This window comes from Flagellimonas aequoris (assembly GCF_003584165.1).
Taxonomy (GTDB): Bacteria; Bacteroidota; Bacteroidia; order Flavobacteriales; family Flavobacteriaceae; genus Flagellimonas; species Flagellimonas aequoris.
In genome coordinates, this window is record NZ_QXFJ01000008.1 from 173,014 (window position 1) to 403,699 (window position 230,686).

The following is a 230,686-nucleotide window of genomic DNA, read 5'->3' on the forward strand; positions in this document are numbered from 1 at the left end:
GTGGTAAAGCTAAATTTTTTGATCAGGGCAACTCCGAAGAAAATCATGAAGGCCCTAAAGATGATGGCACCCAAAATACCCCAAAACAAGACCCTGTGCTGGTATTTCTGTGGAATCCGGAACGAACCGAAAATTACGGCAATTACAAAAATGTTGTCAATGCTGAGAGATAGTTCAATGAGGTAACCCGTGAGGTATTTCATGCTGGCCCCCATAGGTTTTAACTGATCCGGGTTGTCAATTTTGCCCGTACTGTAAAGCCAATAGATCACAAAGGAAAACAGGAGGGACAGGGTGACCCAAATACTGGTCCACATGGATGCTTCCTTAACGCTGATAATGTGGGCATTTTTGTTGAAAACGCCCAAATCGAGGGCCAAAAAGGCAAGTATTCCCAACAGGAAAATGATCCAAACCATCATACTTGAACTGTATCGCGACTGCGAAAATACCAAACCACCCTGGCATTGGTGAAATTCACCTTCAAATTTGCAATTTTATTAACAATGATGAAGACGGCAAGCCGGAAACGGGAACTCATTTTAGTGTTTTAGAGGTGAACTGGATAAAACAGTGCCGCTGGTTCCTTTCTGCCTTCCAGTTCCATTGTGCCCATGGGTTCAAAATTGATGGGCCCATTTTCATCCAGTACATCTTTCAGCTGACCCGAAAGAAGTAATTCTTTACCGTAAGTTTTGCAAAGCTTCTGTATACGGGCCGTTACATTTAATACATCACCCGTAAAGAAGATTTCCTTTTTAAGTGCCCCGATTTCTCCCGTGGTCACCTGCCCCATATGCATACCTGCCCGAAAGGAAGGGATCACACCGTATTTTTTTTCGAATTGACCATACTTTTTCTTTAGACGCTCTTTCATGGCGTAAAAACATTGGATGCAATTTTGATGCGAAACACCCTCCTCTTTTTTCCAAGAAATCACGATTTCATCCCCAACGTATTGGTAGACTTCACCCTTAAATTGAATAATGGCATCCGAAAGTTGGTTATAATAATCCCGTAAAAACTCAAAATAGGTTTGATGACCTAATTGCTCGGCTAACGAAGTGGAAGACTTCATGTCGAGAAACATGAAGATTCGGGTTTCGGCTTTTGGTAGGTAGTATTTTCCGGAAAAGAAATTGAGTAAAACATCATGTCCCAAATGCTCACTGATCCCAGAATACAACAAGGAAACAAAAATGCTGAAGGAAAGGGATACCATGGTGCTCAAAAAGGTGGAACTCACGATGTAATGGGAAAATTTGTCCCAAACCCCACTGTCCAAAATAGAGGTGCCCATCTCTATACTGGCCGCTAGTGGAAAAGTAATGCAATTGATGACCAGCATGAACAATAGGTAAAACCCCATTTTATAAAGGATCTTACGGCCAAAACTTTTCGATTTAAACTGCTTTCCCAACCAAAGTACTTCTACGGTTCCCATAGCAATTCCTACCATGAAAACGGCAAAGGAGGCAAATAGAAAAATGGCCCAGTCCACTGTAATATCCGTTTCGGGACGTTTGTTTTCGTAGTCGGTGGCCATGGACTCGATAAGGAGCACAAACCAACTCAAAGCCAGCCAGATAATTCCGAAGGGCAGTATTCGTTTTAAGTAGTATTTGGTTTTGGGTTTCCCAAGGTTGATCATGGTATAAAGGTAACAGGATTTTGTAATGGATGAAGGCCAATCCGAACCAATGGAAAGTTAATCCATTCAAATGAAGATTGAATTCAAGCGACTTCACGAAGTCGATATTGCTGATCTGCTCCTATTGATGAACCATGAATTGGTGCGAAGACAAATGCCGTTGTTCCAAGGGGATTTCACAAAAGAGGATTTGGAAAAATTTGTTGAAATAAAGGAACAATTATGGGCAGAATTCGGTTATGGTCCCTGGGCTTTTTATGTGGATGATGCTTTTGTGGGTTGGGGCGGACTGCAACCTGAAAACGGGGAGGCTGATTTGGCCATGGTGCTACATCCTGACCATTGGGGCTTGGGTAAGTCCATTTATACCAAGATCATCAAGAAAGCTTTTAATGAAATGGGACTCGATTCCATCACCATTTTGCTGCCCCAAACCAGAACTAAGGTCAAAGGGCTTTTAAGATTGGGGTTCCAAGAAGAAGGAGAAGTGCAAATCCAAAGTGTTCCATTTGTTAAGTATCGGTTGTTGAAGAAGAGTTGTTGACCTATATCAATTTAGCAAAATAAAAATCGTTCCACAGGGGATTAATCTGTACATTAGGCAGGTATTTACCTTTAGAACTACTTTGAAATCAGGTAGTTCTGTTATGGTGATTACATGCACAAACAGATTAAACAAACTACATGAACAATGGCGCAGATTACTTATGAACAGGAGTTCAAAAGATCCACAAAAGATCCGGAAAATTTCTGGATGGATCAAGCTTCGCAGATCAGTTGGTTTCAAAAACCAACTCGGGCAATCAGTAAGGATGCTAATGGATTTTACCGATGGTTCAAAGGAGGAAAGTTGAACACCTCTTATTTGGCCCTTGATGCCCATATTGAAAACGGTCGGGGAGACGACATTGCACTGATTTACGATTCCCCGGTCACGCAATCGATTGCGAAATATACCTATCTGGAATTGAGGGACATGGTAAGCCGATTGGCTGGAGGGATGCAGCGCTTGGGAGTGGAAAAAGGGGACACGGTAATCATTTACATGCCCATGATCCCGCAGGCGGTGGTATCCATGTTGGCCTGCGCAAGGCTTGGTGCGGTACACTCCGTGGTATTCGGTGGTTTTGCCCCGCATGAGTTGGCCATCAGGATTGACGATGCCAAACCAAAACTCATCATCACGGCGACTTCAGGCATCGAGGTAGACCGTATCATTCCCTATAAACCCATGGTTGATGAAGCCATTAAAATGGCGACCCATTCCCCGGAACATGTAATCGTATTCAACCGAAAATTGGGAGCGGTTCGCCCTGATGGAGAAAACGATATTGATTATGCCACCTTGATGAAGATTGCCGATCCTGTTCGCTGGACTGAAGTGGACGCTACCGATCCGTTGTACATTTTGTATACCTCGGGGACAACGGGCAAGCCTAAGGGAATCGTTCGTGACAATGGAGGGCACGCCGTGGCCATGCATTATAGTATGAAACATATTTACGGGGTCAACCCCCGTGAGGTCTTTTGGGCGGCCAGCGATGTGGGATGGGTCGTGGGGCACAGTTATATTGTGTACGCCCCCTTGATCTATGGCTGTACCACGGTCCTTTTTGAGGGGAAACCCGTTCGAACACCCGATGCCTCCACTTTTTGGAGGGTGATCAGTGATCACGAGGTCAATGTCATGTTCACGGCCCCCACGGCTATTCGTGCCATTAAGAAAGAAGATCCCCATGGGGAATTTATCAAGCAGTTTGATATGACGGGATTACGGTATCTCTTCTTGGCCGGGGAACGATGCGATGTGAGTACCCTCGAATGGGCAGGAGAAAAATTGAACGTACCCGTGATCGATCACTGGTGGCAAACCGAAACAGGATGGCCCATTGTGGCTAACATGATGGGGGTTGAAAGTCATTTTGAGGTAAAACCGGGATCGGCCACCAAACCGGTTTGTGGGTATGATGTCCAAATTCTTCGGGAAGATGGCACTCAAGCTGATCAAGGCGAAGAAGGCTACGTGGCCATAAAATTACCCTTGCCCCCGGGAACCTTGCCCAACCTTTGGGGGGATACGGAACGATTCGTGAAAGGCTACTTGGAACGATTTGAAGGCTATTATTTCTCTGGTGATGGGGGATATATTGATGAGGCGGGATATGTGTTCATCACAGGACGGGTAGATGATATCATCAATGTGGCCGGACACCGTTTGTCCACTGCGGAAATGGAAGAAGTGGTGGCCAAGCACCCCGATGTGGCCGAATGTTGTGTGGTGGGAATAGAGGATGACCTTAAAGGTCAGATACCTCTGGCGCTTGCAGTACTCAAAGCGGGTTCGGAAATTGAACATTTTCAACTACAGTCCGAAGTCGTAAACGATGTACGGAAAGAAATAGGTCCTGTGGCATCACTTAAAAAAGTGTTGGTGGCCGAACGCTTACCCAAGACACGTTCAGGAAAAATACTTAGAAAGATTATTAGGGCCATTGCCGATGGAAAGGAATACAATGTACCCTCAACCATTGATGATCCCGAAATACTTTCAGAAATCCAAACACTGTTTGAAGGTCAGATGGTGGGCGTTTTTGAGAAAAAGTGAAGAACAAAAAAGGGAGCTAAAGCAGCTCCCTTTTTTGTTAGTTCTTGTTTACCCGATAGGTGACTTTTCTATTGGTGATGACTGTTCCAACCTTTAAGTTCAAAGTGGCTTGGGTTGAGGTCAATGCGGTACAGCTTGCCGTGGAATTGGAAACCAAAACACGGAAGATATATCCGTTTTTATCCAAATCCGGACTGTTAATAGTGAGGTTTGCAGTTGAGGTCCCACTATAATCGGTACCATCCGCCAACGGAACAAAATTACTGCCCCCGTCGGTGCTCACTTCCCATTGGTAGGTGTCAATTCCAGTGGTGGAAACGGAAAAACTTCCATTGTTGCCCACAATTATATTTTGATCTGCAGGTTGTGTATCGATGGTGAAAGGATCTACTGTGATGGTCTGTTCCACATCAAAAGTATTACCAGAGGCATCGGTAATCCTATAAGTTCTGGTGATAATTTCTGGATTGGACCCTCCATCGCTCACATCACTGATGAAAGTAACGGTCGGGCTTGGATCGCAATTATCGGCTTCATCGGTGATTACGGTCACATCCGCTACTGGAATATCCCCGGTGCAATACACGGTCAATGGAGCTGGAGCACTTGCTGTTGGTGCTGTTGGATCCACGGTTATGGTCGTTGTTGCCGCAAGGTTTGGGTATGGTGGATCTCCTGGCATGCCACCATATTCCACCAAATACCCCTTTGGTTGATAATCACCACTGGCAGCACCTGTATTGGAAAGGTCGTTCCAAGACCCTGGTAAGCCTACCCCTGGTGCGGTAATGTGCGCATAGTCCTCATCACCACTGTTATTGGGTTCGCCTGCGTTCCAGAACTCATAGGCAAAAGCAGTTCCGCCGGCATTACCTCTCCAGAACAATGTTCCGGCCTCGGGGCCCGTTACCCAATACCAATCCCCTTCCAAAGCGGCATCACTGGCTCCGATCCAACCGGCACCGGGAGCCTGTGAACCCAGAAGATCGGATTCGTCTTGAATGGAAATAGTGGCCAAATATCCTTGAAGGCCATAAAAGGTGCGTAAAGCAGCGGCATCCCTTGCCGATGTCCAGGTAATTCCCAATGAGGGTACATACTCATAATAGTGTCCTGTCGACGCCAAATAGTTGGCTTCATCCATCACAATGGAAAAACTACGAGTTTCCCCAGAAGTTACTGTTGCAGTGGTTTGAAAAACAACCGCACTGATGGCTGCCTCAAATTCAGCCAAGGTTGTTGGTCCGGTCAAGGTCAATCTACCTTCTGAAACATCCCAACTTGCGGTGATGTTGGGGTGAGTGCCTGTTAAGCTTAAAAGGTCTCCTGTATTGTTGTAATTAGAGGTAATCTGAATGAATACTGCATCTAAGGTACTGCTATCCGGATCTGTAATACTGACGCTTTCCACAACCGGGATGGTACTGCCAGGACAGAAAACCTGATCTCCTGTAGCGGCAATGGAAGGTGGTTGGTCGGAATTGACGGTATCGTCCCTGAAATCCAAATCCCCTCCGGAACCTAAATCCGCGTCCGAATCAGGAAGCATCAAAGTTGCACCACTTGTGGTGGTGGGATCGTCAATGGTACCGCCAGGGTCACCATAACCAGAGGTAGTATCGATATTGTTGTCTAATCCATCATTGTCCGAGTCACTTCCTGAGAGGGTCAATGCAGCTTCGGTGGTATCGTTGGTGCCATCGTTGTCACTATCCGTGTCGAGGAAGTCTGGCGTGCCGTCCCCATCGGTATCCACGTAGGCTATGCCACCAGTTTCGTAAGCGTTGTCCAATCCGTCATTGTCGGAATCAGTTCCCGAAGGTGACGTATAACCTGTTGAAGTCTGCGCCTCTACATTATCGGGGATACCGTCGCCATCACTATCCAAATCTTGGTAATTAGGAATTCCATCGCCGTCCGTATCCACAGTGGAGCAATCAAAAGAACCACTGTAGCTGGCCCCATAGACTCTTGCCCCAGTTTGGTATGCCATCACCCTAAAGGATTGAAAATTGCTGGTTGAAACCGTAAAAGTAATTTCAGTTATAGATCCCGAAGGAATACCTCCAGCGCTTGCCAACCAATTCCCGTTGGTATATTGAATCTGCATGTCCGTGCTGCCACTGCCATTATTTGCATTGGGGTCCGCAGCCAAGAAAACACTGACGTTAGTGCCTATGGGTATCACCTGGGCAAACTGTAATAATAAAATGGATTGACCTTGGTAGGTTGAAACCGAGTTGGCAGCATATGTGGTGCCCGGGTTTCCCTGGGCGTTGGAAACATTGTTGAAATATTGAACGTTCGTGGCGGTCTGCACATACGCACTGCCCGTTGCTCCCCCGCATTCATCCGTATCCAAAATACCATCATTGTCATCGTCAACATCTGTGCTGTCCGGAACCCCATCATTATCCAAGTCGGGTTGAGAACAATTGGAGTATAATATGGAGAATGGAATATTTTGCTTGGAAATGGAAGGCCCTTGGTATTGCACGGTTAAGGTTTCACCGCCACCATTTTCAAAGAAAAGCACCCTTATAGTGTGAAGACCGGCGGTCAAGGAAATGGATCCCGACCTTTCCTGTGTGCCGTGGGCCCCATCGTTATCTACAACTTGGGTACCATCGATATAAAGCTTGGAACCGTCATCAGAAGAAGTGTAGAAAGTGTATGATCCTGCGGCATCAATTTGGATATAACCATCGTATCGAATACTGAAGTAATCGGTATCGCCTGGATCTTCTTGGTTTTGGAGGGCGTCAACATCAAAACTGGTATAGGTGCCGGTACCCAATGCACCAGAGGTAGGAATGTTGTCCACAGTACTTCCTGAAGGGCCACTGTCGTAAAACTCAAAGTCGATTTCCCCGTTACAGATGCCAGAAACTCCTTCCACGGTAACATTGTCAATAAAATATTGTTCCGCCCCATCATTATTGTACATCCGAACCCTGATTTCAAGTGAAGTGTTTCCTGCTGTGGATAGGTTAACGGTGTAGGAGGAATTTAAGGGGTCCGAGTTGGATCCCGATGCATTGACAAATTGTTGCCAAGACCCTCCATCAATGCGGTACTCTCCTCTAAAATAATCCTGACCATTATCCATTTCGCTGGGTGTATTTGCCCAAGTATCCATGTGAAAACTGATAAAGGAATATCCTGAGATATCAATAGAATTGACCTGCCAAGTTCCCATACTGCCTAAATTTCTTCCACGGAGGGAATTGTTTCGAACGGACAAACTATTTCCCCGGTCGGTTGTCCAATTGGAGGCAGATGGTCCCGTGGCCGTACCACTTTGGGTATTGTTGGCATAGGTAAAGTTTTCACTCCAAAGGATGGTCTGTGAAAAAGAGAGGAAGGTTCCCCATAAAAAGAACACCAAAAGTGCCCTATGGCCATTGGAAATTTTGGGTGATTTTCCCTTGCCGAACAAAATTGAGGTCATGCTCCTTGTTGATTTGCGTACAAAGCTAACCCCAGTATCCTTTACTGAAAATATTTGTTGTGAAATGGGTAAATAGCCGTGTTAATGGGTAAATTTGTCAAGTCTGAAACTTGCTTGTCCTTCTAAAATTTTGCTTGGAGTGTCATTGGAAAGGCAAGTAATTTTGAGGCAGTCTAGACCAAATGCATCATGAATAAAGTCGTATCAAATGTTTTGTGTACCACATACTTGCAGTTACAGGAATATTTGTCGTATATTTGCACCACTGAACGGATATAGAAGTATTCATGAGGGGACTTTGAGTCCCCTCTTTTATTGCTGATTTCTTATGTTGAAGGAAAAAGTGGAATCGTTGTTGAACAAGGCCTTGGAGGAACGTCCTTCTTTGTTTTTGATTGATTTTACCGTAGGTGGGGACAATACCATAAAGGTAGTTTTGGACGGTGATAAAGGAGTGAGTCTTCAGGATTGTATGGATGTTAGCAGGGCCATTGAGCACAACCTCGACCGAGAGGAAGAGGATTTTTCACTCGAAGTGGCCTCCGCGGGAGCGGCTTCCCCTATGCGGTTTCCCCGTCAGTATACAAAGAATATTGGACGACAGATAAAGGTGCGCACCACGGGTCAAGAATTGGAAGGGACTTTGGTGGATGCCTCTGAAAATAGTATTACCTTGGAGTGGAAGGCACGTGAGCCCAAACCCACCGGTAAGGGAAAGGTAACAGTACAGAAAAAGCAGGAAATTGCTTTTTCTGATATCCAAGAAGCAAAAGTTATATTAAAATTTTAATCGTAGTAGAAAAATGGAAAACCTAGCGCTCATCGAATCCTTTTCGGAGTTCAAGGACGATAAGTTTATAGACAGGGTGACCCTTATGGCCATTTTGGAAGAAGTGTTCCGAAGTGCCCTCAAGAAGAAGTTTGGTTCTGACGACAATTTTGATATCATCATCAACCCGGATAAAGGGGATTTGGAGATATGGAGAAACCGAGTGGTTGTAGAAGATGGGGAAGTGGAAGATCCCAATGAAGAAATATCCCTTACCGAGGCCAGAAGGATCGAGCCGGATTTTGAGGTGGGAGAGGACGTTTCCGAAGAAGTGAAACTTATCGATTTGGGTAGAAGGGCCATTTTGGCCTTGCGCCAAAACCTGATCTCCAAAATCCATGAGCACGATAATACCACCATCTACAAGCAATTCAAAGACCTTGAAGGTGAGATCTATACCGCTGAGGTACACCACATCCGTCACAAGGCCGTGATCTTGTTGGACGATGAGGGTAATGAAATTATCCTTCCAAAGGAAAAACAGATTCCATCCGACTTTTTCCGTAAAGGCGACAATGTTCGTGGAATCATTGAAAGTGTTGAATTGAAAGGGAACAAGCCGACCATTATCATGTCGAGGACTTCACCTATTTTCTTGGAGCAATTGTTCTTCCAGGAAATCCCGGAAGTGTTCGATGGATTGATCACCATTAAAAAAGCGGTTCGTATACCAGGTGAAAAAGCCAAGGTGGCCGTGGATTCCTATGATGATAGGATCGATCCGGTAGGTGCCTGTGTGGGGATGAAGGGGTCGCGTATCCATGGAATTGTCCGCGAGTTGGGTAATGAAAACATCGATGTGATCAACTGGACCAATAATCCACAATTGATGATCACCAGGGCATTGAGCCCTGCGAAGGTTTCATCGGTAAAATTGAACGAAGAGAAAAAAACCGCCCAGGTATATCTTAAGCCAGAGGAAGTTTCCAAGGCTATCGGTAGGGGTGGGCATAACATTCGATTGGCAGGCCAATTGACTGGTTACGAAATAGATGTGTTCCGTGAAGGTGTTGAGGAAGATGTGGAATTGACCGAGTTTTCAGATGAAATTGAAAGCTGGGTGATCGAGGAACTCAAGAAGATCGGTTTGGATACCGCACGTAGTGTTTTGGAACAAGATGTGACCGACTTGGCCAAGCGAACCGATTTGGAAGAAGAAACAATCCTGGATGTGATTCGCATCCTGAAGGAAGAATTTGAAGATTAGACTTATATTAGCAGCGAATTTTAGGGCAAGGAAATTAATTTATGGCAGAAAATCCAACGATACGACTTAATAAAGTTCTTAGGGAATTGAACATTTCACTGGAAAGGGCGGTGGACTACCTGGCCTCTGAGGGCCATGAGGTAGAGGCACGTCCTACCACAAAAATTTCAGATGAGGTGTATCAGGTCCTGTTGGATGAGTTCCAAACGGATAAGAGTAAAAAAGTAGCTTCCAAAGAAGTTGGTGAGGAGAAAAGGAAGGAAAAAGAAGCTATCCGTGTCCAAATGGAACAGGAACAGGAAGAGCGAAGGATTGCAAGGGAAAAACGCAATGCGGAGCAGCAAGTGATCAAGGCCAAGGCCGAGCTTGCCGGTCCCAAGACCGTTGGTAAAATAGATTTGGACGAGAAGCCAAGTCAACCCAAAGAGGAAGAACCAAAACAAGCGGTCGAAGAACCCAAGCCCGCTCCTACCCCTGTTGAGGAACCCCCCAAAGAAGTAGAGGCCAAGAAGGTAGAGGAGAAGAAGGTTGAGCTGAAACAAGACGTGAAGGAAGAGAAGGCGGAGGAACAACCCAAAGAGTCAGGTACCATAAAGACCCAATACCAAAAACTTTCCGGGCCTAAGATCACTGGTGATAAAATAGACCTTTCCCAATTCGAAAAACCAAAGAAGAAGAAAGAGGAGAACCAAAAGTCCAATGGAGGTTCTTCGGATGCAGGTGCGGATAGGAGAAAGCGTAGAAAACGTATTGTTAAAAATGGAGGACCACAATCCGGAAACGGACGTCCTAACAGACCGGGCGGTGGAAATGGTATAGGTAGAAAAGGCGGTCAGCGTACTGCAGCCCCTAAAGTGGAGCCTACCGAGGAAGAAGTACAAAAGCAGGTAAGGGAAACCTTGGAAAAACTCCAAGGCAAGGCCAGCAAGGGCAAAGGGGCCAAATATCGTAGGGAGAAAAGGGACCAGCACCGTCAACAAACGGAAAAAGACCTGGAACAGCAGGAATTGGAAAGCAAAATCCTCAAGGTTACCGAGTTCGTGACTGTGAACGAGGTAGCTGCCATGATGGATGTGCCCACCACAAAGATCATATCTGCCTGTATGTCCCTGGGAATCATGGTGACCATGAACCAACGTTTGGATGCAGAAACGCTTTCCATAGTGGCCGATGAATTTGGTTATGAGGTAGAATTTGTTACTGCTGAGATTGAAGAATCCATCGAAGAAGAAGTGGATGCCGCTGAAGATTTGAAACCAAGGGCTCCCATCGTTACCGTAATGGGTCACGTTGACCACGGTAAGACCTCTTTGTTGGACTATATTAGGGAAGAGAATGTAATTGCCGGCGAAAGCGGGGGGATCACACAGCACATTGGTGCATATGGGGTTACCTTGGAAGGCGGCCAGAAAATAACGTTCCTCGATACACCGGGTCACGAAGCGTTTACCGCAATGCGTGCCCGTGGAGCACAGGTAACGGATATCGCGATCATTGTAATCGCTGCGGATGATGACATCATGCCGCAGACCAAGGAAGCTATCAGCCACGCGCAAGCTGCTGGGGTTCCTATAGTGTTCGCAATCAACAAAGTGGATAAGCCAACGGCAAATCCGGATAAAATTAAGGAAGGACTTGCCCAAATGAACCTTTTGGTCGAAGATTGGGGAGGCAAGATCCAGTCCCATGATATTTCTGCCAAAACGGGTCAGGGCGTGAAGGAATTGTTGGAAAAAGTATTGCTTGAAGCTGAATTGTTGGAGCTCCAGGCAAATCCCGACAAACTTGCTTCCGGTACCGTTGTGGAAGCCTTTTTGGACAAAGGTCGAGGATATGTTTCCACGGTCTTGGTACAATCGGGTACATTGAACATCGGGGATTATGTGTTGGCCGGAACCTGCAGTGGTAAGGTAAAAGCCATGCAGGATGAAAGAGGAAAAAGCATTAAGAAAGCCGGACCTTCAACCCCCATATCTATTTTGGGATTGGACGGTGCACCACAAGCTGGTGATAGGTTCAACGTGTTGGAAGATGAGCGTGAAGCCAAGCAAATTGCCGCCAAGCGTTCCCAATTGCAACGTGAGCAGTCGGTAAGGACGCAACGTCACATTACCCTAGATGAGATTGGAAGACGAATTGCTTTGGGAGACTTCAAGGAGTTGAACATTATCCTGAAAGGTGATGTGGACGGTTCCGTGGAGGCCTTGACCGATTCGTTCCAAAAACTTTCAACCGCGGAGATTCAGGTGAACATCATCCACAAAGGGGTGGGTGCCATTACCGAATCGGACGTATTGTTGGCCAGTGCCTCTGATGCCATCATCATAGGATTTAACGTAAGACCTATGGGCAACGCCCGTCAGGTTGCGGATAAGGAAGAAATCGATATCAGAACGTATTCCATCATCTACGATGCCATCAATGACCTTAAGGACGCCATGGAAGGTATGTTGTCCCCAGAGATCAAAGAGGAAATCACGGGTAATGCCGAGATCAGGGAAACCTTCAAGATTTCCAAGGTCGGTACCATTGCAGGTTGTATGGTGACAAGCGGCAAGATTTTCCGAAATTCGCAAATAAGGTTGATCCGCGACGGAGTGGTGGTCTACACAGGCGAGTTGGCTTCCTTGAAACGATTTAAGGACGATGTGAAGGAAGTGGCCAAAGGATATGACTGTGGATTGCAGATCAAAAATTATAATGACATAAGGGAAGGTGATATTGTTGAGGCCTTCCAAGAGGTTGCAGTGAAGAAAAAGCTGTAATCAGGAAATCATCAAAAAAAGAAAATCCCGCTTTTGGCGGGATTTTTTTATGACTTGGATTCGCTCTCCGGTTTTAGGAGCATGGCATCCGGATATTTCTTTCGTACTTCCAGATATTTTCGTTCCGCTTCCAATTTGGTCTTGAACTTGCCCAATCGAACACGATAGGTGGGCGATTCAAATTCTATTTTGGAATACCAATCCGGAAAATCGATCTCAACCTGTGATTTCAGATTTTGGGCCTTTTGATAGTCCCCAAAACCAACTTGGATCTGGTAAAATCCCGATTTGGAATTTACATCGGTATATAATTTTAACAGTTCATCAATTTTTGGGTCCTGCTGGATGATCACCTTGCCCTCCTGCGCGGAAAGATGAAGGGACAAACCTAGCAAAATAGCAGTAAATACGGGAGTTTTCATGTTGTTCCGGTACTTTTGGATTATCTGTTCGTGCAAATGTAATTTATTCTGTTTTAAACCTGATCGGGCCAGTTTATTTAGAATCTTTATAAATTAGATGTTATAAATACCTTAACATTTTAAAAAATGCCTGTATGTCTTACTTTTGTTGCCACTCTTGGTAGTGTAAAAAGCTATTGTTCTCAATTTCAATAGAAAGAATCGTGCCAAGGATTTCGATAGAAATTTCGTAAATATGAAAAAGGTTTTATACCGCCATCTATTTTCTAAAGTTTTAGGTTTATCTCTCCTACTTTTCTCCACATCTTTTTATGCACAGGAAGAAACAGCCGCCGCTGAAACGGGTGGGGGTGATCCTGTAAAAGGAAAACAGCTCTTCAACCAAAACTGTGCCGCTTGTCACGCGCTTGACCGTAAGATGACCGGTCCTGCGTTGGCCAATGTGGAACAACGTTTGGCGGACGATGCCGGATTGGATCGTGAATGGATCTATGCTTGGGTAAAGAACAGTCCCGGGGTGATTGCCTCTGGCGATGCTTATGCCACTGCGCTCTATGCGGAGTTTAATCAAGCGGCCATGACGCCTTTCCCTACACTGTCCAATGAAGATATCGACAATATTTTGGCCTATACCGCCGCGCCTCCGGCAACTCCGGCTGCCGCTACGGCAACCGCTGCTGATACTGGTGCTGGTTCTGGTGATGCTTCAGGAGGGATTTCCAATGAGATGATCTTAGGGGCTTTGGCCCTTGTCTTTGGATTGTTGGTGGTGATGTTGATATTGGTGAACAAGACCTTGCGTCGCATCGCCGAAGCCAATGGGGTTGTTCTGGATAAAGAAAAAGAAAAAAGATTGCCCATTTGGAAGGCGTTTGCCCAAAACCAGTTCTTGGTGTTGGTGACCACGATTTTCCTTTTATTGGCAAGTGCCTATTTTGCTTACGGCTATATGATGCAGGTGGGTGTAGACCAGGGTTACGCCCCTGTTCAGCCGATTCACTTCTCTCACAAGGTGCACGCCGGGGACAACAAGATTGAATGTAAATATTGCCACTCATCCGCAAGGGTATCCAAAACTTCAGGTATCCCTTCGTTGAACGTATGTATGAACTGCCACAAATCGATTTACCAATATGCAGGAAACCCTGAAGGGCCTTCTGCTGAGGATTTGGCTGCCGGGCATACCAATGATTTCTATACAGGCGAGATCAAGAAATTGTATAAGGCCGTTGGATGGGATGAGGAAAATCAAAAATATACAGGTGAGACACAGCCTGTGGAATGGGTAAGGATCCACAATCTACCCGATTTTGCCTACTTCAACCACTCACAGCACGTTTCTGTGGCGGGTGTGGCCTGTCAAACTTGCCACGGTCCGGTAGAGGAAATGGAAATCGTTGAGCAATTTGCTCCGCTTACCATGGGATGGTGTATCAATTGTCACCGTACCACCAACGTGAAGATCGAGGGCAATGAATACTACGAAGCCATTCACGAAGAACTGTCCAAAAAATATGGCGTGGAGCAATTGACCGCGGCCATGATGGGTGGTATCGAATGTGGTAAGTGTCACTATTAAGAATTAAAAAGCAGATAATCTCAGATATATCGTATGGCATCAAACAAGAAATATTGGAAAAGTGAAGCGGAGTTGAATCCGAACGATTCCATTGTTGAGGCGCTAAGACACAACGAGTTTACAGAACAGATTCCCGTTGATGAGTTTTTGGGCGACAAGGAAAACCTGTCCTCATCTAATACATCCAGAAGGGACTTTTTGAAATATGTGGGCTTCAGTACAGCGGCTGCTACCGTAGCGGCATGTGAGGGGCCTGTACACAAATCCATTCCTTATGTGGTGCAACCGGACCGAATTGTTCCCGGTGTGGCCAACTACTACGCCACCACCATTGCCGATGGATTTGACTTTGCCAGCATTTTGGTGAAGACCAGGGAAGGAAGGCCGATTAAGATCGAGAACAATACCGATGCCAAGGTCAATGGAAGTGCCAATGCCAGGGTGCAGGCTTCCGTACTTTCCCTATATGACAGTAAAAGAGTTCAAGGGCCATTGGCAAAAGGGGAACCTATCGAATGGAAGGTCCTTGATGGCACGGTGAGGGCCAAATTGAACAGTTTGAAAGGTTCCAATAAGCAAGTGGTCTTGTTGACCCAGACCTATGCGAGCCCCTCTACGGATAAATTGATTGCTGAGTTTAAGGCGGCTTATGGTGAAAATGTGAACCATGTGGTTTATGATGCCATTTCTGAGGATGCTGCCCTTAACGCATACCAAACGGCTTATGGCGAACGCGCCTTGGCCGATTACGACTTTGAAAAGGCCGAATTGATCGTTTCCTTCGGAGCTGATTTTCTTGGAGATTGGCAAGGTGGAGGTTATGAAGGAGGCTATGCCAAAGGCAGGGTGCCCAAGCATGGTAAAATGTCAAGACACATCCAGTTGGAGTCCAACATGTCCTTGTCAGGTGCCAATGCGGACAAGCGTTATCCAATGACGCCTACCCAACAAAAAATAGCCTTGGCCAAATTGTACGGCAAATTGAATGGCAGTAATGTGGGAGGTGGTACTTCCGATGTTGATGAAGCCGTTGAAAAAGTAGCCGCAGAAATTAAAAAAGCAGGAAGCAAAGCTGTTGTGGTCACTGGTCTGAACGATGTAAATGCGCAGACCGTGGTGTTGGCCATCAACAAATTGTTGGCCAGCGAGGCTTTCGATCCCGAAAGCCCAAAATATATCCGTCAAGGGGACACTGCCAAGGTAACCAAGTTGGTTGCCGATATGAATGCAGGTCGCGTTGGGGCATTGCTTATGGATGGTGTGAACCCAGTGTACACCCTTCCCAATTCAGAAGAGTTTGTCTCTGGACTTGAAAAAGTGGATTTGTCCGTTGCCTTTTCATTCAATAATGATGAAACGGCACAAGCTGCCAACTATGTTGGGGCTGCTTCCCACTATTTGGAGTCTTGGGGTGACGCACAGTTCAAGAAAGGACAATATAGTTTGATGCAACCCGCAATCCGCGAGTTGTTCGACACCAAACAGTTCCAAACAGCCTTGTTGGGCTGGATGGGCAGTGAGAAAACCTATTACGATTACATCAAGGAAACATGGAGTACCGATATCCTTCAGGGCGGTTCTTGGAACAAAGCTTTACAAGATGGTGTTTTCATGGCTCCAGCTGTTGAAGGTGAAGAAACTGCCGAAGTGGTTTCCGCCGATACAACGGAAGGGGAAGAGACTACTGTGGTGCCGATTGCTTCTGCCATTCGCTCTTTGGTAAATGCCACAAGTGCCGGAACCGAGTTGGTTTTGTATTCCAAAACCGGTATGGGGGATGGTCGTCAGGCCAACAACCCATGGTTGCAAGAGTTTCCCGATCCTATTTCCAGGGTGTCTTGGGACAATTATGTGACCGTATCCAAAGCCGATGCTGAAAAGTGGGGCTTTGAAAATGAAATTGTAGCGGACGGAGGCCTCAATGGTGACTATGCCAAATTGACCGTGGACGGTAAGGTGCTGGAAAATGTTCCAGTAATCGTGCAGCCAGGTCAGGCGGTGGGTACCGTTGGTCTTTCTTTCGGATATGGCAAGAAAGCCGGTATGCAGGATGAAATGGCCACTGGTGTAAATGCCTATACACTGTATGGAAATTTTGCCAATGTGCAATCCGTCACGGTTGAAAAAGCTGCAGGTGTTCATGAGTTTGCCTGTATCCAATCACACAAAACGTTGATGGGTAGGGGGGATATCATCAAGGAAACCACCTTGGAAATCTTCAATACCAAAGACCATCACGAGTGGAACCACATGGCGGAGGTTTCTTTGAACCATCAAGAAATTCCTGTTACGTCACCTGACGCCGATCTTTGGGAATCTTTTGATCGTTCCATTGGACACCACTTCAACCTTTCCATCGATTTGAATGCTTGTACAGGATGTGGGGCTTGTGTGATCGCTTGTCATGCAGAGAACAACGTTCCTGTGGTAGGTAAAAGAGAAATGCGTCGTTCCCGTGATATGCACTGGTTGCGCATCGATAGATATTACTCTTCCGAAGAGACTTTTGAGGAAGACAACGAGAAAAAGGAAAGCATGGACGGCCTTTGGGGAGAAAAAGGCTCCTTGGGCGGATTCAGGGAGATGGAAGATGCATCTGCCAATCCACAGGTGGCCTTCCAGCCGGTAATGTGCCAGCACTGTAACCACGCTCCTTGTGAAACGGTTTGTCCGGTTGCGGCAACATCACACAGTAGGCAAGGTCAGAACCATATGGCCTACAACCGTTGCGTGGGTACTAGATACTGTGCCAACAACTGCCCTTATAAAGTACGTAGGTTCAACTGGTTCTTGTACAACAACAATGACGAGTTCAACTTCAATATGAACAACGATTTGGGTAAAATGGTTATCAACCCAGATGTGAATGTTCGCTCCCGAGGTGTTATGGAAAAATGCTCTATGTGTATCCAAATGACCCAAAAGACCATCTTGGATGCCAAGAGGGATGGAAGGGTCATCAAGGACGGAGAGTTCCAAACAGCATGTTCCGCCGCTTGTAGCACAGGTGCCATGGTCTTTGGGGATGTCAACGATAAAGAAAGCAAAGTGGCCAAGTTGAAGGAAGATGATAGAATGTACCACCTATTGGAGCATGTGGGAACAAAACCCAATGTGTTCTATCATGTTAAGGTAAGAAACACCCACGAGGCTTAATCAAATAAAAAAGAAGTAACTAGAAGATAAATTATGGCGTCGCATTACGAAGCACCTATTCGAAAGCCCTTAGTTGTCGGAGACAAAGGATACCACGATGTATCAGTGGACATTGCCCGTCCGGTTGAGGGAAGGGCCAACAAACAGTGGTGGATTGTTTTCACCATTGCGCTTGTGGCATTCCTTTGGGGTCTAGGATGTATCATTTATACCGTTTCCACGGGTATTGGGGTTTGGGGTCTTAACCGAACCGTTAACTGGGCCTGGGACATCACCAACTTTGTGTGGTGGGTGGGTATCGGTCACGCAGGAACCCTGATTTCCGCGGTACTTTTGCTGTTCAGACAGAAATGGAGAATGGCGATCAACCGTTCTGCGGAAGCGATGACCATTTTCTCCGTTGTTCAGGCCGGTTTGTTCCCGATCATCCACATGGGTCGTCCATGGTTGGGCTATTGGGTACTTCCTATCCCGAACCAGTTCGGGTCCCTTTGGGTGAACTTTAACTCGCCATTGCTTTGGGACGTATTTGCGATCTCAACCTATTTATCCGTATCCTTGGTGTTCTGGTGGACAGGGCTTTTGCCTGACTTTGCCATGATCCGTGACAGGGCGGTAAAACCTTTCCAGAAAAAGATATATGGCATATTGAGCTTTGGTTGGACAGGACGTGCCAAGGATTGGCAGCGTTTTGAGGAAGTTTCCTTGGTATTGGCAGGTTTGGCAACACCTTTGGTACTTTCCGTACACACCATCGTATCCTTTGACTTTGCCACTTCTGTAATTCCAGGATGGCACACCACGATTTTCCCACCGTACTTTGTTGCCGGTGCGATTTTCTCTGGATTTGCCATGGTAAACACCCTTTTGATCATTATGCGTAAGGTGTGTAACTTGGAAGCATATATCACTGTACAGCATATTGAGTTGATGAACATCGTGATCATGATCACAGGTTCCATCGTGGGATGTGCCTATATCACGGAGCTCTTCATGGCTTGGTATTCCGGAGTGGAGTACGAACAATACGCCTTCTTGAACAGGGCTACAGGTCCTTACTGGTGGGCATACTGGTCCATGATGACCTGTAACGTGTTCTCCCCACAGTTCATGTGGTTCAAGAAATTGCGTACCAGCATCATGTTCTCTTTCTTCATCTCCATTGTGGTGAACATCGGGATGTGGTTCGAACGTTTCGTGATCATCGTGACCTCTTTGCACAGGGATTACCTGCCATCTTCTTGGACCATGTTCTCCCCAACTTTTGTGGATATCGGAATCTTCGTGGGAACCATCGGATTCTTCTTTGTATTGTTCCTATTGTATTCCAGAACGTTCCCTGTAATTGCTCAGGCGGAAGTAAAATCCATCTTGAAGGCTTCTGGTGAGAAGTACAAAAAATTACGCGAGGCAGGCAAGCCTTTATATGAAATGCCTGCAGTGAAAGGAAAAACTGCCGTGGTAGAAGTTCCTAAAGTTGAGGCCAATGAAGAGCATGTATCTACTTTATTGGAGGCCATTGGTAAATTCGACCCAGAGACTGAAACTGCGGACGATCTGAAGAAGGTAAAAGGCATCGGTCCTCAAATGGAGCAGGCGTTGAACCAAATCGGAATCTACACCTTTGCCCAAGTAAGCAGAATGACCGAGAAAGAATATGACCTGTTGGATTCCATCACCGGTTCGTTCCCAGGAAGGGCGCAACGTGACGATTGGGCCGGACAGGCAAAAAAATTAAATGACGATAAACAGTAATTATGGCATCAAAAGTTATTCAGGCACTTTACAACGATGACGATGTGTTGATGCATGCCGTAAAAAAAGTTAGGGCAGAGCACCATCATATAGAGGAAGTGTACACCCCGTTTCCAGTGCACGGTCTGGACAAGGCCATGGGATTGGCGGGCACCCGTATCGCGATTACCTCTTTTATGTATGGCTGTTTGGGACTTACGGTTGCCGTGGTCATGATGAACTATATCATGATCGAGGATTGGCCACAGGATATCGGTGGTAAACCAAGTTTCAGCTATTTGCAGAATATGCCGGCCTTTGTACCGATCATGTTCGAGTTAACGGTATTCTTTGCGGCCCACTTGATGGTGATCACTTTCTATTTGAGAAGTAGGATGTGGCCCTTCAAAAAAGCGGAGAACCCAGATAAACGTACTACCGATGATCATTTTTTAATGGAAATAGGAGTGCACGACAATGAAAAGGAACTTGCCGATCTTTTGTGGGAAACAGGAGCGGTAGAAGTAAAAGTTACAGAAAAGGAGTCTTAATAATATGAAGCAATTAGGTAAAATAAGTGTTGCTTTGGTCTTGGTACTGCTCGTGGCATCCTGTGCCGATAAGAACAGACCAAACTACCAATACATGCCGAACATGTACGAACCCGTGGGATATGAAACCTATGAAGGTGTGGACAATGGCTTGTTCCCCGATGGAACAGAGGCCATGCTGCCCGTGGAAGGAACCATTTCCAGAGGATACATGCCCTATGAGTTCGAAAACACTCCGGAAGGAAAAGAATTGGCAAGATTGAACCCAAGTCCATTGGATTCCCTTCAAATGGAAACCGACCTGGCCAAAGGAAAGGAACTGTACGATATCTACTGCGCCATTTGCCATGGTGCAAAGGGAGACGGACAGGGCAATCTTGTAAAACGTGAAAAAATATTGGGTGTTCCCAGTTATGATGATGTGGCCCGTAACATTACCGTGGGTACGGCTTACCACACCATCTACTACGGATTGAATTCCATGGGCTCCTACGCCTCTCAGTTCGCCAACGAAAAAGAGATGTGGCAGGTGTCCGAATATGTGATGAAATTAAAGGAAGACCTAACAAAATAATTGGATAAGAGCAAACTATGTACACCTTTTCAAACAGACTTAGAATAGGATCTTTCATTGCCATGGCCCTTGGGGCAATTTTCTTGGTAATAGGTTTTGTATCCGCCCCATCAACAGTGGAAGAGGCCAAGGCCATGGTAGCGGTACATGACGAAGGACATGGAGGAGGCCACGCGGAAGCAGCCGCGGAGAGCCACGGAGAGGAGCAGGGCCATGGTGCGCAGGCTTCCCAAGAAGAAGGACACGACGCTTCACATGACACGCATTTGTTGCACCAATTGCAGAACAGACCTTGGTCTGCCCTGTATGTTGCGGCTTTCTTCTTCTTTATGATAGCATTGGGAGTGTTGGCATTCTATGCCATCCAAAGGGCAGCCCAAGCGGGTTGGTCCCCTTTATTGTTCCGTGTGATGGAAGGAATCACCGGGTACTTGGTTCCTGGTGGAATCATAGTTTTTGTGATTTTGTTGCTTTCTGCATTACATTTTAATCATTTGTTTGTGTGGATGGACCCTGAAACCGTGGCACATGATGAATTGTTGCAGGGCAAGGCAGGGTATTTGAACCCTACCTTCTTTTTGATCAGGGCGGCCATCTTCTTGGGTGGATGGATTTTCTACAGGGAGTATTCCAGGAAATTGTCCTTGGCCCAGGATGAGTCGGATGACAATAGCAACTTTGTAAAGAATTTTAGATGGTCTGCAGCTTTCTTGGTATTCTACTTGGTAACCGAGTCCATGATGTCTTGGGATTGGATCATGAGTGTGGACCCACACTGGTTCAGTACCCTTTTTGGATGGTATGTGTTTGCCAGTATGTTCGTGTCGGGCATTACTGTGATTGCCATGGTTACCATCTATTTGAAGTCTAAAGGATATTTGGAAAATGTAAACGATAGCCATGTCCACGATTTGGCCAAGTTCATGTTCGGGATCAGCATCTTCTGGACCTACCTATGGTTCTCACAGTTCATGTTGATCTGGTATGCGGACATCCCTGAAGAGGTGACCTACTATATCGCAAGGTTCCAAGATTACAAATTGCCATTTTTCGGAATGTTGGTCATGAACTTCGTGTTCCCATTGTTGGTGCTCATGAACAGTGATTACAAAAGGGTGAACTGGTTTGTGGTAATGGCCGGTATCGTGGTATTGTTGGGCCATTATTTGGATATTTTCAACATGATAATGCCTGCTACTGTTGGTGATCAATGGTATATTGGATTGCCTGAGATTGGAGGTATCCTGTTCTTTGGTGGTTTGTTCGTGTTCTGGGTGTTCACCACCTTGACCAAGGCTCCATTGCAGCCCAAACGAAACCCATTCATTGAAGAAAGTAGACATTTTCATTATTAATACGATTTAAGTCTTAGATAGATAAACGATGACTGCATTATTAACATTGACTGTTCTGGTATTGGTGGCGATTGCGATTTGGCAAATGACCAAGATTTTCGAATTGTCACAAGCCAAAACAGAGTACGCCGAGATTGCGAACGATTCCGATAATAAAAACAACGGCTATCTTTTGTTCGGGTTCCTGATTTTCATCTACGGAATCACCATTTTTAGTTTTGTGAGCTATGGTAAAATGTTGTTGCCGGAAGCTGCCTCGGAACACGGTGGTGAGTATGACCAATTGATGTGGATTTCCTTTGCGATCATTTTCTTTGTGCAGACCATCACGCAAGCTTTGTTGCATTACTTCGGATTCAAGTACAGGGGAGAAAAAGGCAGAAAGGCACTTTTCTTTGCGGACAACGACCGTTTGGAGTTCATCTGGACCATTATCCCGGTTATTGTCTTGGCAGGTTTAATCCTTTGGGGATTGTACACTTGGAGCAACATCATGGATTTTAATGAGGATGATGACCCCATGGTAGTGGAACTATATGCACAGCAGTTTAACTGGACGGCTCGTTATTCAGGTGCCGACAATGTACTTGGGGATGCCAACGTTCGTTTGATTGATATCGATAGGGCCAACGTTTTGGGTATAGATGAATCCGATCCCAATGGTGATGATGATGTCATTGTAAAGGAATTGCATTTGCCCGTCGGCAGAAAAATCAATTTCAAAATGAGGTCGCAAGACGTATTGCACTCAGCCTATATGCCACACTTTAGGGCACAGATGAACTGTGTTCCCGGTATGATCACCCAATTCTCGTTTACCCCTACCGTTACTACAGAGGAAATGCGTTTGAACCCAGATGTGGTGGAAAAAGTAAAAAGAACCAACGAGATCAGGGCCAAAAAGGCTGCACAGGGATTACCCAACTCGGACCCATGGGAATTCGATTACCTTTTGCTTTGTAATAAGATTTGTGGAAAGTCGCACTACAACATGCAAATGAAGATCATAGTGGAGACCGAGGAGGAATTCAATAAATGGATGGCGGAGCAGAAGACCTTTAAGGCAAGCATGGCACCCGCAGAATAATACAGGCTAGGAAAAGAACCAAAACAAAATTTAAAAGAGATTATGTCAGCTACTGAACACGAACACGGACACGAAGATCACGGGCATCATCATAAGGAGACCTTTGTAACCAAATATATCTTCAGTCAGGACCACAAGATGATATCCAAGCAATATCTGATTACAGGTCTTATCATGGGATTCGTTGGTATTGCAATGTCATTGTTGTTTAGAATGCAATTGGCATGGCCGGGAGAATCTTTCGGTATCTTCAAGGCCGTTTTGGGCAAATGGGCCCCAGATGGTGTTATGGATGCCGATATTTATTTGGCATTGGTGACCATTCACGGTACCTTGATGGTATTCTTCGTATTGACACAGGGATTGAGCGGTACCTTTAGTAACCTGCTTATTCCATTGCAGATCGGTGCCAGGGATATGGCATCGGGCTTTATGAACATGGTGTCTTACTGGATGTTCTTTGTTTCCAGTGTGATCATGATCTGTTCTTTGTTTGTGGAAGCAGGACCTGCCGCTGCTGGTTGGACCATCTATCCACCATTGAGTGCATTACCTATGGCACAGCCCGGTTCAGGATTGGGTATGACCCTTTGGTTGGTATCCATGGCCATCTTTATCGCATCGTCCCTTTTGGGTTCGTTGAACTATATCGTTACGGTAATCAACCTAAGGACCAAGGGAATGTCCATGACCCGTTTGCCATTGACGATTTGGGCCTTTTTCGTTACCGCTATCATCGGTGTGGTTTCTTTCCCAGTACTTTTGTCAGCAGCTTTGTTGTTGCTTATGGATAGAAGCTTCGGTACCTCTTTCTTCCTTTCGGATATCTTTATTCAAGGAGAAGTGTTGCACTATCAGGGAGGTTCACCGGTACTATATGAGCACTTGTTCTGGTTCTTGGGACACCCCGAGGTATACATCGTATTGTTGCCAGCTTTGGGTATTACTTCCGAAGTAATGTCCACCAACGCAAGAAAACCGATTTTTGGTTATAGGGCGATGGTTGCCTCTATCTTGGCCATTGCGTTCTTGTCCACCATCGTATGGGGTCACCACATGTTCGTATCCGGTATGAACCCGTTCTTGGGATCGGTATTTACCTTTACGACCTTGTTGATCGCGATTCCATCAGCAGTAAAAGCATTTAACTACATCACCACACTTTGGAAAGGAAACCTACAATTGAACCCAGCTATGCTGTTCTCGATTGGATTGGTTTCTACCTTCATCACGGGTGGTCTAACAGGTATTATTTTGGGTGACAGTACATTGGACATCAACGTGCATGATACCTATTTCGTAGTGGCCCACTTCCACTTGGTAATGGGTATTTCTGCCCTTTACGGAATGTTTGCGGGTATCTATCACTGGTTCCCAAAAATGTTCTATGGCAGAATGATGAACAAGAACTTGGGATATGTCCATTTCTGGATTACCGCCATCTGTGCTTATGGGGTTTTCTTCCCGATGCACTTTGTAGGTATGGCAGGTGTGCCAAGACGTTACTATGAGAACACCGCTTTCCCAATGTTCGATGAATTGACGAACGTACAGGTATTGATGACCGTTTTTGCCATCATCGCAGGATTGGCCCAGTTGATATTCGTGTACAACTTTATCAGTAGCATATTCTACGGTAAGAAAGGACCGGTAAACCCTTGGGGCTCCAATACTTTGGAATGGACCGCTCCACAAGAGCATATCCACGGAAACTGGCCTGGGGAAATTCCTCACGTGTACCGTTGGGCTTACGATTACAGTAAGACCTATGAAAATGGGGAGTACATCATTGCAGGACAGGATTTCGTTCCACAGAACGTCCCCTTGCAAGAAAATGAAGAAGAACTCAACCATTAATGTGTTGAACCTTATACAAGGCCCATCCTTTAGGATGGGCTTTTTTGTTTGTAGCAAGCTGATATGTACAGAATTGTACTAATTATAATATCTTTAGGAAACCGTACCCCAAAATAGAGAACCGTGAAAAAGATACTGCTCCTACTTTTTGTGATTTCACCCCTGCTGTCCATCGCCCAGCGTAAACCTAGGATCAAGGGAAGTCGAATTGTGACCGAGGTGAGCGAGGAACTGCCCCCGTTCAACGCCATTGTGCTCAACGATAACCTGGATATCGTTTTGGAAAAATCCTTTGGCCCCGGATACCGTATTGTGGCCGACGACAACCTCATTGACATCTTAAAGTTCAATGTGCAGGATAGTACGTTGATCATCAGTTCATACTATGATGTTACGGCAAAGAAGCAGTTCGACATCACCATCAACTATACCGATTTGAAGGCCATCACCGTAAAGGATGGTAGTATGGTGTCCAAGGATATTATTGAAAGTGATGAGTTGTTCGTGGATGGATTCAACCACACCAAATTGGATATCAAGGCCAATGCAGCCGTAATGGACATCAACTTGGAGGATACAAGCAATGGCAATTTTAATGTGGATGTGGATTCGTTGAACATCAGCATGGGTCATAGGGCAGAGGCTTATGTATATGCCGTGAATGAAACCGGTCTGGTGGATATGGAAGATAATGCCACCTTGGCCATTGAAGGCACATCGGACAGGATTCAGGTGAAACTGATGGGAGATGCTAAATTTAAAGGAGAGAAAATGGAGGTAGGCAATCTGATACTCACCATGGAGAATGATCCCAGTGCTTGGGTGTATGCCTTTCGAGACCTTGAACTCAGTGTTAAAGGAAATTCCAAAGTATACCTCTATGGAACACCGCAAATCACGGTTCTTGAGTTTTTGGATACCTCGCAACTCATCAAGAAGATGGAATGAACTTGGTTAATTGATTTGCCAATTTTCTATATGGGAAGATTATTTCCTGCCATGTCGTTTTCGACTATATTTGTTAAGCGATGAACGAACATTTAGACCCGACAGCCGAAAATTTCAGTCAAGAGGAACTCGATATTGAAAGGGCGTTACGCCCCATTTCGTTCGACGACTTCACTGGACAGGCACAGGTATTGGAAAATTTAAAGGTATTTGTGCAGGCGGCCAATCTTCGCGGAGAGGCCTTGGACCATACCCTTTTTCATGGTCCTCCCGGATTGGGAAAGACCACCTTGGCCCATATTTTGGCCAATGAGCTTGGTGTGAACATCAAAGTGACCTCTGGCCCAGTATTGGATAAACCAGGAGATTTGGCAGGTTTGTTGACCAATCTCGATGAACGGGATGTGTTGTTCATTGACGAAATTCATCGCTTGAGCCCCATTGTGGAAGAATACCTGTATTCCGCCATGGAGGACTACAAGATTGATATCATGATCGAAACGGGACCCAATGCCCGTACTGTACAGATTAACCTGAATCCGTTCACCTTGATAGGTGCCACCACACGTTCAGGTTTGTTAACGGCTCCGATGCGGGCAAGATTTGGTATCCAAAGTCGATTGGAATATTACAACACCGAATTGTTGTCCACCATTGTGGAACGGAGTGCCGAAATTTTGAAAGTCCCCATTTCACAGGAAGCCGCTATCGAAATTGCGGGAAGAAGTCGAGGAACCCCGAGGATTTGCAATGCCTTGTTGCGACGGGTGAGGGATTTTGCCCAGATCAAGGGGAATGGCAGTATCGACTTGGACATTTCCCAATTTGGCCTCAAGGCCTTGAACGTGGATGCCCATGGTTTGGATGAAATGGACAATAAGATTTTGACCACCATCATCGATAAGTTTAAAGGTGGTCCTGTGGGTATTACCACTTTGGCTACGGCAGTATCGGAAAGTGCCGAGACCATTGAAGAAGTCTATGAACCTTTTTTGATCCAACAAGGATTCATCATGCGAACCCCGCGCGGGAGAGAGGTTACCGAATTGGCGTACAAGCACTTGGGAAGGATCAAAGGAGGTGTGCAAGGAGGGCTTTTTTAAAAGCTTCCTTTATTTTGGGTAGGCTTCCAAAATGTTAAAAAATCCAAATCTTTTTTGTATCTTACATAGTACTTTGTTAATCAGCGGGTTAGGTGTTTTTGAAATTAATTTCTGACTATTCCACGATAAAAGAACAAGGTACTAGCCCCCAATTTTAAGTTTAGAACTGAATTTCTTTTGAATGATGGTCGTTACCTTGTTGCCTTATGGGTGAACCAATAAAAAATACCAACGCACCGCATTGCGGGGATTTCCAAATCCTATCGGTACAGATCAAAAGGCTGTGCCTTAAGGTCGGTATTGGAATGGGGATGATTATTTTGCTGTCCTTTGCCATATTGATGTTGCGTTTTGGTGCCTTGGATGGATTACTTCCCGAGAAAACGGTACCGGAAAGTATTGTTTATGGTGAATATGATGTGAGCCAACTAACCGCTTCTGCCGAAAATGATCTGATCAAACAAGGGTATGAAATTTTCAGGAACACTCCACTTCACATAGGTCCCAAACAAACCGACAGCAATCAAATATTTGCAGGCAATAACCTAGCCTGTGCCAGTTGCCATTTGAATGGGGGAACCCAGCTTTTTGCTGCCCCTGTAATTGGTGTGGTAAAACGCTTTCCACAGTATCGAGGTCGTGAGGACAAGATTGGAACGATTCAGGAAAGAATCAATGGCTGCATGGAACGTAGCATGAACGGCAGAAAGATGCCAGAGGACAACGAGGCTATGGTAGCCTTGGTTGCCTATATGGATTGGTTGGGAAAAACAGCACCATCCGACGGAAAAATTGAAGGTCAAGGTTTTGTGAAACTTGAACTTCCCAATCGTGCCGTGGACTTGGACCATGGTAAAAAAGTATTCGAGCAGCAATGCACCGTTTGCCATGGAGCGGATGGCCAAGGCCAAAAATTGGCCGATAGCGACTTATATCTGTACCCGCCCCTGTGGGGACCGGATTCCTATAATAACGGAGCCGGTATGACACGTGTGATTACCGCTGCAGAATTCATAAAGGGCAATATGCCCTTTGGCACTACATACGAAAATCCAATTTTGACGGATGAAGAGGCCTATGACGTGGCCGGATTCATCAACCAACAGCTTCGGCCTACTAAGGCCAATAGGGAAGCCGACTTTCCAGATCTTGTCAAAAAGCCTGTCTCCACTCCCTACGGTCCCTACGTGGATCCTTTCTCAGAGGAACAGCATCAGCTGGGACCATTCCAACCCATTATGGAATTCTACCAAAAGGAGTATCAGCTCAAGAAAACCAAATAAACACAATTAATAATGGAAACAACAAATGCAACATCGCGAAGAAAGTTTATGGGAGCGATGATGCTGGGTGCCACTGCATCCACATTATCGGCTTTTTCCAATCCTGCGCTGGCAGGAATGGCAGATTTTTCACATTCAATAATGAATGATGCAGAGGCTTGGATGAAAACCATTAAAGGGAACCACCGTGTAGTGTACGATGGATCCTACCCCCACAAGGGATTTCCGATTATTTGGAACTGGGCCTATTATTTATCAAACAACGAAATGGGATCCCCGGACAATGATGTTACCGCTATGACGGTACTAAGACACGATGCCATACCAATTGCTTTGCAGGATGATTTATGGAAAAAGTATCCCTTAGGGGAAATGTTCCATGTTAAAAAATCGGACGGTACCGTTTACGACAGAAATCCTTATTATGAACCTCAAGAGGGGGATTTTCCGCTACCCATGATTCAGGGCATCAAGGATATGATCGGTAGGGGAGCCATGTTCTGTGTTTGCAATTTGGCGTTGAATGTCTATAGCAATTTTGCGGCGCAGGCCGCAGATAAGGATCCTGGTGAAGTATACGAGGAGTGGAAGGCTGCCGTGTTGCCCGGAATCCAGATCGTACCCTCTGGGGTATGGGCTTTGGGAAGGGCCCAGGAGGAAGGTTGTGGATACATTTTCGCTGGAAATATTGTCTAGGATATGAGAAAGTTGATCGTATTCCTATTCATGTTGGTGTCAGGAATTATCCTGGCACAGCAAGAACCCATCAAAGTAGTGTTTGATGTAACCAGCGCTAACCCAGATGTACACCGAACAGCGGCAAAGCATTTGCGATTGATGGCCGAAGCCTATCCCGACTCCCAATTTGAAATGGTCATTTACAGTGGTGCCATTAAAATGGTGGATAGAAAGGCTTCCGTAGCTGGGGAAACCTTGGCCGAAATGGTAAAAAGGAGCAATGTATCGGTAGTGGTCTGTGAGCAGACCATGAAACGCCATAAGATGGTCAACGATGATTTGATTCCCGGAGTGGGCTCTGTTCCCGACGGGATTTTTGAAATCGTGATGAAACAGAAGGAAGGTTGGGGGTATATAAAAGAAGTGAACTGAATGTATTTTTAGTTCATCCGAATATCCGCTAACTTTAGGGCATGAACACCGCCCAATGGACACAGCAGATCAAGACCGAGGCCAAACGCCTCGGTTTTTTGTCGTGTGGTATTTCCAAGGCAGGTTTTTTAGAAACGGAAGCGCCTCGATTGGAAAAATGGCTCAACCAAAACATGCATGGCGAAATGGGGTATATGGAAAACCATTTCGACAAAAGACTGGATCCCACCAAATTGGTGGAAGACTCCAAATCGGTCATTTCCCTACTGTTGAATTATTACCCGTCTGAAAAGCAAAATCCAAAATCGTATAAAATTTCCAAATACGCTTACGGAACCGATTATCACTTTGTGATAAAGGACAAGCTCAAACAACTGCTCCAGTTTATCCAAGAGGAAATCGGGGAAGTGCACGGACGTGCTTTTGTGGATTCGGCGCCTATTTTGGACAAAGCATGGGCCGCCAAAAGTGGTTTGGGTTGGATAGGGAAAAACAGCAATCTATTGACCCAACAGGTAGGGTCTTTTTACTTTATAGCCGAACTCATTGTGGATCTTGAATTGGAATATGATACGCGGGTTACCGACCATTGTGGAACTTGTACTGCCTGTATCGATGCATGCCCTACCCAGGCCATTGTGGAGCCTTATGTAGTGGATGGTAGTAAATGTATTTCCTATTTTACCATCGAATTGAAAAATGAAATACCCTCCGAGTTTCAAGGAAAAATGGACGATTGGATGTTCGGTTGTGATGTGTGCCAGGATGTGTGCCCCTGGAACCGATTTTCCAAACCGCATCAAGAACCTTTATTCAACCCAAATCGGGACTTACTCAATTATTCAAAAAAGGATTGGGAAGAAATTACCGAAGAAGTTTTTCGAGAGATTTTCAAGAAGTCGGCGGTAAAAAGAACCAAATGGGAGGGGTTAAAAAGAAATATTGAATTTTTGAAGGAATAATGGGGATTTTCTGTTGGTTTGTTTTCAAATTTAAGTAGTTGAAATAATGAAAAATACTATATTGACATCAATATTTTGATGAATTCCTATTTTGGAATGCTTTAAAGCGAAAATTAACCAAACTCAGACTATGCTCAACAGAATTAAGCCTAAACTTAGTTTTTGGCAAATCTTCAACATGAACGTTGGGTTTCTTGGAATCCAATATAGCTTTGGATTACAGCAAAGTGCCATAAATCCCATATTTCTATTCCTTGGTGCCAAAGAGGAAATTCTCCCTATTTTGAATATTGCCGGACCCGTGACCGGATTGGTCATACAACCATTGATAGGAGCCATTTCGGACAAGACCTGGTCCCCGAGGTGGGGTAGAAGAAAACCCTTCTTTTTAATCGGGGCCCTTATGGGGAGTTTATGCCTTTTTGCTTTCCCGTTGAGTCCCGCCCTTTGGTTTGCCGTTGGTCTCCTTTGGATTCTGGATGTGGGCAACAACATGGCCATGGAGCCTTACCGTGCGTTTGTGGGGGATAAGTTGCCCGATGAACAGTTGAGCATGGGGTATCAAATGCAGAGTTTATTTGTTGGTGCGGGCATCCTGTTGGCCAATGCCTCGCTCTTTTTGTTCCAAGATTGGTTTGGTGGGGGTCAGGATATTGAAGGGACCATTCCAAAATGGTTGTACTATTCGTTTTTTATAGGCTCGTTCCTATCCATTGCAACTATTTCATGGTCCGTATTAAAAACCCCGGAAATTCCACCCACGGATGCGGAGTTGGAAGAGATCAACAAACATAGGTCCCTGCCTTTTGCCGAACGGTTTAAAATGCCTTTTGTGGAGATTAGCCACGCAGTAAAAGAAATGCCACGATTTATGTGGAGGCTTTCTGCCGTGTACCTGTTCCAATGGTATGCCCTTTTTGTGTATTGGCAGTTTATAACGCCCTTGTTCAGGGTTACCATGGGGTATGATACCTCCGAAGCGGCGGCGCAGGCAGCCAAAATGAGTACCACTTATAATGTGGTGACTGCTGTAGTGGCATTGATACTGGTGCCACTGACCCTTCGATTTGGAGGAAAGAAAATCTATGCCCTGAGTCTTTTTGGTACCGCTATTGCCTTGATTGCCATTCCACATATTTCGGATCCGGTCTATGTACTCTTCCCGATGGTGTTGTTCGGAATTGGATGGGCGGCCATGATGGGAATTCCCTATAGCATGGTTTCCAAAATTGTTCCCCAGGAACGCAGGGGAGTTTACATGGGAATTTTGAACATGATGATTGTGATTCCCATGGGTATCCAAACCTTGACTTTCGGACCTATTTTCAAAAACCTGTTGGGTGGCAATTCAGTAAATGCCATGCTCTTTGCAGGTGCATTTTTTGTGATCGCGGGACTGTTGGCCACGCGGTTGAATATGCCCAAAGACACAAACAATCCTGAAATAGACTTATAACTTTCAAGATATCAGATGAATATCTATAGGTAATGGCTTTATTCCCATTTGGGTAACATTCTATAAATAATTGATGGAAGGAATGTTCCCTAAAAAACTCGGAATGCCCTAACTTTACCAATTCATTGGCTAACTTATGAGCAAGGAAAAACAAAGACGAGAGGCATTACTTTATCATGCAAAGCCCCAACCGGGAAAAATCAAGATTGTACCTACCAAACCCTATTCTACCCAACGTGATCTGGCTTTGGCCTATTCACCGGGAGTTGCGGAGCCCTGTTTGGAAATTGAAAAAAACAAGGACGACGTGTACAAGTACACCGCCAAAGGGAATATTGTGGCCGTTATATCCAATGGTACCGCGGTATTGGGATTGGGGAATATAGGTCCCGAAGCGTCCAAACCAGTAATGGAAGGAAAAAGCCTGCTCTTTAAGATCTTTGCCGATATCGATGGAATCGATATTGAATTGGATACGGAAGATGTTGAAAAGTTCATCGAGACCGTCAAGACTATTGCGCCGACTTTTGGGGGCATCAACTTGGAGGACATCAAAGCCCCGGAAGCCTTCGAAATAGAAAGACGCCTGAAGGAAGAACTCGATATTCCCGTGATGCACGATGATCAGCATGGTACAGCCATTATTTCTGCGGCTGCCCTGTTGAATGCATTGGAAATAGCCAATAAAAAAATTGAAGAAGTAAAAATAGTGGTGAGTGGGGCAGGTGCTGCAGCGGTTTCCTGTACCCGACTTTATAAGGCTTTTGGTGCGAGTGCCGAAAACATCGTGATGTTGGACAGTAAAGGTGTCATCCGAAGTGATAGGCCCAATCTCAGCGTTGAGAAATTGGAATTCGCCACCGACCGAAAAATTGATACCCTGGAAGAAGCCATGAAAGATGCCGATGTGTTCATCGGACTTTCCATCGCCAATGTGGTTACTCCGAAAATGTTGAATGTGATGGCCAAGGATCCTATTGTTTTTGCCATGGCCAATCCTGATCCGGAAATTGAATACGAATTGGCTTGTAAGACCAGAAAGGACATCATTATGGCAACGGGCCGTTCCGACCATCCGAACCAAGTGAACAACGTGCTCGGCTTCCCATTCATTTTTAGAGGGGCACTCGATGTTCGTGCTACCAAGATCAATGAAGAAATGAAAATGGCAGCCGTGAGGGCCTTGGCCGATTTGACCCGGGAATCCGTACCGGAACAGGTAAATATTGCCTACGATACCACACGATTGACGTTTGGTAAGGATTATATCATTCCAAAACCTTTTGATCCCCGTTTGATTACCAAAATTCCGCCCGCTGTGGCAAGAGCCGCTATGGAAAGTGGTGTGGCCAAAGCACCGATTCAGGATTGGGAAAAATATGAGGAAGAGCTTCACCAACGCTCCGGAAATGATAACAAAGTGGTAAGGTTGATGCACAACAGGGCCAAACTCAATCCAAAGCGGATTGTTTTTGCGGAAGCTGAGCTATTGGATGTGTTGAAAGCAGCCCAAATCGTGCACGACGAAGGCATTGCCCAGCCCATACTTTTGGGTCATAAGGAGACGATTGAAGGCTTGAAAAAAGAACTGGATTTTGATGCGGAAGTGCCGATTATCGACCCGAGGTCTGAAGAGTCCAAAGAAATGCGTGTCCGATATGCCATGAAACTTTGGGAATCAAGAAAGCGCAAAGGCGAGACCCAATACAGTGCAAGGGTGAATATGGGCAAACGCAATTATTTTGGTGCCATGATGTTGCAGGAAGGTGACGCAGATGGATTGATTTCAGGATATTCCCGATCATATCCACGTGTGCTTCGTCCCGTTTTTGAGGTATTGGGAAGGGCCAAGGATGTGAAGAATGCCTCTACCGTCAATATTATGATTACAGCTAGGGGACCTTTGTTTTTGGCGGATACGTCCATCAACATAGATCCTGATGCCGAACAATTGGCAGAAATTGCCCAAATGACGGCCAATGTAGCCAAAACCTTTGGTTTTGATCCTGTGGTGGCCATGTTGTCCTATGCCAATTTTGGGTCATCAGCACACCCACATGCCCAAAAAGTTAGGGAAGCGGTGCGTATTTTGCACGAACGTAACCCAGAGTTGGTGGTCGATGGGGAAATCCAGACCGATTTCGCCTTGAGCTCCGACCTTGCGAATAACAATTTCCCGTTTTCCAAAATTTCAGGGAAAAAGGTAAACACCCTGATTTTCCCGAATTTGGAATCTGCCAATATCACTTATAAATTGCTCAAAGGGTTGAACAATGCCGATTCCATTGGCCCGATCATGGTAGGTCTGCCTCGTGCGGCGCATATCTTGCAATTGGGTGCCAGTGTGGATGAAATGGTGAACATGGCCGCTGTGGCGGTTATTGATGCCCAAGAAAGGGAAAAAAGGAGAAAGGCTCGAATGGGTGAGGAGTAAATCCCAATCCCATAAATAATCAATCCAAAAACCTGATGATAGAACATCTAAGAGGAAAACTGGTCGAGAAAAACCCAACCTACGTCATTGTGGAATGCAATGGAGTAGGGTATTTTCTGAACATTTCCCTACACACCTTTTCCTTGCTCAAGGATCAGGAAAACATTCATATGTATACCCATTTATTGGTCAAGGAAGATTCCCATACCTTATTTGGATTTGCGGAGCGTTCGGAGCGGGAAGTGTTCCGTTTGCTGATCTCTGTTTCCGGGGTGGGTTCCAGTACCGCGCGTACCATGTTATCATCCCTTTCTCCAACCGATGTCAGGGATGCCATCGCCAGTGGTGATGTGGCCACAATACAAGCGGTAAAGGGCATCGGGGCCAAGACGGCCCAACGTGTGATCTTGGACTTAAAGGACAAGATTTTGAAAGTCTATGACATAGGAGAAGTTTCAATACAATCAAACAATACAAATAAAGAAGAAGCGTTATCTGCATTAGAGGTTCTTGGTTTCACCAGAAAGCAATCTGAAAAGGTGGTGGACAAGGTTGTTGCCCAAGACACTTCACTTAGCGTAGAGAACATTATAAAACTGGCGCTGAAAAATTTGTAACTAGTTTGAAAAGAGGGGCAAAACCAATACTTAAACCAACACGTTTTAAGTACATTTTCTTTATGGTCTGTTTTTTGACCGTGGCCATTGTCACGGGTCAGGAAACTACCGATCAGGCTCAGGATTCCGTACAGACCGGAGTTGAGCTTGGCCGCCTTATTTTAGATAACCCCGACAGCATTATTGCCAAGTACACCTACGATCCCAAGACCGACCGTTACATCTACACGGAAAGTGTTGGGGATTATAATATCAATTACCCCATCATCCTTACCCCAGAGCAGTATTATGATTTGGTGCGCAAGGAGCAGATGAAATCTTATTTCAAGCAAAAGTCGGATGCTTATGCCGGCAAGAAGGAAGGCAGTGAGGAAGCTAGAAAGAACCTGTTGCCCAATTTCTACGTCAATAGCAATTTCTTCGAATCCATTTTTGGTGGAAATACGATTGAAGTGATTCCCCAAGGTTCCGTGGCCATGGATCTCGGTGTTTTGTGGCAAAAGAATGACAACCCGGCCCTTTCACCCCGCAACAGGACCAATCTTTCCTTCGATTTTGATCAGCGCATCAGCTTAAGTCTGTTAGGGAAAGTGGGGGAGCGTCTACAGGTGACCGCCAATTATGATACAGAGGCCACTTTCGATTTTCAGAATTTGGTAAAGCTGGACTATACCCCAACGGAAGATGATATTCTCCAAAAAATTGAGATTGGTAACGTGAACATGCCCCTCAACAGTTCCTTGATTACCGGAGCTCAAAGTCTTTTTGGGGTGAAGACCCAATTGCAATTTGGAAAAACGACTGTTACAGCCGTCTTTTCGGAACAGCGCTCCCAGAACAATACGGTTGTGGCACAAGGTGGTGGACAGGTAAAGGATTTTTCCATGACCGCGTTGGATTATGACGAGGATAGGCACTTTTTCCTGGCCCATTATTTTAGGGACAATTACGATCGTGCCCTCGAAAATTATCCTTTTATCCAAAGTCAGGTACAGATTACCCGTTTGGAGGTCTGGGTGACCAACCGGAATCAACAGACGCAGAACGTTAGGAATGTGGTCGCCATTCAGGATTTGGGTGAGGCCAATGAAGACAATACCCGTATCGGGAGAAATAATGGAGATCCAGCGGGATTTTTCAACCCCTCTGCCATTGCATCCGGTCTGCCTCAAAACCCTGCCAATGCCTATGATCCGAACCAAATTGGTGCTGGTGGCGCGTTGACGCAATCTATCAGGGATATTGCCACTGTGGAATCCGGTTTCAATGTTCCAGGGTATCCCGTAAATCAAGGGTTTGACTACGCCATTCTTGAAAATGCCCGGAAATTGGAAGCGGGTAGGGACTATGACTTTGATCCCCAGTTGGGATATATTTCCTTGAGCCAGAGTTTGAGCAACGATGAGGTGTTGGGCGTTGCCTTTCAGTACACTTTTAACGGACAGGTATACCAAGTGGGAGAGTTTGCCAACGGTGGCATCGATGCGACCACGGTTTCTAGTGGAGTAAATCCCATTATTGAGAACAATACATTGGTATTGAAGCTGTTGAAGAGCAACATTACCAATGTTGACGATCCTATTTGGGATTTGATGATGAAGAACATTTATTCCACGGGAGCCTATCAATTGAGCCAAGAGGATTTTAGGTTGAACATTTTGTATTCCGATCCTACGCCAAGGAACTACATTACGCCAGTGGACCAAAACATTGGCTGGCCATCCGGATTGGAGGACCAGATTTTGCTTCGGGTCTTCAATTTGGACCGTCTGAATTCCTATAATGACATCCAACCAGGAGGTGATGGATTCTTCGATTATTATGAAGGCATAACGGTAGATTCCCAGTCGGGACGCATCATCTTTACCAAAGTGGAACCTTTTGGGGAATTCCTTTTCGATTTACTTGGAGGTGGTACCTACGATGTGGAAAACGACCAAGGGTATAATGCCAACCAGAGACGCTACGTGTTTAGAAATATGTATGCCAAAACAAAGGCGGCTTCCCTTCAAAATGCAGAAAAGAACCGTTTTCAGATTAAAGGGCGATACAAGTCTTCGGGCAATAACGGCATTCCGATCGGGGCCTTCAATGTGCCCCAAGGTTCTGTTCGCGTAACCGCAGGAGGAAGGCAATTACAGGAAGGCATCGACTATACCGTGAACTATCAGGCAGGAACGGTCCAGATTTTGGACCCCAGTTTGGCCGCTTCGGATACCCCAATCAACATTTCTGTGGAAAACAATGCGGTTTTCGGACAACAGACAAGACGATTCGCCGGGGTGAACGTGGAACACCAGTTCAATGAAAACTTTGTGTTGGGAGGTACCTTGCTCAACCTGAACGAACGACCCCTTACCCAAAAATCCAATTATGGGGTGGAGCCCGTGAACAATACCATTTTTGGTCTGAACGGAAACTTCAGTACTGAAATCCCGTTCTTGACCCGTTTGGCAAATAAGTTACCCAATATCGATACCGATGTGCCTTCTAATCTTTCGTTGCGGGGAGAGGTGGCATTTTTACAGCCGAACTCACCGAAGAATGCTGATTTTCGAGGCGAGACCACAACCTATCTGGATGATTTTGAAGGAGCACAGGCCTTGATCGATATCCGTTCCTCCTTGGGATGGACCTTGGCGAGCCCGCCAGTGGAATTTTTACAGGACAGAACAGGAATCGATGTGGGGTACGAAAGGGCCAAAATGTCGTGGTATACCATCGACCCTATTTTTTATACCAACCAGAGACCTACCGGATTGTCGGACAACGATATTTCCTTGAACGCTACCCGAAGGGTATTTATAGATGAGGTTTTTACCGAGACCGACATTGCCCAAGGCCAGACCCAGGTTCAGAGTACCTTGGACATTGCCTATTATCCCAATCAAAAAGGACCTTACAATGCCAATCCAAGTTTTGAAACGGAAACGGCCGATAACAAATGGGCAGGGATCATGCGACCTTTGAGCAGTACCAACTTTGAGCAATCGAATGTGGAGTTTGTCCAGTTTTGGGTTTTGGATCCCTATGTGGATGGGCAAGCTGTGGGTGCCAATGCCGGGGAACTGGTATTGAACTTGGGTAATATTTCAGAGGATATTTTGAAGGATGGCCGTAAGCAATACGAGAATGGACTTCCGGCAACCACCAATAACGAGGTGCCAAGGGAAACCATCTGGGGCCAGGTGCCTTCCACACAATCATTGGTATATGCGTTTGATGCAGATGAGGCCAACAGAACAGCACAGGATGCAGGTTTGGATGGGCTTAACGATGCAGAGGAACAGGCCATTTATAACGGTCCTGCTAACGACCCGGCACTGGACAACTATCAATATTATTTGAACCGGGAAGGAACCATTTTGGAACGTTATCTCGATTTCAACAATACGCAGGGTAACTCGCCGGTTGCCGTGACCAACACCAATAGGGGTTCTACCACGCTTCCTGATGTGGAAGATATCGATAGGGACCTAACCATGAACACGGTGAACAGCTACTACGAATACCGGATCCAGATCAAACCGAACACGACCATCAACGATAAGTATGTGACCGATATTCGTGAAGGGCTCACCCCAACCTTGCCCAACGGTACCCAGTTGAACAGAAGATGGATACAGTACAAGATTCCTTTGAGCGATTTTACCGATGCGGTAGGAGGTATTGCCGATTTTAGGTCCATTAGTTTTATGAGGATGTACCTGACAGGCTTCACCAATGATGTGGTACTCCGTTTTGCTACCTTGGATTTGGTCCGAGGCGATTGGAGGACCTATACCAGTTCTCTTCAACCCGATGTGGACAATGATCCTACCGATGATGGTACCGTAACGGACGTGAACACGGTGAACATTGAGGAGAACTATGGTAGACAACCCATTCCGTATGTATTGCCTCCGGGAGTGGTCAGGGAACAGTTGAACAATAACAATACCATTATCCGCCAGAATGAACAATCCTTGTCTTTTGTGGTGGAAAATTTGGAATCGCAGGATGCCAGGGGGGTGTTCAAAAGTGTGAACATTGATGTGAGGCAGTACGAACGCCTCAAAATGTTCATGCACGCCGAAAAAATATTGAACGGGGATTATTCCGACAGTGATACCCCATTGGTCGGGTTCCTTCGGGTAGGAACGGATTTTTCCGAGAACTTTTATCAGATTGAATTACCGTTACAGTTTACGTCATACGGAGCTTCTTCCGCGGACGAAATCTGGCCTGCCGTCAACGAGATCGATATTGCCTTGAGTGACTTGAACAAAGTGAAGTCCAGAGGTATTTCTGACCAAACGTTGACCGATATCAACTATTATGAAATTGTGGACGGCGAAGCGGTACTTGTGGATGAATTTGCACCGAGGACCTTGGGGACCATCCGAATAGGAATAAGGGGTAACCCATCTTTGGGAAGCATTCGCGCCATGATGGTCGGTGTAAAGAACATTGACGATGTGCCTGCACGAGGGGAGGTTTGGTTCAACGAATTGCGTTTGGCGGGCTTGGACAATAAGGGGGGATGGGCAGCCATCGCGGCCTTGGACGCCAATATGGCCGATTTCGCCAATGTTACGGCCACTGGTAGCAAAAGTACCTCCGGTTTTGGTTCCATCGATCAAACCCCGAACGAACGATCTAGGGAAGATGCCATTTCCTATGATGTGGTGACCAATGTGAACGTGGGCCAATTGTTCCCCAAAAAGTGGAACCTGCAATTGCCCTTCAATTATGGAATTTCCGAAACCTTGATCACGCCAGAGTTCGATCCCGTCTATGACGATTTGAAACTGGATGACCGCATTGCCGCTGCGTCCACTGCAGAGGAAGCGGAAACCATAAAAAAACAGGCTGAGGATTACACCAAAAGAACCAGCATCAACTTGATCGGAGTCAGGAAAAATAGGGGAGAAGATGCAAAAGAAGAATTCTTTGACATTGAGAACTTCACCTTCAACTATTCGTACAACGAGACCAATCACCGTGATTTTGAAGTAGCCGACCTACGGGATCAGAATGTGACCACCGGAGCGGTGTACAACTATAACTTTAAACCGTCCAATGTAGCACCGTTTGCCAAAAAGGATTCCCTTTTCATGAGCAGGTACTGGCAATGGTTGAAGGATTTGAACTTCAATGTGCTTCCGACCAGTATTTCCGTCAATGCCAATTACAACCGTTCCTTTAATCAACAACGTTTTAGGGATGTATTGGAGCCTGGTGTCGAATCTTTGGAGTTGCCGTTGTTGCAACAGCGCAACTACCTTTTCAATTGGCAATATGCCTTGAATTATAGTATTACCAAATCGTTGAGGGTGAACCTTACGGCTTCGAACAACAACATTGTGCGAAACTATTTCAATGTGGATGATGATCCCGATTCGGGCATCAACCAAGCCTTGGACCTTTGGGACGGTTTCTTTGATATCGGGGAACCCAATCGCCATGCCCAACAGATGCAGTTGAACTACGAGTTGCCATTCAGCAAGATTCCGTTCCTGAATTTCATCAATGCCCAATATACCTACACCAGTAATTTTGATTGGCAGCGTGGGGGGGATGCCTTGATCGAGGTGGCAGGAGAGAACATCAATATTGTACAAAACGCCAACACCCATAACCTGACGGCCAACCTGAGTATGCAACGCCTGTACGATTTTCTGGGGTTGAAGAAAAAGGACGGTAAGGTAACGGCCAACCAGCCACCCATCAGAAGGGACAAAGCAGGTAATCCGGCCAATGGGACAGAGGAAAATGGCCCAAGAAAGACCAGCAAAGGATTCAATACTTTGGTGGATGTACTGACGATGGTAAAAAGGGTGAATGTTAATTATAGCGAGAACAATGGTACGGTGTTGCCCGGTTATACCCAATCGGTAGGATTCATCGGAACGGCAAGGCCCACTTTGGGATTTGTTTTTGGTAGTCAGTCCGACGTGCGCTACGAGGCGGCACGTAATGGTTGGTTGACAAGTTATCCTGAGTACAATTCCCAATTCATTCAAAACACACGTAGACAACTCAACGTTACCGCTACGGCCCAGCCCACTCAGGACATCACCATTGATTTGAGCGCGGACAGGCAGTACACCAACACTTCGCAGGAAAATTATAGTCCAGAAAAGTGGATCAATTTTGAGGATGGGTTGGTCAACGAGATGGGGAATTTCAGTATTTCCACGGTCATGATCGGTACCATTTTCAATAAGAGCGACCAATTTGATTCCAAGACGTTTGAACAGTTCAAAGAGAACAGGATTACCATTGCCAATAGATTGGTTTCCGATCGGGGCCAAAATCCCGGCGAATTGGATGAGGATGGTTTTCCTGAGCGATATGGAAAAACCCAACAAGAGGTATTGTTGCCTGCTTTCTTTGCCGCCTATACCGGTCAGGATGTGAACCGGGTGAACCTGGATGCCTTTAGGGAAATCCCGATTCCGAACTGGAACATCAAGTACACGGGGTTAATGAAGAACCGATGGTTCAAAAAGAAATTCAAGCGATTCTCGTTGAGCCATGGGTATCGTGCCGCATACAGTATCAACCAGTTCCAAACCAATTTGGAGCGCCAGAACACCCAGTTCGATGCCGAGACCGGGGATGTGCTACCTGAAACCTTGATCAACAACGTAGTGCTTACGGACCAGTTTAACCCGTTGGTGCGGGTAGATTTTGAGATGGTGAACTCTTTTAGCTTTTTGGCAGAGGTGAGGACCGATCGGACTCTATCCTTGAGTTTTGACAATAACTTGTTGACCGAGATCAATGGAAAGGAATACACCCTTGGATTGGGGTATCGTTTTAAAGATGTGAAGTTCGTGACCAATATCGGTGGTGAAAAAACACGATTGAAGGGAGATTTGAACCTGAAGGCCGACCTATCCTTACGTGATAACATTACCATCATCCGAAACTTGGATATCGACAACAACCAGATTACTTCCGGGCAAAAATTGATATCCATGAAGTTCACGGCTGATTACGCCCTGAGCAAAAGTTTGAACGCCTTGTTCTTCTACGATCATTCCTTTTCCAAGTTTGCCGTTTCCACGGCGTTTCCGCAAACGACCATCAATGCAGGGTTCACGTTGCGGTACAACTTTGGTAATTAGGAGGCCCCCAAATCATTTTTCCTTCAATTTAATTGAAGGTATTGTTTGAAAAGCAATCCGCAATCTGTTACATTTGTCCAGCGACTAATTCAAACATATAATAATGAACATACCATCAGAATTAAAGTACACCAAGGACCACGAATGGGTCAAGATCGATGGGGATATTGCCACTGTTGGCATTACGGATTTTGCCCAAGGAGAATTGGGGGATATCGTTTATGTTGAGGTGGAGACCTTGGATGAGACCTTGGACAAGGAAGAGGTTTTTGGAACCGTGGAGGCCGTGAAAACAGTTTCCGATCTTTTTTTACCGTTGACCGGGGAAATCATCGAGTTCAATGAGGCATTGGAAGATGAACCGGAGAAAGTAAACTCCGACCCGTATGGTGATGGTTGGATGATCAAGATCAAAATAAGCGATGAATCCGAGGTAGCCGATCTTTTGAGCGCCGAAGATTATAAGGCATTGATCGGTGCTTAAAGCATACCGATATACATTATTGTTCATAGGCTGGGCGGTGTTTATTACAATGCTCAGCTTATTTTCTTTCTCTACCCTTCACTTGGATACTGGTGGTATAGATATTCCCTATGCGGATAAAATAACGCATTTTGTGTTCTATACTGGGTTCGCATTTTTGGGTAGCCTGTGTTTTAGGGAACGGACAAAGGGTAATATCCCGTTGGGGAAGGCCACCATAATGGTGCTGGTAACAGCTATATCCTATGGCATACTTATTGAGGTTTTACAGTATATGTTCACCACGGACCGAATGGCCGAAATCGGCGACGTTTTGGCAAATTCTTTGGGAGCATTAACAGGAATTGGATTAATTCGATGGCTTTTTTCTAAGGAAAAGCCGTTAAAATGGAAATTTTAATTGTTTATTTAACCAATAAATAATTAAATTAGCGAACACTAAATTTTTGAAAGGATGGAACTAAAAAAGAATCCAAAAGCGAATGTAGGACGGAACAGCTCCCTTTACTTTGTAGTAGGGATGGCAGCTGTTTTGGCTTTGGTCTACTACGCTATGGAGTGGAAGAAATACGATAAGGCAAATGACTATGACATTGCCTTGAATGTGGAAGATCAGTTGGATGAGGAAGTGCCTATGACGGAGCAGATCAAAACGCCACCACCGCCACCGCCACCAGCTGCACCAGAGGTAATCGAGGTAGTAGAAGATGAAGAGGAAGTGGAAGAAACCGTAATCGAGTCTACCGAAACCAGCCAGGAAGAAGAAGTGGTTGAGATCGAAGAGGTAGAGGTAGAAGAGGTAGAAGAAGATATTTCGGTTCCATTTGCCGTAATCGAGGATGTACCCGTTTTTCCAGGTTGCGAAGGAGCAAAAGATAAAAAGGCCTGTTTCCAGGAAATGATGCAGGAGCATATCCGTAAAAATTTCCGTTATCCAGAGATTGCCCAAGAAATGGGTGTTCAAGGTAGGGTAAGCGTAATCTTCGTCATCCAGAAAGATGGAAGTATCGGGGATATCAGAATGCGTGGACCGGATAAGAACTTGGAAGCCGAAGCAAGAAGGATTATTGAAAAATTACCTAAAATGACCCCAGGTAAGCAAAGGGGAAGACCGGTAAAAGTACCTTTCAGTATTCCGATTACCTTCAAGCTTCAGTAAAAGAAGCACATGATTCCTGTTGAGGCGGGAATGGAAAAAGCCCTGATGTGAACGTCAGGGCTTTTTTTATGGTTTTTATTTGTTCAATATGCTGTTCAAGAGTCATAAAACCTTTTCTTGGGTTGCAAAAGATGGACACTGGCGTTATCTTTGCCAGCCAATTAACATAGTGGATGAAATCTGCAGTAGGTTCCGTTAAAAACAATACCCTTTCCTTGATTTTTACTGATTTCAAGGAAATCACTAAGGCTAAGTTGGCCATCAGTGTGGTGTTCTCATCCATAGCGGGATATTTTTTGGGAGCCTACCAAATCAATTTGGTTTCCGTATTGCTGCTCACCTTTGGTGGTTATTGCATGGTAGGGGCATCCAATGCCTATAACCAAGTCATAGAAAAAGACTTGGATGCCTTGATGAAACGGACCAGGAACCGTCCTATCCCATCGGGGAGAATGTCGGTAAAAGCCGCCTTGACCATTGCGGTAACGTTAACGGTTCTAGGAGTTCTTTCCCTTTTGGCACTAAGTCCAAAGACCGCCATGTTAGGGGCCATTTCCATTTTTTTGTATACCAGTGTATACACTCCGTTGAAGACCAAGACACCGCTTTCGGTTTTTGTAGGGGCTTTTCCAGGGGCCATACCTTTTATGTTGGGTTGGGTAGCCGCCACGGACGATTTTGGAATAGAGCCGGGAACCCTTTTCATGATTCAATTCTTTTGGCAATTTCCCCACTTTTGGGCATTGGGATGGATGTTAGACGAAGACTACAAAAGGGCCGGATTTAAAATGCTCCCAACAGGAAATAAGGATAAGGGAACGGCCATTCAGATCATATTTTATACGTTTTGGATGATCGTGATTTCCATCATTCCCATTTTCGGGATCACAGGTCGTTTGCAATTGTCCGTTGTGGCAGCGGCCATTGTACTTTTGGCCGGATTGGTCATGTTGTTCTTTGCCTTTAGGCTATATGAAAAAAGGGACAACATATCGGCAAGAAAGCTCATGCTGGCCAGTGTGACCTACATTTCATTGATTCAAGTAATATACGTTATAGATAAGTTTGTCAGTTGATATGGATTTGACCCAAGGAACAGAAGAAGAGAAAGTAATCAGGGCAAAAAAGATGATGCTCTGGTTCGGAATTGTGAGTTTGACCATGGGCTTTGCCGGTTGGACCAGTGCCTATATCGTGAGTAGTAAGCGAGATGATTGGATCAGTGACCTGCAACTCCCACAGGCTTTTTTCGTGAGCACGGCAATCATCATTGTGAGCAGTATTGCCTATATATTGGCCAGGAGGGCCGTTAAAAAAAGCAATCAGAAACAAGCGACTGTTTTTCTGGTGACCACTTTGGTATTGGGTATCACCTTCATTGTGTTACAGTTTATGGGTTTTTCCCAAATGTTGGAGAACGGATATTACTTTACAGGACCGACCAGTAATATCAAAATGTCCTATGTGTTTTTGCTTGCAGCCGTTCATATTGCCCACGTTGTAGCGGGTTTGATCACCCTTTTGGTGGTGATGGTGCAACAGTTGAGGGGAAAATATACGGCCCAGAAAATGTTGGGGATGGAATTGGGTGCCACGTTTTGGCATTTTTTGGATTTTATTTGGGTGTATTTGATCGTGTTCATGTATTTCATGAAATAAATTTAGGTTGAAGTAGTTTTACTTCAACTTTATCTTTTCGAATACGTCAAAAGGTGTAAATTTGTGAAAGTTTTAATAAAACGACCTTTTATATGGATGCAACGGTAACAACCGGTACTGAAGACAGCGTTTGGGGAGGTGGTAATCAACCTCTGGGCGCTAGCTATGGAAAAATGATGATGTGGTTCTTTATCATGTCTGATGCACTTACCTTTTCTGGATTTTTGGTGGCATATGGCTTTTCAAGGTTCAAGTTCATTGAACTTTGGCCTATTGCCGATGAGGTGTTCACACACGTACCCTTTTTCCACGGTAACTTTCCGATGTACTATGTGGCCTTTATGACCTTTATTCTGATCATGTCTTCCGTAACCATGGTATTGGCTGTGGACGCTGGGCACAAAATGAAACAGAACAGGGTCATCCTCTATATGTTCCTTACCATTATTGGTGGTCTTATCTTCGTTGGGTCCCAAGCATGGGAATGGTCAACTTTTATCAGGGGAGACCATGGTGCCGTAGAGACCAAGGCTGGAAAGATCCTACAGTTTGTGGATGCCGAAAGTGGGGCAAGGTTATCTTTGGCCGATTTCGCCAAGACGTTGCCGGAAGAAAGGGTAAAACATGAAAAGAACGACGGGATTTGGTTTGTTAGTGAAGGGTACAAAACTTCCTTTTCATTGAATGAGGTAGTAGAAGGTTTCAAGGCCAATCCGAACATTGTTATCCGAACTGAACAATTGAATGAGGAAGGTCACAAGACCGTTCTGGATAGGGCACAATCTTTGACGCAGCTTTCCCATGCCGTTCAGGTGGTGGAAGGTGCCAACCTTATCCACAACGAATACGGTCACCGATTGTTTGCCGATTTCTTCTTCTTTATAACAGGATTCCACGGATTCCACGTATTCTCAGGGGTTATCATCAACATCATCATCTTCTTTAATGTGATTTTGGGTACCTATGAGCGCAGGGGCCATTATGAAATGGTAGAGAAAGTTGGTCTTTACTGGCACTTTGTGGATTTGGTTTGGGTATTCGTATTTACATTCTTTTACTTGGTTTAAAACATTGATTTTTCATGGCACACGATCATAAACTCGAAATTTTTAGAGGACTTTTAAAATTTAAGTCGAACACCCAAAAAATATGGGGTGTATTGATATTCCTTTCCATTGTGACCACTGTTGAGGTAGCCTTGGGTATCACCAAGCCAAGGGCATTGACCCATAGCCATATTTTGGGAATGAAAGTACTGAACTGGATCTTCATCATCCTTACCTTGGTAAAGGCCTATTATATTGCTTGGGACTTTATGCACTTGCGTGATGAAAAGAATTCCTTGAGAAGGGTTATCGTTTGGACACCTGTTTTCTTGATATGCTATTTGATCTTTATCTTGCTTTTCGAAGCGGATTATATCTACAATGTATACAAGGACGGATTCCTCACTTGGAACTTCTAAGAAAGTATTAACAGCAATAAAAGACGGTTTTCCAACCGTCTTTTTTTATTTTTGTACGGTTTAGGATTTCATGAAAAAAAAGGTTGTTTTATTTATTCTGTTCGTGTTCCCGGTAGTGGCCTATCTATTCTTTGCATCGGGGATCAATCACTTTGGAAAACTGCCCATCCTGAAAGAAAAGATTCCTGATATTTCCGAAATGGATAGTCAGGTGCAGCTGAAGGACAAGATTACTATATTGGGTTTTTTGGGAAGCAACTTGGATGATAAAAAGGGGAATGCCTTCAACCTGAACCAAAAAATATACAAGCGCTTTGGGGAGTTCAACGATTTTCAGGTGGTGATGGTCGTTCCCAAGGGAAGTGAAACCGAGGCGCAGGAATTGAAAAAGGAACTCGGTGAAATTTCCGATGTGGACAAATGGCATTTTGCCTATGGTTCCGAAGGGGAGATACGATCCTATTTCAAAGGGCTTGGAACCGACCTGGAACTGGCCGGGGACCTTTCCTCTCCTTATGTGTTCATCATCGATAAGGATTTGAGCTTAAGGGGAAGGAATGATGATGAGGACGAAGGAGTCAAATTTGGTTTCGATACTTCTTCCGTAGCAGAGCTTAACAATAAAATGGTGGATGACGTCAAGATCATCTTGGCAGAATACCGCCTCGCTTTAAAAAAGAACAATGCCGACAGGAGCAAATAAGAAAAAAAAGTACACCTACGTTTGGGTATCCGCCATCATCCTGATTTTCGGGAGTTTTGCGGTCCATGAAATCACCAAACGGATAAAGGGCGGTACCATAGTGGAGAATGACCGAATGAGTGTGGGAATGCAGCACAGGCCATTGGCCTTTATTGTGAATGAGGGGAAAAGGCGAAAGGTACCTGAATTTTCCTTTTTGGACCAAGACAGTGTCATGATCACCAACAAGGATTATCTCGGCAAAGTCTATGTGGTGGAATTTTTCTTTACCACTTGCCCGACCATTTGCCCCATTATGACCAAAAACTTGGTAGAAGTTGAGAAAACCTTCAAAGACCATGATGATTTTGGGGTAGCCTCCTTTACTATAAACCCAAGGTATGACACTCCCTCGGTCCTTAAAAAGTATACGGAGAAATATGGCATCACCGATAAGGATTGGCATTTGATGACAGGTGATCAAGATGCCATTTACAATCTGGCCCAAGAAGGGTTTTACATTTTCGCCAGTGAAAATGGGGATGCCCCCGGAGGATTTGAACATTCTGGGATGTTCGCATTGGTGGATAAAAATGGGTATATTCGTTCCCGTGAGGATGAGTTCGGCAACCCACTAATTTATTACAGGGGAACCATTACGGAGAAACAAGGGGTAAACGATGAGGGCGAGACCCAGCAGATTACCATATTAAAAGAGGACATTAAAAAATTATTGGCAGAATGACCGAGGAAATTTCTTTAAAGGAAAAACGGTTCAACAAGTGGATAACGGTGATATCCATTGCGATACCTTTGGTTGTGGCATTGCTGTTCGGTTATAAGATACCCAATGCAAAACCCTTATCTTTTCTACCGCCCATATATGCGGCCATCAATGGGATTACGGCCATATTGTTGGTTGCTGCGGTAGTGGCCATTAAAAATGGAAGACAATCCCTGCATCAAAAGTTGATGACCACAAACATCGTCTTGTCGGCTTTGTTCCTGATTATGTATGTGGCGTACCACATGACATCTGAAACGACTATTTATGGAGGGGAGGGTTTCTTGAAATATATTTATTATTTCATTCTTTTGACGCACATTGTATTGTCCATTTCCGTTATTCCCTTAGTGCTTATCACATACTCGAAGGTATATTTGGATGATTTTGAAAGCCACAGGCTTTGGGCCAAGTATACATTCCCGATTTGGCTGTATGTTGCCGTTACGGGGGTGATTGTCTATATCATGATTTCTCCCTACTATCAATATTGATGCGTTATGAAAGTTAAACTGTTGTTGGTTCTTGTTGTATTGTTGGTGTTTCCATCGGTGATGGATGCTCAATGTGCCATGTGCCGTGCAGTGGTGGAGAGCGAAGCGGATGGAGGCACTGCTGAAGGCATAAATAACGGGATAGTTTACTTAATGGCCGTGCCCTATGTTTTGATTGCCGCCCTGTTCTATTTCATCTACAGAAAAATGAGGGGATAGGCCCCAAATCCATTTTTTTTCTCATTAGGTGTAACATTTTGCGGTTTATTTCATCTAATAGTTGTACGCTTGCGTATTTCATCAATCAAAATCGCTAACCTATGTTCGACCTTGAGCGGTGGCAAGAAATATTTGACACCATCCGAAAGAACAAACTCCGTACTTTTTTGACCGGGCTTTCCGTAGCCTCTGGTATCTTCATACTCGTTATTCTTTTGGGTTTTGGGCAAGGTATGCGCAACGGCATTGAACAGGAGTTCAAGGAAGATGCCTCTACCAGTGTTTGGGTATGGCCAGGCGTAACCTCAAAAGAGTACAAAGGGCTCAATCCCGGAAGACCCATTCAACTGGTCAATGAAAACTTCGATAACGCCTCTGCCATCTTCAAAAGTGATATTGAATATGGTTCGTCTCGCGCCTTTGTGCGCGGGGTAACGGTCAATTATGGAAAAGAGGCCCTTATTTATAGCGTTCAGGGAGTGGCGGCCGATTTTCAGTTTATAGAGAATGCCTCAATGATAGAAGGGCGGTTCATCAACTACCAAGATGAAGCAAGTGCAGGCAAGGTGGCCATCATTGGCAATAAGATCAAAAAGGATGTTTTCAACGAAGTGGAGACGCCCATTGGGGAGTTCATCGATGTGTCGGGAATACCCTTCAAGGTCATCGGCGTTTACAAAGAAATGGAAGATCGTGAGGAAGAGCGCATTTATATCCCTATTACCACAGCACAAAAGGCCTTTAATGGAGGCAACCGGGTGAACAACATGTCCTTTACCCTTCCCCCTGTAGAAAACTTTGACCAAGCTGTTGCCCAAGCCATCAATTTCAAAAATGGGCTCAGGGAATATCTGCAACAAGTGCATACTGTGGCTCCAGACGATACCAGTGCCATGGAGGTATGGAGTGCCATGGAAGAAGCCAAAAGGTATTATGGTCTCACCAACAACATCAAGCTCTTTTTCTGGTTTGTGGGGATTTGTACCATTATTGCCGGGGTGGTAGGTGTCAGTAACATCATGATGATCGTAGTGAAGGAACGCACCCGTGAAATCGGTATTAGAAAGGCGCTGGGGGCCAAGCCTTGGTCCATTATCGGGATGATCCTGCACGAAGCTATTTTCGTGACGGCCATTTCGGGTTTTGCTGGGCTGATTTTTAGTATGGCCTTATTGGAACTCGTAGGACCCAATATTGAGGTAGATTATGTATTGAATCCTTCTGTGAATTTCAACGTGGCCTTCTCCACGGTACTCGTGCTGATCGCTGCGGGAACCCTGGCAGGATTTGTCCCTGCCTACCGGGCAGCAAAAGTAAAAGTGATAGAATCCCTTCGGGACGAATAAATATATCTAAGCAAGTCAAGATGTTCAATAGAGATAGATGGCGGGAAATACTGGAAGTCCTCACAAGCAATGTGTGGCGCACCATTTTTACGGCCTTTGGGGTCTGTTGGGGCATCTTTATCCTGATCGTACTCTTGGCTGCTGGAAAGGGACTTGAAAACGGAATCAAAAAAGACTTTGGCGATATTGCAACCAATACCATGTTCATGTGGACGCGTGCCACTACCCGAGCCTATGAGGGGTTGCCCCAAGGGAGACGATTTGAGTTTAAGATCAATGATGTACAGGCCATTCGAGACAATGTGCCGAACCTTCGGTTTATTTCCCCGAGGAACCAATTGGGCGGTTTTGGGGGCAACAACAATGTGGTGCGAGGCATTCGGACCGGGGCATACAATGTGTATGGCGATTATCCGGAAATCATCAACCAAGATCCCATGGCGGTTACTTCGGGAAGGTTTTTGAACTACAACGACATCAACGAAAAAAGAAAAGTGGCCATCATTGGGCTAGGGGTCAAAAACGATCTGTATGATAAGGATGAAGATCCGTTGGGCACCTACATCAAAATACAAGGAGTGAATTTTATGGTCATCGGAACCTACAAAAAGAACAATAGCGGTGGAGGGGAAGAAGGTCAAAAAGAGATTTTTGTGCCCTTTACTTCCTTTTCGCAAGCCTTTAACAGAGGAGAGGATGTGGGATGGATGGCCATCACTGCCAATGACGGTAGTTCCATTTCCGTGTTGAAGGACAAGATTGTGAGCGTAATGAAGGAAAGGCACAAAGTGCATCCAGAGGATACTCGGGCTGTCGGTTATTTTGATCTGTACGAACAATACAATAGGGTGGAAAGTCTTTTTGGTGCCTTGAAGGCCGTGGCCTACATTGTTGGGATTATGGTGTTGCTATCCGGAATTATCGGGGTGAGTAATATCATGTTAATAGTTGTGAAGGAACGTACCAAGGAAATTGGGATTAGAAGGGCTTTGGGGGAACAACCTTGGTCCATAAAGAAACAGATTTTGATGGAATCCATCTTTTTGACCCTGATATCGGGCATGGTGGGCATCATCTTCGGATCCTTGGTCATTTTCGGCATCAATTCCCTTTTGGATAGCGTAGGATCTGTGGATATGTTCATGAGCCCCAGTGTAAGTGTCGGGGTAGTGACCGGGGCATTGACCATTTTAATGGTTTCTGGGTTGTTGGCCGGATTCATTCCGGCTCAGAGTGCCATTAGGGTCAGGCCCATTGAAGCATTAAGAACAGAATAAATAGAAATCAATCAAAATAATAACATACCAAAATGAAAAAGTCGGTAACCATAGCCATCCTGTTGCTCATCGTAATCGTGTTCGGTGGCTCCATGTATTATCTCTATCAGAAGAACGCTGAAGACCCGGTAATATATCAGACCGAAACACCATCTACACAGACCATTGTTAAAAAAGCAGTGGCCACTGGCAGTATTCTTCCTTTGGAAGAAGTATTGATCAAACCCAATATATCAGGGGTGATAGAGGAAATATTCGTGGAAGGAGGGGATTTTGTGAAATCTGGAGACCTGTTGGCCAAGATTAAAGTGGTCCCTAACCTTTCGGCCCTTAACGATGCCAAAAATGCCATTGATGAAGCCAAGATCAGCCTGGACGATCAAATGCGAAATCTGGAACGACAAACCACTCTATTTGGAAAAGGGGTAATCTCCAAAACCGATATGGAGAGGGCCCAAGTAACCTATGATCAGGCCAAGCAGGCCTATGCTGCCGCCAATAAACGATATGATATCGTGAAAACGGGAACAACCAGTGGATTTAGCAACGCAGCCAATACCATGATCAGGGCAACCGTGAGTGGAATGGTACTGGAGGTACCCGTGGAAGTGGGTAACCAGGTCATAGAGAGCAACAACTTTAATGAAGGAACCACCATTGCCGCCATTGCCGATGTAAACAAAATGATTTTTGAAGGTAAGGTGGATGAATCTGAGGTAGGGCGAATCAAGGAAGACCTTCCCTTGGAGATTACCGTAGGGGCCATAGAGGATAAGGTCTTTGATGCCATCTTGGATTATATCGCTCCAAAAGGCAAAGAGGAAAATGGAGCTATCCAGTTTGAGATCAAAGGGTCGTTGAAAAAAAGCGATACCACCTTTATCCGTGCTGGACTTAGTGCCAATGCCTCCATTATTTTGGCCCGTGCCGATAGTGTTTTGGCTGTTAAGGAAGCCTTGGTACAGTTTGATGGGGATACCAAAAAACCTTTTGTGGAGGTCGAAACGTCCGACCAACAATTTGAACGTCGCGATGTGGAATTGGGGGTAAGCGATGGCATCTTTGTGGAGATAAAATCAGGCCTAGCAGCCACCGATAAGATAAAAGTTTGGAACGCAGTCGCGGAAGAATAGGCCTTTAATCAATCATTTAACAAAAAATTTAAACAATTGCTGTAACAATTTAACAACTTGTAGGTCTAACAGGCAAGAGGTTAAAAAAGATAGCTAACATAACCAATCATGATAGAAATCAAAGATCTTCACAAATCCTATAAAATGGGAAGCAATTCCCTTCATGTTTTAAAGGGGATAAATTTTAAAGTGGAAGAAGGGGAGCTAGTGGCCATTATGGGGTCTTCAGGATCTGGAAAATCCACCTTGTTGAACATTTTGGGAATGTTGGACGGGGCCGATTCCGGAGAATATACCTTGGATGGAGTACCTATCAAAAACCTCAGTGAAACCAAAGCTGCGCAGTACAGGAACAAGTTCCTGGGTTTCATTTTCCAATCCTTCAACCTGATCAATTACAAAAGCGCCTTGGAGAACGTGGCCCTTCCGCTGTACTATCAAAAAGTACCTAGAAAGGAGCGTCAGGAAAAGGCCATGCAATATTTGGACAGGGTAGGTCTTAAGCCATGGGCTACCCACCATCCGAGTGAGTTGTCCGGGGGACAAAAGCAAAGGGTGGCCATAGCCAGGGCCATGGCGGCTGAACCCAAAGTACTTCTCGCGGATGAGCCAACGGGAGCCTTGGACAGTAAAACGTCCTATGAGGTGATGGACCTTATCCAAAAAATCAACGACGAAGGCAATACCATTTTGGTGGTGACCCACGAAGAGGATATTGCACACATGTGCAAACGCATCGTACACCTAAAGGATGGTGTGATCGTGGAGGACAAGAAAATAGAACAAGTAAGGGCAGGGCAATATGTTTGATCGGGACGTTTGGCAGGAAATTTTCAACACGATTAAGACGAACAAGCTACGGACCTTCCTGACTGGGTTCTCCGTAGGATGGGCCATCTTTATCTTGGTGATGCTATTGGCTTCAGTCAACGGAATGCAGAATGGTTTTACCAACCAGTTCAACGATGATGCAACCAATTCCATCTTTGTGCGTCCTGGAACCACGTCCAAGGCCTATGGAGGATTTGAAGCAGGCCGACGTATCCAATTGAAAAATGACGATCTCGAGTATATCAAGAAGAGTTTTCCTGATGATGTCGAATATATAAGTGCTCGGTACTATGCCAATGCTACTGCAAGGTACAAAAGTGAAACAGGATCCTATTCCGTTCAGGCGACACATCCCGACCATCAGGCCATTGAAAAGACATTGGTTGTTGCCGGTAGATATGTAAATGAGGCAGACGTCATCAATAAGGCAAAAGTGGCCGTAATCGGAAGAAAGGTTGCGGAAGACCTTTTTAAGAACGAGGATCCCCTAGGTCAATTTGTGGAGCTGAACAATTTACCCTTTAGGGTAATCGGAATATTTACCGATGACGGGGATGATAATGCCGAAAGAAGAATCTATGCACCAATAAGCACCTATCAGCGTATTTATGGCAACACGAATGACATTAACATGATTGCCCTCACCTATAATCCTACCTATGACCTTGCCAAGGCATTGGAGTTTTCAGGTAGATTGGAGGATTTGATGAAGAGAAGGCACAAGATAGATCCTGATGATCAAGCAGGTCTGTATGTGTTCAACTATGCAGAGGCTTTTGAGAACATTAGCAGTTTTACTGCAGTATTAAAAGGAATAGGCATTGGGGTTGGGTTTTTGATCCTTGTTGCAGGTATTGTAGGCATCGGGAACATTATGGTCTTCACCATTAAGGAGCGAACCAAGGAAATAGGGGTGCGAAAGGCTTTGGGGGCAAGGCCCAGACAAATTGTGAACCTGGTTTTGCTGGAGTCCGTTTTCATTACTGCCATTTCAGGTTTTGTAGGACTATTATTTGCATGGATCATACTTGCGGCATTGGGTCCAATGTTCCAGACACCGGCCTTTAGCAATCCATCGGTAAATCTTTCTACAGTGGTAACGGCTACCATTATATTGATTGTTGCAGGCGTACTGGCGGGATTGATCCCGGCCATGAAAGCCGCGAATGTTAAACCCATTGTTGCACTAAGTGATAAATAGTTATGTGGTTATTTGATAGGGATTTATGGATTGAAATTTTTCATACACTGGGCAAGAACATGTTCAGGACCTTCTTGACCATGCTGGGTGTGATATTCGCCATGATCATTTTGGTACTGCTCTTGGGATCTGCCAATGGGATGAGCAATGGTTTTAATAAAATATTTGCAGGAACGGCTTCCAACAGCCTGTTTGTATGGGGGCAGCAAACCTCGGAACCCTATAAGGGGTTTGAAAGAGGTAGGAGGATACGGTACAAGATCGAGGATGCTGAAATCTTGAAAAAACAGATTCCCGAAATTGAAGTACTGGCACCTAGGATTGAATTGGCAAGCCATAGGGGAACGGTTACCGTTTATCGTAATGGACAAACAAGTGGTTCCGCTGTTTATGGGGATTATCCGGAAATAGACAATATCACCAAAAAGAAATTGGTAGAAGGCAGGTTCCTGAACCAGACCGATATGGACCACTCCAAAAAAGTATGCGTCATCGGAGAGGAAACCTACAAGCTTTTGTTTGAAAAAGGCGAAAAGGCCATTGGGGAAAATATCAGGATCAATGGAGTGTATTTTACCGTGGTGGGCATCTACAAACCCAATAACAACATCAATATTGATGGGGAAAATGCAGTGTTCATTCCCTTCACCACTTTTCAAAAGGCATTCAATTCAGGCGACCAAATGGGATGGATGGCCATTGCGGTACAGGAGAATACACCCGTTCCTGTGGTCGAAAAACAGATCAAGGACATCTTGAAGGCCAAGTACGATATCCATCCAGACGATGAAAGGGCTATCGGTAGTTTTGATATGTCCGAGATTTTCAACAACATTACAGCCTTTACTACTGTGCTTCAAGGTTTCTCCTTCTTCGTTGGAATCTTTACACTGTTGGCAGGGGTAATCGCGATCAGCAACATTTTATTGATTACCGTTAAGGAAAGGACCAAAGAGATTGGGGTGCGAAGAGCCTTGGGAGCGACTCCCAAGATTGTGAAACGCCAGATTGTGGTAGAGGCCATTGTGCTTACCGCATTTGCTGGATTGGTAGGCTTTGCAATTTCAGTTGGTATATTGTCCATAATGGATTCCATGTGGGGCAGTGGGGATAATTTCCCCTTTGTGAAACCCATGATCAGTGTACCGCAGTTTCTCGTCTCTTTTGTGCTGATGGTGGGACTGAGCGTACTGATAGGACTATTGCCGGCCAACCGCGCCGTTAGGGTACGGCCCATTGAAGCATTGAGAGAAGAATAATCAACACAAATAAATAACGAATCAAATAAACGATAATGAACAAGTATGTAAAGTACGGATTGATTGGAGTAGCGGTCATTGGAATTTTGGCCGCCATGGTATACTTTCTAAAGCAGAACAGTACACCCGTTGAACTCTACAAGACCGAAACCGCGGTCCGCAAGGATATTGTGAACAAGGTAATTGTTACGGGAAAGGTCATTCCAGAAGACGAGATCAATATCAAACCCCAAATATCCGGTATTATAGACAAGATCATTTTGGAGGAAGGGGTAAAGGTTAAGGCCGGAGACCTTATCGCCGTGATCAAAGTGGTTCCCAACGAACAATCCTTGAACCAGGCTGCAGGTAGGGTCCGTAATGCCGAATTGGCCCTGAGCAATGCCAAGATCGAATATGATAGGAATAAAGTGTTGTTCGATAAGGGCGTGATTTCCAGTCAGGATTTCAATAATCTGAAGTTGACCTTTGATCAAGCCACCCAAGAATTGAAGAATGCCCAGGCCGATTACCAGATTATTCAAAAGGGATCTGCCGGTGGCTCGGCCAGTGCCAATACCAATATTAGGGCTACTGTTTCCGGAACCATTTTGGAAATTCCGGTAAAGGAAGGGGATCAGGTAATCCAGAGTAACAACTTTAACGATGGTACTACCATTGCCACTATTGCCGATATGGGTAAAATGATCTTTGAAGGGGAAGTGGACGAAGCCGAGGTTGGAAAACTCCATGTTGGAATGCCTTTACAGATTAGCTTGGGAGCACTGGAAGAACAAAAGTTCGAGGCCAATTTAAAGTTCATCGCGCCAAAAGGTGTAGAGGAAGAAGGTGCTGTTCAGTTCAAGATTGAAGGAGATTTGGCCTTGACCGATACCACTTCCTATGTGAGGGCCGGCTACAGTGCCAACGCCTCCATCGTTTTGGAAGAGAGGAAGGATGTACTGGCCATTAAGGAAGCTTTGCTACAGTTCGACAAGGAAACAGAAAAACCATATGTAGAAGTTGAGGTTGGGGAGAACAAGTTCGAAAGGAAAGACCTTGAATTGGGGGTTAGTGATGGTATCGATGTGGAAGTGGTCTCAGGAATCGATGAAAACTCCAAGATCAAAGTTTGGAACAAGCTCGAGAAAAAGTCAGAGGATAATTAATAATGGCTGACCAACATTTAAGAACCAAAATCAAAAAACGAATGAAAAATAGCATAACGATACTCCTACTGTTGTTCACGGTCTGCGTGTCCACGGCGCAAATGCGCAAATGGACGCTTCAGGAATGCGTGGAATATGCAGTGGAACACAATTTGACCATAGAGCAGTTTGAACTGGATCTGGAGAATGCCAAAATCGATAAATCCGATGCAATCGGGGATCTGCTTCCCAATTTAAATGGTTCTACTTCGGTATCAAGTAATACCGGTTTCTCCATTAACCCAACGAACAACTTGCCCACGAACAGTACGGCTTTCAACGTGAATGCAAGCATAAGTTCCAACGTAACCTTGTTCAATGGTTTAAGGAATATTCACCAGTTGAATCGGGCGAAAATGAACGCTATCTCCAACCAATATCGTTTGGACAATCTCAAGGACGATATTCGGTTGAATGTGGCCAATGCCTATTTACTGGTCCTTTCTGGAAAGGAACAGCTCAAGACCTTTAAGGCACAGTATGCCGTTACCGAACAAGATTTGAAAAAGACCAGGGAACTGGTGGCATCAGGAGTGCTGCCTCAAGGGGATTTGTTGGAGATTGAGGCCACTGCCGCCAACCAACAACAGCAAATTGTGAATGGTGAGGGCAATGTGTTGATCGCACGTGTGAATCTGGCCCAATTGCTGCAAATCACGGATTATGAAAACTTTGATATTGCCGAGGAAGAGTTTGCCATTCCACCATCGGATATCTTGAAAAATTCCGCAAAAGTGATTTTTGACAAGGCCTTGACCTTCAGGAACGATATCAAGCTTTCTGAATCCAACGTGGACCTAGCCGAACAAGACTTAAAAATTGCCAAGGGAGCATATTTGCCTACATTGGGAGCCTTCTTCCAATACGGAAGTAGATACTCGGATGTCACTCAAATTCCTGATGGAAACGGTGGCGTGTATACACCAAACTTTACGGATCAGTTATGGATTTTTGATGGTATCAGCTACGGGGCACAGTTGAATGTTCCCATATTTAACGGATGGAGCACACGCAACAATGTGAAACGTTCCCAGATTAGCTTGGAAAAAGCAAAAGTACAGTTTGAACAGGATAAGCTGGCTTTGGAAAATACCATTCAACAGGCCTATGTAGATGTAAGTACTTTTGAAAAAGCCTATGAGGCCGCTTTGAAATCTTTGGAAGCTCGCACACTGGCTTATGATTATGCCAAGGAACGTTACGACAATGGTTTGATGAACGCTTTCGACTTTAGTCAAGCACAGGCTAGGGTAGACAATGCCAAGGCAGATGTGATCCGTACCAAGTACGATTATATTTTCCGACTCAAAATATTGGAGTTCTACTTTGGTTTGCCCATTTCATTAAACTAGTATCTTTGTGGCCGCTATGGCCATTATACTAAACTTAGAAACAGCAACGACCAATTGCTCCGTAAGTGTCTCAAAGAACAACGAGATTCTCTGTCTTAAGGAGAACAATGCAGCAGATTATTCGCATTCGGAACAATTGCACCTATTTATCAAAGAAGCCTTGCAAGAGGCTTCTTTGTCATTTTCGGACCTCGATGCCATTGCTATAAGCAAGGGTCCCGGTTCCTACACCGGGCTGCGTATTGGGGTTTCCTCCGCAAAAGGACTTTGTTTTTCCTTGGATCTACCTTTGATTTCCATTCCCACCCTGGAAAGTATGGCCCATCAGACCAGTTTGAAGGAAGGAGAGGTTGTCATTCCTGTTTTGGATGCCAGAAGAATGGAGGTGTATTCCTGTGTGTTTGATCATCGATACCAAGAAATTAGGGAAACCCGTGCCGAAATCATTGATGAGAATTCCTTTGAGGATTATTCCTCGTTTTCCAAAGTGCATGTTGTGGGCAGCGGAGCGGAAAAGTGCCAACAGGTCCTGCATGCCCCGAACTTTAATTTTGACACCTCTGTGGTCCCTTCAGCAAAGGAAATGGCATCCCTGGCCTACCATAAATTCCTGCATAAGGATTTTGAGGACGTAGCCTATTTTGAACCCTATTACTTAAAGGATTTTGTCCTTCAGACCAAAAAGAAATCCTAGCCCTTTGCCGCTTGGTGCATGACCCTCTGTGGAAATGGGATTTCGATTCCAGCTGCATCAAAGCGCAGCTTGGTTTGTTCGATCACATAAAAATGTGCAGGCCAGAATACATCATTGTTCGCCCAAAAACGCAAGGTTAGATCCACGGAACTATCCCCCAGTGCCCCTACGTAAACTTCGGGAGCCGGTTCGGTGTTGATATTTGGATTTTCCGCACAGATTTCCAAAAGGATTTCTTTGGCTTGCTTAATATTGGAGCCATACCCGATCCCGACATCAATTTTATCACGACGGGTACTTTCCATATTATAATTAATGATGTTCCCGTTGGACAATTGCCCATTGGGAAGAATGGCTATCTGATTACCAAAAGTGCTCAACTTGGTATTGAAAATGGAAATCTCCTTTACGGTACCATCAATACCTTGGGCCGAAATAAAATCTCCTACCTTAAAGGGCTTAAAAATCAGGATGAGGACACCACCCGCAAAGTTGGCCAATGAGCCTTGAAGGGCCAGGCCAATGGCCAGACCGGCGGCACCTATAATGGCAACTAGGGAAGAGGTCTTTACGCCCAATTGGGTGACTACCAATACAAACAGCAAAGCCTTAAGTGTAATACTGATAAAGCTCTGCAGAAAGGATTCCAAGGTTTCGTCGTAGTCCTTCTTTGCAAAAAAGCGCCTCACCATCTTATTGATAAATTTGATGACCCAAAACCCAACAAAAAAGATGATAATGGCCATGACAAGGTTTGGCAATACACCAATTCCCCACATCACCGCTTTGTCAATATATTCTTGGTAGTTTTCCAGTTGTTTCATAAGGATTTCTGTTTTGTGGACAACCTAGTCAATAATCTTTTAAATAAAAAATTTGGAACGCAAACAAATGTTAATGTTGTCAGGGAAGCTTGATCCGTTCCAATACGTCTTTTGTGGTTGAAACGGGAAGCTTGCAGGCTCCTTCAATACAAACATAGGCTAACGTTTTACCTGGAACCTCCCGATTTTGAAGCAGTTCGAGGCTGCTTTCGCTTACAGAGCCGGCCAAAATACTGTTGGGGATATAGATGGCTCCTATTGTTTGTCCCATAGTTTTAAAATCTGGTCCCACTAGGGCTATCTCATAAAAATCTTGGTTGAGGTACAACACTAGGTTCAACCAATTGGCAAAGCCTTGTGCCCTTTTGTCAAAATCCTGCTGCACGTTTTTAAGCATTTGAGTGGCAATAGCACCATAGCCCCCCCCATGATAAAGTTTGTCCATCTTAAAAAGATTGTTGGCCATGATGGAATTGGAAGAAGAGATGACATTGTCGTTGGTCTCAATGCTTCTTCGGATTAAAGAGTGGTCCTCATCCGAAGTAAAGAAATACATGCCCGAATCTGCGTCAAAAAAATGTTGATGGGCATAATTGGTCAACCTTTTGGCATTTGAGAGCCATTGCTCATCAAAAGTGACCTCGTAAAGGGAAATATATGCGTCAATCAAGGTGGCATAATCTTCCAAAAAGGCATTGATGGTACTTTTTCCCTCTTTATGGTTTCGATAGAGCGAATGATCTTTTTTTACCATTTCCCTTTGAATAAAGCTGGCATTTTTCAAAGCCAAGCTTAAATATTCATCGTTTCCCAAATAGCGATAGGCATCTACAAGTCCTTTCAGCATCAAGGCATTCCAAGAAGTAAGGATTTTATCGTCCAATCTAGGTTTGGGACGTTTGCTTCTTTCCTTTTTTAAGATGGCCAAGTCAGCCTTCATTTTTTTCTGTAATTCCGAAATGGAAATGCCATGTTTTTGGGCTAATTCTCCATCGGTTTTATCCCGGATGAGTACATAATTTCCATCTTCCCAAAGCCCATAGGAATTGATATTGAAATAATCCTGAAAAATATCAAGATCGTCACCCAGTAATCGTTCCAATTCTTCCTTCGTCCATACGTAATAGGCGCCTTCCTTGAGTTCTCCGGTTTTATCAAGACTATCGGCGTCCAAAGAGGAATAAAACCCTCCGTTTTCATCCAACAGTTCCTCCTGTGTAAAAGCTATGGTCTGCTCCACTACCTTTTTGTACAGTTCATTTTTGGTGACGGCGTAGGCCTTGGCATACAGACTGATCAATTGCCCGTTGTCGTAGAGCATTTTTTCAAAATGGGGAACGTGCCATTTGGTATCCACCGCATAACGCGAGAATCCTCCGCCCACGTGGTCAAAAATGCCTCCATAGGCCATTCGGGTGAGGGTAGTGTCCACAAATTCCATAATGTCCTTGCGATTTCTGGTCGTGGCATAGTGCAACAGAAACTCCCAATTGTTGGGCATCATGAACTTAGGTGCCCGTTTATGTCCGCCCAAAAAGGTATCAAAATATAGGGACCAGTTGTGGACAGATGCATCCAATTGTTCCAAGTTGAAAAGGTCACTTTCTTTATTATGCTCCACCAAATTGATGGCGTGTAACCCATTACCAAGGTCTGTGGCATATTGGGTGATACGAGGTTTGTCCTTCTTGTAAAGTTGTGCCAACTGTTCAAGCGATCTCATCCAATTTTCTTTGGGTACGTAGGTGGCGCCCCAAAACGGACGGCCATCGGGCAGGGCCACAATATTCAAGGGCCAACCGCCATTGCCGGAGATCATCTGGATGGCATCCATATAGATTTGGTCCACATCTGGCCTTTCCTCACGATCGATTTTGATATTGATGAAATGTTCGTTCATCACTTTGGCCACTTCGGGATTTTCAAAACATTCTTTTTCCATCACGTGGCACCAATGGCAGGCGGCATATCCTATACTGATGAGCAGCAGTTTGTCCTGCTTCTTGGCCCGTTCCAGAACCTCAGGGTGCCATGCTTCCCAATCCACTGGATTATGGGCATGTTGCAATAAATAAGGACTGGTTTCGTGGATTAGGGAGTTGGTGTATTCGTGGGTCACTTTGTTGGATTTTGGGTTACAGCCTAGGGCGACCATCAAAATTAGGAGGAAGAATGGAAATTTAAGGGACATTTCTTCACTTTTGGGTATAAAAAAAGCGTCCCGAGGGACGCACTTTTTGTATTGCGATGTTACTGCACTTCAAAGGTGATCTTAACGTTCACCCTGTAGTCGTCGATCTTCCCATCCTTGACGGTAGCACTCTGCTCGTTGATATAGATGGAACGAATGTTCTTTACTGATTTTGTGGCTTGTTCCAATGCATTTTTTGCTGCGTCTTCCCAGCTTTTATCGGAATTAGCCAATACTTCGATTACTTTTAAAACTGCCATGGTCAATGATTTTTAAATTTCTTCAATTTAACAAAATTTGACCGGAAAATGGCAACGGAACATCTTAAAATTAGCCGTTCAGGGCCACTACTTCACGGATTTTATCGCCCATCATGTTCTTCAGCATCGTCTCGATTCCGTTTTTAAGGGTAAAGGTGGAGGAAGGACAACCGCTACAGGCTCCCTGTAGGATCACACTAACCGTTCCGCTTTCCTCTTCATAGGATTGAAACTGAATATTTCCACCATCACTGGCAACGGCGGGTTTCACATATTCCTCCAAAATATCGATGATTTGTTGGGAGATGTCATCATAGCTGAGGTTGGCTTTTTCCTGTTGTTTGGTTTCCTCCTTTTTTTGAAGGGCCTCGGCAGTGACCACATCCTTTCCATCGGCTAAAAAGTCGCGAATAAATTCGCGCAGTTGCATATTGATTTCATCCCAATCGGCCACATCGTACTTGGTTACCGAAACATAGTTTTCATCCATGAACACCTCTTTCACAAAAGGAAGATGGAAAAGTTCCTTGGCCAATGGAGCATCCTTGGCCTCATCGATGTTCTTGAACTCGTAAGTGGAAGGCACAATGCGCTTGTTGCAGACGAACTTCATCACCGAAGGGTTAGGGGTAACTTCGGCATAAACGGTAACGGGTTGCTTTTTTTGCACATCCTCTTCGTTCACCACTGGTTCCCCGGCATTCAGGTATTCTACCAATTGTTGGGCCACATCGGCCTTTACATCTTCCCAGGTCACGATATCGTACCTTTCCAAAGCCACAAAATTGCTGGCGATGTACACTGTTTTAATGAACGGAAGGTAAAAAAGTTGCTGTGCCAAGGGAGAATTTTTGGCCTCGTCTATATTCTTGTATTCGTAATTGCCCTTCACCAAAAAATGGTTGGCCTCCAATTTGATGATCTTAGGATTATTGGTGGCTATTACGGTGATATTATATTCTTTCATCGGTCTAATTTGATACAAAAATACCAATAGTTGAGATGTGCAGCAAAATATTATAATAATGTCCTTTGCAAACCGTTATCTAAATGTTTGATTATTTTTAAATCACAACCATTAGCCCAGATCGTCACATGAGACGCAGTACAACCTCAATCATTATTGCCCTGTTCTTTGGTTTTATGGCCAAGGCGCAGGAGGGAATCCCCGTATATTTTGACTACCTGGCGGATAACTATTATTTGGTCTATCCATCCATGGCGGGTATTGCTGAGGGGACCAAGATTCGTCTTACGGCCAGAAAGCAATGGTTCAATGTGGACGAGGCTCCCAGTCTCCAAACGTTCAACATCAACTCAAGGGTAGGGGAGCGCAGCGGTATTGGCGCCATTCTTTTCAATGATTCCAATGGGTACCATTCCCAAACCGGGTTTAAAGGAACCTATGCGCATCATTTGCAATTAGGGGGCGATTTCAGGACGTTGAACCAACTCTCGTTCGGACTTAGTGCCGGAGTGATTTTGAGCAGTTTGGACGAAACGGAATTCAGGTCTGTGATTCCTGATCCCGTAGTGACAGGGGTAAAAAATACCGCTAGCTATTTCAATGTGGATTTGGGAGCATCCTACAATCTGTTCGAGTTTTATGCCCATGCAGCAATCCTCAATGTCTTGGGAAGCGGACGCGACCTATATAGTGCAGTTGAAATCGACAACATTAGAAGGTATTTGCTTTCCGCAGGTTATGTATTTGGAAAAAAAACTAGGGTGGAGCCTTCCATCTTGTTTCAGATGACTGATTATACCAAGGAAAAGACGGTTGACCTGAACGCCAAGGTATACAAGGATGTAAGTTTCGGGACCATTTGGGCCGGACTTTCCTACCGAAGAAGTTTTGATGGGGCACAGTACCAATCCAACGGAACTTTTGGCGAGCAGCGTTTGCAGTTGTTCACGCCAATCATCGGTGTCAATGTGAATCGTTTCTTGTTTTCCTACAATTATTCCTACCAATCCGGGGATATCCGTTTTGATAATGGCGGGTTCCACCAGATTACCTTGGGCTACGATTTTGGTCAGAGCGATGATGGCAAACGATATGATTGTTATTGTCCTGCCGCCAACAATTAAAAATGGCCCACCACTAAGGATGAGCCATTTCCAACCAACCAACTAAAACTGCATTAATCCCACTTCATATTTTTCTTGGATGCTTGGCTCTTGATGGCCGATAACATGGCATTTTCCAATGCTCCCTTTTCTTCTTTTTGGCTTTGGGCGATATAAGCCTCACGTTTCGCATTCAATTCTTGGATTTCCTTTTGAATTTTTTCACGCTCCGCTTTTTTATCGTCAACATAGGCTTTGATCTCACTTTTGGATTTGCCCTGCAACTCTTTGGGTAGGTCTTTGTCATCCAATTTGGATAGTACGGCTTCGTCATCTTCCACGGCATCCACTAAATCCCATTGGGAGTTTTTGTAAAGCCTGGAACTTTTACTCACCGCACGTTTTACTACCACTACTTCTTCCAACTCAGCGGCATTGAGGTCTTGAGCACTTTGTTGTGCTTTCTTTTCATACCCCATGGCACCATAGGAGATATAGGTGTTGTTCAATTTGGAATTCAATTTGATGATGACATCGTCATAAGGGGTGTTGATGTGCACAATCTGTTGGTTATGGTCAATGGCCATATATTCTCCTCCGGTCAATGAGGCACCATTTTTCCATTCGGTGCTGATGCCTTGCTGAAAATTGCCACAGAAAATAGTGTTTACGATCACGTCCTTTTCCTTGGCATTGGCCGCAGCATCCCTGTAATTCAATTTGCCTTGTGTGAAGGGTTCATTCCCTGCAATAAAGATCATTTTAAGATCATCGGCATTCTTGCCCCAATCCAATTGTTTCAGAGAAGTTTGGATGACCTCTCCGCAGTATTCCTCTCCGCCATTAGTGGTCAGGGAGAATAGTTTTTCTGAGATTTCATCCAAGTCGTCCGAAAATCCCAATACCTGTCTAATGTACCCTTCACGGGAAGAAAGATTATCATTTCCATATTCATAAAGGGCAATTTGAAGCATGGGTCGGGTATCGTTGCCACATTTGGCGTGGGTAAACTCGTTCACAATATCCCACAATTGCGCTTTTGCTTGGTTGATGAGTCCATCCATACTGTTACTGGTATCGAGCAACAAAGCGATTTTTACAAAATGCTTGCTTGGTTTTTCCACAATGGATTGGGTCACCAATACCGTATTTTCTTTTTCCTGTGCTTTGAGGTTGCAACCGTAGCTGGCACCTGTGGCCATAAGGGCGAATGCTGTTCCCAATACTTTATTCAAATGTTTCATGATGCAATGTTTTTAAATGATGGCTTAAAAGTATGGGCATCTTTTTGCAATAAAAACCGAGAATGAGCTAAGTGGCATTTGGAATGAGCCAACGAACCGGATGACTTTGTAAAGTGGTAAAATTGAGGTGTTATTGACCCAAATTCACCAAAAATGCATTTTTTAATACGCTTGGGATGAACTAAGTTTACTTCAATTATGATGAAAAGGGCTTACATATTTATCTGTTTGTTGATGACCACCCTGACCGCCGTGTCCCAAGTAGGGCAAACCAGTGGTGAGGTTGAAATCAAGGGTTCCGTAAAGGGCAAGGAGAACTATGTGCCCATTTCTGGTGTTGAAGTGTCTACGGATAGGGGAAAATATACCAAGACCAATAGTTTGGGGGAGTTCAAGATCAAGGCATCCATTGGGGATATGCTCATTTTTGAAAGTCCAGAGATCGAAACCGTGCGTCATAGGATCACTTCGAATGAAAATGTGGATGTTCTGGTGGAAGGATATGCGAGTGGAATTTCCAAAAAGAGGGAAAGCTCGGCATCCAAAACAAGGAGTGTGGCGATGGACCACCAACGACTTTTGGATTCTGCCAACTTTTATAAAAAAACCAGTCTGGAAAAGAGCATCGATTTTGTGGCCCAGTCCATGGAGCCTTTGGGTACTTCGGGCAATAAAAGGGAACTCGCCCAATCGCTGAGGATTTTGGGAGAAATCTACCTTTATCACAAACAATACGATCTGTCCATCGATAATTTTAAAGATGCTCTTTCGGCCACGGAATCCAACCGGACCAAATTATTGTTGGGGCAGGCATACACCTTGAACGGGCAAAACGAAATGGCCATCAGGACCCTTACCCCCTTGATTGAAGAAAAAAGCATGGTGCCCTACCAACGGGTGGAACTTTTTGAGGCTTTGGGGGATGCCAACAAAGCATCGGGAAAAATAAAGGAGGCCCAAGGGTATTACAAACAAGGTTTAGTGATTGCCGAAAAGAACCAGATTTCGCCCAAGATCATCGACCTGAACTCTAAAATGGCAGATGCCTTTGCCAGTGAGGATAGGGAGGTAGAGGCAGAAGGGTATTATCGAAATTCGTTGGATCTGTCCAAAAAAGTGGCTCCGGAACGTATGATCCAAGAGAGTGAACGCGTGGCCGATTTCTACAATCAGAAGAGTCGGTACAATGACGAGATCCAACAACGGAAGAAAAGTTTGAGCGAACTCAAGCAACTTTCCCCTCCAAGCGTACCTCGGGAAAGTAAGGACGTATCTGGAGCGGATACCATTACTTCGCAAAGGATCAACTATAAAATAGCCAGTGCATATATTGCCCAAGACAAGTTGGATGAGGCCATTCCCTATCTCGAAAAAAGTATTGTGGAAGCCGATAAGGATGATGATTTGGTCATCCAAAAAGATGCGACCCGTAAACTTTCCGAAGTATACCGAAACAAGGGTGATTTCACCAAGGCCTTGGAGTCCTATCAGGATTATGTAGCCGTTGTGGATAGTTTGTACGTAAGAAAGGAGCAGGAAATTTCAAGGGCATCCCGTTTCAATAGGGAAATTGCCAATACCCAAAACCGAATTTCAAGTTTGGAGCAGGAACGCGAACTGGCACAGAGCAAGTACAGTCTGGCCGTTACCGAACAACAATTGTACGAGGAGACCAGCAAGCGCCAAAAATGGATCATTTATTCGCTCATCTTTGGGATTGCAATGATGTCGCTGACCGCATTTTTGTACTACCGTAGTGATAAGCAGCAAAAATTGGCCAATAACCTGTTGGCATTAAAATCGCTGCGAACCCAGATGAATCCACACTTCATCTTTAATGCGCTCAACTCCGTGAACAATTATATCGCCAAAAGTGACGAACGCAGTGCCAACCGTTTTTTAAGTGAGTTTTCGGTGCTCATGCGCAGCGTACTCGAAAATTCCGAGGAAGATTTTATTCCCTTGTCGAAGGAACTTGAGTTGTTAGAGCTTTATGTGAAGTTGGAACATTCCCGCTTTGCGGATAAATTCGATTATGAGGTGGTGGTGGACCCCGCAGTGGATGTGGAGGCATTTCAGATTCCGCCCATGCTGCTCCAGCCTTATATTGAAAATGCCATCTGGCACGGCTTGCGCTACAAGGAAGAAAAAGGATTTTTAAAAATCAAGGTGCTTCCGGTGACGAACGACATGTTAGAAATTACTATTGAGGACAACGGCATCGGCAGAAAAAAGTCCGCAGAACTGAAGACCAGTAATCAAAAGAAACAAAAGTCCAAAGGGATGGGGAATATCAAAAAGCGCATCGAGATTTTGAACGATATGTACAAAAACCGGGTGGATGTTTCCATTTCCGACCTAAATGAAGACCATACCGGGACCAAAGTGTCCCTTAAACTGAAGAAGCAATGATGGAACTCAAGGCAATCATCGTGGAAGACGAGGCCAATAGTCGTGAAATCCTTCGGAACTATTTGGCCAAGTATTGCGAAGGCGTAATACTCCTCGGGGAAGCAGCCAATATTGAACAAGGATTGTCATTGATCCAAAACCAGGAACCCGATTTGGTGTTCTTGGATGTGGAAATGCCCTTTGGGAATGCTTTTGACCTATTGGAAAAAATTCCGGACCGTTCGTTCGAGACCATTTTTGTCACGGCCTATAACCAATATGCCATGGATGCCCTAAACCATCATGCCGCTTATTATCTGATGAAACCCATCAATATTGATGAATTGGTCAAAGCTGTGGAGTATGTACGGGCCATTAAAGAAAAGGAAAATGCCTTGGAAGGCCAGGTACTCAAAGCAAGGCCCATTAAGGCCGAAGGAAAGATTACCTTACCACAGCAAGATGGCTTTCAGGTGTTGGAGGTAGGCGAAATCTATTTTTGCAAGGCCGATGATAACTACACGGAAATCTATCTGGAAAAGAAAAAAATTGTGGTGAGCAAGACCCTGAAATATTTTGAGGATGCCCTGCAACCCTATCCCTTTGCCAGGATCCATAAATCGTATCTGGTCAATGTATCCGAAGTGGTCAAGTACAAAAAGGGCAAAGGAGGCAGTGTCATCTTGTCCAACGGGAAGGAACTCTCTGTATCCGCCTCCAAAAAAGCCGAACTATTGTCGTATTTTCAATAGATGAATATGACCGTTCAGCATTTTGACCGTAATTTGTCAGTTCGAGTAATTTTTCAAGAGAAAAATTGTATCGAGAACCAGCATTTCAAGCCCAAAACCGATTCTCGATACAAAATTCCCCCGGAATTTCACTCGAATTGACGGCTTTAGCATGAGAAGCGAGATATAAAAAGACAAAATCCACTAGCGGCCATATCGAGCAGGTCCCTGAGCGGAGTCGAAGGAACAATTTAGATGTCCGTAAAGTAGTATAATTGAATTGATTCAAATTAAAAAGATATGATCATTAAATCCGTGAGGGACATATCCCCGGTAATGGGAAAAGATTGTTTTATAGCCGAGAATGCCACTATTGTGGGTGAAGTTACCATGGGCGACCAATGCAGTGTGTGGTTCAATGCCGTGGTGCGTGGCGATGTCCATTTTATAAAAATGGGCAATAAGGTAAACGTTCAGGATGGTGCCGTGATCCATTGCACCTATCTAAAATCACCGACCACGATTGGAAACAACGTATCCATTGGGCACAATGCCATTGTGCATGGATGTACTATTAAGGACAATGTGTTGGTGGGCATGGGAAGTATCATTATGGACGATTGTGTAGTGGAGAGCAATTCCATCATCGCCGCGGGGGCCGTGGTGACGAAGGGAACCCATGTAGAGGCCAACAGCATTTATGCTGGAATGCCCGCCAAGAAGATCAAGGATATCAGTCCCGAGCTTAGTGCCGGGGAAATAGACCGGATTGCCAACAACTATGTAAAATATTCCAGCTGGTTCAAAGAAGAATGAATCGTCCAACCTCCAACTGTCCAAAAATCTAATAATCCAATAGTCCAACGGTCCAAAAATCTAACCATCCAAGTATCCAAAACACATCGGATAATATTCCCTATTTTTGTCCCACTCAAAAAACTCGACTAAGATGAATGCATATATTTTTCCAGGGCAAGGAGCACAATTTGTAGGTATGGGATTGGACCTGTACGAGAACCATTCGGTGGCGCAGGAACTTTTTGAACAGGCCAATGAAATCTTGGGCTTTTCCATCACCGATATCATGTTCGAAGGTACTGCCGAGGATTTGAAACAGACCAAGGTTACCCAACCTGCCATCTTTTTACATTCCGTGATCATGAGCAAGGTACTTGGCGACTCGTTCAAGCCTGATATGGTGGCCGGACATTCCTTGGGTGAATTTTCTGCCTTGGTGGCCAACGGTACCCTTAATTTTGAGGATGGACTTCAATTGGTTTCCCAACGTGCTTTGGCCATGCAAAAGGCCTGTGAGATCAAACCCAGCACCATGGCGGCCGTTTTGGGATTGGATGATGAAATTGTGGAGAAAATATGTGCTGAAGTTGAAGGTATTGTGGTGCCTGCAAACTACAACTGTCCAGGTCAATTGGTGATTTCCGGTGAAGTGGATGCCGTGAACATTGCCTGTGAAAAATTAAAGGAAGCTGGGGCCAAACGCGCCCTGTTATTGCCTGTTGGGGGTGCCTTTCATTCCCCGTTGATGGAACCCGCAAGGGAAGAGTTGGCGGCAGCTATCGAAACCACCCAGTTCAGTACGCCAAACTGCCCCATTTACCAAAACGTGACCACTACGGCCGTATCTACTGCGGACGAAATCAAAAAGAACCTGATCCTACAATTGACCGCCCCCGTAAAATGGACCCAAAGCGTGCAGCAAATGGTAAAGGATGGGGCTTCTTCCTTTGTTGAGGTAGGTCCAGGTAAAGTACTTCAAGGATTGGTAAAAAAGATCAGTCCAGAGGCCGAAACCAGCTCTGCCGTAATTTCGTAAATACGGACAAACAGTTTATCCGATTAAACAAAGATTTGAACCGATGGTTGTGGCTGTTCCTAGTCTTTTTTGTAATATTGACTGTCCCCAACAAACCAACCGCAACTAGGCAAACGAACGCAACTGAAACGGACTGAATAGACAATGCTATCCAAATTTGTAAAAACCTCAATAGTACCATTGACCACACTTGGTCGTGGTAGAGTACTGTTTTTCTTTTTTACGTTTTTTGGGCTTGGACTCGGTTTTGGGCAAACAGCAGCCATTACTGCAAGTGATGCAAGTGCCAGTGAGGCTGGCCCGGACCCCGGGGGGTTTACTATATCGATTAGCGGAGGGGTTCCCCTTTCCGCTGTTCAGGTTTTTTTAAGTATTGATCCGTTAAGTACTGCTACAAGTGGTTCAGATTTTCAATCCATACCAAATATGGTCGATGTCAATCTCAGTGTCTTTGGCATTGGATCTTCAACGATTGATGTTATACCGATTGATGACGCATTCTCTGAAGGAACTGAGACGGTCATCCTTAATATTGTGGCCAATGGTACTTCTTATACGATAGACACCAACAATGCTTCGGCAACGGTGACCATTTTGGATGATGAACCTTGTAATGCGGGAAATACGGCACCGATACTGGATGGTTCGGAACCAACGGTGTTCTGCGATGTTGTGGATGTAGATTTGAATGATTATGTAACCAGTACTGTAGCTCCTGCGGGCACCTCCTTGGTGTGGAGTGTGGATGCCGATCCTTTGGAAACAACTGCACATTTGACCAGTAGCCAAGTGGTTGAACCAGGAACATATTATGGTTTCTTTTATGATGATGTCAATGGATGTTCAAGTCCAATTTTACCCATCACGATTGTACGTAATTTTACTCCTGTCATTGATAGTACTGCACCTGCCTCCAATTGTGGGCCGGGAATATTGACTCTATCTGCAGTGGCTTCAGTAGAGGATGATAGCAATATTACATATACTTGGTTTGATGCTGCAACTGATGGAAACCAAGTGGGTACGGGGGATTCTTTTGAAACGCCTGATTTGGATGAGACAACTTCTTACTATGTAACGGCCACCGCAAATGGATGTGCTTCTGAAAGAGTGGAGGTGGTAGCTACAATCAACAATACACCTATAGCAGGGGTTCCAATAGATGGGATAATAGTTTGTAACGTATCGAGCAACGAAGGGCCCAATACATTGGATCTGGATGATGCTTTGATTGGACAAGATCCGGGTGATTGGACAATACAGACAGATCCTTCCAACGGAGCATTGACCATAGGAGCCGAAAACGTAGTGGATTTTAATGGATTGCCAAGTGGGGATTATGTGTTCACTTATACGACCAACGGAGCCGAGGCACCTTGTACGAATACGACTTCGCAGGTAACGGTGACTGTGGAGGATTGTGTCTCCAATGAAGCTATAGATTTAGCCTTAACAAAGGTCTTGATGCAAGAGAGGCCTTATTTGGTTGGGGAGGAAATAACTTTTATCATCACTTTACAGAATGTAGATCTAAAGTCGGCAACGGATATTGTAGTTTCGGATTTATTGGATGTCACTTTTGAATATGTAAGCCACCAGGCCACTTTGGGAGAGTACGATCCTATTACTGGGGAGTGGGCCATAAATGAAATGGCTGCAACTGTTGAAACGGCAACCTTGGAAATTGTGGTGACGGCCCTTGTGGATGGTCAATTGCAGAATATCGCAACTCTTGACTCCAGTTTTCCTTTGGATAGGGACGAAACCAATAATGTGGCAACAGTAACTGTCCAAACGGAAAGAAGTCAATGTAGATATCCAGGAACCATTTGCAATATCTTTTCACCCAACGGAGATGGAATCAATGACCGTTTGATATTGGTGAGGCACGATTTGTTTCCACAGAACACCTTTGAAGTTTTCGATAGGTATGGGAATAGCGTTTTCCAAATGGATGGTTACGATAGTTCATGGGATGGGACAGGTAAGAATGGCGACTTGCCGAAAGGAACCTATTTCTATATTTTAGATGTGAACGGGGATGGTGCCAATGTGCAAAAAGGTTGGATTCAAATTGTTAGATAGGAGTATGCCGAACAAGTTTAGTTTGCCAACATATCGAATCTTATTATTGTTGCTTTTGATGGGCAACGGATATATGCTTGCTCAAAAAGAACCCCAGTACACCCAGTATATGTACAATATAGGAAGTTTCAATCCAGCCTATGTAGGTACTGTGGAAAGTTTTGAATTGATAGGCTTGTATAGGGCGCAATGGATTGACGTTCCTGGTGCCCCCACCACTATTCGAGGGGGAGTTAATATTCCGTTCGATAATGAAAAAATGGGTTTGGGATTAAATGTGGTGAGCGACCAACTTGGACCATCCGAACAAACGTATTTTGATGTCGCTTATTCCTATCAGGTTCAACTTTCTGGAAAAACCAAGTTGTCTTTTGGGATTAATGCAGGAGGAGCTGCCTTGAAGATAGACTATTCCAAAGGAACGTTTGAACTGGGTTCCGATCCGGCTCTTTTGGAAGGAGGATACGGAAAATTCTATCCCACTGTAGGAGCTGGATTGTTTATGTATCATGAGGAGGATTGGTATTTGGGACTGTCGGTGCCCAATTTCTTGACCAATGCCTTATATAATGATGAAGTAGCTACCATTGTGGAGGACAATATGCAGTTTAATGCCATAGGAGGATATGTTTTTCAGCTGGGCGACCGGACCAAGTTTAAACCTGCTTTTCTATTGAACTACCTGCAAGGTGCTCCTGTTACCGTGAACCTATCGGCGAATTTTCAATTTTTGGACGCCCTGACCATAGGTGGTTCGTATCGTTTTGATAACGCGGTGAGTGGCTTGGCAGGACTACAGATTTCCAATGCTATATTCGTAGGTTACTCTTATGATTATAATACCAATGGGTTAGGGGAGTACAGTGGTGGATCACATGAGGCAATTTTAAAATTCTATATTGGTAGGGGAGGTTTTGGTTCAGGTAACAGATCCAAAAACAAAACGAAGGATACAAATATCAAAGGAAAGCAGATAGATTCTCCTAGATTTTTCTAATATGAACAAAGCAAACAACATACGATTGGCGTTTTTGGCATTCCTAATAGGAATGGTTCTTTGTTCCGCTCAGGCAAGGAAGTCAAAAGGTGATGCGTTCTTCTTTCAATATGAATATCAAAAAGCTATCGTTGCTTATGAGCAAGAACTGGTCAATGGAACCCTATCCGAAAAGCAGTTTTTGAACCTAGCGGATTCATATTTCAAGGTAAAAAATTTTAAAAAGGCTTCTGAGGCCTATCTCGAACTGTTCAAAAAGGATACGTTGATGGATGGTCATCATTATAATAAAATGTTGCAGAGTCTATCCAAAACATCCGATAAAGAACGTAAAGAGGCTTTTCTGTCCACTGTTGCGGCCAGTTTTCCGAAAGAACTCATGGAAAATATGGATTTTAACGAACAAATGCTTCAAAATGAGTCTAAGGATAGTGTGACCTATAAATTCTTTAATCTCGCTTCAAATAGCCCACAAACCGACTTTGCACCTTCATTTTATAATACCAAGTTGCTGTTTTCAAGTGGTCGCGACCAAGATAAGCGATACATGTATGCGCCTGGAAATGAAGGCTATTTCAAAATATATGAATCTAAGATCCAACCCAATGGACAGGTGACCAGTATTCAACCCTTTCATAAAATCGCCAAATCAAAATTCCACCAGGCAACACCCTATTATTCGAATAAACTGAATAAAGTATTCTATGTGTCGTCAAATACGGAAGATGCCGAATTGGTTTTTGATTCCAAAGGAAAGAATGCTTTGGCTATAGGCATGCAGGCCATTGATGGAGGGTTTCAGCTGCTCCTAAAGGATTTGAGCACCTCGTTTTACTATCCGTTTTATGATGACACCAACGGTAAGCTTTATTTTTCGGCTGATTTTGAAGGTGGCTATGGAGGTACCGATATTTATTATGTATATACTTCGAATGGGCAAATTATGTCGGCTCCCATCAATTTGGGGCCTAGGATCAATTCCCCTGGAAACGAGGTTGCCCCCTATATTTTTGAGGATAGCTTCTATTTTGCCTCGGATGTGTTTTATGGTCTTGGGGGAATGGATATTTATAAGGCGAACATAGAGAGTGAGGGTTTTGGTATTCCCATCAACCTTGGTAAGGGAATCAATACTGAATTTGATGATTTCGGTTTTGTGATTCGTAACGAGGGGGAAGGGTTGTTGGGATATTTTGCTTCCAATCGTCCAGGAGGAAAAGGCAAGGATGATCTTTATGGATTTAAAGTGGATGAAAAACCTGGACTGAAGACCATTACCTTCAAAGGCAAGGTGGTAAAACCCTATGGTCGCAATGAGGCTGTTGCCAAAGCAGTTGTAAGACTAAAAGGCACCAATGGTGAGCTATTGTCCGAGACCTATTCCGATGAAGAGGGAAATTACCGTTTGGAAATTCCATGGACCAGTGCAGTAACCCTTGAGAGTACTTCGGAACGCTATTCGACCTATAAGAAACAATTTACGGAAGAAGATTTACAAGAATTGGCCAATACGGATGCATACAATGTTGAATTATCGCTGTATGATGATTTGGTAGAAGAAAAGGAAGGGCAAAAAGTGGTAAAGATGGATAAGTTTTATTTTGGCAACAGTTCCACCCAACTCACGCCTGAAATCGATTCGCAATTGGACAAGGTGGTGTCCTTCATGAATGCCTTTCCAGATGCCCAACTCAGGATTGAAACCTATACGGACAGTAGGGGAGGTAGTAGTACTAACTTTAAACTTACCCAAGGACGTTCTGATGCCATAAAGAGATATTTGGTAGGACAAGGCGTGTCTGCTACCAGTATTTTGTATTCCATTGGGTATGGAGAGGAGAAAATCTTGAACAACTGTACCAACGGGGTGTTCTGTATTGAGACTCTGCATAAACAGAACCAACGTTCCTTGATTGTGGTGCTCAACGACAATGTACTTTTTGACTAAATTATACCAAAAGCATCCAGCAATAGTACAGCGCAAATAAAGAAAGGAACACCATGCCGCTATAGGTAAGGATTCTTAGTCCCAGTTTAGGTTTGTGTTTCAAGGGGATATCGTTGCCCATCACCGTTTTTAAGTTCATCCAACCCAACAATGGAGCCAATACAAACGAAACAAAAGTGGCCAATGCCACAAGATCTCCCATGTTGGCACTGAACAGGGTAATGACCATCCAGTTGATCAAAGTCATGACAATCACCATGATGGCAAAGGCATTTTTGTTTTGGAACAGGGACTTTTTCGGGTAGAGTTTTTGAAGAATGTCCACACTTACCCTGGAGATGGCATCATGGGCCGTCATACAGGTACTGAACATGGTGGCAAACGCTGCCACGGCAATAAAAAAGTAGGCCCAATTGCCAATATGGGTGGTAAATAGATTTACCAATTGATCCGCGAACACAACCGCATTGCCGCTCAATTCCGTTCCGGTACCATAAAGGGTCATCCAACCGATGATCATGAAGAATACAGCTAATAACGCTGTTAAAATGTAGCCTACGTTGAATTCCTGGATGGCAATCTTCAGCGTTGGTTTGTTTTTCATGGTCTTTAAATTCTCTATGCCCCACATGCTTACCCAGCCCGAAGCTTCCACCGCGGTGGGCATCCATCCCACCAAACCTATGAGGAACAAAATGCCGGCCTCGTTGAAAATTTCAGGGCGTTGGTAGGTTTCCGATCCGGGAACGGCGCCTTTTTGCAAAACCATGATGGTGGTAATCAACAGGGCAACAAAAAGAATGGTGATGACGGCTTTCAACGATTCTTCCAAAAAGCGATACTTTCCCACGATCAACAACAAACTGATAAAAACAAACAGTCCTAGTGAAATGGTACCGGCACCGAAGCTGGTGATATGGAACAGATTCATGAACAATCCTGCGGTGACCACGTAGAGCGCTGCCAAAATGGTAAAGGTGGAGATTAGGGTAACAAAGGCATAGATCCACAAATAGGTTTTGCCCAAATTCAAATACCCTTGGATCAGGCTTTTTTCGGTGACCGTGGTATATCGGATGCCAAACTCAAAAAAGGGATACTTGAACAGATTGGCCAAAAGTATGGGGATGACCATAATCCAACCATATTGGGCACCTGCCTTGGTAGACAACACCAAATGCGATGTGCCAATGGCCATACTGGCGAACAATAGGCCAGGGCCGAGTGCCTTGAACAATGCTTTCATCCCGTTTGTTAGTTAATTTTCAAACGGGAAGATATGTTTTTTTGTTCAAATTCCAGATGAAGCCTTTTCTACCTTCATACATTATTTTTTATCTAGAAGTGCCTCTTGGAACAGGTTGAAAATACGGGTGTATTCATCCGTCCAACTACTGGGTTCCACAAAACCATGTCGCTCCACGGGGTAAACGGCCATTTCCCAATTTTCCTTACCCAGTTCGATCAATCGTTGCGAAAGCCTGACCATATCCTGAAAATGGACATTATCGTCCACCATGCCGTGAAGAATTAAAAGTTTTCCTTTTAGGCCATCTGCAAAATAGATGGGAGAGCTTCTTCTGTAGGCCAAACTATCCGTTGCGGGAGTATTCAGGATGCGGGCCGTATAGCCATGGTTGTATGCGGCCCAATCCCCAACGGACCTAATGGCCCCACCAGCGCTGAAAGTATCAGGAGCATTGAACATGCCCATCAACGTGATGAACCCGCCGTAGGAACCTCCATAGATACCAATTTTATCCGTGTCGATGCCGTATTTGTCCACTAGCATTTTGGCACCGTCCACTTGGTCGGAAAGATCTTTCCCGCCCATATGGCGGTAGATTCCGGTACGCCAATCCCGCCCATAACCGGCACTTCCGCGGTAATCGATGTCCAAAACGGTATATCCATTGTCCACCAAGAGATTGTGGAACATATATTCCCTAAAATAGGAACTCCACCACTTGTGGGCATTCTGTAAATAACCGGCCCCGTGAACAAAAATTACGGCTGCCTTGTTTTTTACTGATGTTTCGGGTTGATAGAGTCTTGCATGCACCTCGGCGCCATCTTCGGCCTGAAAAGTGATGATTTCGGGGTCTTTCCATTCATATCCCTCGAAATCCTTGGTGGTTGAATGGGTCAGTTGTACCGCTTGGGTCTGTCTTTTGGCATACACAGGGTTTTCCTGAAGGTACAATTCCGTAGGCTTATTGGAGTAGGAATACAGTATGGCCAACTGGGTTTCGTCAGGAGAAAGTACCACATCATTGTTTCCGACCCTGTTGGTCAACTGCTCCCATTTCCCTCCTTTTAAGGGCATGGTGTAAAATTGTCGATCACCGGGATGGGTCTTGTTCGAACTAAAATACCATCTGGACTCATCCTTGGATATGAACGGATCGTAGATTTCAAATTCGCCAGAGGTCAATGCCTTGCCTTTTTTGGAATTGATGTCCATGGTGTACACATGTGCATATCCCGTTTTTTCGGACATGAACCAAAACTCTTTGCCATTGGGCATCCAACCAAGGGATCCACCTCCCCATCCACTTATACCGGGCCCGGCGATCCATGCCTCGTCATGTTGACGATCCAATTGCTCCACTTTGCCTGTTTCTGGGTCGAGCAATACAATCCAGCGATCTTTATAATCATTGGCTTGAATGTCCAAGATGGCCTTGGAACCTTCAGGGTTCCATATGGGTCCGTTGATAAAACCTATCCTATCTTCATTTTTATAGGGCTTGTCTGGATAATCCTTAGTGTATTCAGGTACATAATCCAAGCCTTCCAAATTATCAAGGACTACGGGATAACTTTCGCGTTTGTCCAAATTGTACACAAACATTTCATACTTGGTGGGCTCATCGCCAACCTTGGAACGGGTATTTTGGTCTTCGGTATACCCTGATTCAGTTACATAATGAGGTACAATGGTTCCCTTGCTTTTGGGCCTTTCCATCAAGATATAGGTAATGTATTTTCCCGAAGGGGCCATTTCCAACCCAATCACGGATTTTCCACCGGTTTCCAGGACCAATGGCCCCAACGCTTCCAATTTTTTGTTGATCTCCTCGCCAGCGTCTTTTTTTGCTTTACGTTCGCGCAGCACATCAAAAAGCCCCAATTGGTCCTGATACAGAAATTCATCCTTGGAATCCCGCTTAGGTTCCTTGTCATTTGCCTTTACAAAGTGGGTCATTTGCTCCGTGGTTCCGGTGGCCGTGTCCCAAACAAAAAGCTCATTGTCCTTGGTATAGGCTATCCCTTTTCCATTATCGGTAAAATGCGGGTTGTTTTCCCTTTCCTGTGTCTTGGTAATGGGAGTGGACTTGTAAGTAGCCACATCCAACAGGAAAATATCCCCATTTTTGGAGTAAACAGCTTTTGTTTTTTGTTGGTTATAAGTAATCCTGGAGGAGGGTAGGGCATTCGCCGATAAGAAATCCACTTTTTTAATATCCTTTTTCCCTATCGAATAAGCATAGAGCGAATCACTCATGGCGCCATCGGGGTTCCAGTCAAAATATAGTGTCATGCCATCGGAAGACCAATAGTGGCCGGAAGGTAGATGCCCTACAAAGTTGTCCCCCTGCATGATGTCCTTAATCTTTAAGGTGGAAGTATTGCCTTTTTGGGCCAATAATCCATTGTATGTCAGTAATAAAAGAGCTAGTAGCGTAAGATGTTTTCCCATTTTGGAATGATCGTTTTAAGTTGGTTTGATTCCTGTATTTTCAAATATCGGGTATTTTACCGAGTTGCAGTTGATATGGGCTTGTTCAAATTATGTTAAATGAAAAATTACAGGAAGGTTTCTTTTTTTGTCCATTTTAAAAGTATCTTTAAAACCTATAAGGTTCTGTTGGGCCTTGTTTTTTGAAGGTTTGGTTTTTCAAGGCATCAAACCATATGTTTTAAGTCACTGTCAAATAACTACTTACTAATAAAACCAGTTTAACCAATGCAGATTATTGAAAATTCCACTGTTTACGATGCCATTATTGTGGGATCGGGAGCAGGGGGCGGGATGGCCACCAAGGTGCTGTCCGAAGCAGGTTTGAAGGTCGCCGTTGTGGAGGCAGGGCCCTTTTTTGACCCGGCCCTTCCTGAGCACCAGACCCAGTTGAAATGGCCATACGAAAGTCCAAGAAGGGGTGCCAGTACCCGTTTTAGACCTTTTGGCGACTTTGATGCCGCCTATGGGGGATGGGATATTGAGGGTGAGCCTTATACCCAAAAGGATGGGAGCCAGTTTGAATGGTTCCGTTCCCGTATGCTTGGGGGTAGGACCAACCACTGGGGAAGGATTTCCCTACGTTTCGGCCCTAAGGATTTCAAGCACAAGGACATTGATGGGCACGGAGACAACTGGCCTATCAGTTATGACGATATTAAACCGTATTACGATAAGGTGGACAAACTGATCGGGGTTTTCGGTACCAATGAAGGCCTCCCCAACGATCCTGATGGTTTCTTCTTACCACCTCCAAAACCAAGGTTGCACGAGTTGTTCTACATCAAAGGAGCAAGGAAAAGCAATGTTCCCGTTTACCCTGCAAGGCTTTCCATGTTGACCAAAAAGCTCAACGATTACCGTGGGGTATGTTTTTACTGTGGACAGTGTAACCGAGCCTGTCAGGTGTATGCCGATTTCTCAGCTGGAACCTGTTTGATATTCCCAGCCCAAAAGAACGGGGGGCAGGTAGATCTTTTTGTGAACTGTATGGTACGAGAGGTCACCACTGATGCCGAAGGAAAGGCAACAGGGGTATCCTATATCAACAAAGAGGATAGGAAGGAATACAAACTGAAGGGTAAAGTGGTGGTGCTTGGTGCATCCGCCTGTAGTTCTGCTAGGATTCTATTGAACTCCAAGAGCAAACAACACCCCAACGGATTGGGGAACAGTAGTGACGTGGTAGGGAAGTACCTCCACGATTCCACTGGGGCCGACCGCGCTGGATTTATTCCCGATTTGATGAACCGAAAAGTCTCCTATAATGAGGACGGTGTTGGGGGTATGCACGTATACTCCCCATGGTGGGGCGACAATTCCAAGCTGGATTTCCCACGAGGCTACCACATTGAGGTGTGGGGCGGCATGGGTATGCCTAGTTATGGTTTTGGGTTCAACGTGAACGAATTCAATAAGTTCTTTGGGACCAAGGTGGGAGGTTATGGTGATGTGCTGAGAAGCGATGCCAAGAAATATTATGGAGCCGTGGTGGGTATGGCCGGAAGGGGTGAATCTATTGCAAGAAAGGAAAACTACTGCGAGATCGATCCTACCACCGTGGATGAATTTGGTATCCCAGTATTGCGCTTCAATTATAAATGGTCACAGTATGAGATCAATCAGGCCAAGCACATGCAGGACACTTTTGAGGAAATCCTGATCAATATGGGCGGGGAGCCGTTGGGCAAGAAGCCGAGCAAGGAAACGAATTATGGCCTTCACAATCCGGGTAACATCATCCATGAAGTGGGTACGACCCGTATGGGTGACGACCCCAAGACTTCGGTAACCAACAAATACCAACAGTTGCACGATGTGGATAACGTATTCATCGTGGACGCAGGGCCTTTTGTATCCCAAGCGGACAAGAATTGTACTTGGACGATTTTGGCCCTTTCCATGCGGGCTTCTGAATATATCGTTGACCAGTTGAAACAACAAAACATATAAGTGATGGATAGGAGAAAGAGTTTAAAATCGATCGTATTAGGTTCTGTTGCCGGGGGATTGGCCTTACATGGGTGTAAGCCCAGTGCTGAGACCGAGGAATTGGTGGAGTCCCCAAAAATGACCTATCCGGGCAGGGTTCCTTTGGAAGAGGAGCTGATCGCTGAACTACAGGAAGAAGAATTCCTGAACCCTCATGAAATGGCCACACTTACTATTTTGTGTGATCTTATTTTACCGGGGAGTGAAGAGTTCAAGGCGGCCAGCGATGCCGATGTAGTAGGATTCATTGAGTTCATGGCCAAGGACAATCCACGTTACCAACCCGATCTGCGCGGTGGGTTGATGTGGTTGGATCACAAGTGCAATACAGAGTTCGCTAAAGAGTTCAAGGATTGTACCGAGGAACAACAAAAAAGTATTTTGGATCCCATTGCCTATTATGACCCAGAGATTCCAGGAAATGAGAGACCTTTTGAAGTGAACTTCTTTTCCTTGGTGAGGAACTTGACCATGACCGGCTTTTACACCACCAAGATTGGTATCGAGGAGATTGGTTACAAGGGCAACATGCCCAATGTATGGGACGGGGTCCCCGATGATGTTTTGGCCCAACATGGTGTTGCCTATGAGGAAGAATGGCTGGCCAAGTGTGTGGACCAAAGTAAACGTGGTGTCACCGCCGAATGGGATGATAACGGGAATTTGATTACGTAAGTGGAATTTGACCATAAACAAAAGGCCGCCACTTAAGTAGCGGCCTTTTTTTATTGCCCATTACTTTATTGTACTTCCTCCAAAAGATATACATCGGCACTGCCTTTTACATGAAGTGGATGTGTGGAGTCGTTTGCTGAGGCATCAACAAAAAAGGAATAATTGAAGGTAAGGTGGTTGTCCTCCGGGTTAAAATTGAAATCGGTATATTCAATTTCTGAAGTTCCATTGGTGTTGGACTCATAGAGGTCGTCCAAAATGAAGTATTTATTATCTGTGCCGATTACCGGATGGCCTTGGACTTGTACTTCGGAATAATTGATGGCCTGGGTGGTTTCCCCAAAATTTGAGATTTGGATATAAAAATGGATGAAATTGCCATTGAAATAGTCATCTGGGGAGCTATAAAAGCGGGTAAACTGTAATACGACATCTTTTTCCATATATAAAATATTGCTGGAATAGGTCTCTCCATTGGTTTGTGTGAACTTAAAAATGGTGGAATAATCAATGGTGACCCCATCAGGTCGGTTTCCGTTCAATTGGAGGGTGGCGTGCCCATATTTTGTCAGTTCTTCAAAACCGATTCCATTTGTTCCATTGGCACCATCTTGCCCATTGGTCCCATTGGTCCCATTGACGCCATCTATACCATCCATACCATCTTTCCCGTCATCACCGGAGCAGGATAGCATGACCAAGCTCATGGTAAGCACGGTAATTCTTAATAGTTTTCTTGTTTTCATAGTGGTTATTTTAGAGTGATCGTTAATTATTGTATTTCTTCAAGAAGGTTTACATCCACTGTTCCGGAAACATTTAAAAAGTTCCCAGAATCATTATTGGCACCTTCAACTGTAAAGGAATAAGAGAAAGTGAGATGGTTGCCACTATTCGGGTCAAAGGTCATATCTGGAATCACGATTTCCGAAACCCCGTCACCGCCGGTTTCATACTTATCCTGTATCACAAAGTACTTATTGTCAGGACCGACAATACCATATCTATTCAAGACAAGCACAACTGATATTATGTTCTCAGTTGCTTGGTCTGGGTTGTCTACGGTAACTTCCCAGTCCATAAAAGTGGTATTGTACGTATCGTCAGGAGAGCTGTAAAACCGGCGGAAGTTAAAGAAGTACTGTACATCATCTCCATTTTGGGTAGCTTCCACAATATTGTAGTTTGGGTAGCTTGAGGCATTTATTGGGGTAAAGCGAAAAATGGTAGAGTCCTCAAAGGCAATCCCATCTGGCCTTTTACCACTCAAATCAAGAGTGACAAAACCATACTTTGTCAATTCATCCAGTCCAACCCCATCTTCACCATTGGAGCCGTCCTGTCCGGGTGCTCCATCTTGTCCAGGGACGCCATCCTGTCCGTTGGCACCATCTTTGCCATCCAATCCATCAATGCCGTTGACGCCATCCTTGCCATCCTCAATGGAGCAAGACGTAAGGGTCAATCCTAAAAAAAGAAAAGTCAGGCCGAGTAGTCTGTTCAGTCTCATGATTTTAAAGTTTGGAAGTCTAAGGTAGTGGGGGCTGTGAACGGATAAGATTATAATTGATGGATGTAGCCAACCATTTGATGAAAGCTTCTTGACAATTGACAGGCTTCCCCTTTTTTCATTTACCATTTGGTAATGTGCAAACTTAGGAGAGTATAGGAAAATTCCTTATTTTTAAAAGAAATGGTTCCCCGCCAATTAAAACTGCATCCTATGGCTTTACAATTCTTGGGGAACAAGACCCAACGCTTTTATTTTCAAGATCAGGGGGAACGCAAAAGCTATGTGCTCATCTATGGGGACGAGGTGGAACCACTCCAAGGCAATGCCCCGACCGCAGGCTATACCCGAATCAATTACAGGGGAAGGGATGGGGAAATCAAAAATCCATCTTTGGTAAACAAAAGAAGCCTCGAAATGTATTTTTTGGACGTGGGCCAAGGCGATGCTGCCTTTGTGGTGACGCCCAACGATACCAAAATCTTGGTAGACGGTGGCCTTCGCGATCGTGCCTTGGGGTTCATCATTTGGAAGTACCGTTTGGACATCCCCGGCAATACCGTGACCATAGACCATATGTTCCTGAGCCATGCCGATGCCGATCATGTGGAAGGGCTCATTCCCCTTATCGAACATCCGCAAATAACGGTGAACAACATCTATCATAATGGTATCGGGCTGTTCGATTCCGGTTTCAATACCGACTTGGGCAACGAAGTGAACGGCGAACTGGTAACCAAACATAGTACCTTGGCCGACCTGAATGGATTTAATTTGAAGGGAACCTTTAAAAAATGGGTCGATGCCATCAAGGTCAGAGGTATCAACTACCATCGGCTGGACAAATCCACAGGTATCCTGAACATTGGCGACCCGAACATCCGTGTGGAGATTTTGGGGCCTATCCTTAAACCTAATGGAGCTTTTGAATGGTTCGGGGGCAAGTCGCATACCATCAACGGGCATTCCTTGGTGTTCCGGATGTCCTATAACCATGTCCGTACTTTTTTCTCTGGCGACCTGAACATAGAGGGGAGCGGACTCTTATTGTCCCAACCCGATGGTGCCCTGAACGTGAATGCGCATGTGTTCAAGGCGCCCCATCACGGCAGCCATGAGTTTGACCCCAACCTGTTCAAGGCGGTAAACCCGATGGTTACCGTGGTGTCTTCAGGAGAGGTGCCCGACCATGGTCACCCCAGGGCCAAATTTTTAGGGGCGATCGGTAGGGCGGTCCGCGGGGAGGAACCCTTGTTGTTTTCCACGGCCTTATCGGCATTGTTCGTGGATGATGAGGATGCGGAGCATGTGGCGGCCTCCAACATTATTGAACCCACTACTTTAGGCGACTTGGATTTTTCCTTATCGGCCTCCAATACGGTGGCGAGGCGTAGGTTTAAGAAAATCCTACCAGGCATTATCAACGTGCGTACCGATGGCGAGTACATTTATGCCTACCGAAGGGTGCAGATGGGTTACCAGTGGGAGTCGTATAAGATGCGGTATGAGAATTAAATGAATAGGGATAATCTAATGCTTTTACCTATATTGAAGGGTTGAACGGCAAAAGTATAGAGATGGATATTGAAACCCTTATCGAGCAACTGGCAGGAGAGAATAGTGATGGTGACCAAGATTTGGGATTGCCCTTTCCCATACACCGCGCAAGTTTTCCCCGTAACCATGTGTTGACGCGCTATGGCCAAATTGAAACCAAGGGATATTTTTTGAGAAAGGGGATTGTTCAATGCAGCGTTCAAAAAGATGGGGAGGAACGGATAATAGATTTTGTTTTTCCCGGCAACTTTGTAACCGCGTATAATTCTTTCGTTTTGGATACGCCTTCGGATATTGAGGTGTCTACTCTCAGCGAATGTGAGGTGGCTTATTTTTTTAAGGCCGATGTAAAAAAGAGGTATGAAGATTCCTTGATCGCGAATAAGCTGGGAAGGTACATCAAAGAAAAGGTCCTTATGGAAAAGTTGCGAAAGGAAAAAGAGCTTTTGACCAATTCAGCAGAGGAAAACTATAGGGAACTTTTAAAAAACAGACCAGAGGTAATCGAAAATATTCCCATCCATAAGATTGCCAAATATTTGGGGATCCACCCCGAAAGTCTGAGCCGGATCAGGGCCAGGGTCATTTCCTAACCCAAGTCAATTTCTTCGAGGGGCATCGTTACTATTTTCGACCTAAAAATACTAAAGATGAATCTTGACAGAAAACAGACGTTATTCGTAAAAACTCCTTTGCTGATAGGGGGAGCCATTACCTTGTTCATTGGTATAGGGCATATTTTTATCCCTGCCATGGGTTATGAAGAGTCCGTGCCACAATCCATGCAACCCGCCATTCGGGACCATTTTTATTATTTGGCCACCTATGCGATTTGCAGTTTTTTATTGGCATTCGGGTTGCTCTCCATCTACTTTTCAAGAACCGGACCTTCCCGGCATACCACTGTGTTTGCGGCCATAATGGCCTTGGTATGGATTACAAGGATGGTTTTGGAGTTCATATATCCCGTTGAGGTAAGGATATTTATGTTGGAACATCCACACGAAGTACTCCGGGGAGTGATATTTTTAGTTGCTCTCTTGTATGTAATTCCTTCGGTGTATGGTTGTGTGGATAGCTTTGAAGCCAAGGATGTTAATCCATCATTATGATAACATCTGGTGGGTTGAAATAAAAAAGCCGAGAATTACTCTCGGCTTAACCGTACTCGAGGCGGGACTTGAACCCGCACGGCCAAAAAGGCCACAGGATTTTAAGTCCGGCGTGTCTACCAATTCCACCACTCGAGCCTGGACTTGAAACAAAAAAACGCTGCAAGCAGCGTTTTGAGCGAAAAACGGGATTCGAACCCGCGACCTCCACCTTGGCAAGGTGATGCTCTACCAACTGAGCTATTTTCGCATTTTAAAGAACCCTGCACTTTTTCCAAGCGCGGATGCAAATTTAATACAATTCTTTAAAATGTAAAGTGTTTTCAAAAAAAATATAAAGAGGAAAAACGACCAAATTTTACTTCATACCCTTTCTTGAAAAGCCAAATAGGGAGCCCTTTAGGGCTCTTTCCGCTTGATGACCTTGTCCTTCAGCACCTTGTCCTGTACCTGCTTGGCATAATTTCGGCTTACGGGAATTTTATGGCCCTCTTCCAAGATCAATTCGTGGTTTTCCAATGACCGTATTTTGGATATGGGCACGATGTACGACTTGTGTACCCGTATAAAGGCTTCCGTATCTAGGTTTTCCTCAATGGTCTTTAACGGCATGAGGCTCATGTACTTGTCCGAAGAGGTGTGGATCAATACATAATTCTCCAAGGCCTTTACAAAAAGGATTTCCGAAGTATATATTTTTTGATACCGTCCGTCGCACTTTACAAAAAAATAAGGTTGTTCGGTTATTGCCTCGGTAGGTTCCTGGGTGCCCGATTTAAAGGAATGGTACCGCACTGCCTTGGTCACCGCCTTAAAAAAACGGTTGAAGGTGATAGGTTTCAACAGGTAATCGATCACATCGAACCGAAACCCATCCAACGCATAATTGGGGAAAGCCGTGGTGATGATGACCATGGGCAGGTCGTGGCGGACTTTTAGAAAATCCAAACCCGTCAGATACGGCATCTGGATGTCCAAAAAGATGAGGTCTATGGCCTGTTTCTCCAACATTTGGTCCAATTCCAGAGCATTTTCCACCGTGCATACCAGTTCCAAATGGTCGATGACCTGCACGTATTCCTGCAGCACCTCCCGGGCGAGCGGTTCATCATCCACGATTATGCACTTCAGTTTTTTTGCCATTCCAGCTTCAATAGTACGGAAAATCTATCTTTTTGATCATCAATATGTAACGAATACGATTCGGGATACAATAAATGCAACCTGCGTTCCACGTTGGTCAGCCCGATGCCTTTGGGCCGTTCATCCTCATGACCAAGTCCATTAGGACCTTTACTGTTTTCAATATGCAATTTGAGGTAAGCGTCGGTCACTTTGAGCATCATCCGTATAAAATTGGGTTGCCCCTTTCCTTTGGAAACATGTTTGAACGCATTTTCCACAAAGGGGATCAGGATAAAGGGAGCAATCGATTTTTGATGCAGCGTCTGGTCCAGAATATCGAACTGCAGCTCGGTATGTTCGGGATCTAACCGCAGTTTTTCCAGGTCGATGAAATTTTCAATAAAGCGAAGTTCCTTTTCCAATGGAATCTGCTCGTCATTACATTCATACAATTGAAAGCGCAGCATGTCCGAAAAATTGGCTAGCGATTCCGAGGCCAGATCCGGGTTTTTGTGGATCAACGCAAAAATAGAATTGATGGTGTTGAACAAAAAATGCGGATTGATCTGCGATTTGAGGTACTTGAGCTCCGTTTCCAGGTGTTCTTTTTCCAATCGCAACCGTCTTTTCTCCGCTTGGAGCCAATTCTTGCCCAATTTGATGCTCATGCCCAAGGTCATACTGGCCACAGTGGATGGCAGGGCCCACACAAAATAGATGGTGGTGAATTGGTACGGATACACCCCGAACAGCTCGAACAACGTCTTTCCGGAAAGAAAGGTGGCCAAAAAATATCCGCTCACGATAAAGGCGTTGCAGACCAAAATGGTGGCCAATACCGAAAAAATATAACTGGTATAACGACCGACATACAACAACTTCGGAATCAGATAGTACAGGTTGAAGTATACCCCGATGATCTGAAAGATCACATAAAAATAGAATTTGACGGAAGAGTCGCTGTGGAGCAGATACTCCCAAACTTCGGAAAGACTGCCCACATTGATGGTCAACCATACCAAATGATACCCCAACCAAAAGGGGATATGGTACAGTTTGAGTCGCAAGGCAATCTTTTTCAGTCGGTTGAAATCCATCAACTAATTCATAAATCGGTACAAGTTACTTTTTTTGATTATGTGCCCGAGCCAAATTGACGACCTGCCGCAAATAATTGACGAAAGGCATTTTACATCATTATCTGGGAAAAGACGCGGGAAGTCAACTAAGTACCACCTTCGGTCAATCCAATTATGTTGGTATGGCAAAGCAGCCTTCATTTGGCAGAAATCAATTCAAAGCAAATGAAAGTCAAGGTTTTAACTGGTAAAAATTTTTGGGTGAGTCTTATGTTGATTGCTGGAATCTCCCAAGTTTTGGCGCAAGTTCGCGGTAAGGTGAGTGATGAACGGGATAATCCGATTCCTTTTGCCAATGTGGTGTTGTATCAGGCAGTGGATACCACTTTGGTTACCGGTGCCATAACTGACGATGCAGGTTATTTTTCTTTGGAGCCAACTGGAGTAGGTCCATTTCGGGTGCGGGTCACTTATCTTGGTTTTGCGGATTATTATTCAGAACCTTTTCATTTGAATTCTGGTTCACCGTCATTGCAACTGGGGACATTGGTATTGACGGAAAATGTGAATGAATTGGATGAGGTGGTGTTGGCAGCACGAAGGGATTGGGTACAACGCACCCCGGAAGGCCAGGTGATCAATGTACAGAGCAGTGTGATGACCAAGGGAAGCAATGCCTTGCAACTGTTGGAACGGTTGCCTGGGGTGATTTTGGACCGACGGGACGACCAGTTTTCCCTGAATGGCCAAAGTGGCGTTACCGTATTGTTCAACGGTCGAAGGGTATCCATGTCCATGGAAGATGTGATGGCCCTTTTGGAGAGCACCTTGGCGGACAACATTGAAAAGGTGGAGCTTGTCACCTCTCCTTCGGCCAAATACGATGCGGATGGGGGAGCGGGCATCATCAATATTATCTTTAAAAAAGGAATGAACGAGGGCAGCCAGTGGAACTACAGCGCCAGTTTGGGGTATGGCTATTGGGAAAAGGCAAGTACCTCGTTGGGCTATTCCTTCGGAACGGAAAAAATGCATCTGAATGCCAACTATTCCCTGTTCCACGATCATGGCAAAAACGGATTTGAGGGATCGGGAACGAGTTTTCAACCTATACTCGGCGCTCCCAGTCAAGCCATTTTTTCCACTTATTTCAACAATAATAACAATGCCCATAATGTGAATTTGGGAATGGGTTATCAAATGTCACCCAAGGTGGAGCTCGGTGGGGAACTCACCTTGAATTTTTCCAGGAACCGATCCATGTCCGATGTGAACAATCAACGAATCATTGAAGGTCAGGATTATTTTAGGTCGCACTTGGTTTCCGAAGGTACCTCTACGAAGACGAATCTGATTTCCTCGGTATATCTGATTGACAAACTAACCGACGATTCCAGTTTAGCTGTGGATTTGAGTTACCTCAATTATACCAATGATAATCCGGCCAGCACAACTAGCAAGTATTTTGATGAAAACGATGAGCCCTACAATCCGGAAAACGAAATTTTCACGGATGGGAATCGAGGTTTTAGTGAATCGACCATCCAGTTAGGGGTGCTCAAGTTGGATTACAGCCATACCTTCAATGATAAATTGGAAGGTGAGTTTGGGTTCAAGGGCAGTTATTCCGATAACACCAACGATAGTAAGATCGAGACCCAAGTGGAAGGCGAATGGATCGTGGACCCCCGGTCCCAAAGTCTCATCGAGAGTGATGAAACCCTGTGGGCAGTGTACTCGCAGTTTCATGTGCAACTTCATGAAAAATCGAAGGTCGACTTAGGTTTGCGCTACGAGGATTGGAGACGGTCGTTGTCCACTTCTGAGGAAGATTTCACCATTCGTCAATTCTTTCCGTCGGTTTCTTACCAATACCAACTTTCTGAAAATCGCCAACTCAACCTGAATTACCATCGTCGTATCAGTAGGCCCGCTTATTCCGATTTGGTCACGAGTCTGTACTACAATGATCCCACGGCCATTTTTACGGGCAATCCCATGTTACGGCCCGGTATCACCAATACGTTGCAATTGGAATATGTAAAAAATGGGTTTTCCATGGGGCTGTCACTTCAAAAGGAAATTGACCCCATCATTCGGTACCAGTTGACGTCCACACCCCAGAATGATATCTTGGTAGTTTCACCACAAAATGCGGATTATCAGAAAAGTATAGGTCTCTTTTTGAACATTCCCGTACAGTGGGCATCTTGGGCCAGGCTCAATGTGTCCTCCACTTCGGCCATTCGGGATTATAAAATTTCGTACAGCCCCAATCCAGCTTCAAAGACCTATTTCTACCAGAGTCTCAACTTTAACCAAAGCATCAAATTGCCTTGGCAAATGGATGTGGAATTGTCGGGTTGGTACAATTTTGATCACTACAACGGCACCAATTCCACGAAAGGGTTCGGGGTGATGAACTTTGGAATTTCGAAGCAGTTCAAAAACGATTGGGGGACCCTGCAGTTCAGCGTTTCCGATGTGTTCCGAAGTTTGGATATCCATACCCATCTCAGTGGGATGACCCCCATTGTTTTTGATATTGACACACGGTCGAGGTATCGTGATGAATCAGCCTTTACCCGTATTTTTCGTTTGACCTATTCCAGAAGTTTTGGAGGAAATGCGAACAAAAAATCACGCAATCTGGAAAAAGAGGAATTCAATCGGGTAAATTAAGAGGTCGCCTTCTTCTTTTTACTCAACAATCGTTTGATTTCGTTGAGTTTCATCAAGGCTTCCACAGGGGTAAGGGTGTCGATGTCCAAATGCAGGATTTCTTCCTTGATTTCTTCCAACAGCGGGTCGTCCAGGTTGAAAAAACTCAACTGCATCTCGTTTTGGGAAGCTTGGAGCTTATCTGAAATCTCTTCACTGGAATGTGATTTTTCCAGTTTTTTCAGGATTTTGTTTGCCTTTTGGATGACCTGTTGGGGCATGCCGGCCATTTTGGCCACATGGATCCCAAAACTGTGCTCGCTGCCCCCCGGTACCAATTTCCGAAGGAAAAGCACATTGTCTTCCAATTCCTTGACCGAAACATTGTAGTTCTTGATTCGCGTAAAGGTGGTGGTCATTTCATTCAGTTCGTGGTAATGCGTCGCAAAAAGCGTTTTGGCCCTGGCCGGGTGTTCGTGCAAGTACTCGGAAATGGCCCAAGCAATGGAAATGCCATCATAGGTGCTGGTACCGCGACCGATTTCATCCAACAACACCAAACTGCGTTCAGAAAGGTTGTTGAGAATGGAAGCCGTCTCGTTCATTTCCACCATAAAAGTCGATTCTCCCATCGAAATGTTGTCGCTGGCGCCCACACGGGTAAAAATCTTGTCGATAACACCAATTTTGGCCTCTGAAGCGGGGACAAAACTTCCCATTTGGGCCAAAAGTACGATCAATGCCGTTTGCCGCAATAAGGCCGATTTACCACTCATGTTCGGTCCCGTGATCATGATGATCTGTTGGTCGTCACGATTCAATAATACATCATTGGTCACGTACTCCTCGCCCAAGGGCAACTGTTTTTCAATAACAGGGTGCCTGCCTTCCGTAATGTCCAGTTCCGTGGACTCATCCATAACGGGCTGTACATAATTATTTTCACTGGCGAGTTGCGCAAATCCACAAAGGCAATCCAATTGCGCGATCAAATGGGCATTTTGTTGTACTGGGGTGATGAATTCCTGCATCCACACCAATAGACGTTCAAACAATTGTTGTTCCAAGTGCAGGATGCGCTCTTCGGCCCCCAAAATCTTGGCTTCATATTCCTTGAGTTCCTCGGTGATATAGCGTTCCGCGTTCACCAAGGTCTGTTTGCGGATCCAACTTTCAGGAACCTTGTCCTTGTGGGTGTTTCGCACCTCAATATAATAACCGAACACATTATTGGAATCAATTTTGAGCGAGGTAATTCCCGTAAGTTCGGTTTCACGCTCCAACATTTTGTCCAGATAATCCTTCCCTGAAAAGGCAAGGTTGCGCAATTCGTCCAATTCCTCGGAATAGCCTTGGGCAACGGTGTTGCCCTTGGCAATATTCACAGGAGCTTCCTCGTTCAAAACTTCTTTGATCTTGGAGCGAAGGGCTTCACAGGCATCCAAGCGATCCCCAATATTTTGCAGCGAGGGGTTGGTGCTGTCCTGTGCCGCTGATTTTATAGGCACGATGGCTTCCAGGGAATTTTTGAGTTGGATGACTTCCTTCGGGTTGATTTTTCCGGTCGCCAATTTGGAAATGAGACGTTCCAGATCGCCCATTTGCTTGATCCAATGTTGCATCTTATCCAATTGATCACCATGTTCCTTCAAATGGGCCACCACTTGATGGCGCTGCTGAATTTTCTCCAGATTTTTCAAAGGAAGGGCCAACCAGCGTTTCAACAAACGTCCACCCATAGGCGATAGCGTGTTGTCGATAATGTCCAACAAGGTCACCGCATTTTGATGGGGGGAATGGTACAGTTCCAAGTTTCGGATAGTGAACCGGTCCATCCACACATATTCCTCCTCGGCAATACGTTGGATCTGGTTGATGTGTTGCAGGCGGCTATGTTGGGTTTCCGACAGGTAATGCAATACGGCCCCGGAGGCGATGATGCCATGGTTGAGATGGTCTATGCCAAAACCCTTAAGGGTTTTGGTGCCGAAATGGTTGTTCAGGCTTTCCAATGCATAATCTTCCTGAAAGATCCAATCTTCTGTAAAGAAGCTGTGGTATTGGTTGCCGAAATATTCTGAAAATTCCTTTTTATGGTTTTTAGAGACCAGCACTTCATTGGGTGCAAAATTTTGAAGGAGTTTGTCCACTTGTTCCACAGATCCTTCCGAAGTCAAAAATTCCCCCGTGGAAATGTCCAAAAGGGAGATGCCCAACTTGTTCCTTCCAAAATGAACGGCACTTAAAAAATTATTGCTCTTGGCGGTCAGGATGTCGTCGTTGAGGGCCACCCCGGGGGTCACCAATTCAGTTACCCCACGTTTTACGATGCTCTTGGTCATCTTGGGGTCTTCCAACTGGTCGCAGATGGCCACCCGTTGCCCGGCCTTTACGAGCTTCGGCAAATAGGTGTTGAGGGAATGGTGCGGAAATCCGGCCAATTCCGTTTTGTCGCCACCATTGTTCCGATGGGTCAGGATAATCCCCAATATTTTGGCGGCCTTAATGGCATCGTCCCCGAAGGTTTCATAAAAATCTCCCACACGAAAGAGTAACAACGCATCAGGATGTTTGGTCTTGATGGTATTGTACTGTTGCATCAACGGGGTTACCTTCTTTGTCTTTTTATTGGCTGCCAAAGCGATTTATTTGAAAATTATAGGCTCCATAATCAACTACATAGTTGCGTTCAAACAGAATTTTAGAACAGTTTGTCATTCCCGCACTTGATGCGGAATCTATTCAATCTTGCCTGAGTGGATTCCTGTTTTCACAGGAATGACAATTTGTAGGCGATTTTATTCTTTTATTTTTGTCCCAAAATAGGGTGGAAGACGAATATATCGCTTTCATCAGGTTCCCAAAATTTTTGTTGATATTTTGGCCCCAATGGTTAAAAAAATGAATCGAAAACTTGAAAATAGTGAGTTGGAGCGGTTGGACGTGGCCGGTTTCAAAGAAGCGGAAAAGACCCCCATCATTGTAATCTTGGACAACATCCGCAGCCTGAACAATATTGGTTCGGTGTTTCGAACCGCAGATGCCTTTTTGGTGCAAAAGATTTATCTCTGTGGCATCACGGCCACCCCTCCCCATAAAGATATCCGGAAAACGGCCCTTGGCGCCACGGAGAGTGTGGATTGGGAATACCGAAAGGATACCTTGGAACTGTTACAGGAATTGAAACAAGCGGGGATAAAGACTATTTCGGTGGAGCAGGCGGAGAATGCCATCATGCTCAACGATTTTCATGTGGACGCCAACACAACGGTGGCCTTGATCTTTGGAAATGAGGTCAAGGGAGTGTCCCAAGAGGTAGTATCGGCCAGTGATGCTGTTTTGGAAATTCCGCAGTTGGGGACCAAGCATTCCCTCAATATTTCGGTAAGTGCAGGGATAGTAGTGTGGGATGTATGGTGCAAACTCCATGCCCAAAAATAAAAAAAGCCCTGATGTACAGGGCTCTATATAAAGTTTGAGTTAGTTAGTCTCGTATTTTGAGGGCTCTAAGAAAATAAAACCAATCGTTATATCCAAATATTTTGTGAAAATTCTCTTAAAAGTTTGAGGAAAGAATGTTGTCCTCCAACTTTTCCAAAATGGATTCGTAGTCGGCGGGATGGTGTACAAAATCCATTTCGCTAATGTCAATGATCAGGCTATTCTGGTCTTGGTGGCTTTTGATAAAATCCAAATAACCCCTATTGATTTTTTCCAGGTACTCAGGGTCAATGTTTTGCTCGTAGTCCCGACCTCTTTTCTTGATATTGGCCAACAAGCGTTCCGTGTTCTGGTAGAGGTAAAGATAGATTTCCGGTTTTTTCACCTCCTTGTACATAAAGTTGAAAACTTTTCGGTACAGGTTGTATTCTTCACGCTGCAAGGTCACCTTGGCAAAGATCAGCGATTTGAAGATGTCATAATCGCTCACCATAAAATTCTTGAACAAGTCAAATTGGGAGGTATCGTCCATAAACTGTTGGTAACGATCGGCCAGAAAGGACATTTCCAAAGGAAAGGCGTAGCGCGACTGATCCTCATAGAATTTGGATAAAAAAGGGTTGTCCGCAAATCGCTCCAAAATCAATTTGGCATTGAAATCGTTGGCGATCATGGTAGAAAGAGTGGTCTTTCCGGCACCGATGTTCCCTTCAATGGAAATCAGTTGCAGCTGCGAAAAAAGCCCGACACGATCTTTAAAAAGCTTGTGCTTCGTTTTGGTCAATTTACTTTTGTCCCTGCATTCCTGGAGCAGATTTCGAGTATCTTTCTCAAAAATGGGATGATAAAACTGAGGGGCAATATCCGATAGCGGTTTCAAGACAAAATTGCGGTTTTGCATCTGCGGATGCGGAATTACCAAGTCTCCCGTGTTGATGATTTCTTGACCGTAATAAATGATATCAATGTCCAAGGTCCGGGAACTGTAACCGTCACCTTGGGAACGAACACGTCCAAAATCTTGTTCTATGCCCAACAGGTTGTCGAGCAGTGCTTTTGGATCTAGCGGCGTTAGGACAGAAACACAAATATTCAGGAATTCGTCACCCTCAAAACCAACGGCGGGGTTTTCATACACCGAGGAAATATCCAACACTTTTCCAACCTGCCGTTGTATCTGGAATATTGCTTTTTGCAGGTTGGCAAGCCGATTGCCCAAATTGCTTCCGAGTGATAAATATACCTTGTGCTTTTTGCCCATAATCGAAGGAACAAAGTAAACAAAACAATACTACAATGGTTATATTTGGAACGTAATAAATTTTGTTGGATGAACTTTTTGAGAAACCTGTTGGCTTCCATTTTGGGAAGTTTGGTGGCATTTGCGATTATCATGGGAATGTTCTTTATCTTTTTGATTTTGATGGGCAATTCCGATGACGGGGTGGTGGTGAAAAAGAATTCCATTTTGGAAATCGGATTGATGATGCCCATTTTGGATTATACGGGAAAGGACGAGGCCGATCCTTTTGCCGCGCTTTGGGCAGCGGATATCGGTTTGGACGAGATCATACACGCCATAAAGGTGGCCAAGGAAGATGATGATATCGAGGGAATCAGCATTACCACCAGTTTTTTACAGGCCGGGATGGCCCAGACCAGGGAAATCAGGGAAGCTTTGCTCGACTTTAAGGCATCCGGGAAGTTTATCATGGCACATTCCGATTTTTATTCCCAAAAGGATTACTACTTGGCCAGTGTGGCAGATGAGGTCTATATGAATCCCGTCGGGGCATTGGATTTTAAAGGTTTGGCCACTGAAGTGTTATATTATAAAGACCTTCAGGAAAAAACGGGTATAAAGATGGAAGTCATCCGCCATGGGAAGTACAAAAGTGCCGTGGAGCCCTTTTTGTCCAATACCATGAGCGAGGAGAACCGTACCCAACTCAAGGAACTGCTCACCTCCATTTGGGACGTGATGCTGGACGACTTATCGGCATCAAGGAACATTTCCAAAGCAGATTTGAATATCATAGCCGATACATTGGGCGGAAGGACCCCAAAGCTGGCCGTGGCATCGGGATTACTGGATGGCACCTTGCACTTTGACCAGTACGAAGGATTGCTCAAGGAAAAAGTAGGGGTTGGGGAAGACGAAGAGTTGAACTATGTGTCGCTAACGGATTATGTTCAAAAGTCCAATAGGCAAAAAATACAGACCGGTACCGATAAAGTGGCCGTAATCTATGCACAGGGAGAAATATTTTTCGGGGAAGGCGGAAAAGATCAAATAGGCCAAGGGCTTATTGTGGATGCCCTAAAAAAAGCAGCCAAGAACGAAAATGTTAAAGCCATTGTGTTCCGAGTGGATTCCCCTGGGGGCAGTGCGTTGGTCTCCGATATCATTTGGAGGGAAATGCAACTGGCCAAGGCGGTAAAGCCTGTGGTCGTTTCCTTTGGAAACGTGGCCGCATCGGGAGGCTATTATATTGGGGTGGGCGGTGATAAAATCTTTGCCGAACCCACTACCATTACCGGTTCCATTGGGGTGTTCGGAACCATTCCCAACGTAAACGAACTGGCCAAGAATGTAGGCATCAACGCGGAGCAAGTGGGGACCAACAAAAACTCGGTGGATTATTCCCTTTTTGAACCCATGAGCGATTCGTTCCGGAAGGTGGTCTTGGAAAGCATCGAGGAAACGTACGGCACCTTTTTGGAGCGTGTGGCCCAAGGGCGTAACATGACCGTTGCCCAAGTGGATTCCTTGGCCCAAGGTAGGGTGTGGAGCGGTATCGATGCGAAAGCCAACGGTTTGGTGGACGAACTAGGGAATTTGGACGATGCCATTGCCGCTGCGGCCGAAATGGCCGGACTAGAATCCTATGGCATACGGCAATACCCCAAGTACAAGACCGACTTTGAGCGCTTTATGGAAAATTTGGGAGGAGTGAAAGCCAAAATAGGGCAGGAACTTATCCAAGAAGAAATTGGCACAGAGGCATACAAGATGTTGAAGGAGTTTAAGGATTTGAGCAAACAGGAAGGAATACAGGCCAAAATGCCGTTTAGTTTGAATATTAAATAGAAAGGATGACGCAAAGGGACAAAAGAGCTGCGTTTTCCATTTACCTCTACCTAGGGGCTCTGTTCATTACTTCGTTAGTGGTGTCCAACCTTATTTTCCAGAAGTTTTTTCACTGGAACCCCTTTGGGGAAGTCACCGTTTTTGGTGCGCCGTTGTTTGAGCTTTCGGTCGGGATTTTACCTTATCCGGTTACTTTCTTGATTACGGATTTGGTCTCGGAGGTGTACGGGCAGAAAAAAGCCAATCAGGTGGTCACGGCAGGTATTTTTGCCTCTTTTTTCTCCATGGGCATCATTTTGTTGGCCAATTTTTCGGAAGCTATTCCCAGTTCCCCAGTGGATGATGTCACCTTCACCAAGGTATTCGGCTTGTCCCCCTTGGGTGTTTTGGCCTCTATGCTGGCCTATTTGGCCGCACAGTATATCGATATAAAAATCTATCATTATTGGAAAAAGGTGACAGATGGCCGGATGCTGTGGCTTCGGAACAACTTTTCCACCTTTTCTTCCCAGTTTATAGATACCCTAACGGTAATTACCCTATTATGTCTTTTTGGGGTATTGCCTTGGGATAAATTTTATGGTTTGTTGGTCAGCGGGGTCATTTTTAAGATCATAATTGCGGTGTTGGACACCCCTTTCCTCTATTTTTTCGTATATCTCATGCGTAAAAGATTTAACTTAAAAATAGGGGAGGAAATTTCTTTGGATTGACAACTTCTCCTTTAATTTGTTGTAAAACATCTAAGTATGAAGAAAAAAGTCCTAAAGATTGCCGGTATAACCCTACTTATCCTACTCGTCCTGATCATTGCACTTCCATTGTTCCTTCAAGGAAAGATTGAACAAATCATCAAGGACAAAGTCAACAATAGCATCAACGCCACCTTCGATTTTGAAGATGCCAGCCTGAGCTTGCTCAAGAGTTTCCCGAATGCCAATTTGGAACTTACTAATCTTTCTCTCGTCAACAAAGCACCTTTTGAAGGGGACACGTTGTTTTATGCAGGCGATATAGAACTCACCATGTCCATCAAGGAATTGTTCAAATCTGCTGATGAGCCCATCGTCCTTCAAAAATTGAATGTGGACCATGCTAAAGTGAACATTAAGGTGGATTCAAGCGAGAATGCCAATTACGATATCGCCAAAGCGGATGAAAGTGTTCCAACAGAGACTACGGAAACATCCGATGACAATTTCACCTTGGCCATGGATTCCTATAGCATCACCAATTCGGAAATTGTGTACCATGATCTTTCAAGTGGAATGCGTTTGGCCATTTCCGAAATGAACCACTCCGGTACCGGAGATCTGTCCCTGGAAAAATCCCAATTGAAGACCATGACCGATGCCTTGGTTTCCTTTGAGATGGACAGCACTTTGTATCTGAACAAGAACAAGATCAACTTAGATGCCTTGATCGATATTGATCTGGCCGAGAGCAAATATTCCTTTTTGGAGAACAAGGCGATGGTGAATCAATTGCCCTTGGTTTTTGATGGCTTCGTAAAACTAAATGATGACAACCAAGAGGTGGATATCACTTTCAAGACACCGTCTTCGGATTTCAAAAACTTTTTGGCCGTAATTCCCGAAGCCTATTCCAAAAACATTGAAACCGTTGAAACTACCGGAAATTTTGAGGTGAACGGTCAGTTTAAAGGTATCGTTGACGATGAACACATTCCTACCTTCAAAATTGCCATCAATTCGGACAATGCCTCGTTCAAATATCCGGATTTGCCCAAAGCGGTTCGTAACGTGTATATCGATACCGAGATCAACAACGAAACGGGTATCACCGAGGATACCTATGTGAACATCAATAAATTGTCTTTCACCATTGATCAGGACAAATTCAACATGAATGCCAAGATCAGGGAATTGATGGGCAATACCAAAGTGAACGCGCACATGGATGGCAAGATCAATTTGGCCAACCTTTCCAGTGCCTATCCAATGCCCGAAGATTTCAATTTGAAGGGTATGTTGAATGCGGATGTGACCACCAGTTTCGATATGGCATCGTTGGAAAAAAAACAGTACCAGAATACCAAGACCGCCGGGACTATGCAATTGACTGGGTTTGAGTATACTTCCGAGGAAATGAAGAATCCGGTGGCCATCAGCAATGCTGCCATGACTTTTAATCCACAAACCGTTACCTTGAATTCTTTTGAGGGGAAAACGGGCAGTACGGATTTCAACGCCACGGGAACCCTGACCAATTTGTTGGGCTTTATGTTCAACAATGAAAATGTGGAGGGGAATTTCAAACTGACCTCTAACCAATTCGCCCTGAACGATTTTATGATGGAGGATACGGTTGAAGAGGGCCAGACGCAAACCGAGACGCCTACTACTGGAGAGGAGCGCATCAAGATCCCTTCGTTTTTGGATTGTACGGTGGAGGCTGCCGCCAATACGGTGTTGTATGATGACCTAAAGCTGAAAAATGTGAAGGGTACTTTAGTGATCAAAGATGAGACGGCTACGGTAAAGAACCTGACCTCCGATTTGTTTGGCGGAACCTTGGGTCTGAACGGTTCGGTTTCTACCAAGGAGGCCAATTCCACTTTTGATGTGGATCTGGGGATGAGCAATTTCAACATAGGGGAATCTTTTGCCGGATTGGAACTCTTCAAAGTATTGACGCCTTTGGCCAGTGCATTGCAGGGTAAGTTGAATTCCGATATTAAAATTGCAGGTAACCTGAAAGACGACTTTACGCCCAATTTGGCCACCATTTCAGGGAATTTATTGGCGGAACTGCTTTCACCAAAATTAGATACCGAAAAAGCACCATTGGTTTCGGCCTTGGACAGCAAACTGAATTTTTTAAACACCAAGGAAATTGATTTGAACGGACTTAAGACCGCCTTGAGTTTTGACAATGGTTCCGTAAAGGTGAAACCGTTTACGCTAAAATATAAGGACATCGGCATCAACGTAGCGGGTAGCCATACCTTTGATAAACAAATGCAGTACACGGCAACCTTGGATGTTCCAGCCAAATATTTGGGCACGGAAGTAAACAAGCTGATTGCCCAAATGAACGATCAAAGCCTGCAAGAGGTGACCGTTCCGGTAACGGCAAACATTGGTGGCAGTTTTACCAATCCCACGGTGAGTACCGACCTTACCTCTAGTGTAAAGACCTTGACCACCAAATTGGTGGAAATCCAAAAGCAAAAATTGGTGAACAAGGGTAAGGATACGGCCAAGGATCTCTTGTCCGATGTGTTCAAAAAGGATGAGGGCGATACCACGGCCACCAAATCTTCTGAGGTAAAAGAGGCCTTGGGTAATTTGCTGGGGGGTCAAAAGGAAACCAAAACCGATACAGCCAAGACCACAACCAAGGAAGAAGACGTAAAGAATACAGCAAAATCCGTTTTGGGCGGTTTGCTGGGGAAAAAGAAAAAAGATACTGTGAACTAAAATTAAAAGGGCGATAAACATCGCCCTTTTTTATTCCTTGATCTCGCCGTTGATAGTGGCTAGGATTTCGTTCATGCTCTGCATCAATGGGGTGTAATGCAAGGTTTCCGTTGTAATACTGGTGAGGATGAACATCAACAGATTGTTCTCAAATTCGGTGGATTGCAAAAGGTGAAGGTTGCTCAGTTGTTCCTTGCCGACGGGCAGTCCCAAGTCACCCGAAACCCCCGTAAGGTCATAAATGGTCTTGATGCTGTTCCCGTTCCTTCGGAACATAGTAATGATCTGATCTCGTTCATGATCCAGCATTGCTTCTTGTTTGGTAATATCTTCAATATTGGAAATCCAATTGGTGAGCAAAACCCGGAGATTTGGGTTCGACAGATCCTTTAAACTACCCGAATTGATCATCTCTTCCAACAACGAATTGTTGGGGTTATAGGAAATATCAAAAGCGAGGGCATTGTACAACAAGTTGGACAGCTCCTCTTCATTGGGAAGATTCTCCTGATCTTGCATGAAACCAATGATTTTTTTGGAATCTTCGTAGCTTTTTTTGTTGACGGCAATAAGATTCTTGAGTTTGGTCTGGCTCGTCTCGAATTCCTTTTTCAGTCCGACCAGATATACCTGTTCTTTTTCCCTTTTGATGTGTTGTTCGTTGGCGTTGTCTATGGCAAGGGCAATCAAAATACCGATGACTACTAGCACTATTTCACCAATGGCATAAAGGATATAGTTGCTGATCTTTCTTTCTTCAACAAGACCTTTTCTTATTTTCCTAAAAAATTTAAGCATGTTCAATTCTTTGGTAGCATTCGCATTTGCTTTTATCGATAGCCGATGACAACCGCTATGATTATGGCAATGGCACCGATCAAAAGCATGAGCGAGGTTGGTATGATGGCAAATTTAAACCATTTGTTATAAGGAACATTGCCGATGGCCAAAACAGCCATGAGGGCACCGTTGGTGGGAATGATCATATCGGCCATCACAGCACCGTATTGGTAGGCCAAGACACAAGTCTGTCGCGAGAGACCTATTAAATCGGACAAAGGCACCAAAATGGGCATGGTAAGAACCGCTTGCCCTGAATAACTGGGCACCGGAAAGTGGAGCAGTGAATGGGAGACCATCATTAGAATACCCGAGGTTGCCGGGGAAAAGTTTTGCAAAGGCCCGAACAATCCATATACAATGGTATCCATGATCATGCCATCTGTCAAAATAATGGAAATGCTGTTTGCCAATCCCATGATGAGGGCTGCAAAAAGCATTTCCTTCATACCGTCAATATAGGTTTCAGTGGTTTTGTTCAGATTCATTTTGGCAAGTAGTGCCGCTAGAATGCCCAAGGCAAAGAAGCAGGCCGACATTTCATTAAAGCCCCATTCCAAATAAAGGATTCCTAGAATTACGATTACAAAGGTCAGGCAAAGCAACCACAATATGGCGCTATGCCGAACCCCCATTTTTTGATGTGTGGGATTCATCAAGATTTTCTCAATCCGGTTTTTTTGGGCATAACGCAAAAGATAGACCAACCATACTAAAAATGCCACTAAAAGTACGGCCATACGAAAGGTTCCCCCGGACAATAAAGGGATTGCTGCTTCTTTCTGCGCAATAAGAACCGCAAAAGGATTGGAAGGACTGAACGAGCTGCCCACCACCGTGGAGCCATAACTTGCAAAGAGCATGGTGAGGGTATTATAGCCCAAACTTTTTCCGAACAAAATCAATACAGGGGCCAAGGCGACCACTTCTTCTTGCATACCAATGGAGACGCCCCCAGCGGTAAACAATGTGGTTAAAATAATGAGGGCATAGGATTCCTTGCCATTAAGCAATACCACCAATTTGGCAAGTCCTTCAGTGAGGGCACCTGTTTTTTCAATAATATAGAAACAACCACCGATCAAAAAAATTAGGACGATTAGGTCAGCCCCTTTTTCCAGTCCTTCGGGAATGGAGACCAAAAGATCAAAAAACCCGGGTCTTTCCGCATCAACAGAATGATAGGAATTGTTAACTACCCGTGTAATTCCGGTTTCCTCCTCCAAAAATCTTTCATAACTGCCCTGTGGAACAACATAGGTGAACAACCAGGAAAAGAAAATCACCCCAAGAAGAATGACAAAGGCATTGGGAAAGTTTTTCATGCGGTCGGTTTTGGTTTGGCAGGTTATCAAATTCCATAATTTGGAAAGATAACTTCCTTAAAATAAAGCTATTTTGAGCAAATTTTCACAAAAAGTTACTGAAAATCAAAGGGTATCGGAATCTATTTCTTACGTCGTTCCATCCATTTGTAGATGGCCTCCACGGCAAAACAAAAGCCAATTAAGGATACAGCCACGATTACCCCCATGATATTGGAACCGAATTGTTGTTGTAACAATGCTAGCATGGCAATGGAGCAGAGGATAAATCCTGCCAAGGCAATGGTCCTGTTACTTTTGGTTTCCTTGGACAATTTGAATCCCACAAGATTTACGATGGCAAAGATCAAAAGGAATCCAACGCTACCTGCGGTGGAAATACTTTCCAGTTCCAAGGTATTGGTCAAAGTCAAGGTAAGAATGGTGGTGATCAAAAGTCCAATGGGTTGGTTCCAGAGTTGAGAGGTGAATTCATTGGGCAATTCATCGTCCTCAGCAATTTCATAGCTTACACGGCTCCCGCCATAGAGGGAGGCATTGATGGCCGAAAACGTTGAGATAAGGGCCGCAATGGTAATGATGGTAAAGCCCACTTGTCCCAACATGGGTTTGGCCGCTTCGGCCAACACATAATCCTGGGCCGTGGCAATTTCTTTAAAGGGAAGTGATCCTACGGTAACCACTGCGATGATGATGTAGAGTAAAATCACAAAAATGATGGAAATGTAATAGGCACGCGGAATGTTCTTTTCTGGGTCTTCCATATCGGGTGCCGCATTGGCAATGAGCTCAAAACCTTCATAAGCCACAAAAATGACCATTCCCCCGGTCAAAAGTTTGATGGGTGTTTCCCAATTGGCAGGTGAGAGTTGTTCCAGATTTGCATTGCCTATCAACCCATAAATGCCGACACCAATAAAGGCAATCAAAATAATCAGCTTGATAATGACGGCATAGGACTCTATGGCCCCCACCACTTTAATACTGTAATAGTTGATGCCCGATGCCAATACAATGATAAAGGTAGCATAGATATGAAAGTCCATTGGTCCACCAGTGATGGCGTACAGGTTGGGTGCATAGGAACCAAATGCCGAGGCGTATAGGGACAACATGATGATATAACTCAGCCAGAGCAGATTATTGATGCCACCGCTAAAAATGGTCTGGCCAAAACCTTGGTTGATGAACTTTACGGTACCTCCACGATCGGGATAGGCCAAGGAGAGTTTTACATAGCTGTACGAAGTGAGCAACGCAATGATCCCGGCAAAGAGAAAAGCGATCGGTGTGCCTCCCTTGGCCAGGGAAACCGCCAACCCAAGGACCGCGAAAATACCGCCACCCACCATTCCGCCAATGCCGATGGAAATAGCTTCCCTAAGTCCAATCGTTTTGCTCATATATACCTAATTCTTTACGAATAGTCTTTAGTTAAAATCAATTCCCACATAATAGCCTTCATTACCCCGTACGTTAAAGACCGTACTGTCTTCAAAAATAAGGTACTGTCCTTTAATGCCCTTTAGCACTCCTTTATAACTAGGGGTTTTGTCCAGATTGAGGCTTTTTACTTTTTCAGGATATTGATGTACGGGAAATTCCAGATGCGTCTCCCCATTGTTTTCTATAAAATAATCGGCCACTTCATCGGGGATGAATGGTTTCAGTTTGTCACGCCATTCCACTAGATCTACATCCTCAATGCGATTGGTGAGCATTTTTTGCCAACTTGTTTTATCGCTCACATGGTCTTTTAAGGCTACTTCGGTAATGCCTGCCAAATAACGGTTGGGCACTTCCACAATTTCTATAGCTTCATGGGCACCTTGATCGATCCATCGGGTGGGTACCTGAGATTTTCTTGTCACACCTACTTTTATGTTGCTGGAATTGGCCAGATATACGATATGGGGCTGCAGTTGCATTTTTTTCTCATACTCCAGGTTACGGTCTTCCTGGTCCAGATGGGCCGTGCTCAGTTCCGGTTTCATGATCCAATCCCCTGCCAAGGGTGTTTCATAGAAGCATGATTTGCAGAATCCTTGTCTGTAGATAGGCTTGTCCTCTCCACAATTAAGACATTGAAATTTGATGAAATCGATTTGGAGTTCCCTGTCCAGCATTTGGTTGAGGTTCAAAAAGTCGCTTCCCAAGGTCATAAAGTATTGGATGGGATGGCCGTTTTCGGTTTGCATTTTGCGGAGGACTCCTTCGTACAACATGTTGGAATGATTGTTTGTTTCTAATTTGAAAATGAATGCCAGAAAAGCTATTTTAGCTGTTGCACCCGACTAAATTTCTTGGTTAAATATACCTAAAATGCCAATACAATTATTCAACTCCATTGCTTCTTGGTTACTGAGAAAGCGCTACCACCAGATAGAGCTTTTTCTAAAATATCCCTTGGACGTTCAGGATGAGGTGCTAAGGCATTTGCTCGATTTTTCCCAAGAGACCATGATAGGGAAGCAATACGGGTTCAAAGATCTCCCCAAATACGAGGAATTCAGGAACCGTATCCCCATTGTAGGTTACGAGGATGTGGCCCCAATGATTGAGCGGACCCGACGTGGGGAACAGAACCTGTTTTGGCCCACCACCATAAAATGGTTTGCCAAAAGTAGCGGTACCACCAATGCCAAGAGCAAGTTTATCCCGGTAAGCAATGAAGCATTGGAGGATTGCCACTATAAATCCAGCAAGGATCTGTTGTGCCTGTACTTGAACAACAATGAAAACTCCCAACTTTTCACCGGAAAGAGTTTACGATTGGGTGGGAGCAAGGAACTTTATGAGGACAATGGTACCTTTTTTGGGGATTTGTCCGCCATTTTGATCGATAACATGCCGCTTTGGGCCGAATACAGTAGTACACCCAGTAACAAGGTTTCCCTTATGACTGAATGGGAATCGAAGCTGGAGGCCATTATAGAGGAGAGTATTCGGGAGAATGTGACCAGCTTGGCGGGCGTTCCATCTTGGATGTTGGTTTTGCTCAACCAAGTTTTGGAGAAAACGGGTAAGAACCATTTGTTCGAGGTTTGGGAAAATTTGGAGGTCTATTTTCATGGAGGGGTCAGTTTTACCCCGTATAAGAATCAATACAAGAAACTGCTCCCCAGAAAAAAGTTCAATTTTTATGAAACCTATAATGCATCGGAAGGATTTTTTGGGATTCAGGACCGTAATAACTCGGATGAACTTTTGTTGATGTTGGACTATGGTATTTTTTATGAGTTTATCCCTTTGGATTCCCATGGAGGAGAGGAGAGGGCCATCCCATTATGGGAAGTGGAACTTGGAGTCAATTATGCCATGGTGATTACCACCAATGCCGGATTATGGCGATATAAAATAGGGGACACCGTTCGGTTTACCTCCAAAAATCCCTATCGGATTAGGATTACCGGAAGGACCAAGCACCATATCAATGTTTTTGGAGAAGAATTGATCATTGAAAATGCCGAGGAAGCCCTCCGGCAAATATGCCAGAAGACGGATGCGGAAATCATGGATTATACCGCGGCACCTATTTTTATGACGGGCAAAGAGAAGGGGGCACATGAATGGATTATCGAGTTCAGAAAGCCACCAGAGGATGTAGCCTATTTCACCGAAGTGCTGGACAACGCCTTAAAATCCCTTAATTCTGACTACGAGGCCAAGCGGTATAACAATATCACTTTAAAAATGCCAAAAGTGCATGTCGCCCGCAAAAATTTGTTCCATGACTGGCTCAAATCCAAGAACAAATTGGGTGGGCAGCACAAGATTCCCCGGCTTTCCAACGAGCGTGGATATATTGATGAATTGCTTCGGATGAATATGGAACAAAGGGTATGATGTGTGTTTTTTACATTTACGAAAACGTTTTCGTAAATGTTGACCCTTTATCGTATAAAGTTCCCTTTTGAACAAATAAAAACGGTTTTCCCCGGTTTAATGTTGAAATTCCCCTCGCAAATCTTGTAAACACTAAACCATTAAGATTATGGCAGAAAAACTTGTTGTTGTCTCCGACATGTGGGGAGCAAAAAAAGGACTTTGGATAGCATCCTATTTTGGATATCTCCAACAATACTATGATATTGTTTTCCATGATTGCCAGCAATTGGGCAATATAGATGTTCCCATTTCTTCAGAAGAAAATGTTCACCGCGCCTTTGTGGAAGGAGGTATTGATACCGCGGTTGCCAATTTGCTCAAAAAGGAAACCGTGCCGGCGCATTATCTGGCTTTCAGTACAGGTGGTACCATTGCCTATAAGGCAGCCTTGAAAGGTTTGCCAGTGAAATCATTGACGGCTATTTCGGCTACACGAATTCGATTGGAGGAACAAAGGCCGGATACCCGCCTCAATCTGCTGTACGGGGAATGTGATGCCAACAAGCCGGACATGAAATGGTCCCAACAAGTAGGTGTCGATTTTAAAATAGCGCCTAGCTTTGGACACATGCTCTATTCCGACGAGAAAATAATTTCAGAAGTCTGTTTGGAGCTTTTGGAACAAGTCACAAAAAAAGTGGTCTGATTAAGAGACCACTTTTAGTTTTTTTATCGTTTCGTAAGACAACTTTTCTTCCGCGTAGGCCTTTGTAACCTTGAATTCGGTTTCATCACTGCTGGGCAATGTGAACATCGCATCGGTGAAAACCGCTTCGCAAAGGGAACGGAGTCCCCGGGCGCCAAGTTTGTATTCCACTGCCTTATCCACAATATAGCTCAATGCCTGTTCTGTGATGGTAAACGTAATACCATCCATGGCAAAAAGTTTTTCATATTGTTTGATGATGGCATTCTTGGGTTCGGTCAAGATGGCGCGTAACGTTTTTGCGTCTAAAGGATTCATATGGGTGAGCACAGGAAGTCGCCCGATGATTTCAGGTATCAATCCAAATTCCTTAAGGTCTTTTGGGATGATGTACTGCAAAATATTGTCATTGTCCAACTTGTCCTCCGCTTTGGACGCACTATAACCAACGGCTTGCATGTTCAAGCGCTTGGTGATGATGCGTTCAATACCATCAAAAGCACCACCGGCCACAAAAAGAATGTTTTCGGTATTCACCTCGATGAATTTTTGGTCGGGATGTTTACGCCCACCCTTGGGTGGAACATTCACTACGGTACCTTCCAACAGTTTCAACAACCCTTGCTGTACCCCTTCACCTGAAACATCTCGGGTAATGGAAGGGTTATCGCTCTTACGGGCGATCTTGTCTATCTCATCGATGAACACAATACCTCTTTCGGCCTTTTCCAAGTTGTAATCAGCAGCCTGTAACAAACGGGTGAGGATGCTTTCCACATCTTCCCCAACATAACCGGCTTCGGTGAGTACAGTGGCATCCACAATGGCCAAGGGTACATTGAGCATCCTGGCGATGGTCTTGGCGATAAGGGTCTTGCCCGTACCGGTCTGACCTACCATGATGATATTGCTCTTTTGGATCTCTACTTCGTCATCCTTGCCCTTTGGCTGTAAAAGTCTTTTGTAGTGGTTGTACACCGCTACCGACATTACTTTTTTGGTCCTTTCCTGACCAATAACAAATGTGTCCAAGAAATCACGGATCTCCACAGGTTTTTTTAGTTCCAGTTCGGATGACAGGTCGTGGTTTTTGGATTGTTTGGATTCTTCCGCTACAATGCTATGGGCCTGTTCTATACATCTGTCGCAAATATGCGCATCAAGGCCGGCAATCAATAAATTGGTTTCCGGCTTTTTTCTACCACAAAAAGAACATTCCAAGTTTTCCTTTGCCATATTTCTCAACTATTCAACCATTAATAACGCAAAAATATTGGATTTGTTCTGCGCTAAGTGGTTGTTTCTTAATTAATTGCTGTGAATTAAGATTTTTCTCTTATCAAAATTTCATCGATCATCCCGTATTTCTTGGCCTCTTCCGCCTTCATCCAATAATCACGGTCACTGTCGTCATAGACTTTCTCAAAAGTCTGGCCAGAATGTTTGGAGATGATCTCATACAATTCGTCTTTGATCTTCAATACTTCTTTGGCTGCGATTTCAATATCACTGGCCTGGCCTTGGGCACCTGAAAGCGGTTGGTGGATCATCACCCTTGAGTGGGGCAATCCACTTCTTTTGCCCTTTTGTCCCGCGCAGAGCAGTACAGCTGCCATAGAGGCGGCTATACCGGTACAAATGGTGGCCACATCTGGCTTGATGAACTGCATGGTATCGTAAATGCCCAATCCAGCATACACACTTCCGCCAGGGGAATTGATATAGATCTGGATGTCCTTGGAGGCATCTGCGCTTTCCAAAAAGAGCAACTGGGCCTGGACAATATTGGCCACTTGATCGTTGATTCCCGTTCCCATGAAAATGATTCGGTCCATCATCAATCGGGAGAAAACATCCATGGCAACGGCATTCAATTGTCGTTCCTCGATGATGTTGGGGGTCATGTTCATAGGGTACATGCTGCTCATGATCTGGTCATAGTGCATGCTGTTTATACCGTGATGCTGGGTAGCATATTTTCTAAATTCTTTTCCGTAATCCATAGGATATTACTCGATTTATCTTAAAAAAAAGGTGCCGAAAAAATAGCTTTTCGGCACCGTAAAGATACTTATTTTTCTTTTAGCAGACTAGCTGTATGCCTCCTTGATGAAGTCGTCATAAGATACTTCCTTCACCTTTAGGTTGGCCTTCTCTTTGTAAAGGTCCAACAATTTTTGGCTCATCAACTGTTCTGAAAGTCGTTTTACCTCATCTTGGTTGCTCATCACCCGAACGGCAATATTCTCCAATTCCTCCTCTTTGGGGTCCATATGTCCGTACTGTGCCATTTGGGATTTGATGAATCCTTTGGCAAATTCCTTAAGCTCATCAAACTGCACTTGAAGGTTGTTCTCTTGAATGATCTTACCTTCGATCAATTGATAACGAAGACCTTTTTCCGATCTTTCGAACTCTTCATTGGCTTCATCATCCGAAAGCATTTGCTCCCCGCTCACCTGGATCCATTTTTTCAAAAACTCTGCCGGTAGTTCGAATTTGGTATCATCGATCAATCTCTCGGTGATGTCATTCAATAACTTTTGATCGGATTGCTGCTCAAACTGTTTCTCGGAATCTTCCTTGATACGGTCTTTCAACTCTTTGGCAGACTTTACGTTGTCCTTGCCGAACAATTTATCGAACAACTCTTGATCCAATGGAGCTGGTTGTCTTTCATTGATTTCCTCAATAGTGAAGGTAACTTCGGCGTTTAGATTATCCGCCTTATCACGGCTGATGCCCAATGCGCTGGATAAAAGGTAATCTTCCTTAAAAAGTCCTTTGGTGGAAAGGGTAACGGTGTCACCCACTTTTTTTCCTACCAAGGCATCCACAGCTTTTTTGGCTTTTACTTTATCTACTTCAATGGTGGTCTTGTTGTTGATGTCCTCGGCCTCGTTCACAAAAGTTCCGGTAACCTCGTCGGCTTTGCCCACTTCGGTTTTGGATACCAACTTTCCATATTGTTTTTGGATGCGCTCTACCTGATCGTCGATCATTTTTTTATCGGCCACGATCTTGTATTGGGTCACGGCTTTTTTGGTCTTCAACTGCACCTCGAAGTTGGGGGCCAATCCCAATTCAAATTCGAAATCGAGATTATCATTGTCCCAATCAAAATTTTCGGGTTGCTTGGGGAGCGGGTTGCCCAAAACATCCAATTTTTCCTCGGTAAGGTATTTGTTCAGATTGTCCTGAAGCAGTTTGTTCACCTCATCTACCAATACGGCCTTTCCATACTGTTTTTTGATCAGTCCCATGGGAACCTGACCTTTTCTAAAACCAGGGATATTGGCCTGCTTTCTGTAATCGTTAAGGATTTTCTCTACCTTATCCTGATAGTCTTCTTTGCTTATGGCGACTTTTACAACTGCATTAAGATCGTCAATCTGCTCTTTAGTAATGTTCATCTCCTACCTAATTTGCTGTTCAAAAATGGGATGCAAAAGTAATGCATTTTTAGTTTGACAGCAACTTTTTAAACCCTTGAATTTCAAACCAAACGAATTCTATTGGTCTTCCTTCAAAATAGAATGCAAAATGGCCTGTAAAATGGACAACAACAAACTGAAAATAATGGCCCACCAGAAGTTGACGACCTGAAAACCATCAATCAATTTTGCGGCGAATAGGATGATGACGGCGTTGATTACCAGTAGAAAAAGCCCCAAGGTGAGAATGGTGATCGGTAGCGTTAAAATGACCAGTATGGGTTTCACCAAAAAGTTGAGCAAGCTCAATACCACCGCAACGATAATGGCCGTGACCATGGAATCCACACCCACTCCTGGGAGCACGTAGGATAAAATAACGACGGCGAGGGCATTCAACAATAATCGTATTATAAGTTTCATAATCCTGTTTTTAGGGTTTAGCGAAATAAAAAAGGCACCGTGCCTACGGTGCCCTTAAGATAATGAAATAATGTTTGTCTAGTTAATATAGAGCCCAGTATAATCCAATGGGTTGACCATCGGTAAGTTGGACCCAAATTTTGTATTGATTGCAGTTGTAAATGCATTGGCGACAATTGCATAACCCCTAGGAGCTGGGTGCACACCGTCCAATGAAAATCCTCCACCTGTGGCAAAATCACTGGTCACTACACTGCCATCGGTTAATTGGACACCAGAGGAATTGATAGTGCCCAAGAGCGTGTTGACATCGACAAAAGCAAGGTCATAAGCAGAAGCTAGTGCTGAGATGGTTACGTTGTAAGCATCTGTTGCCGTTTTGACCATCAACTGTTCTTCAGGGGTCAATACCCATTTGTCTGCCAATGGAACAGCCACGCCGTTGATGGATGTAGGATTGTTCGGATCGGCCAAGGTACCGATAAAGGAACTCGAGGTAAGCACCAAAAGGTCATCGGCCGTCGCCTGTCTCATATTAATCAAGGCTGGGTTATAGCCAGTAAGGTCAGTAAGATCCTCATCCATGATGACCACGGCATTGCCTTCACCAGCAGAAAAGGAAATGGTTCTTTTAGCCAATTCTTCAGCAGTTATGATGTTCAACGCCTGTAATTGTGCCAACCCTGCATTATAGGCTCCGTAAGCAGCCATACTGTTCAGGTAAGCAGCGGTTTCAGCATCCAATGGAATGGGATTGTATGGTACAGTGGAAAAATAGGGAAGGTCGGTTACATATGGGATGTTGGCAATGGCACCATTTGCGCCATTGGCCGTCAAGGTCTGCACAATACCGCTCATTACACTTGCATACACATTTGGATCAGTAATATCGGCCCTTGAATACGTGCTGGGGTCCAAATTTCCGGTTTGGTCAGTTCCTGCTCCTCCACCTGTGGCATACAATAGAACATCATTGGATCCAGCCCATAACGTAAAGAAAGTTGCCCCTTGGGCAGCGGCATCACCGATTACGGTGGCCGATTCGGAAGAAGAAAATCTCGCGAAATATGGATTTGCAGTGCCCATGGCCACTCCGGCCACGCTACCATAACCTGGAGCCAATAATTCATAACTCTTCGCCCCTGGTACTCCCATGTTGTTGAAAGATCCGGACAATTTGCTGGACACTTCGGTGGATCCCTGACCTGATACTGCAACGGGTGCGGGGCCGTCCGCGGTAAAGGCCAAAATAAGCCTGTTTCCGGCGATAGGGGTGCCTTGCAGGGTCATCCCTCCCAAATTATCCGCCATAAAGGGAATGTCAAAAGAGCCTCCTCCTACCAATGCAAAATTGGTAGCCAACATATTGGGGAAAGAGGCTTCCTGGCCGGCAATAAAAAGGGCATTGTCCGAAAATCCTGCGGTAAGGGAATTTCCAACTGCTACGTAATTGGAAAAATCCGCGGTTCCGGAAGTATATTCAACGGGCTCTGTCGTGTTGTCAATTGGGGTGGTATCGTCTTCACATGCTATCAAGAATAAGCCTAAGAAAGGGAGTAAGGCATAAAACTTTTTCATATCGAAAATCTGTTAGAGTTAGTTTATGTTAACTTTTATGGTAAAATCACAATAAACCAAATCTATATCAAATTTGTTATACAGGCAATTAAATGGACAAAAAAATTATGCATGCATAATAAAAAGGGTAAAATTTTAAGAATTTAGAAAAGCGAAGCTCTTTTCAAAAAACTGTTTTGGGTTTTCTGCATGCAACCAATGTCCGGCCTTGTCAATGGTTTCAATCTGCGTATTGGGGAAGTGTTTTTTGATTTCCGGATAATCGTTAGGCATGATATATTCGGACCGATCGCCCCTTAAAAAGAGGGTAGGGCCTTCGTAAATGGCCAAAGGACCGATGTTGTCCCCAATTTCTTCCATTTTGTTCTTGAGGACATCAAAATTGAAACGGAACCCTAATTTGCCCTGTTCCACCCAGTATAGATTTTTGAGCAAAAACTGACGTATGCTAAAACTTCTTAGGTACTGGGAGAGTTGTTCGTCCGCTTCCGTTCTACTAGAAATATGATCAAAATCCAATTTGTCCAGAGCGTTTACGATATCCTGATGATGTGGGGGATAAAACTTGGGTGCAATATCGGCAACGATGAGTTTGGTGACCCTTTCCGGATGGGAGGTGGCCAAATGCATGGCCGTTTTTCCACCCATGGAATGCCCAAGTACTAGGGCCGATTCCAAATGATGGTGGTCCATATAGTCGATGACATCTTGGGAAAGCAATTCGTAATCAAAATCGGGGGAATGGAAACTTTTGCCATGGTTCCGTTGGTCAATCAAATGTACCTGAAAACCATTTTCGGCGTATTGGGAGCCAAGTGTCTTCCAGTTATCCGACATGCCCAAAAAGCCATGTAGGATGATAAAAGGTTGTCCTTCGCCCAATATTTTTGAATGTAATATTTCCATTATTTCAATCTATGTAAGTACAGGTTGATGACGTTTTCCAGTCCCAGATAAAGGGACTCGCAGATGAGTGCATGGCCAATGGAGACCTCCAGCAGGTTGGGGATGTGCTGCTTGAAAAATTGGATGTTGTCCAAGCTCAGATCATGTCCCGCGTTAAGGCCAAGTCCAACTTTGTTGGCCGCTTCGGCAGCTTTTACAAAGGGTTCTACCGCAGTTTCCTTGTTACCTATGGCAAATTCATGCGCGTAGCTTTCGGTATATAACTCGACCCGGTCGGTACCGGTCAAGGCGGCAGCTTCTACCATTTTGGGGTCTGGATCCACGAAAATGGAAGTCCGTATGCCATTTTCCTTGAAGGTGTTGATCACATCTATCAAAAAATCCTTGTGTTTAATGGTGTCCCATCCTGCATTGGAGGTGATGGCATCCTCTGCATCGGGCACCAAGGTGACCTGAGTGGGTTTTACCTCGAGGACCAAATCGATGAATTTGGGGACTGGGTTCCCTTCAATGTTGAATTCCGTAGTGACGATTTTTTTGAGGTCCCTGGCATCTTGATAACGAATGTGTCGCTCATCGGGTCTTGGGTGAATAGTGATGCCCTCAGCCCCGAAAGATTCAATGTCCTGGGTGGATGTGATGAGGTTGGGCACGTTGCCGCCACGAGAATTCCGTAATGTTGCCAGTTTATTTATGTTGACGCTCAACTTTGTCATGGAGATCTTTTTTAGATTGGCAAAAATAGGAATTAGGCACGCCTTTTGCCATTTAAAATTAGTATTTTGCACCTAATAACAGCGTTATGTACATCCAAGACCAAATTATAACCACAGTGCCCGTTTTCGAGGTTTCCGAAACCTTGAAGGAGGTAATCAAATTTTTTGAGGAGACCACATACTCCCATGTGGCCGTTACCGAAAACGGGGTTTACCTTGGACTTTTGTCGGAGAATGACCTGCCCTGTTTCGAGCCAGAAAAATCCATAGAGGACTTCCGGTACGAATTGGATAATTTCTTTGTGACTAAGGAAACAGCTTGGTTGGATGTACTGGAGATGTTCTCCCGGAACGAGGCCAATATTTTGCCCGTTGTGGACGAGAACCAGTTGATTTTGGGATACTATGATCTGGAAGATATCGTAAGTGTTTTTATCGATACCCCATTTTTTAAAGAACCTGGGGCCATTTTGGTTGTTTCCACTGGTATAAAAGATTATTCCTTTAGTGAGATTGCCCAAATCGTGGAAAGCAACAATGCCCGGCTGTTGGGGGCCTTCATCACCGATTCTGAAAATGATGTGGTACAGATTACCCTTAAGATCGGTACCCAGAGCATGAACGAGGTGGCCCAAACCTTTAGAAGGTACAACTACACCATCGTTTTCGGGAATAGTGACGATCAGTTCCTCGAAGATTTGAAACAACGATCGGACTATCTGGAAAAATATCTCAACGTATAGCATGAAGGTAGCCATCTACGGTCAATCTTTTCAGGAAGAGGATAAGTGTTGTGTGCAGGAGCTTTTGGAGGAACTCGAAAAGTTGGATGCCACCATTTATGTTGAGGAGAATTTCAACAAACTTGTTTCCGAAGTAACAAAAGACCATATTGAAGGAGTATTTACGTCATCAAAAGGACTGGACTCCAGTTTTGATATGTTCGTGAGCTTTGGAGGGGATGGTACCATGTTGCGTGCGGTGACCTATATTAAAGATTACGGCATTCCAATTGTTGGGGTCAACACCGGCCGATTGGGCTTTTTGTCCACCTTTAAAAAAGAAAACGTGCGCAAGCTGGTCACGGAATTTGTGGCCGGGCACTATACTATTGAGGAGCGCACCTTGGTAGAGGTGGAACTGAATTCCGATCTGGATGAATTCAAAGGACTCAATTTTGCATTGAACGAAGTGACCGTAAGCCGGAAGGATACCACCTCCATGATCACCGTTGAGACGTGGCTGAACGATGAATACCTGACCTCTTATTGGTCCGATGGCCTTATCGTGTCCACACCTACAGGTTCTACCGGATATTCCCTCAGTTGTGGGGGACCGGTGATTGCGCCCACGGCAAAATCCCTTGTACTTACACCCATTGCTCCGCACAATCTGAATGCCCGCCCTTTGGTCATTTCAGATGATACCCAGATCAGGTTAAAGGTTTCAGGTAGGGAAAAGACCCATTTGGTCTCCTTGGATTCCAGGATTGCCGACATTCCGAACGGCAAGGAAATACGCATCAAAAAATCGAATTTTACCATCAAAATGATCGAATATAAATCGGAAAGCTTCTTAAAAACGCTTCGCAATAAATTGCTTTGGGGGGAAGATAAACGCAATTGAACTTGGGGCGAACAATAAATGGAGAGAAAAACTGTTTTACAAGGGAGAACAAATCTAACATTGTATCTATTGACCTTCCTTTACTCTTAAAACTTGAATTTTTTGGTTAGTATGCGGATAGTTTTGGCTGTATTTCTATGCTGTGTGATCAAGGTCAGCGCACAGACCTATGAGATTGGTTTGTTTGCCGGAGGTGCCAATATGGTGGGCGATGTGGGAAGGACCAACTACATTTTGCCCTCGGGCCCTGCCTTTGGTGGCATCTTTAAATGGAACAAGGGAAAACGGTACGCTTGGAGGGGCAGTGTGCTCTATGGGCAATTTACCGCAGACGATACCAAATCCAGCATGCAATCCCGCCAGCAGCGGGCCTATGTGATGGACAATTCGATATTGGAGTTCTCCGCAGGATTGGAAATCAACTTCGTGGAATACAACCTTCACAAGCTCGGACCCGCCTTTACACCCTATCTATACACGGGTTTGACCTACTTTAGGTACGATTTTAATTATTTTGATGCCCTCCAAGTGCAGGATATTAACCAAAAAGACGGTAGTTTTGCAATTCCAATGACGGTTGGGGCAAAATGCCGGTTAAGTCAGTTCCTCATCTTGGGGGCCGAAATTGGGGCCAGGTATACTTTTACGGACAATTTGGACGCAAGTAACCCAGAAGGTTCCAATTATGAGCAGTTCAGGTTTGGGAACATATTGAGCGATGACTGGTATGTGTTCACAGGTTTTACATTGACGTATACCTTTGGACGCAAGCCCTGCCAGGATTGTTTTCAATAAATAATGCATACGCTAGAGGACCTAAACAAGGACAAACTTCCAAAACATTTGGCCATTATCATGGACGGTAATGGTAGGTGGGCCAAACAACGGGGCAAGCTTCGTGTGTTCGGCCATGAAAATGGTGCCGAAGCGGTAAAACGTACCGTGGAAGCCTGCGTGAAGCTTGAAATACAATACCTTACCCTCTATGCATTCTCCACAGAAAATTGGAACAGACCCAAAATTGAAGTGGACACTTTGATGAAACTTTTGGTTACCGCTCTGAAAAAGGAGCTCAAAAACCTGAAAAAGAACAATATAAGGTTAAGGGCCATCGGTAAAATGGAAACCCTGCCCGAAAAGGTCCACAAAGAACTTTCCGAAGTCATTGCCAAAACATCAAAAAATACGGGGATGACCGTTACCCTGGCATTGAGTTATGGCTCTCGGGAAGAGATAACATCGGCGGTTCGGGAGATTGCGGTCAAAGTTAAAAATAACATAATTTCGCCCGAAAATATTGACGAACAAGTTATAAATACACATCTTTACGCGCACTTTTTGCCTGATGTTGACCTACTTATACGCACCAGTGGCGAATGTAGGATCAGTAATTTTTTACTCTGGCAGATTGCATACGCCGAATTATATTTTATTGATGTATTTTGGCCCGATTTTAACGAGCAGCATTTGGTAGAGGCCATATTAAGTTACCAAAATAGAGAACGACGATTTGGAAAAACTAGCGAACAACTTAACTAAAGGTATTGATAACCTGATACCGGTTTATCTCAGAATTTTTCTTTCCGCAGCATTTTTACTCTTGTCCGGAACAGGATTTGCCCAAGAAACTTCATTTGAGGACGGCAAGGAATATATTTTGGGCGGATTAACGGTCACGGGACTGCAAAGTTATAACGAGCAGACCGTTAAGACCTACACGGGTCTAAGGGTAGGCCAGCCCATAAAAGTTCCAGGGGACGAGATCAGTGCCGTTATTAAAAAGTTGTGGAGCTTGGAACTCTTCAGCAATGTGGAGATGTACTATACCAAGATCGAGGATGATAAGATTTTCCTCGAGCTCCATATTCTGGAACGCCCCACCTTGAACAAGGTTACGGTATACGGCATTAAAAAGCGAAAGGTAGAGGACATCATCAACGATACAGACCTTAAAAAAGGGAAGAAGATTACCGAAAGTTTGATCGCCAATACCAAAAACTACCTTCAGAACAAGTACAAAAAACAAGGGTACCTCAATGCCAAGGTCAATATAGCCACGGCAGCCGATACTTCTGGAACCAATGTCCAGAATATGGTGGTCAATGTGAACAAAGGGGATAAGGTAAAGATCAGAAAGATCACCTTTGAAGGGAATGAGCAACTTTCCAATAAAAGGTTGCGCAAAGCCTTGAAGAATACCAAGAAGAAAAAATTGTTCCGTTTCTGGAAAAAATCAAAATTCATTGCGGCCGATTTTGACGAAGATCTATCCAATTTGGTGGATACCTATGCCGAAAGGGGCTACAGGGATGCCAGGGTGCTTTCCGATACCTTCGTAAAAGTGGATGAGCACAACATCGACCTGACCATTAAAGTGGAAGAGGGCGACAAATACTACTTCGGTAATATTGATTTTGTGGGGAATTCCGTTTACACCGATAGGCAGTTGAGCCAAGTATTGGGCATCAAAAAAGGGGATACCTATAATGGGGTATTGTTAAAGGAACGCGTAGCGGACGATTCCAAGCCAGACGCTGTGGACTTGACCAACCTGTATCAAAACAATGGTTACCTGTTCTCCAGTATTAATCCCGTTGAAGTCTCCGCAGTAAATGATACCATCGATTTTGAGATCAGGATCATAGAGGGTAAGGAAACCTATTTGGACCACGTGACGGTAAAAGGAAATGATAAGACCAATGACCACGTGATCTTTAGGGAGTTGAGAACACGTCCCGGCCAAAAATATAGCAAGGAAAATATTGTAAGGACCATCAGGGAATTGGGGCAACTTGGGTTTTTTGATGCCGAACAGATCGTGCCCAACATTGAAAACCCTAACCCTAATGAAGGAACTGTGGATATTGAATACAGCTTGGTAGAATCTGGTTCCAGCCAGATAGAATTGCAAGGTGGTTTTGGTGGGGGTGGTTTCATCGGTACTTTGGGACTTTCCTTTAGTAATTTCTCTTTGAAGAATATTTTTAATGGAGAGGCATACAAACCTGTGCCCATGGGTGATGGGCAGACGTTTGCCCTTCGTTTGCAGGCCAGTAGAACCTTTAGGGTATACAGTCTAAATTTTTCCGAACCATGGTTGGGAGGTAAGAAACCGGTAAGGTTCAACCTGTCGCTTTCCAGAACACAGCAATTCGCCACAGGTTACAATAATAGTGGTAGACTTGATGTTGATAAGTCAAGGGGATTTGCCATTACCGGGGTTTCCGCAGGATTGGCCAAAAGGGTACAATGGCCTGATGATTTCTTCACCATTTCCCATGCGGTAAGTTATCAGTTGTATGATTTTAATGATTATAACAGTGGTCTGTTCAATTTTGGTAATGGTAGCTCCAATTCTTTGAGCTATACCCTTGGAATCTCAAGAAGCTCCCAGGGGCCTAGCAGGATATTCCCAATGACAGGTTCCAATTTTGAGCTCACCGCCAAATTTACACCACCCTATTCTTTGTTCAGTTCCAAGGATTTCAAGCAGTTGAAAGAGGATATCAATGCTACGACAGAAAGACTATATGAAATTGGGCCTAACCCAGATACAATAGAGGAACAATTGGAATACCAGCAGTTAAGTCAAGATTTGGAGAGCATGGAAGAGGAGCGATTTAAATTGTTGGAATATTACAAGATCAAGTTCAAAGGAGACTGGTATACCACATTGGTGGATAAACTGGTACTACGGACCAATGCAGAGTTCGGTTTCTTAGGGGCCTACAACCACGATATCGGGGATGTTCCTTTTGAGCGTTTTTATGTGGGGGGTGATGGTCTTGGTAACTTTACTTTGGACGGTAGGGACGTGATCCAATTACGTGGATACCAAAACCAATCATTGACACCTTATGTCACCAATGCCATTACAGGTAGACTTCAACAGGATGGGGGGACCATTTACAATAAATTCTCTATGGAACTCCGTTATCCGCTAACCTTAAAACCCTCGGCTTCCATTTATGCCCTGTCATTTTTAGAAGCTGGTAATGCCTTCAACAATTTTAATGAATATAATCCGTTTGAGTTAAAAAGATCTGCCGGAGTGGGGCTACGTATTTTTATGCCGGCATTCGGACTCTTGGGAATTGATTTTGGTTATGGTTTCGATAGTGATGCCAGGCCAGGATCTACAGGACCAAGTGGATGGCAAACGCACTTCATCATCGGGCAGCAGTTTTAATCAATTGAAAATAGTGTCTTAATAATTTATAAATAACTCATTTTGAATAATTTGGTTATTTTGGCACGATATTTTCTATATAAAATGCGGAATCAAAGATGAATACTAAAGTTCTTTTGTCATTAGTTGTTTTGATGTCGTCCTTTTATGGGTTTTCCCAAACTTCAAGAGGGGTGCGCATAGGATATGTGGACATGGAATATATCCTGGAGAATGTGGAGGAGTACAGGGACGCAACGGAGCAATTGAACTTAAAGGCCCTAAAGTGGAAACAGGAGATAGAGATCAAGCAGAGTGCCATCGAGCAGATGAAAAAGGATCTGATGGCCGAAAAAGTGCTCTTGACGGATGAACTCATTGCCGAACGCGAAGAGGAAATCCAGATATTGGAAAAGGAAATGTTGGACTACCAACAGGACCGTTTTGGGCCACAGGGAGATTTGGTATTGCAGAAACAACTATTGGTACAGCCGATCCAAGACCAAGTTTTCAACGAGGTACAAAAAATCGGGACCAATAAAAGATACGATTTTATTTTTGATAAATCGGCAGATGTTGTAATGTTGTACTCCGAAAAACGGCACGATATCAGTGACTTGGTTTTAAGGGAAATAGCACGGACCCGGAAGGTGAGTGCCTCCAATAAAAAACAGGACCAAAAAAACCGTTTGGAGCAGTTCAAGGCCGATGAGGAAGAAGCGGATGAGGAAATAAGTGCGGCCCTCCAAGAAAGACAGGAGCGAACCGATTCCATACAGCAGGCCAATACCAAGGCAGCTGAGGACCGGCGGACAGAACAGTTAAAACTAAGGGAGGAACGCAAGAAGGCCTACGAGGCACGAAGACAGAAATTATTGGAAGAGCGCGAGGCCAAACGCCAAGCCAAGTTGGAAGAGCGAAAAAGTGCGCAGGAACAGGAAAAGGATTCAATACAGAATTAAATATTGAAGCACTAAATTTAAAATCAAAATAAGTAACTAAGAGAATCATGAAAAATGTTAAAAGGATTGCTGTAGCCCTAGTTTTGTTTGTCGCGGCTACGGGTTTTGTAAATGCGCAGAGCAAGATTGCACACATCAATGTACAACAGTTGTTGTCTGAAATGCCGGAGATGAAGGCTGCGCAGGCCGAATTGAAAAAATTGCAGGAAACCTACTCAGCGGATATCCAAGGTTCCCTAACGGAACTTCAGAACAAATATACCCAGTACTCCAACGAGGCTACTTCCAAGACAGAGGAAGAAAACCAAAAGAGGGCCCAGGAGCTTCAAGGTTTTGAGAAAAACATTGACGATGCCAGAAATGCTGCCATGCAGGCCATGCAACAAAAACAACAGGAATTGTTTGCCCCCATTTCTGAAAAGGCCAAAGCAGCCATCGAAAAAGTAGCTGCAGCCCAAGGTTTTGATTACGTGATCGATGCCAGCCCAGGTTTGAGCTTGATCGTGGCCAAGGGAAAAGACCTTTTGCCAGACGTGAAGAAAGAATTGGGATTCTAAGACCATACTTTTTACAAAATTCAAAAACCGCTTTTCCACAGATAAAGCGGTTTTTTTGTTCCATGAATTTTTTTGTCTCTATTTTTAGGTATGCATAATCCCATCGGTATTTTTGATTCAGGGGTAGGGGGAACCTCCATTTGGAAAGAAGTGGTAAAAATGCTTCCACATGAAAGCACCCTATACCTTGCCGATAGTGCCAATGCACCCTATGGTGAAAAATCCAAGGAAGAGATCCTCCAACTAAGTGTCAAGAACACCGAGCTACTTCTAAATCGGGGATGTAAGATTATTATCGTGGCCTGCAATACGGCCACCACCAATGCCATTGATTATTTACGGGAGCATTACCCTGTGCCCTTCATAGGGATAGAACCGGCCATAAAACCCGCAGCACTGCATACCAAGACGAAAAAAGTGGGCGTTTTGGCCACCAAAGGGACCTTGTCCAGCAGTTTGTTCCATAATACGTCCAAACTGTTCGCAGAAGGGATTACCGTTTTGGAACAAGAGGGAAAAGGACTTGTGGAACTGATTGAAGCGAATAAAGTGCAATCACCGGAAATGTGGGAACTATTGAAGAAGTTTTTAGATCCCATGCTTCAACAACATATCGATTGCCTCGTTTTGGGATGTACCCATTATCCCTATTTGATTCCTGTGCTGAAAGAAATGTTGCCCGATGATATTACCATCATCGATTCTGGGGAAGCTGTTGCCAGACAAACCAAAGCCATCTTGGAACAAAACGGGTTATTGGCTCCGGAAACTAACCATCCGAAGCATGCCTTGTACACCAACAAGAATGTGGACATCCTGAAAAGTTTTGTGGATGGCCCAAATATTGAAGTGTCCCATCTTGAGTTTTGAGTACTATTTCCTTTTGTAGGTTAGGTAGGTAAAACTATACTGGTGCCTATCATCCTTTGGATGATGCTCCTCGTTGACCAATTTCCATTCCTTTTCATCAATCTCAGGAAAAAAAGCATCCGCCTCGAACGTTTCGTGGACGCGGGTAAGTTCAATGTCCGTGGCAATTTCCATGGACTGTTTGTAGATTTCACCGCCACCGATAATGAAGGCTGTTTCCCCATCATGTACCATGTCCATAGCTTGTTGCAGTGAATGGACGATGGTGCATGGAAATTTGGGTTCGTAGTCCTTGTCACGCGTAATGGCAATATGTTCACGGTTGGGGAGCGGCTTTGGAAAGCTTTCCAACGTTTTTCGGCCCATGATGATCTTATGGCCAGAGGTTAGGACCTTAAATCGCTTAAAATCGTCCGGAAGGTGCCATACGAGGTCGTTGTCCTTTCCCAGGGCATTGTTCTCCGCGGCTGCGGCGATAATGATCAATCGCTTCATTGATCTTTTTTTTTATTGATGTTGGAAAGTGGAAATTCGGTTTCGATTTCTTTTTGGATTTCAGCAATGCGTTTCTTCTGCAAGGCCACCAATTTTTCCCGTTGTTGGCGTTCCCAGTCCTGTCCCATGAACTTGTGCGTCACAAAAACATTGAAGGCGTGGATCACGAACAAAAAGGCCCAAAAGGTAATGGCCCAAATGAACCAATCATACGCTTCCCCATACTTCAGGATCTTGTTGATCAGGATCAAAAAAACACTACCGATCAAAAAAATCACAAAGTGGGAGAACAGTCGTTTCTTTTGTTTGATGCGTTTATGGGCATTTTCCAAAAGTTCGTGCTGCTCCAGGTCCAATTCCGTTTTTTTCTTTTTTCCAAATGACAACATGGAATGGCTATCTTTAACAACAAATATAATTGAATTGTATCCAAATACCCGGTAATGCAGAACCTCAGAAAAAAATTCCCTGTTTTAAACCAATGTATCTATGCAAACACGGCCTCTGCCGGACTGTTGAGTGAAGATCTGATGGAATGGCGACAAGGCCATGACCTCGATTTTCTTATTGGGGGCAGTGAGATGAAGAACAAGGGATTTGCGCATATGCCCGAGATCAAAAAAACGGTCGGAAGGTTTTTTCACTGTAAACCCGAGAATGTGGCCTTGGTGCCAAATTTTAGTTTGGGACTCAATCTATTGCTGGAAGGTTTGTCCAAGGACAAAACGGTATTGTTGCTCCACAATGATTATCCATCGGTAAACTGGCCATTCGAGACCCGAAACTTTAAACGGGAGTATGTGGACATTGATGGGCACATGGAAGAGCGGATTTACGAGAAGGTAAAAGGAGGGAACATCGATGTGCTGGCACTGAGCTTGGTGCAATGGGTAAATGGGGTGCGAATCGATTTTGACTTTTTAAAACAGTTGAAAAAGGACTTTCCCGATTTGATGGTCATTGCGGATGGTACGCAGTTTTGTGGCATGGAACCCTTCCATTTTGAGGAATCGGGTGTGGATATTCTTGGCGCCAGTGCCTATAAATGGCTTTTGGCAGGTTATGGCAACGGCTTTTTCTTAGTGAAGGATGGCATCAAGGATCAATTTGAACTGAAGGGAATCGGCAACGGCTCCGTGAACAATGATGCCTCTAAAAGGGACAGTATTCCTTTCTGCAAGTATTTGGAGCCCGGTCATTTGGATTCCTTCAATTTTGGAAGTTTGGAGTTTGCCCTTAATTTTTTGGACGAGATCGGTCAGGAAAATGTCCAGGCCCAACTCGAAAAATTGTCCAAAAAAGCCATGACGTCATTCTCTGAACTAGGACTGCTTCAACCCTTTGTGAGCCAAAGAAATCAGCATAGTACCATCTTCAGCATAAAGGGAGATGAGAAACTTTTCAATAAACTTTCGGAGGAAAATATAGTGGCCTCCCTTCGTGGCGGAGGGGTACGATTGAGCTTCCATTTTTACAATACCGAGGAGGAAGTAGATGTCATTGCTACACTTCTAAAACGTTGGATGTCAAAATAATAATTGGTAAAAATCCATAATCTTATTTGACAAAAGTAACCCTATTGTTAGCCGCATTTTATCAATTTGATAAATCGATGGTAACTAATTGTAAATAAGTAGTTTTATGTATTGTTTTGTACTGGAATTAAATTTTTTGGTACCATGGCAATTAAGAAACAATACCTAAAGAGCAAGCCGGTTTGCAAGGTCACTTTCAGTGTTCCTGCAGATGAGGCCAAGGCCGTTGCGGTTGTTGGCGATTTCAACAAGTGGAATCCCAAGGGCAGCGGATTGAAAAAATTGAAGAACGGAACCTTCAAGGGAACTTTTGAACTTCCAGTGGAGAACAGCTACGAGTTCAGATATCTGATAGATGGCAGTTATACCAACGATGAAGAGGCAGATCGTTACCAATGGAACGAGTATGCCGGTACGGAAAACGCCGTATTGGAAGTATAACCGTTACAGAACGTGTAATTTTAATGTACCGTCATCAGTTTCCCCAAGCTGATGGCGGTTTTTTTTACCCTGAACCTGATTTAGGGTCTCACCACCTTCCCATTTTTACCCTTCAAAAAAACGTTTTACTTATGGGTCTCGTTCAGATACTTTAGGCCTTCGTACAGTGCCGGTAGTGGCACCGACCGATGGTCTTCTTCTTCAAAATAGTCCTGTTTTACTTGAAGTTTGTCGCGCCAGCGTTCCTCCATCATGGCTACAAATCGGTCGTGTCGTTTTTTGTTCCGTTCGTAATTGGCTTCTCCTTGGTTGGCGGTGGCCCAGTATAGTTTTTTGTCGATGGAGGTCGGGTTCATTGAGGCCATTCTACTTTCCATGGTGGTTTCGTCCCACCAAATACTTGGGTCAATGGCCAAATAGGCATCAAACAGGCTGTGGGGGTCCAAATAGGCATTTACGGTCAATAAACCACCAAGGGAATGTCCTATCAAGGTACGATGTGGGGCTGCGCGATAATGGTTGTCCACATAAGGAATCAATTCCTTTTCAATAAAATCCAGGAATTTTTTGCCCCCGCCCATGGTGTTGGCACGCTTGGTCTGCAATTTGGTAATGGTGAAATCCCGTTCGCGATCCACATTTTCTATGGCCACCACAATGGTTTCCGGCATCAGGTAGCTTCGGTTGGTACGGGAGCCCATAAAATGGACAATGGCCGATGCGGTTTTAAAGTGGACATACCCATCCAATAAAATAATAATAGGATACAACTGGTCCGTTTTCGATGGGTCGTTGTAGGAATCTGGAAGACTGAACAAGATAGAGCGGTCTTCATTTAGAATTTTGGAATGCAAGGAAATGGAGTGACCCAGTTCTATGGTTTCACCCTCCTGCCCCACAACGAATAAACTGCTGAAAAGGAGAAGGAAAAACAGCGGGATAAGGAATTTTTTCTTCAAGAGAACTCTTGATTTAAGGAGTATTTTCTATTTCCGTCATAATTTCCGTCACTTTCTCCATATCCTCTTCTGCAACTTGAAGTTCCGTAACAAAGGTGGCCATGTGGCTCATGACCTGTGAGGTGTGTTCGTTGCGTAAAAAGCATTGGATACCTTCGGCTTCCAATCTGCTCTTCAAAGGGAGCAAATCGGTTTCATAGTGCGAACTTTTAATGGTGACCCAACTCATAACGTACAATTTTCACGGCTTGTATTGCCCAAGTTCTTATGTCTTAAAGATAGTTGATATAAAGACGTGGTACAAGGATTTACTTGCAATAGGTTTTAAGGCCCTTGGCCTTGGATAGGCAAAACGGAACGCTACTTCCTTAAAATTTTCTCCATGGCCTTCCCTTTGGCCAATTCGTCCACCAGTTTGTCCAGATACCGAATTTTTTTCATGAGTCCGTCTTCCATCTCTTCAACCCGATACCCACAGATTACCCCTGTTATTTTGGAAACATTGGGGTTCAATTGGGGTGCTTCCCCAAAGAAGGTTTCAAAATCCGTTCGGTTGTCGATGATCTGTTGCAAGGCCTTTTGGTCGTAGCCGGTCAACCATTGGATGATGGTGTCCACGTCTTCTTTGGTACGGCCTTTTTTCTCCGCTTTGGTGATATAATGTGGATATACACTGGCAACTGAAGTGGTAAAGATTCTGTGTTTGTCCATGGTAACTTGTTTAGTATTAATTGACAACTAGCAATTTAATGGTTTTTCTCTTTCAGATATTTAATGATGATTCCCAACTGCCCCAAATGGTACACATCATGGTGCAACATACCATTGATGAGAAAGCTGTATGGGTAGTCGCCCTTAAAGTCGGTGTCGTAATAGGTTTCGGAAAGAAATGCATCTTCCTTGTCTTGGAGCAAAGTGATGAGTTCCGCGAGGGTATCATCGTATTCCTTTTGGATTTGCTCCCAACCTTTTTGTTTTAGGATGTTGTTGGGCAACCAATTTTCTGGGCAATCGTCCGTTTTGCTGCCCTTACCCGTTTTGATTTTCAGCAGAGCCTCTTTTCGCCAAAAAGTGAGGTGCGAAATGGTCTCGGCAATACTGTGCAAACCTTCCAAAGGTCTCTCAAACACAAGACGTTCATCCACCTTTGACAATTTACTGGAATATGAACTGCCTACCCAAGGGTATCCCTCTTGGATTTCCTCAAATTGTGCGATGGTGTATTGGATGATGGAGTTCAAAATTTAAACAATTCTTCAAGTTCAACCCCAAGAGCAAGTGCAATGGTATAAAGCGTATAGGTGTTTGCAGAAACTTTATGGTTTTCAATGAGTTCAATGTGCTGTTTGTCACGCCCACATAATCTTCCCAACTCAGCTTGGGAAATGTTTTTTTCCTTTCTAAGTTGTTTAATACGGTTGCCGATTTTTATCGATAATTCCTGCTTTGTCAACATTGAAAAAACCTAACAAAACAAAAGTCAATAGATAAAGCGTATAAAACGTCATAATATATTATGACGAATTGGATTAAAACCATATCTTAGGTCATATTTTGTTATGACGATGAGTGATTTAAATAAGAATATCGCTGATGTGCGTTTCTCCAAATTGTTTGAAGATGCCTATGGCTCCCCTACCGAACTGGCCGATATATTGGACTTAGGTTTGGAAATGCTTTTTTATGTAGAGGAAGGTGCTTTTTCCCAAAGGGAAATACAACAAGTGGTTACCGCGTTACGGGATATTAATGGGATGTTGAAGGGAAAATCTTGAACTTGTGTTATATCGAAGGCTCATACATTATGGGTTTTAGTTTTAATGTTAATGGGTCAACTATCATTTGTTCATATCTTGGCATATGACCAATGTTATTGAAAAACGAAATAGTTTTCAATTGGTCAAATTCTAGTGATTTATATCCAAAAATGACCTTGGATATCAATTTTGGATTAAAAGGAACATCCAAGTTTTTTCCGTCATTAGTAATTTTTAAATCCATTAGGTTTTTGACGTAGCGAATGTCAAAAACAAGGCGTACTTCTTCCTCGTAATCCCAAATATTACTTTTATTTGTTACCACAAACATGCCCAATTCCCCTTCTTTTATTTTTTTTGAATTTCTTTTTTCAAGTAGGCTTTCTGGGTAAACGACTTCCGAAGGACTACCACAATAGTCATGTTTTGAGAAATCTATTTCAAAACAGACTTGTGTATGAGATTTTCCATAATGTGCCCACATCAAATATGACTTTTCAGTAGTATAGGTTTTTGAAAAACAACATATATATGTTGATGAAAAGGCTCTTTCAAATGCAATCTTTGTAGCATGTTGAATAAGCTTATGTCCTTTTTTGGATAAGTTTTCCCAATCCAAATCCATCAAAAATGGACTATTATCTAAAGGGTCATTGAATTGGTCTGCCCTTGAAAACCTTAGTCTTTGGTTTTCAATTGTACTATAAAGGCCATCAAAGGAAATAAATCGATATGATTTATCTCGATAGGTGTTAAAAAGGGAATCATCCGACATGCTTGTCCCATATTTTCAGAGAAAAAAGATAATCAATTTTTTAAAAGCCTTCTATCAAACCCATCAAAATGGGTGATGATGGGCAGGTCAAAATCGGCATAATCCGAGTTGGTAGAATTTACGATGACCACATGGCCCACTTGGCAATTGAGGGCTGCCTGTACCCCGGAGTGGGAATCCTCAAAAATAACGGAACCTGTTTTGCCCACGCCCAATCGTTCAACGGCCCTGTCAAATAAGTCGGGGTGCGGTTTTCCTTTTACGGTGCCATCGTTGTACACAATATGCTCCTCGGCAAAATAATCGAGTAAGTTGAACTGGTCTATAAAAAAGTCCACATTCGATTTTCCAGAAGCCGTGGCAATGGCCATGGGAACATCGTTCGCCCTTAAATAATCCAAAAGGTCCAGCGCACCGGGTGCCAGTTCCATTTTGTGTTTCAGACATTCGTTGCGGTACAGCACTTCTTTTTCTTCGGAATACTGATGCACTTCTTCATCACTAAAGGGTCGTTTGAAGAGAATCTCAAGCGTATCTTTCCCATTGCGGCCATGGATGTAATCCCTTTTTTGCTGTTCGGTCAGGAAAATATGGTGCGCCGCCAAATACTCGTCCCAAGACTTTTCCTGATATTCGGAATCCCAAAACAGTGTACCGTTGAAGTCAAAAATTACCCCTCCTTTTCGCATAAGCTCAAATCAAATTTATACGGCAACAACGCCTTTAATATGGGGATGTGGGTCGTAGTTGAGCAGTTCAAAATCATCAAAGGTAAAAGCAAAGATGTCCTTTACTTCAGGATTGATCTTCATGGTGGGTAAGGGGTGAGGGTCACGGCTCAATTGCAGCTCCACCTGTTCCAAATGGTTGTTGTAGATATGGGCGTCACCAAAGGTGTGGATAAATTCCCCTGGCTGATAACCACACACTTGGGCCATCATCATGGTGAACAAGGCATAGGAAGCTATATTGAACGGTACCCCCAAAAAGATGTCCGCACTGCGTTGGTACAATTGGCAGGACAGTTTCCCATCGGCCACATAAAACTGGAAAAAAGCATGGCAGGGAGGGAGGGCGGCCTTTCCGTTGGCAACATTTTCCGCAAAGGATACCGAAGTGTCCGGCAATACACTGGGGTTCCAGGCAGAGACCAACATACGGCGACTATTGGGATTGTTCTTCAACGTGTCCACTACTTCCTGTATCTGGTCGATTTCCTCACTGTTCCAATTGCGCCATTGGTGTCCGTATACGGGACCGAGGTCTCCGTTTTCATCGGCCCATTCGTTCCAAATGCGTACCCCGTTCTCTTGCAGGTATTCAATATTGGTATCCCCCTTCAAAAACCACAGCAGTTCATAAATAATGGACTTTAAATGCAATTTTTTGGTGGTCACCATGGGGAATCCTTCCGAAAGGTCGAACCGCATCTGATAGCCAAAAACGCTCAAGGTTCCTGTTCCTGTACGGTCCCCTTTTTGGTTCCCGTGTTCCAATACATGTTTGAGGAGGTCGTGGTATTGTTTCATAATGGGTTAAAGGTAAATGGTTGCGTATGAAAGAGCAATAGGTCTACTGTCTGATTTATGAAGACTTTATTAACGGGTGTGATTGGGACAAGGGTAAAAGCTAATGGGTTAAGGGGCAAGGGTAAAGGGTTAATGATGGTTGGACTTATTGTATTTTATTAGAGATGCAATCTTTCTTTGCAGGCGTTGGATGTTTTTGATGATTGATGATGTTTCTTCTGAAGGAAGTAAGTTCAAATCTTGGCAAAGAATGAGATGGGTCTCCAATTCGAAGGCAGAACCCAAACTGATTTGTAAAAACCGGACAAAGTCTTTTTGGGAATACTTGCTGCATCCTTCAGCAATATTGGCTGGAATAGACACCGAACACCTGTTCATTTGGGATACAAGGCCGTATTTTTCAGAATCAGGTAAACATTTGGTAATGGTGTAGATTTTCTTTACCAGTATTCTGGAGTCTTTCCAAACTTCCAATTCTCGAAAATTTCGCATAGTACAATTGCGTTAAATGATCGAGGTTGATATGATTATTGTAAAAAGTTTCTAGAATCTTGTTTCCTTAACCTTTAACCCGGTTCCCTTCACCCATTTACCCCAAAATCATCCCCGCAATGGTAGCAGAAAGCAAGGAAGCCAAAGAGCCACCCAAAACGGCCTTCATGCCGAATTCGGATAAGTTCTTGCGCTGACCGGGTGCCAAGGAACCAATACCACCGATTTGGATACCAATGGAAGCAAAATTGGCAAAGCCACAAAGCATGTACGTGGCCATGATCACGGATTTGTTATAGGTAAAATGCACGCCGTTCGCCACATCTTTAAGGCCGGCCAACTGAATGTAGCCAATGAATTCGCTAGCAGCTAGTTTAATGCCGAGCAATTGTCCCATAAGCATCACATCTTCATTGGCTACACCGATGAGCCACATGAGAGGGGCGAAGACGGTTCCCAGAATGGCTTCGAGTGAAAAACTTTCATACGGGGAATTGGCAGCAATCCAACCGTTGAAGGTAGTCAAGTCACCAATCCAGCCCAAAATACCATTGATCATGGCAATAAAGGCCACAAAGACCAATAGCATGGCGCCTACATTTAGGGCCAATTTCAATCCTTCGGTAGTTCCGTTGGCGATGGCATCCAAAATGTTGGTTCCAATTTTTTCGGCGGACACCTTAACATCGGTATTTACCGCTTCGGTCTGGGGATATAATATTTTTGAAATCACGATAGCGCCCGGTGCAGCCATTACAGAGGCGGCCAGAAGGTGTTTGGCGAATACCAATCGGAGTACAGGGTCATCCCCACCTAAAAATCCAATATAAGCAGCAAGAACAGCTCCGGCAACCGTGGCCATTCCACCGATCATGACCAAAAGGATTTCGGACCGGTTCATTTTTTCCAAATAGGCCTTGATCAATAGCGGGGCTTCGGTCTGTCCCAAAAAGATATTTCCGGCCACGGATAGACTTTCCGCTCCCGAGATGCCCAAACTTTTGGAGAGCAACCACGCCATTCCTTTTACCACCCATTGGATCACACCTAAATAGTAGAGCACGGAGGTCAAAGCAGAGAAAAATACAATGGTGGGGAGCACCTGAAAGGCAAAAATGTATCCAAAGGTGTCCATATCCACGACCAATCCTTCAAACAAAAATTGACTACCTGCCCTTGTAAACTCCAGAATATTGACAAAAATGCTACCAACTTGTTCAAAAACATATTGGACAAAGGGAACTTTGAGCACGCCAATGGCAATCAATACCTGAAGCGAAAGCCCGATACCCACGGTTTTCCAATTGATGGCCTTACGGTTTGCACTGAAAAGAAAGGAAATCAAGATCAAAACGGCCATACCCAATGCACCGCGAAGCAATGTGGTAAAAGTAAACCCTTGGTTTGGAATGATTTCTGGAGAAGCTTGGGTCACGAGGTTGGTGGCCGTTGCGACATTGAGGGAATCGGTTGGTAAAGAATTTTGGCCTAAAGCGACCGAACAAATGAATAGAAGGATCAGGAAACTCTGGATCTTTTTCGCCATGTACGTTTATTTGCGCTTGGAAATTTCGTCCCTTAACTTGGCAGCTTTTTCGTAGTCTTCATTGGTCACTGCCTTTTCCAATTCTTTATGTAGTTCTTCCAGAGACATTTCACGATACCCATGGGAACCGGCACCGGATTCTATCTCCACGGTTTCCCCTTCTTGAAGGATCTCGTCCACCACAATGCTGTCATCTTCCTCTTTTTCTTCTTCTTTGGATGAAAATTTCAAGAAGATTCCCGCTTTGTCCAAAATGGTCTTATAGGTAAAAATGGGTGCATCAAACCGAAGGGCCAAGGCAATCGCATCACTGGTGCGGGCATCGATGATCTCCTCCACTTTGTCGCGTTCACAGATAATACTGGAATAGAAAACCCCATCCACCAATTTGTGAATGATGACCTGTTTCACCACAATTTCAAATCGATCGGCGAAATTCTTAAAAAGGTCATGGGTAAGGGGTCTGGGAGGTTTAATGTCCTTTTCCAGGGCAATGGCAATGGATTGCGCCTCAAATGCCCCAATGACAATGGGTAGTTTCCGGTCTCCCTCCACTTCATTCAAAATAAGGGCATATGCGCCATTCTGTGTTTGACTGTATGATATTCCCTTTATTTTTAATCGTACTAAACTCATAATCTCCTCCTATAGCAAAAAAGGCCGTTCAAATAAGTGACATTGCCAGTTATCTGAACAGCCCCTTGCAATGGGCAAATTAACAAAATTTAAGCGTTTTGGGCTTTAAATTCCTTTAATTTTTCGATGAGTTTGGGCACTACCTCGAAGGCATCCCCAACAATTCCGTAATCCGCGGCCTTAAAGAAAGGAGCCTCAGGGTCATTGTTGATGACCACTTTTACTTTGGAGGCACTTACTCCGGCCAAATGTTGAATGGCTCCGGAAATGCCCACGGCGATATAAAGATTACTGGCCACAGGCTTACCGGTTTGTCCCACGTGTTCACCGTGTGGACGCCAGCCTAAATCCGAAACGGGCTTGGAGCAGGCCGTAGCGGCACCCAAAACTTGGGCAAGTTCCTCGATCATACCCCAATTTTCCGGACCTTTCAATCCGCGACCACCAGAAACCACAATGTCGGCATCGGCGATGGTCACTTTTCCGGTTACCCTATCCACTTCAACCGATTTTACGGCGAAGTCGCCATCGGTCAATGAAGGATTAAAATCTTCCACAGCGGCCGAAACACTGTTTTCAACCACTCCATAGGCATTATTGGATACTCCGATTACCTTAATCTCAGAAGTGATTTCAGTATGGGCAAAGCCTTTGTTACTGAAAGCCGTCCTTTTTACTACGAATGGGGAAGTGCTATCAGGAGCGGCAACCACATTGGGAACATATCCCGCATCCATTTTGGTGGCAAGGATTGGCGCCAAAAATTTGGTGTCGGCACTTGAACTTAGGATGATGACCTTGGCACCTTCGGCCTTTGCAGCTTGGGTCAATGCATCGGCGTAAGCTTTGGCATTAAAAGTATCCAATTTATCATTGGTGATTTTCAAAACTTTGGAAATTCCATATGCTCCTAAAGAGGCATCGTCCTGTGCATTGAACGTTACAGCCGTAACGGTGGTGCCCAGATCTTGAGCCACTTTATAGGCATAGGAAGCCACTTCAAAGGCATTCTTTTTAAACTTTCCCTTAAGGGATTCGGTATATACTAATACTGACATAAAAATTTCTTTAAATTTTTTCCTGAACTTGATTCAGGAACTTTATGACTTTATAATAGATTCCGAAACTAGTTCGGAATGATTTGGCTACGCCTTAAATCACTTTCGCTTCGTTGTGCAATAGGTCTACCAGTTCCCCTACATTATCAGGACTTACCAGTTTAACGGCTCCTTTTGGAGCAGGTTTGTCAAATTTTTCATCCTTGGTCAACTGTGGGGCATCCACGGGCTCCACTACATTGAGAGCTTTTTGTCTGGCCATCATGATGCCTCTCATATTGGGGATGCGCAAGTCACTTTCCTCTACCAAACCTTTTTGACCACCGATCACCAAGGGCAGGGAAGTGCTCAATTTTTCCTTTCCTCCGTCGATTTCTCGCAGTGCGGTAGCTTGCGTTCCATCAATTTCCAACCCAATGCAGGTATTTACAAAGTTCATGTCCAACAAAGTGGCCAACATTCCAGGAACCATACCTCCGTTATAGTCGATGGATTCCCTACCGGCAATGACAAGATCATAACCGCCATTTTTGACCACTTCGGCCAATTGTTTGGCCACGAAAAAACCATCCTTAGGTTCGGCATTTACCCTGATGGCCTCATCAGCCCCAATGGCAAGTGCCTTTCTAATGGTGGGTTCCGTTTGGGCACCTCCAACGGTTGCCACATGCACGGTTGCGCCTTGTTTTTCCTTGAACCACATGGCTCGGGTCAATCCAAATTCATCGTTTGGATTAATCACAAATTGAACCCCGTTTGTGTCAAACTTGGTATCGCCTTCCGTAAAATTGATTTTGGAAGTGGTATCCGGTACGTTGCTTATGCAAACTAAAATCTTCATATATACTTAAGGTTTATGGTTTCAAATATAGCTAATAATTATGAAATTTATTATGCATGCATAATAAATTTTGTTCTTTTTTTTGGTGCCTGGTCAGGCAATGTTCGTCGAGTTTTTGCTATTTTTGCTTGCGTTTTTAAGCACACCAATTAAATTTTTTAGTACGATTTAATGAAAACACTACAGTTTAGGGAAGCCATTGCTGAGGCCATGTCCGAAGAAATGAGAAGGGATGATTCCATTTATTTGATGGGTGAGGAGGTAGCCGAATACAACGGTGCCTACAAAGCTTCAAAAGGAATGTTGGATGAATTTGGACCTGAAAGGGTTTTGGATACCCCAATTTCCGAGTTGGGCTTTGCCGGTGTAGGCGTAGGTTCTACCATGAACGGCAACCGACCTATCATCGAATTCATGACCTTCAACTTCTCCTTGGTGGGAATTGACCAGATCATCAATAACGCGGCAAAAATCCGCCAGATGTCTGCCGGACAGTTCAACTGCCCAATCGTTTTTAGGGGTCCTACTGCTTCTGCAGGTCAGTTGGCCGCTACGCACTCACAGGCTTTTGAAAGTTGGTACGCCAACTGTCCAGGTCTAAAAGTGGTGGTTCCATCGAACCCGGCCGATGCCAAAGGTTTGTTGAAAAGTGCCATCCGCGATAACGACCCTGTAATTTTTATGGAGTCTGAGCAAATGTATGGTGACAAAGGTGAGGTGCCAGAAGGTGAGTATACCATTCCATTGGGTGTGGCCGACATTAAGCGCGAAGGTACCGATGTGACCATTGTTTCCTTTGGAAAAATCATCAAAGAAGCCTACAAAGCTGCCGAAGAGTTGGAAAAAGAAGGTATCAGCTGCGAGATCATCGATTTGCGTACCGTTCGTCCAATGGATATCAATGCCATCATCACTTCCGTTAAGAAAACCAACAGAATGGTGATTTTGGAAGAAGCTTGGCCATTTGGTAACGTGGCTACCGAAATTATCTATCACGTTCAGGACAAAGCATTCGATTATTTGGATGCCCCTATCGTAAAATTGAACACTGCTGACACCCCAGCACCTTATTCCCCCGTGCTTTTGGCGGAATGGTTGCCTAACCACGAGGACGTGATCAAGGCTGTTAAGAAAGTGTTATATAAGCTATAGAATCATATTTGTAAGGTATATTAGCCCCGTCAACCTAGTTGATGGGGCTTTTTTTAGGGAACAGTTTTTGATAAGAAAATACTTTGAACCAAATTTGACCTAAGTTTATCAAAGGAAAGCCTTTGTTGTCTTTCTTTGTGTCCCATATATCTGAACATGAAAAGAATCCTTTCCGTTTTTTTCTTTCTCTCCATTTTACTGGTATCCGCGCAGACCAAAATAGAAGGTGTCGTGCTGGATGAATTCGGTGATCCCATTTCTTTTGCCAATATCATTTTTAAAGATTCTTCCGAAGGAACCATCACCAATGACAATGGCCGTTTTTATTTTGAATCGGACAATACCTATAAGGCCATCATTGTATCTTTCATTGGATATGAGACCAAGGAGATACCCCTTCCCCAAAAAGTGAACTATGGCCTCGAGATTGTTCTGGCCGAATCCGCGGAAGAACTGAAAGAGGTGGTGGTGTATACCGGCAAGCAATCCAAAAAGAACAATCCGGCCATCGATATCCTGCGAAAGATCTGGGCGAAAAAGAGACAGAACGGGGTCCGGATGTTCAAACAATACCAATACGACAAGTACGAGAAAATAGAGTTCGACCTCAATACTATAGACAGTGCCCTGATCAAGAGTAAACTGTTCAAAGGGCTGGAATTTATGTTCGAGGATTTGGACACCTCCCGCATCACTGGAAAGACCTATTTGCCCATTTTCTTGAACGAGACGTTCTCCAAAGTATATGGCGACAATGTCATCGATAAGGAAAAAGAGGATGTGTTGGGGAACAAAAACTCTGGATTTAGTGGTAATCAGGCCATCGCTGCATTTGTGGAAGACCTCTATTCCGATTATGATATCTACGATAATTACCTCAAGTTTTTCGACAAGAGCTTTACCAGCCCCTTGTCCAAAACAGGGGTGGATGTGTACAACTACGTGCTGTCTGACAGTACCTTCATTGACAATAAATGGTGCTACAATATCATCTATTATCCGAGACGGAAAAACGAGCTTACCTTTAAAGGTGATTTTTGGGTGAACGATACCACCTTTGCCATCAAGAAGATCAATATGCAGGTCACCAAGAGTGCCAACATCAACTGGGTGAAGGAAATTTATATTGAACAGGAGTTTGATGTGGTGAGCGATTCTGTCTTTCTGTTGAAGCGGGATTACATGCTGAGCGATTTTAGTTTTTCCAAGAAAGAAGAGTCGAGGGGAGTGTACGGTAAGCGTACCACGGTATTCGATAACTATGTTTTTGATACCAACCGCTCCCAAGAATTTTATAAGGCCGTTTCCGATCCTTATGACCCCCGGGTGTTTGCACAGGACAGTGTTTTTTGGAAAAACGCTCGACTGGAGAATCTGAATTCGGATGAATCGGGCATCTTCAAATTATTGGATACCCTTAAGACCGTTCCCAAGTTCCGGACCTACTACGATATTGTGAGTATTTTGGGGTCCGGTTATGTTGAAATTGACAAATGGAACATCGACATAGGCGATATCTACAGCACTTTTGGTTACAACGATGCCGAAGGCATCCGTCTGAGGGGTGGAGCGAGAACCTATTTTGGGCAGAATGATACGTGGCGATTGGAAGGTTATATGGCCTATGGTTTTGACGATAGAAAGTTCAAACACGGTTTTTCGGGGAAGTTTTTGCTGGATCGGAAGAACAGACTCATCCTATCCGGGGGTAACCGAAGGGATATTGAACAGTTGGGCCTAAGCCTTACGAGCACCAACGATGTGATGGGTAGGAGCATTGCCTCATCGTCTTTGGTGACGGTTGGTTCCAACAACAGGCTTACCAACATCAACCTATCCACTTTTAATGTAGAGATGGAACCGGTGAAGAATTTGAGGATTAGTGTGGGCAGTTCGTTCCGGACGTTGAGTTCGGCCTTGCCGGATGCCTTCAGTCTGGATTACGTGGACCCCACCTCTCCCAATGGTATTTCGTCAGAGATCAAACAGTTCGATTTGAATACCACGGTCGTCTATACCCCAGGAAAACGCACGATAGGTTACGGGGTGGAGCGTGTCAATGTAAATGACGATTACAGTACGTTGGTCTTGAATTATACCAAAGGGGTAAGTGGCTTTTTGGAAAGTGATTTCGATTATGAAAAGATTCAATTTTCCTATAGACAACCTTGGCAAATTGGTGGCTTGGGCAGGTTGACCAGTAGCGTGGAACTCGGTAAGACCTTTGGTGCCGTTCCTCTGGGACTGCTAAGTGTGATTCCGGGTAACCAGACGCTGTTCTCCTTGTACAATGTGTTTCCAAACCTCGATTTTTACGAATTTGTGACCGATACCTATGCCACCGTACATTTGGAGCATAACTTTAATGGACGATTGTTTTCCAGAATACCCTTTTTGAGAAAATTCAACCTTCGTGAAATTGTGGGGTTGAGAGGAGCTTGGGGTCAACTTTCGGATGAGAATATCGCCCTGAGTGCCCCAACCAATATTCCGCTGTCGGCACCAACCGATCAGATCTATTGGGAATATTCTTTCGGGGTCGGGAATATCTTCAAAATCCTACGGATCGACTTCAATTTTAGAGGTAATTATCTCGATAATCCGGATGCAAGACCTTTTGGTATTACCGGAACCTTCGGATTTAATTTTTAATTAATACGAATAAGGCAATTTATGCGCCCTAATCCAGTTGTACTGGTTATTTTTGCAATAAATAAATCTCTGAAATGTCTAAAAAACCACAAGTTACCTTTGATGTACTCATAGAGATCCCAAAAGGTAGTAGAAATAAGTACGAATACGACTTCACCCTGAACAAGATCCGATTTGATAGAACATTGTTTTCTTCCATGATGTACCCTGGCGATTACGGTTTTGTTCCAGAGACCTTGGCGTTGGACAAAGACCCGCTGGATGTATTGGTATTGGCCACGGAGCCAAGCTATCCCATGGTAGTAATGGAAGTGAAACCGGTAGGTGTTTTCCATATGACCGATGAAAAGGGTCCCGATGAAAAATTGATCTGTGTACCCGTGTCCGATCCCATCTGGAGCCAGAGGGACGATATCAGCGAACTTAATCCACATCGATTGAAAGAAATCGAACACTTTTTCCAGGTGTACAAGGATTTGGAGGAAAAGAAAGTGGATACCGGTGGATGGGGCGACGTGAATGAGGCCATCAAGATTTATCACGAGTGTGTGCAACGCTATGAAGATAGCGAACACAAAAAGAAACGGACCTACACCATATAGGTAATAATAACTTTAAAAAAATGCGCTTTTCATTATAAAAAGCGCATTTTTTTTATTACTTCGTATTTTACTACATTAGCTGCCATTAAAAATTTTCTAAACAACTCAATCTATGGATTTAATCGTAAAGTTTTTGCCCGTTTTTGGTATCCTGGGCCTATTGTACGTGTTCATTAAAAACGTATGGATCTCCAAACAGGAAGTTGGGGATGATAAAATGGCAAGGATTGCCAAGAACATTGCCGATGGTGCAATGTCCTTCCTAAAGGCAGAATATAAAATACTCAGCATTTTTGTGGTGGCCGTGGCCGTGTTGCTTTTCTTCAAAGGAAGCAATGAAGCGGGCTCCAATGGAATGGTGGCCGTTTCCTTTGTGGTAGGAGCCATTTGTTCCGCCTTGGCCGGATTTATTGGAATGAAGGTGGCCACAAAAGCCAATGTTAGGACTACCCATGCGGCAAAGACCTCATTGGGCAAGGCCTTGGAGGTAGCCTTTGCGGGCGGTGCCGTTATGGGACTAGGTGTTGTTGGTCTTGGTGTTTTGGGATTGAGCGGACTTTTCATGATCTATAGCGGTCAGGGTTGGGAAATTGGAGAAGTATTGAACGTACTTTCCGGTTTTTCCCTTGGAGCATCCTCCATAGCATTGTTTGCCCGTGTGGGTGGTGGTATTTATACCAAAGCTGCCGACGTAGGTGCTGACTTGGTAGGTAAAGTGGAAGCTGGAATCCCGGAAGATCACCCTTTGAACCCTGCGACCATTGCGGATAACGTGGGTGACAACGTAGGGGATGTGGCCGGTATGGGAGCTGACCTTTTTGAATCGTATGTAGGTTCCATCATCGGTACCATGGTATTAGGGGCCGCCTTCGCTGCCTTACCAGAATTCCAATCGGCTTTTGATGGACTGGGTGCGGTGTATTTACCCATGGCCTTGGCTGCCGTAGGGATTGTGATGTCCATCATCGGAACCTTCTTCGTGAAAGTGAAGGATGGAGGAAACCCACAGACGGCCTTGAATATTGGCGAATTTGGTTCTGCCGGATTGATGTTGGTGGTTTCCTATTTCTTGATTACGGGTATGCTACCTGAATCTTGGGTGGAAGCCGGGAAAGAATATACGGCCATGGGCGTCTTTTGGGCCACCATTGCAGGTTTGGTCGCCGGACTATTGGTGGGTAAGGTTACCGAATATTATACTGGGACGGGAACGAAACCAGTGAACTCCATTGTTCGCCAGTCCGAAACAGGTTCTGCTACCAATATCATTGCAGGTTTGGGTGTGGGTATGATGTCCACTGCCATTCCGATTATTTTGATTGCAGCTGCCATCTTGGTTTCGCATTACTTCGCAGGTTTATATGGAATTGCCATTGCCGCGGTAGGAATGTTGGCCAATACGGGAATCCAGTTGGCCGTTGATGCTTACGGGCCTATTTCCGATAATGCAGGTGGTATTGCCGAGATGGCAGAATTGCCAAAAGAAGTACGAGAGCGTACCGATAAGTTGGATGCCGTAGGAAATACTACAGCTGCCATTGGTAAAGGTTTTGCTATTGCTTCTGCAGCGTTGACCGCCTTGGCCTTGTTCGCGGCCTTTATGAAGACCGCTGGTGTAAAATCCATTGACGTATCCCAGCCAGATATCATGGCCGGACTTTTGATTGGGGGCATGTTGCCCTTCGTTTTCTCTGCCCTTTCCATGAACGCGGTAGGTAGGGCTGCTATGTCCATGATCGAGGAGGTGCGTCGCCAATTTAGCGATATCCCTCAATTGAAAGCGGCATTGGAGGTCATGAGGAAGTACGATTCCGATCTATCCAAAGCAAGCAAAGAAGATATTGAAATTTTTGAGGCCGCCGATGGTTTGGCCGAATATGAAAAATGTGTGGCCATTTCCACTCAAGCTTCCATTAAGGAAATGTTGTTGCCCGGATTATTGGCCATTGCCGTTCCGGTAGCGGTTGGCTTTATTGGTGGAGCTGAAATGTTGGGAGGCCTTTTGGCAGGTGTGACCACAGCAGGTGTTTTGATGGCTATTTTCCAGTCCAATGCAGGTGGTGCTTGGGACAATGCCAAAAAAACCATTGAGAGTGAAGGTCGTAAGGGTAGTGATGCCCACAAGGCAGCAGTGGTCGGGGATACCGTGGGTGATCCATTTAAGGATACTTCTGGCCCATCTTTGAACATTCTGTTGAAATTGATGTCCGTTGTGGCTCTGGTGATTGCTCCAAGTTTGGTAAGTCTATCTTCACCTGATGATGTTGCCATCGTCAAAGAGGATGGAACCATGATTACGATTACCGAGGAAGGAATGAAGGAAACCAAAGCTATTGAAAAGCAAATCCGTGTGGAGGTAAGCAATACAGAGGATGGTGCCTATAAAGCTATTGTAACGACCAGTACCAGTGTAAATGGGGAAACAGTTGAAGAAACAGAAGAGTTTACAGCTGATACCAAGGAAGCCCTTGAAAAGAAGATAGAGGCTTATAAAAATTCCTTGGAATAAGGTAACGCCAATTTGATATAGGAAAGGGGCTTGAATTTTCAAGCCCCTTTTATTTTGGTTCAAGTAGTGGAAGTAAAGTCACACCGACGATAGGTCGGTGCAACCCTACCACACCAATTCAAAGAATTTTATTGGTTTGTTATCGGATGTGTCGTATCCCACCAAACATGTGTTCCCAGATTATCCGGACCTTGTGCGCTCACCGCCGCATTGTAGTTCTCCGTATTGTTAGAAGGATAGTCATTATCATATCCGTGTCTTACCGGAACATCATCACCATTTAGAGGCATGGTGGCAGGCTCCAGTACAGGGTAACCGATCCTTTTCCATTCCATCCAAGATTCCCATCCTTGGAGGTACAGGGCCTTCCATTTTTCCTCGGCAATTTGTTGCATGGCTGTAGCGGAATCCGTACTCAAGGGGAAAGCTGCCAAATACTCTGAAAGTCCCTCAGCTCCCCAATATTCAAATGAAGCGGTTATGCCCGCTTCGTAATAATCGCTTGCACTACCGGCAATCCATCCGAGTTCCACGGCCTCGGCATAGGAAAAGGCCACTTGGTAATACATATAGATCATTCCAGGGAACTCCCCGTTGTAGATTACATTACTGGATATAAAGGACACATCACTTGCCAAAATTTCCGAATTGGGAAGTCCATAGGGCATGCCTACATATTCTGGCGTTCCGTTGGAAACAGAAGTTCTCGTGTATTCCGCATAAACCGATAACCGGGGGTCGCTATCCGCAATCAGTCTATCAATTAACACATCACTGACCGCATAATCTTCCCTGGTCTGGAAGTTGTCCTGCCATGGGTTGTCGTTGTTGTCATCCGCAAGAAAGGGATACAGGATGTTCTCATCACTAGAGGAAATGGCTCCCGTCATGGCTTCCTTGAATTTGGTAGCGGCATATCCTGTGGGAGAAGGATACACGTTGGAGAGTCTTAATGCCATGATCAATTTCATGGTGTTGCCAAATTGCTTCCACCGTTCCATATCTCCGCCGAACAATTGGTCACCAACAGGTCCGGTTCCCCCATCCATTTGGGCAATGGCCTCATCAATTTCAGTGAAGAGTGAGTCGTAAATGGTCTCTTGGGTATCGAAAACGGGATAAGGATTGTCCAATCCCTGCAACGCCCCGCTATAGGGCATCATCCCCCAAGTGTCGGTCATGTATTGGTAAATGTAAGCTTTGATGAGCCTTGCCACTGCTATCTGGTTAGCATTGGATCCATACACGGTTTGGCCAGCTGCCATGTTCTCGTCCGAATTCACATTAATGATGGTCTGAAGATCGGTCAAGGCGCCCTTGTACAGATAATCCGAGTCCCAGTTTTGGGTTACATAACGGGAGCCGTCAGTATAGGTGATCTGGGAGATGTGCTGGGTATAAAGATCTCCTATTTCATCGGTGACCAGGCTTGATATGGTTTTCTCCGCATTGGTCAATAGGCCACTGCTTACCACAGTGGTTGGGGCATCTGGATCCACATTGGTTTCCCCAAAATCAACATTGTCACATCCAATAAGCCCTATCAGGAGGAGTGAGCAGTATATTTTTGTATATCGTTTCATGATGCTTTTTTCTTTTTGTGGTATCATTAGAAGGAGAATTTTAAGTTAAGTCCAAAGGTTCTCTGGTTTGGATCTTGGGCGGCCTCGGTCCAGCGAATATCATCGGGGTCATTGCTGCTAGAGTTGCTATAGGCTTCTATTTCTGAAGGGTCAATCCCATCAATGGAAGAGTAGATCAACCAGAGGTTATTGGCATATAGGCTAATGGAAACATCGTCCACGGGGAGGTTGCCCAAAATGGATCTTGGAATGTGATAACCTATTTTCAACTGACGCAATTTTACATAACTGGCATCATAGATCCATTCGCCAACTTTTCGGTTCATGCTCTTATAATAGCTATAAGCACTGGTGTAGTAGGAGATAGGCTCCCCGGTTTCCTCACTGACACCTTCCACAAGCACACCACCTGAATTTGTCCCTACATTTTGGGCAAGGACTGTGTTTACCTCGTTCCCGGAACTATCCAGGACAGGATCCCTTTTGGGATTGCCCAGTTCGTTGTCCCCAACGGTAAAATCTCCTAGACCGGAATAGGCCAACAACGATCGGGTAACGGAGAAAAAGTTTCCACCCCCCTGAAAATCCACGGAGAAACCAAGATCAAAATTCTTGTAGCGGAAAGTGTTTATGAAACCACCGTTGAAATCGGGCTGAACATTGGCCACCTTCACGTAGTTGTTGGTATAGACGCGCAATCCGTTACTGTTGATCACTGGTACGCCATCATCGTTGCGGACAACGTCGTACCCATAAATGTTGCCCCAATCATATCCTGCAGTATGTGCCAAGCTGGCCGTACGCCCCGTTTCCACTTCATCATAGGTGACCAGATCATTGATCTTTACTACTTTTTTGTTGTAGCCTGAAATGTTGAAATTCATATCCCATGAAAAGTTCTCATTTCTAAAAGGGGTTGCGGTTAGGGCTACTTCCCATCCTTTGGTGTCAATAATGGAACCGTTTCCATAAGTACTTTCATAACCGGTTGCACCAGTTAAGCTCAACTCTGTTGGAAGTTCTTTGTCCGTACGGTCAAAATAGGTGAAATCTAGCCCAAGCCTATTGTTTAGGAAGGATAGTTCGGTACCTATCTCAATTTCCTCCCTTACACCTCCTATGAGGCCAGGGTTGTTCAGGATATCGGGTACGGATAGGGCCACGTTGGAACCATAGGGGTTTTGGATATCGTAAGTGCTCTGCAAACGGTATACGTCAGGAAAGGAGGGAGCTTGTGCAAAACCGGCCCTGATCTTTCCAAAACTCAAAAAGCTGCCATCGTTGATAAATTCAGAAAAAATGAAACTGGCAGATACTCCATAAGTGTCCACCGAGTTATTGTCGCTTGCGGCTGTGGAACCCCAGTCTATTCTGTAGGAACCATCGAGATAAAGAAAGTTTTTATATCCGACAGAGGCAGTTGCAAAGGTCGAATTCAATTTTTGATGTCTGCTGTCCCTAACATAATTGGGTTTGTCCACGGAGGTGTCAATGCTGTAATAGTTAGGAATTTGAAGACCTCCCACCGTCTGTGCCTCTATCAACTTGTATTTTCTTTGATTAAACTGGGCACCGGCACTTGCTACCAAATCAAAATCGCCAATTTTTTTGTTGTAGCTTAATTGTGTGTAGGCCTCGGTAAACTCATTTTGGGTGGTTTTCTCCAAGTATCTTGGTGTAGCCAAACCGCCCCAAGCGTTGCGGTCATCAAAATTATAAAGGTCAAATGTCCTTCTTAGATCAACGGTAGCCACAAGTTCAGGTAGGATTTCATATTCCAGGCCCAAGCTTCCATAAATGGCATTTTTGGTTTCGTGGTTCAGGTTTTCATAAACTTCAAAATAAGGAGAATCCCAATACAATGGAGTGGGGTTGTCATAGGCCCGCATGTTCCAAGAAACGATCTGCCCATTTCTTTTGTAGTTTCTCAATCGGGTCATGTCCAACTGTCTTTGCCACCATTCGTTGAAATTGCCCGCGTACCCACGATCTTGTGGATTGTTGAAGGTGTAGCGGTACTGGTAGTTAAAAACACCATTGAACTTTAGCTTTTCGGTAACATTATAAGATCCTTTAAAGGATATGGTAGTTTGCTTTCTGTCACTGTTCGGGTTGATCAAGGTGGTACCTACGTGGTTCACTGTGGTCTTGATATTATATTTTTCACCACCTTGTAAAAATCCAACAGTAATGTTGGAAGTGGCTCCTGTTTCATAAAAATCTTCAATCCCGTGTGGAGTAGGCACCCATGGGCGTAGTTCACCATATCCGGGATCACCAACGATCCAGCTGTCCCACTGCCGTACCAAGGTGCCGTCCAAACGTGGTCCCCAGGATTCATCGGCGGAAAAGTTTGGGATGTTCTGTCCATCGACCTGGGCAAATGTTTGGGAATAACCCCCACCATATTCATTTTGATATTTAGGCAAAAGGTAAAGGGAGGATAGGGAAGAAGCAATATCCACGGTAACTTTGGTTTCCCCATCCTTGGCGGTCTTGGTGGTGATGATCACGGCGCCGTTCCTTGCTTCCGTACCATAAAGTGCAGTAGCGGCCAAGCCTTTGAGTACGGAGATGTCCTCTACATCCTGCATGTTGATGTCACCAGGGGAATTGATCTTGATGCCATCCACTACATAAAGTACCCCAACATTACCTCTTAGCCTAATGTTGGAGGATTCGTAGGTTGAACTTGGGGATCCCACCAGTTGCACCCCGGAAATTTTTCCGGCAAGACCATCACTGATGTCTGTGTCCTTGGCCAGGACCACCGATTCCCCTTCAATGGATTGTTGGGCGTACCCCAGACTCTTTTTTTCCCGTTTGATACCGAGCGCGGTCACTACCACTTCATCCAATGCTTGGGCATCTTCCTCCATTTGAACGTCGATAGTGCTGCTCCCACCTACGATAACAGAGGTTGGCTTTTGTCCTATATAGGTAAAAAGTAGGGTTTGTCCCGGTGCTGCACTGATGGTGTAGATACCGTCAAAATCGGTTTGGGTACCCGTTGCGGTCCCTTCGACTAAAATGTTTACTCCAGGCAGGGGGATCCCAGTATGATCGGTGACCGTACCTGTGATTGTTTTTTCTTGTGCGCTGGTCAAGTGCACGACGAGTAGCATAAGAAATGCTAAGATTCCTTTTAATTTTGTTTTCATATGACATTAATTGAGCTAGTTACTGTTTTAAAGCTCATCAATAATCATAAGGGTTACAAGCCGGTCTTAAGAAAACTTTGGCGTTTGCCGATTTAATGTGAAATAGGGGATTTCAGGTATATTTTTTTTGGAATTTGATGTTTCTGAGGCCGCTTTTTTATGGACTCCAATGGTCTGTTGAAGGTTAATTTTGAATAAAATATGTTAAAACTGTTAAATTTAACACATAAAAAGTTGAAAATTTAAGTAAAAACAACATTTATGATTTTAAAAATGCTTATTTCATGTATTAAATTGAATATTTTTTAATTGAAATTGATTGGAAATCGGCACCGTTTGATAGCAAAAAATTCATTCAAACATTATTTTGAAGGTTCTGGATTGTGTTGTAATTTTAAGTAAGGTCCAAGTTGGATAATATAGAAATGAAAGTATTGATATTATCCTCGCCTTTATTGGAAAAATGGGGTGCTAAGGCAAAGAATTAGCTCTCGCTTTAAAGTAAAGCTGGAAAAACCACGCTAAGGCGTGGTTTTTTTATGGTGTCATATCGAGCGGAGTCGGAACACGGTATTAATTCAATTTAAAGGTAATCGGAATGGCATAGGGAACCTTAACTGGTGTGCCCCGCTGTTTTCCTGGAGTCATTTTGGGCAATTTTGAAATGATACGACCAGCTTCTTTTTCCAAACTTTCATGAGGACCTCGTAATTTTACGTCCCCGATGCTGCCATCTTTCTGAACGGTAAAAACCACACTTACCCTACCTTGTAAACCCATTTCTTGTGCCAATTCAGGATAACGGATGGTCTTGTTGATGTGTTTGAGCATCATTTCCTGAAAACAAGCTTTTTTTGCTTTTTCATCGGGTTCATTTTCACAACCCGGAAAAACAGGCGCATTTTCGATGGTAATGAAAGGCACCGTATCTGGGATGTCATCATCTGCAACCTCAATGTCTTCAACATCTACTATTTCAGTATCTTGATTGGTATCTTCTGCTTCAATAACAGATTCTTCAATCTTTTCTTCGTCATCGGCTATCTTGATTTCCGGTGGGGTTTGGATTTTAGGTTTCGGAAGTTCCATTTTTTGAATGGTTATAGGTACTTCCTCAGGCGGTAATTGATTGGGGTCAATTTGTCCAATATCCCAATCAGAGATTTTGTCATAACTTTTCCATTCCAAGGCCATATAGGCGAGTAGGAGAACACAGGCCATTCCTATGGAAAAATAGAGTTTGCTGTTTCGTTTCAGTTCCAATTGTGGGTTTTTCTTTGGTTTCATGATCTTCAAATTTTTGGCCACAAGGGCGTAGTTAATAGTTATGGATGCAATACAGAACCTAAACTAGTATGAAAATCAACCTATTAAAAGTAACAATGAGGGAACGGTAGGTTTGAGTGAGGGAATGGAACCTCTGTCCTCTAATGTTTGAAGGGGAGAAAAGGAAATGGTATGAAATCTTAATGAAAAAGTTTAAAAAAGACCATGGATCTCCGCATCGATGCGGTTGATCACTTCCCCCAAATCCTCGGGTTCGGACACAAAATCGAGGTTGTCTACATCAAAAATGAGCAACTTGCCTTTTTCATAGGTGTTGGCCCAAGCTTCGTAACGCTCGTTCAATCGGCTGAGGTAATCAATGGAAATGGAATTTTCATAGTCTCGGCCACGCTTGTGGATCTGGTTTACCAAATTGGGAATGGAACTTCTCAAATAGATCAACAGATCGGGCGGTTGCACCAAACTTTCCATCAATTCGAAAAGGCTGCGGTAGTTCTCGTAATCGCGGTTGGTCATCAACCCCATGGCATGCAGGTTGGGGGCAAAAATGTGGGCGTCCTCGTAAATGGTACGATCTTGTATCACATTTTTTCCGGTTTCCCTTATTCGCAATATCTGGCGGTATCTACTGTTCAAAAAGTAGATCTGCAGGTTAAAGCTCCAGCGCTCCATTTGGGTATAAAAGTCATCCAAATACGGATTGTCCACTACATCCTCAAAATGGGCCTCCCACTTGTAATGTTTGGCAAGTAAGTTGGTTAACGTGGTCTTTCCGGCGCCAATGTTGCCTGCTACCGCAATATGCATAGGGTGATTGTGTTTTAAGTTGGTGTTTGTTGATTAGGGAAATTCTAATCGCCGCAATATACAAAGTATATCCACTTGACGAAAAAAAACTGGTTGAAATGGCCTTGGGACATAACCGTATAAAACAAAGTTTTAAAATATGTTTCAAATATGTACTTTTGCTCATCGAACGAGGAAAGATTTGACTGATTGCAACCTCTAAAAAATGCTAAAGCAGTTTGCCCTGAATGAACTTCAGGCATCTTTTGCGAGATGTAAACGCCTTAGAGCCCTTCCGTCAAAACCTTCCCATAAAGTAGTACAATGCCATATTTATTTACATCAGAATCTGTTAGTGAAGGACACCCGGATAAGATTGCAGATCAGATCAGCGATGCCCTTTTGGATAATTTTTTGGCCTTTGACCCCGAAAGCAAAGTAGCTTGTGAAACGCTAGTGACCACAGGACAAGTGGTTTTGGCGGGTGAGGTGAAGAGCCATACCTATGTAGACCTTCAGAGTATTGCCAGGGAGGTGATCAACAATATTGGCTATACCAAGGGTGAATACAAGTTCAGCGGGGATTCCTGTGGGGTGATCTCCTTGATCCATGAGCAGTCTCAGGACATTAACCAAGGGGTAGACCGAGGTAGCAAAGAAGAACAGGGAGCCGGGGACCAAGGAATGATGTTTGGTTATGCCACCAAAGAAACGGCCAATTACATGCCATTGGCTTTGGATATATCGCACAAGATTTTACAGGTATTGGCCAATTTACGAAAGGAAGGGAACAAGATTTCTTACCTGAGGCCAGATGCCAAGGCACAGGTGACCATAGAATATTCCGATGATAATATTCCTCAACGTATCGATACCATCGTGGTTTCAACACAGCATGATGAATTTGCCGAAGATGAAGCGATGTTGACCCGAATCAAAAAGGATATCATCGAAATTCTCATTCCAGAAGTAAAAAGCCTTTTGCCAGAGGACATACAGAAACTCTTCAACAATAACATCAAATATCACATTAACCCAACTGGTAAGTTTGTAATTGGTGGGCCCCATGGGGATACCGGATTGACCGGTAGAAAGATCATTGTGGATACCTACGGGGGCAAGGGAGCCCATGGTGGTGGCGCTTTTAGTGGAAAAGATCCTAGCAAGGTAGATCGCAGTGCTGCATATGCCGCACGTCATATGGCCAAAAATTTGGTAGCTGCTGGAGTGGCCGATGAAATTTTGGTGCAGGTGAGTTATGCCATCGGTGTGGTGGAACCCACGTCTATTTTTGTGGAAACCTATGGTTCATCCAATGTGAAACTTAATGATGGCGAGATTGCCAAGAAAGCCGCCGAGCTTTTTGATATGCGACCCTTTGCCATTGAGGAACGACTCAAACTGAGGAATCCAATTTATCTGGAAACTGCTGCCTATGGTCATTTGGGCAAGGAACCCCAAAAATTGACTAAGGTATTCGAATCTCCCTACAACGGTAGGATCGAAAAAGAAGTGGAGCTTTTCACTTGGGAAAAATTGGATATGGTGGACAAAGTGAAAGCCGCATTTGGTCTTTAAAAGTCCATAAAACATGAAAAAAAAGATAAGGAGCCTTGATCAAGGCTCCTTTTTTTATTGTCGTACCCAGCTAACTTTAGTAGCTTTAAAGCTCAAAATTGGAAAAGATGAAAAAAGCATTCAAAATCCTATTCTTAAGTATCAGTGTATTGCTTGTAGTGGTGAGTTGCAAGAAAAAAGGAACGGTGGAAATGGGTCCCACCACCAATTATGTAGCGGAACATTACACTAAAAAAGAAGTGGATATTGTCATGCGGGACGGGGTAAAACTTCACACCACCATCTATTCGCCAAAGGATACCTCAAAAAAATATCCAATTTTGATGCAACGTACTCCCTACAGTTCACAACCTTACGGCGAGGGTAATTTTAGACCCAAAATTGGTCCCAATGAAATTTTGATGAAAGAAGGAAACATCATTGTATACCAAGATGTTCGTGGTCGTTGGCTGAGTGAAGGCCATTATGAAAACATGAGGGCCTACATTCCCAATAAAACGTCCAATGATCAAGTGGATGAAAGTTCCGACACGTATGATACCATTGATTGGCTGGTGAACAACGTGGAAAACAATAATGGGAATGTTGGTGTTTGGGGTATTTCATATCCTGGTTTTTATGCCACTTACGCGACTATAGATGCGCACCCAGCCTTAAAGGCGGCTTCGCCCCAAGCTTGTATCGGGGATTTCTTTTTTGATGATTTCCACCACAACGGGGCCTATTTGCTGAGCTATTTTAGGGCGACTTCCTTGTTCGGAACGCCAAGGCCCAATGGGGATCAACCCATTGATACGGCTTGGTATACCTTGCCGGAATTGCCGACCCAAGATCAGTACCAGTTCTTTTTGGATGCAGGTCCTTTGAAGAACTTGGACCACTTTTTTGAATATGATACCGCTGATACGCCCACCATGCGACCAGAAGGAGTTACCGATGATTATTTTTGGAACGAGTTGAAGGACCATCCCAATTATGATGCAATGTGGCAGAGTAAAGGCCTCATCCAACATTTGAAAGATGTGAAGAGCAGTGTGGCCACCATGATCGTAGGAGGTTGGTTTGATGCAGAAGATCTTTCCGGACCATTGGAAACCTATAAAAACATTGAAAAATACAACGAGGGCAACTACAATACCATGGTCTTTGGTCCTTGGGACCACGGAGGCTGGGCTCGAACCGTAGATAGGAATGTGGTGGGCAACTACTATTTTGGCGATTCCATTTCGTTGTTTTTCCAGAAAAATATTGAAACCAAGTTCTTCAATCATTTTTTAAAGGGCGATGGAAGTCCAAATTCAGGATTGCCGGAAGCTTATGTTTTTGATACCGGTCGTAAGGAATGGAAGCAATACGATACCTGGCCACCAGCCAATGCATCCAAACAGACTATGTACCTTTCCGAAGACCAGGAATTGACCTCGGAACCCAAATCTACAACAGGAATCCAGTTTATCAGCGACATTAAAAAACCGGTGCCGTATTCCGAGGACATCAAAACCGTGTTCACACCAAGAAAATACATGACGGATGACCAGCGTTTTGCGGCCCGCCGTTCCGACGTATTGGTTTTTGAAACAGAACCTTTGACGGAAGATTTGACTTTAGCAGGAGACATTCTGGCCAATTTGAAGGTAGCCACAACGGGTACCGCGGCCGACTGGATCGTGAAGGTGATTGACGTGCACCCAGCAGATACCGAGACCAATGAAGAAATGCAGGATCACTTGAAGATGAGCAACTATCATTTGATGGTGCGTAGCGAAGTGATGCGGGGCCGGTTCCGAAACAGTTTTTCCGATCCGGAACCTTTTGTACCCAATCAAAAGACCGAAGTGGACATCAAACTTCAGGATGTGTTCCATACCTTCAAGAAAGGACATAGGTTGCAGGTTCAAGTGCAGAGTACGTGGTTCCCGCTCATCGATTTGAACCCACAGACCTATGTGGACAATATCTTCAACGCGGACGAGTCCGATTTCAAAACACAGACCCATACTGTTTTCACGGATTCGAACATTGAGTTTACGGTGCTGAAATAATCAGCACCTTTTGTTGTGTGGAGTTAAAGGGATGACTTTGGTGATTTTTTTCCAAAAGATTAGGAAAATCCATCTTTCCATCAGTATCTTTGTGCTTCGAAGTTCAAACACGTATTGAAAAGTTATCAAGAAAGGTGGAGGGAATAGACCCATTGAAGCCTTAGCAACCCTTGACGTCCAATGTCATGAAGGTGCTACATTCTATCCCATTGGGAATAGATAACGCAACAGGTAGTTTCTGCCCCTCTTTCTTATAACCATATTATTTATTAAATATTGACCTTTTGGGTCACACGTTGCATTATGGATATAAGGCATTTGGCCATAGAAAATTTTAAAACGATCAATGGATCGGTTCAGGACCTGCAATTGTCCTATCAATTGTTCGGGCAGCCCCTGCATTCGGCGCCCATTGTTCTGGTGAACCACGCCCTAACTGGTAATTCCAATGTTGCCGGCGAGCAGGGTTGGTGGTCCGATCTGATCGGGCAAGGAAAATGTATCAATACCGATCAGTATACCATTTTGGCGTTCAACATTCCTGGGAACGGTTATGATGGTTTTGTGATTGAAAACTATAAGGATTTTGTTGCCGGTGATATCGCCAAGATCTTTCTTTTGGGATTACAGCAACTGGAAATCCCTAAATTGTACGCTATCATCGGTGGTTCTTTGGGTGGCGGGATCGCTTGGGAAATGACCGCTTTGAATCCCAATATTACAGAACATTTGGTGGCCGTGGCATCGGACTGGAAATCCACCGATTGGCTCATTGCTAACTGTCAGATCCAAGAACAGTTCTTGGTCAATTCCAAACAACCGGTCCACGATGCCCGTATGCACGCCATGTTGTGTTACCGCACCCCGGAGTCGTTCAAGGAACGGTTCAAAAGGAGTACCAACGAAGAGCTTCAGGTGTTCAATGTAGAGAGTTGGTTAATGCACCATGGCAAGAAATTGCAGGAGCGTTTTCAATTGTCTGCCTACAAGTTGATGAACCAATTGCTGAAGACCATCGATATTACCCGTAATGGGGACGATGCCTTCAAAGTTTTGCAGGAAAGTGATACCAAGATCCATATCATCGGGGTCAATTCCGATCTCTTTTTTACTGCGGAAGAAAACCGTGAGACCTTCAAACGTTTGGCCAGGGCCAATGCCAATGTCACCTATGGTGAGGTGCAATCGCTCCACGGACATGATGCTTTTTTGATGGAGTTTGAACAGTTGGAAAAACTGTTGGAAACCGTCTTCCAAAAAAATGGAAAGACAGAGCGAATCAAGGTATTGAAGTTTGGGGGGAAATCCCTTGCCAATGGTGAAGGCATTGAACGCGTGTTGAAAATCATCACCAAAAGGGCCAAAGCCAACGAACATTTTGCCGTGGTGGTTTCCGCTCGCGGAAAAGCAACGGACGAACTGGAAAACTTGTTGGAGAAAGCGACTAGGGGAGAAGACTTCAAGGAAGATTTGGAGACGTTCGCCACCTATCAGAAAAATGATTTTAAAGGAGTCGATATCCAAGATGAATTAAGGACTATTGAACGTATCCTGAACGGGGTTTCCTTGACCGGTGATTACAGCTTAAAGACCAAAGATGAGATTTTATCTTTCGGTGAGTTGATTTCGGCCAAGGTAGTAACCACACTTTTGAACCAATCCGGTTTGAAGGCGGAACTCTTCGATTCCCGTAAACTGATCAAGACCGATGACACTTTCAGTAACGCTGAGGTAGATCAGGGGGCTTCCAAAGAAAATGTGATCCGTTATTTTCATCAATTAAAAGCAGATACCATTGCGGTAGTCACCGGATTTATCGGATCTACAAGTGATGGGGCTACTACCACTTTGGGAAGAAATGGAAGTAACTATTCCGCTGCCCTTCTGGCCAATTTCTTGGATGCCGGGGAATTGATCAACTACACCCATGTGGATGGTATTTTTACAGCCAATCCGGAGTTGGTGAAGGATGCCAAATTGATCGATGTGATTTCGTATAGCGAGGCGAATGAGTTGGCCAATTTCGGGGCTAATATCTTGCATGCGAAGACCATCATTCCATTGATCGAGAAAAATATCCCGTTGCGTATCTGTAATACGTTCAATGATGATAACGAAGGCACCTTGATTGGTCCAAAAACGGATAATGGCGGAATCAAATCCCTTTCGGTGTTGGATAATATGGCGCTCATCAATCTAGAAGGAAGAGGTCTTTTGGGCAAAGTTGGTGTCGATATGCGAATTTTTAGGGCCTTGGGCCAGAACGACATCAGTGTGGGGATCATTTCACAGGGATCCTCAGAGAGAGGTATCGGTTTGGTAGTGGATGCTTCCAAAGCGGACAAGGCGAAAAAATTGCTGGACCTCGAATTTGAAACAGATTACTCTTCACAGGACATCAACCAGATTACAGTAGTGAAAGATGTTTCGGTCATCTCCATTGTGGGGATGGATCTGAGCAGTTTCCATAAACCTTTCAATGCCTTGGCGAAGAACCAGGTGGTGCCGTTGCTTTTCAACAACACGGTCACCGGAAAGAACGTGAGTATGGTGGTGCGTAAATCTGACCTCACCAAAGCGGTGAATGTGGTACACGGGCAGATTTTCGGTATCGCAAAACGAATCAATTTGGCGTTGTTTGGACACGGAAATGTGGGTGGTACCTTGATCGAACAAATCTTAGGTTCTGAAAAAAGTATTGAGGCCAGAAAAGGGATTGATCTTCGGGTATTCGCAGTGGCCAATTCCAGAAAAGTGTTGTTGGATGCATCGGGCATTGGCACCGATTGGAAAGTACGTTTGGAAAAGGAGGGAAAACCCTATCAGATTGCCGATATCATTTCATTCGCCAAACATCATCATTTGGAAAACCTGATAGCCGTGGACAATACAGCCAGCAGTGACTTTGTGGAAAATTATGAGCCGTTCATCAAGCATGGTTTTGATTTGGTTTCCTCCAATAAAATAGCCAATACCCTCAGCTTTGAACGGTATAAATCCATTAGAAAATCCTTGGATGCCAATCAAAAGCAATATTTGTACGAAACCAATGTTGGGGCGGGACTTCCCTTGATCGATACCATTAAATTGCTCCACCTTTCCGGGGAGAACATTACCCGGATCAAAGGAGTGTTTTCCGGATCGTTAAGTTATATTTTCAATACATTTTCGGAGAAAGATGCCCTGTTTTCAGATATTGTAAAGGAGGCTATGACGAAAGGATATACGGAGCCGGACCCACGTGAGGACCTTTCTGGAAATGATGTGGGAAGAAAACTCTTGATCTTGGCCAGGGAGTTGGATCTGCAAAACGAGTTTTCGGATATCAAAATTCAAAACCTGATTCCGAATCAATTACAAACTTTGGATTTTGATGATTTTAAAGGAAGGATTGAAGAAATGGATTCGGTTTACACCGATGTGAAGAGTCAGCAAAAACCAGGACATGTGTTGCGATATGTTGGCGATTTGCACGGCGATTTGCAACAAGACAAAGGGATATTGGAAGTGAAATTGGTATCGGTTCCCAAAGAAAGTGCTTTGGGACAAGTGAAAGGTTCCGATTCCATTATCGAAATTTATACTGAATCCTATGGAGAAAATCCTTTGGTGATACAAGGTGCTGGAGCAGGTGCCGCCGTAACCGCTAGGGGAGTTTTTGGTGATATATTAAGAATAGCAGAGAAGATATGAGCAATAACAGAAAGCAGTTTGAAACAGAAGCAATCCGGACCCAGATGGAGCGCAGTCAATATTTGGAGCATTCCAGTCCTATTTATCTGACTTCCAGCTTTGTATTTGAGGATGCCGAGGACATGAGGGCTTCGTTCGCCGAAGAAAAGGAGAGGAACATTTATTCCAGATACTCCAACCCCAACTCCTCCGAGTTTATCGATAAGGTATGCAAAATGGAAGGGGCGGAAAGCGGTTTTGCCTTTGCTTCGGGTATGGCTGCTGTGTATTCTACCTTGGCAGCCTTGTTGAATTCGGGTGATCATGTGATTTCATCGAGCAGTATTTTTGGCTCGACCCATACTTTGTTTACCCAGTTTTTCCCTAAATGGAACATCACTACCAGTTTTTTTGATGCCAATGATTTAGCCAGTATAGAGAATTTGATACAACCGAACTCCAAGATTCTTTATGCGGAGTCCCCAACAAACCCTGGGGTGGATGTGTTGGACCTTGAGGTATTGGGCAACATCGCAAAAAAGCATGGACTCATTTTTATTGTGGACAATTGTTTTGCTTCTCCCTATCTGCAACAACCTATTAAATTCGGTGCGGATTTGGTTATCCATTCCGGTACTAAATTGATGGATGGGCAAGGAAGGGTATTGGCAGGTATTACGGTTGGCGGTAACAAGTTGATGGACAAGGTGTACCGTTTCTCCAGGATTACAGGTCCAGCGTTGTCGCCTTTCAATGCTTGGGTATTGTCCAGAAGTTTGGAGACCTTGGCCATACGCGTGGATAGGCATTGTTCCAACGCCCTGCAATTGGCCACTTTTTTGGAAAATCACCCGAAGATAGCCTGGGTGAAATATCCTTTTTTGAAATCGCATCCACAGTATGAGGTGGCCAAAAAGCAGATGAAGGCCGGTGGTTGTGTGGTTGCTTTTGAGGTGAAAGGAGGATTGGATGCGGGTAGAAAGTTCTTCGATAGTATAGAACTGTTGTCCCTTTCTGCAAACTTGGGCGATTCCCGAAGCATCGTTACCCATCCGGCTTCTACCACGCACAGCAAACTGTCCAAAGCGGAGCGTGAAGCGGTAGGGATAACTGACGGAATGGTCAGGATTTCTGTGGGATTGGAACATATTGATGACATCATTGCCGATATTGATCAAGCCCTAGGATAGGATTTTTGGAAAAGAACATTTTACATAGGGGATTGTTAATTTTCCCTATATTCGTGGGATGCTCTCCAAGAAGACAAAATATGGTTTAAAGGCACTGACTTACCTCGCAAGGGTCAAGGGAAAAGAGCCTGTTCAGATTGCTGAAATCGCCAAGCAAGAGAACATTTCCCAAAAGTTTTTGGAAAGCATTCTTCTTACCCTCAGAAGAAATGGTTTTTTGGGTTCTAAAAAAGGAAAGGGTGGGGGGTACTACCTGATCAAGGAACCCCATGAAATTCCCATGACCACCGTCATGCGGGTGTTGGAAGGGCCCATTGCCATGGTGCCCTGTGTGAGCCTTAATTTCTACGAAAAATGCGAGGATTGCCCGGATGAGGCCACGTGTTCCGTCCACAAACTGATGATTCAGGTTCGGGACAGTGCCTTGGATGTATACCGAAACAATACACTTGCCGATTTGCTTTAAAAATCCTCTTTCTTTTTAATCCATATTGATGAGAATCCAGTAAAATCTTTTGTTTAATTTCGATAATCTACTAAAACTATAGGATAAAAGTAATTTTAAGAAGGCTTTTGCATGTGGTTAAGAAATTTAATTCTATTTTTGAAATCCCTAGTTAATCGATAGGAAATACAATTTAGAAATGATCACAGACCAACTGGTAATTAAAAATAATAAAGAAGCTTCGTCCTATACCAAGGATGTTCGCTCCGAAAGTCCAAAGCGCAGTATTGCAAAATCCATCAGTTGGAGGATTGTCGGTACCATCGACACCATCATTATTTCATGGATCGTTACCGGAACCCTAACCTTGGCCTTCTCCATTGGTATGGTGGAACTGGTCACTAAAATGGTCTTGTATTTTTTTCACGAAAGAGTTTGGAACTCCATCAAATGGGGTAAATAAAAATAACGGATATGGCATTGACAACAGAAGAAATTCAGAATCTAAATCGCCAGTTTAAGGGCATTCCACCGGAAGAAATCATTTCTTGGGCCATCAAGCATGGCAAAAAATCAGTGGTGACCACAAATTTCAGACCTTACGAAGTGGCCATTCTCCATGCAGTGACAGAGGTCAACAAAGATATTCCGGTTATTTGGTGCGATACAGGTTATAATACCCCTCAAACCTACAAGCATGCGGAAGAGTTGATTGCCCGTTTGGGACTGAACATCAAACTATATGTGCCCAAACAGACCACTTCACACCGTGATGCGGTAATGGGAATTCCTCAAATAGATGATCCCCGTCACGAACTGTTCACGGAGCAGGTGAAGTTGGAGCCTTTCAGAAGGGCCATGGAAGAACACAAACCCGATGTATGGTTCACCAATCTTAGAAAAGGACAGACGGCCCACCGCGATTCCTTAGATGTGTTGAGCATGAGCAAGGATGGTGTACTTAAGGTAAGTCCGTTCTATCATTGGAGCGATACCCAATTGGATGCCTATTTGCAAGGACATGGATTGCCCAATGAGCACAAGTATTTTGATCCCACAAAAGTATTGGCAAACCGAGAATGTGGTTTGCATACATAATTCCCAACTCTAAAAATTATCAGAGCTTTGAGTACACTCGCTGAAGAAATTAAAGAACCAAAAACGATAACAAGTGCCACAAGGCCCAATGCCAACGCGTTGGAACACGAGGCCATATACATAATGAGGGAAGTAGCCGCCCAGTTTGAAAAACCTGTGCTGTTGTTTTCCGGGGGAAAGGATTCCATCACTTTAGTTAGATTGGCCCAAAAGGCATTCTGGCCAGCCAAGATTCCTTTTCCATTGATGCACATCGATACTGGCCACAACTTCCCGGAGACCATTGAGTTCAGGGATAAATTGGTAGAGGAATTGGGTGTGGAGCTTATTGTGCGCAATGTTCAGGATTCCATCGACCAAGGAAAGGTTGTGGAAGAAACTGGCAAATATGCCAGTAGGAATATGTTGCAGACCACAACTTTGTTGGATGCCATTGAAGAGTTCAAGTTCGATGCCTGTATCGGTGGAGCCAGACGTGATGAAGAAAAGGCCAGGGCCAAGGAACGCATTTTTTCCGTTCGTGATGATTTTGGCCAATGGGATGAAAAAAACCAGCGTCCGGAATTGTTCGATATGTTGAACGGACAGATAGAAATGGGCCAGAACGTGAGGGTGTTCCCAATCAGCAACTGGACCGAGCTGGACGTTTGGAGCTATATCCAAAAGGAAAATATTGAAATCCCTTCCATTTACTTCGCCCATAAAAGAAATACATTCTTACGTGACGGACTGATCTGGTCTGCTGAGGATGGCGTGGTTTTCAGGGCAGAGGATGAGAAAGTGGAAGAAAGAATCGTCCGTTTCCGTACTGTGGGTGATATGAGCTGTACTGCAGCCGTTGAATCCCATGCAGATACCATTGATAAAGTGGTTTCGGAAATCAGGGATTCAAAAATATCGGAAAGAGGGGCCCGTATCGATGACAAACGTTCCGAGGCGGCCATGGAAAAGCGTAAACAACAAGGGTATTTTTAAAATGAATGGTTGATGGTTTATAGTTGTTGGATTTTAGAAATATAGATGACCAGCAACGAACAACCCACTAACGAACAACAAGACATGGAAGTATTAAAGATAGCGACAGCAGGAAGTGTGGATGACGGAAAAAGTACCTTGATCGGAAGATTGCTGTATGACACCAAATCCTTGACCGACGATAAATTGGAAGCCATTGAACGGACCAGTAAACAAAAAGGGTACGACTACCTCGATTTTTCACTGGCAACTGACGGCTTGGTGGCAGAAAGGGAGCAAGGGATCACCATAGATGTGGCCCATATCTATTTCTCCACCGCATCCAAAAGTTATATTATAGCCGATACCCCTGGGCATGTGGAATATACCCGTAACATGGTTACCGGTGCATCTACCTCCCAAGCGGCCATTATTTTGATCGATGCCCGAAAAGGGGTTATCGAGCAGACCAACAGGCACTTTTTCATCAATAACCTGTTGCGTATCAAAGATGTGATCGTGGCCATCAATAAAATGGACCTTGTGGATTTTTCCGAAGACGCCTTCAATGATATCAAGGCTGATTTTGAAGAATTGATGGGCAAAAGGGATTATCAAGATCAGAAAATTACCTTCATTCCGGTGAGTGCCTTAAAGGGTGATAACGTGGTGAACCGTTCCCAAAGCATGGATTGGTATAAAGGCCAGACCTTGTTGGAACATTTGGAAGAATTGGATCTTCAGGATATCTACAATGTGGGAACACCCCGTTTTCCGGTGCAGTATGTCATCAGACCTAAAACTGAAGAATTCCATGATTTCCGTGGATTTGCAGGTAAAGTGTACGGTGGTGAATTGAGTGTGGGCGACGAAGTGGTGGTCTTACCATCCATGACAAGATCCAAGATCAAAGCCATTTATTTTTATGATACGGAATACCAAACCGCTCCGCGTCGTTCCTCAGTGACCATTACTTTGGAAGATGAGGTAAATGTAAGCCGCGGCGACATGTTGGTGAAGGTTGGTGACCTTCCGATCGTTGATAAACAATTGACGGCTACCGTATCTTGGATGGATTCCAATCAGTTGACCGTTGGTGGAAAGTATGTGTTGCAACATGGTGTCAACAAGGCTTTGGCCAAAGTAGATACCATTGACCACAAAATCCATCCAGATTATTCAGGTATCGAGGAAAATGTGTCCTCTCTTAATATGAACGATATCGCCAAAGTGCGTTTACGATTGAACAAACCCATATTTTATGATAGGTTCAAGGAGCACCGCACCAACGGTTCCTTTATCATCATCGATAGCAGGACCAATCATACAGCAGGCGTAGGTTTCATAGAATAACAGGTAATGCCCAAATGGGCAACAGGGAAGATTTTTATTATAAACCTATAAAAGAGATAGGAAAAATAGGATAATGAGAAGTTTTAGAACAGAAATAGAGAACCCGATAGTAGAGAAGGACATCATTGATTTGGAGAAAAAAATTCGCCAATTCAAGGATGGCAACATCGATGAGGAAAAATTCCGTAGTCTTCGTTTGGCGCGTGGTGTTTATGGCCAGCGTCAACCCGGGGTACAGATGATCCGTATCAAATTGCCCTACGGTAAGGTGACTTCCAAACAACTGCTTCGGATTGCCGACGTTTCCGATGAATATTCCCGTGGTCGTCTCCACATCACCACCCGTCAGGATATCCAAATTCACTATGTGGACTTGGAACGTACCCCTGAGTTGTGGGCAGAACTGGAAAAAGACCAAGTTACGCTTCGCGAAGCCTGTGGTAATACAGTTCGTAACGTAACAGCTAGTGAGACAGCAGGTATCGATGTGGATGAACCATTCGATGTTTCTCCCTATGCCCAAGCTTTGTTCGAATACTTTTTACGAAACCCTATCGGTCAGGAAATGGGTCGAAAATTCAAGGTTTCTTTTTCTGCCAGCGATGCCGATACCGGATTGTCCTACATGCACGATCTAGGGTTTATCGCTAAAATCGAAAATGGGGTAAGAGGATTTAAAGTGATGTTGGCCGGTGGTTTGGGTTCACAACCTCGCCATGCCGATGAACTGTATAGCTTTTTGCCTACCGACAAAATCATCCCGATGATGGAAGGTGTGGTTCGCGTGTTCGACCGTTACGGGGAACGCAAGAGTAGGGCCAAGGCACGTATGAAATTTTTGTTGAAGGATATCGGTTTGGATGGTTTCAAACAATTATTGGAAGAAGAACAGACCGCCATTCCTATTCAATCCTATCCTATCGATTTTGAAAGTTATCCACAGGTACAAGTTGCTGAAGTGGAAACTCCCAAGGTTGAAATTGAGGATACAAAAGCATTTGAACAGTGGAAATCCACCAACTTGGTGCTTCAAAAGCAAGAAGGCTACGTGGCCATCGGTATTAAGGTGCTTTTAGGTGATTTTTATACCGATAAGGCAAGGGAATTGGCTCAATTGGTGCAGAACTATGCAGCCGGTGAGATTCGTCTCTCCCTACGTCAAAATATATTGATACCCTTTGTGAAGGAGGAATTGGTTCCTTTCTTTTACCAAGAACTTGAAAAATTAGGCTTTGCCGAAGCAGGCTACAACAAGGCTTTGGACATCACCGCATGTCCTGGAACGGATACCTGTAATTTGGGTATCGCCAGCAGTACCGGTATCGCCGATGAGTTGGAACGCGTGATCAAAGCCGAATACCCACAATACATCAACAATGCTGATGTGGTGATCAAGATCAGTGGTTGTATGAACGCATGCGGCCAACACAACATGGCCCACATCGGGTTCCAAGGAATGTCCATCCGTACCAAGGATAAATTGGTGGCACCTGCCCTTCAGGTGTTGTTGGGTGGTGGAAATTTGGGCAACGGAAACGGAAAGTTCGCGGACAAAGTGGCCAAAATCCCAAGTAAAAGAGGACCTCAGGCCCTTCGTTTGATCTTGGATGATTTTGAGGCCAATGGAAATGGGGCAAACTTCACCGAGTATTATGAAGAAAAAGGACAGCTTTATTTCTATGATTTCTTAAAACCATTGACCGATGTGGACAACTTAACCCAAGAAGATTTCATCGATTGGGGCAATGAGGAAAAATACGTTCAGGAAATTGGGGTTGGGGAATGCGCTGGAGTTATTGTAGACTTGGTGGCGACCCTGTTTTTTGAGAGTCAAGAGAAGATAGAAAGCGCCGAAGAGGCCATCCAAGAAGGGAAGTGGGCTGCCAGTATTTATTATTCCTATCAGTCCATGGTAAACTCTGCCAAGGCATTGTTGACTTCGGAAAAACAAAAAGTGAATACCCATGCGAGTATTATCAAGGATTTTGATGAACTCTATGTGGCCACAGGAAAAATTGAGTTTGAAGGTGGATTTGAAAAATTCGCTCTTCAACTCAATCAAAATGAGCCTTCCGAAGCCTTTGCCAAAAGCTATGTGGAAGATGCGAAAACCGTATTGGAACGATTGGAAGCATACAGAAAATTGGAGTTGGAACATGCGTAATGGAAGATTGACAGTAGTTGGGGCCGGTCCCGGGGATGTGGATTTGATTACCCTTAAGGGTGTGAAGGCATTGCAGGCTGCAGATGTGGTGCTGTATGATGCATTGGTGTCCGCAGCATTGTTGGATTATGCTCCCCAAGCGGAAAAGATATTTGTGGGCAAGCGCAAAGGTTGCTACACCTATCAACAGGAGCAGATTAATGAACTGATCGTGCAGCGAGCCGATCAAGGACTCCATGTGGTCCGTTTAAAAGGGGGGGACCCATTCGTATTTGGCCGTGGTGCCGAAGAAATGGAATATGCAGCGGAATTAGGACTTGATGTGGCCGTGGTTCCGGGGATTTCTTCCTCGGTTTCAGTGCCTGCATCCCAAAACATTCCAGTGACCAAAAGAGGTGCTGCGGAAAGTTTTTGGGTGATTACAGGTACTACCAAGGAACACAAACTTTCCAATGATGTGGCCTTGGCCGCGAAATCGAGCGCTACAGTCATCATCCTTATGGGAATGTCAAAGTTGGGAGAGATCATGGAGCTCTTCAAGCAAGAAGGAAAAGTACAGACTCCTGTGGCCATCATCCAAAATGGTACCACGGAACATGAAAAAATAGGTATTGGAACTGTTGCTTCCATTGAGAACAAGGCAAAGGAGCAGCAGTTATCCAATCCTGCGATTATCATCATCGGTGAGGTGGTGAACCATCGCCAAAGAATATTGGACATTCAAAAGGAATACCAATACAAGGGAAAAAAATCGCTAGTTAAAGTTTAAAAATTGTCAGGTAGAGTAAGGACTCTGAGCGAAGTCGAAGGGAAAGTCCAGACTTATTAAAAGCAGTATTATGATTAAAACAGACATCATTATAATTGGAGCGGGACCAACCGGGTTGTTCACCGTTTTTGAGGCAGGCTTGTTAAAGTTGAAATGCCATTTGATCGATGCACTTCCACAACCAGGGGGTCAGTGTGCCGAGATCTATCCTAAAAAACCAATCTATGATATTCCGGCCTATCCAGAAATTTTGGCCGGTGCCTTGGTGGATAGGTTAATGGAACAGATTAAGCCATTTGAGCCTGGATTTACTTTGGGTGAACGTGCTGAAACTTTGGATAAGCAAGAGGATGGTTCCTTTGTGGTAACCACGAATAAAGGTACAAAGCATCAAGCTCCTGTTGTGGTCATCGCTGGTGGATTGGGTTCTTTTGAACCTAGGAAACCATTGATTGCCAATATTGAACTGTTTGAAAGCAAGGGTGTGGAATACATGATCAAGGATCCTGAATTGTTCCGCGATAAAAAAGTGGTCATTTCCGGTGGTGGGGATTCCGCATTGGACTGGGCCATTTTCTTGGCCGATGTAGCTTCCGAAGTTTCTTTGGTGCACCGTAGGAATGAGTTCCGTGGGGCTTTGGATTCTGTGGAAAAAGCAAGGGAATTGGCCAAATTGGGCAAGATTCAATTGTATACCGAAGCTGAAGTACAGGAAATCCATGGTAAGGAAGAACTTCAGGCTGTGGTGATCAAGTACAATGATGAATCCAAAGAGCAAAGCTACGTGGAAACCGATTACTTCATTCCTTTGTTCGGATTGTCACCAAAATTAGGACCCATCGGGGATTGGGGCTTGGAAATTGAAAAGAACGCCATCAAGGTGAACAATGCAAAGGATTACCAAACCAACATTCCAGGGGTATTCGCCATTGGGGACGTTAACATCTATCCAGGTAAATTGAAATTAATCCTTTCCGGATTTCACGAAGCTGCCGTAATGTGCCAGTTTGCCTATCAGATCATCAATCCGGATAAACGCTACGTGATGAAGTATACCACAGTTGGAGGTGTGGAAGGATTTGATGGTTCCAAAAAAGAGGCCAAAAAAGAAGTGGTACAGAGCATCAATTAAAATCATATATATTTTTCAAGGACACCTTCCAGAAGCAATTTTGGAGGGTGTTTTTGTTTTTGCACTATATTTGAATTTTACAATATCATGGAAGAACTGTTCACCCTTCGGGATTTTTATGGAAAAATGAAATTGCCCATCCCTGATACCATAGGAAAGGACATCGGGCATTTTAATGTGTTCAAGATTGATGAGTACCGTACAAAACTCAATGAGGGGGAGATGCGCTACGATCGGCGTTCCTATTTTAAGATCAGTTTGATCAATGGCAAGAACAGGGCAGAATATGCCGATAAGGTCATCGATATTGCTGATAAGGCCCTATTGTTTGCATCGCCTAGAATCCCATATCATTATGTGCCACAGGATGAAAATCAGTCCGGGTATTTTTGTGTATTCACGGAGAACTTTTTATCCAAGGATAAAAGTGGGGTCATTTTGGAAACGTTACCCCTTTTTCAACCAGGAGGGTTTCCCATCTTCAATATTTCCGATGATGATTATGTGGAGTTAGAACAACTTTTTCAAAAGATAGACAGGGAGTTATCTTCGGATTATCCCTTTAAATTTGATTTGATTCGGGCTTACATTGTGGAGCTGTTGCACATTGGTCAAAAGTTGCAGCCGGTACAACCTGTGGAAAATGGCAAAAATGCGGCAACCCGCATCACCGACCTTTTTGTGGAATTGTTGGAGCGGCAGTTTCCCATCAATACCCCTGCCCAACGTTTGGTCTTGAAAACGGCGAACGATTTTGCGGAGCGATTGGCAGTTCACGCCAACCATCTGAATAAAGTGCTCAAAGAAACAACAGGTAGTACCACAACGGCTATCATTCACGCCCGCATTTTTGAAGAAGCCAAAATCTTGCTCAACAACACGGATTGGAACATTTCCGAAATCGCATTCAGTTTGGGATTTGAGGAAGTGGCCCACTTTTCCAATTTCTTCAAGAAGTTTTCCAAAACATCCCCATTAAAATATAGAGGAAGTATCGCTATTTGATTTTTGCAAAAAATGGATTGATGCTCGCAATCTGCCAAGGTCACTTGTTTCGGAACTTTGTACCCTAATCAAAAATCAAAAAAAATGGCAAAAAGTAAAATAGCATTAGTAACTGGAGGCAGTAGAGGCCTCGGAGAAAATATGGCCATCAATTTGGCCAAAAAAGGATTGGATGTGGTCTTGACCTACCAAAGCAATAAGGTAGAGGCGGACAAAACAGTTCAGGAAATTGAAAGCTTGGGTCAAAAAGCCTATGCGTTGCAATTGGATGTGTCCCAAGTAGGCAGTTTTGACGCCTTTGTGGATCAGGTCAAAAAAGTGACCGACTCCCATTTTGGAGCGGACTACATCGATTATTTGATCAATAACGCAGGCATTGGTATCAATGCTCCAATCACGGAAACCACCGAAGAGCAATTCGATACCTTGGTTGATATTCATTTTAAAGGTGCATTTTTCCTGACACAAAAATTGTTACCCATCATGGCTAACGGAGGGGGTATCGTGAATATTTCCAGTGGATTGGCTAGATTCTCTTTCCCAGGGTATTCGGTGTATGGAGCCTTGAAAGCGGCAATGGAAACCCTTACCAGGTATCAAGCCAAAGAACTTGGTGCAAGACAAATCAGGTCGAATATAGTCGCACCAGGAGCCATAGAAACCGATTTTGGTGGCGGCACCAACAAGACCGATGAAGGCAAAAGAACGGCCATTGCCAATTTTACTGCTTTGGGTCGCGTAGGCATCCCTAGTGATATTGGAGGTGTGGTAGCCTTTTTGTGTACCGAGGACGCCAAGTGGGTCAACGGCCAGCGCATTGAGGTCTCAGGTGGTATGATGATGTAAAATCTAACAAAGAGTAATCTAAAACGGGTTGATTTTTCAACCCGTTTTTTTATTGTTGGAAATGTAAAAATAAAGGGTCATTTTTTGCTTTTCACTGGGGAGAGCCGTTTCTTTGCAGTTCAGTTCATTAATAAGTTGAAAGTGTTATCAAGAAAGGTGGAGGGATTGGACCCTTTGAAGCCTTAGCAACCCTCGACTTCCGAGAAGGTGCTACATTCTACCCTTATCCTGAACGTTTTTCGGGAAGGTTTGGAGCAATATCCTGCCAAAAGGGAAGGATAACGAAAGAATTCAAAGTATTTCCACACTTTTCTTGATACCCTTACATCCTATCGTAATGGGAATTGTACTATGGAAAAAATTGAGGATATTTTAAAGAAACGGATTTTGGTATTGGATGGGGCCATGGGAACCATGTTACAACGCTATAAGTTCGAGGAAGAAGATTTTAGGGGGGAACGTTTCAAGGATTGGCCTAGTGACCTGAAGGGAAACAATGATTTATTGTCTTTGACCCAACCGCAGGCCATTGCAGATGTGCACAGGGCTTATTTGGAAGCGGGTGCGGACATTATCGAGACCAATACCTTTTCCGGTACCACCATCGCCATGGCCGATTATGGTATGGAAGCATTGGTGTATGAACTGAATTTTGAATCCGCCAAGATTGCCAAACAAGTGGCTGATGAGTTCACCAAAAAAGATCCGAGCAAACCACGGTTTGTGGCAGGGAGTATAGGTCCCACCAACAAAACGGCAAGCATGTCACCGGACGTGAACGACCCTGGATACCGTGCCGTTTCCTTTGATGAACTTCGAAAAGCATATAAAGAACAAGTTGAGGCGTTGTTGGATGGTGGTGCCGATATTTTATTGGTAGAGACCATCTTTGACACCCTGAATGCCAAGGCGGCCCTTTTTGCCATTGAAGAGGTTAAGGATGAACGGAATATTGAAGTGCCGATTATGGTAAGTGGTACCATTACCGATGCTTCTGGACGAACTCTATCAGGACAGACAGCGGAAGCTTTTTTGATCTCGGTTTCCCATATTCCCATTTTATCGGTGGGGTTCAATTGTGCGCTTGGGGCCAAACAGTTGGTGCCCCATTTAGAGGTGATTTCCGCCAAGTCGGGATTTGCCACGTCGGCCCACCCCAATGCAGGATTGCCCAATGCTTTTGGGGAATACGATGAAACCCCGGAACAGATGGCCGCCCAAATCAAGGAATATGCAGAAAAGGGATTGGTGAATATTGTTGGGGGGTGTTGCGGCACTACTCCAGAACACATCAAAGCCATTGCAGAAATTGTTGGAAAATATGCTCCCAGAAAATTGGAAACCAACCATGAAGAGACCGTTTAGTTTTTTATTGCTGATAGTCACATTGGCTACTTCCATTTCCTGTGGAGAGAAAGAAAAAACCATAGAAAATGGAGATATCATCACTGAGGAGAACAATAAGATCATAGGCACATGGCTTTTGGTGTATGGCGAGACCAGGACAGGGGACTCCATTGAAATAAAGGATTTATCCAAAACCAAATTCATCAAAATATTGAACAAAGACCATTTTGCCTTTTTCAATCAATTGGAAGGAACCGACGAAGGGTTTTATGGGGGAGGAGGATCCTATGCTTTAAATGGCAACTCCTATGTGGAACGATTGGACTATGTGGGCATCAAGGAGTTAAGAGGGGAAGAATTCAGTTTTGAACTGGAGGTTAAAGGAGATTCCCTGATCCAATCCGGATTTGAAGACGTGCCCGAAGCTGGTATCAAAAGGCACATTGTGGAAAAGTATATACGAATCAAAGAATAACCGATAGTCGTGGAAATAAGAGCACTAAAACTTTCAGGTCTTGAGCCCTTGATCGTCACCCCGGAAAGTAATTTCATCAACGTGGGGGAACGTACCAATGTGGCCGGTTCCAAGATATTTCTAAGGCTCATTAAAGAAGAAAAGTTTGATGAAGCCCTCGCCATTGCCCGGAACCAAGTAGAAGGTGGGGCACAGATCATCGACGTGAACATGGACGATGGTCTTATCGATGGAAAAGAGGCTATGGTCAAATTCTTGAACCTGATTGTTTCCGAGCCTGATATTGCCCGTGTACCCATCATGATCGATAGTTCCAAATGGGAAATTATTGAGGCGGGTCTTCAAGTGGTGCAGGGCAAATGTGTGGTGAATTCCATCAGTTTGAAGGAAGGTGAGGAACAATTTATCCATCATGCCAAATTGATTAAGCGCTATGGTGCCGCGGTCATCGTCATGGCTTTTGATGAAGTAGGTCAGGCAGACAATTACGAGCGTAGGATTGAAATCGCAAAGCGTTCCTACGACATTTTGGTGAATAAAGTAAAGTTTGCCCCCGAGGACATCATCTTCGATTTAAATATTTTTCCTGTAGCGACAGGCATGGAAGAACACCGCCGCAACGCCATCGATTTTATCGAAGCCACCCGATGGGTCCGAACCAATTTACCATATTGCAGTGTCAGTGGAGGGGTGAGTAACGTTTCCTTTTCGTTCCGTGGAAACAATACGGTCCGCGAGGCAATGCATTCGGCATTTTTGTACCATGCCATAAAAGCAGGTATGAACATGGGCATTGTTAACCCCACCATGTTGGAGGTGTACGATGATATACCCAAGGATTTGCTGGAACATGTGGAGGATGTATTGCTGGACAGACGTGAGGATGCCACCGAACGCTTATTGGAGTTTGCCGAGACCGTAGTGGGAACGGCTAAGGAAGCCAAGGTGGATTTGTCATGGAGGCAAGAACCGCTTCAAGACCGAATTACACGTGCTTTGGTGAAGGGGATTGACCAATATATTGTTGAAGATGTAGAGGAGGCCCGACTTCAAGCCGATAGGCCCTTGGAAGTGATCGAGGGCAATTTGATGACCGGGATGAATGTGGTCGGTGACCTGTTCGGTAGCGGAAAAATGTTCTTGCCCCAGGTGGTAAAATCCGCAAGGGTAATGAAAAAAGCCGTGGCGTATTTGACTCCTTTCATTGAGGAATCCAAGGATCAGAACACCAAGGCGGCCGGCAAAATTTTGATGGCCACGGTGAAGGGTGATGTGCACGACATTGGAAAGAACATCGTGAGTGTGGTTTTGGCCTGCAACAATTATGAAATTGTGGATTTAGGTGTGATGGTCCCACCCGAAAAGATCATCAACAAGGCGAAGGAAGAACAAGTGGATATTATCGGTCTTAGTGGCCTGATTACCCCATCCTTGGATGAAATGGTTTTCTTGGCCAAGGAAATGGAACGTCAAAATTTCCAGGTACCCTTGTTGATCGGAGGTGCTACCACAAGCAAGGCCCATACCGCGGTCAAAATCGACCCGCAATACAGTCATTCGGTAGTGCATGTAAACGATGCATCACGTGCGGTGACCGTGGTGGGCGATCTGTTGCAGAAGGAAACTTCGGATACGTACAAGAAAAACATCAAGTTGGATTACGAGAGTTTTCGGGACAAGTTTTTGAACCGCGGCAAGCAAAAGGAATATTTGACCTTGGAAGAGGCTCGGGCCAATAAATTGCAGATTGACTGGAATCCCTCCGACATCAAAAAACCAAAGCAATTGGGCATTCAGGTGTTGGAAGATTTTGATTTGAAGCTGCTAACGGATTATATTGATTGGACCCCGTTTTTCAGAAGTTGGGACCTACATGGCAAGTATCCGGATATTTTGACCGATGATGTGGTAGGCAAACAAGCGACCGAACTTTTTAAGGATGCCCAAGAACTGTTGAAAAAGGTTTTGAATGAAAAATTGTTGAAGGGAAAGGCCATTTTTGGATTGTTCCCTGCCAATCAAATTGATGAGGATGATATTGAGGTTGTCAGTTCGAGCGCAGTCGAGAACAATACAAAGACCTTCATTTTCAGAACGCTTCGTCAACAATTGAAAAAGAGGGAAGGGGTGCCGAACATCGCCTTGGCAGATTTCATTGCGCCGAAGAATTCTGGTATTCAGGATTATATGGGCTTTTTCTGTGTAAGTACCGGGTTTGGGACTCAAGAATTGGCCGCAGAATTTGAAAGGCAGCATGATGACTACAATTCCATCATGATAAAAGCTTTGGCCGATCGTTTGGCGGAAGCTTTTGCGGAATATCTGCACAGAGAAGTTCGAACAACATATTGGGGGTATGCCCAAAATGAAAACTTGGACAACAGCGCCCTCATCGATGAGAAATATCAAGGAATCCGCCCAGCGCCCGGTTATCCGGCATGTCCAGACCACTTGGAAAAATTGACCATTTGGGAATTGTTGGATGTGGAGGAAAAAATCGGGGTAAAATTAACGGAGAGCTTGGCCATGTGGCCAGCGGCCAGCGTTAGTGGATATTATTTTGCTCATCCACAGGCCAAATATTTTGGTTTGGGAAAGATGACCCAAGATCAAGTAGCCGATTTTGCAAAAAGAAAAGGAATAACTTTGGAAGAAGCCCAAAAGTGGCTGGCGCCTAATATTGTTGATAGTTTATAGGTTTTGGTTCATGGAGTATATTGATTTGGAAGTTTGGAAAGAATCCCGAAAACTAGTCAAAATGGTTTATGAAGCAACCAAAAGTTTTCCCAAGGAAGAAATTTATGGTTTAACCAATCAGCTAAGACGAAGTAGTTGTTCCATTCCTTCCAATATTGCCGAAGGGTGTGGAAGAAAAACACCAAATGACACGATTCGATTTTTGCACATTTCAAGAGGCTCATTGTATGAATTGGAAACTCAATTGTACTTATCACTTGATCAAAATTATTTGAGCGAGAAAGAGTTTGACATGATTATAAGCCAAATTGTGTTATGCAAAAAACTCTTGAATGGATTTGTGAATTATTACAATACCATCGGATAATTAAAATAAGAAGACTATTAACTATCAACCAACAACCGAAAACGATTAGTTAAGAATGAAAATAACGGACCACATAAAAAAGGCCAAAGGGGAAACCTTGTTCAGTTTTGAGATTGTACCACCGGTAAAAGGCAAAAGTATACAAGAACTCTATAGGAACATAGATCCGTTAATGGAGTTTAAACCACCTTTTATTGATGTTACTACTTCGCGTGAAGAATACATTTACAAAGAGAAGGATGGATTGTTGGACAAAAAACTGACCCGTACACGTCCAGGAACATTGGGAATCTGCGCTTCTCTAAAGCATAAATATGATGTGGATACCGTTCCTCATGTGCTGTGTGGAGGATTTACCAGAGAAGAGACCGAATACCTTTTGGTGGACTGTCAGTATTTGGAAATTGAAAACGTAATGGCCTTGAGGGGAGATGCCAGAAAAGAAGAAAAATATTTTATTCCTACCCAAGGAGGCCATCAATATGCTGCCGAGTTGGTAAAGCAAATCCATGACATTAACCAGGGCAACTATTTGCACGAAGTTATTGAAGGTCATGAAATGGGTGATTTCTGCATTGGTGTAGCTGGGTATCCTGAAAAACATATGGAAGCCCCTTCCCTTCAATCCGATTTGAAGCGGTTAAAAGAAAAAGTGGATTTGGGAGCCGATTACGTGGTGACCCAAATGTTTTTCGACAACAAAAAATTCTTTGCTTTTGTGGAGGCGGCTCGCGAAATGGGTATTGATGTGCCGATCATTCCAGGTATTAAGCCGATTGCGGTCAAGCAACACCTACAATTGTTGCCGCAGGTATTTCGAGTGGACATCCCGCAAGATTTGATTGAAGCCGTGGAAGCTTGCAAAACCAATCAGGATGTTCGAAAAGTTGGGGTAGAGTGGGCCATTCAGCAATCTAAAGAGTTGAAGACGGCCGGCGTTCCGGTACTGCATTATTATTCCATGGGAAAATCGGATAATATCAAAGATATAGCCAAGGAGCTTTTTTAGTAGGGTACATTAAAAAGCTGTGGAGATTCTTCACTCCGTTCAAAATGACATTCCCGCTTTGCTTTTATTGAAAAAAAATCAACAGTAATAGTCATTCTGAGGAAGTATACTGACGAAGAATCTCAAAAAAAAAATAATAGGTAGAGGTGATTGCCAGATAGGTTGGATTCTCCACTTTGTTTAGAAAGACAGGGTAATCTTTCGTGGTAATTTTCAATTCGATGGGTAAGGGTGTTTTTTTATTTCCCTACTTTAGTGCCCCATGAGGTACCTACTTTGCCTGATTTTCGCCCTATTTTCATTTTTTGGATTTTCCCAGAGTAGGGAAGTACCCAAAAAGTTCGTGTTGGATGCCCATCAGTTTTATGGTTCTATTCTGTTGCACAACCCTGATATTTCCCACTTGATAACAGAACATCCCGGTGGCCTAATTTTGGGGGTTAGTCGGAAAACCTATGGCGATAAGGAATGGGAAGCCGATTTTGGATATCCCGATACAGGATTCACATTTGTGTATCAAAATACCAATAATTCCACCCTAGGGGAACACTTTGGCTTGTATGGGCACTATAATTTTTATTTTTTCAACAGGAAAGTGCAATTGCGTGTGGCACAAGGATTGGCTTACAACACCAATCCCTACGATAAAAATGAAAATTTCAGGAACAACGCCTACGGGAGCCATATTTTGAGCAGTACCACATTAATGTTCAATTACCATCAAAGAATTGTTTCAGGTTTAGGATTGGATGCTGGTCTTGCATTTATCCATTATTCCAATGCCAATTTTAAGGCACCCAATACCTCTACCAATACCTTTGCCCTCAATTTTGGCCTTACATACGAGCTGGATAGCGATACCACCTACGAATACCTGCATCCGGAATCCACGGGGATAACAACAGAGCCGATTCGGTATAACTTCGTTTTGCGAGGTGGTGCCAATGAAAGTGATGTGATCAATATGGGGCGATATGGTTTTGCCATTGTATCGGCTTATGCCGATAAGCGTTTGGGCAAACGAAGTGCCATTCAATTGGGAACCGACATCTTTTTTTCCAATTTTTTAAAGCAATTGATTCGGTACCAGTCCATATCTTTTCCAGAACTGGACGTGGATCCAGATACCGATTACAAACGTGTTGGGGTATTCTTGGGCCATGAATTGTTCGTGAACAAGATGAGTGTTGTGGCCCAATTGGGATATTACGTGTACTATCCGTTTGATTTTGAGGGACGTATGTATAACCGTATTGGGATGAAACGGTATTTTGGGGATAAGATCTTTGGAGCCCTTACCTTAAAGTCCCATGGTGCCAAGGCAGAGGCCATTGAATTAGGAATTGGAGTGCGTTTATGAAAGGAAAATGGTTGACATATTTGTTTTTGCTCTTGATAGCATGCAACGGGGATAACGTCCCCGATTGCTTTCAAAATGCAGGGGATTTGGTTCGTGTACCTGTAGATGTTCCAGAATTTACCACCATGACGGTTTTTGAAAACGTGAAAGTAGTACTGAAACAAGGGGAAGAACAATCGGTGGAAATCGAAACCGGTGAGTATTTGCTCGATGATGTTTCCGCTGAGGTGGAGGAAGGCCGATTGATACTTCGGAATGAGAATAGCTGCAATTATGTGAGAGAATACGGTTTGACCACAGTGTATGTGACTTCCCCAAACATCACTGAAATAAGAAGCAGCACAGGATTGCCCATAACTAGCGATGGCGTCTTGGATTATCCAAGTATCTCCCTTATATCTGAAAGCTTTACCAATCCTGAAACCGAGACTACGGATGGTTCTTTTGATTTGGAGATGAATTCAACCACTGTAAGTATTGTGGTGAACGGGATTGCTTATTTTAAATTGAGAGGCCTGACCACCAATCTTAATGTAACCGTTGCCGCTGGGGATTCCAGGATAGAGGCCGAAGAACTGATGGCAAACTCGGTCTCCATCAATCATAGGGGCACCAATGATGTCTATGTTAACCCCCAACAACGGATCAGTGGTGTCATTAGGGGAACGGGGGACGTAATCAGTGTCAATAGACCTCCTGAGGTTGATGTGGAAGAATTGTACAATGGCCGACTCATTTTCCAAGATTGAGGATCCCCGTCCAAACTATGACATAAATCCATAGAATCCAGTGGATTTCTAGGTACCTTTGATGTACCAAAATCGGATACGTTTGAAAGGTCTTTTTCCCTTTATTAAATGTCTGTTTTCTCCATACCCAAAGGTCAAATCGCTGGATGGGCTTTCTGGGATTGAAAAAGCCGATGCCCAGTTCCATAACCTAGTGGCCGAAAAGAAAGTGCCTGGATTGGGAGTCACTATTTTGGACAAAGGGGAAATCATGCTTCAAAAAGGATATGGCTTTGCGCATTTGGAGGACAGATCCCGAATTGAGCCCAAACATACCATTTTTAGAATTGCCAGTATTTCCAAATGTATCACGGCATTGGCCTTAGGCAAAATGATGGAGGAAGGTTTAATCGATTTGGATGCTTCATTTTATAAGTATGTGCCCTACTACCCCAAGAAGGAATACTATTTTACGTTACGACAATTAGCCGGACATACGGCCGGGATTCGCGGTTACAGGGGGAAGGAATTTGCCCTGAACCAAGATTTTTGCATCAAGAACAGCATTGAGGTGTTTCAAAAAGACCCTTTGGAATTCGAGCCTGGAAAAGGGTACCTCTACAATAGTTTCGATTTTGTACTCCTTTCCTTGGCCATGCAAGAGGCCTGTGGCATTCCGTTTCAGGATTATGTGCAAGAGAAGGTACTGGTTCCTTTGGAGTTAAACGCCACTTTTACTACTGAACAAGACCACTTGAAAACGGCCAGTTTTTATACCAAACGATCCTTGTGTTTTAAAAAAGCCGTTGAGGTGAACAACGCATACAAAGTAGCAGGAGGCGGATTTCTCTCCACCAGCGATGATATTGCCCAACTCGGTCAGGCCATTTTAGAACGCAAGTTGCTGAAAAAGGAAACGTATGACCAATTATTGACTTCCCAAATGGTAAATGGCAAGCCCACCTATTATGGATTGGGCTTTCAGGTGAGCCGAGATGCGGCGGGAAGGGATTTTGTGGGACATGTGGGCAATAGCGTGGGTGCTTATACCAATCTTTTCATCTATCCCAAGGAAGAAAAAGTAATTTCCATCTTGATCAATTGTACCGATCCCAAAGTGCAACCATTTTTGGATGGGGCCATTGATGCTGCATTGGATTTGGGAACTTCATGATTTTTGTTGAAATTTATTCAAAATAGACTACCGATCTTGAGGCGTTTGCATTATTTGGTTCCATTGTTTTTCCTATTATTGATGGGAAGTCTCCATGCCGGGGAACGTTTTTCTTTTGAAATGGCAATGGTCCCGACCGATAGTGTCCAAGACAGCTTAAGCTCAAGGGAATGGAAAAAGTTCAAATCTTTTGAGGCCCAACTGCAATCCTCACAGCTATCAAAAACAGATAAGGAAAACCAATTGACAGGGTATGCCCGGGACTCGTTGAATATTTTAAGGGTAAAGCTCGTGGCCATGAAGGTTTTGGAGGAAAAAAATCTTTTGAACAGGGATATCGCCGAAAATACCTCATACTATACCACATTGTTGGAAAAACTGAAAGAAAGCGAGATTCCACCCTCGGAATATCTTTTTTTGGAAGAAAAGCTGGCTTACTTGAACCAGGAAGCCTTGAACGGGAGTTTGCAACTAAGTAGGTGGATGAACATCGGCTTGGTTTTACTTGTCGCGTTTTTGGGCTACATGCTGTTTCGGCAAAGAAAAAGGCAGGACAAAACCATTTTGCCCGAACTCAGCAAACAGGAAACCATGGTGCGCAACCTGATTTTGCAGGGCAAAAGCAATAAGGAAATCGCCAATGAACTTTTTATAAGCTTGAGTACCGTAAAGAGCCATATTACCAACATCTATGGTAAATTGAACATATCCAATAGGCGGGAACTCCTCGAAAATAGTACGGGTGCTAGCACCTAATTCAGACCAATTGGGCTTTCTATAGGCTTACTTTCCCTCTTAATTTGTTTCAAAATTGAACGGTTTTGAAACATCTACTCTGGTTTTTTCTCGTGTGTTACTTTTCCGCATTTGGTCAAGAACAATTCATTTTAAAAGGAAAAGTTTTTGACGGTCAAGATAGGCCCATACCTATTGGTGATGTTTTGTTGTTCGATACAAACAAGGAAAACCTGATTGAATACACTACTTTGGTAGACGGAGTGTTCGTGTTGGATAAGGTGACCGAAGGGGAATTTTGGCTGGAAGTTTCTGCTTTGGGATACAAAAAGTACTCCCAAAAAGTAAGCATGGCAGAGAATAGTGAGGTGTCCTTGCAACTTGAAGAGGAAGTGACCAAACTGGACAATGTAGAGGTAACGGCCTTGAAGAATCCATTCACCAATACCAACGGCAATTTGAAGATTGATGTGCAGAACCCCATCTTTTCTTCCATAGTGGACCCCTTGGAAGTGCTTGCAAAGCTACCCAACATTCAAATTTCACCGGACAGGGAGTCTATTTCTGTCATAGCAAGGGGAGCCCCACTGATTTATCTGGGGAACCAACGCATAACCTTGGATGAATTTTTGGGACTGTCGGTAGATAGTATGGAAAGCATAGAACTGATCAATAATCCATCACCAAAATATGAAGCAGAGGGGCAGGCCGTGATTGTGGTTCGCCTCAAAAAGAATACGGATAAAGGGGCTATGTTAAGCCTCGGTGAAACATTGTCTTTCAGACAGAACACCAACAATTATCTAAGTTCCAACGGAAGTTTTTCCAATGGAAAATGGAACTTGCGTGGCAATCTCAATTACAATGTAATTGGGCAATGGGAGAGCAATACGTTTGCGTTTGCTATTCCGGAGGAGGACATTTATTCGGATTATTTGGTGCTCATTCCAGATAACCACAGGATACAGGTAAACACGGGACTGGGGTTCTATTATCCCATTAACGATAAAGATTACGTGTCTTTCAATACCACTTACCGATTGCAAACCGATGATGCCGATTTTGAAACGACCACTTTCGTTCGGGATGGAAACCAAGAGGACGAAGTGCTGTCCGAACCTAAGAATGATAACCGTCGGCATTATTTTAGTGGCAACTTCAATTTCAATAAAAAGATAGCTGTTGATTGGAACCTGTTCACGGGAATCCAATATTCTTCCTTCTCACAAAAGTTGGATACCGATATCTTCAACAATTATAATGATGAAGGATTTTCTTTGGATCAATCCAGATACCAGGAGTACCAAATAGGGTCTCTGGCCGCCCGTATGGATGTGGAACATACTGTTTCCGAACATGTAAAAAGCGAATTTGGAGTGAGTTGGAACGAAGCGCGGGCCGATGCGTATTCCAATGTGCTGCAATTGGACCCGCAACAAGAAGTGGCCGTTGATTATAATTATGATGAAAAGTTGTATGCTGCCTACTTGAACTTTAGTTCCAATCTTACCGACAAGCTGGATGTGAACATTGGGGCTCGGGTGGAACACAATGAAGTAAACGGCACCCTGAACAATGAAGCCAGCCCTGCAATCAGTAGAAAGAACACCAAAATTTTTCCCAAGGCTAGTCTCAATGTAAAGTTGGACAGCACCAAGACCCTTTCGTTGAACTATTCCAGAAACATTACCAGGCCAGATTTTTCCCGTACAAGCTCCGTTTCGGTTTTCATCAACCCGTTTTTGGAATCTACCAACAACATCAACCTGCTACCAACCATAACCCAGCGGATTTCATCCAACCTACAATGGAAAAACAAGTCCTTTTTTCTGGAAGTTTATCAAAAGGAAAATCCATCATATTATGCCATCAGTTATGAGCCGATGGATACGATAGCGACTTTATCACCGATCAATCTGGAAAAGGAATCGGGTTTTTATGTGGGGGTCACCTTGCCGTTTTCCTATAAGATATGGACATCCACTACTTCCGTAAGTTTTAATTACAATAAAAACAAGGATGCATCTGCCATTTTGACTACGGCCAAACCCTTTCTATATGCCTATACGGACCAACAAATAAAGGTGGCTAAGGATACCATTGTTTCTTTGGGGGGATGGATGATGACGGAGCGCAACGAAGGGGTGTATACCAGAAATGCCATGCTGGTACTCAACGCTTCGGTCACAAAAACTTTTTTTAACAAGCTCCAATGTGCCATCCGTTTGAACGATATTACCAAAGCAATGAATTTTGAAGAAAGCTATGCCATCAACGGGGTGGAGGCCAACGGAACCTATTTTGCCGATGCCAGGGAAATTGCTTTTTCGATGAAATATACGTTTGGGGACAACGCCTCATCCAAGTTCAAGAACAAGGATGTAGATGATAATTTGGACCGGATCAAATAGGGTATGGGTCAGCTTATGGCCATCTGTTCCTCAATTTCCAGGGCAAAGGTTTTACAGAGATCCAAAGTTTCCGTTACATCGTCCATAGTCGTTCTGGGATTGATCAAGCACATCCGCAACACTACTTGATTGTTCAAAATGGTGGTAACCAACAGCGCTTTTCTGGATTCCACTACTTTATGGGAAATGTATTGGTTGATTTGGTCCAGTTCTTTCTCGCTGTAATGTTGCTTGATGGGATTGTACCTAAAATTGATGACCGCCAAAGTGGCCGGGAATACCACTTCCCAGCTTTTGCTGCCCCTCAATAGGTTTTCCACTTCTTCCGCAAGGTCGATATTGTAGGAAATGGCATCCCGAAATTCCTTTAGACCAAAGGTTTTTAAGGACATGTAAAACTTGAGCGCCCTGAATCTTCGGGTGAGTTGGATACCGTGGTCATAAAAATTGATCTCGGATGTGTTCCCTTCAATATCGCGAAGGTATTCCGGTTTTTCGGTGAAGGTATGGCTAAGATGTTTGTGATTTCGGACCAACAGGCATCCCATCTCATACGGTTGATAAAACCATTTGTGTGGATCAACGGTCAGTGAATCAGCTTTTTCAATGCCTTTCAGCATGTGCTTGCCCTTGGCAGATAAAATAGCTGCACCGCCATAAGCTCCATCAATATGGAACCAAATATCTTCCTTTTTGCAGATGCTGGCCAATTCTGGTAACGGATCCACGGTACCCGTATTGGTCGTTCCTGCGGAAGCGATAAGGCAGAAAGGGTGCAAACCTTCCAATCGGTCTTTGGCGATACAATTTTTCAGTTTGTTCAGCGCAAACTTGAACTCATTGTCCGTAGGAATGATCCGGATCTGTTCCTTTTTGAATCCCAAGACCCTGATGGCCTTGATGTTGGAAGAATGTGCCTGATCGGACAGATAGATGATCGCTTTGGAGAAATCGTCCCCACATTTGATTCTTCGGGCCGTTGCCACGGCAGTCAGGTTGGCCATGGAGCCACCACTGGTAAAAATACCCCCTCCTTTTTTCTTCGGAAAACCAAAGATTTTCAACAACCATTGAACGGTCACGATTTCCAATTCCGCAGCTGCTGGACCAATGGACCATCCACCAGAAAAAATATTATACCCCGTGGCCAAAGCGTCTGCCATGACACTGACGTAATTGCTGGGGCCCGGGACAAAGGAAAAAGACCTAGGGTGGGCCATATTGGCACTATTGGTCATCACTTTCTCTAGGACAAATTCCAATACCTTTGTAGCATCCATGCCATTTTCCGGGGCCTCTTCCAAAAACAAGTTGTCCATTTCTTCCCGAGACCCAAAGGCTACCGGGAATTTTTCATGTTGGGTATGATGATGCTCCACAATGGCATCCACGATCTGGTAGCCGTACTTTTGCATTTCCTCTTTGGAAAGTTCCAATCTTGCGGTGTTCTTCTTCATACGTCCTGTTTCAGTTGGACTGCAAAAATATCACATTTGGAATGGCTGGAAACTGGAAAGACCAGAAATATGTTTTTTGGGGCAGTAATGCTACCTTTACCAATGGTACGCCCAAGGATGGTATTTGTTATGGAAAAACAGGATATAGTGGACAGGCAAGGTATCTCGTTGTTAGTGCATCGCTTTTATGAAAAAGTACGCGCTGACGAGGAAATAGGCCATTTTTTTAATGAAACGATTACTGATTGGCACGAACACATGGAAAAGTTGACCGATTTTTGGGAAATGAACCTGTTCTTTGCCCAAAAATACAAAGGGAACCCCATTCAAGTCCATGCAGAGTTGGATAGGGATATGGGCAGGACCATTGATAATTATCATTTTGGGATATGGCTAAGGCATTGGTTTTCTACACTGGATTCCCATTTTAACGGTCCAAATGCGGAAAAGGCAAAACAACGGGCCAGAAACATTAGTGTACGAATGTTTTTTGCGATATATGAACAGCGTAAGCGGGACGGGGTCCTTTAATATTCCCAAAATTAACGGGTAAGTTCCGTAAAAAGACTTTCCAAATTTTTGTTCTTCCTGCTTAACTGAAGGGTTTTCAATTGGTTATCGTGCGCAAAATCGAAAACGGCGGGGCGCATATCGCTCGTAGTATTGAAGGTAAGTTCGTATACAAATCCACCGGTGTTGGTCACTTTGGAAACATGGGGAAGTTGCTGTAGCAATTGCTCTTCCACACGGTAATCGAACTCCACCTCAATGATCTGTTCCTCGGCTTCACGGAGTTCTTCCAATTTTTTATCGGCCACCAATTGTCCTTTGTTGATGATGATGACCCGATCGCACACGGCTTCCACCTCTTTCATGATATGGGTGGATAGGAGAATGGTCTTTTCCTTACCAATATCGCGGATCAATTTGCGTATTTCGATGAGTTGGTTGGGATCCAGGCCAGTGGTAGGCTCATCCAAGATCAATACTTCGGGGTCATGGAGCAGGGCGGCGGCCAAGCCAACACGTTGTCGGTATCCTTTGGACAGTTGCCCAATTTTTTTGTGGGATTCCGGGGTAAGGCCGGTTTTTTCAATGACCTCCTCAATCTTCGACTTGGGCACGTGGTACACATCGGCATTGAATGCCAGATATTCCTTCACGTACATTTCCAGATATAACGGATTGTGTTCTGGAAGGTAACCGATGCTTTTTTGTACATCCCGTTCGGATTTCAACACATCGAACCCATTTACTTCCGCATCGCCGCTATCCGCCTTGTAATAGGTGGTCAAGATCCGCATCATGGTGGATTTACCTGCCCCATTGGGACCTAAAAAACCTACTACTTCCCCCTTTTTGATGGAGAAGGATACGTTGTTCAACGCTTTTTGGGGACCGAAGGTTTTGGTGATGTTCTGAACGGTGATGGACATGCCATTGGATTTGATTGTTCAAAAATACACTTTTAGAAATATCGTTGACAACACTTGATGTAATAGTGCCAGTTTTTGGGCAATCGGCTTAAGAACATGTAAATTCTTAAAAAAGATGGTTTTCTGCATGGTAAAATGCAACGAAATCTTCCAAATCGAAAAAAATCAAAAAAAAATTAAGGAAAGCTGTTGTTTTCGGATGGATTGGCTAAATTAGCCGAGAATTTATTACGAGATGACAAATACGTATTTCTGGAACGGTTTCTACTTTTACTTCTTTTTTAAGAGAGGTACGGGACTGTTGTGAATGCGTTTAAAGTATAACCAATACATAAAGTCCCGATTTAAATCGGGGCTTTTTTTTTGCAATGGGTTTAAAAATAGCCATTCAGGGAATTAAAGGTTCCAACCACCATAAGGTGGCCACGGATTTTTTTGGAAACGACATCGAATTATTGGAATGCAGTTCTTTTGATGCCATCATCGACCATTTGTTGACAGGGATGGCGGACAAAGGTGTTATGGCCATTGAAAATTCTATTGCAGGTTCCATCATCCCCAATTACAATCTGGTGTACCATAATAAGATTCACATCATAGGGGAACATTATTTGAACATTCACCATCATCTTATGGTACTCAAAGGCAGGACTTTTGAGGATATAAAAGAAGTGCATTCCCATCCCATGGCCTTGTTGCAGTGTAAGGAATTTTTTAGGGCCCATCCCCACATTAAATTGGTGGAAAGTGCGGATACCGCCGAAACGGCCAAACTCATCAAGGAGAAAAAACTGAAAAATATTGCGGCCATTGCCCCAAAAATGGCAGCTGAGCTGTATGGGTTGGATATCATTGCGGATAATATCCAGACCATAGTGAACAACGCAACACGGTTCATCATCCTTAAAAAACAGAATAAGGTGTTACCCAAGGAAGAGATTGATAAGGCTTCCTTGCGCTTTATCACCGATCACAAAAGGGGAAGTTTGGCCACGGTCTTGAACGTGATGAGCGATTGCAATATGAACCTTACCAAAATACAGTCGCTTCCAGTTATTGAAACACCTTGGAAATATGCCTTTTTTGTGGACATGACCTTTGACAAATACGAACACTTTGCCAAGGCAAAATCCTTGCTGGAGATTATGGCAGAGGATTTTCAGGTGTTGGGCGAATATAAAAATGCATTGTTGCCATGATTACTGCGGATAGATTACATAGTGTACAGGAATACTACTTTTCCAAAAAATTGAGAGAGGTAAGGGGATTGATCAATCAAGGGAAACCCATCATCAATATGGGAATCGGGAGTCCTGATCTTGCACCATCACCAAAGGTGTTGGAAACCTTACGGGACTGCATCACCGATACGGGTGCCCATCAATACCAGAGTTACCAAGGGTTGCCTGAGCTTAGGGAGGCCATCGCCAATTTCTATCAGCAAAAATTTGGGGTAAGTGTCGATCCATCCACCGAAATTTTACCCTTGATGGGTTCCAAGGAAGGTATCATGCACATCAGCATGGCTTTTTTGAATGGGGGAGATGAGGTCTTGTTGCCCAATCCAGGTTATCCAACATACGCTTCTGTTACCAATTTGGTCGGTGGAGTGCCTGTTACCTACAATTTGACAGAGGAAAATGGATGGTTCCCAGACTTGGAAGCATTATCCCAAAAAGATCTGTCCAAAGTAAAATTGATGTGGGTCAGCTACCCGCATATGCCTACAGGGGCCACTGCAACATTGGACCAGTTGAAGTCCTTGGTGGCCTTTGCCAAAAAGTACAGCATTCTTTTGGTGAACGACAATCCATACAGTTTTGTTTTGTCCAACAATCCAACTAGTATTTTGTCCATTGAAGGTGCAAAGGAATGCACCTTGGAACTAAACAGTTTGAGCAAGACCTTTAACATGGCCGGCTGGCGTGTGGGAATGGTGTTGGGAAGCGAGGAGCATATCAATGCAGTACTCAAAGTGAAGAGTAACATGGATTCAGGGATGTTCTACGGTATCCAAAAAGGCGCCGTTGTGGCCCTACAAAGTGGTCAAGAGTGGTTTGAGGAATTGGATCAGGTGTACACCAAAAGAAGGGAACTCATGTTTCAATTGGCTGATAAACTGGGATGCACCTACGATAAAAATGCAGTGGGGATGTTTGTGTGGTGCAAGTTGCCTGAAGGTTCCCTTTCATCCGAGGCATTTATCGATAACGTCTTGTATGAAAAGGATATTTTCATTGCACCGGGGACCATTTTTGGTAGCAACGGTGAAGGATACATCCGATTCTCGCTTTGCGTAAAGGAAGAAAAAATCAAGGAAGCCATAGCAAGATTTTAAATCATGAAGGTAGCAGTAATCGGAATAGGATTGATCGGGGGTTCTTTTGCAAGAGATGTGAAAAAATTGCATCCTGAAGTCACCATTGTTGGGTTGGATAAGAACCAGATCCACTTGGATGAGGCCTTGGAACTTCAGATTATTGATGAAAAAGGGGATTTGGATGCTTTGACGGATGTGGACATGGTTTATGTGAGTATTCCCGTAAATGCCATGGTACATGAACTGCCCAAGATTATGGATGCCGTAGGTGATGATACCGTGGTAATGGATGCCGGCTCAACCAAAAGATTGATCTGTGAAAGTGTGGCAGAACATCCCAAACGACGAAATTTTATGGCCTGCCACCCCATTGCAGGTACCGAATTTTCTGGTCCATCAGCAGCCTTGGAAGGGTTGTACGCCGGAAAGACCATGATTATCTGTGAAGTGGAGAAAACGGCCTTCAAGCTACAGGAAAGGGCTTTGGCCATTTTTCAAGAGATCGGCATGCGCATAAGGTACATGAATCCTGAAGCACACGACAAGCACATTGCCTATGTATCCCATTTATCACACATCAGTTCTTTTATGTTGGGAAAAACGGTTATCGAAAAAGAAAAGAACGAGCGTGATATTTTTGACATGGCTGGATCGGGATTTGAGAGCACCGTACGGTTGGCAAAAAGTTCACCTGACATGTGGACACCCATTTTTGAACAGAACAAGGATAACGTGGTAGAGACTTTGGAAGAGTACATCCAGAATCTGACCACTTTCAAACAGTTGTTGGAGAACAATGACTTTGAGAATGTCCACTTGGAAATGAGTAATACCAATAAAATAAAACAAATACTTAAAGGAATTCCACTTACAAAAAAATAGGAAGCATTATGGAAAACAAGAAGGAAATGAGAAAATGGCTGGATGATATGAACTTGGGCCATCCACTGGTCATCGCAGGGCCTTGCAGTGCCGAGACCGAAGACCAGGTACTTAAGATTGCACACCAATTGAAAGATACCGATGTAAGTTACTATCGGGCCGGTATCTGGAAACCCCGTACCCGCCCCGGAAATTTTGAAGGCGTTGGGGCCATCGGGTTAAAATGGTTACAAAAGGTGAAAGAGGAAACCGGATTGAAGACCGCTACCGAAGTGGCAAACCGTGCCCATGTGGATTTGGCTTTGGAATATGATGTGGACCTATTGTGGATCGGTGCCCGTTCAACGGTGAGTCCGTTCATCGTTCAAGAAATTGCAGATGCCTTGGAGGGAACCGATAAAATCGTATTGGTGAAAAACCCCGTCAACCCAGATTTGTCTTTGTGGTTAGGTGCCGTGGAGCGTTTAGCTTCCGCCAATATTGAAAAATTGGGTGTGATCCACCGAGGCTTTTCTACTTACGAGAAAACCAAATACCGAAACATTCCCGAGTGGCAGTTGGCCATTGAGCTTCAAACGAAGTTCCCTGACCTTCCCATCATCAACGACCCAAGCCACATTACCGGGAAACGTGATATGATCTTTGATGTGTCCCAAACGGCTTTGGATTTGAATTTTGATGGTCTGATGATCGAAACCCACTATGATCCAGATAATGCTTGGAGCGATGCCGCCCAACAGGTGACCCCGGAACGATTGGTGCAGATCATGAAAGATCTTCGCATCAGAAAGGAAAGCGATGAGGAAGCCGAGTACAACAACAAATTGAGTAACCTTAGGGCACAGATTGATGTACTGGACAACCAATTGATCGATCTTTTGGGTAAGCGAATGAAAGTTTCTGACGGTATCGGGGAGTTGAAAAAACAAAAGAACGTTGCCGTATTGCAGAGCAATCGATGGAACGCCATTTTAGGAAACATGATTTTGGAAGGTGAACAAAGAGGATTGAGTGAGGAGTTCGTGTTGAAGATGTTCAAGGCGATTCACCAAGAATCCATCAATCATCAAGAAAAAATCATCAACGCCTAATTAATAGGTCCTTTTTGATGAAACTGTTTGTGTTTTTGGAAAAAAATCCGGGATACAAACAGTTTTTTTGTTTCAAACTGTAACAATCTCCTTCTTCGGTCATCTTTCAAAAGTAAAAACACTCTATCATGAAAAAAATATACACACTCAGTCTTCTTCTACTTCCCTTGCTAACCTTTGCCCAACGCACCATAGATACGGAAGTTGGGGAGTTTAATGAAATCAAGGTATTTGATCTTATCGAGGTGAACTTGATACAGTCCGACGAGAACCGGATCATGATCAAAGGTTGGAACGTGGACGACATTACATGGACCAACAAGAAGGGCGTATTGAAACTCCGCATGCAGTTGGATAAAAAATTTCAGGGCGAGGATACCATGATCGAAGTCTATTATACCAATTTGGATGTGATTGATGGCAACGAAGGAGCCCAGATCACCTGTAACGAGATGGTGCAGAAAAGCAAAATTGAACTAAGGGCCCAGGAAGGAGCCATGATCCATATTGGAATGGATGTGGATTATGCCGATATCCGAGCGGTGACAGGAGGCATTGTTGAAGCTTCTGGCTTGGCCAAGAACCAGTCTGTTGTTTTGAACACCGGAGGTATTTTTGATGGACGAAATCTTAGGACGGCCAATACGGATGTTAAGATATCGGCTGGAGGTGAGGCAGATGTTTTTGCCTCCGAAGCGGTGGACATCAACGTGAGGGCAGGTGGTGATGTGTATGTGTACGGCAATCCCAAAAAGGTCAGTAAAAAAACGTTTGTAGGCGGTAGGGTCTATATCAAATAATAAGAATTCTTGCAATAAAAAAGGCCCTTTGGATTTTTCCAAAGGGCCTTTTATTTTTTTTGGTTCTCGGTTATTTTCTAAAAATGTAGCGGGTAATAAAAATACCTTGGCCATCACCTTTACCAGCTTCACTCTCAACACCGCTTACCACAAATACCAATTCCCATCCGTTGGAAACCATATCATTGATCATGGATGTGATCATGGCATCATTGGCTGCAATGTTCTGGAAACGGATACCTCCCAAATTGTAGAAGTTCAACAATTTGGTTTCCTCAAAATTCTTGACACGGATTTCACTCCGGTCCGATTTGTTACGGGTATTGTCATCCTCGGTCTGTACACTGGTGAATTCCCTATAATCTTTGTCTTCAAGGGCATTGATGATCCTAGATCTACCAAGACCGTTGGGAACAATGGATTCCACGCTGGTGATTACTTTGTACTCTTGTGCGTTTGCTCCAAACGCGGCAGCTAGGGTCATCACTGCGATAAAAACGATTTTTTTCATAATAAATAAGTTAATGATTATTGATAACTGTTAACAAAGATATACGACGGAAAAGAAGGAATATTGTTTCTTTGTAATGAAAATTTGAACAAATTGTGAACGGAACTGTTTATAAATCAACGGGTAGCTGGTATACGGTAAAATCCACTGATGGTGTGTTTTACGAATGCCGAATCAAGGGGAAGTTCCGAACCCAAGGCATAAAGAGCACCAATCCTGTGGCCGTGGGGGATCATGTAACGTTTGAATTGGAAAATGTTGGGGATGAAACGGTTGGTGTTATTTCTGAGATTGGTGAACGAAAGAATTATATCATCCGCAAATCGGTAAAACTGTCCAAACAGACCCATATCATTGCCTCCAATCTGGACCAGGTCTTTTTGTTGGTCACCTTGAACAACCCCATGACCTTTACCAGTTTTATCGACCGTTTTTTGGTCACCGCCGAAGCGTATGACATTCCAGTAATCTTGTTGTTCAATAAGATGGATACCTATTCCGAGGAAGAAAGGGCAGAGGTGGCCTATCTCGTAGACCTCTATTCGAATATTGGTTATGCCTGCATTCAAATGGAGGCCAAGACCGGTAAGAACGTGGATAAAGTAAAGGAATTGATGATGGGCAAGACCAGTATGTTTGCGGGACATTCCGGTGTTGGGAAATCTACCTTGGTCAACGCTTTGGAACCAGGATTGCAGTTAAAAACTGCCGAAATATCCGAACAGCACCTTCAAGGGCAGCATACCACCACCTTTGCGGAAATGTATGACCTGTCTTTCGATGCGCGGATCATAGATACTCCAGGAATAAAAGGATTTGGTATTGTGGATATGGAAAAAGATGAGATTGGCGATTATTTTCCGGAATTCTTTGAGTTGAAATCACAATGCAAGTTCAACAATTGCCTGCATTTGGACGAGCCCAAATGTGCCGTGAAGGAAGCGTTGGAAAACGAGGAAATCGCATGGAGCCGATATAGAAGTTATGTGCAAATGTTGACGGGAGAGGAAGATAATCCATATAGGGAACGTTGATGAAGACAGTGATTCAAAGAGTTTCAAAGGCAAGTGTAACCGTAGATGGTCAAGTGGTCTCGTCCATAGAACATGGGCTTTTGGTGTTATTGGGTATTGAGGATGCCGATGGTAAAGAGGACATCGATTGGCTATCCCAAAAAATCGTGAACCTTCGCATTTTTAATGATGATGACGGGGTGATGAACCGTTCTGTGTTGGATACTGGGGGAGACATTATCGTGGTAAGTCAATTTACCCTGCATGCCTTGACCAAAAAAGGCAATCGACCCTCCTATATCAAAGCGTCCAAACCTGAGGTCGCCATTCCCATGTACGAAAGCTTTGTGCAAAAAATAGAGCAGGATCTTGGCAAAAAAGTGGGCACTGGAATTTTTGGTGCCGATATGAAAGTGGAATTGTTGAACGATGGCCCGGTAACTATCACCATCGATACAAAAAATAAGGAATAATGGATATTGCAAACGCACAACTCGCAGTCGACGAATGGATAAAGAACCACGGGGTTCGCTATTTTAACGAACTTACCAATATGGCCCAGCTTACCGAAGAAGTAGGGGAAGTGGCCCGTATCATCGCTAGGCGGTATGGTGAGCAAAGCGAAAAGGAATCGGATAAGGCCAAGGACCTTGGTGAGGAATTGGCCGATGTGGTCTTTGTGGTCCTATGTCTGGCCAATCAAACGGGGATCGACCTGCAAGCTGCCTTCGACAAAAAATTGGATTTGAAGACCAAACGGGATCACGACCGTCATCAGAATAACAAAAAGCTCAAATAAAGTTATCCCCTTAAGGGGATAGTAGGGCTGTTTTTTCTAGTTTTGGAGTTCCATTCAAACCCAAGAAAATTGAGACTTCAGCTTTCCATACCATCAAATAAAAACATTCAAAAGGCAATACAGATCACGGGCTCCAAAAGTGAGACCAATCGCTCTTTATTGCTTCAGGCCCTTTTTCCGAATATCAAGATCGAAAACCTTTCCAATTCCGATGATGGTGAGGTGATGCAAGAAGGATTGTTGGTGTCAAACGGTGAGGTGGATATCCACCATGCCGGTACAGCCATGCGTTTTTTAACGGCTTATTTTGCTTCCCAAGCTGGCAAAGAAGTAGTCCTTACCGGTTCATCCAGAATGCAGGAAAGACCTATCAAGGTTTTGGTAGAGGCCCTTCTGGCCTTGGGTGCCGATATTGAATATGTAAAAAATGAAGGCTATCCTCCCTTGAAGATCACTGGGAAGAAGTTGGAGCAATCCCAAGTGTCCCTTCCTGCCAATATCAGCAGTCAATATATTTCTGCTTTGCTATTGATTGCGCCTAGCTTGAAGAACGGTCTGGAATTGGAACTAGTGGGTAAGATTACCTCCATACCTTACATTAAAATGACATTGGCACTCTTGGAACAAATTGGGGTACAAACCCACTTTGAAGGAAACCGGATAAAAGTGGAACCAAAAAGTATGGTGGAAGACACCACTTTAGTGGTGGAATCGGATTGGAGTTCGGCCAGTTATTTTTACAGTATTGTGGCCATGTGCGAAGTGGGAACCAAGATCCAGCTTTCATCTTACAAGCAAAACTCGTTGCAGGGCGATAGCGTTTTGTCCAAAATATATCAGGATTTTAGAGTGGAAACCCAATTTGGAGAGAACACCATTATCCTTTCAAAAGTCAGTGGAGACATACCGAATACGGTGGATTACGATCTTTCCAATGCCCCTGACATTGCGCAGACCATTGCGGTGACCTGTTTGGGATTGGGCATGGGATGTCATTTAACAGGCCTTCATACCCTTCCGATCAAAGAGACTGACCGTTTGGCGGCACTGCAAACGGAACTTTCAAAGTTTGGTGCACGTGTTGAGATTGATTCCGCAAGTTTAACATTACAACCCACATTCAATTTAAACTTGGGCGTTGCCATCGACACCTATAATGATCACAGAATGGCCATGGCCTTTGGTCCGCTTGCCATGAGAACAGATTTGATTGTAAACGATGCCGGAGTGGTTTCCAAGTCCTATCCCGATTTTTGGAAAGACCTCAAAACCCTTGGATTCGGTGTCCAGGAAATGTAAGGGTCATTTAATCACGGATTTACTTGACATCCCCTATCGCGAGGTTGTATATTTGCCCCTCTTTTAAAAAATCCAAATAAAGCATAAATGAAATTATCAAACTTCAATTTTGAATTGCCTAAGGAACTATTGGCCGAATATCCTGCAGAAAACAGGGACGAATCCAAACTAATGGTGATCCACAGGGATTCTGGAAAAATTGAGCATAAAATGTTCAAGGACCTTATCGATTATTTTGATGAAGGGGATGTAATGGTCCTGAACAATACCAAGGTGTTTCCAGCGCGTTTGTACGGTAACAAGGAAAAAACCGGGGCACGTATCGAAGTTTTCTTGTTGCGTGAATTGAACCAAGAGCAACGTCTATGGGACGTTTTGGTAGACCCGGCCCGTAAGATCCGTATCGGGAACAAATTGTATTTTGGGGATGATGAGAGTTTGGTGGCCGAGGTAATCGATAATACCACATCAAGAGGTAGGACCCTTCGTTTTCTTTATGATGGCTCCTATACCGACTTTAGAAGAAAACTAAGGGAACTGGGTGAAACACCACTTCCTAAGTACATCAAAAGGGATGTTACCCCAGATGACGAAGAGCGTTATCAGACCATTTATGCAAAGCATGAAGGTGCAGTGGCTGCCCCAACGGCAGGACTTCACTTCTCCAAGCACCTGTTGAAGCGTTTGGAAATCAAGGGAATCGATTTTGCCGAGGTGACCTTGCACGTAGGATTGGGTACTTTCAATCCGGTAGAAGTGGAAGATTTGTCCAAGCACAAAATGGACAGCGAGGAATTGGTGATTGATGAAAAGGCTACGGAAGTGGTCAACAAGGCCAAGGCCAAGAAAAAGAAAGTCTGTGCCGTAGGTACTACTGTGATGCGTGGATTGGAAAGTGCCGTTTCTTCGGAACAAACCCTGAACACTTTTGAGGGTTGGACCAACAAGTTCATTTTTCCTCCCTACGATTTTAGCATCGCCAACTGCATGATCACCAATTTCCACTTGCCCAAATCAACGTTGTTGATGATGGTATCTGCCTTTGCTGGTCATGACTTAATCAAAAAAGCATACAAACAGGCCATTTTGGAGGGGTATCGTTTTTACTCCTACGGAGATGCCATGTTGATTCTTTAATAGAACTCTTTTACCGATTAAAAATCCCGTTCGGTTAAGGACCAGCGGGATTTTTTCTTGATTATCTTTAAGTGTGGAAACCAAAAAAAAGGACATACGGGCACTGACCAAGGATCAACTCCGCAATTTTTTTGTGGAGCAGGGCGATAAGGCTTTTCGTGGTAACCAAGTCTACGAATGGCTATGGCAAAAGTCTGCCCATTCCTTTGATGCGATGACCAATGTTTCCAAGGAAACCCGACAAATGCTGGAAGACCATTTTGTAATCAATCACATTCGGGTGGATCAGATGCAGCGCAGTTCGGATGGCACGATCAAAAATGCGGTTCGTTTGCACGATGGATTGGTGGTGGAGTCCGTTTTAATTCCTACAGAAACCCGCACCACGGCCTGTGTTTCCAGTCAAGTGGGGTGTAGTTTGGATTGTAGGTTCTGTGCCACGGCACGCATGAAGCGGATGCGAAACCTCAATGCGGATGAGATTTATGATCAGGTGGTGGCCATCGACAATGAAAGCCGACTCTATCACGACCGCCCGTTGAGCAACATTGTTTTCATGGGCATGGGAGAACCTTTGATGAACTACAATAATGTATTGAAGGCCATTGAAATGATAACCTCTCCCGAAGGTTTGGGCATGTCTCCCAAGCGAATTACGGTATCCACCTCCGGGGTTCCCAAAATGATCAAAAAGATGGCCGATGAAGAGGTGAAGTTTGGATTGGCGGTTTCATTGCATTCCGCCATTGACGAGGTACGGACATCAATCATGCCGTTTAATGCCAATTTTCCCTTGAAGGATTTAAGGGAGGCTTTGGAATATTGGTACAGCAAGACCAAAAATCGCATCACCTATGAATATGTGGTTTGGAAAGGCATCAACGATACCCAAGAAGCTGTGGATGCCTTGGTCAAGTTTTGCAAATTTGCACCGTCCAAGGTCAATTTAATTGAATACAATCCTATAGACGATGGTGAGTTTCAACAAGCCTCGGAAGCTGCCGTGACCATGTACCAGAACACTTTGGAAAGAAATGGCATTACGGTTACCGTTCGTAGATCAAGGGGTAAGGATATAGACGCTGCCTGTGGACAATTGGCGAATAAACAGTAATCAATGTACAATGGTCAATTAACAATTATCAATTGACATTGCCTTTAACCCTTCATCTTTAACCTTTTCTCCTTCACCCTTACCCAACATCAACCCCAATCATCGATACTTTTAGACCTCTGTCTTAAAACTTAAAACTTCCTACTTCATACTGTTTCATTTTCTTTATTTTTAGGCTTTCAAAACCAAACGCCAAACCAGACCGTTGAAGATAGTTTCACAGATAAGGGAGCCCATTGATCATGAGATGGAACTTTTTGAGGAGAAATTCCACAAATCCATGTCGTCCAAGGTGGCCTTGTTCAATAGGATCACCTATTATATTGTGAACAGGAAGGGAAAGCAAATGCGTCCTATGTTCGTGTTCCTTACCGCCAAGTTGCTCAATGGGGAGGTCAATGAGCGTACCTATACCGGTGCATCCATCATCGAGTTGATCCATACGGCCAGTTTGGTACATGATGATGTGGTGGACGACAGCAACAAGCGAAGAGGTTTCTTTTCCATCAATGCGCTATGGAAAAACAAGATTGCTGTTCTAGTGGGCGATTTTCTTTTCTCGAAAGGACTTTTGGTCTCGCTGGAGAACAAGGATTACGATTTGCTCCATATCATTTCCAACGCGGTTAGGGATATGAGTGAGGGTGAACTGCTCCAAATCGAAAAGGCCAGGTTATTGGATATCACTGAGGAGGTCTATTATGATATCATCCGACAAAAAACAGCCACTTTGATCGCTGCCTGTTGCAGTATGGGGGCGTGTTCGGTAAGACCTGATTCCGAAGAAGTGGAAACCTTTAGAAAGTTTGGCGAGCTCTGCGGTATGGCCTTCCAGATCAAGGATGATCTTTTTGATTACGGAGCAGAAAAGATTGGCAAACCTACAGGTATCGATATCAAGGAGCAGAAAATGACGCTTCCCTTGATCTATGCCCTCAACCAAAGTGACCCCGATAAGAAAAAATGGTTGATCAATTCCATCAAAAATCACAATAAGAACAAGAAAAGGGTCAAAGAGGTCATAGACTACGTAAAGCAAAAAGGAGGCTTGGAATACGCGGTGACCAAAATGTTGGAGTTTAAGGATGAAGCCTTGGCCATTTTGGACAATTACCCGGATTCCGAATATAAAAGCTCCCTTACCTTGATGGTCAACTATGTGGTAGATCGTAAAAAATGATTTTTAATCATTTGATAATCAATTTTTTGTAAAAAAATTTAAATTCCAGGCAACTTTGCTTGATTTCTTTCCGTCTATCTAGATAGAAACACTATTGAAACCAGACTTTGAAGATTATATCCTTATATAACAACGAAAACCAATGGATCAAAAAATCGATCAAGGGTGATCCACAGGCCCAAAGGTTGTTGTATGAGCGGTATGCTCCAAAAATGTTGAGTGTTTGCCGGCAGTACATCAAGGACCTTCATTTTGCAGAGGATGTGATGATCAATGGATTCATTAAGGTTTTCCAAAACTTGGAAGGTTTTAAAAACTTGGGAAGTTTTGAAGGTTGGATCAGGACGATCATGGTGCGAGAAAGCATCAACCATCTCCGAAAAAAACAATTTGTGGTCTATGATGATGAGATGTTCGATACCCAACTTGGCGAGTCCAACCATGACAGCGGATTGTTGGATGTGGAATATGTGCAGCATTTGATCGATGCATTACCGGAGGGCTATAAAACCGTATTTCTGCTCCATGCCATTGAAGGGTATGGACACCAAGAGATTGCCGAAATGCTTGAGATTTCGGAAGGAACTTCAAAATCGCAACTGTTCAAGGCCAGAAAGATGCTTCAAGAAAATTTGACTTTAAAGGGAATGTCGCCCAAATCAAGATCGGGCAAATAAAAGAAAGGGATATGGATAAACTGGAAAAACATATCAAGGATACGTTGGAGGAACGCACTATGACCCCTTCACCGGGAGCATGGGAAAAGATTGCGGGGCAGATTTCCATTCAACCTAAAAAGAAAGGGAGAAAGTGGTATCCGCTTGCCATTGCGGCCAGTTTTGTTGGCATTTTATTGGTTTCCATACTGTTTTTTACCTCGGAACCAAACAAGGAAGCACAAATTCAAGTAGTGGAAGAAAACCCCGGGAAAACTGAAGTAAACTATGATGTTGAGACTCGACCCAATGAGTTGATCCAAAAGGAACAGCTGAATGTTGGGGAAGTGGTTGCGAAATCGGAACCAGAACCAATCCTTCCAGAAAGTCGGAAAGAACAAGTGGAACTACCGAAATCTGAATCTGTTTTGGCGCAACAGGAAACCAAACTTCCTGTTGAAGATGAACGAATCAAAAAATCGGAGGGGCTCATTTTTCAAAAGGTGGAAGAGGTAGTGGCCCAAGTAGAAGTCATGGAGTCGTTACAAAATAATGTCAGTGATGCCGAGGTGGATTCGCTGCTTCGAGCCGCGCAAAAACAAATATTGACAGATAAGCTGTTCACCCAAAGTGGTTCTGTGGATGCCATGGGCCTGTTGGCAGAAGTGGAAGACGAACTTGACGAAACGTTTCGAAACCAAATATTCGATGCACTCAAAGATGGCTACCTAAAATTACGTACTGCGGTGGCCGACCGGAACAATTAAAATTATTCATCAATCAACAAAGATTTTCCTGGTTTCCTGCCCAACATCCGTTGGGCAGGGAGTGGGAATCTATAATCCAAAAAACAATCATGAGAACCATTACATTTTACTTAGCGGCGTTCATTTTATTGCTCGTTTCCCATCAAATTAGGGGACAAGAAGATTATGAAAAAGAGGTGAGGATCCTTAAAATAGAAAAGGAACGCATCATCGAACAGGAAAAGGATGCCCTGAAACTGGAAGTTCGGGACATAAACCGACGATTGGAGAAGGGTGATATTTCCGAAGCAGAGGCTAGAATATTGAAAGAAGAAGTGGCCAAAAGAAGGGCCTTGAACATTGAGAACCGGGTGGCCATTGTAGAAAACAAGATAGCCCTGCTTGAGCGGAATGAAGGGGAAATATTGACCTTGTCTGAGGTGGATACCTTAGAGAATGACCACATCAATCTGGGTATTATGATCGATGGCAAACCGGCCGTTATCTTCAATTCCAATCGTTGGAAAAGGGATATAAAATACGACAGACGCACCTATTCCGATTTTGTATTCGCAGTAGGGTTGAACAATGCTGTGATCGAAGGGCAATCCCTGAACGATTCCCCTTATAAAATTGGTGGTAGCCGATTCTTTGAAATGGGCTGGCAGTGGCGTACAAGGGTCTTTGACCGTTCCAATTGGTTGCGATTCCATTACGGGATTTCCTTCCAGTTCAATGGCCTAAAACCTGATGACAATCAAATCTTTGTCCAAAACGGCAATCAAACCACTTTGGAGGAATTTGAATACGACTTGGACAAGGCCAAATTACGTATGGACAACCTGGTATTTCCCATTTATTTTGAATTTGGTCCATCAAGATTGAGAAAAACCGAACGCACCATTCGCTATTCCATTCATGACCAGTTCAGGGTCGGTATCGGTGGTTACGGCGGTTTCAACCTGGGTACCCGTCAAAAATTGAAATATGTCGTGGACGGGGAACACATTAAGGACAAGCTAAAGCGTGACTACAATACCAGCGACCTCATTTATGGTGTCAGTGGCTATATCGGTTTTGATGGGGTGCTCCTATATATGAAATACGACCTTAATCCCATCTTTAAAGATGCAGACGTGAAACAGAACAATATTTCCTTGGGCCTTCGGTTCGATATTTAAGAACCATATACACAAATGAAAGGCACGGTCGGTTAATGCTGACCGTGTTTTTTAGTTAGATAGGGCACGTTGCATTTCGGGAGTAAATTCCTCTTTGTAAAATACCCTTTTACAGTGCGAACATTCCGCATATTGGGCATTGTTGAGGGTAACCACAGGAATCCAGAACAAATGGGCATAATTGGGTTGGGATACCACTGTTAAAGTACCTGTTTGTTGACAGTAGGGGCATGTCACATTTTGGAGCACCTTGGTTTCTTTTTTGCCTGGTCTGGTTCCGAAGAAAAGAATCATAGAATAGGATTGTACCACAAAGATACTTAGTTTAACCTATTCCCGTGTTGGCAAATCGAGTTCAAGCCGTTTGACTTCATTTCTCCAGCCCGCTTTATAGTCACGGTCCACATAGTAAATGATAAGGTCGGCCTTATAATCGCGATCTACAAAAAACACAGTAAAATCAGCCTTAAAATCCCCATCGGTAAAAAACCATAGACCTTTATTATCTTTTGCCTTGTAATCCCGATCCACTTTATGGACTAATAGATCGGCCTTGTAATCGCGGTCCGCTATAAAGATCAGGAAATCAGCCTTAAAGTCTCCATTCACCTCAAAAACACGTTGGGCCTTTAGGGTTGTGGTACATAAAACTAGGGTAAGAATTGGAATTATTTTTCTCATAATGAAGTATTTGAAACAAAGTTTGTGCCATGATATCTTCTTGAGATTGAGAAAGTGCAAAATAAGAAAACAATAGTTTATTTGAAATATTTTCTACATTCGCGCACATTTTGAATCGTTGAAAGCCTACCATAGCTTGGAGAATTGGTTGTCCTGGATGGATGAGATCTCCGATAAGGATTATGTGGTCATCGACCATTTTTTTCGGGAAGAGCTATATGCTGAAATCCGCTCGTTCTTTCTTTCAAAACTCTCCAGTTTTAAGGAGGCAGGGATCGGTGTGGATTCCGATAACCAGATCAACTCAAAGATTCGGGGTGATTTTACCTATTGGTTGGACCGAAAAAGGGATGCCGATCTTCAAAATTTTTGGGAACTGCTCGATGAAATCATCCAAATGTTCAACCGATATTGCTATTTGAGTTTGTCCGGGTACGAGTTCCATTTGGCACACTATCCTTCGGGGGGGCATTACGACAAACATCTGGATCAATTTGAAAACCGAAACAACAGGATGATCTCTGTAGTCATCTACCTTAATGAAGGTTGGCAACAAGGGGATGGGGGAGAGCTGGAGATCTTTGAAAAGGATGGTTCCAGTTTTTTGGTGGAACCTTTGGCCATGCGGTGTGTCATGTTCAAAAGCGCAGAGGTGCCCCATGCCGTATTGCAGGCCAACAAAAGTCGTTTCAGCTTAACAGGCTGGTTGTTGTACCAACCTTCAGCCTTGGGGAAATTCTTTGGATAGTTTTACCCCTTTTTTATGGGTATTTTTTGAATGAGTTCTACATTTTGGCCATGTTCTGCACTGTAGGACATCACTAGAGTGCCTTTGGTGCCATCATTGGCCTCAATGGTGAAAACAGTGGCTTGGTCATCTGGGTTGGTCATCCCTTCAAAGCGATAGGTATCTATGATTTTTAACTCGCCCGGCTGATATTCCTTTTTGGAGTAGAGGGCCTTTATACTATTTTCCTTCGCTTCAAAGTCTTCTGTGTATCCTTCTTGGGTAAGGGTGTTCACTGCTTCGGATAGGGTATCGAAATTATGTTTGTCCATTGGAATTGATTTTCAGATGATTGGAGAATTGTGATACTTGATTTTTCACTTTTGTCCAGTTTGTATATTCATAGTCTTTGTTGATATCGATGGGGCCATCTTCTTTTTTTGCAATGGAGCGCATCGTTATCTTCTTAAGATAATCATATTTTGTGAATTTTAATGCTCCGGCGATATGCCAAATTTCAACAGCATTCCAACTACTGTCTATTAGGAACTTTTTTGCAATTTGGTCAATTTCATGTTGCTTCTCTGGCAAATCGGATATGATGGCCATGCTTACCGAAAAAAAGCCGGTTATTTTTTTATTGAGTACCTCAACATTATTTTTTATATATCCCCTTATGGAAGGGTTATAGGTGTTGAGATGAATGGAACTCCCAATTAAAATAGCGTCGAAGCTATCCGGCGTAGGAGGGTTTTTGGAGGCATTTGCAAGTACTACCTTGTGGTTTTCCTTTTGAAGAAGCTCTTCCATAAAATGGGCTATTTTAGTGGTTTGCCCCTCCATGGTACCGTAAACGATTAAAATTTTCATGTTTTTAGGATGGTTTTACTATCCTAAAGGCACGTAATATTTGTTGGGATTCATATGATTAAAGTCAGTATACCACGTTTGGGAGTTAAAATTTTCCACCCACAATGGGCAAGGTAAGTTCGGTTCCATCCAGATCAACCGTTAATTCGGTGCCAGGCTCTGGCCAAAGTGTAAATTCCTTGTCGCTGGAAAAAATCATCAAACCGATCTGTTGCCCTTTGGGAATGATTTGGTCATCGGGCATCAAGCTGAATTCCATTTCATAAAACTTGTTGGGCACTAAAGGCTCACTTTGGGTAATCGACTTATAGTTCTGTGGATCGGCCCAACCACGGGTAATGATATTGTCCGTAATTTTTGAGCTGCGTCCTTCGTTCCAAGGTAAAGAAACCAGCCATACGGACAGGTTCGCAGCTGGTTTGCTACTGGCCAATTTAATTTTGATCTTGGCTATTCCGGAAATATGGACGTCCTCTGATAAAATTGGGGTCACATAAAGCAACCGATGATTGGTGGATTCTGCTTGGGCCAGACTGGAACCACTGAAAGAATAGTTGTCCACCAAGGTTTCCATGCCTTGCTTGGCAGGTTTTTGAGTGCTTAAGGCTCCTTTTTCCGGAGCTCCTTTGGTAAGGTAAAAAGTAACGTCGGATGCATCGGGATTAGGATAATCTTTATATGGAGTTGGGTTGTCCCGTGCATCGTTCTCGCGAACGATCCACGCTTTTGGGTCGTTTTGCACCCCATTTTCTACCCCGAATAAGTAATGGGTGAACCAACGGTTCATCATGGAAATGGGAGGTGGTCCCCCATGACCATTTTGGTGATAGTATATCTGGACAGGCAGTCCCATTTCCCTTGCTTTGTTATAAATGCGATAGCTGTGTTCGGGCATCACGTTCCAGTCGTTGAATCCGTGAGACATCAATAAGGCGGCTTTCATGGGTTTCATGTCGTTGAGGTAGTCCCTTCCTGCCCAAAAATCGTTATAATCACCGGTAATGCGGTCTTGGCCATTTTTCATTTCCGTATCTCGAATCATTTTGTTGCTCCATGCCCTTTTGGATTCGTCCCCACTATGGATAAAATCATAGAGCACATCAATATCTTCGCCTAAATAACCGCCTGGTGAACGTACCAACCCATTAGATCGGTAGTAGTGATAGTAGGAGGTGTTGGGTGCAATGGGAATGATGGCTTCCAGGCCTTTTACCCCTGTTGTGGCCGCCGCGAGTGGTAGAGTTCCATTATAACTTGTACCTGTCATACCCACTTTGCCCGTGGACCAAAATGCTTTCACTTCCTCATTGCCATTGCGTTCGGTATATCCCTTGGCACGACCGCACAACCAATCGATGACGGCCTTCGGGGCCAAGGATTCATTGTCTCCCCCAACCGTCGGCGAACCATCGGACAATCCTGTACCTGGGGATGATGAATGCACTACAATATAGCCTCTGGGCAACCAAGTCTGTATTTGGGAATTGGAAATGATGGGGCGCTCCCCGATTCGGGTTACTTCCGGATGTTGTCTAGGCCTGCCAAGTTCCCCGAGTTCGTGTTTTACGTCCCAAAAAATATCGGCGTCTAGTCCAGCGGTACCGGCATAATAAGGGCTGGACTCATAGACCACGGGAAGTTTAAGGCCTTCGGTTTCGGTTTGCACAGGTCGTGTGACATCTACGTGCATGCGGTCCAGTTTGCCATCCCCGTCGGAATCGAACTCGGTCTCAACCCAAAGGTCTTCCCTAATCCAATTGTCCGGATTGGCAAAGGCTTCTACCACCTGGGCCTCACCATTCATGAAAACGGGTTCTGCCTTTTCGGCCATTTGTGCATATACATTGGCCATGGTGGCCAAAACGAACGTGGTCCACATCGATATGTTCCTGAAACTTTTATGTATCATGAATCTAATTTTTAGCTACTTTCTTTGGGTGCAACAATAAGAAAGATTGTCACAAGGTCCAATCAGCTCCTAAGTTACTAAATCTTGAAGGGGAAACTTGGTATTGGATTCCCCAAAACTTTGTTTTTATTTACCTTTAACAGCTAGTTTAACACATCGCACTTGATTTCAAAGACCACTATAGACCAAGTTTACGAAACCGCCCGGGTAGAAGAGGTGATAGGGGATTTTGTGCAGTTAAAAAAGTCGGGGTCTAATTTTAAGGGACTCAGCCCCTTTACCGATGAACGTACCCCAAGTTTTATGGTATCCCCGGTAAAACAGATCTGGAAGGATTTCAGTAGTGGAAAAGGGGGCAACGTGGTGGCTTTTTTGATGGAACATGAACATTTTACGTATCCCGAAGCCATAAAATATCTGGCCAAAAAGTACAATATCGAGATTGACGAGACCGAACAGACCAGTGAAGAAAAGGAGCAGGCCAACGAGCGGGAAAGTATGTACCTGGTCTCGGAATATGCCCAAAAATATTTTGAACAGACCCTGTGGGATACTGAGCCGGGGAAGGCCATTGGTCTGACCTATTTCAAGGAGCGCGGTTTTACGGATGGGACCATCAAAAAATTCGGGTTGGGGTATAGCTTGGATCAATGGGAGGCGTTTACCCAAAGCGCTCTGGATGAAGGGTATCAGTTGGAGTTTTTGGAGAAAACTGGACTTACCATCGTAAAGGAGCAAACAGGTGGTGAAACCAAAAAGTTCGATCGTTTCAAAGGAAGGGTCATGTTTCCCATCCATTCCATGAGCGGAAGGGTGTTGGGATTTGGCGGACGTATTTTGACCAACGATAAAAAAGCGGCCAAGTATCTGAACTCCCCCGAAAGTGATATTTACCATAAGAGTAAGGTGCTGTATGGGATCTATTACGCCAAGCAGGCCATTGCTAAAGAAGATAACTGTTATTTGGTGGAAGGGTATACCGATGTAATCCAGATGTACCAACGTGGAGTGGAAAACGTAGTCTCTTCGAGCGGTACGGCCTTGACCCCGGAACAAATACGCTTGATCAATAGGCTTACCAAGAACATAACGGTACTTTTTGATGGGGATGCTGCGGGATTGCGCGCCTCACTTCGTGGTATCGATTTGATATTGGAACAGGGAATGAACGTGAAGGTGTGCACCTTTCCCGAAGGAGAGGACCCCGATAGTTTTTCCAAGAGCAATACCTATGAAGATCTGGTACTTTATTTGGAAGAAAACGCCAAGGATTTTATCCAGTTCAAAACATCATTATTGGTCAAAGAAGCTGCCAATGATCCTATTAAGCGTGCCGATACCATTCGGGATATCGTAAACAGTATCAGTAAAATACCGGACCGAATCCAAAAAGAGGTCTACATTCAGGAATGCGCCAAGATCATGCAGATTTCCGAAGAGGTGCTGTACAATACCTTGGCACAAATCAATAAGAAAGAGGTAAATGAGGCTTCCAAAAAAATAAAGCAGGAGCAAAAGGTCTTTGAAGTGGTCAAGAACGACCCAGTGGTCGAAAAGGTCAATATTGAAGACGAACATGAGAAGGAAATTCTAAAAATTCTTATTGAATTTGGTAATGAAAAGTTATCAATTGAAGAAATTTATTTTGATAAGGAGATTGGTGAGGAGTACACTGAAACCGTTGAGAGAAGTGTTGCCGAAAAGCTTTACCTTGATCTTCAAGAAGACGAAATAGAGTTTGCAAATCCAATATTTAAAGAAACATATTTACTATTAATTGATCAATTTTTAAATAAAGAATCATTTGATTTTGCCCATTTTGTGAGTTCTTCCCCTAAAGGCGTTTCAAATGTAATTGCTGATTTAGATAGTGTGGAGAATAGATATCAATTACATGATTGGAAAAGAAGGGAGATTTACCCAAAAAGCAAGAAGGATGATTTAGAAAGAAGGGTTCAACAAATTGTTATTTCAATTAGATTGAAACTAGTAAGTGACTTAATGGTATCACTTTTAGAAAATGCTTCCAAAACTGAGACAAATAGAAATGAGATGGAAGAAGCGCGTGATTATTACGAGTTGAAAAAAAGATTAGCACAAAAAAGTGCATTGGTTTTAAAAGATTTTGGGTCTCTTTCATAAATAAAAAAATCCCTTTCAAAACCGTTGAAAGGGACTTACTATAGTTGGTTTGGTTGGGTATTCTTAATACAATTCCAAGGCTTTTGCCTGTTGTAACAGATCCACCAAATTGTCCACGTTCAACTTTTTCATCAAACGGGCCTTATAGGTGCTTACGGTTTTCTCGTTCAGATTAAGACCTTCTGCAACTTCCTTGTTTCGTTTACCACTGGCCAAGAGTTTCAATACCTCAACTTCTCGCGAAGACAGTTTTCTGAAGAATCTTCTTGGTTTTTGGGTGCCTTCATCAAAGGCTAGGCGTTGTGCCAGTTCATTGGTAATGAACATATTACCCTCGCTTACCTTTTTCACTGCGGTGACAATGTAGTCCAAATCAGCGGTTTTGGACAAGTAACCGTATGCACCTGCACGTATGGTACTCAAGGCGTACACATCTTCAGATTGACCACTGTACATTAAGGTCCTGATGTCGGGAAATTCCAATTTCATTTTTCGAAGGGTGGCGATTCCATTGATTTCGGGAATGTCCATTTCCAAAATGACTACATCGGGGGAAACGTTTTTTAAAGCTTGGAAAAGCTCTGCGGTGGTTGATACATCTGCAATGATTTCAATATCAGGACTGGATTCAAGTACCTTTTTAATCCCCAGCCTTACTACAGGATGGTTGTCTGCGATCAATACTTTTATCATTCGCTTAAATAATTAATTCGTGTTTGGTTAGTGTTGTGCAACTTGCGCAGCATAGCAGGCAAGATAACAATTTGCTGCCGTAAAACTGTAACTTTTTTCTTAAAACCATAGTTTTTCTATGGTTTTTTTCGTTTTAGACCGGGGTTTTATGGTTGAAAGGCTACTTTAGACCCTCTGGAATCTCGCAAATGGGAATAGGAACCATCTTATGTTTGTTTGCAGTATTGTACCTTTTATAGATGGAGAATACTTCCTTTTCCCTGCCAGAAAAGTCCTCGATTGTTTTTCCTTGGTTGTCCATTTCCATGGCCCATTCCAATTCAGGGTAGCTTGCACCGATTTGGTCTTCGTCGGTTCTACTGTCTCCCCAAAGCCCATCGGTAGGTGGTGCCTCCATAATATCATGGTTCACCCCTAGAACCCTACCCAATTCATATACCTCTGTCTTGACCAAGTCGGCAATGGGACTAAGATCCACACCTCCATCACCGTATTTGGTGTAAAAACCGATTCCGAAGTCTTCTACTTTGTTGCCCGTACCTGCTACCAAGTATCCTTTAAGTGCGGCAAAGTAGTAAAGTGTGGTCATACGTAATCTGGCGCGGGTGTTGGCCAAGGACATATGGCGTTCTTCTTCTGTACTTGTTTTTGGGAAAGCGGCTACCAAACTATCGAATACGGGGGTAAGGTCAACAGGTTGACGTGAAACATTGGGGAAGTTTTCAATAAGCCAATCAATATGTTTGTCAGCTCTTGTTACCTGATTCTCTCCCTGGTGTATCGGCATTTCCAAACACAAAAGGTCCATTCCTGTTTTGGCACAGAGTGTTGAGGTTACTGCGGAATCGATTCCACCCGATACCCCGATAACGAAACCGTTGCATTTTGCATTGGTGGCATACTCCTTAAGCCAGTTTACAATATGGTCAATTACCTTTTCTGTTTGCATATCTTCTAAATTAGATTCTATAAATTACCTTTGTGCCCTGTAAATTTAAACGCTGTGCCCTTAAAAATGAAGAGGTTGTTGAAATACTTTAGCCCGGAATCGGCAAGTTGGTTGTTTTTGGCGTTCATTTTGGTTTTATCAGGATGTAAGGAGACCGATAAGACCGAAGAGGCAATAGCCAAAATTCCTATTGAGCTAAAGATTTCCAGATTTGATCGTGAATTTGCTGAAGCAACCCCAGCTGACATTCCCAAGTTGAAGAACGAATATCCTTATTTGTTCCCCATGCAGTTTCCGGATAGTGTTTGGATAGCCAAATTGGGCGATACCCTTCAGGTGGAACTTTCCGAAGAAGTGGATAAGAACTTTGGGAATTTTGAAACTGAAACAAAAGCATTGGAATCGCTTTTTCAACATATCAAATATTACTTTCCTGAATTTGAGACCCCGAAAGTGGTGACCTTGACTTCCGACGTTCGGTACGAAGACCGGATCATTCTTACGGATACCTTATTATTGATAGGATTGGACAATTATTTAGGGAAGGACCATCATTTTTATGAGGGCATTCAACGGTATATTGCCGCGGGGTTGGAGAAAAAGTTTTTGGCGTCGGATGTGGCCAGTGCCTTTTCCAAAAAGGTGATTTCGTATCCGCGAAACCGTACCTTTCTTTCTCGCATGGTGTATTACGGGAAGGAACTTTATCTAAAAGATAAATTATTGCCGACCAATACCGATGCGCAAAAAATTGGGTACTCCGATGAACAGATGGATTGGGCTATGGCCAACGAGGAACAGATCTGGAAATATTTTGTGGAGCAAGAAGTTCTGTACAGCACCGATTCTAAATTGGACCGAAAGTTCTTGGATCCGGCACCTTTTTCCAAATTTGGATTGGAATTGGACAACCAATCTCCTGGAAGGTTGGGTAGGTATATAGGATGGCAAATCGTGAGGGCTTTTATGGAAAAAAATGATGTCAGCCTGAATCAACTTTTTGAGATGCCGGCTGATGACATATTGAAACAATCTAATTACAAACCAAGAAAATAAAATGGCAGTAGTACATACTTCAGAAATAAAGTTGACCGTAGGACTTGATGAGAACCGTGTTCCGGAAGAATTAAAATGGTCGGCACAGGATGGTGGCGTACAGGAAGAAGATGCCAAGGCCATGATGTTGTCCGTTTGGGACAGTAAGAATAGGGAGTCCCTTAAGATTGACCTTTGGACCAAGGATATGCCCGTGGATGAAATGAAGATATTTTTCCATCAAACCTTGATGACGATGGCCGATACCTTTATGAAGGCCACCCAAGATGAAAAGATGACCGCTACCATGAAGGATTTCTGCGACTACTTTGCTGAAAAGCTGGAGTTGGATAAACTGTAATTCAATCCAATGGCTCGTTCATCTGATTGAATTTAGCCTTTTCTTCTCCGCGCAAATCCAAAATGCGTTCAATTTTATCCTTTGTGGGCCGTTGGAGCAAGAGATAAAAGATCAAGAATGCCCCAATGATCAAATAAGTAAGATTTTGGGTATTGGAGAAGATTACAATTGCAAATAAGGCGGCACCTTCAAGTAAAGCAAATTTGATCATGGATGCTGTTTGGAACTTGGCCAATTTATCCCGAAGGCTCGTATTTTTGGGTAGATTGCCCAATGTTTTTCTAAAAATAAAGTCCCCTAAAAAAATACTGCCAATGGCAACTACCGGCACTATGGCCATGAACATGTCGCCAGAATTGTCGAAGTTCAATTGGGCGCCTTTACTTTGGGTATAGAACAAAATGCCTAAAACGATAGGGGTGGCCGCAATGCCCAGATGCAAAAAGGACATGATTTTCAAAAATCCGGCTGGTGTAAATCGATTATTGGTCGTTGCCATAGTTGTTTTTTGTGAGATCTTGTAATATAAGGTGTTGATTTTAGTCCCCTGCGACCAGCATGGAAATGACCCAGCCTTTTGTCGTTTTGGTGAATCCCATTCGGTAATCAATGGGCGACACCAGGAATTTATCAAAAACATAGCCTCTTATTTGGCCGTCGGTAGTGGTCACATTCATCCAACCAGGATTTTTATGTTGATTCTCCCAGTCTGGGGCATTGTATTTTACAATTTGATAGCTCAATTGTCCAATCACTTTTGAATCAGAGGTAGTGGGTTTATCCCTTACGTTTACATTGGTACCCATGACCACATAATATTCAAATGCATCAAATTTTTCGGGCCAATCGGTAAAGGTGTAGGGAATGGTGTAGCTGTCGGAACCTTCTTCATATTTGGGGCCACCGATCAATAACAGTTGCTCTGCCACTTTCCAAAAATGGGTGCTATCGTTGTTAAATTCCCACAACTCCTTAAATTCTTCAATACCACCGTCTCCTCCAAAACTGGTCAGAATATTGGGGTCCAAATGTTCTAGGATGAAAGCTTGGTCTTGCCTGCCAACGGCCAAGGTCAGTTCGGTCAAAAATTTGGAAAGGGTATAGTCCGATATTTCAACTTTTGGAGGGTAGAAGGTGTCCTGTGCAAAAACTGTTGAAGTGGCCAAACAAAGAAGGGCCATGAAAAAAGTCCTGTGCATTTTCGGTTAATTAGGTGATTCTAAAATACCTAATTATTCCAAAAACTTTGGAAAGAACTGGGCATTTCTTAACCTTTTGGAGGTTGTATAAAGATTAGGAAATAGAATTTGGGAACAAAAAAAGCCCAATATTGGGCTTTTTTTGAGTACTGATTGATTTTGATTATCGACCTATTTGGGATAGGCTCATGGGGACTTCCATTAACAATACTCTACTGTCCGTCAGAGATTTAAATTGAAAAGAATCCATCTCCCAAAGGCCAAAACCATCCCTTTTTTCCAGTTTTTGACCATTGATTTCCACCTCGCCTTCTAAAATAAAGGCATAAACGCCATTTCCTTCCTTATGGATTTGATAGGATGCTTCGGCACCCGATTCAAATTTACCCAAATGGAACCAAGCATCCTGATGGATCCAAACGCCTTCATCTTCTGGGTTGGGCGACAGTACTTGGTAAAAGGCATTTTCTTTTTCAATGTCTCTAATGGATATTTGATCGTATCTGGGTTCTACATTCCTTTTGTTCGGGAATACCCAAATTTGTAAAAACTTGACTGGCTTGTCCGGATTTTTGTTGTACTCACTGTGGAAAATGCCTGTGCCGGCACTCATTACCTGCACTTCTCCTTCCTTAATGGTAGCCACGTTGCCCATGCTGTCTTTATGTTCCAAATCTCCTTCCAACGGAATGGAGATGATTTCCATATTATCATGCGGGTGGGTTCCGAAACCCTTGGCCGCTGAGACTTGATCGTCGTTCAAGACACGCAAAACTCCAAAATGCATTCGTTCCGGATTTTGATATCCTGCAAAACTGAAAGTATGGTGGGAGTCCAACCAACCGTGGTTGGCATGTCCTCGTGTATTGGCTTTGTGTAATACGGTTTTCATGATTCTTGTTTTTTTGTTCCCTACAAAGGTCATACTACGCTCGTGATTCGGTGATATGAAAACACGGGAAGGACTTATGAAAATCCGATATCAGACAGATTGTTTAAACGTACTGGGCGAAATTCCTGTGCAGGATTTAAAAAAGGCACTGAAATTGGCAGGTTCCGAAAAGCCCAGTTCAAAAGCAATTTCTTTTTGGGAAAGTGGAGAAAAATAGAGCAATCGTTTGGCGGCAGTGGTAATTCGACTTTGGATATGCTCCTTCGCAGTTTTTCCTGTTAATGATCTTACAACGCGGTTCAAATGGTCGGGGGTAATGTGCAAGGCCTCGGCATAAGAAGCGGCATGGTGCCATGTTTTGTAATGCTGATTCACCAATTGTTTAAAGTTGCGCACCAAGTTGGCCCCAACCTCCATGGTTTGGGTATCTAACTGGTTTAAGGAACACAAGTTATGACAAGTGATCAGCAATAATTTGAGGAGCGCACCGATCGCTTCATATTTATAGGCGGAATCCCCCGCGTTTAAGCGCAACATTTCCTCAGAATAGGAGGTAAGGAGCTCCATTTCCTTAATTCCCACTTGTAAGGGAGGTGTATTGGAAAAATCGTTGAAGAGATTGATGTCTTCAATAAAGTCCACCAAAATATGGTTCAAGGCCAAAAATTGGGATGAAAAAACAATGGAATAGCCAACTGTGGGTTTGTCTTCGGTGAGTTGATGTACTTGACCTGGACTGATAAAATATACTTGATTGTTGCTCAGGGTATGTGTGGTAAAATCCACAATATGGTTACCTTCGGCCTCCTTCACTACTAATATGGTGTAGTAATCATGGCGATGTGGAACATCGGGCCGCCCTTTTCTTTTTTGGTAGATGTCTTCCATTTTGGAAATCCCGAAACTGAGAGAACCATCCGCCTTGTTGACATCGTGATAGGTTTTGACCGCATCCATGGGTACAGAAGTTAAACGGAAAATTACTGAATTTAAACTTTTCCCTAAAATGATGGCTTGCGGAGAACTAAACGGTTATTGATTTTTGAAAAAATCCTGGTTGATACCGTCTATAAACTCCAACAGTGCTTCCCCGCCCATATGGTTTGCGGATGAAGTGGTAAAATGTGGGGGCGCTTCTTCCCAAACACCCTCCACCATTTTTTGCAAGTAGGCGTTCACCTGCCTCTCCACGGCCCCAGGTTTCAGTTTGTCCGCCTTGGTAAAGATGATGGCAAAGGGAATTTGGTTGGTCCCCAACCATTCCATGAATTCAAGGTCAATAGGTTGTGGGTCATGGCGTATATCGACCAAAACAAAACCACATACCAATTGCTTGCGTTTTTGAAAATACTCCGTGATATACTTTTGGAAGGTATTCTTGTCCTTTTTAGAAACTCGGGCATATCCATAGCCTGGTAAATCCACCAAAAACCAGTTGTTATTGATCTTAAAGTGGTTGATGAGCTGTGTTTTTCCGGGCCTTCCCGAAGTTTTGGCCAAACCTTTTCGGTCCACCAACATATTGATCAAGGACGATTTGCCCACATTGGAACGGCCTATGAAGGCATATTCAGGCAGGGGTTCATTGGGGCATTTGGCAACATTGGAGTTGCTCATGACAAATTCTGCCGATGTGATTTTCATGGCTAGAAGTTACGCTTTTTCAACCAAGCATCAAGGATACGGTTAAAATCCTCAGGGTGCTCCATCATGGGGGCATGCCCACATTTCTCGATCCAATACAAATCGGAATCCGGCAACAGTTCATGAAATTCCTTGGCTACATTGGGTGGGGTAACCGTATCGTTTTCTCCCCAAATAATACAGGTAGGGGTTTTCATGTGAGGAAGGTCCTTTGACATGTTATGGCGAATGGCACTTTTGGCTATGGCAAGGGTCTTGACCAATTTCATCCTATCGTTCACGGTCGCAAATACCTCGTCCACGATTTCCTTAGTGGCCACTTCAGGGTCATAGAAAACATCTTGTGCCTTCTTTTTGATGAACTCGTAGTCACCGCGTTTGGGGTAACCGTCACCCATGGCGCTCTCGTACAATCCAGAACTGCCGGTAATAACAAGGGCCTTTACCATTTTAGGGAACATTTTGGTGTGCAAAAGCCCAATATGGCCGCCTAAGGAGTTGCCTAAAAGAATCACATCCTTCAGTCCTTTGTACTCGATAAAGTCTTCCAAAAACTTGGCAAAGTTCTTTACGGTGGTCTTCAGGATAGGCATGTCGTAAATGGGAAGTTCAGGGATCAAGACCTTGTATCCTTTGGTCGGAAAATACTCCGATACCCCTTGGAAGTTGCTCAATCCGCCCATGAGTCCGTGCAATATGATCATGGGGGTTCCTTCTCCCTTTTCTATATATCGGTATTTGCCGTCCTCAATTAAATGCTCTTCCATCTATAGTTAGTTGGTAGTAAGAGGCGCAAATATAGGCAATTCAAATCATAAAGATTTCAGGTTTTTGGCCCAACGACACCAAGATTTTTATGAACGACAATTTTCCAGGGAACTTCTCCACCCATTCTGAGGTCGGGTTTACCATCGCCAAAAGGTATTTTTGCGTTCAAAAGTGGGGAATTTATTAACAAAAGTGGTGTTTAGTGGAGAAATGTGGAAATAAAATCTATATATTTGAGTTGTATTAAGTAACCAATTGATTTCTAGTGACCCATATCATCGGACAACACGACTGTAAAGCTGACTCTAAAGGAAGGGTGCTCTTGCCCATTTCCTTGAAGAATCAGTTGTTGCCCGTGATCAAGGAAGGGTTCGTGATCAAGCGGTCCGTTTTTCAACAATGTCTGGAGTTGTATCCCAAACAGGAGTTTGATGTGCTCATGCAAAAGGTCATGAAGAAAAGTAAGATCAATCGCAAGTACGATGCGTTTGTCCGAAACTTTGTGGCGGGCATGAAAGAGGTGGCCATTGATGGGGATACGGGCAGATTGCAGATTCCTAAAAACTTGGTGGATTATGCGAAGATCGACAAGGAAGTGGTCCTCAATGCGGTGTTCGATAAGATAGAGATCTGGAACAAGGATATGTACGAGCAGGTCTTGGCCGAAGGGGAGAAAGATTATGCCGATTTGGCCGAGGAGATTTTTGATGACGATGAATAGTGCGTACCACAATCCGGTCTTGTTACAGGAGTCGGTGGACGGATTGAACATAAAACAAGATGGGGTGTACGTAGATGTCACCTTTGGTGGCGGAGGACATTCCCGTGAAATTTTGAAGCGATTGGGCGAAGGTGGAAAGTTGTTCGCGTTCGATCAAGATGAAGATGCGTTGCAGAACGCTATCGATGACGACCGATTTCAGTTGATCAACCAGAACTTTCGTTACCTCAAGCAATATTTAAAGTTCTATGGCATTCGGAAAGTTGATGGAATCTTAGCGGATTTTGGGGTTTCCTCGCATCAGTTCGATGAGGCGGAGCGCGGCTTTTCCATTCGGTTCAATGCTGATTTGGACATGCGGATGGACAGGACCAACGCCCTATCGGCCTTTGAGGTGGTCAATGCGTATTCCCAAGAGGATCTTGCAACCGTCTTGTTCCAATATGGTGAATTACGGAATGCCAACGCCATGGCCAAGACCATTGTTGTAGCAAGGGAACAAAAACCTATCAAAACAACCGATGATTTGAAGATGGTGCTTGGCAAGTTTTTGCCCAAGATGAAGGAGAACAAAATCTTGGCGCAGATTTATCAGGCTATCAGGATCGAAGTGAACCAAGAAATAGAAGTGCTCAAGGAATTTTTGATGCAGGTTCCAGAATTACTGAATCAAGGAGGCCGATTGAGTATGATCAGTTACCATTCCTTGGAAGATCGGTTGGTAAAACGGTTCATCCGTGATGGAAGGTTTGAAGGCGAGCCGGAAAAGGATTTTTATGGGAACATCAGTGTTCCTCTAAAAAAAGTAGGAGGGCTCATCGTACCATCAGCAGAAGAAATAGCACAGAACAATAGGGCACGCAGTGCCAAACTCCGGATTGCGGAAAAAATATAGGTAGAAGTTGAAATGTCATCTTGAGCGCAGTCGAAAGGTGATTTTTTAAAAGATTCCCGTCGGCATGGGAATGACAATTGAAGATGAAATGAGAAAAGGATTACTGGACATACTAAAAGGAAAGTTTTTGGTGAGCGGGGATGCTCCCAAGAACTGGATGTTCTTGTTGTTTGCCTCGTTTTTGGCAGCCTTGATGATTTCCAGTAGCCATAATGCTGACCGAAAGGTCCTTGAGATCGCTGCCCTTAATGAAGAGGTCAGGATGCTGAAGAGCGAATTCTTTCAGGGCCGTTCCCAAGTACAACAACTCAAATTGGAATCGACCTTAAGGCAAGTGGTTGCTGACAAAGGATTGGTCCCTTCCGAAAATCCACCTAAAAAAATCAAAGTAAAATCTGCTGACTGATGCCGATCACTGAAAAAAATATCATGAACAGACTGTACCTGGTTTCCGGGGGTCTTGTGGTGTTGGCCATTGCGGTAATCGTGAAGGTGGTGGATATTCAGGTGGTAAAGGCTGATGAATACAAGCAATTGGCCTTGAGCAAGACGGAGAAAATGTTCACCATTGAACCCAATCGAGGCAATTTGTATTCCGAGGATGGCAGTTTGTTGGCGGCTTCCGTATCCAAATATGAAATTCGGTTTGATGCCAAAACGGTGTCCGAAAATAATTTCCAGAATCATGTGGCTGCACTTTCCGATTCGTTGGGAATGATGTTCAACAGGCCATCTTCCTATTACAGACAATTGTTCCGCAAGGCAAGGGCCAATGGGAACCGTTATGCATTGGTGGCACGCAATATCGATTATCTCGACTTTGTCAGGATCAAGCAATTCCCACTTTTTAATCTTGGTCCGTATAAAGGTGGATTTATTGAAACACACCGTGTGGTCCGTGAATACCCTTTGGGTCAAATGGCAGCCCGTAGCATTGGGTATGAAAGGGTGGACGAGAATGGGTACTATACCCGTGTGGGCATGGATGGTGCTTTTGGCGAGACCTATTTGCGTGGCAAGGAAGGGAAGCGTCTAAAACAAAAAATAGCCAAGGGCCAATGGAAACCGGTTGGACTGGATAACATTGTAGAACCCCAAGATGGTCTGGATGTGGTATCCACTATAGATGTGAACATTCAGGATATTGCCCATCATGAGCTTTTGGCACAGCTGGAAAAATATAAGGCTGATCATGGATGTGTGGTGGTCATGGAGACTGAAACAGGGGAAATCAAGGCCATTTCGAATTTGGGCCGAACCTCGGACGGAAAATATTACGAAAAACTCAATTACGCCATTGGGGAATCCCATGAGCCCGGCTCCACTTTTAAGCTGATGTCTTTAGTGGCCGCTTTGGAGGACAAGGTGGTGGATACCAGTACCGTGGTTGATACCGAAAATGGTCGTTACCGTATTTATGATGGAGTAGTAAAGGATTCTAGGCCAGGCGGATATGGAAAAATTTCGGTAGCCAAGGCTTTCGAAGTCTCTTCAAACACCGCTTTTGCCAAGATCATCAACGAAAATTATAAGGAACAGCCCGAAAAGTTCGTAAACCGATTGATGAACATGGGGCTTCATAAAAAGTTGGGTCTACCTATCATCGGGGAGGGTGATCCAGTGATCCGCTATCCAGGGGAAAAAGGATGGTCCGGAATTTCCTTGGGTTGGATGTCGCATGGTTATGAAGTTTCCTTGACTCCTATGCAAACCTTGGCCTTTTACAATGCCATTGCCAATGATGGCGAATTTGTAAAACCCCGTTTGATCAAAGAGGTACGTGATGGTAGCAAGGTGGTAAAACGATTTGATAAACAAGTGGTGAATTCTTCCATCTGTTCCCATGAAACCGTTGAAAAAGTACAACAATTGATGAAGGGTGTGGTGGAAAAGGATTTCGGAACAGGGCATAAACTGTATTCCAAAAACTTCTCCATGGCCGGTAAAACAGGTACTTGTCAAAAAAACTATGTGACCAAGGACCCTGATAAATTGGCCTATATCTCCACTTTTGCTGGCTATTTCCCTGCGGATAACCCTAAGTATTCCTGTATTGTGGTCATTCATGAGCCCGATAAAAGCGTTGGGTATTATGGGGCGGATGTTTCTGGTCCTGTTTTTAAATCCATGGCCCAAAAGATACATGCCATTTCACCTATGGTGGATGAAGTGGAAAGTGATATGATCGAGGATGCTAAGCTCGACGAAAACTATCAACAATATTTTGCCCAGGCCCAAAAGAAATTCAGCACCGTGCCCAATGTGAAAGGTATGAGCGGTATGGATGCCGTCTCCCTTTTGGAAAATATGGGGTTGGAAGTGGAGGTGCATGGGAACGGAAAGGTGAAAAAACAATCCATAGATCAGGGAACCGATATCAAACGAGTCAAAAAAATAGTATTGGAGCTTTCATGAAGTTGTTGAAGGATATTTTATATGGAGTAAGCTTGTCCGCGGTAAGTGGGGACACCAATGTGTTGGTGAACCATATCCATTTCGACTCAAGGGCAGTTGGGATGGATGATATTTTTGTGGCCGTTCGAGGAACCTTGACCGATGGGCATAAGTACATTCAAAAAGCGGTGGACTCCGGGGCCAAGGCCATTATCTGTGAAGAGCTTCCTGAAATATTGGTCAATGGTGTTACTTACCTAAAAGTACCGGATTGCAACAGTGCCTTGGCGATTGTGGCTTCTAATTTTTATGGCAACCCTTCCAAAAATCTAAAGCTTGTTGGGGTTACAGGAACCAATGGAAAAACCACGGTAACTACGCTTTTGTACAACTTGTTCAAAAAAGCAGGATATAAGGTAGGGCTGATCTCAACCATCAAGGTAATGGTGGATGAAATGGAATTTCCAACCAGCCATACCACACCTGATGTGTTGACCATCAACAGTTATTTGTCCAAAATGAACGAGGTGGGTGTGGAGTTCTGCTTTATGGAAGTGAGCTCTCACGGTATCCATCAAAAAAGGTCCGAAGGACTACATTTTGCAGGGGCCATTTTTACCAACCTGTCCCACGATCATTTGGATTACCACAAAACCTTTGCAGAGTACAGGGATACCAAAAAGAAGTTGTTCGATGGACTTCCCAAAACAGCCTTTGCCTTGGTGAACATTGATGATAAGAACGGCTTAGTGATGTTACAGAACACCAAGGCCAAAAAATATACCTACGCCCTAAAAACCTATGCGGATTACAGGGCCCAGATTTTGGAAAGGCAGTTCAACGGGCAACTGTTGAAGATGGATGAGAATGAACTGTGGTCTAAACTCATCGGTGATTTCAATGCCTACAACCTGTTGGCCATTTATGCCACTGCGGATCTGTTGGGTCTGGAGAAAATGGAGATTCTAAGGTTGATGAGCGAATTGGAAAATGTAGACGGTAGGTTCCAATATTACATTTCAAAAGATAAGATAACGGCTATTGTTGATTATGCCCATACGCCGGATGCACTAAAAAATGTATTGGTTACGATCAATGCATTGAGGACTGGAAATGAAAACGTCATCACCGTAGTGGGGTGTGGTGGTGACCGTGATAAGTCTAAGCGTCCGGTTATGGGTCATATCGCTTCCGAAATGAGCAATCAGGCCATTTTCACTTCGGATAACCCTAGAACGGAATCCCCTGCGGTGATCATTGAAGAAATGGAGGCAGGAGTGGAGCCCCAGAATGCCAAGAAGGTGTTGTCCATAGAAAACAGGAAGCAGGCCATAAAAACCGCTTGTAAACTGGCTTTGGCCCACGACATCATTCTTGTGGCCGGAAAAGGGCACGAAACCTATCAGGAAACCAATGGTGTCCGTGTGGATTTTGATGATTTTAAAGAAGTAAAAGAAGCTTTGGAGAGCTTAAATAAATAACGTAGTCCATGCTATACTACTTGTTCGATTTTTTGGAGAAACAATATCAGCTGCCAGGCGCGAGTCTTTTCGGGTTCCTCACCTTCAGGGCTGCTATGGCCGTAATGTTGTCTCTTTTAATAGCCATGGTTTACGGTAAACGCATCATTGTTTTCCTTCAAAAAAAGCAGATAGGAGAAACGGTTCGCGATCTCGGATTGGAAGGACAAAAGCAAAAGGCGGGTACCCCTACTATGGGTGGATTGATCATCATCATGTCCACATTATTGCCTGTTATTTTGTTTGCGGACATCAAAAATATTTATGTCATCCTATTGATCATCACCACCATTTGGATGGGTATCATCGGATTTATCGATGACTACATCAAAATCTTCAAAAAGGATAAACAAGGCCTAAAGGGCAAGTTTAAGGTAATGGGCCAGGTCGGATTGGGATTGATCGTGGGGTTGACCCTGTATTTTCACCCACAAGTGACCATAAAGGAAAAGGATACGACCACCATTACGGAAAACTTTAAAGTGGAACGGGTTTTTGGAGAAGAGACCAAGGCTGTCCGTACCAATGTGCCCTTTTTCAAGAACAATGAATTGGATTATGCCGATTTCATCTCTTGGATGGGTGATGGTATGGAAGATTATGCTTGGATCATCTTTATTCCAGTGGTCATCCTTATTGTAACAGCAGTTTCCAATGGGGCCAACCTAACGGATGGTATCGATGGTTTGGCGGCAGGTTCCTCTGCCATTATCGTACTCACCTTGGGCATTTTTGCTTGGGTTTCCGGTAATATTCAGTTTTCTAGTTATCTCGATATTTTTTATCTGCCAAGAGTAGGTGAATTGGTGGTATTCCTCGCTGCCTTTGTGGGGGCATTGGTCGGATTTTTATGGTACAATGCCTATCCGGCACAAGTGTTCATGGGCGATACAGGTAGTCTCACCATTGGAGGGGTCATCGCCGTGATCGCCATCATCGTTCGCAAAGAATTGTTGTTACCCATTTTGTGCGGCATCTTTTTCGCGGAATCGTTGTCCGTGATGCTGCAAGTGGGGTATTTCAAGCATACCAAAAAGAAATACGGGGAAGGAAGGCGCATTTTCCTGATGGCTCCTTTGCACCACCATTATCAGAAGAAATCGTACCACGAGAGCAAGATAGTGACCCGCTTTTGGATCATTGGGATATTGTTGGCGATCATCAGTATTGTCACCTTGAAAATTAGATAGATGGCACGTTTGGTGGTACTTGGAGGAGGAGAAAGTGGTGTGGGAACCGCCATTTTAGGATTGAAAAAAGGATTTGAAGTCTTTGTTTCGGATAAAGGTGAGATAAAGGATAAATACAAAGAAGTTCTTGAACATTTTGGGATCGAATGGGAATCGGGCCAACATACGGAGGCCAAAATTCTCAATGCCGATATGGTGATGAAGAGTCCGGGAATACCTGACAAAGTGCCTTTGATTAAGGAGCTTGTGGCAAAAGGTATTCCAGTGATTTCGGAAATCGAGTTTGCTTCCAGATATACCGATGCAACCATTATCGGGATTACGGGAAGCAACGGAAAGACCACCACAACTATGATGACCTACCATTTGGTCAAGGAAGGTGGTTTGAATGCTGGCATGGCCGGTAACATTGGTGATAGCTATGCCAAGATGGTGGCAGAGCAGGATTTTGATCACTACGTTTTGGAGATCAGCAGTTTTCAACTGGATGGCATTGTGGATTTTAAACCCCATGTGGCCGTGATCACGAACATAACACCGGACCATTTGGATCGCTATGAGTACAAATTTGAAAACTACATCGCATCCAAGTTTCGCATAGCGATGAATCAAGATGAGCAGGATTACCTGATCTATGATGCAGACGATGAAGTTTTGGTGGATTGGTTGAAAAAGCATCCCGTACGGTCCAAATTGATTCCATTCACCCTAAAAGGGGAGGTAGAAGAAGGAGCTTGGCTCGAAAATGATACGATTAAAATAAAATTAGAACATAAAACCTTGGAAATGAGTACAGATATTTTGGCCTTGGAAGGGCAACACAATGTGAAGAATACAATGGCCGCAAGTATGGCCGCCCTTCTGGTGAAGGTAAGGAAAGAAACCATTCGCCAGAGTATCCAGTCGTTCCAGGGAGCGCCACACCGATTGGAAAAAGTTTTGAAAATCAACCATGTGGAGTACATCAATGATTCCAAAGCTACCAATGTGAACGCTACGTTTTACGCTTTGGACGGCATCAAAAAACCCATCGTGTGGATTGTTGGTGGTGTGGATAAAGGGAACGATTATTCCGAGTTGATGCCATTGGTCAGGGAAAAAGTAAAAGGAATCATCTGTTTGGGTATGGATAATTCCAAGTTAATGGATGCCTTTGGCAATGTAATCGATTTGATGATCGAGACGTATTCCATGGAAGAGGCTGTAAAGGTGGCCTATAAAATGGCAGAACGTGGTGATGCCGTGTTGCTTTCACCAGCGTGTGCCAGCTTTGACCTGTTTGAAAACTATGAGGACAGGGGAAATCAATTTAAAAACGCCGTAAAAAACTTGTAAACGTGTTTGCAATCTTCAAAAATCTGAAAGGTGATAAAGCCATCTGGGGCGTAGTAGCTCTTTTGGCCCTTTTCTCATTTTTGCCCGTGTACAGTGCCAGTACCAACTTGGTCTATGTAAATGGGGATGGGACAACCATCGGTCACTTGGTCAAGCATGCCATGTTGTTGTTCTTGGGATTCGGGATCATTTATGCCATTCACAAAATCCCGACACATTATTTTAAGGGACTCTCCATCATTGCACTTCCCATTGTTCTGATTCTGTTGGCCTACACCCTAACGGTGGAAACCAGGATCGGTGGGGTAACGGCAAACCGTTGGATCAAGATTCCATTTGTAGGGGTCAATTTCCAGACCTCCACTCTGGCATCGGTGGTGCTGATGATCTGGATTGCCAGGTATTTGACCAAGATCAAGGATGTACAGATCACTTTCAAAGAAAGTATTTTACCTCTTTGGCTTCCTGTTGCTTTGGTGGTTTTATTGATTTTACCGGAGAACTTTTCAACGGCGGCCATCATTTGTTTTATGGTGATGGTGCTTTGCTTTTTGGGAGGCTATCCATTAAAATATTTGTTTTCCATGCTTGGGGTTGGGATTGTATTTGCAGGTATGTTCTTGTTTGTACTGTTCAAGGCACCCGATGTTTTGCCACAGAGAGCAGGTACTTGGAAATCCAGGATAGAGACTTTCTTGCACCCAGAAAATGCCGATAAGGATGATTTGCACCAATTGACATTGGCCCAGATAGCCGTGGCGGAAGGGGGCATTGTGGGCAAGGGAGCAGGCAAGAGTGTCATGAAGAATATGTTGTCGCAAAGTACCTCCGATTTCATTTTTGCGATCATCATTGAAGAATACGGATTGGTTGGCGGGGGCGCTTTGTTGTTCTTCTATCTGTTGTTGCTGTTCAGGATCGTGGTGGTAGCGCATTCGGCTAAAACGGTGTTTTCAAAATTATTGGTGATAGGGGTAGGACTTCCGATTGTGTTCCAGGCTTTCATCAACATGGCAGTTGTGGTACAGTTGTTCCCGGTAACGGGTCAGCCGTTGCCCTTGATCAGTATGGGAGGTACTTCCATTTGGATGACCTGTATGGCCATCGGCATTGTGCTTAGCGCCAGCAACAAAAAAGAGAATTTGGAGGAGCAATCCTATGACATAGATGAAACGAACCCTTTAGAAGTATTGAGTGGGCAATTATAGGTTTATTCTATCTGGAGGAGGAACGGGAGGACATATTTATCCCGCTGTGGCCATAGCCAACGAGCTAAAAAGAAGACATCCGGACGCGAAGTTTTTGTTCGTGGGGGCCAAGGATAAAATGGAAATGGAAAAAGTGCCACAGGCCGGATACGAAATAAAAGGTTTGTGGATCAGTGGATTACAACGGAAACTGACATTGAAAAATCTCATGTTTCCCTTTAAAGTGATAAGTAGTTTGTTAGGAGCACGTAAAATAGTGAAACAGTTCAAACCCCAAGTGGCCATAGGTACAGGGGGTTTTGCCAGCGGGCCTTTGTTGAAGGTTGCCGCCGGCGCTGGAATTCCCTGTGTGCTTCAAGAACAGAATTCCTTCGCAGGGATCACTAACAAACTATTGGCTGGCAAGGCAGAGAAAATTTGTGTCGCTTACGATGGAATGGAGAAATTTTTTCCAAAGGAAAAAATCGTAAAAACTGGGAACCCGATCCGCATGGATTTGGTGGATTTGAAAGCCGATAAAAAAGAAGCCATTGCTTTCTTTGGATTGGATGCCAACAAGAAAACCCTGTTGGTTTTGGGTGGAAGTTTAGGCGCACGTCGTATCAACCAATTGGTGGAAAAGGAATTGGATTTTTTCAACAAGCAAGGACTGCAATTGGTTTGGCAATGTGGAAAACTCTATCACGAAGACTATAAAAAGTATGATTCCGATAGCGTGAAGGTGTTGCCCTTTGTCAATCGGATGGATTTGGCCTACACCGTCGCCGATGTAATCATATCAAGGGCAGGTGCCGGTTCGGTATCGGAACTCTGTTTGGTGGGAAAACCGGTGATTTTTATTCCCTCACCCAATGTGGCCGAGGATCATCAGACCAAGAACGCCAGTGCCTTGGTGGCGGAGAATGCAGCCATCATGATGAAGGAGTCAGAATTGGAAGAAAACTTTGAGAGCGGTTTTACGGAATTATTGGCATCCGAAGAAGCGCAGAAAAACTTGGGCCAGAACATCAAAAAACTGGCCATGCCAAAGGCTACGGAACATATTGTGGACGAAATTGAAAAATTGTTGAGGTGAATTTGAAGGACATACATAGCGTTTATTTTATTGGCATCGGAGGGATTGGTATGTCCGCTTTGGCGCGCTATTTCAATTTCATTGGCAAGGAAGTGGCCGGATATGATAAAACGCCGACTCCTATTACCGATGGACTTGAGGAAATTGGGATTCCTGTCCATTTTGAGGACAATGTGGATTTAATTTCCGATACCTTCAAGCATCCCCAAACCCTAGTGGTGTATACCCCAGCGGTCCCAACATACCATACGGAACTGAACTTTTATAAGAACAATGGTTTCCAAATAAAGAAACGTTCCGAAGTATTGGGCATCATCACCAAGGATTCCTTTTGCTTGGCAGTGGCAGGAACGCATGGTAAAACGACCACATCGGCCATTCTGGCCCATTTGCTCAAAGAATGTGGTTTACCCTTCACGGCATTTTTAGGAGGTATTTCGGAGGATTTCAACAGTAATTTTGTGTTGGATGGTACCGAATATTCCGTAGTGGAAGCGGATGAGTTCGACCGATCCTTTTTGAGGCTCTCCCCAACAGTGGCTTGTATCACTTCCATGGATGCCGATCATTTGGATATTTATGGCACCAAAGAAGAACTACATCATTCTTTTCGGGAATTTGCCGGAAAAATCAAGCCGGGAGGAAAATTGTTTGTTCGAAAAGGGTTGCCCATGGAAGGCATCACCTTTGGGATTGAGGACGGTTCTGACTTCTGCATAGAAAATATTGACATTGAACATGGTACCTACATATTTGATCTGGTCACGCCTTCGGAGGTTATCAAGAACGTTAAGTTCAACAAACCCGGAAGGCATAATTTGCTCAATGGATTAGCTGCATTCGGAATGGCGGTGCAAACCGGTTGCCCACCACACCGCCTAGCCGAAGCTTTGGCAAGTTTTAAGGGAGTACAAAGAAGATTTTCCTATCAGATCAAGGAAAAGGACTTCGTTTTTATCGACGATTATGCCCATCACCCAACCGAGATTAATGCGGTTTACCAAGCCATTAGGGAAATGCATCCTGGACAAAAGATCACCGTGATTTTTCAACCCCACTTGTTCTCAAGAACAAAAGATTTTGCGGATGATTTTGCGGCCAGCCTTTCCCAGTTTGATGAAATCATACTCTTGGAAATTTACCCAGCGCGTGAAGAGCCCATGAAGGGGGTTACTTCTTCGTGGCTGTTGGATAAAATAGAGAACCCTAACAAAAAGTTGGTTCAAAAATCAACTTTATTGAATGAGATAAAGAACTGTAAAACAGGGGTTTTAGTGGCTCTTGGGGCAGGTGATATTGGATTGGAAGTACCAAAAATTAAAAAAGAATTGGCTTATGCGGGTTAATTGGAATTACATCAAACTGGCATTTTTGTCGGTGGCCGTAATTGCCCTTTACGGTTTTGCCGATCATAGGAGCAAACAAAAGAAAGTAAGCGACGTTGCCATAAAATTTGTGGGCGAGGATAACTTGTATTTGACCGAGGATGCGGTTAATAAATTGTTAATACAAAATTACGGACCCTTAAAAAATAGGGATAAAGAACAATTAGTTTTGAATACCATAGAGGAGGTAATTGAGTCCAACGATATGGTGAAAAACGCCCAAGTCTATCTTACTGTAAACGGGGAGCTTATCTCTAAGATTGTTCAGCGAAAACCCATAGGGAGAGTTGAGGGAGTCACTAAATTTTATTTGGATGATCTGGGAAAACGCATGCCATTGTCACGGTATCATTCGGCTCGCGTCCCCATCATTACGGGTAAGATTACAGGGAAGTCCCTTGAGGATGCCTATGTTATTTTGAACTATATCAACGAAGACGATTTTTTGAGAAAAAACGTCATCGGGATCCATATAGAGGAAGAAGGAAACTATCAGCTTAGGTTCCGCATGGAAAATTTTGTGGTGAATTTGGGTGGAGTGGACAATCTGAACATGAAGTTTAAAAATTTCATGGCCTTTTATGCCAAAGCTTCCAAGGACAATTCCTTGGAAAAATATGCTATAGTGAGTTTGGAATTCAACAATCAAGTGGTTTGTACCAAAATATAAAGTATGGAACAGGGTAATTATTCAGTAGGGTTGGATATTGGAACTACCAAGATCGTAGCGATCATTGGTAGGGAAAATGAGTATGGAAAAATTGAGATACTGGGCACTGGAAAGTCCAAAAGCTTGGGAGTGCACCGTGGTGTGGTCAACAACATCACCCAGACCATTTCCTCCATTCAACAAGCGGTGGAACAAGCCGAATTGAATTCAGGGCTGAAGATAGGTTCCGTGGTGGTGGGCATTGCCGGTCAGCACATCAGAAGCCTTCAGCACAGCGATTACATCACCAGACCTAATTCAGAGGAAGTGATCCATGATGAGGATTTGGACAAACTGGTCAACCAAGTGTACAAGTTGGTGATGCTTCCGGGTGAAGAAATCATCCATGTGTTGCCGCAAGAATATAAAGTTGATGGCCAGTCCGAAATCAAACATCCAAAAGGCATGTATGGTGGACGATTGGAAGCCAATTTCCATGTAGTGGTGGGCCAGGTTTCGTCCATCAAAAACATCGGTAGATGTATTAAAAGTACCGGGCTGGACCTAGGTAGCATCACTTTGGAACCCCTTGCTTCTGCAGATGCGGTGTTGAGCCAAGAGGAAAAAGAAGCGGGCGTGGCCCTTATCGATATAGGGGGTGGTACCACGGATCTTGCCATTTTCAAGGATGGCATCATTCGCCATACATCCGTTATTCCATTTGGTGGCAACGTTATCACCGAGGACATTAAGGAAGGGTGCTCCATCATCGAAAAACAGGCCGAACTATTGAAGATAAAATTCGGTTCTGCTTGGCCAGGCGAAAACAAGGATAACGAAATCGTATCCATTCCCGGTCTAAGAGGTCGTGAACCGAAGGAAATCACCCTTAAAAATCTTTCCAAGATCATTCACGCCCGCGTGGTGGAAATCGTGGAGCAGGTTTATGTGGAAATCAAAAACTATGGCCACGAAGAGCAAAAGAAAAAATTGATTGCCGGTATCGTTTTGACTGGTGGTGGAAGCCAATTGAAGCATTTAAAGCAGTTGGTGGAATACATCACGGGCATGGACACCCGTATCGGTTACCCGAATGAGCATTTGGCAGGTGATTCCGACGAGGAGGTTGCCAGCCCATTGTATGCTACCGCTGTGGGTCTTTTGATGAAGGCATTGGAGACCAAAAAGAGGACTTTGGTTCTGGAGCAAGGAGAAATCCACGAAGAGGAAAAAGTGTTGGTGGAGCAGGACCATATGGGCGGACAAGTACATGTGTCTGCAAACAAGGAGAGAAAATCCATATTTGATAAGTGGTCGGAAAAGTTGAAGGACTTTTTGGACAACGCAGAATAATAACCCCATAAAGAAACACATCTGTCATGAGTAAGAATACTGAATTTGACAACATCGCTTTTGATTTGCCCAAGAACAAGAGCAACGTAATAAAAGTTATCGGAGTAGGAGGTGGCGGTAGCAACGCCATCAACCACATGTTCCAGGCTGGCATTAACGGAGTGGATTTCGTAATCTGCAATACCGATGCCCAGGCATTACAGAACAGTCCCGTGCCCAACAAGATCCAATTGGGGGTTTCCCTTACCGAAGGTCTTGGTGCAGGGGCCAATCCCGAAGTTGGGGAACAGGCTGCCTTGGAAAGTATGGAAGAGATCAAGGGTATGTTGGGACACAACACCAAAATGGCCTTTATCACCGCTGGTATGGGAGGCGGAACCGGTACGGGGGCGGCACCCATTTTGGCCAAATTGGCCAAGGAAATGGATGTGCTCACCGTGGGTATCGTGACCATTCCTTTTCAGTTTGAAGGGGCCATGCGTAACAAACAGGCACAATTGGGGATTGAAAAATTGCGTGCCAATGTGGATTCCCTGATTGTGATCAATAATAACAAACTGCGTGAGGTATACGGCAATCTTGGGTTTAAGGCCGGATTCTCCAAAGCGGATGAAGTTTTGGCCACTGCGGCAAGGGGTATTGCAGAGGTTATAACACATCACTACACACAGAACATCGACCTTAGGGATGCCAAGACTGTGCTTTCCAATAGTGGAACGGCCATCATGGGCTCTGCCACGGCTTCAGGTTCCGCAAGGGCCACGGAAGCTATTATGAAAGCATTGGATTCTCCCTTGTTGAACGATAACAAGATTAATGGCGCTAAAAATGTATTGTTGCTGATTGTTTCTGGTTCCCAGGAAATCACCATTGATGAGATAGGGGAAATCAACGATCACATCCAAATTGAGGCTGGCCATGGAGCCAACATCATCATGGGTGTGGGCGAGGACGAGAGCCTAGGAGAGGCTATCGCCGTTACCGTTATCGCCACGGGTTTCAATGTGGACCAGCAGGACAATATCGTGAACACGGAATCCAAAAAGGTTTTCTATACTCTGGAGGATGAACAAACCGCCCAACAGGATTTGACCCCTGAGGCTACATCGGTCCAAGAGGTAAAAGTGGAAAAAACCCCAGTGGTGGAGCCTGAACCAGAACCTACCATTGTGAAGCATACGTTGGAAGTAGAGGAGGTTGAGGAAGTAAAGGAAATTAAAGAGGTGAAGCCCCAAATGAAGGCACAAGATCCTGATTTGGTTCCTACTACCAGCTATATCCGAAATTTCAATGTATTCTACGAAGAAGTAGTACCTGAATATATTGAGGATGATTTCATCATTATCGAGGCCAAAAATATCATCAACAATATTGAAGTCATTGATGCCGAGGTCGTGTCCCCAAAAGCAAATGAGGATCAGTTTACCCTAAGCTTCGATATGCCATTGAACGCACAAGTAGAGGAAGAGGATGAAAAGGAACATACCATCACTTTCAATTTGGATGATGGTATCGGTGACGTAAAGGTGAACGAATATGTAGAGGTAAAACCTGTACTAGAATATAGAAATCAAGGTGAGACTCGATACAACTTGGAGGAATACATGGAACTGGAAAACAAGTTGACCGGTGCCAAGTCCATGGCGGAGACCCACGAGCCCAAAATGGTCGAGAACGAACTGGTGTTCGAAAAGAAGACCATCAAATTGGAAACGGCCCAACAACATGAGGAAACCATGGACAGTTTGGATCCCATGAACAGTCCCATCAACGAGATTTTGAGGGAAAGGGCGGATGAACGTAGAAGAAAACTGAAAAATTTCAACTATAAGTTCCAGAACAACAGGAGCAGCATCGACGAGATTGAGAAGCAGCCTGCCTACAAAAGACAAGGGGTGGACCTGAACGATGTGCCAAGGGAGCAAAAAGTATCCAGGACCACATTGAGTGAGGATAGCAACGATGACCTACAGTTGCGTTCCAACAACTCGTTCCTACACGATAATGTTGATTAGTAGTGTTTAAATTAACATCCATTTTTAATGGAAAGCATAGACCCGGAAGTGAAATACTTTCGGGTTTATTTTTTATCTTCGCAGCCCAAAATAGATAGAAATGGGTTTGCAGGATAAGGTAATGACAGAGATGAAGGCCGCAATGAAGGCAAAGGATACCGTTGCCTTGGAATCGTTGCGCGCCATTAAATCCGCTATTTTGCTGGCAAAAACCGAAACAGGTGCCGGTGCTGACCTTTCAGAGGAAGAAGAAGTGAAACTGATCCAAAAGTTGGTGAAACAACGAAAGGACAGTGCGGCCATCTACCAACAACAAGGTCGTGAGGATTTGGCAGGACCAGAGCTTGCACAGGTGGCGGTGATCGAGAAATTCTTGCCCGAACAATTGTCCGAGGAAGAAATTGAAAAAGTGGTTGTCAAAACTATTGAAACCGTTGGTGCTTCGGGTATGCAGGATATGGGTAAGGTTATGGGCATTGTTTCCAAGGAATTGGCCGGGCAAGCTGATGGCAAGACCATTTCAAGCATCGTAAAGGCAAAACTTAGTTCTTAATATTTTTATGGCCCAGTAGTTCAACTGGATAGAATATCAGATTTCGGCTCTGAGGGTTGGGGGTTCGAATCCTCCCTGGGTCACTAAAGGGGATTTTCTACAGATCGAGTGGAAGTCCCCTTTTCCTTTGCCCTTCAAATCCCCTGTGAACAAAGAGATTGCGCCAAAAATCTCATTGACCCGAAAAGTTCGAACTGCCTTGTTTTTGAAGTCATACCCAATCCCATCGGGGAAGACCATATATTGTATGGCCCTTTTTGTTTCCAAATCCCCTAACTTCCACAATTTAGGTAGATTACAGGCATGGCCAAGTGCCAATTTTATGGATTTTTTGAGGTTCGAACTATTTATTCCAGTATTCTCCATTTTTACCTCCAGTTCCCTTTGCTTGGCTTTTAGTTCCGGCATAAAAAGATCATATTGGGACTTTGTGACCTCGTTCAGCACGACATATCTTCTCTCCAATGTGTCCATCCTTTCTTTAAGTTGGCCGAGTTCTTTGGCCAACCGCTTTTGATCCTCAAGTGCCTCTTGGTTTTTATCGATCAAGGTGTCGTGTATGATATCGGTCAAAGGCTCGATATACTTTTTGTCCGCAATTGTAAACCTGCCCAATACATTCAGGAACTCTTTATGGAGCTTATTGGCACTTCTGTTCTCCTTGCTGCCCTTACGTCTGTTCTTATAATAGTACAGGCCCTTTTTCTTGACTATATATCCAGTGTAGGGCGTTCCACAGACCGAAGATCTGACAAACATTTTCAATGGCAGGTTTTCGTCATCGAACGAATATTTCTTGGGTGGTTCACCTGCATGGAGCAGATTGTGGATCTTCAGGAACATTTCTTTCGATATCAGGGCCTCGTGTTTCCCATGGACCACTTCACCGGGAATAAGGCTGTTCACGATAAGTCCACAATAGAAGGGGTTCCTGAAAAGGTCGGTCAACCTTTTTGCACGTATGCCCAGGCCCTTGTCTTTAAGTCGTTCTGCAATCTCGACATGTGACATATTGGAATTTGCCTTCCATAAAAAAGCCTGTTTCAGCAATTTTCCTTCCTCCGAGATCACAAAATTCGGGATCTTCCCTTTCCCGGGGTTCGTATTGGTGTATCCAAATGGGTAGGCTCCCGTCCAATGCCCCCTTCGCAGCTTCTCCCGCATTCCAGTAATGGATTTGTCCCTACGGATTTGGTTGTCGAAGTGGGAGAACATATGGTACAGGTTTTCTTGGAACGTACCCGCACTCGTGGTCACATCGATTTCCTGGGTGGCCGAGATAACGGCCACCCCCTGCTTTTTTAACTGTTCGCTGATGTAGGCACCGTTCGCACCCGTTCTGGAAAACCTATCATAGGAATAGACGATGATATAGCCGATGTTCTTTCTCCTTTTGACATAGCTGAGCATCCTTTGGAACTCCCTGCGCTCATCGCTCTTGGCAGATTCATAGGTTCCCCCGAAATATTCCAATACTTCCAATTCTTTTCTGATTGCATATTCTTGGCAATATTTGAGTTGGGTCGTCAGGCTGGCATTGTTGTCAAATTGCTCCTTACTGGAGACACGGGTGTAGATAACGGCCGTATTGTTCTTTCCTATGACCCTTCCCTTTTCCTTTTTCGCAAATTGACCGAATACCTCTAAGTTCATATGTTGAAGTTTATCTTGACTTTTCGTTTTTATTGGATTTTCCGACTTCCCTTTTGTACAATTCACTGACTATCAGATTGAAGGTTTCGTTTTCAGATAAGGAATTGCCCTCAATGGCACAAGAATTATAGGTCAGGCGTGCAGCTTGATGGATCTCAAATTTTCTCTTTTCGGGCAAAGAGCCAAACCATGATCTGATATTTTTCAACTCATCATTTTCCATGGTCGGACCATACTTTAAAGAACCATTCTGAACCCCCTGTCCTTCCCTTTATCCTGTTTGAGGTCAATGGCCTTGTTCATTCTTTTCAACAATGCGTCCTCGATGTACCGTTCAACAAGTCCCGGTCTGTTTTCCAAATATTGTTCCACCAATGTCGAATTGTAATTGATGCTCTTGTCGTCGAACACGAACAGGGGAAAACCCTTCTTCATCGTCAAAAAATTTATCAGTAGTCTTCCGGTCCTTTTGTTGCCGTCCACAAAGGGTTGGTGGAGCCAAAGTTCCTGTGCCAAAAAGGCCGCCTTCTTGATTTCAGATGCGGTACTTTTCTCGACCTGTGCCACCAGCCTGTCCATGTTCTCGGAAACATTATCGGGAGAGCTCAAGGGTTTCATACGTTCGATCACCTTGCCGCCCCGACTTATTTGGATAAGGTTGTTGCCCACCTTGAAATTGCCCGGTTCCTGGCCCTTTTGTTTGGCATCGATATAGAAATCGTCCAATTTCCATAGGTTGCCTATCACCAACCAGTTCAATTCTATCATCAGGGATGTGGAGAGTTCCTCCTTGGCCCCAACGGCATTGAGCATTCGTACCAAGGCCCTGTACATTCCCTTTTGTTCCAAAATGTCCTTTGTCCTGATGTTGTTCCCCGAAATGGTATCGGTGGACAGCAATTGGGTGGTCTGTGCCAAGGTGAGCTTGTTGCCCTCCAGTTTATTGGTCAAATGGACATAACGGAAAAGCATTTCCCTTTCCTCCTCGAACGACATCGTGAGGTTCAACGCCTTGTACTTCCGAAATGTTTCCTGTATTGTTCCCATCGGTAACTTATAGTTCAAAAGATAAATGATATTCCACGGTCTTTTGATTTGGAACGTTTTTGCTCCTTGCTCAAAATTCCTATTTCCCGTTCAAAATATTTTTTTGCTTGATGGAACATAAAATTCCTGAATATTGAAATGTCCTCGGCTTTCCTTGTGTTTTCCAGGGCATCAAAATACTGTCTCCTGTCTTCCGGAAAAACTACCGTCATAGGGTGGTCATGAAAAAGTTGCACATAGTTCATCAATAATCTGGAGAGCCTTCCATTGCCATCGGCAAAGGGATGTATCGAAACCATCTGGAAATGGATGTCAAATGCAAGTAGGTTGCTGTCAACAAAGTCCTTTTTCCCATTGATGGTCGATGACAGTTCCCGCATTAGGCGATCGACCTCTCCGGGAACTTTGGCCTGATCCATAAAGATCCTATCCTCATTTCTGACAGTCGCCTTTCTGAAATCCCCTTTGGACGAATCAAAATCCCCTGCCATGGTCGATATCTTGGAACCGGTACCGTTCATTATGGTCGCCGAAAGTTCTTGGACATCCCTGCTTTCAAGGATTTTTTTGGACTCGGCCCACTCGACGATCAGCTTGAGAGCCTTGAGATGGTCCGTGGCCATTAGGGAGTGTTCCAATGGACGGTTGTTGGGTGTCAGGCCTTTGTCCAGCAAAATGAACGTTTCCTCCAATGAGAGGGTCGACCCTTCGATCACGGTACTGTGATGGGTAATGGCATATTGGTTGAACTTGTCGTAGTTCAAAACGCCCTTGGACAGTTCCAGGTACCTTTCCTTTATATCGATCAGCTCTTTGAGGGCTTTTTTCATGGTTC

The 230,686-nt window shown here is 44.2% G+C and carries 203 protein-coding genes, 3 tRNA genes and 2 riboswitches (1 of these 208 cut by a window edge); of the genes, 137 read left to right on the top strand and 69 right to left on the bottom strand.

What is annotated here, in order from left to right:
• Together D2U88_RS01745 and D2U88_RS01750 are read right to left on the bottom strand one after the other, a co-directional pair.
• Positions 1-422: the 5' portion of a TerC family protein gene (locus tag D2U88_RS01745; RefSeq protein WP_119638577.1), read on the bottom strand. It extends 526 nt beyond the left edge of the window; the window shows 422 of its 948 coding nt (coding positions 1-422); its start codon is at positions 420-422; the stop codon falls past the left edge of the window.
• 128 nt (positions 423-550) lie between these two features.
• Positions 551-1,651, bottom strand: coding sequence for an adenylate/guanylate cyclase domain-containing protein (locus D2U88_RS01750; RefSeq protein WP_235855695.1), 1,101 nt, complete (start codon positions 1,649-1,651; stop codon positions 551-553).
• A 70-nt stretch (positions 1,652-1,721) separates the two neighbouring features.
• Between D2U88_RS01750 and D2U88_RS01755 the strand changes: the two genes are divergently transcribed.
• Positions 1,722-2,195: a GNAT family N-acetyltransferase gene (locus D2U88_RS01755; protein WP_119638578.1), complete on the top strand. Its 474-nt coding sequence runs from the start codon at positions 1,722-1,724 to the stop codon at positions 2,193-2,195.
• A gap of 156 nt (positions 2,196-2,351) precedes the next feature.
• Positions 2,352-4,256, top strand: a complete 1,905-nt coding sequence (locus D2U88_RS01760; protein WP_119638771.1) for a propionyl-CoA synthetase — start codon at positions 2,352-2,354, stop codon at positions 4,254-4,256.
• 37 nt (positions 4,257-4,293) lie between these two features.
• Here D2U88_RS01760 and D2U88_RS01765 read toward each other — a convergent pair whose 3' ends face one another.
• Positions 4,294-7,707 carry a PA14 domain-containing protein gene (locus D2U88_RS01765; RefSeq protein WP_119638579.1) on the bottom strand — a complete coding sequence of 1,138 codons (3,414 nt, stop codon included), beginning with the start codon at positions 7,705-7,707 and terminating at the stop codon, positions 4,294-4,296.
• 328 nt (positions 7,708-8,035) lie between these two features.
• Here D2U88_RS01765 and rimP point away from each other — a divergent pair, with 328 nt between their 5' ends.
• From rimP to infB, 3 genes are read left to right on the top strand one after another with little or no spacing between them, the layout of a single operon-like run.
• Complete coding sequence (rimP, locus tag D2U88_RS01770; protein WP_119638580.1) at positions 8,036-8,497, top strand: ribosome assembly cofactor RimP; 462 nt, start codon at positions 8,036-8,038, stop codon at positions 8,495-8,497.
• Positions 8,498-8,510: 13 nt separating this feature from the next.
• Positions 8,511-9,743 carry a transcription termination factor NusA gene (nusA, locus tag D2U88_RS01775; RefSeq protein ID WP_119638581.1) on the top strand — a complete coding sequence of 411 codons (1,233 nt, stop codon included), beginning with the start codon at positions 8,511-8,513 and terminating at the stop codon, positions 9,741-9,743.
• Positions 9,744-9,784: 41 nt separating this feature from the next.
• On the top strand, positions 9,785-12,508 hold the full coding sequence (gene infB, locus D2U88_RS01780) for a translation initiation factor IF-2 (RefSeq protein WP_119638582.1): 2,724 nt from the start codon (positions 9,785-9,787) through the stop codon (positions 12,506-12,508).
• A 47-nt stretch (positions 12,509-12,555) separates the two neighbouring features.
• On the opposite strand, the gene D2U88_RS01785 is transcribed toward infB, so the two are convergent.
• On the bottom strand, positions 12,556-12,930 hold the full coding sequence (locus D2U88_RS01785; protein ID WP_119638583.1) for an SPOR domain-containing protein: 375 nt from the start codon (positions 12,928-12,930) through the stop codon (positions 12,556-12,558).
• A gap of 235 nt (positions 12,931-13,165) precedes the next feature.
• Here D2U88_RS01785 and D2U88_RS01790 point away from each other — a divergent pair, with 235 nt between their 5' ends.
• From D2U88_RS01790 to tsaB, 38 genes are all read left to right on the top strand, one after another.
• The gene (locus D2U88_RS01790; RefSeq protein WP_119638584.1) at positions 13,166-14,509 is read left to right on the top strand and encodes a cytochrome c3 family protein; all 1,344 of its coding nucleotides are present in this window, start codon (positions 13,166-13,168) and stop codon (positions 14,507-14,509) included.
• Positions 14,510-14,542: 33 nt separating this feature from the next.
• Positions 14,543-17,665 carry a TAT-variant-translocated molybdopterin oxidoreductase gene (locus D2U88_RS01795; protein WP_119638585.1) on the top strand — a complete coding sequence of 1,041 codons (3,123 nt, stop codon included), beginning with the start codon at positions 14,543-14,545 and terminating at the stop codon, positions 17,663-17,665.
• Positions 17,666-17,698: 33 nt separating this feature from the next.
• Positions 17,699-19,420, top strand: coding sequence for an NrfD/PsrC family molybdoenzyme membrane anchor subunit (nrfD, locus tag D2U88_RS01800; protein WP_119638586.1), 1,722 nt, complete (start codon positions 17,699-17,701; stop codon positions 19,418-19,420).
• 2 nt (positions 19,421-19,422) lie between these two features.
• The gene (locus D2U88_RS01805) at positions 19,423-19,950 is read left to right on the top strand and encodes a DUF3341 domain-containing protein (protein ID WP_119638587.1); all 528 of its coding nucleotides are present in this window, start codon (positions 19,423-19,425) and stop codon (positions 19,948-19,950) included.
• A 4-nt stretch (positions 19,951-19,954) separates the two neighbouring features.
• Complete coding sequence (locus D2U88_RS01810; RefSeq protein ID WP_119638588.1) at positions 19,955-20,524, top strand: c-type cytochrome; 570 nt, start codon at positions 19,955-19,957, stop codon at positions 20,522-20,524.
• 17 nt (positions 20,525-20,541) lie between these two features.
• On the top strand, positions 20,542-21,879 hold the full coding sequence (locus tag D2U88_RS01815; RefSeq protein ID WP_119638589.1) for a quinol:cytochrome C oxidoreductase: 1,338 nt from the start codon (positions 20,542-20,544) through the stop codon (positions 21,877-21,879).
• A gap of 28 nt (positions 21,880-21,907) precedes the next feature.
• Positions 21,908-22,966: a cytochrome c oxidase subunit II gene (locus tag D2U88_RS01820; protein ID WP_119638590.1), complete on the top strand. Its 1,059-nt coding sequence runs from the start codon at positions 21,908-21,910 to the stop codon at positions 22,964-22,966.
• A 42-nt stretch (positions 22,967-23,008) separates the two neighbouring features.
• A complete protein-coding gene (locus D2U88_RS01825; protein ID WP_119638591.1) occupies positions 23,009-24,823 on the top strand; it encodes a cytochrome c oxidase subunit I in 1,815 nt (604 codons plus the stop codon).
• A gap of 123 nt (positions 24,824-24,946) precedes the next feature.
• Entirely contained in the window at positions 24,947-25,771 is an 825-nt protein-coding gene (locus D2U88_RS01830; protein ID WP_119638592.1) for a GIN domain-containing protein, read from the top strand.
• 80 nt (positions 25,772-25,851) lie between these two features.
• Entirely contained in the window at positions 25,852-26,874 is a 1,023-nt protein-coding gene (ruvB, locus tag D2U88_RS01835) for a Holliday junction branch migration DNA helicase RuvB (protein WP_119638593.1), read from the top strand.
• A 206-nt stretch (positions 26,875-27,080) separates the two neighbouring features.
• Entirely contained in the window at positions 27,081-28,157 is a 1,077-nt protein-coding gene (locus D2U88_RS01840) for a c-type cytochrome (RefSeq protein ID WP_235855696.1), read from the top strand.
• Between the two features lie 12 nt (positions 28,158-28,169).
• Entirely contained in the window at positions 28,170-28,853 is a 684-nt protein-coding gene (locus D2U88_RS01845; protein ID WP_119638594.1) for a Tat (twin-arginine translocation) pathway signal sequence containing protein, read from the top strand.
• 3 nt (positions 28,854-28,856) lie between these two features.
• Positions 28,857-29,267 carry a DsrE family protein gene (locus tag D2U88_RS01850; RefSeq protein WP_119638595.1) on the top strand — a complete coding sequence of 137 codons (411 nt, stop codon included), beginning with the start codon at positions 28,857-28,859 and terminating at the stop codon, positions 29,265-29,267.
• A gap of 41 nt (positions 29,268-29,308) precedes the next feature.
• The gene (gene queG / locus D2U88_RS01855; RefSeq protein WP_119638596.1) at positions 29,309-30,229 is read left to right on the top strand and encodes a tRNA epoxyqueuosine(34) reductase QueG; all 921 of its coding nucleotides are present in this window, start codon (positions 29,309-29,311) and stop codon (positions 30,227-30,229) included.
• A 130-nt stretch (positions 30,230-30,359) separates the two neighbouring features.
• Positions 30,360-31,685, top strand: a complete 1,326-nt coding sequence (locus tag D2U88_RS01860; RefSeq protein WP_119638597.1) for an MFS transporter — start codon at positions 30,360-30,362, stop codon at positions 31,683-31,685.
• Positions 31,686-31,821: 136 nt separating this feature from the next.
• Complete coding sequence (locus D2U88_RS01865) at positions 31,822-34,119, top strand: NADP-dependent malic enzyme (protein WP_119638598.1); 2,298 nt, start codon at positions 31,822-31,824, stop codon at positions 34,117-34,119.
• Between the two features lie 35 nt (positions 34,120-34,154).
• Positions 34,155-34,736, top strand: a complete 582-nt coding sequence (ruvA, locus tag D2U88_RS01870; RefSeq protein ID WP_119638599.1) for a Holliday junction branch migration protein RuvA — start codon at positions 34,155-34,157, stop codon at positions 34,734-34,736.
• A gap of 5 nt (positions 34,737-34,741) precedes the next feature.
• Positions 34,742-41,851, top strand: coding sequence for a T9SS outer membrane translocon Sov/SprA (gene sov, locus D2U88_RS01875; RefSeq protein ID WP_470295072.1), 7,110 nt, complete (start codon positions 34,742-34,744; stop codon positions 41,849-41,851).
• A gap of 103 nt (positions 41,852-41,954) precedes the next feature.
• The gene (gene gcvH / locus D2U88_RS01880) at positions 41,955-42,335 is read left to right on the top strand and encodes a glycine cleavage system protein GcvH (RefSeq protein ID WP_119638601.1); all 381 of its coding nucleotides are present in this window, start codon (positions 41,955-41,957) and stop codon (positions 42,333-42,335) included.
• 49 nt (positions 42,336-42,384) lie between these two features.
• Positions 42,385-42,735, top strand: a complete 351-nt coding sequence (locus D2U88_RS01885) for a VanZ family protein (RefSeq protein ID WP_147378503.1) — start codon at positions 42,385-42,387, stop codon at positions 42,733-42,735.
• A gap of 54 nt (positions 42,736-42,789) precedes the next feature.
• The gene (locus tag D2U88_RS01890) at positions 42,790-43,494 is read left to right on the top strand and encodes an energy transducer TonB (protein WP_119638603.1); all 705 of its coding nucleotides are present in this window, start codon (positions 42,790-42,792) and stop codon (positions 43,492-43,494) included.
• Positions 43,495-43,667: 173 nt separating this feature from the next.
• Positions 43,668-44,570: a heme o synthase gene (gene cyoE, locus D2U88_RS01895; protein ID WP_119638604.1), complete on the top strand. Its 903-nt coding sequence runs from the start codon at positions 43,668-43,670 to the stop codon at positions 44,568-44,570.
• 1 nt (position 44,571) lies between these two features.
• Positions 44,572-45,153, top strand: coding sequence for a cytochrome c oxidase subunit 3 (locus tag D2U88_RS01900; protein WP_119638605.1), 582 nt, complete (start codon positions 44,572-44,574; stop codon positions 45,151-45,153).
• A 92-nt stretch (positions 45,154-45,245) separates the two neighbouring features.
• Positions 45,246-46,220 carry a cytochrome c oxidase subunit 3 gene (locus D2U88_RS01905; RefSeq protein ID WP_119638606.1) on the top strand — a complete coding sequence of 325 codons (975 nt, stop codon included), beginning with the start codon at positions 45,246-45,248 and terminating at the stop codon, positions 46,218-46,220.
• A 14-nt stretch (positions 46,221-46,234) separates the two neighbouring features.
• Positions 46,235-46,618 carry a cytochrome C oxidase subunit IV family protein gene (locus D2U88_RS01910; protein ID WP_119638607.1) on the top strand — a complete coding sequence of 128 codons (384 nt, stop codon included), beginning with the start codon at positions 46,235-46,237 and terminating at the stop codon, positions 46,616-46,618.
• A 70-nt stretch (positions 46,619-46,688) separates the two neighbouring features.
• Positions 46,689-47,321 carry a hypothetical protein gene (locus tag D2U88_RS01915; protein ID WP_119638608.1) on the top strand — a complete coding sequence of 211 codons (633 nt, stop codon included), beginning with the start codon at positions 46,689-46,691 and terminating at the stop codon, positions 47,319-47,321.
• On the top strand, positions 47,302-48,045 hold the full coding sequence (locus D2U88_RS01920; protein ID WP_119638609.1) for an SCO family protein: 744 nt from the start codon (positions 47,302-47,304) through the stop codon (positions 48,043-48,045). Before D2U88_RS01915 ends, D2U88_RS01920 begins: the two co-directional genes overlap by 20 nt.
• Positions 48,042-48,578, top strand: a complete 537-nt coding sequence (locus D2U88_RS01925) for a DUF420 domain-containing protein (protein ID WP_119638610.1) — start codon at positions 48,042-48,044, stop codon at positions 48,576-48,578. Before D2U88_RS01920 ends, D2U88_RS01925 begins: the two co-directional genes overlap by 4 nt.
• A 6-nt stretch (positions 48,579-48,584) precedes the next feature.
• Positions 48,585-48,797 carry a hypothetical protein gene (locus D2U88_RS01930; RefSeq protein ID WP_119638611.1) on the top strand — a complete coding sequence of 71 codons (213 nt, stop codon included), beginning with the start codon at positions 48,585-48,587 and terminating at the stop codon, positions 48,795-48,797.
• 101 nt (positions 48,798-48,898) lie between these two features.
• Positions 48,899-50,143, top strand: a complete 1,245-nt coding sequence (locus D2U88_RS01935; RefSeq protein WP_119638612.1) for an ABC transporter permease — start codon at positions 48,899-48,901, stop codon at positions 50,141-50,143.
• Positions 50,144-50,163: 20 nt separating this feature from the next.
• Complete coding sequence (locus tag D2U88_RS01940) at positions 50,164-51,420, top strand: ABC transporter permease (protein ID WP_119638613.1); 1,257 nt, start codon at positions 50,164-50,166, stop codon at positions 51,418-51,420.
• A gap of 32 nt (positions 51,421-51,452) precedes the next feature.
• On the top strand, positions 51,453-52,553 hold the full coding sequence (locus D2U88_RS01945) for an efflux RND transporter periplasmic adaptor subunit (RefSeq protein ID WP_119638614.1): 1,101 nt from the start codon (positions 51,453-51,455) through the stop codon (positions 52,551-52,553).
• 108 nt (positions 52,554-52,661) lie between these two features.
• Positions 52,662-53,363: an ABC transporter ATP-binding protein gene (locus tag D2U88_RS01950; protein WP_119638615.1), complete on the top strand. Its 702-nt coding sequence runs from the start codon at positions 52,662-52,664 to the stop codon at positions 53,361-53,363.
• Positions 53,356-54,585 (top strand): ABC transporter permease, encoded by a 1,230-nt coding sequence (locus tag D2U88_RS01955; RefSeq protein ID WP_119638616.1) that lies wholly within the window; start codon positions 53,356-53,358, stop codon positions 54,583-54,585. Before D2U88_RS01950 ends, D2U88_RS01955 begins: the two co-directional genes overlap by 8 nt.
• Before the next feature lie 59 nt (positions 54,586-54,644).
• The gene (locus D2U88_RS01960; protein ID WP_235855697.1) at positions 54,645-55,844 is read left to right on the top strand and encodes an ABC transporter permease; all 1,200 of its coding nucleotides are present in this window, start codon (positions 54,645-54,647) and stop codon (positions 55,842-55,844) included.
• A 35-nt stretch (positions 55,845-55,879) separates the two neighbouring features.
• Complete coding sequence (locus D2U88_RS01965; RefSeq protein ID WP_119638618.1) at positions 55,880-56,992, top strand: efflux RND transporter periplasmic adaptor subunit; 1,113 nt, start codon at positions 55,880-55,882, stop codon at positions 56,990-56,992.
• A gap of 41 nt (positions 56,993-57,033) precedes the next feature.
• A complete protein-coding gene (locus tag D2U88_RS01970; RefSeq protein WP_119638773.1) occupies positions 57,034-58,383 on the top strand; it encodes a TolC family protein in 1,350 nt (449 codons plus the stop codon).
• Between the two features lie 16 nt (positions 58,384-58,399).
• On the top strand, positions 58,400-59,077 hold the full coding sequence (gene tsaB, locus D2U88_RS01975) for a tRNA (adenosine(37)-N6)-threonylcarbamoyltransferase complex dimerization subunit type 1 TsaB (protein WP_119638619.1): 678 nt from the start codon (positions 58,400-58,402) through the stop codon (positions 59,075-59,077).
• Here tsaB and D2U88_RS01980 read toward each other — a convergent pair.
• The 4 genes from D2U88_RS01980 to D2U88_RS01995 form a co-directional block, all read right to left on the bottom strand.
• Positions 59,074-59,901: a mechanosensitive ion channel family protein gene (locus tag D2U88_RS01980; RefSeq protein WP_119638620.1), complete on the bottom strand. Its 828-nt coding sequence runs from the start codon at positions 59,899-59,901 to the stop codon at positions 59,074-59,076. The two genes, tsaB and D2U88_RS01980, sit on opposite strands and share 4 nt — an antisense overlap.
• 79 nt (positions 59,902-59,980) lie before the next feature.
• Positions 59,981-62,092: a thioredoxin domain-containing protein gene (locus tag D2U88_RS01985; RefSeq protein WP_119638621.1), complete on the bottom strand. Its 2,112-nt coding sequence runs from the start codon at positions 62,090-62,092 to the stop codon at positions 59,981-59,983.
• A gap of 59 nt (positions 62,093-62,151) precedes the next feature.
• The gene (locus D2U88_RS01990; RefSeq protein WP_119638622.1) at positions 62,152-62,352 is read right to left on the bottom strand and encodes a dodecin family protein; all 201 of its coding nucleotides are present in this window, start codon (positions 62,350-62,352) and stop codon (positions 62,152-62,154) included.
• 70 nt (positions 62,353-62,422) lie between these two features.
• Positions 62,423-63,319 carry a NifU family protein gene (locus D2U88_RS01995; RefSeq protein WP_119638623.1) on the bottom strand — a complete coding sequence of 299 codons (897 nt, stop codon included), beginning with the start codon at positions 63,317-63,319 and terminating at the stop codon, positions 62,423-62,425.
• Between the two features lie 128 nt (positions 63,320-63,447).
• On the opposite strand from D2U88_RS01995, the gene D2U88_RS02000 reads away from it, so the two are divergent.
• Positions 63,448-64,443 carry a PorP/SprF family type IX secretion system membrane protein gene (locus tag D2U88_RS02000; RefSeq protein ID WP_119638624.1) on the top strand — a complete coding sequence of 332 codons (996 nt, stop codon included), beginning with the start codon at positions 63,448-63,450 and terminating at the stop codon, positions 64,441-64,443.
• Positions 64,444-64,496: 53 nt separating this feature from the next.
• Here the strand turns inward: D2U88_RS02000 and D2U88_RS02005 are convergent, their stop codons facing one another.
• Positions 64,497-65,666, bottom strand: a complete 1,170-nt coding sequence (locus D2U88_RS02005; protein WP_119638625.1) for a vWA domain-containing protein — start codon at positions 65,664-65,666, stop codon at positions 64,497-64,499.
• Positions 65,667-65,900: 234 nt separating this feature from the next.
• On the opposite strand from D2U88_RS02005, the gene D2U88_RS02010 reads away from it, so the two are divergent.
• The 7 genes from D2U88_RS02010 to D2U88_RS02040 all read left to right on the top strand — a co-directional run bounded on the left by D2U88_RS02010 (position 65,901) and on the right by D2U88_RS02040 (position 75,652).
• Complete coding sequence (locus tag D2U88_RS02010; protein ID WP_235855698.1) at positions 65,901-68,078, top strand: tetratricopeptide repeat-containing sensor histidine kinase; 2,178 nt, start codon at positions 65,901-65,903, stop codon at positions 68,076-68,078.
• Positions 68,078-68,809 carry a LytR/AlgR family response regulator transcription factor gene (locus D2U88_RS02015; protein WP_119638774.1) on the top strand — a complete coding sequence of 244 codons (732 nt, stop codon included), beginning with the start codon at positions 68,078-68,080 and terminating at the stop codon, positions 68,807-68,809. Before D2U88_RS02010 ends, D2U88_RS02015 begins: the two co-directional genes overlap by 1 nt.
• Before the next feature lie 279 nt (positions 68,810-69,088).
• Positions 69,089-69,604, top strand: a complete 516-nt coding sequence (locus tag D2U88_RS02020; RefSeq protein ID WP_119638627.1) for a gamma carbonic anhydrase family protein — start codon at positions 69,089-69,091, stop codon at positions 69,602-69,604.
• Positions 69,605-69,737: 133 nt separating this feature from the next.
• Positions 69,738-70,622, top strand: a complete 885-nt coding sequence (fabD, locus tag D2U88_RS02025; protein ID WP_119638628.1) for an ACP S-malonyltransferase — start codon at positions 69,738-69,740, stop codon at positions 70,620-70,622.
• A gap of 144 nt (positions 70,623-70,766) precedes the next feature.
• Positions 70,767-72,707: a T9SS type B sorting domain-containing protein gene (locus D2U88_RS02030; protein ID WP_119638629.1), complete on the top strand. Its 1,941-nt coding sequence runs from the start codon at positions 70,767-70,769 to the stop codon at positions 72,705-72,707.
• Positions 72,708-72,711: 4 nt separating this feature from the next.
• The gene (locus D2U88_RS02035; RefSeq protein WP_119638775.1) at positions 72,712-73,704 is read left to right on the top strand and encodes a PorP/SprF family type IX secretion system membrane protein; all 993 of its coding nucleotides are present in this window, start codon (positions 72,712-72,714) and stop codon (positions 73,702-73,704) included.
• 1 nt (position 73,705) lies between these two features.
• Positions 73,706-75,652 (top strand): OmpA family protein, encoded by a 1,947-nt coding sequence (locus D2U88_RS02040; protein WP_119638630.1) that lies wholly within the window; start codon positions 73,706-73,708, stop codon positions 75,650-75,652.
• 1 nt (position 75,653) lies between these two features.
• Here D2U88_RS02040 and D2U88_RS02045 read toward each other — a convergent pair whose 3' ends face one another.
• Together D2U88_RS02045 and D2U88_RS02050 are read right to left on the bottom strand one after the other, a co-directional pair.
• Complete coding sequence (locus tag D2U88_RS02045; RefSeq protein ID WP_119638631.1) at positions 75,654-76,898, bottom strand: NRAMP family divalent metal transporter; 1,245 nt, start codon at positions 76,896-76,898, stop codon at positions 75,654-75,656.
• A gap of 81 nt (positions 76,899-76,979) precedes the next feature.
• Positions 76,980-79,355: a S9 family peptidase gene (locus D2U88_RS02050; protein WP_119638632.1), complete on the bottom strand. Its 2,376-nt coding sequence runs from the start codon at positions 79,353-79,355 to the stop codon at positions 76,980-76,982.
• Between the two features lie 267 nt (positions 79,356-79,622).
• Between D2U88_RS02050 and D2U88_RS02055 the strand changes: the two genes are divergently transcribed.
• Together D2U88_RS02055 and D2U88_RS02060 are read left to right on the top strand one after the other, a co-directional pair.
• Positions 79,623-81,347: a GMC family oxidoreductase gene (locus D2U88_RS02055; RefSeq protein ID WP_119638633.1), complete on the top strand. Its 1,725-nt coding sequence runs from the start codon at positions 79,623-79,625 to the stop codon at positions 81,345-81,347.
• 3 nt (positions 81,348-81,350) lie between these two features.
• Entirely contained in the window at positions 81,351-82,061 is a 711-nt protein-coding gene (locus D2U88_RS02060; protein WP_119638634.1) for a gluconate 2-dehydrogenase subunit 3 family protein, read from the top strand.
• Between the two features lie 65 nt (positions 82,062-82,126).
• Here the strand turns inward: D2U88_RS02060 and D2U88_RS02065 are convergent, their stop codons facing one another.
• Together D2U88_RS02065 and D2U88_RS02070 are read right to left on the bottom strand one after the other, a co-directional pair.
• Positions 82,127-82,807: a hypothetical protein gene (locus tag D2U88_RS02065; protein ID WP_119638635.1), complete on the bottom strand. Its 681-nt coding sequence runs from the start codon at positions 82,805-82,807 to the stop codon at positions 82,127-82,129.
• Positions 82,808-82,833: 26 nt separating this feature from the next.
• Positions 82,834-83,571: a collagen-like protein gene (locus D2U88_RS02070; protein WP_119638636.1), complete on the bottom strand. Its 738-nt coding sequence runs from the start codon at positions 83,569-83,571 to the stop codon at positions 82,834-82,836.
• A gap of 213 nt (positions 83,572-83,784) precedes the next feature.
• Here D2U88_RS02070 and D2U88_RS02075 point away from each other — a divergent pair, with 213 nt between their 5' ends.
• The 3 genes from D2U88_RS02075 to D2U88_RS02085 all read left to right on the top strand — a co-directional run bounded on the left by D2U88_RS02075 (position 83,785) and on the right by D2U88_RS02085 (position 86,240).
• Positions 83,785-85,086 (top strand): ComEC/Rec2 family competence protein, encoded by a 1,302-nt coding sequence (locus tag D2U88_RS02075; protein ID WP_182859083.1) that lies wholly within the window; start codon positions 83,785-83,787, stop codon positions 85,084-85,086.
• Between the two features lie 62 nt (positions 85,087-85,148).
• Entirely contained in the window at positions 85,149-85,721 is a 573-nt protein-coding gene (locus D2U88_RS02080) for a Crp/Fnr family transcriptional regulator (protein WP_119638638.1), read from the top strand.
• A gap of 57 nt (positions 85,722-85,778) precedes the next feature.
• Positions 85,779-86,240, top strand: coding sequence for a hypothetical protein (locus tag D2U88_RS02085; RefSeq protein ID WP_119638639.1), 462 nt, complete (start codon positions 85,779-85,781; stop codon positions 86,238-86,240).
• 53 nt (positions 86,241-86,293) lie between these two features.
• On the opposite strand, the gene D2U88_RS02090 is transcribed toward D2U88_RS02085, so the two are convergent.
• From D2U88_RS02090 to D2U88_RS02105, 4 genes are all read right to left on the bottom strand, one after another.
• Positions 86,294-86,378, bottom strand: a tRNA-Leu gene (locus D2U88_RS02090).
• Positions 86,379-86,417: 39 nt separating this feature from the next.
• A tRNA-Gly gene (locus D2U88_RS02095) sits at positions 86,418-86,490 on the bottom strand.
• A 149-nt stretch (positions 86,491-86,639) separates the two neighbouring features.
• Positions 86,640-87,383 (bottom strand): LytR/AlgR family response regulator transcription factor, encoded by a 744-nt coding sequence (locus tag D2U88_RS02100; RefSeq protein ID WP_119638640.1) that lies wholly within the window; start codon positions 87,381-87,383, stop codon positions 86,640-86,642.
• Complete coding sequence (locus D2U88_RS02105; protein WP_119638641.1) at positions 87,368-88,462, bottom strand: sensor histidine kinase; 1,095 nt, start codon at positions 88,460-88,462, stop codon at positions 87,368-87,370. The genes D2U88_RS02100 and D2U88_RS02105 overlap by 16 nt, the downstream gene beginning before the upstream one ends.
• 207 nt (positions 88,463-88,669) lie before the next feature.
• On the opposite strand from D2U88_RS02105, the gene D2U88_RS02110 reads away from it, so the two are divergent.
• Entirely contained in the window at positions 88,670-91,126 is a 2,457-nt protein-coding gene (locus D2U88_RS02110) for an outer membrane beta-barrel family protein (protein ID WP_182859084.1), read from the top strand.
• On the opposite strand, the gene mutS is transcribed toward D2U88_RS02110, so the two are convergent.
• On the bottom strand, positions 91,123-93,705 hold the full coding sequence (gene mutS, locus D2U88_RS02115; RefSeq protein ID WP_119638776.1) for a DNA mismatch repair protein MutS: 2,583 nt from the start codon (positions 93,703-93,705) through the stop codon (positions 91,123-91,125). The two genes, D2U88_RS02110 and mutS, sit on opposite strands and share 4 nt — an antisense overlap.
• 301 nt (positions 93,706-94,006) lie before the next feature.
• On the opposite strand from mutS, the gene D2U88_RS02120 reads away from it, so the two are divergent.
• Complete coding sequence (locus tag D2U88_RS02120) at positions 94,007-94,546, top strand: RNA methyltransferase (protein WP_119638643.1); 540 nt, start codon at positions 94,007-94,009, stop codon at positions 94,544-94,546.
• Positions 94,547-94,661: 115 nt separating this feature from the next.
• Here the strand turns inward: D2U88_RS02120 and folK are convergent, their stop codons facing one another.
• On the bottom strand, positions 94,662-95,807 hold the full coding sequence (folK, locus tag D2U88_RS02125; RefSeq protein ID WP_119638644.1) for a 2-amino-4-hydroxy-6-hydroxymethyldihydropteridine diphosphokinase: 1,146 nt from the start codon (positions 95,805-95,807) through the stop codon (positions 94,662-94,664).
• 69 nt (positions 95,808-95,876) lie between these two features.
• Between folK and sppA the strand changes: the two genes are divergently transcribed.
• Genes sppA through D2U88_RS02140 form a run of 3 tightly spaced genes read left to right on the top strand, consistent with a single transcriptional unit; the run spans position 95,877 to position 101,080 of the window.
• Positions 95,877-97,637 carry a signal peptide peptidase SppA gene (gene sppA / locus D2U88_RS02130; protein ID WP_119638645.1) on the top strand — a complete coding sequence of 587 codons (1,761 nt, stop codon included), beginning with the start codon at positions 95,877-95,879 and terminating at the stop codon, positions 97,635-97,637.
• A 5-nt stretch (positions 97,638-97,642) separates the two neighbouring features.
• Positions 97,643-98,350, top strand: coding sequence for a queuosine precursor transporter (locus tag D2U88_RS02135; protein WP_119638646.1), 708 nt, complete (start codon positions 97,643-97,645; stop codon positions 98,348-98,350).
• A gap of 36 nt (positions 98,351-98,386) precedes the next feature.
• Positions 98,387-101,080, top strand: a complete 2,694-nt coding sequence (locus D2U88_RS02140; protein ID WP_119638647.1) for an AsmA-like C-terminal region-containing protein — start codon at positions 98,387-98,389, stop codon at positions 101,078-101,080.
• Between the two features lie 30 nt (positions 101,081-101,110).
• Here D2U88_RS02140 and D2U88_RS02145 read toward each other — a convergent pair whose 3' ends face one another.
• From D2U88_RS02145 to D2U88_RS02160, 4 genes are all read right to left on the bottom strand, one after another.
• Positions 101,111-101,878 carry a DUF6090 family protein gene (locus tag D2U88_RS02145; protein ID WP_119638648.1) on the bottom strand — a complete coding sequence of 256 codons (768 nt, stop codon included), beginning with the start codon at positions 101,876-101,878 and terminating at the stop codon, positions 101,111-101,113.
• A 32-nt stretch (positions 101,879-101,910) separates the two neighbouring features.
• Complete coding sequence (locus D2U88_RS02150) at positions 101,911-103,245, bottom strand: YfcC family protein (RefSeq protein WP_119638649.1); 1,335 nt, start codon at positions 103,243-103,245, stop codon at positions 101,911-101,913.
• 122 nt (positions 103,246-103,367) lie between these two features.
• On the bottom strand, positions 103,368-104,648 hold the full coding sequence (locus D2U88_RS02155; RefSeq protein WP_119638650.1) for an APC family permease: 1,281 nt from the start codon (positions 104,646-104,648) through the stop codon (positions 103,368-103,370).
• Between the two features lie 27 nt (positions 104,649-104,675).
• Positions 104,676-105,470 (bottom strand): DUF2797 domain-containing protein, encoded by a 795-nt coding sequence (locus D2U88_RS02160; protein WP_119638651.1) that lies wholly within the window; start codon positions 105,468-105,470, stop codon positions 104,676-104,678.
• A 97-nt stretch (positions 105,471-105,567) separates the two neighbouring features.
• On the opposite strand from D2U88_RS02160, the gene D2U88_RS02165 reads away from it, so the two are divergent.
• The gene (locus D2U88_RS02165; RefSeq protein WP_119638652.1) at positions 105,568-107,091 is read left to right on the top strand and encodes a GH3 auxin-responsive promoter family protein; all 1,524 of its coding nucleotides are present in this window, start codon (positions 105,568-105,570) and stop codon (positions 107,089-107,091) included.
• Positions 107,092-107,239: 148 nt separating this feature from the next.
• Positions 107,240-107,779, top strand: a complete 540-nt coding sequence (locus D2U88_RS02170; protein ID WP_119638653.1) for a hypothetical protein — start codon at positions 107,240-107,242, stop codon at positions 107,777-107,779.
• On the opposite strand, the gene clpX is transcribed toward D2U88_RS02170, so the two are convergent.
• The 7 genes from clpX to D2U88_RS02205 form a co-directional block, all read right to left on the bottom strand.
• Complete coding sequence (gene clpX, locus D2U88_RS02175; protein ID WP_119638654.1) at positions 107,780-109,015, bottom strand: ATP-dependent Clp protease ATP-binding subunit ClpX; 1,236 nt, start codon at positions 109,013-109,015, stop codon at positions 107,780-107,782. It lies immediately after the preceding gene.
• Positions 109,016-109,101: 86 nt separating this feature from the next.
• Positions 109,102-109,782 carry an ATP-dependent Clp endopeptidase proteolytic subunit ClpP gene (gene clpP / locus D2U88_RS02180; RefSeq protein WP_119638655.1) on the bottom strand — a complete coding sequence of 227 codons (681 nt, stop codon included), beginning with the start codon at positions 109,780-109,782 and terminating at the stop codon, positions 109,102-109,104.
• 87 nt (positions 109,783-109,869) lie between these two features.
• Entirely contained in the window at positions 109,870-111,192 is a 1,323-nt protein-coding gene (tig, locus tag D2U88_RS02185; protein WP_119638656.1) for a trigger factor, read from the bottom strand.
• Between the two features lie 99 nt (positions 111,193-111,291).
• Positions 111,292-111,636: a phage holin family protein gene (locus D2U88_RS02190; protein WP_119638657.1), complete on the bottom strand. Its 345-nt coding sequence runs from the start codon at positions 111,634-111,636 to the stop codon at positions 111,292-111,294.
• A 78-nt stretch (positions 111,637-111,714) separates the two neighbouring features.
• The gene (locus D2U88_RS02195; protein ID WP_119638658.1) at positions 111,715-113,214 is read right to left on the bottom strand and encodes an SGNH/GDSL hydrolase family protein; all 1,500 of its coding nucleotides are present in this window, start codon (positions 113,212-113,214) and stop codon (positions 111,715-111,717) included.
• A 135-nt stretch (positions 113,215-113,349) separates the two neighbouring features.
• Positions 113,350-114,120, bottom strand: a complete 771-nt coding sequence (locus D2U88_RS02200) for an alpha/beta fold hydrolase (protein ID WP_119638659.1) — start codon at positions 114,118-114,120, stop codon at positions 113,350-113,352.
• On the bottom strand, positions 114,120-114,836 hold the full coding sequence (locus D2U88_RS02205) for a pyridoxine 5'-phosphate synthase (RefSeq protein WP_119638660.1): 717 nt from the start codon (positions 114,834-114,836) through the stop codon (positions 114,120-114,122). The genes D2U88_RS02200 and D2U88_RS02205 overlap by 1 nt, the downstream gene beginning before the upstream one ends.
• Before the next feature lie 86 nt (positions 114,837-114,922).
• Here D2U88_RS02205 and D2U88_RS02210 point away from each other — a divergent pair, with 86 nt between their 5' ends.
• The 8 genes from D2U88_RS02210 (at position 114,923) to murI (ending at position 123,019) form a co-directional block, all read left to right on the top strand.
• Positions 114,923-115,579, top strand: a complete 657-nt coding sequence (locus tag D2U88_RS02210; RefSeq protein ID WP_119638661.1) for a CBS domain-containing protein — start codon at positions 114,923-114,925, stop codon at positions 115,577-115,579.
• Between the two features lies 1 nt (position 115,580).
• Positions 115,581-116,462 (top strand): NAD kinase, encoded by an 882-nt coding sequence (locus tag D2U88_RS02215; RefSeq protein WP_119638662.1) that lies wholly within the window; start codon positions 115,581-115,583, stop codon positions 116,460-116,462.
• Between the two features lie 111 nt (positions 116,463-116,573).
• Complete coding sequence (gene porG / locus D2U88_RS02220) at positions 116,574-117,257, top strand: type IX secretion system protein PorG (protein WP_119638663.1); 684 nt, start codon at positions 116,574-116,576, stop codon at positions 117,255-117,257.
• 3 nt (positions 117,258-117,260) lie between these two features.
• Entirely contained in the window at positions 117,261-118,001 is a 741-nt protein-coding gene (locus D2U88_RS02225) for an isoprenyl transferase (RefSeq protein ID WP_119638664.1), read from the top strand.
• Complete coding sequence (locus D2U88_RS02230) at positions 117,973-120,651, top strand: BamA/OMP85 family outer membrane protein (protein WP_119638665.1); 2,679 nt, start codon at positions 117,973-117,975, stop codon at positions 120,649-120,651. The genes D2U88_RS02225 and D2U88_RS02230 overlap by 29 nt, the downstream gene beginning before the upstream one ends.
• A 98-nt stretch (positions 120,652-120,749) precedes the next feature.
• Positions 120,750-121,592: an OmpH/Skp family outer membrane protein gene (locus tag D2U88_RS02235; RefSeq protein WP_119638666.1), complete on the top strand. Its 843-nt coding sequence runs from the start codon at positions 120,750-120,752 to the stop codon at positions 121,590-121,592.
• A gap of 47 nt (positions 121,593-121,639) precedes the next feature.
• Positions 121,640-122,149: an OmpH/Skp family outer membrane protein gene (locus D2U88_RS02240; protein ID WP_119638667.1), complete on the top strand. Its 510-nt coding sequence runs from the start codon at positions 121,640-121,642 to the stop codon at positions 122,147-122,149.
• A gap of 90 nt (positions 122,150-122,239) precedes the next feature.
• Positions 122,240-123,019 (top strand): glutamate racemase, encoded by a 780-nt coding sequence (gene murI / locus D2U88_RS02245; RefSeq protein WP_119638668.1) that lies wholly within the window; start codon positions 122,240-122,242, stop codon positions 123,017-123,019.
• Positions 123,020-123,022: 3 nt separating this feature from the next.
• On the opposite strand, the gene D2U88_RS02250 is transcribed toward murI, so the two are convergent.
• Positions 123,023-123,514 carry a dihydrofolate reductase gene (locus D2U88_RS02250; protein ID WP_119638669.1) on the bottom strand — a complete coding sequence of 164 codons (492 nt, stop codon included), beginning with the start codon at positions 123,512-123,514 and terminating at the stop codon, positions 123,023-123,025.
• On the bottom strand, positions 123,511-123,903 hold the full coding sequence (locus D2U88_RS02255; protein WP_119638670.1) for a 2TM domain-containing protein: 393 nt from the start codon (positions 123,901-123,903) through the stop codon (positions 123,511-123,513). Before D2U88_RS02255 ends, D2U88_RS02250 begins: the two co-directional genes overlap by 4 nt.
• A gap of 54 nt (positions 123,904-123,957) precedes the next feature.
• Between D2U88_RS02255 and D2U88_RS02260 the strand changes: the two genes are divergently transcribed.
• Together D2U88_RS02260 and D2U88_RS02265 are read left to right on the top strand one after the other, a co-directional pair.
• The gene (locus D2U88_RS02260) at positions 123,958-125,049 is read left to right on the top strand and encodes an aminotransferase class V-fold PLP-dependent enzyme (protein WP_119638671.1); all 1,092 of its coding nucleotides are present in this window, start codon (positions 123,958-123,960) and stop codon (positions 125,047-125,049) included.
• Positions 125,050-125,193: 144 nt separating this feature from the next.
• The gene (locus D2U88_RS02265) at positions 125,194-125,490 is read left to right on the top strand and encodes an isoamylase early set domain-containing protein (RefSeq protein ID WP_119638672.1); all 297 of its coding nucleotides are present in this window, start codon (positions 125,194-125,196) and stop codon (positions 125,488-125,490) included.
• A gap of 125 nt (positions 125,491-125,615) precedes the next feature.
• Here D2U88_RS02265 and D2U88_RS02270 read toward each other — a convergent pair whose 3' ends face one another.
• From D2U88_RS02270 to D2U88_RS02290, 5 genes are all read right to left on the bottom strand, one after another.
• A complete protein-coding gene (locus D2U88_RS02270; RefSeq protein ID WP_235855699.1) occupies positions 125,616-126,449 on the bottom strand; it encodes an alpha/beta hydrolase in 834 nt (277 codons plus the stop codon).
• Between the two features lie 13 nt (positions 126,450-126,462).
• The gene (locus tag D2U88_RS02275; protein WP_119638673.1) at positions 126,463-126,678 is read right to left on the bottom strand and encodes a putative signal transducing protein; all 216 of its coding nucleotides are present in this window, start codon (positions 126,676-126,678) and stop codon (positions 126,463-126,465) included.
• 131 nt (positions 126,679-126,809) lie between these two features.
• Entirely contained in the window at positions 126,810-127,160 is a 351-nt protein-coding gene (locus D2U88_RS02280) for a DUF2200 domain-containing protein (protein ID WP_119638674.1), read from the bottom strand.
• Between the two features lie 35 nt (positions 127,161-127,195).
• Positions 127,196-127,690 carry a DinB family protein gene (locus tag D2U88_RS02285; RefSeq protein ID WP_182859085.1) on the bottom strand — a complete coding sequence of 165 codons (495 nt, stop codon included), beginning with the start codon at positions 127,688-127,690 and terminating at the stop codon, positions 127,196-127,198.
• Positions 127,687-127,905: a helix-turn-helix transcriptional regulator gene (locus D2U88_RS02290; RefSeq protein WP_235855700.1), complete on the bottom strand. Its 219-nt coding sequence runs from the start codon at positions 127,903-127,905 to the stop codon at positions 127,687-127,689. The genes D2U88_RS02285 and D2U88_RS02290 overlap by 4 nt, the downstream gene beginning before the upstream one ends.
• Positions 127,906-128,014: 109 nt before the next feature.
• On the opposite strand from D2U88_RS02290, the gene D2U88_RS02295 reads away from it, so the two are divergent.
• Positions 128,015-128,224 (top strand): hypothetical protein, encoded by a 210-nt coding sequence (locus tag D2U88_RS02295; protein WP_119638676.1) that lies wholly within the window; start codon positions 128,015-128,017, stop codon positions 128,222-128,224.
• A gap of 7 nt (positions 128,225-128,231) precedes the next feature.
• On the opposite strand, the gene D2U88_RS02300 is transcribed toward D2U88_RS02295, so the two are convergent.
• The 8 genes from D2U88_RS02300 to D2U88_RS02335 all read right to left on the bottom strand — a co-directional run bounded on the left by D2U88_RS02300 (position 128,232) and on the right by D2U88_RS02335 (position 135,083).
• Positions 128,232-128,981 carry a DUF2971 domain-containing protein gene (locus tag D2U88_RS02300; protein ID WP_119638677.1) on the bottom strand — a complete coding sequence of 250 codons (750 nt, stop codon included), beginning with the start codon at positions 128,979-128,981 and terminating at the stop codon, positions 128,232-128,234.
• Positions 128,982-129,013: 32 nt separating this feature from the next.
• Positions 129,014-129,670: an HAD family hydrolase gene (locus tag D2U88_RS02305; protein ID WP_119638678.1), complete on the bottom strand. Its 657-nt coding sequence runs from the start codon at positions 129,668-129,670 to the stop codon at positions 129,014-129,016.
• 15 nt (positions 129,671-129,685) lie between these two features.
• The gene (locus D2U88_RS02310; protein ID WP_119638679.1) at positions 129,686-130,510 is read right to left on the bottom strand and encodes a thymidylate synthase; all 825 of its coding nucleotides are present in this window, start codon (positions 130,508-130,510) and stop codon (positions 129,686-129,688) included.
• 129 nt (positions 130,511-130,639) lie between these two features.
• Complete coding sequence (locus D2U88_RS02315; protein WP_119638680.1) at positions 130,640-131,002, bottom strand: four helix bundle protein; 363 nt, start codon at positions 131,000-131,002, stop codon at positions 130,640-130,642.
• A gap of 97 nt (positions 131,003-131,099) precedes the next feature.
• A complete protein-coding gene (locus D2U88_RS02320; RefSeq protein WP_119638681.1) occupies positions 131,100-132,548 on the bottom strand; it encodes a NupC/NupG family nucleoside CNT transporter in 1,449 nt (482 codons plus the stop codon).
• 6 nt (positions 132,549-132,554) lie between these two features.
• Positions 132,555-133,184 carry a bifunctional nuclease family protein gene (locus D2U88_RS02325; protein ID WP_119638682.1) on the bottom strand — a complete coding sequence of 210 codons (630 nt, stop codon included), beginning with the start codon at positions 133,182-133,184 and terminating at the stop codon, positions 132,555-132,557.
• An 89-nt stretch (positions 133,185-133,273) separates the two neighbouring features.
• Positions 133,274-134,242, bottom strand: a complete 969-nt coding sequence (locus D2U88_RS02330; RefSeq protein WP_119638683.1) for an electron transfer flavoprotein subunit alpha/FixB family protein — start codon at positions 134,240-134,242, stop codon at positions 133,274-133,276.
• A 94-nt stretch (positions 134,243-134,336) separates the two neighbouring features.
• On the bottom strand, positions 134,337-135,083 hold the full coding sequence (locus tag D2U88_RS02335) for an electron transfer flavoprotein subunit beta/FixA family protein (RefSeq protein WP_119638684.1): 747 nt from the start codon (positions 135,081-135,083) through the stop codon (positions 134,337-134,339).
• Positions 135,084-135,254: 171 nt separating this feature from the next.
• Here D2U88_RS02335 and D2U88_RS02340 point away from each other — a divergent pair, with 171 nt between their 5' ends.
• The 4 genes from D2U88_RS02340 to D2U88_RS02355 all read left to right on the top strand — a co-directional run bounded on the left by D2U88_RS02340 (position 135,255) and on the right by D2U88_RS02355 (position 141,998).
• Entirely contained in the window at positions 135,255-136,235 is a 981-nt protein-coding gene (locus D2U88_RS02340; RefSeq protein WP_119638685.1) for a pyruvate dehydrogenase complex E1 component subunit beta, read from the top strand.
• Positions 136,236-136,391: 156 nt separating this feature from the next.
• On the top strand, positions 136,392-138,887 hold the full coding sequence (locus D2U88_RS02345) for a DUF5686 family protein (protein ID WP_119638686.1): 2,496 nt from the start codon (positions 136,392-136,394) through the stop codon (positions 138,885-138,887).
• Between the two features lie 74 nt (positions 138,888-138,961).
• On the top strand, positions 138,962-139,489 hold the full coding sequence (locus D2U88_RS02350) for an inorganic diphosphatase (RefSeq protein WP_119638687.1): 528 nt from the start codon (positions 138,962-138,964) through the stop codon (positions 139,487-139,489).
• Between the two features lie 112 nt (positions 139,490-139,601).
• Positions 139,602-141,998, top strand: coding sequence for a sodium-translocating pyrophosphatase (locus D2U88_RS02355; RefSeq protein ID WP_119638688.1), 2,397 nt, complete (start codon positions 139,602-139,604; stop codon positions 141,996-141,998).
• Between the two features lie 128 nt (positions 141,999-142,126).
• Here D2U88_RS02355 and D2U88_RS02360 read toward each other — a convergent pair whose 3' ends face one another.
• The 4 genes from D2U88_RS02360 to D2U88_RS02375 all read right to left on the bottom strand — a co-directional run bounded on the left by D2U88_RS02360 (position 142,127) and on the right by D2U88_RS02375 (position 148,836).
• A complete protein-coding gene (locus D2U88_RS02360; protein ID WP_182859086.1) occupies positions 142,127-143,581 on the bottom strand; it encodes a SusD/RagB family nutrient-binding outer membrane lipoprotein in 1,455 nt (484 codons plus the stop codon).
• Between the two features lie 26 nt (positions 143,582-143,607).
• Positions 143,608-146,742: a SusC/RagA family TonB-linked outer membrane protein gene (locus D2U88_RS02365; protein ID WP_119638690.1), complete on the bottom strand. Its 3,135-nt coding sequence runs from the start codon at positions 146,740-146,742 to the stop codon at positions 143,608-143,610.
• A 573-nt stretch (positions 146,743-147,315) separates the two neighbouring features.
• Positions 147,316-148,029, bottom strand: a complete 714-nt coding sequence (locus D2U88_RS02370; protein WP_119638779.1) for an energy transducer TonB — start codon at positions 148,027-148,029, stop codon at positions 147,316-147,318.
• A 192-nt stretch (positions 148,030-148,221) separates the two neighbouring features.
• The gene (locus D2U88_RS02375; RefSeq protein WP_119638691.1) at positions 148,222-148,836 is read right to left on the bottom strand and encodes a deoxynucleoside kinase; all 615 of its coding nucleotides are present in this window, start codon (positions 148,834-148,836) and stop codon (positions 148,222-148,224) included.
• Positions 148,837-149,139: 303 nt separating this feature from the next.
• On the opposite strand from D2U88_RS02375, the gene metK reads away from it, so the two are divergent.
• The 24 genes from metK (at position 149,140) to D2U88_RS02495 (ending at position 179,366) form a co-directional block, all read left to right on the top strand.
• Positions 149,140-150,393, top strand: a complete 1,254-nt coding sequence (gene metK / locus D2U88_RS02380) for a methionine adenosyltransferase (protein WP_119638692.1) — start codon at positions 149,140-149,142, stop codon at positions 150,391-150,393.
• Positions 150,394-150,500: 107 nt separating this feature from the next.
• Positions 150,501-152,435, top strand: a complete 1,935-nt coding sequence (locus tag D2U88_RS02385; RefSeq protein ID WP_119638693.1) for a CocE/NonD family hydrolase — start codon at positions 150,501-150,503, stop codon at positions 152,433-152,435.
• A gap of 119 nt (positions 152,436-152,554) precedes the next feature.
• A riboswitch (SAM riboswitch) is annotated at positions 152,555-152,661 on the top strand.
• Positions 152,662-152,738: 77 nt separating this feature from the next.
• Positions 152,739-156,128 (top strand): bifunctional aspartate kinase/homoserine dehydrogenase I, encoded by a 3,390-nt coding sequence (thrA, locus tag D2U88_RS02390; RefSeq protein WP_119638694.1) that lies wholly within the window; start codon positions 152,739-152,741, stop codon positions 156,126-156,128.
• Entirely contained in the window at positions 156,125-157,297 is a 1,173-nt protein-coding gene (locus D2U88_RS02395) for a trans-sulfuration enzyme family protein (protein ID WP_119638695.1), read from the top strand. Before thrA ends, D2U88_RS02395 begins: the two co-directional genes overlap by 4 nt.
• A 58-nt stretch (positions 157,298-157,355) precedes the next feature.
• A complete protein-coding gene (locus D2U88_RS02400) occupies positions 157,356-157,763 on the top strand; it encodes an RrF2 family transcriptional regulator (protein ID WP_119638696.1) in 408 nt (135 codons plus the stop codon).
• Positions 157,764-157,941: 178 nt separating this feature from the next.
• A complete protein-coding gene (locus D2U88_RS02405; RefSeq protein WP_119638697.1) occupies positions 157,942-158,205 on the top strand; it encodes a DUF2061 domain-containing protein in 264 nt (87 codons plus the stop codon).
• Positions 158,206-158,216: 11 nt separating this feature from the next.
• Positions 158,217-158,840: a phosphoadenosine phosphosulfate reductase domain-containing protein gene (locus tag D2U88_RS02410; RefSeq protein WP_119638698.1), complete on the top strand. Its 624-nt coding sequence runs from the start codon at positions 158,217-158,219 to the stop codon at positions 158,838-158,840.
• Between the two features lie 66 nt (positions 158,841-158,906).
• On the top strand, positions 158,907-159,815 hold the full coding sequence (gene cysD / locus D2U88_RS02415; RefSeq protein ID WP_262696582.1) for a sulfate adenylyltransferase subunit CysD: 909 nt from the start codon (positions 158,907-158,909) through the stop codon (positions 159,813-159,815).
• A gap of 84 nt (positions 159,816-159,899) precedes the next feature.
• Positions 159,900-161,147, top strand: coding sequence for a sulfate adenylyltransferase subunit 1 (locus tag D2U88_RS02420; protein ID WP_119638780.1), 1,248 nt, complete (start codon positions 159,900-159,902; stop codon positions 161,145-161,147).
• A gap of 73 nt (positions 161,148-161,220) precedes the next feature.
• Entirely contained in the window at positions 161,221-163,311 is a 2,091-nt protein-coding gene (locus tag D2U88_RS02425) for a HEPN domain-containing protein (RefSeq protein ID WP_119638700.1), read from the top strand.
• Positions 163,304-164,080, top strand: coding sequence for a uroporphyrinogen-III C-methyltransferase (gene cobA, locus D2U88_RS02430; RefSeq protein ID WP_119638701.1), 777 nt, complete (start codon positions 163,304-163,306; stop codon positions 164,078-164,080). The genes D2U88_RS02425 and cobA overlap by 8 nt, the downstream gene beginning before the upstream one ends.
• A 70-nt stretch (positions 164,081-164,150) precedes the next feature.
• Complete coding sequence (locus D2U88_RS02435) at positions 164,151-165,212, top strand: NAD(P)/FAD-dependent oxidoreductase (protein ID WP_119638702.1); 1,062 nt, start codon at positions 164,151-164,153, stop codon at positions 165,210-165,212.
• A gap of 87 nt (positions 165,213-165,299) precedes the next feature.
• Positions 165,300-166,217: a helix-turn-helix domain-containing protein gene (locus tag D2U88_RS02440; RefSeq protein ID WP_119638703.1), complete on the top strand. Its 918-nt coding sequence runs from the start codon at positions 165,300-165,302 to the stop codon at positions 166,215-166,217.
• Between the two features lie 84 nt (positions 166,218-166,301).
• Positions 166,302-167,063: an SDR family NAD(P)-dependent oxidoreductase gene (locus D2U88_RS02445; RefSeq protein ID WP_119638704.1), complete on the top strand. Its 762-nt coding sequence runs from the start codon at positions 166,302-166,304 to the stop codon at positions 167,061-167,063.
• Positions 167,064-167,204: 141 nt separating this feature from the next.
• Positions 167,205-167,318: riboswitch (SAM riboswitch) on the top strand.
• Between the two features lie 96 nt (positions 167,319-167,414).
• Positions 167,415-168,428: a homocysteine S-methyltransferase family protein gene (locus D2U88_RS02450; RefSeq protein WP_119638705.1), complete on the top strand. Its 1,014-nt coding sequence runs from the start codon at positions 167,415-167,417 to the stop codon at positions 168,426-168,428.
• Positions 168,412-168,885, top strand: coding sequence for a hypothetical protein (locus tag D2U88_RS02455; protein WP_119638706.1), 474 nt, complete (start codon positions 168,412-168,414; stop codon positions 168,883-168,885). Before D2U88_RS02450 ends, D2U88_RS02455 begins: the two co-directional genes overlap by 17 nt.
• Positions 168,886-168,894: 9 nt before the next feature.
• The gene (gene metH / locus D2U88_RS02460) at positions 168,895-171,582 is read left to right on the top strand and encodes a methionine synthase (RefSeq protein ID WP_235855701.1); all 2,688 of its coding nucleotides are present in this window, start codon (positions 168,895-168,897) and stop codon (positions 171,580-171,582) included.
• A 10-nt stretch (positions 171,583-171,592) separates the two neighbouring features.
• Positions 171,593-171,949 (top strand): four helix bundle protein, encoded by a 357-nt coding sequence (locus tag D2U88_RS02465; RefSeq protein WP_119638708.1) that lies wholly within the window; start codon positions 171,593-171,595, stop codon positions 171,947-171,949.
• 55 nt (positions 171,950-172,004) lie between these two features.
• Positions 172,005-172,958: a methylenetetrahydrofolate reductase [NAD(P)H] gene (gene metF / locus D2U88_RS02470; RefSeq protein WP_119638709.1), complete on the top strand. Its 954-nt coding sequence runs from the start codon at positions 172,005-172,007 to the stop codon at positions 172,956-172,958.
• A 262-nt stretch (positions 172,959-173,220) separates the two neighbouring features.
• The gene (locus D2U88_RS02475) at positions 173,221-174,318 is read left to right on the top strand and encodes an acyloxyacyl hydrolase (RefSeq protein WP_119638710.1); all 1,098 of its coding nucleotides are present in this window, start codon (positions 173,221-173,223) and stop codon (positions 174,316-174,318) included.
• Positions 174,315-175,067 (top strand): head GIN domain-containing protein, encoded by a 753-nt coding sequence (locus D2U88_RS02480; RefSeq protein ID WP_119638711.1) that lies wholly within the window; start codon positions 174,315-174,317, stop codon positions 175,065-175,067. Before D2U88_RS02475 ends, D2U88_RS02480 begins: the two co-directional genes overlap by 4 nt.
• A gap of 82 nt (positions 175,068-175,149) precedes the next feature.
• Positions 175,150-176,220 (top strand): serine hydrolase domain-containing protein, encoded by a 1,071-nt coding sequence (locus tag D2U88_RS02485; RefSeq protein WP_119638781.1) that lies wholly within the window; start codon positions 175,150-175,152, stop codon positions 176,218-176,220.
• 36 nt (positions 176,221-176,256) lie between these two features.
• Positions 176,257-176,976 carry a response regulator transcription factor gene (locus D2U88_RS02490; protein ID WP_147378504.1) on the top strand — a complete coding sequence of 240 codons (720 nt, stop codon included), beginning with the start codon at positions 176,257-176,259 and terminating at the stop codon, positions 176,974-176,976.
• Between the two features lie 65 nt (positions 176,977-177,041).
• Positions 177,042-179,366 (top strand): outer membrane beta-barrel family protein, encoded by a 2,325-nt coding sequence (locus D2U88_RS02495; protein ID WP_119638713.1) that lies wholly within the window; start codon positions 177,042-177,044, stop codon positions 179,364-179,366.
• A gap of 8 nt (positions 179,367-179,374) precedes the next feature.
• Here D2U88_RS02495 and D2U88_RS02500 read toward each other — a convergent pair whose 3' ends face one another.
• Entirely contained in the window at positions 179,375-180,823 is a 1,449-nt protein-coding gene (locus D2U88_RS02500) for a pyridoxal phosphate-dependent decarboxylase family protein (RefSeq protein WP_119638714.1), read from the bottom strand.
• A 129-nt stretch (positions 180,824-180,952) separates the two neighbouring features.
• Here D2U88_RS02500 and D2U88_RS02505 point away from each other — a divergent pair, with 129 nt between their 5' ends.
• The gene (locus tag D2U88_RS02505) at positions 180,953-181,354 is read left to right on the top strand and encodes a group III truncated hemoglobin (RefSeq protein ID WP_119638782.1); all 402 of its coding nucleotides are present in this window, start codon (positions 180,953-180,955) and stop codon (positions 181,352-181,354) included.
• 11 nt (positions 181,355-181,365) lie between these two features.
• On the opposite strand, the gene gldA is transcribed toward D2U88_RS02505, so the two are convergent.
• Positions 181,366-182,259: a gliding motility-associated ABC transporter ATP-binding subunit GldA gene (gldA, locus tag D2U88_RS02510; RefSeq protein ID WP_119638715.1), complete on the bottom strand. Its 894-nt coding sequence runs from the start codon at positions 182,257-182,259 to the stop codon at positions 181,366-181,368.
• Between the two features lie 368 nt (positions 182,260-182,627).
• Between gldA and D2U88_RS02515 the strand changes: the two genes are divergently transcribed.
• The 5 genes from D2U88_RS02515 (at position 182,628) to D2U88_RS02535 (ending at position 187,352) form a co-directional block, all read left to right on the top strand.
• A complete protein-coding gene (locus D2U88_RS02515) occupies positions 182,628-183,458 on the top strand; it encodes a prephenate dehydratase (RefSeq protein ID WP_119638716.1) in 831 nt (276 codons plus the stop codon).
• Positions 183,455-184,597 (top strand): pyridoxal phosphate-dependent aminotransferase, encoded by a 1,143-nt coding sequence (locus D2U88_RS02520; RefSeq protein ID WP_119638717.1) that lies wholly within the window; start codon positions 183,455-183,457, stop codon positions 184,595-184,597. Before D2U88_RS02515 ends, D2U88_RS02520 begins: the two co-directional genes overlap by 4 nt.
• A 3-nt stretch (positions 184,598-184,600) precedes the next feature.
• A complete protein-coding gene (locus D2U88_RS02525) occupies positions 184,601-185,461 on the top strand; it encodes a prephenate dehydrogenase (RefSeq protein ID WP_119638718.1) in 861 nt (286 codons plus the stop codon).
• Between the two features lie 8 nt (positions 185,462-185,469).
• On the top strand, positions 185,470-186,552 hold the full coding sequence (locus D2U88_RS02530; protein ID WP_119638719.1) for a bifunctional 3-deoxy-7-phosphoheptulonate synthase/chorismate mutase type II: 1,083 nt from the start codon (positions 185,470-185,472) through the stop codon (positions 186,550-186,552).
• A gap of 128 nt (positions 186,553-186,680) precedes the next feature.
• The gene (locus D2U88_RS02535; RefSeq protein ID WP_119638720.1) at positions 186,681-187,352 is read left to right on the top strand and encodes a head GIN domain-containing protein; all 672 of its coding nucleotides are present in this window, start codon (positions 186,681-186,683) and stop codon (positions 187,350-187,352) included.
• A gap of 70 nt (positions 187,353-187,422) precedes the next feature.
• On the opposite strand, the gene D2U88_RS02540 is transcribed toward D2U88_RS02535, so the two are convergent.
• The gene (locus tag D2U88_RS02540; RefSeq protein ID WP_119638721.1) at positions 187,423-187,863 is read right to left on the bottom strand and encodes a hypothetical protein; all 441 of its coding nucleotides are present in this window, start codon (positions 187,861-187,863) and stop codon (positions 187,423-187,425) included.
• A gap of 95 nt (positions 187,864-187,958) precedes the next feature.
• Between D2U88_RS02540 and rsgA the strand changes: the two genes are divergently transcribed.
• From rsgA to D2U88_RS02590, 10 genes are all read left to right on the top strand, one after another.
• Positions 187,959-188,897, top strand: a complete 939-nt coding sequence (gene rsgA, locus D2U88_RS02545; protein WP_119638722.1) for a ribosome small subunit-dependent GTPase A — start codon at positions 187,959-187,961, stop codon at positions 188,895-188,897.
• Complete coding sequence (dtd, locus tag D2U88_RS02550; protein WP_119638723.1) at positions 188,897-189,349, top strand: D-aminoacyl-tRNA deacylase; 453 nt, start codon at positions 188,897-188,899, stop codon at positions 189,347-189,349. The genes rsgA and dtd overlap by 1 nt, the downstream gene beginning before the upstream one ends.
• A complete protein-coding gene (locus D2U88_RS02555) occupies positions 189,349-189,675 on the top strand; it encodes a nucleotide pyrophosphohydrolase (protein WP_119638724.1) in 327 nt (108 codons plus the stop codon). The genes dtd and D2U88_RS02555 overlap by 1 nt, the downstream gene beginning before the upstream one ends.
• A gap of 69 nt (positions 189,676-189,744) precedes the next feature.
• Positions 189,745-190,974: a 3-phosphoshikimate 1-carboxyvinyltransferase gene (locus tag D2U88_RS02560; protein ID WP_119638725.1), complete on the top strand. Its 1,230-nt coding sequence runs from the start codon at positions 189,745-189,747 to the stop codon at positions 190,972-190,974.
• Between the two features lie 87 nt (positions 190,975-191,061).
• Positions 191,062-192,111 carry a tRNA preQ1(34) S-adenosylmethionine ribosyltransferase-isomerase QueA gene (queA, locus tag D2U88_RS02565; RefSeq protein WP_119638726.1) on the top strand — a complete coding sequence of 350 codons (1,050 nt, stop codon included), beginning with the start codon at positions 191,062-191,064 and terminating at the stop codon, positions 192,109-192,111.
• Between the two features lie 73 nt (positions 192,112-192,184).
• Positions 192,185-193,225 carry a dual-specificity RNA methyltransferase RlmN gene (gene rlmN / locus D2U88_RS02570; protein WP_119638727.1) on the top strand — a complete coding sequence of 347 codons (1,041 nt, stop codon included), beginning with the start codon at positions 192,185-192,187 and terminating at the stop codon, positions 193,223-193,225.
• Between the two features lie 205 nt (positions 193,226-193,430).
• Entirely contained in the window at positions 193,431-194,405 is a 975-nt protein-coding gene (locus tag D2U88_RS02575) for a polyprenyl synthetase family protein (RefSeq protein WP_119638728.1), read from the top strand.
• Between the two features lie 107 nt (positions 194,406-194,512).
• Positions 194,513-195,082, top strand: coding sequence for an RNA polymerase sigma factor (locus D2U88_RS02580; protein ID WP_119638729.1), 570 nt, complete (start codon positions 194,513-194,515; stop codon positions 195,080-195,082).
• Between the two features lie 11 nt (positions 195,083-195,093).
• On the top strand, positions 195,094-195,828 hold the full coding sequence (locus D2U88_RS02585) for a hypothetical protein (RefSeq protein WP_119638730.1): 735 nt from the start codon (positions 195,094-195,096) through the stop codon (positions 195,826-195,828).
• Between the two features lie 89 nt (positions 195,829-195,917).
• On the top strand, positions 195,918-196,988 hold the full coding sequence (locus tag D2U88_RS02590; RefSeq protein WP_119638783.1) for a hypothetical protein: 1,071 nt from the start codon (positions 195,918-195,920) through the stop codon (positions 196,986-196,988).
• A 51-nt stretch (positions 196,989-197,039) separates the two neighbouring features.
• Here the strand turns inward: D2U88_RS02590 and D2U88_RS02595 are convergent, their stop codons facing one another.
• Together D2U88_RS02595 and D2U88_RS02600 are read right to left on the bottom strand one after the other, a co-directional pair.
• Positions 197,040-197,282, bottom strand: coding sequence for a zinc-ribbon domain-containing protein (locus tag D2U88_RS02595; RefSeq protein WP_119638731.1), 243 nt, complete (start codon positions 197,280-197,282; stop codon positions 197,040-197,042).
• Between the two features lie 36 nt (positions 197,283-197,318).
• Positions 197,319-197,669: a 7(1) septoil knot domain-containing protein gene (locus D2U88_RS02600; protein WP_220473474.1), complete on the bottom strand. Its 351-nt coding sequence runs from the start codon at positions 197,667-197,669 to the stop codon at positions 197,319-197,321.
• A 118-nt stretch (positions 197,670-197,787) separates the two neighbouring features.
• Here D2U88_RS02600 and D2U88_RS02605 point away from each other — a divergent pair, with 118 nt between their 5' ends.
• Complete coding sequence (locus D2U88_RS02605; RefSeq protein WP_235855702.1) at positions 197,788-198,417, top strand: 2OG-Fe(II) oxygenase; 630 nt, start codon at positions 197,788-197,790, stop codon at positions 198,415-198,417.
• Positions 198,418-198,419: 2 nt separating this feature from the next.
• On the opposite strand, the gene D2U88_RS02610 is transcribed toward D2U88_RS02605, so the two are convergent.
• From D2U88_RS02610 to D2U88_RS02620, 3 genes are all read right to left on the bottom strand, one after another.
• A complete protein-coding gene (locus D2U88_RS02610; RefSeq protein WP_119638732.1) occupies positions 198,420-198,728 on the bottom strand; it encodes a phosphoribosylpyrophosphate synthetase in 309 nt (102 codons plus the stop codon).
• A complete protein-coding gene (locus D2U88_RS02615; protein ID WP_119638733.1) occupies positions 198,715-199,266 on the bottom strand; it encodes a flavodoxin domain-containing protein in 552 nt (183 codons plus the stop codon). Before D2U88_RS02615 ends, D2U88_RS02610 begins: the two co-directional genes overlap by 14 nt.
• Positions 199,267-199,351: 85 nt before the next feature.
• The gene (locus tag D2U88_RS02620) at positions 199,352-201,118 is read right to left on the bottom strand and encodes a Xaa-Pro dipeptidyl-peptidase (RefSeq protein ID WP_235855705.1); all 1,767 of its coding nucleotides are present in this window, start codon (positions 201,116-201,118) and stop codon (positions 199,352-199,354) included.
• Between the two features lie 219 nt (positions 201,119-201,337).
• Between D2U88_RS02620 and dnaG the strand changes: the two genes are divergently transcribed.
• Complete coding sequence (gene dnaG, locus D2U88_RS02625) at positions 201,338-203,317, top strand: DNA primase (RefSeq protein WP_119638734.1); 1,980 nt, start codon at positions 201,338-201,340, stop codon at positions 203,315-203,317.
• A 63-nt stretch (positions 203,318-203,380) separates the two neighbouring features.
• On the opposite strand, the gene D2U88_RS02630 is transcribed toward dnaG, so the two are convergent.
• Both D2U88_RS02630 and nadE read right to left on the bottom strand, forming a co-directional pair.
• Positions 203,381-204,010 (bottom strand): response regulator, encoded by a 630-nt coding sequence (locus tag D2U88_RS02630; protein WP_119638735.1) that lies wholly within the window; start codon positions 204,008-204,010, stop codon positions 203,381-203,383.
• Positions 204,011-204,170: 160 nt separating this feature from the next.
• Positions 204,171-204,959 (bottom strand): NAD(+) synthase, encoded by a 789-nt coding sequence (gene nadE, locus D2U88_RS02635; RefSeq protein ID WP_119638736.1) that lies wholly within the window; start codon positions 204,957-204,959, stop codon positions 204,171-204,173.
• A 66-nt stretch (positions 204,960-205,025) separates the two neighbouring features.
• Between nadE and gldB the strand changes: the two genes are divergently transcribed.
• On the top strand, positions 205,026-206,015 hold the full coding sequence (gene gldB, locus D2U88_RS02640) for a gliding motility lipoprotein GldB (protein ID WP_119638737.1): 990 nt from the start codon (positions 205,026-205,028) through the stop codon (positions 206,013-206,015).
• 1 nt (position 206,016) lies between these two features.
• Complete coding sequence (gene gldC, locus D2U88_RS02645; RefSeq protein ID WP_119638738.1) at positions 206,017-206,355, top strand: gliding motility protein GldC; 339 nt, start codon at positions 206,017-206,019, stop codon at positions 206,353-206,355.
• 1 nt (position 206,356) lies between these two features.
• On the opposite strand, the gene D2U88_RS02650 is transcribed toward gldC, so the two are convergent.
• The 6 genes from D2U88_RS02650 to D2U88_RS02675 all read right to left on the bottom strand — a co-directional run bounded on the left by D2U88_RS02650 (position 206,357) and on the right by D2U88_RS02675 (position 210,857).
• Positions 206,357-206,854 carry a hypothetical protein gene (locus D2U88_RS02650; RefSeq protein ID WP_147378505.1) on the bottom strand — a complete coding sequence of 166 codons (498 nt, stop codon included), beginning with the start codon at positions 206,852-206,854 and terminating at the stop codon, positions 206,357-206,359.
• 40 nt (positions 206,855-206,894) lie between these two features.
• Positions 206,895-207,554, bottom strand: coding sequence for an SH3 domain-containing protein (locus D2U88_RS02655; RefSeq protein WP_119638740.1), 660 nt, complete (start codon positions 207,552-207,554; stop codon positions 206,895-206,897).
• Between the two features lie 163 nt (positions 207,555-207,717).
• Positions 207,718-208,446, bottom strand: coding sequence for a pirin family protein (locus D2U88_RS02660; RefSeq protein WP_119638741.1), 729 nt, complete (start codon positions 208,444-208,446; stop codon positions 207,718-207,720).
• A gap of 90 nt (positions 208,447-208,536) precedes the next feature.
• On the bottom strand, positions 208,537-209,403 hold the full coding sequence (locus D2U88_RS02665; protein WP_119638742.1) for an AraC family transcriptional regulator: 867 nt from the start codon (positions 209,401-209,403) through the stop codon (positions 208,537-208,539).
• A 75-nt stretch (positions 209,404-209,478) separates the two neighbouring features.
• Positions 209,479-210,090 (bottom strand): ribosome biogenesis GTP-binding protein YihA/YsxC, encoded by a 612-nt coding sequence (yihA, locus tag D2U88_RS02670; protein WP_119638743.1) that lies wholly within the window; start codon positions 210,088-210,090, stop codon positions 209,479-209,481.
• A 2-nt stretch (positions 210,091-210,092) separates the two neighbouring features.
• The gene (locus D2U88_RS02675) at positions 210,093-210,857 is read right to left on the bottom strand and encodes an alpha/beta fold hydrolase (RefSeq protein WP_119638744.1); all 765 of its coding nucleotides are present in this window, start codon (positions 210,855-210,857) and stop codon (positions 210,093-210,095) included.
• A 266-nt stretch (positions 210,858-211,123) separates the two neighbouring features.
• Between D2U88_RS02675 and mraZ the strand changes: the two genes are divergently transcribed.
• From mraZ to D2U88_RS02750, 15 genes are all read left to right on the top strand, one after another.
• Entirely contained in the window at positions 211,124-211,579 is a 456-nt protein-coding gene (gene mraZ / locus D2U88_RS02680; protein WP_119638745.1) for a division/cell wall cluster transcriptional repressor MraZ, read from the top strand.
• On the top strand, positions 211,572-212,474 hold the full coding sequence (gene rsmH / locus D2U88_RS02685) for a 16S rRNA (cytosine(1402)-N(4))-methyltransferase RsmH (protein WP_119638746.1): 903 nt from the start codon (positions 211,572-211,574) through the stop codon (positions 212,472-212,474). The genes mraZ and rsmH overlap by 8 nt, the downstream gene beginning before the upstream one ends.
• Positions 212,475-212,562: 88 nt before the next feature.
• Entirely contained in the window at positions 212,563-212,880 is a 318-nt protein-coding gene (locus tag D2U88_RS02690) for an FtsL-like putative cell division protein (RefSeq protein WP_119638787.1), read from the top strand.
• Positions 212,880-214,889 carry a penicillin-binding protein gene (locus D2U88_RS02695; RefSeq protein ID WP_119638747.1) on the top strand — a complete coding sequence of 670 codons (2,010 nt, stop codon included), beginning with the start codon at positions 212,880-212,882 and terminating at the stop codon, positions 214,887-214,889. The genes D2U88_RS02690 and D2U88_RS02695 overlap by 1 nt, the downstream gene beginning before the upstream one ends.
• Entirely contained in the window at positions 214,886-216,349 is a 1,464-nt protein-coding gene (locus tag D2U88_RS02700) for a UDP-N-acetylmuramoyl-L-alanyl-D-glutamate--2,6-diaminopimelate ligase (protein WP_119638748.1), read from the top strand. The genes D2U88_RS02695 and D2U88_RS02700 overlap by 4 nt, the downstream gene beginning before the upstream one ends.
• 8 nt (positions 216,350-216,357) lie before the next feature.
• On the top strand, positions 216,358-217,578 hold the full coding sequence (gene mraY, locus D2U88_RS02705; RefSeq protein WP_119638749.1) for a phospho-N-acetylmuramoyl-pentapeptide-transferase: 1,221 nt from the start codon (positions 216,358-216,360) through the stop codon (positions 217,576-217,578).
• Entirely contained in the window at positions 217,579-218,913 is a 1,335-nt protein-coding gene (gene murD / locus D2U88_RS02710; RefSeq protein WP_119638750.1) for a UDP-N-acetylmuramoyl-L-alanine--D-glutamate ligase, read from the top strand. It begins immediately after the preceding gene.
• Between the two features lie 2 nt (positions 218,914-218,915).
• Positions 218,916-220,121, top strand: a complete 1,206-nt coding sequence (locus tag D2U88_RS02715) for an FtsW/RodA/SpoVE family cell cycle protein (RefSeq protein ID WP_119638751.1) — start codon at positions 218,916-218,918, stop codon at positions 220,119-220,121.
• On the top strand, positions 220,108-221,196 hold the full coding sequence (gene murG, locus D2U88_RS02720; protein ID WP_119638752.1) for an undecaprenyldiphospho-muramoylpentapeptide beta-N-acetylglucosaminyltransferase: 1,089 nt from the start codon (positions 220,108-220,110) through the stop codon (positions 221,194-221,196). Before D2U88_RS02715 ends, murG begins: the two co-directional genes overlap by 14 nt.
• Complete coding sequence (gene murC, locus D2U88_RS02725; protein ID WP_119638753.1) at positions 221,193-222,542, top strand: UDP-N-acetylmuramate--L-alanine ligase; 1,350 nt, start codon at positions 221,193-221,195, stop codon at positions 222,540-222,542. The genes murG and murC overlap by 4 nt, the downstream gene beginning before the upstream one ends.
• Entirely contained in the window at positions 222,532-223,251 is a 720-nt protein-coding gene (locus tag D2U88_RS02730) for a cell division protein FtsQ/DivIB (RefSeq protein WP_119638754.1), read from the top strand. The genes murC and D2U88_RS02730 overlap by 11 nt, the downstream gene beginning before the upstream one ends.
• Positions 223,252-223,254: 3 nt before the next feature.
• The gene (gene ftsA / locus D2U88_RS02735) at positions 223,255-224,583 is read left to right on the top strand and encodes a cell division protein FtsA (RefSeq protein ID WP_119638755.1); all 1,329 of its coding nucleotides are present in this window, start codon (positions 223,255-223,257) and stop codon (positions 224,581-224,583) included.
• Positions 224,584-224,609: 26 nt separating this feature from the next.
• Positions 224,610-226,598 (top strand): cell division protein FtsZ, encoded by a 1,989-nt coding sequence (ftsZ, locus tag D2U88_RS02740; protein ID WP_119638756.1) that lies wholly within the window; start codon positions 224,610-224,612, stop codon positions 226,596-226,598.
• A gap of 100 nt (positions 226,599-226,698) precedes the next feature.
• Positions 226,699-227,151 carry a GatB/YqeY domain-containing protein gene (locus D2U88_RS02745; RefSeq protein ID WP_119638757.1) on the top strand — a complete coding sequence of 151 codons (453 nt, stop codon included), beginning with the start codon at positions 226,699-226,701 and terminating at the stop codon, positions 227,149-227,151.
• Positions 227,152-227,160: 9 nt separating this feature from the next.
• Positions 227,161-227,234: transfer RNA gene (locus D2U88_RS02750), tRNA-Arg, on the top strand.
• Here D2U88_RS02750 and D2U88_RS02755 read toward each other — a convergent pair.
• Genes D2U88_RS02755 through D2U88_RS02770 form a run of 4 tightly spaced genes read right to left on the bottom strand, consistent with a single transcriptional unit; the run spans position 227,188 to position 230,681 of the window.
• Positions 227,188-228,804: a recombinase family protein gene (locus tag D2U88_RS02755; RefSeq protein ID WP_119638788.1), complete on the bottom strand. Its 1,617-nt coding sequence runs from the start codon at positions 228,802-228,804 to the stop codon at positions 227,188-227,190. The two genes, D2U88_RS02750 and D2U88_RS02755, sit on opposite strands and share 47 nt — an antisense overlap.
• 10 nt (positions 228,805-228,814) lie before the next feature.
• Positions 228,815-229,012: a hypothetical protein gene (locus D2U88_RS02760; protein WP_147378506.1), complete on the bottom strand. Its 198-nt coding sequence runs from the start codon at positions 229,010-229,012 to the stop codon at positions 228,815-228,817.
• A 29-nt stretch (positions 229,013-229,041) separates the two neighbouring features.
• On the bottom strand, positions 229,042-229,851 hold the full coding sequence (locus D2U88_RS02765; protein WP_119638759.1) for a Fic family protein: 810 nt from the start codon (positions 229,849-229,851) through the stop codon (positions 229,042-229,044).
• A gap of 14 nt (positions 229,852-229,865) precedes the next feature.
• Entirely contained in the window at positions 229,866-230,681 is an 816-nt protein-coding gene (locus tag D2U88_RS02770; RefSeq protein ID WP_147378507.1) for a Fic family protein, read from the bottom strand.
• Positions 230,682-230,686 lie beyond the last annotated feature (5 nt).

What these genes read in the sequence shown, in the direction of transcription:
- D2U88_RS01750 (WP_235855695.1), bottom strand. Translation starts at nt 1,651, where the DNA reads ATGATCAACCTTGGGAAACCCAAAACCAAATACTACTTAAAACGAATA.
- D2U88_RS01755 (WP_119638578.1), top strand. Translation starts at nt 1,722, where the DNA reads ATGAAGATTGAATTCAAGCGACTTCACGAAGTCGATATTGCTGATCTG.
- D2U88_RS01765 (WP_119638579.1), bottom strand. Translation starts at nt 7,707, where the DNA reads ATGACCTCAATTTTGTTCGGCAAGGGAAAATCACCCAAAATTTCCAAT.
- rimP (WP_119638580.1), top strand. Translation starts at nt 8,036, where the DNA reads ATGTTGAAGGAAAAAGTGGAATCGTTGTTGAACAAGGCCTTGGAGGAA.
- nusA (WP_119638581.1), top strand. Translation starts at nt 8,511, where the DNA reads ATGGAAAACCTAGCGCTCATCGAATCCTTTTCGGAGTTCAAGGACGAT.
- infB (WP_119638582.1), top strand. Translation starts at nt 9,785, where the DNA reads ATGGCAGAAAATCCAACGATACGACTTAATAAAGTTCTTAGGGAATTG.
- D2U88_RS01785 (WP_119638583.1), bottom strand. Translation starts at nt 12,930, where the DNA reads ATGAAAACTCCCGTATTTACTGCTATTTTGCTAGGTTTGTCCCTTCAT.
- D2U88_RS01790 (WP_119638584.1), top strand. Translation starts at nt 13,166, where the DNA reads ATGAAAAAGGTTTTATACCGCCATCTATTTTCTAAAGTTTTAGGTTTA.
- D2U88_RS01795 (WP_119638585.1), top strand. Translation starts at nt 14,543, where the DNA reads ATGGCATCAAACAAGAAATATTGGAAAAGTGAAGCGGAGTTGAATCCG.
- nrfD (WP_119638586.1), top strand. Translation starts at nt 17,699, where the DNA reads ATGGCGTCGCATTACGAAGCACCTATTCGAAAGCCCTTAGTTGTCGGA.
- D2U88_RS01805 (WP_119638587.1), top strand. Translation starts at nt 19,423, where the DNA reads ATGGCATCAAAAGTTATTCAGGCACTTTACAACGATGACGATGTGTTG.
- D2U88_RS01810 (WP_119638588.1), top strand. Translation starts at nt 19,955, where the DNA reads ATGAAGCAATTAGGTAAAATAAGTGTTGCTTTGGTCTTGGTACTGCTC.
- D2U88_RS01815 (WP_119638589.1), top strand. Translation starts at nt 20,542, where the DNA reads ATGTACACCTTTTCAAACAGACTTAGAATAGGATCTTTCATTGCCATG.
- D2U88_RS01820 (WP_119638590.1), top strand. Translation starts at nt 21,908, where the DNA reads ATGACTGCATTATTAACATTGACTGTTCTGGTATTGGTGGCGATTGCG.
- D2U88_RS01825 (WP_119638591.1), top strand. Translation starts at nt 23,009, where the DNA reads ATGTCAGCTACTGAACACGAACACGGACACGAAGATCACGGGCATCAT.
- ruvB (WP_119638593.1), top strand. Translation starts at nt 25,852, where the DNA reads ATGAACGAACATTTAGACCCGACAGCCGAAAATTTCAGTCAAGAGGAA.
- D2U88_RS01840 (WP_235855696.1), top strand. Translation starts at nt 27,081, where the DNA reads ATGGGTGAACCAATAAAAAATACCAACGCACCGCATTGCGGGGATTTC.
- D2U88_RS01845 (WP_119638594.1), top strand. Translation starts at nt 28,170, where the DNA reads ATGGAAACAACAAATGCAACATCGCGAAGAAAGTTTATGGGAGCGATG.
- D2U88_RS01850 (WP_119638595.1), top strand. Translation starts at nt 28,857, where the DNA reads ATGAGAAAGTTGATCGTATTCCTATTCATGTTGGTGTCAGGAATTATC.
- queG (WP_119638596.1), top strand. Translation starts at nt 29,309, where the DNA reads ATGAACACCGCCCAATGGACACAGCAGATCAAGACCGAGGCCAAACGC.
- D2U88_RS01860 (WP_119638597.1), top strand. Translation starts at nt 30,360, where the DNA reads ATGCTCAACAGAATTAAGCCTAAACTTAGTTTTTGGCAAATCTTCAAC.
- D2U88_RS01865 (WP_119638598.1), top strand. Translation starts at nt 31,822, where the DNA reads ATGAGCAAGGAAAAACAAAGACGAGAGGCATTACTTTATCATGCAAAG.
- ruvA (WP_119638599.1), top strand. Translation starts at nt 34,155, where the DNA reads ATGATAGAACATCTAAGAGGAAAACTGGTCGAGAAAAACCCAACCTAC.
- gcvH (WP_119638601.1), top strand. Translation starts at nt 41,955, where the DNA reads ATGAACATACCATCAGAATTAAAGTACACCAAGGACCACGAATGGGTC.
- D2U88_RS01885 (WP_147378503.1), top strand. Translation starts at nt 42,385, where the DNA reads ATGCTCAGCTTATTTTCTTTCTCTACCCTTCACTTGGATACTGGTGGT.
- D2U88_RS01890 (WP_119638603.1), top strand. Translation starts at nt 42,790, where the DNA reads ATGGAACTAAAAAAGAATCCAAAAGCGAATGTAGGACGGAACAGCTCC.
- cyoE (WP_119638604.1), top strand. Translation starts at nt 43,668, where the DNA reads ATGAAATCTGCAGTAGGTTCCGTTAAAAACAATACCCTTTCCTTGATT.
- D2U88_RS01900 (WP_119638605.1), top strand. Translation starts at nt 44,572, where the DNA reads ATGGATTTGACCCAAGGAACAGAAGAAGAGAAAGTAATCAGGGCAAAA.
- D2U88_RS01905 (WP_119638606.1), top strand. Translation starts at nt 45,246, where the DNA reads ATGGATGCAACGGTAACAACCGGTACTGAAGACAGCGTTTGGGGAGGT.
- D2U88_RS01910 (WP_119638607.1), top strand. Translation starts at nt 46,235, where the DNA reads ATGGCACACGATCATAAACTCGAAATTTTTAGAGGACTTTTAAAATTT.
- D2U88_RS01915 (WP_119638608.1), top strand. Translation starts at nt 46,689, where the DNA reads ATGAAAAAAAAGGTTGTTTTATTTATTCTGTTCGTGTTCCCGGTAGTG.
- D2U88_RS01920 (WP_119638609.1), top strand. Translation starts at nt 47,302, where the DNA reads ATGCCGACAGGAGCAAATAAGAAAAAAAAGTACACCTACGTTTGGGTA.
- D2U88_RS01925 (WP_119638610.1), top strand. Translation starts at nt 48,042, where the DNA reads ATGACCGAGGAAATTTCTTTAAAGGAAAAACGGTTCAACAAGTGGATA.
- D2U88_RS01930 (WP_119638611.1), top strand. Translation starts at nt 48,585, where the DNA reads ATGAAAGTTAAACTGTTGTTGGTTCTTGTTGTATTGTTGGTGTTTCCA.
- D2U88_RS01935 (WP_119638612.1), top strand. Translation starts at nt 48,899, where the DNA reads ATGTTCGACCTTGAGCGGTGGCAAGAAATATTTGACACCATCCGAAAG.
- D2U88_RS01940 (WP_119638613.1), top strand. Translation starts at nt 50,164, where the DNA reads ATGTTCAATAGAGATAGATGGCGGGAAATACTGGAAGTCCTCACAAGC.
- D2U88_RS01945 (WP_119638614.1), top strand. Translation starts at nt 51,453, where the DNA reads ATGAAAAAGTCGGTAACCATAGCCATCCTGTTGCTCATCGTAATCGTG.
- D2U88_RS01950 (WP_119638615.1), top strand. Translation starts at nt 52,662, where the DNA reads ATGATAGAAATCAAAGATCTTCACAAATCCTATAAAATGGGAAGCAAT.
- D2U88_RS01955 (WP_119638616.1), top strand. Translation starts at nt 53,356, where the DNA reads ATGTTTGATCGGGACGTTTGGCAGGAAATTTTCAACACGATTAAGACG.
- D2U88_RS01960 (WP_235855697.1), top strand. Translation starts at nt 54,645, where the DNA reads ATGTTCAGGACCTTCTTGACCATGCTGGGTGTGATATTCGCCATGATC.
- D2U88_RS01965 (WP_119638618.1), top strand. Translation starts at nt 55,880, where the DNA reads ATGAACAAGTATGTAAAGTACGGATTGATTGGAGTAGCGGTCATTGGA.
- D2U88_RS01970 (WP_119638773.1), top strand. Translation starts at nt 57,034, where the DNA reads ATGAAAAATAGCATAACGATACTCCTACTGTTGTTCACGGTCTGCGTG.
- tsaB (WP_119638619.1), top strand. Translation starts at nt 58,400, where the DNA reads ATGGCCATTATACTAAACTTAGAAACAGCAACGACCAATTGCTCCGTA.
- D2U88_RS01980 (WP_119638620.1), bottom strand. Translation starts at nt 59,901, where the DNA reads ATGAAACAACTGGAAAACTACCAAGAATATATTGACAAAGCGGTGATG.
- D2U88_RS01985 (WP_119638621.1), bottom strand. Translation starts at nt 62,092, where the DNA reads ATGTCCCTTAAATTTCCATTCTTCCTCCTAATTTTGATGGTCGCCCTA.
- D2U88_RS01990 (WP_119638622.1), bottom strand. Translation starts at nt 62,352, where the DNA reads ATGGCAGTTTTAAAAGTAATCGAAGTATTGGCTAATTCCGATAAAAGC.
- D2U88_RS01995 (WP_119638623.1), bottom strand. Translation starts at nt 63,319, where the DNA reads ATGAAAGAATATAATATCACCGTAATAGCCACCAATAATCCTAAGATC.
- D2U88_RS02000 (WP_119638624.1), top strand. Translation starts at nt 63,448, where the DNA reads ATGAGACGCAGTACAACCTCAATCATTATTGCCCTGTTCTTTGGTTTT.
- D2U88_RS02005 (WP_119638625.1), bottom strand. Translation starts at nt 65,666, where the DNA reads ATGAAACATTTGAATAAAGTATTGGGAACAGCATTCGCCCTTATGGCC.
- D2U88_RS02010 (WP_235855698.1), top strand. Translation starts at nt 65,901, where the DNA reads ATGACCACCCTGACCGCCGTGTCCCAAGTAGGGCAAACCAGTGGTGAG.
- D2U88_RS02015 (WP_119638774.1), top strand. Translation starts at nt 68,078, where the DNA reads ATGGAACTCAAGGCAATCATCGTGGAAGACGAGGCCAATAGTCGTGAA.
- D2U88_RS02020 (WP_119638627.1), top strand. Translation starts at nt 69,089, where the DNA reads ATGATCATTAAATCCGTGAGGGACATATCCCCGGTAATGGGAAAAGAT.
- fabD (WP_119638628.1), top strand. Translation starts at nt 69,738, where the DNA reads ATGAATGCATATATTTTTCCAGGGCAAGGAGCACAATTTGTAGGTATG.
- D2U88_RS02030 (WP_119638629.1), top strand. Translation starts at nt 70,767, where the DNA reads ATGCTATCCAAATTTGTAAAAACCTCAATAGTACCATTGACCACACTT.
- D2U88_RS02035 (WP_119638775.1), top strand. Translation starts at nt 72,712, where the DNA reads ATGCCGAACAAGTTTAGTTTGCCAACATATCGAATCTTATTATTGTTG.
- D2U88_RS02040 (WP_119638630.1), top strand. Translation starts at nt 73,706, where the DNA reads ATGAACAAAGCAAACAACATACGATTGGCGTTTTTGGCATTCCTAATA.
- D2U88_RS02045 (WP_119638631.1), bottom strand. Translation starts at nt 76,898, where the DNA reads ATGAAAGCATTGTTCAAGGCACTCGGCCCTGGCCTATTGTTCGCCAGT.
- D2U88_RS02050 (WP_119638632.1), bottom strand. Translation starts at nt 79,355, where the DNA reads ATGGGAAAACATCTTACGCTACTAGCTCTTTTATTACTGACATACAAT.
- D2U88_RS02055 (WP_119638633.1), top strand. Translation starts at nt 79,623, where the DNA reads ATGCAGATTATTGAAAATTCCACTGTTTACGATGCCATTATTGTGGGA.
- D2U88_RS02060 (WP_119638634.1), top strand. Translation starts at nt 81,351, where the DNA reads ATGGATAGGAGAAAGAGTTTAAAATCGATCGTATTAGGTTCTGTTGCC.
- D2U88_RS02065 (WP_119638635.1), bottom strand. Translation starts at nt 82,807, where the DNA reads ATGAAAACAAGAAAACTATTAAGAATTACCGTGCTTACCATGAGCTTG.
- D2U88_RS02070 (WP_119638636.1), bottom strand. Translation starts at nt 83,571, where the DNA reads ATGAGACTGAACAGACTACTCGGCCTGACTTTTCTTTTTTTAGGATTG.
- D2U88_RS02075 (WP_182859083.1), top strand. Translation starts at nt 83,785, where the DNA reads ATGGCTTTACAATTCTTGGGGAACAAGACCCAACGCTTTTATTTTCAA.
- D2U88_RS02080 (WP_119638638.1), top strand. Translation starts at nt 85,149, where the DNA reads ATGGATATTGAAACCCTTATCGAGCAACTGGCAGGAGAGAATAGTGAT.
- D2U88_RS02085 (WP_119638639.1), top strand. Translation starts at nt 85,779, where the DNA reads ATGAATCTTGACAGAAAACAGACGTTATTCGTAAAAACTCCTTTGCTG.
- D2U88_RS02100 (WP_119638640.1), bottom strand. Translation starts at nt 87,383, where the DNA reads ATGGCAAAAAAACTGAAGTGCATAATCGTGGATGATGAACCGCTCGCC.
- D2U88_RS02105 (WP_119638641.1), bottom strand. Translation starts at nt 88,462, where the DNA reads ATGGATTTCAACCGACTGAAAAAGATTGCCTTGCGACTCAAACTGTAC.
- D2U88_RS02110 (WP_182859084.1), top strand. Translation starts at nt 88,670, where the DNA reads ATGAAAGTCAAGGTTTTAACTGGTAAAAATTTTTGGGTGAGTCTTATG.
- mutS (WP_119638776.1), bottom strand. Translation starts at nt 93,705, where the DNA reads ATGCAACAGTACAATACCATCAAGACCAAACATCCTGATGCGTTGTTA.
- D2U88_RS02120 (WP_119638643.1), top strand. Translation starts at nt 94,007, where the DNA reads ATGAATCGAAAACTTGAAAATAGTGAGTTGGAGCGGTTGGACGTGGCC.
- folK (WP_119638644.1), bottom strand. Translation starts at nt 95,807, where the DNA reads ATGGGCAAAAAGCACAAGGTATATTTATCACTCGGAAGCAATTTGGGC.
- sppA (WP_119638645.1), top strand. Translation starts at nt 95,877, where the DNA reads ATGAACTTTTTGAGAAACCTGTTGGCTTCCATTTTGGGAAGTTTGGTG.
- D2U88_RS02135 (WP_119638646.1), top strand. Translation starts at nt 97,643, where the DNA reads ATGACGCAAAGGGACAAAAGAGCTGCGTTTTCCATTTACCTCTACCTA.
- D2U88_RS02140 (WP_119638647.1), top strand. Translation starts at nt 98,387, where the DNA reads ATGAAGAAAAAAGTCCTAAAGATTGCCGGTATAACCCTACTTATCCTA.
- D2U88_RS02145 (WP_119638648.1), bottom strand. Translation starts at nt 101,878, where the DNA reads ATGCTTAAATTTTTTAGGAAAATAAGAAAAGGTCTTGTTGAAGAAAGA.
- D2U88_RS02150 (WP_119638649.1), bottom strand. Translation starts at nt 103,245, where the DNA reads ATGAAAAACTTTCCCAATGCCTTTGTCATTCTTCTTGGGGTGATTTTC.
- D2U88_RS02155 (WP_119638650.1), bottom strand. Translation starts at nt 104,648, where the DNA reads ATGAGCAAAACGATTGGACTTAGGGAAGCTATTTCCATCGGCATTGGC.
- D2U88_RS02160 (WP_119638651.1), bottom strand. Translation starts at nt 105,470, where the DNA reads ATGTTGTACGAAGGAGTCCTCCGCAAAATGCAAACCGAAAACGGCCAT.
- D2U88_RS02165 (WP_119638652.1), top strand. Translation starts at nt 105,568, where the DNA reads ATGCCAATACAATTATTCAACTCCATTGCTTCTTGGTTACTGAGAAAG.
- D2U88_RS02170 (WP_119638653.1), top strand. Translation starts at nt 107,240, where the DNA reads ATGGCAGAAAAACTTGTTGTTGTCTCCGACATGTGGGGAGCAAAAAAA.
- clpX (WP_119638654.1), bottom strand. Translation starts at nt 109,015, where the DNA reads ATGGCAAAGGAAAACTTGGAATGTTCTTTTTGTGGTAGAAAAAAGCCG.
- clpP (WP_119638655.1), bottom strand. Translation starts at nt 109,782, where the DNA reads ATGGATTACGGAAAAGAATTTAGAAAATATGCTACCCAGCATCACGGT.
- tig (WP_119638656.1), bottom strand. Translation starts at nt 111,192, where the DNA reads ATGAACATTACTAAAGAGCAGATTGACGATCTTAATGCAGTTGTAAAA.
- D2U88_RS02190 (WP_119638657.1), bottom strand. Translation starts at nt 111,636, where the DNA reads ATGAAACTTATAATACGATTATTGTTGAATGCCCTCGCCGTCGTTATT.
- D2U88_RS02195 (WP_119638658.1), bottom strand. Translation starts at nt 113,214, where the DNA reads ATGAAAAAGTTTTATGCCTTACTCCCTTTCTTAGGCTTATTCTTGATA.
- D2U88_RS02200 (WP_119638659.1), bottom strand. Translation starts at nt 114,120, where the DNA reads ATGGAAATATTACATTCAAAAATATTGGGCGAAGGACAACCTTTTATC.
- D2U88_RS02205 (WP_119638660.1), bottom strand. Translation starts at nt 114,836, where the DNA reads ATGACAAAGTTGAGCGTCAACATAAATAAACTGGCAACATTACGGAAT.
- D2U88_RS02210 (WP_119638661.1), top strand. Translation starts at nt 114,923, where the DNA reads ATGTACATCCAAGACCAAATTATAACCACAGTGCCCGTTTTCGAGGTT.
- D2U88_RS02215 (WP_119638662.1), top strand. Translation starts at nt 115,581, where the DNA reads ATGAAGGTAGCCATCTACGGTCAATCTTTTCAGGAAGAGGATAAGTGT.
- porG (WP_119638663.1), top strand. Translation starts at nt 116,574, where the DNA reads ATGCGGATAGTTTTGGCTGTATTTCTATGCTGTGTGATCAAGGTCAGC.
- D2U88_RS02225 (WP_119638664.1), top strand. Translation starts at nt 117,261, where the DNA reads ATGCATACGCTAGAGGACCTAAACAAGGACAAACTTCCAAAACATTTG.
- D2U88_RS02235 (WP_119638666.1), top strand. Translation starts at nt 120,750, where the DNA reads ATGAATACTAAAGTTCTTTTGTCATTAGTTGTTTTGATGTCGTCCTTT.
- D2U88_RS02240 (WP_119638667.1), top strand. Translation starts at nt 121,640, where the DNA reads ATGAAAAATGTTAAAAGGATTGCTGTAGCCCTAGTTTTGTTTGTCGCG.
- murI (WP_119638668.1), top strand. Translation starts at nt 122,240, where the DNA reads ATGCATAATCCCATCGGTATTTTTGATTCAGGGGTAGGGGGAACCTCC.
- D2U88_RS02250 (WP_119638669.1), bottom strand. Translation starts at nt 123,514, where the DNA reads ATGAAGCGATTGATCATTATCGCCGCAGCCGCGGAGAACAATGCCCTG.
- D2U88_RS02255 (WP_119638670.1), bottom strand. Translation starts at nt 123,903, where the DNA reads ATGTTGTCATTTGGAAAAAAGAAAAAAACGGAATTGGACCTGGAGCAG.
- D2U88_RS02260 (WP_119638671.1), top strand. Translation starts at nt 123,958, where the DNA reads ATGCAGAACCTCAGAAAAAAATTCCCTGTTTTAAACCAATGTATCTAT.
- D2U88_RS02265 (WP_119638672.1), top strand. Translation starts at nt 125,194, where the DNA reads ATGGCAATTAAGAAACAATACCTAAAGAGCAAGCCGGTTTGCAAGGTC.
- D2U88_RS02275 (WP_119638673.1), bottom strand. Translation starts at nt 126,678, where the DNA reads ATGAGTTGGGTCACCATTAAAAGTTCGCACTATGAAACCGATTTGCTC.
- D2U88_RS02280 (WP_119638674.1), bottom strand. Translation starts at nt 127,160, where the DNA reads ATGGACAAACACAGAATCTTTACCACTTCAGTTGCCAGTGTATATCCA.
- D2U88_RS02290 (WP_235855700.1), bottom strand. Translation starts at nt 127,905, where the DNA reads ATGTTGACAAAGCAGGAATTATCGATAAAAATCGGCAACCGTATTAAA.
- D2U88_RS02295 (WP_119638676.1), top strand. Translation starts at nt 128,015, where the DNA reads ATGAGTGATTTAAATAAGAATATCGCTGATGTGCGTTTCTCCAAATTG.
- D2U88_RS02300 (WP_119638677.1), bottom strand. Translation starts at nt 128,981, where the DNA reads ATGTCGGATGATTCCCTTTTTAACACCTATCGAGATAAATCATATCGA.
- D2U88_RS02305 (WP_119638678.1), bottom strand. Translation starts at nt 129,670, where the DNA reads ATGCGAAAAGGAGGGGTAATTTTTGACTTCAACGGTACACTGTTTTGG.
- D2U88_RS02310 (WP_119638679.1), bottom strand. Translation starts at nt 130,510, where the DNA reads ATGAAACAATACCACGACCTCCTCAAACATGTATTGGAACACGGGAAC.
- D2U88_RS02315 (WP_119638680.1), bottom strand. Translation starts at nt 131,002, where the DNA reads ATGCGAAATTTTCGAGAATTGGAAGTTTGGAAAGACTCCAGAATACTG.
- D2U88_RS02320 (WP_119638681.1), bottom strand. Translation starts at nt 132,548, where the DNA reads ATGGCGAAAAAGATCCAGAGTTTCCTGATCCTTCTATTCATTTGTTCG.
- D2U88_RS02325 (WP_119638682.1), bottom strand. Translation starts at nt 133,184, where the DNA reads ATGAGTTTAGTACGATTAAAAATAAAGGGAATATCATACAGTCAAACA.
- D2U88_RS02330 (WP_119638683.1), bottom strand. Translation starts at nt 134,242, where the DNA reads ATGTCAGTATTAGTATATACCGAATCCCTTAAGGGAAAGTTTAAAAAG.
- D2U88_RS02335 (WP_119638684.1), bottom strand. Translation starts at nt 135,083, where the DNA reads ATGAAGATTTTAGTTTGCATAAGCAACGTACCGGATACCACTTCCAAA.
- D2U88_RS02340 (WP_119638685.1), top strand. Translation starts at nt 135,255, where the DNA reads ATGAAAACACTACAGTTTAGGGAAGCCATTGCTGAGGCCATGTCCGAA.
- D2U88_RS02345 (WP_119638686.1), top strand. Translation starts at nt 136,392, where the DNA reads ATGAAAAGAATCCTTTCCGTTTTTTTCTTTCTCTCCATTTTACTGGTA.
- D2U88_RS02350 (WP_119638687.1), top strand. Translation starts at nt 138,962, where the DNA reads ATGTCTAAAAAACCACAAGTTACCTTTGATGTACTCATAGAGATCCCA.
- D2U88_RS02355 (WP_119638688.1), top strand. Translation starts at nt 139,602, where the DNA reads ATGGATTTAATCGTAAAGTTTTTGCCCGTTTTTGGTATCCTGGGCCTA.
- D2U88_RS02360 (WP_182859086.1), bottom strand. Translation starts at nt 143,581, where the DNA reads ATGAAACGATATACAAAAATATACTGCTCACTCCTCCTGATAGGGCTT.
- D2U88_RS02365 (WP_119638690.1), bottom strand. Translation starts at nt 146,742, where the DNA reads ATGAAAACAAAATTAAAAGGAATCTTAGCATTTCTTATGCTACTCGTC.
- D2U88_RS02370 (WP_119638779.1), bottom strand. Translation starts at nt 148,029, where the DNA reads ATGAAACCAAAGAAAAACCCACAATTGGAACTGAAACGAAACAGCAAA.
- D2U88_RS02375 (WP_119638691.1), bottom strand. Translation starts at nt 148,836, where the DNA reads ATGCATATTGCGGTAGCAGGCAACATTGGCGCCGGAAAGACCACGTTA.
- metK (WP_119638692.1), top strand. Translation starts at nt 149,140, where the DNA reads ATGCCATATTTATTTACATCAGAATCTGTTAGTGAAGGACACCCGGAT.
- D2U88_RS02385 (WP_119638693.1), top strand. Translation starts at nt 150,501, where the DNA reads ATGAAAAAAGCATTCAAAATCCTATTCTTAAGTATCAGTGTATTGCTT.
- thrA (WP_119638694.1), top strand. Translation starts at nt 152,739, where the DNA reads ATGGATATAAGGCATTTGGCCATAGAAAATTTTAAAACGATCAATGGA.
- D2U88_RS02395 (WP_119638695.1), top strand. Translation starts at nt 156,125, where the DNA reads ATGAGCAATAACAGAAAGCAGTTTGAAACAGAAGCAATCCGGACCCAG.
- D2U88_RS02400 (WP_119638696.1), top strand. Translation starts at nt 157,356, where the DNA reads ATGCTCTCCAAGAAGACAAAATATGGTTTAAAGGCACTGACTTACCTC.
- D2U88_RS02405 (WP_119638697.1), top strand. Translation starts at nt 157,942, where the DNA reads ATGATCACAGACCAACTGGTAATTAAAAATAATAAAGAAGCTTCGTCC.
- D2U88_RS02410 (WP_119638698.1), top strand. Translation starts at nt 158,217, where the DNA reads ATGGCATTGACAACAGAAGAAATTCAGAATCTAAATCGCCAGTTTAAG.
- D2U88_RS02420 (WP_119638780.1), top strand. Translation starts at nt 159,900, where the DNA reads ATGGAAGTATTAAAGATAGCGACAGCAGGAAGTGTGGATGACGGAAAA.
- D2U88_RS02425 (WP_119638700.1), top strand. Translation starts at nt 161,221, where the DNA reads ATGAGAAGTTTTAGAACAGAAATAGAGAACCCGATAGTAGAGAAGGAC.
- cobA (WP_119638701.1), top strand. Translation starts at nt 163,304, where the DNA reads ATGCGTAATGGAAGATTGACAGTAGTTGGGGCCGGTCCCGGGGATGTG.
- D2U88_RS02435 (WP_119638702.1), top strand. Translation starts at nt 164,151, where the DNA reads ATGATTAAAACAGACATCATTATAATTGGAGCGGGACCAACCGGGTTG.
- D2U88_RS02440 (WP_119638703.1), top strand. Translation starts at nt 165,300, where the DNA reads ATGGAAGAACTGTTCACCCTTCGGGATTTTTATGGAAAAATGAAATTG.
- D2U88_RS02445 (WP_119638704.1), top strand. Translation starts at nt 166,302, where the DNA reads ATGGCAAAAAGTAAAATAGCATTAGTAACTGGAGGCAGTAGAGGCCTC.
- D2U88_RS02450 (WP_119638705.1), top strand. Translation starts at nt 167,415, where the DNA reads ATGGAAAAAATTGAGGATATTTTAAAGAAACGGATTTTGGTATTGGAT.
- D2U88_RS02455 (WP_119638706.1), top strand. Translation starts at nt 168,412, where the DNA reads ATGAAGAGACCGTTTAGTTTTTTATTGCTGATAGTCACATTGGCTACT.
- D2U88_RS02465 (WP_119638708.1), top strand. Translation starts at nt 171,593, where the DNA reads ATGGAGTATATTGATTTGGAAGTTTGGAAAGAATCCCGAAAACTAGTC.
- metF (WP_119638709.1), top strand. Translation starts at nt 172,005, where the DNA reads ATGAAAATAACGGACCACATAAAAAAGGCCAAAGGGGAAACCTTGTTC.
- D2U88_RS02475 (WP_119638710.1), top strand. Translation starts at nt 173,221, where the DNA reads ATGAGGTACCTACTTTGCCTGATTTTCGCCCTATTTTCATTTTTTGGA.
- D2U88_RS02480 (WP_119638711.1), top strand. Translation starts at nt 174,315, where the DNA reads ATGAAAGGAAAATGGTTGACATATTTGTTTTTGCTCTTGATAGCATGC.
- D2U88_RS02500 (WP_119638714.1), bottom strand. Translation starts at nt 180,823, where the DNA reads ATGAAGAAGAACACCGCAAGATTGGAACTTTCCAAAGAGGAAATGCAA.
- D2U88_RS02505 (WP_119638782.1), top strand. Translation starts at nt 180,953, where the DNA reads ATGGAAAAACAGGATATAGTGGACAGGCAAGGTATCTCGTTGTTAGTG.
- gldA (WP_119638715.1), bottom strand. Translation starts at nt 182,259, where the DNA reads ATGTCCATCACCGTTCAGAACATCACCAAAACCTTCGGTCCCCAAAAA.
- D2U88_RS02515 (WP_119638716.1), top strand. Translation starts at nt 182,628, where the DNA reads ATGGGTTTAAAAATAGCCATTCAGGGAATTAAAGGTTCCAACCACCAT.
- D2U88_RS02520 (WP_119638717.1), top strand. Translation starts at nt 183,455, where the DNA reads ATGATTACTGCGGATAGATTACATAGTGTACAGGAATACTACTTTTCC.
- D2U88_RS02525 (WP_119638718.1), top strand. Translation starts at nt 184,601, where the DNA reads ATGAAGGTAGCAGTAATCGGAATAGGATTGATCGGGGGTTCTTTTGCA.
- D2U88_RS02530 (WP_119638719.1), top strand. Translation starts at nt 185,470, where the DNA reads ATGGAAAACAAGAAGGAAATGAGAAAATGGCTGGATGATATGAACTTG.
- D2U88_RS02535 (WP_119638720.1), top strand. Translation starts at nt 186,681, where the DNA reads ATGAAAAAAATATACACACTCAGTCTTCTTCTACTTCCCTTGCTAACC.
- D2U88_RS02540 (WP_119638721.1), bottom strand. Translation starts at nt 187,863, where the DNA reads ATGAAAAAAATCGTTTTTATCGCAGTGATGACCCTAGCTGCCGCGTTT.
- dtd (WP_119638723.1), top strand. Translation starts at nt 188,897, where the DNA reads ATGAAGACAGTGATTCAAAGAGTTTCAAAGGCAAGTGTAACCGTAGAT.
- D2U88_RS02555 (WP_119638724.1), top strand. Translation starts at nt 189,349, where the DNA reads ATGGATATTGCAAACGCACAACTCGCAGTCGACGAATGGATAAAGAAC.
- queA (WP_119638726.1), top strand. Translation starts at nt 191,062, where the DNA reads ATGAAATTATCAAACTTCAATTTTGAATTGCCTAAGGAACTATTGGCC.
- D2U88_RS02585 (WP_119638730.1), top strand. Translation starts at nt 195,094, where the DNA reads ATGGATAAACTGGAAAAACATATCAAGGATACGTTGGAGGAACGCACT.
- D2U88_RS02590 (WP_119638783.1), top strand. Translation starts at nt 195,918, where the DNA reads ATGAGAACCATTACATTTTACTTAGCGGCGTTCATTTTATTGCTCGTT.
- D2U88_RS02595 (WP_119638731.1), bottom strand. Translation starts at nt 197,282, where the DNA reads ATGATTCTTTTCTTCGGAACCAGACCAGGCAAAAAAGAAACCAAGGTG.
- D2U88_RS02600 (WP_220473474.1), bottom strand. Translation starts at nt 197,669, where the DNA reads ATGAGAAAAATAATTCCAATTCTTACCCTAGTTTTATGTACCACAACC.
- D2U88_RS02610 (WP_119638732.1), bottom strand. Translation starts at nt 198,728, where the DNA reads ATGGACAAACATAATTTCGATACCCTATCCGAAGCAGTGAACACCCTT.
- D2U88_RS02615 (WP_119638733.1), bottom strand. Translation starts at nt 199,266, where the DNA reads ATGAAAATTTTAATCGTTTACGGTACCATGGAGGGGCAAACCACTAAA.
- D2U88_RS02620 (WP_235855705.1), bottom strand. Translation starts at nt 201,118, where the DNA reads ATGGCCAATGTATATGCACAAATGGCCGAAAAGGCAGAACCCGTTTTC.
- D2U88_RS02630 (WP_119638735.1), bottom strand. Translation starts at nt 204,010, where the DNA reads ATGATAAAAGTATTGATCGCAGACAACCATCCTGTAGTAAGGCTGGGG.
- nadE (WP_119638736.1), bottom strand. Translation starts at nt 204,959, where the DNA reads ATGCAAACAGAAAAGGTAATTGACCATATTGTAAACTGGCTTAAGGAG.
- gldB (WP_119638737.1), top strand. Translation starts at nt 205,026, where the DNA reads ATGAAGAGGTTGTTGAAATACTTTAGCCCGGAATCGGCAAGTTGGTTG.
- gldC (WP_119638738.1), top strand. Translation starts at nt 206,017, where the DNA reads ATGGCAGTAGTACATACTTCAGAAATAAAGTTGACCGTAGGACTTGAT.
- D2U88_RS02650 (WP_147378505.1), bottom strand. Translation starts at nt 206,854, where the DNA reads ATGGCAACGACCAATAATCGATTTACACCAGCCGGATTTTTGAAAATC.
- D2U88_RS02655 (WP_119638740.1), bottom strand. Translation starts at nt 207,554, where the DNA reads ATGCACAGGACTTTTTTCATGGCCCTTCTTTGTTTGGCCACTTCAACA.
- D2U88_RS02660 (WP_119638741.1), bottom strand. Translation starts at nt 208,446, where the DNA reads ATGAAAACCGTATTACACAAAGCCAATACACGAGGACATGCCAACCAC.
- D2U88_RS02665 (WP_119638742.1), bottom strand. Translation starts at nt 209,403, where the DNA reads ATGGATGCGGTCAAAACCTATCACGATGTCAACAAGGCGGATGGTTCT.
- yihA (WP_119638743.1), bottom strand. Translation starts at nt 210,090, where the DNA reads ATGAAAATCACATCGGCAGAATTTGTCATGAGCAACTCCAATGTTGCC.
- D2U88_RS02675 (WP_119638744.1), bottom strand. Translation starts at nt 210,857, where the DNA reads ATGGAAGAGCATTTAATTGAGGACGGCAAATACCGATATATAGAAAAG.
- rsmH (WP_119638746.1), top strand. Translation starts at nt 211,572, where the DNA reads ATGAATAGTGCGTACCACAATCCGGTCTTGTTACAGGAGTCGGTGGAC.
- D2U88_RS02690 (WP_119638787.1), top strand. Translation starts at nt 212,563, where the DNA reads ATGAGAAAAGGATTACTGGACATACTAAAAGGAAAGTTTTTGGTGAGC.
- D2U88_RS02695 (WP_119638747.1), top strand. Translation starts at nt 212,880, where the DNA reads ATGCCGATCACTGAAAAAAATATCATGAACAGACTGTACCTGGTTTCC.
- D2U88_RS02700 (WP_119638748.1), top strand. Translation starts at nt 214,886, where the DNA reads ATGAAGTTGTTGAAGGATATTTTATATGGAGTAAGCTTGTCCGCGGTA.
- mraY (WP_119638749.1), top strand. Translation starts at nt 216,358, where the DNA reads ATGCTATACTACTTGTTCGATTTTTTGGAGAAACAATATCAGCTGCCA.
- murD (WP_119638750.1), top strand. Translation starts at nt 217,579, where the DNA reads ATGGCACGTTTGGTGGTACTTGGAGGAGGAGAAAGTGGTGTGGGAACC.
- D2U88_RS02730 (WP_119638754.1), top strand. Translation starts at nt 222,532, where the DNA reads ATGCGGGTTAATTGGAATTACATCAAACTGGCATTTTTGTCGGTGGCC.
- ftsA (WP_119638755.1), top strand. Translation starts at nt 223,255, where the DNA reads ATGGAACAGGGTAATTATTCAGTAGGGTTGGATATTGGAACTACCAAG.
- ftsZ (WP_119638756.1), top strand. Translation starts at nt 224,610, where the DNA reads ATGAGTAAGAATACTGAATTTGACAACATCGCTTTTGATTTGCCCAAG.
- D2U88_RS02745 (WP_119638757.1), top strand. Translation starts at nt 226,699, where the DNA reads ATGGGTTTGCAGGATAAGGTAATGACAGAGATGAAGGCCGCAATGAAG.
- D2U88_RS02755 (WP_119638788.1), bottom strand. Translation starts at nt 228,804, where the DNA reads ATGAACTTAGAGGTATTCGGTCAATTTGCGAAAAAGGAAAAGGGAAGG.
- D2U88_RS02765 (WP_119638759.1), bottom strand. Translation starts at nt 229,851, where the DNA reads ATGGGAACAATACAGGAAACATTTCGGAAGTACAAGGCGTTGAACCTC.
- D2U88_RS02770 (WP_147378507.1), bottom strand. Translation starts at nt 230,681, where the DNA reads ATGAAAAAAGCCCTCAAAGAGCTGATCGATATAAAGGAAAGGTACCTG.